Origin of the sequence: Variovorax robiniae (assembly GCF_037889955.1) — a bacterium.
Taxonomy (GTDB): Bacteria; Pseudomonadota; Gammaproteobacteria; order Burkholderiales; family Burkholderiaceae_C; genus Variovorax; species Variovorax robiniae.
This window is the reverse complement of sequence record NZ_JBBKZS010000011.1, coordinates 1-220,622: the sequence shown is the minus strand read 5'-3', so window position 1 is coordinate 220,622 and position 220,622 is coordinate 1. Positions and strand designations below refer to the sequence as shown.

General features: G+C 66.1%; 200 protein-coding genes and 3 pseudogenes. 75 read left to right on the top strand and 128 right to left on the bottom strand.

Features of this window, described 5'->3' with window-relative positions; genetic code table 11:
• The 4 genes from WKW79_RS23890 to WKW79_RS23875 form a co-directional block, all read left to right on the top strand.
• Nucleotides 1-943: ATP-binding cassette domain-containing protein (locus WKW79_RS23890; protein WP_340337700.1), on the top strand; the 943-nt coding region annotated here is incomplete at its 5' end.
• A gap of 10 nt (nt 944-953) precedes the next feature.
• Nucleotides 954-1,583 carry a flavin reductase family protein gene (locus tag WKW79_RS23885; protein WP_340337699.1) on the top strand — a complete coding sequence of 210 codons (630 nt, stop codon included), beginning with the start codon at nt 954-956 and terminating at the stop codon, nt 1,581-1,583.
• A gap of 84 nt (nt 1,584-1,667) precedes the next feature.
• Nucleotides 1,668-3,371 (top strand): SpoIIE family protein phosphatase, encoded by a 1,704-nt coding sequence (locus WKW79_RS23880; protein WP_340337698.1) that lies wholly within the window; start codon nt 1,668-1,670, stop codon nt 3,369-3,371.
• A gap of 82 nt (nt 3,372-3,453) precedes the next feature.
• On the top strand, nt 3,454-5,928 hold the full coding sequence (locus tag WKW79_RS23875; protein WP_340337697.1) for a response regulator: 2,475 nt from the start codon (nt 3,454-3,456) through the stop codon (nt 5,926-5,928).
• 6 nt (nt 5,929-5,934) lie between these two features.
• On the opposite strand, the gene WKW79_RS23870 is transcribed toward WKW79_RS23875, so the two are convergent.
• From WKW79_RS23870 to WKW79_RS23855, 4 genes are read right to left on the bottom strand one after another with little or no spacing between them, the layout of a single operon-like run.
• Nucleotides 5,935-6,930: a quinone oxidoreductase family protein gene (locus WKW79_RS23870; protein WP_340337696.1), complete on the bottom strand. Its 996-nt coding sequence runs from the start codon at nt 6,928-6,930 to the stop codon at nt 5,935-5,937.
• A gap of 12 nt (nt 6,931-6,942) precedes the next feature.
• The gene (locus WKW79_RS23865; protein ID WP_340337695.1) at nt 6,943-8,169 is read right to left on the bottom strand and encodes a CaiB/BaiF CoA transferase family protein; all 1,227 of its coding nucleotides are present in this window, start codon (nt 8,167-8,169) and stop codon (nt 6,943-6,945) included.
• A 13-nt stretch (nt 8,170-8,182) separates the two neighbouring features.
• Nucleotides 8,183-8,983: an enoyl-CoA hydratase/isomerase family protein gene (locus WKW79_RS23860; RefSeq protein ID WP_340337694.1), complete on the bottom strand. Its 801-nt coding sequence runs from the start codon at nt 8,981-8,983 to the stop codon at nt 8,183-8,185.
• Nucleotides 8,984-8,985: 2 nt separating this feature from the next.
• Nucleotides 8,986-9,981: a Bug family tripartite tricarboxylate transporter substrate binding protein gene (locus WKW79_RS23855; protein WP_340337693.1), complete on the bottom strand. Its 996-nt coding sequence runs from the start codon at nt 9,979-9,981 to the stop codon at nt 8,986-8,988.
• A gap of 129 nt (nt 9,982-10,110) precedes the next feature.
• On the opposite strand from WKW79_RS23855, the gene WKW79_RS23850 reads away from it, so the two are divergent.
• The gene (locus tag WKW79_RS23850) at nt 10,111-10,836 is read left to right on the top strand and encodes an IclR family transcriptional regulator (protein ID WP_340337692.1); all 726 of its coding nucleotides are present in this window, start codon (nt 10,111-10,113) and stop codon (nt 10,834-10,836) included.
• Between the two features lie 88 nt (nt 10,837-10,924).
• On the opposite strand, the gene WKW79_RS23845 is transcribed toward WKW79_RS23850, so the two are convergent.
• The 3 genes from WKW79_RS23845 to WKW79_RS23835 are packed head-to-tail and all read right to left on the bottom strand — an operon-like array spanning nt 10,925 to nt 14,172.
• On the bottom strand, nt 10,925-11,347 hold the full coding sequence (locus tag WKW79_RS23845; RefSeq protein WP_340337691.1) for a secondary thiamine-phosphate synthase enzyme YjbQ: 423 nt from the start codon (nt 11,345-11,347) through the stop codon (nt 10,925-10,927).
• A 6-nt stretch (nt 11,348-11,353) separates the two neighbouring features.
• Nucleotides 11,354-13,711, bottom strand: a complete 2,358-nt coding sequence (locus WKW79_RS23840) for a xanthine dehydrogenase family protein molybdopterin-binding subunit (protein WP_340337690.1) — start codon at nt 13,709-13,711, stop codon at nt 11,354-11,356.
• Nucleotides 13,708-14,172, bottom strand: coding sequence for a (2Fe-2S)-binding protein (locus WKW79_RS23835; RefSeq protein ID WP_340337689.1), 465 nt, complete (start codon nt 14,170-14,172; stop codon nt 13,708-13,710). The genes WKW79_RS23840 and WKW79_RS23835 overlap by 4 nt, the downstream gene beginning before the upstream one ends.
• Nucleotides 14,173-14,517: 345 nt before the next feature.
• Here WKW79_RS23835 and WKW79_RS23830 point away from each other — a divergent pair, with 345 nt between their 5' ends.
• The 10 genes from WKW79_RS23830 (at nt 14,518) to WKW79_RS23785 (ending at nt 25,735) form a co-directional block, all read left to right on the top strand.
• A complete protein-coding gene (locus tag WKW79_RS23830) occupies nt 14,518-17,379 on the top strand; it encodes a PAS domain-containing protein (RefSeq protein ID WP_340337688.1) in 2,862 nt (953 codons plus the stop codon).
• Nucleotides 17,380-17,477: 98 nt separating this feature from the next.
• The gene (locus tag WKW79_RS23825) at nt 17,478-17,996 is read left to right on the top strand and encodes a GNAT family N-acetyltransferase (RefSeq protein ID WP_340337687.1); all 519 of its coding nucleotides are present in this window, start codon (nt 17,478-17,480) and stop codon (nt 17,994-17,996) included.
• A gap of 137 nt (nt 17,997-18,133) precedes the next feature.
• Nucleotides 18,134-19,090, top strand: coding sequence for a Bug family tripartite tricarboxylate transporter substrate binding protein (locus WKW79_RS23820; RefSeq protein ID WP_340337686.1), 957 nt, complete (start codon nt 18,134-18,136; stop codon nt 19,088-19,090).
• A gap of 15 nt (nt 19,091-19,105) precedes the next feature.
• On the top strand, nt 19,106-20,974 hold the full coding sequence (locus WKW79_RS23815) for a GAF domain-containing protein (protein ID WP_340337685.1): 1,869 nt from the start codon (nt 19,106-19,108) through the stop codon (nt 20,972-20,974).
• The gene (locus tag WKW79_RS23810) at nt 20,971-21,579 is read left to right on the top strand and encodes a response regulator transcription factor (RefSeq protein ID WP_340337684.1); all 609 of its coding nucleotides are present in this window, start codon (nt 20,971-20,973) and stop codon (nt 21,577-21,579) included. Before WKW79_RS23815 ends, WKW79_RS23810 begins: the two co-directional genes overlap by 4 nt.
• 65 nt (nt 21,580-21,644) lie before the next feature.
• Nucleotides 21,645-22,022, top strand: a complete 378-nt coding sequence (locus WKW79_RS23805) for a response regulator transcription factor (protein ID WP_340337683.1) — start codon at nt 21,645-21,647, stop codon at nt 22,020-22,022.
• A 126-nt stretch (nt 22,023-22,148) separates the two neighbouring features.
• Nucleotides 22,149-23,636: a DUF1254 domain-containing protein gene (locus WKW79_RS23800; RefSeq protein WP_340337682.1), complete on the top strand. Its 1,488-nt coding sequence runs from the start codon at nt 22,149-22,151 to the stop codon at nt 23,634-23,636.
• Between the two features lie 4 nt (nt 23,637-23,640).
• Nucleotides 23,641-24,417: a DUF2092 domain-containing protein gene (locus WKW79_RS23795; RefSeq protein WP_340337681.1), complete on the top strand. Its 777-nt coding sequence runs from the start codon at nt 23,641-23,643 to the stop codon at nt 24,415-24,417.
• 11 nt (nt 24,418-24,428) lie between these two features.
• A complete protein-coding gene (locus WKW79_RS23790; protein ID WP_340337680.1) occupies nt 24,429-24,908 on the top strand; it encodes a hypothetical protein in 480 nt (159 codons plus the stop codon).
• A complete protein-coding gene (locus tag WKW79_RS23785) occupies nt 24,905-25,735 on the top strand; it encodes a hypothetical protein (RefSeq protein ID WP_340337679.1) in 831 nt (276 codons plus the stop codon). The genes WKW79_RS23790 and WKW79_RS23785 overlap by 4 nt, the downstream gene beginning before the upstream one ends.
• 25 nt (nt 25,736-25,760) lie before the next feature.
• Here the strand turns inward: WKW79_RS23785 and WKW79_RS23780 are convergent, their stop codons facing one another.
• The 16 genes from WKW79_RS23780 to WKW79_RS23705 all read right to left on the bottom strand — a co-directional run bounded on the left by WKW79_RS23780 (nt 25,761) and on the right by WKW79_RS23705 (nt 40,864).
• The gene (locus tag WKW79_RS23780) at nt 25,761-26,651 is read right to left on the bottom strand and encodes an intradiol ring-cleavage dioxygenase (RefSeq protein WP_340337678.1); all 891 of its coding nucleotides are present in this window, start codon (nt 26,649-26,651) and stop codon (nt 25,761-25,763) included.
• A gap of 23 nt (nt 26,652-26,674) precedes the next feature.
• A complete protein-coding gene (locus WKW79_RS23775; RefSeq protein ID WP_340337677.1) occupies nt 26,675-27,694 on the bottom strand; it encodes a branched-chain amino acid ABC transporter permease in 1,020 nt (339 codons plus the stop codon).
• A 3-nt stretch (nt 27,695-27,697) separates the two neighbouring features.
• Nucleotides 27,698-28,558 (bottom strand): branched-chain amino acid ABC transporter permease, encoded by an 861-nt coding sequence (locus WKW79_RS23770; protein ID WP_340337676.1) that lies wholly within the window; start codon nt 28,556-28,558, stop codon nt 27,698-27,700.
• A gap of 6 nt (nt 28,559-28,564) precedes the next feature.
• Nucleotides 28,565-29,266, bottom strand: a complete 702-nt coding sequence (locus tag WKW79_RS23765; RefSeq protein ID WP_340337675.1) for an ABC transporter ATP-binding protein — start codon at nt 29,264-29,266, stop codon at nt 28,565-28,567.
• A complete protein-coding gene (locus WKW79_RS23760; protein ID WP_340337674.1) occupies nt 29,263-29,982 on the bottom strand; it encodes an ABC transporter ATP-binding protein in 720 nt (239 codons plus the stop codon). Before WKW79_RS23760 ends, WKW79_RS23765 begins: the two co-directional genes overlap by 4 nt.
• A 2-nt stretch (nt 29,983-29,984) precedes the next feature.
• On the bottom strand, nt 29,985-31,238 hold the full coding sequence (locus WKW79_RS23755; protein WP_340337673.1) for an ABC transporter substrate-binding protein: 1,254 nt from the start codon (nt 31,236-31,238) through the stop codon (nt 29,985-29,987).
• Nucleotides 31,239-31,282: 44 nt separating this feature from the next.
• Nucleotides 31,283-32,356 carry a maleylacetate reductase gene (locus tag WKW79_RS23750; RefSeq protein ID WP_340337672.1) on the bottom strand — a complete coding sequence of 358 codons (1,074 nt, stop codon included), beginning with the start codon at nt 32,354-32,356 and terminating at the stop codon, nt 31,283-31,285.
• A gap of 53 nt (nt 32,357-32,409) precedes the next feature.
• Complete coding sequence (locus tag WKW79_RS23745; protein WP_340337707.1) at nt 32,410-33,873, bottom strand: aldehyde dehydrogenase family protein; 1,464 nt, start codon at nt 33,871-33,873, stop codon at nt 32,410-32,412.
• 88 nt (nt 33,874-33,961) lie between these two features.
• Complete coding sequence (locus tag WKW79_RS23740) at nt 33,962-34,423, bottom strand: nuclear transport factor 2 family protein (RefSeq protein ID WP_340337671.1); 462 nt, start codon at nt 34,421-34,423, stop codon at nt 33,962-33,964.
• A gap of 16 nt (nt 34,424-34,439) precedes the next feature.
• On the bottom strand, nt 34,440-34,586 hold the full coding sequence (locus WKW79_RS23735) for a c-type cytochrome (RefSeq protein WP_340337670.1): 147 nt from the start codon (nt 34,584-34,586) through the stop codon (nt 34,440-34,442).
• 216 nt (nt 34,587-34,802) lie between these two features.
• Nucleotides 34,803-36,548: an FAD-dependent oxidoreductase gene (locus WKW79_RS23730; RefSeq protein WP_340337669.1), complete on the bottom strand. Its 1,746-nt coding sequence runs from the start codon at nt 36,546-36,548 to the stop codon at nt 34,803-34,805.
• Between the two features lie 63 nt (nt 36,549-36,611).
• Nucleotides 36,612-37,619 carry a hydroxyquinol 1,2-dioxygenase gene (locus WKW79_RS23725; protein ID WP_340337668.1) on the bottom strand — a complete coding sequence of 336 codons (1,008 nt, stop codon included), beginning with the start codon at nt 37,617-37,619 and terminating at the stop codon, nt 36,612-36,614.
• 25 nt (nt 37,620-37,644) lie between these two features.
• Complete coding sequence (locus tag WKW79_RS23720; protein WP_340337667.1) at nt 37,645-38,157, bottom strand: cupin domain-containing protein; 513 nt, start codon at nt 38,155-38,157, stop codon at nt 37,645-37,647.
• 146 nt (nt 38,158-38,303) lie between these two features.
• Nucleotides 38,304-39,251, bottom strand: coding sequence for a LysR family transcriptional regulator (locus WKW79_RS23715; RefSeq protein ID WP_340337666.1), 948 nt, complete (start codon nt 39,249-39,251; stop codon nt 38,304-38,306).
• A gap of 69 nt (nt 39,252-39,320) precedes the next feature.
• Entirely contained in the window at nt 39,321-39,848 is a 528-nt protein-coding gene (locus tag WKW79_RS23710; RefSeq protein ID WP_340337665.1) for a cytochrome b, read from the bottom strand.
• Nucleotides 39,845-40,864, bottom strand: a complete 1,020-nt coding sequence (locus WKW79_RS23705; protein ID WP_340337664.1) for a catalase family peroxidase — start codon at nt 40,862-40,864, stop codon at nt 39,845-39,847. The genes WKW79_RS23710 and WKW79_RS23705 overlap by 4 nt, the downstream gene beginning before the upstream one ends.
• A gap of 238 nt (nt 40,865-41,102) precedes the next feature.
• On the opposite strand from WKW79_RS23705, the gene WKW79_RS23700 reads away from it, so the two are divergent.
• On the top strand, nt 41,103-41,345 hold the full coding sequence (locus WKW79_RS23700) for a hypothetical protein (protein ID WP_340337663.1): 243 nt from the start codon (nt 41,103-41,105) through the stop codon (nt 41,343-41,345).
• A 28-nt stretch (nt 41,346-41,373) separates the two neighbouring features.
• Here WKW79_RS23700 and WKW79_RS23695 read toward each other — a convergent pair whose 3' ends face one another.
• Nucleotides 41,374-43,758: a DNA polymerase II gene (locus tag WKW79_RS23695; protein WP_340337662.1), complete on the bottom strand. Its 2,385-nt coding sequence runs from the start codon at nt 43,756-43,758 to the stop codon at nt 41,374-41,376.
• Nucleotides 43,759-43,929: 171 nt separating this feature from the next.
• Between WKW79_RS23695 and WKW79_RS23690 the strand changes: the two genes are divergently transcribed.
• On the top strand, nt 43,930-44,220 hold the full coding sequence (locus WKW79_RS23690; protein WP_340337661.1) for a DUF1330 domain-containing protein: 291 nt from the start codon (nt 43,930-43,932) through the stop codon (nt 44,218-44,220).
• Between the two features lie 20 nt (nt 44,221-44,240).
• Here the strand turns inward: WKW79_RS23690 and WKW79_RS23685 are convergent, their stop codons facing one another.
• Nucleotides 44,241-45,116: a YihY/virulence factor BrkB family protein gene (locus tag WKW79_RS23685; RefSeq protein WP_340337660.1), complete on the bottom strand. Its 876-nt coding sequence runs from the start codon at nt 45,114-45,116 to the stop codon at nt 44,241-44,243.
• A 225-nt stretch (nt 45,117-45,341) separates the two neighbouring features.
• Between WKW79_RS23685 and WKW79_RS23680 the strand changes: the two genes are divergently transcribed.
• From WKW79_RS23680 to WKW79_RS23670, 3 genes are all read left to right on the top strand, one after another.
• Nucleotides 45,342-45,968 (top strand): hypothetical protein, encoded by a 627-nt coding sequence (locus WKW79_RS23680; RefSeq protein ID WP_340337659.1) that lies wholly within the window; start codon nt 45,342-45,344, stop codon nt 45,966-45,968.
• A gap of 119 nt (nt 45,969-46,087) precedes the next feature.
• Nucleotides 46,088-46,282 carry a hypothetical protein gene (locus WKW79_RS23675; protein WP_340337658.1) on the top strand — a complete coding sequence of 65 codons (195 nt, stop codon included), beginning with the start codon at nt 46,088-46,090 and terminating at the stop codon, nt 46,280-46,282.
• Nucleotides 46,283-46,380: 98 nt separating this feature from the next.
• Nucleotides 46,381-46,509: a hypothetical protein gene (locus WKW79_RS23670; protein ID WP_340337657.1), complete on the top strand. Its 129-nt coding sequence runs from the start codon at nt 46,381-46,383 to the stop codon at nt 46,507-46,509.
• Nucleotides 46,510-46,528: 19 nt separating this feature from the next.
• On the opposite strand, the gene WKW79_RS23665 is transcribed toward WKW79_RS23670, so the two are convergent.
• The 6 genes from WKW79_RS23665 to WKW79_RS23640 all read right to left on the bottom strand — a co-directional run bounded on the left by WKW79_RS23665 (nt 46,529) and on the right by WKW79_RS23640 (nt 53,027).
• Nucleotides 46,529-46,903 carry a hypothetical protein gene (locus WKW79_RS23665; protein ID WP_340337656.1) on the bottom strand — a complete coding sequence of 125 codons (375 nt, stop codon included), beginning with the start codon at nt 46,901-46,903 and terminating at the stop codon, nt 46,529-46,531.
• Between the two features lie 112 nt (nt 46,904-47,015).
• On the bottom strand, nt 47,016-48,761 hold the full coding sequence (locus WKW79_RS23660) for a RecQ family ATP-dependent DNA helicase (RefSeq protein ID WP_340337655.1): 1,746 nt from the start codon (nt 48,759-48,761) through the stop codon (nt 47,016-47,018).
• On the bottom strand, nt 48,733-49,119 hold the full coding sequence (locus WKW79_RS23655; protein ID WP_340337654.1) for a hypothetical protein: 387 nt from the start codon (nt 49,117-49,119) through the stop codon (nt 48,733-48,735). Before WKW79_RS23655 ends, WKW79_RS23660 begins: the two co-directional genes overlap by 29 nt.
• A 106-nt stretch (nt 49,120-49,225) precedes the next feature.
• Nucleotides 49,226-51,541 carry a xanthine dehydrogenase family protein molybdopterin-binding subunit gene (locus WKW79_RS23650; RefSeq protein WP_340337653.1) on the bottom strand — a complete coding sequence of 772 codons (2,316 nt, stop codon included), beginning with the start codon at nt 51,539-51,541 and terminating at the stop codon, nt 49,226-49,228.
• Nucleotides 51,538-52,524, bottom strand: a complete 987-nt coding sequence (locus WKW79_RS23645; protein WP_340337652.1) for an FAD binding domain-containing protein — start codon at nt 52,522-52,524, stop codon at nt 51,538-51,540. Before WKW79_RS23645 ends, WKW79_RS23650 begins: the two co-directional genes overlap by 4 nt.
• Nucleotides 52,521-53,027: a 2Fe-2S iron-sulfur cluster-binding protein gene (locus tag WKW79_RS23640; protein WP_340337651.1), complete on the bottom strand. Its 507-nt coding sequence runs from the start codon at nt 53,025-53,027 to the stop codon at nt 52,521-52,523. The genes WKW79_RS23645 and WKW79_RS23640 overlap by 4 nt, the downstream gene beginning before the upstream one ends.
• 330 nt (nt 53,028-53,357) lie before the next feature.
• Between WKW79_RS23640 and WKW79_RS23635 the strand changes: the two genes are divergently transcribed.
• Nucleotides 53,358-54,068: a glycosyltransferase family 2 protein gene (locus WKW79_RS23635; RefSeq protein WP_340337650.1), complete on the top strand. Its 711-nt coding sequence runs from the start codon at nt 53,358-53,360 to the stop codon at nt 54,066-54,068.
• Between the two features lie 15 nt (nt 54,069-54,083).
• Here WKW79_RS23635 and WKW79_RS23630 read toward each other — a convergent pair whose 3' ends face one another.
• From WKW79_RS23630 to WKW79_RS23600, 7 genes are all read right to left on the bottom strand, one after another.
• Nucleotides 54,084-54,689 (bottom strand): class I SAM-dependent DNA methyltransferase, encoded by a 606-nt coding sequence (locus WKW79_RS23630; protein ID WP_340337649.1) that lies wholly within the window; start codon nt 54,687-54,689, stop codon nt 54,084-54,086.
• Complete coding sequence (locus WKW79_RS23625; RefSeq protein ID WP_340337648.1) at nt 54,686-55,441, bottom strand: PIG-L deacetylase family protein; 756 nt, start codon at nt 55,439-55,441, stop codon at nt 54,686-54,688. The genes WKW79_RS23630 and WKW79_RS23625 overlap by 4 nt, the downstream gene beginning before the upstream one ends.
• Nucleotides 55,441-56,481 carry an acyl-CoA dehydrogenase gene (locus WKW79_RS23620; protein WP_340337647.1) on the bottom strand — a complete coding sequence of 347 codons (1,041 nt, stop codon included), beginning with the start codon at nt 56,479-56,481 and terminating at the stop codon, nt 55,441-55,443. The genes WKW79_RS23625 and WKW79_RS23620 overlap by 1 nt, the downstream gene beginning before the upstream one ends.
• A 215-nt stretch (nt 56,482-56,696) precedes the next feature.
• On the bottom strand, nt 56,697-58,751 hold the full coding sequence (locus WKW79_RS23615; RefSeq protein WP_340337646.1) for a PAS domain-containing protein: 2,055 nt from the start codon (nt 58,749-58,751) through the stop codon (nt 56,697-56,699).
• A gap of 201 nt (nt 58,752-58,952) precedes the next feature.
• Nucleotides 58,953-59,594: a glutathione S-transferase family protein gene (locus tag WKW79_RS23610; RefSeq protein WP_340337645.1), complete on the bottom strand. Its 642-nt coding sequence runs from the start codon at nt 59,592-59,594 to the stop codon at nt 58,953-58,955.
• A 44-nt stretch (nt 59,595-59,638) separates the two neighbouring features.
• Nucleotides 59,639-60,376: a TetR/AcrR family transcriptional regulator gene (locus WKW79_RS23605; protein ID WP_340337644.1), complete on the bottom strand. Its 738-nt coding sequence runs from the start codon at nt 60,374-60,376 to the stop codon at nt 59,639-59,641.
• 127 nt (nt 60,377-60,503) lie between these two features.
• On the bottom strand, nt 60,504-61,130 hold the full coding sequence (locus WKW79_RS23600; protein WP_340337643.1) for a helix-turn-helix transcriptional regulator: 627 nt from the start codon (nt 61,128-61,130) through the stop codon (nt 60,504-60,506).
• Between the two features lie 4 nt (nt 61,131-61,134).
• On the opposite strand from WKW79_RS23600, the gene WKW79_RS23595 reads away from it, so the two are divergent.
• Entirely contained in the window at nt 61,135-61,530 is a 396-nt protein-coding gene (locus tag WKW79_RS23595) for a DUF1214 domain-containing protein (protein ID WP_340337642.1), read from the top strand.
• 197 nt (nt 61,531-61,727) lie between these two features.
• Nucleotides 61,728-62,987 (top strand): alpha/beta hydrolase family protein, encoded by a 1,260-nt coding sequence (locus WKW79_RS23590; RefSeq protein ID WP_340337641.1) that lies wholly within the window; start codon nt 61,728-61,730, stop codon nt 62,985-62,987.
• An 88-nt stretch (nt 62,988-63,075) separates the two neighbouring features.
• Here the strand turns inward: WKW79_RS23590 and WKW79_RS23585 are convergent, their stop codons facing one another.
• Nucleotides 63,076-63,918: a dienelactone hydrolase family protein gene (locus WKW79_RS23585; RefSeq protein WP_340337640.1), complete on the bottom strand. Its 843-nt coding sequence runs from the start codon at nt 63,916-63,918 to the stop codon at nt 63,076-63,078.
• A gap of 218 nt (nt 63,919-64,136) precedes the next feature.
• On the opposite strand from WKW79_RS23585, the gene WKW79_RS23580 reads away from it, so the two are divergent.
• From WKW79_RS23580 to WKW79_RS23570, 3 genes are all read left to right on the top strand, one after another.
• A complete protein-coding gene (locus WKW79_RS23580) occupies nt 64,137-64,604 on the top strand; it encodes an acyl-CoA thioesterase (protein WP_340337639.1) in 468 nt (155 codons plus the stop codon).
• Between the two features lie 479 nt (nt 64,605-65,083).
• Complete coding sequence (locus WKW79_RS23575) at nt 65,084-71,308, top strand: hypothetical protein (RefSeq protein ID WP_340337638.1); 6,225 nt, start codon at nt 65,084-65,086, stop codon at nt 71,306-71,308.
• A gap of 170 nt (nt 71,309-71,478) precedes the next feature.
• Nucleotides 71,479-71,805 (top strand): hypothetical protein, encoded by a 327-nt coding sequence (locus tag WKW79_RS23570; RefSeq protein ID WP_340337637.1) that lies wholly within the window; start codon nt 71,479-71,481, stop codon nt 71,803-71,805.
• 10 nt (nt 71,806-71,815) lie between these two features.
• Here WKW79_RS23570 and WKW79_RS23565 read toward each other — a convergent pair whose 3' ends face one another.
• Entirely contained in the window at nt 71,816-72,217 is a 402-nt protein-coding gene (locus WKW79_RS23565; protein WP_340337636.1) for a cupin domain-containing protein, read from the bottom strand.
• 361 nt (nt 72,218-72,578) lie between these two features.
• Here WKW79_RS23565 and WKW79_RS23560 point away from each other — a divergent pair, with 361 nt between their 5' ends.
• On the top strand, nt 72,579-73,469 hold the full coding sequence (locus WKW79_RS23560; protein ID WP_340337635.1) for a LysR family transcriptional regulator: 891 nt from the start codon (nt 72,579-72,581) through the stop codon (nt 73,467-73,469).
• Here WKW79_RS23560 and WKW79_RS23555 read toward each other — a convergent pair.
• Nucleotides 73,448-74,182 carry an aldolase gene (locus WKW79_RS23555; protein ID WP_340337634.1) on the bottom strand — a complete coding sequence of 245 codons (735 nt, stop codon included), beginning with the start codon at nt 74,180-74,182 and terminating at the stop codon, nt 73,448-73,450. The genes WKW79_RS23560 and WKW79_RS23555 overlap by 22 nt on opposite strands.
• A 170-nt stretch (nt 74,183-74,352) precedes the next feature.
• Between WKW79_RS23555 and iaaH the strand changes: the two genes are divergently transcribed.
• Complete coding sequence (gene iaaH / locus WKW79_RS23550) at nt 74,353-75,831, top strand: indoleacetamide hydrolase (protein WP_340337633.1); 1,479 nt, start codon at nt 74,353-74,355, stop codon at nt 75,829-75,831.
• A 32-nt stretch (nt 75,832-75,863) separates the two neighbouring features.
• On the opposite strand, the gene WKW79_RS23545 is transcribed toward iaaH, so the two are convergent.
• On the bottom strand, nt 75,864-76,880 hold the full coding sequence (locus WKW79_RS23545; RefSeq protein WP_340337632.1) for a hypothetical protein: 1,017 nt from the start codon (nt 76,878-76,880) through the stop codon (nt 75,864-75,866).
• 217 nt (nt 76,881-77,097) lie between these two features.
• A complete protein-coding gene (locus WKW79_RS23540) occupies nt 77,098-78,690 on the bottom strand; it encodes an IclR family transcriptional regulator domain-containing protein (RefSeq protein ID WP_340337631.1) in 1,593 nt (530 codons plus the stop codon).
• Between the two features lie 159 nt (nt 78,691-78,849).
• Here WKW79_RS23540 and WKW79_RS23535 point away from each other — a divergent pair, with 159 nt between their 5' ends.
• Genes WKW79_RS23535 through WKW79_RS23515 form a run of 5 tightly spaced genes read left to right on the top strand, consistent with a single transcriptional unit; the run spans nt 78,850 to nt 82,961 of the window.
• Nucleotides 78,850-79,656: an RraA family protein gene (locus WKW79_RS23535; RefSeq protein ID WP_340337630.1), complete on the top strand. Its 807-nt coding sequence runs from the start codon at nt 78,850-78,852 to the stop codon at nt 79,654-79,656.
• Nucleotides 79,657-79,674: 18 nt separating this feature from the next.
• Complete coding sequence (locus WKW79_RS23530) at nt 79,675-80,124, top strand: nuclear transport factor 2 family protein (RefSeq protein WP_340337629.1); 450 nt, start codon at nt 79,675-79,677, stop codon at nt 80,122-80,124.
• A gap of 8 nt (nt 80,125-80,132) precedes the next feature.
• On the top strand, nt 80,133-81,608 hold the full coding sequence (locus WKW79_RS23525) for an aldehyde dehydrogenase (NADP(+)) (protein ID WP_340337628.1): 1,476 nt from the start codon (nt 80,133-80,135) through the stop codon (nt 81,606-81,608).
• On the top strand, nt 81,602-81,898 hold the full coding sequence (locus WKW79_RS23520; protein WP_340337627.1) for a Dabb family protein: 297 nt from the start codon (nt 81,602-81,604) through the stop codon (nt 81,896-81,898). The genes WKW79_RS23525 and WKW79_RS23520 overlap by 7 nt, the downstream gene beginning before the upstream one ends.
• Nucleotides 81,899-81,905: 7 nt before the next feature.
• Nucleotides 81,906-82,961 (top strand): Ldh family oxidoreductase, encoded by a 1,056-nt coding sequence (locus WKW79_RS23515; protein ID WP_340337626.1) that lies wholly within the window; start codon nt 81,906-81,908, stop codon nt 82,959-82,961.
• A gap of 37 nt (nt 82,962-82,998) precedes the next feature.
• On the opposite strand, the gene WKW79_RS23510 is transcribed toward WKW79_RS23515, so the two are convergent.
• Nucleotides 82,999-83,904 (bottom strand): LysR family transcriptional regulator, encoded by a 906-nt coding sequence (locus WKW79_RS23510; RefSeq protein WP_340337625.1) that lies wholly within the window; start codon nt 83,902-83,904, stop codon nt 82,999-83,001.
• Between the two features lie 97 nt (nt 83,905-84,001).
• Here WKW79_RS23510 and WKW79_RS23505 point away from each other — a divergent pair, with 97 nt between their 5' ends.
• From WKW79_RS23505 to WKW79_RS23475, 7 genes are all read left to right on the top strand, one after another.
• Entirely contained in the window at nt 84,002-86,095 is a 2,094-nt protein-coding gene (locus WKW79_RS23505) for a hydantoinase/oxoprolinase family protein (protein WP_340337624.1), read from the top strand.
• Nucleotides 86,096-86,102: 7 nt separating this feature from the next.
• Nucleotides 86,103-87,863, top strand: a complete 1,761-nt coding sequence (locus WKW79_RS23500) for a hydantoinase B/oxoprolinase family protein (protein ID WP_340337623.1) — start codon at nt 86,103-86,105, stop codon at nt 87,861-87,863.
• Nucleotides 87,864-87,870: 7 nt separating this feature from the next.
• Nucleotides 87,871-88,935: an alanine racemase gene (locus WKW79_RS23495; protein WP_340337622.1), complete on the top strand. Its 1,065-nt coding sequence runs from the start codon at nt 87,871-87,873 to the stop codon at nt 88,933-88,935.
• Nucleotides 88,936-88,979: 44 nt separating this feature from the next.
• Entirely contained in the window at nt 88,980-89,840 is an 861-nt protein-coding gene (locus WKW79_RS23490; RefSeq protein ID WP_340337621.1) for a transporter substrate-binding domain-containing protein, read from the top strand.
• Nucleotides 89,841-89,902: 62 nt separating this feature from the next.
• Nucleotides 89,903-90,685, top strand: a complete 783-nt coding sequence (locus WKW79_RS23485) for an amino acid ABC transporter ATP-binding protein (RefSeq protein WP_340337706.1) — start codon at nt 89,903-89,905, stop codon at nt 90,683-90,685.
• Nucleotides 90,682-91,383: an amino acid ABC transporter permease gene (locus WKW79_RS23480; RefSeq protein ID WP_340337620.1), complete on the top strand. Its 702-nt coding sequence runs from the start codon at nt 90,682-90,684 to the stop codon at nt 91,381-91,383. The genes WKW79_RS23485 and WKW79_RS23480 overlap by 4 nt, the downstream gene beginning before the upstream one ends.
• A complete protein-coding gene (locus WKW79_RS23475; RefSeq protein ID WP_340337619.1) occupies nt 91,380-92,054 on the top strand; it encodes an amino acid ABC transporter permease in 675 nt (224 codons plus the stop codon). The genes WKW79_RS23480 and WKW79_RS23475 overlap by 4 nt, the downstream gene beginning before the upstream one ends.
• Nucleotides 92,055-92,070: 16 nt before the next feature.
• On the opposite strand, the gene WKW79_RS23470 is transcribed toward WKW79_RS23475, so the two are convergent.
• From WKW79_RS23470 to WKW79_RS23410, 13 genes are all read right to left on the bottom strand, one after another.
• Complete coding sequence (locus WKW79_RS23470; protein WP_340337618.1) at nt 92,071-92,883, bottom strand: HpcH/HpaI aldolase family protein; 813 nt, start codon at nt 92,881-92,883, stop codon at nt 92,071-92,073.
• A 59-nt stretch (nt 92,884-92,942) separates the two neighbouring features.
• Nucleotides 92,943-93,977, bottom strand: a complete 1,035-nt coding sequence (locus tag WKW79_RS23465) for a Bug family tripartite tricarboxylate transporter substrate binding protein (RefSeq protein WP_340337617.1) — start codon at nt 93,975-93,977, stop codon at nt 92,943-92,945.
• A 101-nt stretch (nt 93,978-94,078) separates the two neighbouring features.
• Nucleotides 94,079-95,107 carry an Ldh family oxidoreductase gene (locus tag WKW79_RS23460; RefSeq protein WP_340337616.1) on the bottom strand — a complete coding sequence of 343 codons (1,029 nt, stop codon included), beginning with the start codon at nt 95,105-95,107 and terminating at the stop codon, nt 94,079-94,081.
• Between the two features lie 35 nt (nt 95,108-95,142).
• On the bottom strand, nt 95,143-96,120 hold the full coding sequence (locus WKW79_RS23455) for a Bug family tripartite tricarboxylate transporter substrate binding protein (protein WP_340337615.1): 978 nt from the start codon (nt 96,118-96,120) through the stop codon (nt 95,143-95,145).
• Nucleotides 96,121-96,178: 58 nt separating this feature from the next.
• A complete protein-coding gene (locus WKW79_RS23450) occupies nt 96,179-97,615 on the bottom strand; it encodes an aldehyde dehydrogenase family protein (RefSeq protein WP_340337614.1) in 1,437 nt (478 codons plus the stop codon).
• Nucleotides 97,616-97,632: 17 nt separating this feature from the next.
• Nucleotides 97,633-98,583: a 2-hydroxyacid dehydrogenase gene (locus WKW79_RS23445; RefSeq protein WP_422823951.1), complete on the bottom strand. Its 951-nt coding sequence runs from the start codon at nt 98,581-98,583 to the stop codon at nt 97,633-97,635.
• Between the two features lie 37 nt (nt 98,584-98,620).
• On the bottom strand, nt 98,621-99,610 hold the full coding sequence (locus WKW79_RS23440) for a Bug family tripartite tricarboxylate transporter substrate binding protein (protein WP_340337612.1): 990 nt from the start codon (nt 99,608-99,610) through the stop codon (nt 98,621-98,623).
• 105 nt (nt 99,611-99,715) lie between these two features.
• On the bottom strand, nt 99,716-100,696 hold the full coding sequence (locus tag WKW79_RS23435) for a tripartite tricarboxylate transporter substrate binding protein (RefSeq protein ID WP_340337611.1): 981 nt from the start codon (nt 100,694-100,696) through the stop codon (nt 99,716-99,718).
• 33 nt (nt 100,697-100,729) lie between these two features.
• A complete protein-coding gene (locus WKW79_RS23430; RefSeq protein WP_340337610.1) occupies nt 100,730-101,911 on the bottom strand; it encodes an enolase C-terminal domain-like protein in 1,182 nt (393 codons plus the stop codon).
• Nucleotides 101,912-101,966: 55 nt separating this feature from the next.
• Complete coding sequence (locus tag WKW79_RS23425; protein ID WP_340337609.1) at nt 101,967-102,950, bottom strand: Bug family tripartite tricarboxylate transporter substrate binding protein; 984 nt, start codon at nt 102,948-102,950, stop codon at nt 101,967-101,969.
• Nucleotides 102,951-102,971: 21 nt separating this feature from the next.
• Nucleotides 102,972-103,877 (bottom strand): dihydrodipicolinate synthase family protein, encoded by a 906-nt coding sequence (locus WKW79_RS23420; protein ID WP_340337608.1) that lies wholly within the window; start codon nt 103,875-103,877, stop codon nt 102,972-102,974.
• Between the two features lie 96 nt (nt 103,878-103,973).
• Complete coding sequence (locus tag WKW79_RS23415) at nt 103,974-104,945, bottom strand: LacI family DNA-binding transcriptional regulator (RefSeq protein ID WP_340337607.1); 972 nt, start codon at nt 104,943-104,945, stop codon at nt 103,974-103,976.
• Between the two features lie 254 nt (nt 104,946-105,199).
• Nucleotides 105,200-106,054: a shikimate dehydrogenase family protein gene (locus tag WKW79_RS23410; RefSeq protein ID WP_340337606.1), complete on the bottom strand. Its 855-nt coding sequence runs from the start codon at nt 106,052-106,054 to the stop codon at nt 105,200-105,202.
• Nucleotides 106,055-106,264: 210 nt separating this feature from the next.
• Between WKW79_RS23410 and WKW79_RS23405 the strand changes: the two genes are divergently transcribed.
• Nucleotides 106,265-106,840, top strand: a complete 576-nt coding sequence (locus WKW79_RS23405; RefSeq protein WP_340337605.1) for a hypothetical protein — start codon at nt 106,265-106,267, stop codon at nt 106,838-106,840.
• Nucleotides 106,841-106,976: 136 nt separating this feature from the next.
• Entirely contained in the window at nt 106,977-108,035 is a 1,059-nt protein-coding gene (locus tag WKW79_RS23400) for a LirA/MavJ family T4SS effector (protein WP_340337604.1), read from the top strand.
• Nucleotides 108,036-108,128: 93 nt separating this feature from the next.
• Here WKW79_RS23400 and WKW79_RS23395 read toward each other — a convergent pair whose 3' ends face one another.
• The 4 genes from WKW79_RS23395 to WKW79_RS23380 all read right to left on the bottom strand — a co-directional run bounded on the left by WKW79_RS23395 (nt 108,129) and on the right by WKW79_RS23380 (nt 113,236).
• Complete coding sequence (locus tag WKW79_RS23395; protein ID WP_340337603.1) at nt 108,129-109,325, bottom strand: L-talarate/galactarate dehydratase; 1,197 nt, start codon at nt 109,323-109,325, stop codon at nt 108,129-108,131.
• Nucleotides 109,326-109,361: 36 nt separating this feature from the next.
• Entirely contained in the window at nt 109,362-110,333 is a 972-nt protein-coding gene (locus WKW79_RS23390; RefSeq protein ID WP_340337602.1) for a Bug family tripartite tricarboxylate transporter substrate binding protein, read from the bottom strand.
• A 120-nt stretch (nt 110,334-110,453) separates the two neighbouring features.
• A complete protein-coding gene (locus tag WKW79_RS23385) occupies nt 110,454-112,043 on the bottom strand; it encodes a UxaA family hydrolase (protein ID WP_340337601.1) in 1,590 nt (529 codons plus the stop codon).
• A gap of 20 nt (nt 112,044-112,063) precedes the next feature.
• On the bottom strand, nt 112,064-113,236 hold the full coding sequence (locus WKW79_RS23380) for a UxaA family hydrolase (RefSeq protein WP_340337600.1): 1,173 nt from the start codon (nt 113,234-113,236) through the stop codon (nt 112,064-112,066).
• A 211-nt stretch (nt 113,237-113,447) separates the two neighbouring features.
• Here WKW79_RS23380 and WKW79_RS23375 point away from each other — a divergent pair, with 211 nt between their 5' ends.
• Together WKW79_RS23375 and WKW79_RS23370 are read left to right on the top strand one after the other, a co-directional pair.
• On the top strand, nt 113,448-114,431 hold the full coding sequence (locus WKW79_RS23375; RefSeq protein WP_340337599.1) for a LacI family DNA-binding transcriptional regulator: 984 nt from the start codon (nt 113,448-113,450) through the stop codon (nt 114,429-114,431).
• On the top strand, nt 114,428-115,426 hold the full coding sequence (locus WKW79_RS23370) for a LacI family DNA-binding transcriptional regulator (RefSeq protein WP_340337598.1): 999 nt from the start codon (nt 114,428-114,430) through the stop codon (nt 115,424-115,426). The genes WKW79_RS23375 and WKW79_RS23370 overlap by 4 nt, the downstream gene beginning before the upstream one ends.
• Nucleotides 115,427-115,649: 223 nt before the next feature.
• On the opposite strand, the gene araD is transcribed toward WKW79_RS23370, so the two are convergent.
• From araD to WKW79_RS23355, 3 genes are all read right to left on the bottom strand, one after another.
• Nucleotides 115,650-117,380, bottom strand: a complete 1,731-nt coding sequence (gene araD, locus WKW79_RS23365; RefSeq protein ID WP_340337597.1) for an L-arabinonate dehydratase — start codon at nt 117,378-117,380, stop codon at nt 115,650-115,652.
• Between the two features lie 14 nt (nt 117,381-117,394).
• Nucleotides 117,395-118,483, bottom strand: coding sequence for a mannonate dehydratase (locus WKW79_RS23360; RefSeq protein ID WP_340337596.1), 1,089 nt, complete (start codon nt 118,481-118,483; stop codon nt 117,395-117,397).
• Nucleotides 118,484-118,579: 96 nt separating this feature from the next.
• Entirely contained in the window at nt 118,580-119,503 is a 924-nt protein-coding gene (locus tag WKW79_RS23355; RefSeq protein ID WP_340337595.1) for a LysR substrate-binding domain-containing protein, read from the bottom strand.
• A gap of 132 nt (nt 119,504-119,635) precedes the next feature.
• Between WKW79_RS23355 and WKW79_RS23350 the strand changes: the two genes are divergently transcribed.
• From WKW79_RS23350 to WKW79_RS23320, 7 genes are read left to right on the top strand one after another with little or no spacing between them, the layout of a single operon-like run.
• On the top strand, nt 119,636-120,841 hold the full coding sequence (locus WKW79_RS23350; RefSeq protein WP_340337594.1) for an ABC transporter substrate-binding protein: 1,206 nt from the start codon (nt 119,636-119,638) through the stop codon (nt 120,839-120,841).
• Complete coding sequence (locus tag WKW79_RS23345) at nt 120,841-121,899, top strand: ABC transporter ATP-binding protein (protein WP_340337593.1); 1,059 nt, start codon at nt 120,841-120,843, stop codon at nt 121,897-121,899. The genes WKW79_RS23350 and WKW79_RS23345 overlap by 1 nt, the downstream gene beginning before the upstream one ends.
• Nucleotides 121,896-122,756, top strand: a complete 861-nt coding sequence (locus tag WKW79_RS23340) for an ABC transporter permease (RefSeq protein WP_340337592.1) — start codon at nt 121,896-121,898, stop codon at nt 122,754-122,756. Before WKW79_RS23345 ends, WKW79_RS23340 begins: the two co-directional genes overlap by 4 nt.
• The gene (locus WKW79_RS23335; protein ID WP_422823950.1) at nt 122,681-123,598 is read left to right on the top strand and encodes an ABC transporter permease; all 918 of its coding nucleotides are present in this window, start codon (nt 122,681-122,683) and stop codon (nt 123,596-123,598) included. Before WKW79_RS23340 ends, WKW79_RS23335 begins: the two co-directional genes overlap by 76 nt.
• Before the next feature lie 8 nt (nt 123,599-123,606).
• Nucleotides 123,607-124,422 (top strand): NAD-dependent epimerase/dehydratase family protein, encoded by an 816-nt coding sequence (locus WKW79_RS23330; protein WP_340337590.1) that lies wholly within the window; start codon nt 123,607-123,609, stop codon nt 124,420-124,422.
• Nucleotides 124,419-125,324: an aldose 1-epimerase gene (locus WKW79_RS23325; RefSeq protein ID WP_340337589.1), complete on the top strand. Its 906-nt coding sequence runs from the start codon at nt 124,419-124,421 to the stop codon at nt 125,322-125,324. Before WKW79_RS23330 ends, WKW79_RS23325 begins: the two co-directional genes overlap by 4 nt.
• Nucleotides 125,321-126,328 carry an SMP-30/gluconolactonase/LRE family protein gene (locus WKW79_RS23320; RefSeq protein ID WP_422823948.1) on the top strand — a complete coding sequence of 336 codons (1,008 nt, stop codon included), beginning with the start codon at nt 125,321-125,323 and terminating at the stop codon, nt 126,326-126,328. Before WKW79_RS23325 ends, WKW79_RS23320 begins: the two co-directional genes overlap by 4 nt.
• A gap of 40 nt (nt 126,329-126,368) precedes the next feature.
• Here WKW79_RS23320 and WKW79_RS23315 read toward each other — a convergent pair whose 3' ends face one another.
• Nucleotides 126,369-127,562: an FAD-dependent monooxygenase gene (locus tag WKW79_RS23315; protein WP_340337588.1), complete on the bottom strand. Its 1,194-nt coding sequence runs from the start codon at nt 127,560-127,562 to the stop codon at nt 126,369-126,371.
• Between the two features lie 117 nt (nt 127,563-127,679).
• Here WKW79_RS23315 and WKW79_RS23310 point away from each other — a divergent pair, with 117 nt between their 5' ends.
• The gene (locus tag WKW79_RS23310; RefSeq protein WP_340337587.1) at nt 127,680-128,498 is read left to right on the top strand and encodes a hypothetical protein; all 819 of its coding nucleotides are present in this window, start codon (nt 127,680-127,682) and stop codon (nt 128,496-128,498) included.
• 36 nt (nt 128,499-128,534) lie between these two features.
• Here WKW79_RS23310 and WKW79_RS23305 read toward each other — a convergent pair whose 3' ends face one another.
• From WKW79_RS23305 to WKW79_RS23225, 17 genes are all read right to left on the bottom strand, one after another.
• Nucleotides 128,535-128,726, bottom strand: coding sequence for a 2-hydroxymuconate tautomerase (locus WKW79_RS23305; protein WP_340337586.1), 192 nt, complete (start codon nt 128,724-128,726; stop codon nt 128,535-128,537).
• 18 nt (nt 128,727-128,744) lie between these two features.
• A complete protein-coding gene (gene dmpH, locus WKW79_RS23300) occupies nt 128,745-129,533 on the bottom strand; it encodes a 2-oxo-3-hexenedioate decarboxylase (protein ID WP_340337585.1) in 789 nt (262 codons plus the stop codon).
• On the bottom strand, nt 129,530-130,591 hold the full coding sequence (gene dmpG, locus WKW79_RS23295; RefSeq protein WP_340337584.1) for a 4-hydroxy-2-oxovalerate aldolase: 1,062 nt from the start codon (nt 130,589-130,591) through the stop codon (nt 129,530-129,532). Before dmpG ends, dmpH begins: the two co-directional genes overlap by 4 nt.
• Nucleotides 130,592-130,601: 10 nt before the next feature.
• Nucleotides 130,602-131,525, bottom strand: coding sequence for an acetaldehyde dehydrogenase (acetylating) (locus WKW79_RS23290; protein ID WP_340337583.1), 924 nt, complete (start codon nt 131,523-131,525; stop codon nt 130,602-130,604).
• Between the two features lie 16 nt (nt 131,526-131,541).
• Nucleotides 131,542-132,324, bottom strand: a complete 783-nt coding sequence (gene dmpE / locus WKW79_RS23285) for a 2-oxopent-4-enoate hydratase (protein WP_340337582.1) — start codon at nt 132,322-132,324, stop codon at nt 131,542-131,544.
• Between the two features lie 58 nt (nt 132,325-132,382).
• Nucleotides 132,383-134,134: an arylsulfatase gene (locus WKW79_RS23280; RefSeq protein ID WP_340337581.1), complete on the bottom strand. Its 1,752-nt coding sequence runs from the start codon at nt 134,132-134,134 to the stop codon at nt 132,383-132,385.
• A 19-nt stretch (nt 134,135-134,153) separates the two neighbouring features.
• A complete protein-coding gene (locus WKW79_RS23275; RefSeq protein WP_340337580.1) occupies nt 134,154-135,608 on the bottom strand; it encodes a 2-hydroxymuconic semialdehyde dehydrogenase in 1,455 nt (484 codons plus the stop codon).
• Nucleotides 135,609-135,619: 11 nt separating this feature from the next.
• Nucleotides 135,620-136,552: a catechol 2,3-dioxygenase gene (locus tag WKW79_RS23270; protein ID WP_340337579.1), complete on the bottom strand. Its 933-nt coding sequence runs from the start codon at nt 136,550-136,552 to the stop codon at nt 135,620-135,622.
• Nucleotides 136,553-136,574: 22 nt separating this feature from the next.
• Nucleotides 136,575-136,922: a 2Fe-2S iron-sulfur cluster binding domain-containing protein gene (locus WKW79_RS23265; protein WP_340337578.1), complete on the bottom strand. Its 348-nt coding sequence runs from the start codon at nt 136,920-136,922 to the stop codon at nt 136,575-136,577.
• A 1-nt stretch (nt 136,923) separates the two neighbouring features.
• Nucleotides 136,924-137,982, bottom strand: a complete 1,059-nt coding sequence (locus tag WKW79_RS23260; RefSeq protein ID WP_340337577.1) for an NADH:ubiquinone reductase (Na(+)-transporting) subunit F — start codon at nt 137,980-137,982, stop codon at nt 136,924-136,926.
• An 18-nt stretch (nt 137,983-138,000) separates the two neighbouring features.
• Complete coding sequence (locus tag WKW79_RS23255; RefSeq protein WP_340337576.1) at nt 138,001-138,363, bottom strand: phenol hydroxylase subunit P4; 363 nt, start codon at nt 138,361-138,363, stop codon at nt 138,001-138,003.
• A gap of 73 nt (nt 138,364-138,436) precedes the next feature.
• Complete coding sequence (locus tag WKW79_RS23250) at nt 138,437-140,014, bottom strand: aromatic/alkene/methane monooxygenase hydroxylase/oxygenase subunit alpha (RefSeq protein ID WP_340337575.1); 1,578 nt, start codon at nt 140,012-140,014, stop codon at nt 138,437-138,439.
• A gap of 24 nt (nt 140,015-140,038) precedes the next feature.
• A complete protein-coding gene (locus WKW79_RS23245; protein WP_340337574.1) occupies nt 140,039-140,335 on the bottom strand; it encodes an MmoB/DmpM family protein in 297 nt (98 codons plus the stop codon).
• 43 nt (nt 140,336-140,378) lie between these two features.
• Nucleotides 140,379-141,374 (bottom strand): aromatic/alkene monooxygenase hydroxylase subunit beta, encoded by a 996-nt coding sequence (locus tag WKW79_RS23240; protein ID WP_340337573.1) that lies wholly within the window; start codon nt 141,372-141,374, stop codon nt 140,379-140,381.
• A gap of 41 nt (nt 141,375-141,415) precedes the next feature.
• Nucleotides 141,416-141,703: a phenol hydroxylase subunit gene (locus WKW79_RS23235; protein WP_340337572.1), complete on the bottom strand. Its 288-nt coding sequence runs from the start codon at nt 141,701-141,703 to the stop codon at nt 141,416-141,418.
• A 199-nt stretch (nt 141,704-141,902) separates the two neighbouring features.
• Nucleotides 141,903-143,555 (bottom strand): sigma 54-interacting transcriptional regulator, encoded by a 1,653-nt coding sequence (locus tag WKW79_RS23230; RefSeq protein ID WP_340337571.1) that lies wholly within the window; start codon nt 143,553-143,555, stop codon nt 141,903-141,905.
• 106 nt (nt 143,556-143,661) lie between these two features.
• A complete protein-coding gene (locus tag WKW79_RS23225) occupies nt 143,662-144,873 on the bottom strand; it encodes an NAD(P)/FAD-dependent oxidoreductase (RefSeq protein ID WP_340337570.1) in 1,212 nt (403 codons plus the stop codon).
• Between the two features lie 303 nt (nt 144,874-145,176).
• Between WKW79_RS23225 and WKW79_RS23220 the strand changes: the two genes are divergently transcribed.
• A complete protein-coding gene (locus WKW79_RS23220) occupies nt 145,177-145,557 on the top strand; it encodes a cupin domain-containing protein (protein ID WP_340337704.1) in 381 nt (126 codons plus the stop codon).
• Between the two features lie 49 nt (nt 145,558-145,606).
• A complete protein-coding gene (locus tag WKW79_RS23215) occupies nt 145,607-146,116 on the top strand; it encodes an RrF2 family transcriptional regulator (RefSeq protein WP_340337569.1) in 510 nt (169 codons plus the stop codon).
• Nucleotides 146,117-146,153: 37 nt separating this feature from the next.
• Here WKW79_RS23215 and WKW79_RS23210 read toward each other — a convergent pair whose 3' ends face one another.
• The 13 genes from WKW79_RS23210 to WKW79_RS23150 all read right to left on the bottom strand — a co-directional run bounded on the left by WKW79_RS23210 (nt 146,154) and on the right by WKW79_RS23150 (nt 159,272).
• On the bottom strand, nt 146,154-146,957 hold the full coding sequence (locus WKW79_RS23210) for a transporter substrate-binding domain-containing protein (protein ID WP_340337568.1): 804 nt from the start codon (nt 146,955-146,957) through the stop codon (nt 146,154-146,156).
• 32 nt (nt 146,958-146,989) lie between these two features.
• On the bottom strand, nt 146,990-147,715 hold the full coding sequence (locus WKW79_RS23205; protein ID WP_340337567.1) for an amino acid ABC transporter ATP-binding protein: 726 nt from the start codon (nt 147,713-147,715) through the stop codon (nt 146,990-146,992).
• A complete protein-coding gene (locus tag WKW79_RS23200) occupies nt 147,712-148,383 on the bottom strand; it encodes an amino acid ABC transporter permease (protein WP_340337566.1) in 672 nt (223 codons plus the stop codon). The genes WKW79_RS23205 and WKW79_RS23200 overlap by 4 nt, the downstream gene beginning before the upstream one ends.
• Entirely contained in the window at nt 148,380-149,063 is a 684-nt protein-coding gene (locus WKW79_RS23195) for an amino acid ABC transporter permease (RefSeq protein WP_340337565.1), read from the bottom strand. Before WKW79_RS23195 ends, WKW79_RS23200 begins: the two co-directional genes overlap by 4 nt.
• Complete coding sequence (gene rbsK, locus WKW79_RS23190) at nt 149,060-150,001, bottom strand: ribokinase (RefSeq protein WP_340337564.1); 942 nt, start codon at nt 149,999-150,001, stop codon at nt 149,060-149,062. Before rbsK ends, WKW79_RS23195 begins: the two co-directional genes overlap by 4 nt.
• Nucleotides 150,002-150,013: 12 nt before the next feature.
• Entirely contained in the window at nt 150,014-150,808 is a 795-nt protein-coding gene (locus WKW79_RS23185) for a FadR/GntR family transcriptional regulator (RefSeq protein WP_340337563.1), read from the bottom strand.
• A gap of 5 nt (nt 150,809-150,813) precedes the next feature.
• Complete coding sequence (locus WKW79_RS23180; RefSeq protein WP_340337562.1) at nt 150,814-151,338, bottom strand: RpiB/LacA/LacB family sugar-phosphate isomerase; 525 nt, start codon at nt 151,336-151,338, stop codon at nt 150,814-150,816.
• Nucleotides 151,339-151,503: 165 nt separating this feature from the next.
• Nucleotides 151,504-152,715: a CaiB/BaiF CoA transferase family protein gene (locus WKW79_RS23175; protein WP_340337561.1), complete on the bottom strand. Its 1,212-nt coding sequence runs from the start codon at nt 152,713-152,715 to the stop codon at nt 151,504-151,506.
• On the bottom strand, nt 152,712-153,524 hold the full coding sequence (locus WKW79_RS23170) for an oxepin-CoA hydrolase, alternative type (protein WP_340337560.1): 813 nt from the start codon (nt 153,522-153,524) through the stop codon (nt 152,712-152,714). The genes WKW79_RS23175 and WKW79_RS23170 overlap by 4 nt, the downstream gene beginning before the upstream one ends.
• Complete coding sequence (locus WKW79_RS23165; protein WP_340337559.1) at nt 153,521-154,663, bottom strand: acyl-CoA dehydrogenase family protein; 1,143 nt, start codon at nt 154,661-154,663, stop codon at nt 153,521-153,523. Before WKW79_RS23165 ends, WKW79_RS23170 begins: the two co-directional genes overlap by 4 nt.
• Nucleotides 154,664-154,676: 13 nt before the next feature.
• Complete coding sequence (locus WKW79_RS23160) at nt 154,677-155,873, bottom strand: acyl-CoA dehydrogenase family protein (RefSeq protein ID WP_340337558.1); 1,197 nt, start codon at nt 155,871-155,873, stop codon at nt 154,677-154,679.
• Between the two features lie 15 nt (nt 155,874-155,888).
• Nucleotides 155,889-157,070, bottom strand: coding sequence for an acetyl-CoA C-acyltransferase (locus WKW79_RS23155; protein ID WP_340337557.1), 1,182 nt, complete (start codon nt 157,068-157,070; stop codon nt 155,889-155,891).
• Nucleotides 157,071-157,145: 75 nt separating this feature from the next.
• A complete protein-coding gene (locus WKW79_RS23150; protein WP_340337556.1) occupies nt 157,146-159,272 on the bottom strand; it encodes a 3-hydroxyacyl-CoA dehydrogenase NAD-binding domain-containing protein in 2,127 nt (708 codons plus the stop codon).
• A gap of 123 nt (nt 159,273-159,395) precedes the next feature.
• Between WKW79_RS23150 and WKW79_RS23145 the strand changes: the two genes are divergently transcribed.
• Nucleotides 159,396-160,310, top strand: a complete 915-nt coding sequence (locus WKW79_RS23145) for a LysR family transcriptional regulator (RefSeq protein WP_340337555.1) — start codon at nt 159,396-159,398, stop codon at nt 160,308-160,310.
• A gap of 24 nt (nt 160,311-160,334) precedes the next feature.
• Here WKW79_RS23145 and WKW79_RS23140 read toward each other — a convergent pair whose 3' ends face one another.
• Together WKW79_RS23140 and WKW79_RS23135 are read right to left on the bottom strand one after the other, a co-directional pair.
• Entirely contained in the window at nt 160,335-160,637 is a 303-nt protein-coding gene (locus WKW79_RS23140) for a hypothetical protein (RefSeq protein WP_340337554.1), read from the bottom strand.
• A 221-nt stretch (nt 160,638-160,858) separates the two neighbouring features.
• Entirely contained in the window at nt 160,859-162,043 is a 1,185-nt protein-coding gene (locus WKW79_RS23135; protein ID WP_340337553.1) for an Acg family FMN-binding oxidoreductase, read from the bottom strand.
• A gap of 93 nt (nt 162,044-162,136) precedes the next feature.
• Between WKW79_RS23135 and WKW79_RS23130 the strand changes: the two genes are divergently transcribed.
• The gene (locus tag WKW79_RS23130; RefSeq protein WP_340337552.1) at nt 162,137-163,027 is read left to right on the top strand and encodes a LysR family transcriptional regulator; all 891 of its coding nucleotides are present in this window, start codon (nt 162,137-162,139) and stop codon (nt 163,025-163,027) included.
• Between the two features lie 44 nt (nt 163,028-163,071).
• On the opposite strand, the gene WKW79_RS23125 is transcribed toward WKW79_RS23130, so the two are convergent.
• The 4 genes from WKW79_RS23125 to WKW79_RS23110 all read right to left on the bottom strand — a co-directional run bounded on the left by WKW79_RS23125 (nt 163,072) and on the right by WKW79_RS23110 (nt 167,118).
• Nucleotides 163,072-163,965 (bottom strand): DMT family transporter, encoded by an 894-nt coding sequence (locus WKW79_RS23125; protein ID WP_340337551.1) that lies wholly within the window; start codon nt 163,963-163,965, stop codon nt 163,072-163,074.
• Between the two features lie 73 nt (nt 163,966-164,038).
• The gene (locus WKW79_RS23120; protein ID WP_340337550.1) at nt 164,039-164,989 is read right to left on the bottom strand and encodes a hypothetical protein; all 951 of its coding nucleotides are present in this window, start codon (nt 164,987-164,989) and stop codon (nt 164,039-164,041) included.
• Between the two features lie 21 nt (nt 164,990-165,010).
• A complete protein-coding gene (locus WKW79_RS23115) occupies nt 165,011-165,760 on the bottom strand; it encodes a hypothetical protein (RefSeq protein ID WP_340337549.1) in 750 nt (249 codons plus the stop codon).
• The gene (locus WKW79_RS23110) at nt 165,757-167,118 is read right to left on the bottom strand and encodes a hypothetical protein (protein ID WP_340337548.1); all 1,362 of its coding nucleotides are present in this window, start codon (nt 167,116-167,118) and stop codon (nt 165,757-165,759) included. The genes WKW79_RS23115 and WKW79_RS23110 overlap by 4 nt, the downstream gene beginning before the upstream one ends.
• 216 nt (nt 167,119-167,334) lie before the next feature.
• Here WKW79_RS23110 and sorT point away from each other — a divergent pair, with 216 nt between their 5' ends.
• The 3 genes from sorT (at nt 167,335) to adhP (ending at nt 170,162) form a co-directional block, all read left to right on the top strand.
• Nucleotides 167,335-168,537, top strand: coding sequence for a SorT family sulfite dehydrogenase catalytic subunit (sorT, locus tag WKW79_RS23105; RefSeq protein WP_340337547.1), 1,203 nt, complete (start codon nt 167,335-167,337; stop codon nt 168,535-168,537).
• Between the two features lie 17 nt (nt 168,538-168,554).
• Complete coding sequence (gene sorU / locus WKW79_RS23100) at nt 168,555-168,884, top strand: SorU family sulfite dehydrogenase c-type cytochrome subunit (RefSeq protein ID WP_422823947.1); 330 nt, start codon at nt 168,555-168,557, stop codon at nt 168,882-168,884.
• 246 nt (nt 168,885-169,130) lie between these two features.
• Complete coding sequence (gene adhP, locus WKW79_RS23095; protein WP_422823946.1) at nt 169,131-170,162, top strand: alcohol dehydrogenase AdhP; 1,032 nt, start codon at nt 169,131-169,133, stop codon at nt 170,160-170,162.
• Nucleotides 170,163-170,231: 69 nt separating this feature from the next.
• On the opposite strand, the gene WKW79_RS23090 is transcribed toward adhP, so the two are convergent.
• Nucleotides 170,232-170,504, bottom strand: coding sequence for a hypothetical protein (locus WKW79_RS23090; protein ID WP_422823945.1), 273 nt, complete (start codon nt 170,502-170,504; stop codon nt 170,232-170,234).
• A gap of 110 nt (nt 170,505-170,614) precedes the next feature.
• Entirely contained in the window at nt 170,615-172,279 is a 1,665-nt protein-coding gene (locus WKW79_RS23085) for an FHA domain-containing protein (protein ID WP_340337701.1), read from the bottom strand.
• A gap of 191 nt (nt 172,280-172,470) precedes the next feature.
• Here WKW79_RS23085 and WKW79_RS23080 point away from each other — a divergent pair, with 191 nt between their 5' ends.
• Nucleotides 172,471-176,262 carry a serine/threonine-protein kinase gene (locus WKW79_RS23080; protein WP_340337545.1) on the top strand — a complete coding sequence of 1,264 codons (3,792 nt, stop codon included), beginning with the start codon at nt 172,471-172,473 and terminating at the stop codon, nt 176,260-176,262.
• Between the two features lie 34 nt (nt 176,263-176,296).
• Here WKW79_RS23080 and WKW79_RS23075 read toward each other — a convergent pair whose 3' ends face one another.
• A complete protein-coding gene (locus WKW79_RS23075) occupies nt 176,297-178,303 on the bottom strand; it encodes a lipoxygenase family protein (protein WP_340337544.1) in 2,007 nt (668 codons plus the stop codon).
• Between the two features lie 70 nt (nt 178,304-178,373).
• Here WKW79_RS23075 and WKW79_RS23070 point away from each other — a divergent pair, with 70 nt between their 5' ends.
• From WKW79_RS23070 to WKW79_RS23055, 4 genes are all read left to right on the top strand, one after another.
• Nucleotides 178,374-179,009, top strand: a complete 636-nt coding sequence (locus WKW79_RS23070; protein ID WP_340337543.1) for a Crp/Fnr family transcriptional regulator — start codon at nt 178,374-178,376, stop codon at nt 179,007-179,009.
• 110 nt (nt 179,010-179,119) lie between these two features.
• On the top strand, nt 179,120-179,785 hold the full coding sequence (locus WKW79_RS23065; protein WP_340337542.1) for a GNAT family N-acetyltransferase: 666 nt from the start codon (nt 179,120-179,122) through the stop codon (nt 179,783-179,785).
• 19 nt (nt 179,786-179,804) lie between these two features.
• Nucleotides 179,805-180,707 carry a patatin-like phospholipase family protein gene (locus WKW79_RS23060; protein WP_340337541.1) on the top strand — a complete coding sequence of 301 codons (903 nt, stop codon included), beginning with the start codon at nt 179,805-179,807 and terminating at the stop codon, nt 180,705-180,707.
• 218 nt (nt 180,708-180,925) lie between these two features.
• Nucleotides 180,926-181,432 carry a GNAT family N-acetyltransferase gene (locus tag WKW79_RS23055; protein WP_340337540.1) on the top strand — a complete coding sequence of 169 codons (507 nt, stop codon included), beginning with the start codon at nt 180,926-180,928 and terminating at the stop codon, nt 181,430-181,432.
• A 159-nt stretch (nt 181,433-181,591) separates the two neighbouring features.
• On the opposite strand, the gene WKW79_RS23050 is transcribed toward WKW79_RS23055, so the two are convergent.
• Nucleotides 181,592-181,996: a group III truncated hemoglobin gene (locus WKW79_RS23050; protein ID WP_340337539.1), complete on the bottom strand. Its 405-nt coding sequence runs from the start codon at nt 181,994-181,996 to the stop codon at nt 181,592-181,594.
• 96 nt (nt 181,997-182,092) lie between these two features.
• On the opposite strand from WKW79_RS23050, the gene WKW79_RS23045 reads away from it, so the two are divergent.
• Nucleotides 182,093-182,509 (top strand): PAS domain-containing protein, encoded by a 417-nt coding sequence (locus WKW79_RS23045; protein ID WP_340337538.1) that lies wholly within the window; start codon nt 182,093-182,095, stop codon nt 182,507-182,509.
• 102 nt (nt 182,510-182,611) lie between these two features.
• Here the strand turns inward: WKW79_RS23045 and WKW79_RS23040 are convergent, their stop codons facing one another.
• Nucleotides 182,612-183,253: a hemerythrin domain-containing protein gene (locus WKW79_RS23040; RefSeq protein WP_340337537.1), complete on the bottom strand. Its 642-nt coding sequence runs from the start codon at nt 183,251-183,253 to the stop codon at nt 182,612-182,614.
• A 247-nt stretch (nt 183,254-183,500) separates the two neighbouring features.
• Nucleotides 183,501-184,535 (bottom strand): LysR substrate-binding domain-containing protein, encoded by a 1,035-nt coding sequence (locus WKW79_RS23035; RefSeq protein ID WP_340337536.1) that lies wholly within the window; start codon nt 184,533-184,535, stop codon nt 183,501-183,503.
• Between WKW79_RS23035 and WKW79_RS23030 the strand changes: the two genes are divergently transcribed.
• Nucleotides 184,515-184,754, top strand: coding sequence for a hypothetical protein (locus WKW79_RS23030; RefSeq protein WP_340337535.1), 240 nt, complete (start codon nt 184,515-184,517; stop codon nt 184,752-184,754). The two genes, WKW79_RS23035 and WKW79_RS23030, sit on opposite strands and share 21 nt — an antisense overlap.
• 447 nt (nt 184,755-185,201) lie before the next feature.
• Here WKW79_RS23030 and WKW79_RS23025 read toward each other — a convergent pair whose 3' ends face one another.
• The 4 genes from WKW79_RS23025 to WKW79_RS23010 form a co-directional block, all read right to left on the bottom strand.
• Nucleotides 185,202-185,717, bottom strand: a complete 516-nt coding sequence (locus WKW79_RS23025; protein WP_340337534.1) for a hypothetical protein — start codon at nt 185,715-185,717, stop codon at nt 185,202-185,204.
• 174 nt (nt 185,718-185,891) lie between these two features.
• Complete coding sequence (locus WKW79_RS23020; protein ID WP_340337533.1) at nt 185,892-190,631, bottom strand: autotransporter outer membrane beta-barrel domain-containing protein; 4,740 nt, start codon at nt 190,629-190,631, stop codon at nt 185,892-185,894.
• A 620-nt stretch (nt 190,632-191,251) separates the two neighbouring features.
• Nucleotides 191,252-191,794 (bottom strand): hypothetical protein, encoded by a 543-nt coding sequence (locus WKW79_RS23015; protein WP_340337532.1) that lies wholly within the window; start codon nt 191,792-191,794, stop codon nt 191,252-191,254.
• 7 nt (nt 191,795-191,801) lie between these two features.
• On the bottom strand, nt 191,802-192,158 hold the full coding sequence (locus tag WKW79_RS23010; RefSeq protein ID WP_340337531.1) for a winged helix-turn-helix domain-containing protein: 357 nt from the start codon (nt 192,156-192,158) through the stop codon (nt 191,802-191,804).
• Between the two features lie 281 nt (nt 192,159-192,439).
• Between WKW79_RS23010 and WKW79_RS23005 the strand changes: the two genes are divergently transcribed.
• Nucleotides 192,440-193,264: a TetR/AcrR family transcriptional regulator gene (locus WKW79_RS23005; RefSeq protein WP_340337530.1), complete on the top strand. Its 825-nt coding sequence runs from the start codon at nt 192,440-192,442 to the stop codon at nt 193,262-193,264.
• A gap of 120 nt (nt 193,265-193,384) precedes the next feature.
• On the opposite strand, the pseudogene WKW79_RS23000 reads toward WKW79_RS23005, so the two are convergent.
• The 10 genes and pseudogenes from WKW79_RS23000 to WKW79_RS22955 form a co-directional block, all read right to left on the bottom strand.
• Nucleotides 193,385-193,837: pseudogene (locus tag WKW79_RS23000) on the bottom strand (acetate--CoA ligase family protein); the annotation flags it as partial.
• Between the two features lie 320 nt (nt 193,838-194,157).
• Complete coding sequence (locus WKW79_RS22995) at nt 194,158-194,718, bottom strand: nuclear transport factor 2 family protein (RefSeq protein ID WP_340337529.1); 561 nt, start codon at nt 194,716-194,718, stop codon at nt 194,158-194,160.
• Nucleotides 194,715-195,083: a VOC family protein gene (locus tag WKW79_RS22990; protein WP_340337528.1), complete on the bottom strand. Its 369-nt coding sequence runs from the start codon at nt 195,081-195,083 to the stop codon at nt 194,715-194,717. The genes WKW79_RS22995 and WKW79_RS22990 overlap by 4 nt, the downstream gene beginning before the upstream one ends.
• Nucleotides 195,080-195,838, bottom strand: a complete 759-nt coding sequence (locus WKW79_RS22985; RefSeq protein ID WP_340337527.1) for an SDR family NAD(P)-dependent oxidoreductase — start codon at nt 195,836-195,838, stop codon at nt 195,080-195,082. The genes WKW79_RS22990 and WKW79_RS22985 overlap by 4 nt, the downstream gene beginning before the upstream one ends.
• On the bottom strand, nt 195,835-198,003 hold the full coding sequence (locus WKW79_RS22980; protein WP_340337526.1) for an acetate--CoA ligase family protein: 2,169 nt from the start codon (nt 198,001-198,003) through the stop codon (nt 195,835-195,837). Before WKW79_RS22980 ends, WKW79_RS22985 begins: the two co-directional genes overlap by 4 nt.
• Nucleotides 198,004-198,005: 2 nt before the next feature.
• A complete protein-coding gene (locus WKW79_RS22975) occupies nt 198,006-198,767 on the bottom strand; it encodes an enoyl-CoA hydratase/isomerase family protein (RefSeq protein WP_340337525.1) in 762 nt (253 codons plus the stop codon).
• Complete coding sequence (locus WKW79_RS22970) at nt 198,764-199,876, bottom strand: acyl-CoA dehydrogenase family protein (protein ID WP_340337524.1); 1,113 nt, start codon at nt 199,874-199,876, stop codon at nt 198,764-198,766. Before WKW79_RS22970 ends, WKW79_RS22975 begins: the two co-directional genes overlap by 4 nt.
• Before the next feature lie 2 nt (nt 199,877-199,878).
• Entirely contained in the window at nt 199,879-201,048 is a 1,170-nt protein-coding gene (locus tag WKW79_RS22965; RefSeq protein WP_340337523.1) for an acyl-CoA dehydrogenase family protein, read from the bottom strand.
• Nucleotides 201,049-201,072: 24 nt separating this feature from the next.
• Nucleotides 201,073-202,002, bottom strand: coding sequence for a flavin reductase (locus WKW79_RS22960; protein WP_340337522.1), 930 nt, complete (start codon nt 202,000-202,002; stop codon nt 201,073-201,075).
• 25 nt (nt 202,003-202,027) lie between these two features.
• A complete protein-coding gene (locus WKW79_RS22955; protein WP_340337521.1) occupies nt 202,028-203,119 on the bottom strand; it encodes an LLM class flavin-dependent oxidoreductase in 1,092 nt (363 codons plus the stop codon).
• Nucleotides 203,120-203,220: 101 nt separating this feature from the next.
• On the opposite strand from WKW79_RS22955, the gene WKW79_RS22950 reads away from it, so the two are divergent.
• Entirely contained in the window at nt 203,221-204,129 is a 909-nt protein-coding gene (locus WKW79_RS22950) for a LysR family transcriptional regulator (RefSeq protein ID WP_340337520.1), read from the top strand.
• Here WKW79_RS22950 and WKW79_RS22945 read toward each other — a convergent pair.
• Nucleotides 204,126-205,007, bottom strand: coding sequence for an SMP-30/gluconolactonase/LRE family protein (locus WKW79_RS22945; RefSeq protein ID WP_340337519.1), 882 nt, complete (start codon nt 205,005-205,007; stop codon nt 204,126-204,128). The genes WKW79_RS22950 and WKW79_RS22945 overlap by 4 nt on opposite strands.
• Nucleotides 205,008-205,146: 139 nt before the next feature.
• Between WKW79_RS22945 and WKW79_RS22940 the strand changes: the two genes are divergently transcribed.
• The 5 genes and pseudogenes from WKW79_RS22940 to WKW79_RS22920 all read left to right on the top strand — a co-directional run.
• Nucleotides 205,147-206,106: a Bug family tripartite tricarboxylate transporter substrate binding protein gene (locus tag WKW79_RS22940; protein WP_340337518.1), complete on the top strand. Its 960-nt coding sequence runs from the start codon at nt 205,147-205,149 to the stop codon at nt 206,104-206,106.
• Nucleotides 206,107-206,865, top strand: a complete 759-nt coding sequence (locus WKW79_RS22935; RefSeq protein WP_340337517.1) for an SDR family NAD(P)-dependent oxidoreductase — start codon at nt 206,107-206,109, stop codon at nt 206,863-206,865. It begins immediately after the preceding gene.
• Nucleotides 206,866-206,879: 14 nt separating this feature from the next.
• Complete coding sequence (locus WKW79_RS22930; RefSeq protein ID WP_340337516.1) at nt 206,880-208,082, top strand: CaiB/BaiF CoA transferase family protein; 1,203 nt, start codon at nt 206,880-206,882, stop codon at nt 208,080-208,082.
• 38 nt (nt 208,083-208,120) lie between these two features.
• On the top strand, nt 208,121-209,158 hold the full coding sequence (locus tag WKW79_RS22925; RefSeq protein ID WP_340337515.1) for a Bug family tripartite tricarboxylate transporter substrate binding protein: 1,038 nt from the start codon (nt 208,121-208,123) through the stop codon (nt 209,156-209,158).
• A gap of 236 nt (nt 209,159-209,394) precedes the next feature.
• Nucleotides 209,395-209,526: pseudogene (locus tag WKW79_RS22920) on the top strand (transposase); the annotation flags it as partial.
• A 207-nt stretch (nt 209,527-209,733) separates the two neighbouring features.
• Here WKW79_RS22920 and WKW79_RS22915 read toward each other — a convergent pair.
• From WKW79_RS22915 to WKW79_RS22895, 5 genes are all read right to left on the bottom strand, one after another.
• A complete protein-coding gene (locus WKW79_RS22915) occupies nt 209,734-211,128 on the bottom strand; it encodes a hypothetical protein (protein ID WP_340337514.1) in 1,395 nt (464 codons plus the stop codon).
• Entirely contained in the window at nt 211,100-212,320 is a 1,221-nt protein-coding gene (locus WKW79_RS22910) for an ATP-binding protein (protein WP_340337513.1), read from the bottom strand. Before WKW79_RS22910 ends, WKW79_RS22915 begins: the two co-directional genes overlap by 29 nt.
• Nucleotides 212,259-215,171: a hypothetical protein gene (locus WKW79_RS22905; RefSeq protein WP_340337512.1), complete on the bottom strand. Its 2,913-nt coding sequence runs from the start codon at nt 215,169-215,171 to the stop codon at nt 212,259-212,261. The genes WKW79_RS22910 and WKW79_RS22905 overlap by 62 nt, the downstream gene beginning before the upstream one ends.
• Before the next feature lie 89 nt (nt 215,172-215,260).
• A complete protein-coding gene (locus WKW79_RS22900) occupies nt 215,261-215,812 on the bottom strand; it encodes a hypothetical protein (RefSeq protein WP_340337511.1) in 552 nt (183 codons plus the stop codon).
• A 1,155-nt stretch (nt 215,813-216,967) separates the two neighbouring features.
• Entirely contained in the window at nt 216,968-217,405 is a 438-nt protein-coding gene (locus WKW79_RS22895) for a helix-turn-helix domain-containing protein (RefSeq protein WP_340337510.1), read from the bottom strand.
• A 288-nt stretch (nt 217,406-217,693) separates the two neighbouring features.
• On the opposite strand from WKW79_RS22895, the gene WKW79_RS22890 reads away from it, so the two are divergent.
• On the top strand, nt 217,694-218,974 hold the full coding sequence (locus tag WKW79_RS22890) for a site-specific integrase (RefSeq protein ID WP_340337509.1): 1,281 nt from the start codon (nt 217,694-217,696) through the stop codon (nt 218,972-218,974).
• A gap of 581 nt (nt 218,975-219,555) precedes the next feature.
• On the opposite strand, the gene WKW79_RS22885 is transcribed toward WKW79_RS22890, so the two are convergent.
• Nucleotides 219,556-220,512: an SNIPE associated domain-containing protein gene (locus WKW79_RS22885; protein WP_479694196.1), complete on the bottom strand. Its 957-nt coding sequence runs from the start codon at nt 220,510-220,512 to the stop codon at nt 219,556-219,558.
• On the opposite strand from WKW79_RS22885, the pseudogene WKW79_RS22880 reads away from it, so the two are divergent.
• A pseudogene (locus WKW79_RS22880) lies at nt 220,500-220,622 on the top strand (IS3 family transposase); the annotation flags it as partial. The gene WKW79_RS22885 and the pseudogene WKW79_RS22880 overlap by 13 nt on opposite strands.

Here is a 220,622-nt window from a genome sequence, read left to right as displayed (position 1 = left end):
CGTGACCGTGTTGCGGCGCGGCAGGATGGCGGGCACAGGGTCGATCCGCGAGGTGACGACGCAGACGATGGCGCGCTGGATGGTGGGGGATGCAGCGGCGCCCGCGGTCACCGGCAAGGTGGATTCGTCCGCATCGACGGGCACAGGCAAGCCGCCTGCAACGGCCGTGTCGGAACCCGCGCTGGAGTTGATCTATCTGCGCGCTGACGACGAGCTGGGCATGCCTGCTCTCGACGGGCTGAGCCTGCGGGTCCATCCGGGCGAGCTGGTCGGTCTGGCGGGCGTGTCGGGCAACGGCCAGACCTTCCTGCTCGACGCGATCAGCGGACAACGGAAACTGCGCGCCGGACGCATCCAGGTCCATGGCAAGCCGTACCAACCCACGCGCCGGCAATCCGAGGCGCTGGGGGTGCGCACGCTGCCCGAAGAACCGCTGAAGAACGGCGGCGTGGCCCGCATGAGCGTGGTCGAGAACCTGGCGCTGCGCACCTTCGACCGGGCGCCCCTGTCCAGTCGCTGGGGTTGGCTGAAACCCGCGGCGCTGCGCGACCAGGGGCTCGCGTTGATCGACGAATACCGTGTGCGCGCTCCTTCGCCGGAGGCGCCGCTGGAGGCGCTTTCGGGCGGCAACGTGCAGCGCGTCGTGCTGGCACGCGAGTTGTCGGGGCCGGTCCGCGTGCTGGTCGTGGCCAATCCCTGCTTCGGCCTCGACTTCCTGACAGCGGCGCAGATCCGCGCGGAACTGCGGGCGCAGCGCGACCGTGGCGTGGCGGTGCTGCTGATCTCGGAAGACCTCGACGAGATCCTGATGCTGGCCGATCGCATCGCGGTGATATCGGGCGGCCGCATCGTGATGGAAGCCGAGACCGCCAAGACCGACCGCATGACCGTCGGCGCCGCCATGGCTGCCCACGCGCAGCACGCGCCCACCGAAACCACCTGAGGCGCAAGCCATGAACATCGACTTTTCCGCCATCACCGAACACCAGCGCTACAAGCTCATGGCCAGCCTCATCGTGCCCAGGCCGATCGCGCTGGTCACGACGCTGGGTCCGGACGGCGTCGTCAACGCCGCGCCCTTCAGCATGTTCAACATGCTGGGCGAGGAGCCGCCCATCGTGATGATCAGCATCAACCGCCTGCAGGACGGCGCGCTCAAGGACACCGCGGTCAACATCGCCCGCACTGGGGAATTCGTCGTCCACCTGGCCGACGAGGACATCGCCGAGCAGATGCACCGCTGCGGCGAGCGCCATCCGCCGGACGTGAGCGAACTCGACGTCGTGGGCTTCACCGTGCTGCCGAGCCTCGCAGTCAAGCCGCCGCGCATCGCCGAAGCGCCGGTCGCCTTCGAATGCACGTTGTGGGAAACGCTGGAAACCGACAGCCGGCAGATCTTCATCGGCCAGGTGCGCTGGCTGCACGCGCGCGACGAACTCATCGACACCGACGCTTGGCGGGTGCGCCTGCAGCACTACTTTCCGGTGGCCCGCTTCGGCGCGAGCTTCTATGTGAAGACGCGCGAACGCTATTCGCTGGCCGCGCAGGGCGAGGTCCGCAGCACGGCGATCGACGAGATGTAGTCCGCACCTGGCGAGCGCCGGTGGCTTGCCATCCGCCCCGCCGACTCCGAGAATCTTCCTCCCTCACCACTGCCGGTGGAGTTGATGAACCTCGATCCTGCTTCGCCCCTCGCGCTGGTGGTGGACGACGAGCCTGTGACGCGCCTGATGGTGAAGCGGGCACTGGAGAAATTCGGCTGCGCCCCGGTGCTGGAGGCGGCCGACGGCATCGCTGCGCAAGCGGTGCTGCGCGAGCATCCGGACGTCGCGCTGGTGCTGACCGACATCATGATGCCGCGCATGGACGGCCTGGAGTTGCTGCGCTGGGGCCGGCAGGCGGTGCCGGACGCCATGTGGATCGTGCTGTCCGGGCTGGAGACCTTCGACTCGGCGCTGGCCGCGATCCGTCTTGGCGCCTTCGATTTCCTGCCGAAGTCCCCGCACACCGAAGAGATGGGCGTGGCCGTGCGCAACGCGCTCGAAAAGCGGCAACTGTTGGCAGAGCGCGAGCGGCTGCACAGGCAGTTGCAGCACAAGGTCCGCGAGCTCGAGGAAACCTCCGCCCTTCTGCGCCGCGACCTGGAGCGGGCCGAGGTGATCCAACGCGCCCTGCTGCCGCGCAGTCCGCCGCCGATGGAGGGCTACTGCATCCACGCGGTCTACCGTCCGGGGCAGCATGTGGGCGGCGACCTCTACGACGTGGTGCGGCTGGGCGAGCAGCATCTGGCCTTCTACCTGGCCGATGCCACGGGGCACGGCGTGACCTCTGCCATGCTCTCGGTGCTGTTCAAGCAGCGGCTGGTGCTGGTGGACCCGGCCACCGGCCTGGCGCTGCCGCCGGCGCAGGTGCTGGACGCGGTAAACCGCTCCATCTGCGAGGCGCATGCCGCACCGGGACTGTTCCTGACGGCTGTCTTCGGCCTGCTGGATACGTCGGACTCCAGCCTGACTCTTGCGTCGGCCGGCCATCCGCCCGTATTGCATGCGCGCGAGGGCCGGGAGACGAGCCTCATCCGCCGCACCGGGCCCGCGCTCGGGCTGGCGCCGGACGCTCACTTCCGCCAGGAGCGCATCCAGCTCCTGGCGGGCGACCGCATCCTGCTGTACACCGACGGGCTGCTGCCCACTGGATCGGAGCATGACTTGCAACTATTGCAAGAGGTGCTCGCCAGTCCGCTGTCGAGTGCACAGGAAATGCTGACGCAGCTTCACGCCGGTGCGCCGGCCAACGCCGACCGGGATGACGTGACCATCCTGCTCATCGACGCGCATGCCGGCGCATCGTGGTTCGACAACGGCGCGGAGCTTCCCACGGGCGCGCAGGACAGCGCACCACGGCCCGAAGGCGATGTCGTGTTCTATGGCGAAACGGAGAACGCCGCCCACCTGGCGCTGCGTGGCCGCGCCACCTGGATGCATTGCGATGCCTTCCATGAAACGGCCCTGGCCGTGCTCGACGGCGGGCGCCGCGTGGTGCTGGACCTCTCCCGCTGCGAATACATGGACAGCACCTGGCTGGGCACGGTGCATGAACTGGTCGCCCGCGGCGGCGTGGTGCTTTCCGGCGTGACGCCGGCCGTGCGCGCCATGTTCGAGGAACTGAGCATGGAGCAGGTGCAGGCCGCGATCCGCGACGACATTGCCGCTGCGCCGGAGTTCTATGCGCTGGGCACGGGTGGCGACGACCTCGCGGCCGTGCAGAAGCGCATCCTGCATGCGCATGAGGCCCTGTCCGCGCTGAGCGATCGCAATCGCGAGGAGTTCAAGGATGTGGTCCAGTCGCTTCGCACTGAACAGGATGGATCATGAGCGCCGCGCCGGGCCGCCCCAAGCAAGCTCGCGCCCCCTCGGGGGGCAGCGAGGACACGAAGTGCCGAGCGTGGGGGCACCTATGACCACTGCGATCCGCGTCCTGCTCCTGGAGGACAACCCCACCGATGCGCAACGTGTCCAGGGCATGCTGATGGACGAGGGCCTGGACTGCGACATCGAGTGGGTGCAAAGCGACGAGGACTTCCTCTCGGCCCTGCAAGGACAGGCCTTCGACCTCTTGCTGTGTGCCTACGAAGTCGGCGGCCTGGAGATGGTGCAGCAGGTGCGCCAACTGCAGCCTCGGCAGATCCTGATCGTGATCTCCACCGGGCTGACCGAAGAGGAGGCCGTGGATTGCATGAAGGCCGGCGCCACGGACTACGTGCTCAAGTACCGGCTGCGGCGGCTGGGCTTCTCGGTGCGGCGTGCGCTGGCCGAGCGGCAGCAGCGCGCAGCCCTGCGCGAGGCCGAGGAAAGCCTGCGCGCCCTGAACGCCGAACTGGAGGCGCGCGTTCGCGTGCGCACCGCCGAACTGGAAACGGCCAACGCCTTCCTGGGTTCGGTGATCCAACATATCCCCTACCAGTTCATGGTGAAGAACGCCAGCGACCTGAAGCTCGTGCGCGTCAACCGTGCCCTGGAAGAACTGACGGGTCGCAGCGAGGCGGAATTGCTGGGCAAGACGGTGCACGACTACGTCAGTTCCAAGGAAGAGGCCGACTTCTTCACCGCCAAGGACAGGGAAGCGCTCGCCCTGCGCCAGCCCATCGACATCCCCGAGGAGACGCTGCACGCCCGTGACGGCAGCGTGCGCGTGCTGCATGCCAAGAAGATCCCGATCCTCGACGAGAACGGCAAGCCGCGCTACCTGCTGACCATGTCGGAAGACGTGACCGAACGAAGGAAGAAGGAGCGCGAGATCGAGCAGCTCAACGCCGCCCTGGCGCAGCGCAGCTCCGAGGTGGAAGCCGCCAATCGCGCCAAGAGCACCTTCCTGGCCACCATGAGCCACGAGATCCGCACGCCCATGAACGGCATCCAGGGCATGCTGGAACTGCTCAGCCTGACCGAACTCGACGCCGAGCAGCGCGAGACACTGGGCCTGGTGCGCGAGTCGAGCCGATCGCTGCTGCGCATCATCGGCGACATCCTCGACTTCTCGAAGATCGAGGCCGGCAAGCTGGAAGTGCACCCCGAAGTCGTCTCGATCAAGCGCCTGGTCGAGGAGGTGCAGAGCATCTACCTGGGCAATGCCAGCAGCAAGGGCCTGATCGTGCGGCGCATGGTCGACCCGCGTGTCAGTCCGGCGCTGAAGGTCGACCCGGTGCGCCTGCGCCAGATCCTCAACAACTTCGTCAGCAACGCGATCAAGTTCACCTCCGAAGGCTGGATCGACATCAACGTGCAATGGCTGGGCCGCAAAGACGGACAGGAGAGCCTGCGCTTCGAGGTGAAGGACACCGGCATCGGCATCTCGCTGGAGAACCAGAAGCGCCTGTTCCAGCCTTTCACCCAGGCCGACAGCGACGACGTGCGACGCCGGCCTGCCGGCACCGGACTGGGCCTCGTGATCTCGCGGCAACTGGCGCACATCATGGGCGGCACGATCAAGCTGGACAGCGAGCCGGGCAAGGGCTCGACGATCACGCTGGAACTGACGCTGCCGATCGCCGAGTCGTTGCCGGACGGCAGTGTCGACAGCGCCCTCCCCGCGACGCCAGCCACCCGCCGCGTGGCGCCTGGCACCGCGCAGGCCGAGTCGGAAGGCACGCTGGTGCTGCTGGTGGATGACCACCCTGTCAACCGCCTGCTGATCGCGCGCCAGGTACGCACGCAAGGCTACGCAGCCAAGACGGCCGACGACGGATCGCAGGCGCTTGCGCTGTGGAAGACAGGTCGCTTCGGGCTGGTCATCACCGACTGCCACATGCCGCACATGGACGGCTATGAACTGGCACGCGAGATCCGCAAGGTGGAAGCCGAGTCGGGACGCGAGCGCGTGCCGATCATTGCCTGCACCGCCAACGCAATGCAGGGCGAGGCCGAGGCCTGCTTCGCTGCGGGCATGGACGACTTCCTGGTCAAGCCGGTGGAACTGGCACAGCTCACCGAGAAGCTCGATCGGTGGCTGCCGCTGCCGCAGGCGGCCTCCTCGAACGCTGCCAGCAACGGCTCCGGTTCCAGCGCGCAGTCTTCGAGCGCCGGAGGCCCCATCGACCAGGCGCTGCTCACGGCCACATGCGGCGGCGACGCGTCGATGGTGGGCGAGGTGCTTGCGGCCTTTCGGCAGACCTGCGAGAACGATTCGGCAGGTCTGCGGCAAGCCATCGCGGGTGACGACGTTGCGCTGGTCACGCAGTTCTCGCATCGCATGGCGGGCGCCAGCAAGATGGTCGGTGCGTTGGCGTTCGCGGCCGCATGCGAAGGCATCGACCGCGCGAGCCGACGTGGGGACTGGGACGCGGTGCGCGCGGGCATGCCGACCTTCGAACAGGAGCGCTTGCGGCTGGCGGACTATTTCGAGATCGCGGGGACGGACATGCGCAGCGGCTGAGGCCGTTCAAGGCCGCATCACGATGGCGCCGGTGATCGAACGCCCTTCGGCGGCGCGATGTGCGTCTGCCGCCTGCGCGAGGCTGAACCTCGCGCCGATGGTGGCACGCACCGCACCGCTTGCCATGGCCTCGAACACGTCCGCTGCATTGGCGCGAAAGGTCGCGGTGTCGGCATTGTGCGGAAACACGGAGGGACGCGTGAGGAACAGGCATCCCTTCTTGTTGAGCAGTTCGGGCTCGATGGCCGGCGCCGGTCCGGAGGCCGCGCCGAAGAGCACGACCATGCCGAAGGGCGCGGCGCAATCGAGCGAGCCCATGAACGTGTGCCTGGCCACCGAGTCGTACACCACGCGCGCCTTGCGCCCATCCATGGCGGCAATGACTTGGGCCACCCAGTCGGGTTGCGAGTAGTCGATCGCGGCGTCGCAGCCCGCGGCAAGCGCCACCTCGCATTTCGCAGCGGAGCCCGCGGTCCCGATCACGGTCGCACCGAGTGCCTTCGCCCAGCCGCTGAGAATCTGACCGACGCCACCCGCCGCGGCATGGACCAGCACCACGTCGCCCGCCTGTACCGGATGCGTCTTCTTGACGAGGTACTGTGCGGTCATGGCCTTGAAGAACACGGCAGCGGCGTTCTCGTCGCTGATGCCCGCGGGGATCTTGACCAGCTTGCTGGCCGCGACGTTGCGCCGGTCGGCATAGGCGCCGACCCCGGCGTTCATGTAGACCACACGGTCGCCAACCTGGAGATCCTCGACGCCGGCCCCGACGGCCTCGACAACGCCGGCAGCTTCATGGCCGAGCCCCGTTGGCGCCGGCAACGGGTATTTGCCGGAACGCTGGTAGACATCGATGTAGTTGAAACCGATCGCGGTCTGGCGCAGCTGGACTTCGCCCGAGGCTGGCAACGGAAGTTCGATGGCATCGAGGCGCATGACCTCGGGCCCACCGAACTCGTGGAGACGGATGGCATGTGCAATGTTCGAGGCGGTCTGGGTCATCGGGGAATTCTCTCAGCCTTGCGCGATCACGCCCTGCGCTTTCAGCGCTTCGATCTCGGCGGCGTCGAAGCCGAACTCCTGGAGCACCTCGCTGGTGTGCTCGCCCACGCGAGGCGCCGGCGTCGTCACCGGTTCGGACCGTCCGTTGAAACTGACCGGCGATCCGACGGCGCGCGTGATGCCATCCCCCATGTCCGGCACATCGATCACCATGCCGACGGCACGCGTCTGCGGATGCTCCAGCGCCTGCCCGGTGGTCTGCACGGGGCCGGCAGGAACGCCGATGCTGTCGAAGCGCTCGCACCATTCGGCCACCGTGGCCGTGGCCAACGCGCCATCGATGAGGGCCGAGAGTTCGTCGCGGTACTGCACGCGTCGTTGCGGGTGGTCGAAGCGCGCGTCGGCTTCCCACTCGGGGTGCCCCAGCACCTGGCAGATGCCACGCCACGACTTCGGGTTGCCGCCGCCGATCACGATGCCACCATCCGATGCCTGGAACACCTGGTACGGCGCAATCAGCGAATGGGCGGTGCCCAGGGGCTCGGTATCCCGGCCGGTCGACAGGTAGTTGGCCGACAGCCAATACGTCTGCTGCATCGCGGCCTGCAGCAGCGAGGTGTCGACGCGCGAGCCCTCGCCCGTCCTGAGCCGGTGCACATAGGCCGAGACGATGCCGAAGGCGGCCAGGATGCCGGCGTTGGTATCGGCCACGGAGAAGCCGGGCTTGACCGGTGCGCGGCCCGGCTCCCCGGTTGCGGCGATCAGACCACTGAAGGCTTGCAGGATCAGGTCGAATCCGCCCTTCGATGCCATCGGCCCCTCGCGCCCGTAGCCACTGATCGAGCAGTAGATCAGCGCCGGATTGAATGCCTTCAGGTCGTCGTAGCCGAGGCCGAGCCGCTCCATCACACCCCGCCGGAAGTTCTCGGTCAGCACGTCGGCCTTGGCGACCATGCGTTGCAGCACGGCCTTGCCTTCGGGCGTGCGCGTGTCGAGGGCGACCGAGCGCTTGCCCCGGTTGATCATCCGGAAGGAAGGCGGCAGCGCCGTGTCGCCCGGCTTCTGGTACTGGCGCGCGTCGTCACCGGCGGGATGCTTTTCGATCTTGATCACTTCAGCGCCGAGGTCCGACAGCATCAGGCCGCAGGTCGGGCCTGCCATGATCTGTGCCACCTCCAGTACGCGCAGGCCGGCCAGCGGCTTGTGGGCTGCCGCGACGCCATTCGGAGAAGTCAACATGTGTGGTTCCTGTTCAGTGTCCTGTGAATTGGGGCTTTCGGCGTGCGGCAAACGCTGCGCGGCCTTCGGCGAAATCTGCGCTTTCAGTGCTTCGTTGCTCGCGAGCGCGCAGCGTCTGAGCATTGAACTCGCCAGCCGCAATCTCGTTGAGCGATTGCTTGGTCAACTGCGCCGCAAGGGGCGCGAGCCCGGCCAGGTGCCCTGACCATTCGGCCACGGCAGGATCAAACCCGTCGGGCGCCAGGAGCTGTTCGAACAGGCCGGCCGCAGCCAGTTCTTCGCATGGCAGTGCTCGTGCCGTCAGGAACGCGCGCTTCGCCAGGTTCAGGCCCAGGCGCGAGACGTAGCGCCGCAATCCGCTCGGGTAGTAGTGCAAGCCAAGCGCCGCTGCGGGCATGCGGAACTCGGTCCCCGTCAACCCGAGCCGGAGGTCGCAGGCCAGCACGATGTCCGTTGCGCCGCCGTAGACGCTCCCGTTGAGCGCGCAGAGCGTGATGGGCCGCATCGATTCCAGCGCGTCGGGCACCTGTTCGAAGAGCAATGGATCGTGCCGGCCGCTGTCGAATCCACCGACGTCGTAACCAGCGCAGAACACCGACTTCGGCTGTCCGGCGGTGCTGGCCGTCAAGACCATCACGCGCACCGACGCGTCGGCGTTGATTCGAGCGAAGTGCGCGAGAAGCGTACGAAGGTCATCGTCGCGCAGGCTGTTGCGCTGCTGCGGTCGCATCAAAGTGACGGTGGCAACGCCGTCGGCGATGGTGAGCGTTGGCAGGTCCACGACGGGTGCGTGGGAATTTGATGGGTCGCTCATGCCTACTCCGGTTCGATGCCGGCCGCCTTGACCAGCTTCTCCCGAGTGGCCAGCTCGCTCTTGAGCATCGCTTCAAGCTCTTGCGGCGACCCTCCCGTGGCCGTCATGCCGAACTTTTCCAGTGACTCGCGCAAGTCCGGGCTGGTCAGCGCCTGGTTGATCGCCGTATTGAGTTGCGACACGATCGGCTTCTGCATGCCGGCCGGTCCGAACACCGCAAACCACGAACTGATCGCGTAGCCAGGCACGGTCTCCCCTACCGTCGGAAGATCGGGCAGGCCGTGAAATCGCTTTTGCTCCACCACGGCCAGCGCACGCACCCTGCCGCTGTCGATGTAGGGCTTGGCGGTCGCCATGCTTGCGAACAGCACCTTGAGCGTGCCGCCCAGCAGGTCGGTCATCGCCGGGGCGCCGCCCTTGTAGGGGATGTGCACCATCTCGATGCCGGCCTTCTCGTTGAGCAACTCACCGGCGAGGTGATGGGCTGATCCGGCGCCCGAACTGCCGAAGCTGAGTTCCTTCGGATGTGCCTTGGCGTACTTGATCAACTCGGCCACCGACTTGACCGGAAGCTCGGGATTGACGATCAGAACGATATGGTTGATGGCGGCGGGGGCGACGGGCGTGAAGCTCTTGGCGGGTTCGTAGGGGAACTTCTTGCTGAGATAGACGTTGGTGGCTTGCGAGGCGTCGGTGCCCAGCACCAGCGTGTAGCCGTCAGGCGGCGCCTTGGCGACGATGTCGGCACCGAGCGTGCCACCGGCGCCCGCGCGGTTGTCCACGATCACCGGCTTGCCGAGGCTGCGGTTCAGCCGCTCTCCCAGCAAGCGCGCCAGTTGATCGGCGGCAGCGCCGGCCGCGTAGGGGACGACCATCTTGATGGGTCGATCGGGGTAGCTCTCCGCCTGCGCCGGGAATGCGCAAGCAGCCAGGAGTGCCAGTGCTGAAATCCAGAGGCGGCCGCGGGAGCGGCTTGTGCTTGTGGTTGCGGGGGCCATTCAGGTCTCCATTGAAATTCTGTGGAGGACAGCTTATGGCCGGTAGCCCGGAATGATCCGCATAATCACATACATGATGAACAATCCTCCATGTGAACAATGGCAGAGCCGGTGAAGTCTGCCCAGCGGGTGCTGGAGTTGATCGAGTTCTTTGCCGAATGGCGCCGCCCCGCCAGCGTGAACGAAATCTGTCAATCGCTCGGCTACCCGCAGTCCAGCACGTCGGTGCTCATGAAGAGCCTGAAGGAATCGGGCTACTTCGATCACGACTCGCGCACCGGGATGTACGTGCCCAACGTCCGGCTCGCCGTGGCCACCGGATGGATCCAGGCGCAGTTGTTCAGCGAGCAAAGCCTTCTTCGATTGATGGAATCGGTGCTCGCCCGATGCGGGCACACGGTGATGATTGGCGAACAGCAGGGCGTCCATGTGCGCTACCTGCACGTTCTGCAGGCGACGCGCGAGGGTCGTTTCCTGGCGCGCAGCGGCGCCCTGCGTTCGCTGTTCCGCAGCGCCGCGGGCAAGATGATCCTCACGACACGAACAGACCGGGAAGTGGCGCAACTGCTCCGCCGTGCGAACGGCATGGAAACCGACGCGGCCCTGCGCAGCGAGTTCGAGCCTGTGCGTCTCGAGCTCGAAAGGATCCGGCGTGAGGGCTACGCGATGTCCACGGGGACATCCATGCCCGGTGCTGCGGCGCTGGCAATTCTCTTGCCGGTTCCTCAAGGTCATTCAGCCATGACGCTCAGTCTCGGTGGTCCCATCAAGGAGGTGCGGCGAGAGCGTCGTGAGCTGGTCGACTTGCTGAACGAAGCAGTGGATGGCTTCAAGAAGGCGGTCGCTGCCCGCTAGGGAACTGGTGAACCTCGCGAACAACGGCGCAGCGCCCGTGACGACATTTCGGCGAAATTTGCAGGCCGTCGCAGCACGAATCAGGCGCCTACGCCCCCAGCAGATGCAATACCAGCTCCCGCCGGTGCGGCCGCGTCCGGTGCTCCCAGAGATAGATGCCTTGCCAGGTCCCAAGCGCCAGCCGGCTACCGGACAGCGGGATCGACAGTTGCACAGCCGTCAGCGCCGCACGCACATGCGCCGGCATGTCGTCCGGGCCTTCGTCACGGTGACGGAACAACGGATCGCCGTCCGGCACCAGGCGCGCAAAGAAGCGGTCGAGGTCGCCGCGCACATCCGGGTCCGCGTTCTCCTGGATCAGCAGGCTCGCCGAGGTATGCCTGACGAAGACCGTCAGCAGACCTTCGGCGACGCCGGTCCCGGCCGCCCAGCCGGCAATCCCTGAAGTGACTTCCAGCAGCCCACGACCCCGCGTCTGGAACATCAGCGAAGTGGTGAATTGCCGGAGCATCCCGCTTCAGGTCACGTTGGCCAGCTGTGCCCGCAGCGGCAGCTGCCGGATGCGCTTGCCGGTCGCCGCAGCGATCGCATTCATCAGCGCCGGCGCGATCACTGGCACCCCCGGCTCGCCCACGCCGCCCAGGGGCACGTCATAGCCCGACGAGGGGATGATGTGCACGACGATCTTCTTCGGCGCGAGGTTCATGCGCATGACCTCGTACTGGTGGAAGTTGTCCTGCTCGGCGCGGCCGTTCTTGAAGGTGATCTCGCTGACCACCGCCTGGCTCAGGCCCATCACGCAGGCGCCCTCGATCTGCGAGCGCACGCGGTCGGGGTTGACCGTCGGGCCGCAGTCCACCGCCACGTCGATGCGCGGAATCATGATGTCGCCCGAAGGATCGACGCTCACTTCCACGACAGCGGCCACGTAGGTGACGAAGCTGTAGTGCGCCGCCAGGCCCAGCCCCTTGCCGTTGCCCATCTTGCGGCCCCATTGCGCTTCCTTCGTCGCGCGTTCGATCACCCCGCGCAAGCGTCCGACATTGATCGGATAGCGCTCGGGCGACTCGCCGTGGTTCCAGCCGTCGCCGATCTTGCTCGGATCGATCAGTCGGTCCGGGCCCAGCAATTCGATCAGCATGTCCCGATGGTCCTTCCCCTGTGCCTGCGCGATCTCGGCGATGAAGGACTGCGACGCGAACGCATGCTGGATGTTGTTGACCGAACGCAGCCAGCCGATGCGCGCATGCGCCGTCGCTTCCGGGTTCTCGATGCGGATGTTCGGAATCGCATAGGGCAGGCCGACCAGGCCCAGCCCTGCTTCGAATGTCGCCAGCGTCTTCGGGTCCGGTGCAAAGATCGAGGCAATCGTCGGTTCCGCCGTGCGGTGCAGCCAGGCCGTGACCTTGCCGTTCGCATCCAGGCCCGCTTCCAGATGCTGCGCGCAGACGGTGTGGAAGTAGTCGTGGTGCAGGTCGTCCTCGCGCGTCCAGGTGAGCTTGACCGGCTGGCCGCCCATTTCCTTGGACGTGAGCGCGGCCTCGACCACGAAGTCCTGCTTCGACTTGCGCCCGAAGCCACCGCCCAGCAGCGTCACGTTGACCTTGACCTTGTCCTTCGGCAGCTTCAACCTGTCCGCGACACGGTCATGCGCGGCCTGCGGCGACTGGGTGCAGGCCCAGACCTCGCAGGCGCCGTTGACGATGCGCGCCGTCGCGGCGGGGCACTCCATCGATGCGTGCGCGTAGTGCGGCACGTAGTAGTTGGCCTCGAGCTTCTTCGCCGCCTTGGACAGCGCGGCATAGGTGTCGCCTTCGTTGCGCACCTCCTTGCCGCCCGTCTTGAGCACGGCCTGCTCGAGTTCGGCCCTGAAGGCCGGCGAGTTGTAGCTCGCGTGCGGGCCGTCGTCCCACTCGATCTTCAGCATGCGACGGCCCTTGATCGCGGCCCAGGTGTCCTTGCCGACCACGACGATGCCGCCGATGGGCTGGAACTCCGAGGGCGGCGGCGTGCCTTCCATCTGGAACACCTTGACCACGCCCGGCACCTTCAACGCCTCGGTGGCATCGAAGCTCTTGACCTTGCCGCCGAGCACCGGTGGCCGCGCGATCACCGCGTACAGCATGCCCGGCAGCCGGGTGTCGATGCCGAACCAGGTCTTGCCGGTCGCAATGGCCTGCCCGTCGGTCAGGAAGGTGTCTTCCTTGCCGATGTAGCGGTACTGGCTCGGCTCCTTCAGCTTGACCGAGGCCGGCGCCGGCACCTCGAGCTTGGCCGCAGCGAGCGCCAGCGCGCCGTAGCCGAGCTTGCGTCCGCTGGGCTTGTGCACGACCTCGTGGTTCTTCGCTTGCACCGCGTCGAGCGGCACCTTCCAACGCGCCGCCGCGGCCTGTTCGAGCATCACGCGGGCGCTGGCGCCGCAGCGACGCATCGGATCGAACCAGTGGCGCGTGCTGCGCGAGCCGTCGGTGTCCTGGTTGCCGTACGTCGCTTCATCGCCCGGCGCCTGCACCACGCGCACGCGCTTCCAGTCCGCCTCCAGTTCATCGGCCACGATCTTGGGGATGCTGGTGCGCACGCCCTGCCCCATCTCGGAGCGGTTGACGACGATGCTGACGGTGCCATCCGGGGCGATCGAAACGAAGATCTTAGGGCTGTCGCGCAGGCCTTCCGGCATGCCGTCGCCGCCGTACTTCGCGGGCGCATCGGCCGCGACGCCAATGGCGGGCAGGCCGACATAGAGCACCAGGCCGGTCAGCGGTGCGGCCTGGAGGAAGCGGCGGCGGCTGGTGCCCGGCGAGCGCTCGGGTGTGGTCAACGAAGTGCCGGTCGCCACGTAGTCGGCCAGCGAATGAGGTCGGCGACGCGCGTTCATGCTGCATCTCCCATGCCGGCAGCGGACTTGATGGCCGCGCGAATCCGGGTGTAGGTGCCACAGCGGCAGATGTTGCCGCTCATCGCGCCGTCGATGTCGGCATCGCTGGGCTTGGGGTTGGTCTGCAGCAGCGCGGTGGCGCTCATGATCTGGCCCGACTGGCAGTAGCCGCATTGCGGCACGCCGATCTTCATCCACGCGGCCTGGACCGCCTTGCCGGCCGGGCTCGCGCCGACGCCTTCGATCGTCGTGATCTTCTTGCCCACCGCCGCGGACAGCGGCGTCTGGCATGAACGCACGGGCGCGCCATTGAGGTGGACGGTGCAGGCGCCGCACAGCGCCATGCCGCAGCCGAACTTGGTGCCGGTCAGCCCGACATGGTCGCGCAGGACCCACAGCAGCGGTGTGTCATCCGGCGCCGCGACGTTGGTCGCCTTGCCATTGATAGTCAACGTGGTCATCGTGAGGTACTTCCAAGGTGGGTGGAAATCACAAGCCTTTGATCGACTGCTCGCCCAACTCAACCTCGACCACGCCGTCCCGTCTTGAGGCTCGGACCGAGGCAGGCACGCACTGTCGACGGCCCTGGCATCGAGCGCTCTCGGCGCCTCGCGCGATTGTGCTGCCGGGGGCTGGGGAGCACAACTGCCTGCAAGGACGGGATGTCTCTCCCTCGTATCAGCGACGAGAATCCTGGCGAGATGGCCGATCGGCTGACATCCAGACTGCCTGCGCGCTGCGAAAGTGCGGGGGCGCCACCATGTGACCGTTCGACCTGGAGTGGCGTGTCAACACATTGAATCTGCATGAGCAAGGCCAGTGAGACTTCATTCGTCGCAGGCGGCGGCGAGATGGGCGCAAAGGTTCGCGCATTCGACTGGGCGGGCACGCCGCTGGGCGCGATCTCGCGCTGGTCCGGCGCGCTGCGCATCGCGGTCGACCTGGTGCTGGCGAGCAAGATCCCGTCGTGCCTGTTCTGGGGCCGGGAATTCATCGCCATCTACAACGATGCGTACCGTCCCTTGCTCGGCGCCAAGCCCGAGGCCCTGGGCCAGCCACTGCGCGTGACCTGGAGCGAGGCCTGGGAGCAATTGCAGCCAATTGCGGAACAGGCGATGGCGGGCGAATCGACCTTCATCGAGGACTACCTGGTACGGGTGAATCGCAATGGCCATCTCGAGGATGCCTGGTTCACCTTCAACTACGGCCCCGTCTTCGACGAGACCGGGACGGTGGTCGGCATGCTGGACACTGTCATCGAGACCACCTCCAAGGTGCTGGCCGAAGCGCGGTCGCGCGCGGCGCTCGAGCGACAGCAGCGCCTGATGCAGCAGATGCCTGGATTCGTCTGCGTGCTGGCGGGGCCGCGGCATGTCTTCGAGTACGTCAACGACGCCTACATCGAGATCGCCGGTCCGCGCCAGTTCATCGGGCGCACGGTGCGCGAGGTCTTCCCGGAGCTGAAGGACCAGGGCTTCTACGAGTTGCTTGACGGGGTCTATGCCACCGGGCAGCCCTTCAAGGCCAATGCCGTCCCCATCGAGCTGGACCGCGAAGGCGGCAGCCGCTTCATCGACTTCCTCTATGAGGCGATCCGTGACGACGCGGGCGATGTGCAGGGCGTCTTCGTCGGCGGCTATGACGTGACCGACCGGGTTCGCGCGGAGACGGAGTTGCGCCAGAGCGAGGCGCGCCTGCGCGAATCGAACGTCGACCTGGAGCGGCGCGTGATCGAGCGCACGCTGGCCCACGGCCGGACCTGGCAGGTCACGCCCGAGATGCTGTGCGTGGTCAATGCCGAGGGCTACTTCGACACGGTCAATCCCGCCTGGGAGAAAACGATGGGCTGGAGCGAAGCCGAAATGACCCGTGCAGTGTTCCAGGACTTCCTGCATCCCGATGATCTCGCCCGCACGATGGCCGCCTGGGTCGATGCCACCCTGCATCAGAAGCCGGTGCTGCGCTTCGAGAACCGTCACCGCGACAAGTCCGGCAACTGGCATTGGCTGTCATGGGTTGCGGTGCCGGAGGACAACAAGTTCTATTGCATCGCCCGCGACATCACCGCGGAGAAGCAGCATGAAGCCGCATTGGCGCGCCGCACGGCCGAGCGCGACGTGCTGGCGACCATCTTCCAGACCACCGATTCCTTCATCCAGGTGCTGGACCTGGACTATCGGCTGCTGGCCATCAACCGGGCCAACGTCGACGAGTACGAACGCATCTATGGCTTCCGCCCCTCGGTCGGCGACAGCCTGCTCGAACTGATGCGCGAGCTGCCCGAGCATCGAGACGCCGCCCTCGCCGTCTGGCGCCGGGCCATGGCGGGCGAGTCCTTCACGATGCAGGGCGAGTTCGGCGACCCGAGGCGCGCGCGGCGCACCTACGAGATCAAGTTCGAGGTGCTGCGCGATGCGAACGGCGAACAGATCGGCGCCTTCCAGACCAGCACCGACATCACCGACCGGCTGCGCGAACAGCAGGCCCACATCGAGACGCAGGAGGCCCTGCGCCAGTCCCAGAAGATGGAAGCCGTCGGCCAGCTCACCGGCGGCATTGCGCACGACTTCAACAACCTGCTCGCGGCCATCAGCGGCAGCCTCCAGGTGATGCAGGTACGGATGAGGCGCGGCCATCTCGATGGCATCGATCGCTACCTCGAGATGAGCGAAAGCTCGGTGCGTCGCGCTGCCGCCCTCACCCAGCGCCTGCTGGCCTTTTCTCGCCGGCAGACGCTGGACCCGAAGCCGGTGGACGTCAACCGACTGGTGCAGGGCATGAGCGAACTGATCGAGCGGACCGCCGGGCCCGGCGTCCAGGTGGTGGTGGAGCGTGCGCCGGACCTGTGGCCGACCCGCATCGACGCCTCGCAACTGGAAAACGCGCTGCTGAACCTGTGCATCAACGCCCGCGACGCGATGCCATCGGGCGGGCGGCTGCTGATCGCGACCTGGAACGAATCGCTGGACGCTCATGGCGCGCTCCAGCGCGAATTGCTGCCCGGCGACTATGTCTGTCTGGGCGTCACCGACACTGGCACCGGCATGACGCCGCAAGTGGTGGCGCGCGTTTTCGACCCGTTCTTCACAACCAAGCCCCTCGGGCAAGGCACTGGACTCGGCCTGTCGATGGTGTACGGATTCGTCAGGCAGTCCGGCGGGCAGATCCGCGTTGATTCGCGGGTGGGCCATGGCACGACGATGCGCCTCTGCTTTCCGCGCCACATGGGGGACGCGCTGGTCGACGAGCCCGCGGCCCGTGCGGATGCAGCCAGCCAGGGTGGCGGCGGGGAGACCGTGCTGCTCATCGAGGACGAAGGCACGGTCCGCCAGGTCATCCGCGAGGTGCTGAACGAGGCAGGCTACACCGTGCTCGCGGCGGAGGACGGCCCCACCGGCTTGCGCATGTTGCAGGCGTCCGGACGCATCGACCTGCTGGTCACGGACGTGGGTCTGCCGGGTGGCATGAATGGCCGGCAAGTCGCCGACGCGGGGCGCGCGTTGCGGCCGGCGCTCAAGGTGCTGTTCGTCACCGGCTACGCAGAAACCGCTGCGGTGCGCAACGGCCTGGTGGATGACGGCATGGAGGTGATCACCAAGCCCTTCGAGATCGCCGCGCTGGCGGCCAAGGTGCGGGAGATGCTGGACAGCGGTCCGGGTGGCTGCTAGTCGAAGCCGCTGGGCTCCAGGGAAAGCTTGCCCTGTATCCGCGGCTGACCAGCCCGCGCCAGAATCGATGCCTCGCGTGACGCTTCGCATCTTCCACCATGTCTCCCGCTCAACCTCAGCCCATCTTCCGCCACGCACTCGCCCCGGACGCACAGCGCTGTTTCCAGATCGAGTCCACGGCCTACGAGGGAGACGAGGCCGCGACGCTGGAGAAGATCGCAACGCGCATCGCGCTGTACCCCGAGGGCTTCCAGGTGATGGAACTCGACGGGGTCGTGGTCGGCTTCATCAACAGCGGCTGCGCGCACGAAGTCGTCATGTCCGATGAAGAATTCAAGAAGCTCGTGGGCCATGACCCTGTCGCTCCGAATGTGGTCATCATGTCCGTCGTGCTGGACCCTGCATACCAGGGCAAGGGCTACTCGCACTTGATGATGGAGCGGTTCGTGCGCGAGATGACGGTCCGCAACAAGGCAAGCATCCACCTGATGTGCAAGGAGCGCCACGTGGGTCTCTATGAGCGCATGGGGTATCGGTACGTCAAGCCCTCACCGTCGGATCACGGCGGCATGTCGTGGCATGAAATGGTCATGGTGCTGCCGCGAGCCAGGTCATAGCTCGACCGCGGGATGGCAACTTTTCATCCGAGTCTGTAGGATTCCGCCGACAACGCTGGATTTGTACCAGCGCAACCCAAGTCGCTCGCAAGGCGACGCATTCGTTCATTGGAGGGTGAAGTGTGTTGAGGCGGGATGTGGCATGGGGATTCCTTGGCACCCTGGCGTGCTGGCCCTTCGAATACGGGCAGGCGCAGGAGCGCGCGACGCTGACGAAGCTGCTGCTCGGGTTTCCTCCAGGGGGGCCGATCGACGGCATCGCCCGTGTGCTCCAGGCGCCCCTGGAAGAGGCGATGGGTACGCGAGTCATCGTCGACTATCGCAGTGGGGCGAGCGGCCGTATCGCCGTTTCAATGGCAACCCGCGCGCCTGCCACGGGCCAGACGCTCCTGATCACGCCCAGCGCGCAAGTGACCATCCAGCCTCATCTGTTGCTCGAACCGCCGATCGACCCGATCCACCAGCTCGCGCCCATCGCATTGATCGCGACGACCCCGCTGTGCGTGGTCGTCGCCAATGACCATCCCGCCCGGAACGTTGGCGAGCTCAAGGATTGGTTTGCCCGCAATCCCGCGCGCGCGTATTGCGGCACGCCGGGATCGGGAAGCGTGGCGCACCTCGTCGCGCTTGCGCTTTCCAGGCAAATGGACGTCGCGGTCACGCCTGTGCACTATCGCGGCGCGGCGGAAATGCTGGCGGCGTTGCTGGAGGGCAGCCTGCAATCGGCAGTCGCTGTGCCGTTTGCGGCCCTGCCGCTCGCACAGGCAGGCAGGGTCCGGATTCTTGGCACCACCAGCGAGACGCGAGCCGATTCGCTTCCGACCGTGCCAACGATGCGTGAGTCGAATCTGGACGTCGTGGCGAGCGAATGGGCGGGCGCATTTGCACCCCGGGGAATGGGCGCGGAGCAGCTTGACTCGTTGAACCGGGCGTTCTGCACGGCGATCGCGCAGCCCAGCGTTCAATCGACCTTTGCGCGATTGGGTCTGAGTGCCGGGGCTGCGGATCGCGAGCAGTTCACCGCACTGGTCAACGACGACCATGCGCGCTGGGGACGGATCCTGAGGGATTCAGGCCTGAGCGTCGCGACCTGAAGCGAAGGCCGAACGGTGCACGACCTTTCCGGAACGATCAGCTTGCAGAGCGATGCCGCACCGATGGCGCCTGCGCCTTTCGACGATCTGCCGGGCTTCGACTCGATGCTGGCCCGCCTTTCCGCCCGCCTGATCACGCTGCGGCCGGCCGAGGTCGATGCCGCCATCGCGGCCGGCCTGGGCTCGATCGTGGAGGCGCTGGACATCGACCGTTGCGCGCTGCTGCGCCTCGATCCGGATGGCCGTTCCTTCACCCGGGTCGGCATCTTCACGCGGGCTGGTCTGAGGACATCCGCCTTGCACGAACGGGTCTTCGGCTACCCGTGGTGCATCGAGCGCATCAATCGCGGCCAGGCGGTGATCTTCAGCACCGCCGACGAGCTGCCGCCCGAGGCGCACGTCGACAAGGCTTCGTTCAACAAAGCGGGTTCGCAATCGATGGCGTCCATTCCGCTCGTGGTGGCGGGCGAGATCTATGGAACGCTCAATTTCCTGAGCCTGGATCGACGCCGCGAGTGGAGCGAAGACTTGCTCAGCCGCGTGCGCCTGGTGGCCGAGATCCTGGGCAACACCATCGCGAGAAAGCATGTGCAGGAAGAAAACCAGCGCCTGCTGGCCTTCGAGCAGATGCTCGCCGAGGTCGCCGCCTCGTTGATCTCCCTGGCCGCTGGCGATGTGGATTCAGCCGTGTCCAGCGGCCTTCACCGGATGGCCGAGTTTCTCCACGCCGAGCGCGCGACCCTGTGGGCCTTCGAGCGCGGCAGTGACGACCTGCTTCCCAGCCACTGCTGGAGGACCGTCAATGCACCGGAACCCGCGCGGGTGCGGGGCCGGCACTTGCCTTCCTTCATTGCTCGCCTGAAGTCCGGTTGGGTGGTGCGCATCGACGGCCCGGAAGAACCCTCGGCGACGGTCGCTTCGCATGAGCGAGACACGCTTCGCGCGCTGGGCAGCGTGTCGCTCCTCGCCTTGCCCTTGAAGGTCAGCGGCGTGGTGGTGGGGGCGATCTCGCTGGACACCGTGCAGACCCGGCGCGCCTGGCCCGAGGCGCTGGAGCCGCGCGTCCGCCTGCTCGGCGAAGTGTTTGCCACCGCCCTGGCGCGCCAGCAGGCAGAGCGGAGCATGCGCGAAGCACAGGCGGAAGCGGCGCAGCATCGCGAGCGGCTGGCGCATATTGCACGCCTCCATACCGTGGGCGAGATGTCCGCGGGCATCACCCACGAAGTCAGCCAACCGCTGGTGGCGATCGAGAACTATGCACTCGCAGCGCGCCGACATGCCGCGGCCGGGCCGGCCGCCAACCATGCCAAGGTCTGCGAACTGCTGGACAAGATCGCGGCCCAATCGAGCCGGGCCGGGGCGGTGATGCGCAAGCTGCGCACCATGGTCAAGCGCCACGAACTCGAGATGAAGAGAGTCCGGATCGACCACATCCTGGAGGAGTCGCTGCGCTTCGCACGGATGGAAGGACACCTCCACGATGTCGTCATCACGCTGCGGGTGGCCCCCGGTTTGCCGGAGGTGATCGCCGATGACATCCAGATCCAGCAGGTCATCGTCAACCTGGTACGCAACGCCAGCGATGCGATGGGTGCCGCGGCCGGCCCCGCCGCGAGCAAGGACCTGGTCATCGAGGCGGGCACCCTCGACGATGCCCGGGTCTTCGTGCGCGTCGAAGATACCGGGGCCGGCTTTGGCGAAGGGGCGCTGGAGCGCATCTTCGAGGCCTTCTTCACGACCAAGATGGCCGGCCTGGGCATTGGCCTGTCGCTGTGCCGCGCGATCGTGGAGGCCCACGGCGGTCGGATCGACGGCCGGGCCAGGCCGGGCGGCGGCGCCATCTTCGAGTTCACGCTGCCCATTGCAGAGGAGATCGACCAGTGACCCAGGGTGTGACGGTATTCGTGGTCGACGACGATGAGGCGGTCCGGGACTCGGTGAAGGAACTTGTCGGCTCGGTGGGTCTGCACGCGGAGACCTTTGCGTCGGCCGAGGAGTTCCTGGCCGCCCACGATCCCGCGCGGGCCGGCTGCCTCGTGCTGGACGTGCGGATGGCAAGGATCAGCGGCCTCGGATTGCAGGCCCGGCTCAGCGAGATGAAGGCACGCATTCCGATCGTCTTCGTGACCGCGCATGCGGACGTGCCCATGGTGGTCGAGGCGATGCGCGGCGGCGCGGTCGGATTCGTCACCAAGCCGTACCGGGAACAGGAACTGCTGGACAACATCAACGAGGCCATTGCGCGGGACGCGGCGGCCCGGAGCGACTCCAGCCGGCACGGCCAGTTTGCGAAGGCGCTGGAACTGCTCACCGGGCGCGAGAACGAGGTCATGCAACTGGCCATGCAGGGCCTGCCGAGCAAGGTCATCGCGCAACGCCTGGACATCAGCCACCGGACCGTTGAACTGCACCGCAGCCGGGTGCTCGAGAAGTTCGGCCTGGCCAGCACCGCCGAGTTGATCCGCATCGCCACGGAGCATCACCGGTAGTTCGCTACCTACGTGGGCACAGTGATTTCACGACTGGCGTGTTCATCGCCAGTGCCGCAGGCTGCATGGCAGTGCCCATCATGCACGTCACTGTCTATGTTCTCGAGCCCGACGCCATCCGGCGGGCCGGGATTGCGCGCGCCCTGAGCGGCTATGTGAAGTCCGTGGTGCTGCTCGACAGCTTCAACGAATGGCTGGAATTGCAGGAGGTCGTGCCCTCCGCCTGCCTGCTGCTGGCGCTGGAGTCTCCCGGGCTGCCGATCCATGAACGGATCGCATGCGCCGCGCCTGCCTGTCCTGTCATCGTGATCGGCGAAACGGACGAACTGGACACGGTGATCCAGGCCATGCGCGCAGGTGCGACGAACTTTCTCGATCGTCCCTGCAATGACCTCCGCCTGCGCACCGCCATTCGCGATGCGCTCCAGGCCTCGCGTTCCTGAACCGCGCGATACGTGGCATCACGTACCGGACCGCGTGGCATCACGTGCTCCGGCACGCGTTCGCCTTGATTGTCTTGCGAGTGAGCGGACCCTACGATTTCCTCACAACCTAACGAGGAGTTCGCCATGGATGGAGATGCAACGCGGCGTGGCCTGTGCCTGGCCATGACGCTGGGGGCGCTGGGGACATCGGGCTTCGCCCGGGCGGCCGACAGCCTGCTGCTCGACCTCAAGAACGAGGTCGAGGACAGCGTGGATTCCCTCAAGGACGACGTGAAGGCCCGACAGGCGCGCGACTTGGGCGTCGAGGCCTACATCTACGCCTACCCGCTGGTCACCATGGAGATGACCCGCCGCAGCCTGACCAACGTCGCGGCGCCGGAAGCCGCCAAGGCGCCCATGGGCCAGTTCCTCAAGCTGAGCGGCTATCCTGCGGTCGACAACCATGCGGTGACGGCCCCGAACGCAGACACGCTCTACACGATCATCTGGCTGGACGTGGCCAAGGAGCCCTGGGTCGTTTCCACGCCCGACATGAAAGGCCGCTTCTTCCTGCTGCCGATGCTCGATGGCTGGACCAACGTCTTCGAGGTGCCGGCCAAGCGCACCACGGGCACCGGCGCGCAGAAGTTCGCCATCACCGGCCCGGGCTGGAAGGGCACCTTGCCGGCGGGCGTGAAGCAATACAAGTCGCCCACGGGCATGGTGTGGATGCTGGGTCGCATCTATTGCACCGGGACGCCAGAGGACTATGCCGAAGTCCACGCGCTGCAAGACCAGATGTCGGCCGTGCCGCTCTCGTCCTACGGAAAGTCGTACACGCCGCCGCCCGCAACGGTCGACCCGAGCATCGACGGCAAGACGGCGGTTCGCGACCTGGTCGACAAGATGGATGCCGCCAGTTACTTCACTCTCTTTGCGCAGTTGCTCAAGACCAATCCTCCAGCGGCAGCCGATGGGCCGATGGTGGCCAAGCTGGCGAAGATCGGCATCGTGCCGGGCCAGGACTTCGATACCTCCAAGCTCGACGCTTCGACCAGCAAGGGACTGGCCGAAGCGCCGAAGCCGGCGCAAGCCAAGATCATGGGCTGGATGAAGAAGGGCATCCTGTCTGGCGACCTGAAGCTCAAGAACGGCTGGACCTACACGACCAAGACCGGCCTGTACGGCACCAACTACATCCAGCGCGCCCTGATCACGGCCATCGGCCTCGGCGCCAACCGGCCGCAGGATGCGGTCTACCCGACGTCGACCGGGCCCGACATCCTGAAGAAGTACGACGGCTCCAAGAAGTACGTGATGCACTTCCCGAAGGGCCAACTGCCGCCTGTCAACGGCTTCTGGTCGCTGACGATGTACGACACGGGCTACTTCTTCGTGCCGAACTCGCTCAACCGCTATACGGTCAGCCAGCGCAACAAGCTCAAGGCCAACGCCGATGGCTCGGTCGACCTCTATATCCAGAACGAGTCGCCGGGGGCCGACAAGGAGGAGAACTGGCTGCCCGCGCCCAAGGACGGCTTCATTCTCATGATGCGGCTGTACTGGCCCAAGGACAAATCGCCATCTCTTCTCGACGGCTCCTGGATTCCGCCGCGGGCCAAGGAAGTCTGAAGCCATGTTGCGCGATCTCGCACGCGGTGCCGCCGCGGTCATGGCATTCGTCTCGATGGCCGTCGGCAGCCCGTCGGTCCAGGCGCAAGTGGCGGGGATCGATCCGCAAGCGACCCAACTGCTGCGACGCATGACGGACTACCTGGCCGGGCTCAAGCGGTTCAGCGTGGACAGTGACAGCACGCTGGAAGTCGTTCTCAAGACCGGCGAGAAGCTGCAGTTCGACACCGCGGCCAAGGCCACCGTGCGGCGTCCCGATCGGCTGCGGGCGGAGCGCGGGGGCGAGATCGTCGACCAGGTCTTCCTCTACGACGGGGCTTCGCTGACGCTCTACAGCCTGGATGCCAAGCGCTTTGCCGTGGCACCCGCGCCCGCCACGCTGGATGCGGCGCTGGACTATGCGCGGGATCGCCTCGACATCGTCGCACCGGCATCGGACCTGCTGGCCACGAATGCCTTTGATCGGCTCACGCAGGGCCTGCTCGGGGCGATAGTCGTCGGGCCGAGCGTGGTCGGCGGTGTGAAGACGACGCACCTGGCGTTCCGCGGCCCGGAGGTCGACTTCCAGGTCTGGGTCCAGGACGGTGACAAGCCGCTGCCGCGCAAGTACGTCATCACCACGCGCCAGGTGCAGGGCATGCCCGAATTCGCTTCGTCTTTCAGCAACTGGAAGCTCGACCCGGAGGTGCCGGACTCGCTGTTCGTCTTCGCTCCGCCCAAGGAGGCGCGGCGTATCGAGTTTCTCGGCACTGGCAGTGGCATCGCGTCGACGACGAAGTAAGGGGACCACAGATGAAGCCAGTTCTTCGGTCAGGCGTGCTCTGCGCCGCAGCCCTCATCGCATGGATGGTGGACATGCCGGGTCAAGGCCAGTGGATGCCGGGGCTTGTGCCGAGCGCGCATGCCATCATCGGAAGGCCCATGACACCGGTCAGCTACGCGGGTGTCGCGCGGCGCAGCGCCTATCGGGAAACGGAGGTGGTGAGGACCGCCGAAGTGGCTCGCACAGCCGAAGTGGCACGTGCGGCCGAGGTGGCCACGGTCGCCACGACGGCTGCGGTGGCGGGTACCGTCGTGGTCGCCAGGGAGGCCAACGCGTCAGCGGCTGAGGTTGCGAGGGCAGCACCAGCCGTCGGCACCATCGTCTCTTCGCTGCCACCCGGGTGCACGCCGACGGCCCTCAACGGCGTCGAATACCAGCGCTGCGGCGGCACCTACTACCGCTCGGCGTTCAACGGACCGAATCTGGTGTTCGTGGTCCAGCAACCATGAATGGGCGCTTTGCTCCAGTGCGACTTCAGGCCGTCGCGACGCTTGCGCTGCTTGCACCGTGGGCGGCGGCGCACGCCGAGGTTGCCGGGGCACCCGCGGAAGGCCCATGGCGCTTCGGCCTTTCCATCTACGGCTACCTCCCCAGCCTGAGCAGCGGGGCGAGCGTGCCGACCTCCCCGGGCGGCGCCACCATCGACGTGAACGCGTCGAAGATCGTCGACTCGCTCAAGTTCACCTTCATGGGCAGCCTCGACGCGACCAACGGGCGCTACGGTTTCTTCACCGACTTCATCTACCTCGACCTCGGCGGCGACAAGCAATTCAGCCGCGATTTCACCATCAACCACAGGCCGATACCGATCGGCACCTCCGCCGATCTCGACTGGGGGCTCAAGGGCGTGATCTGGACACTCGGCGGCCAGTACCGGATACCGACCGACCCGCGGTGGCGGCTGGACGCGGTGGCCGGGGCGCGCCTGTTCTCGCTCGAGCCCTCGTTGTCCTGGAGCATCCATGGCGATCTCGGCGGCATTGCTCCGTACGCGCGCAACGGCCAGGCGGGCAGCACCCAGCATGTGTGGGATGGCATCGTCGGCGCCAAGGGCCGGTATGCCATCAACGATCGGTGGAGCGTGCCCTTCTATGCCGACGTGGGCGCGGGCGAGTCGCGCCTCACCTGGCAGGCGGCGGCGGGCGTGAGCTACGCCTTCGACTGGGGCGAGCTCACCGGCATGTGGCGCTACATCTCCTACGAGTTCAAGTCGGGTTCGCCGGTGCATGACATCAAGCTCAATGGGCCGATGATTGGTGCGACGTTCAGGTGGTAGGGCGAGGCTTCGTCCGCGGCAGGAGTCACCGGACGCCGTTGCCTGCGCCGACCGTGCCTGCGCGCTCCAGCACGAAGTCGAAATCCAGCACGTGGAAGTCCGAGGCCTGCTCGCTGCCGTCAGGCGCCAGCCCGGGCGGATGACGCACGAAGTCCCCGATCAGCGAACTGCGCACACCGAAGACCGCATCGCTGTCCAGGTAGCGATCACCATCGCTGAACACATGCGTGATCAGCGTCTCGTAGCCGGGCGCCACGATCATGAAATGCACGTGCGCAGGTCGCCAAGGGTGTCGACGGGTCACATCCAGCATGCGCCCGACCGGCCCGTCCGTGGGGATCGGATAGGCCACCGGCATCACGCCGCGGAAATGCAGGCGCCCCTCCGCGTCGGTTCGCAGCACGCCCCTGCCCTGCGCGGAGGCAAGGTCCGCGCGTTGCACGTCGTACAGACCTTCGGTGTCGGCCTGCCACACGTCAACCACGGCATCGGCGACCGGTTCACCGCCCGGACCTCGCACGGTCGCCCGCACGAACAGTGGCTCGCCCGCAGCGCCGCCGGAGATGTCGTCACCCAGCTCGAACTGAGGCGCATCGGCCACGTGAAAGGGACCGAACACCGTCGCCTCGGTCGCCTGCGAGCTCTTCGCATGGTTGAGCGCCACGTTCAGCGTCGACAGGCCGAGCGTGTCCGACAGCAGGATGAACTCCTGCCGCTTGTCATCGCACTTCTGCCCTGTCGCCGTGAGGAACTGGATGCCGGCCATCCATTCGGCCTCGGTCAGCTTCACCTCACGCGCGAAGTCGTGCAGGTGGCGCACCAGCGCAGAGAGGACTTCCTTCAAGCGCGGGTCGGGGCAATCGGCGAGGCTCTCGAGGACTGCGGGCGTGATGGTGTTTTCGTTGATGTTGCGCATGGCTTGTTGTTGGATGAACGGGATCAATGGATGCGCTGCACCAGGTGCCGCCGCGTCGGGAACAGCGACCAGCCCCAGCGCTGCTGCGCATAGCCCCACAGCCCCTGCTTGAAGAACAGCGTGATGACGATCGCCAGCAGCCCCAGGCCGAGCAGGTACCAGGTGCCGAAGTCGCTCAGGAACTTGTTGAGCGCCCAGAAGATGAGCGCGCCGACCAGCGGCCCTTCGATGCGGCCGATGCCGCCGATCACCACCATGAAGATGGCAAACGCCGACCAGTTGACGCTGAAGGCCGCATCGGGGCTGATGCGCAAGTTGCCGACGAAGTACAGCGCCCCCGCGAGCCCGGCGCCGAAGGCCGCCACCACATACACCGCGAGCTTCATGCGGGCCACGGGCACGCCCTGCGATTCGGCAGCCACCTCGTTGTCGCGGATCGCAAGCAAGGCCAAGCCGCGCTTGCTGCGCAGGAACAGGTAGACCAGCGAGATGGCCGCGACCACGCAGGCCAGCGCCATCCAGTAGGTCACGCTCTCGCGCGTGGCCTTCTCGATGCCGCGCAGCGCGATCAGCGTGGTGCCGGAGCCGCCGCCCACCGCCGAGATGTTGGCGAAGGACAGCCGGAACACCTCCGCGATCACCCAGGTGCCGATCGCGAAATAGCCTCCGGACAGCCGGAAGGCCACGAAGGCCACCGGCACCGCCACCAGCGCAGCCGCCAGCGCACCGAGCGGAATCGCGACGAAGGGATTGATCCCCGCGAAGTTGCCGAGCACCAGCATCACGTAGCCGCCGAAGCCGAAGAAGGCCTGCTGCCCGATGCTCACCATGCCGCCGTAACCGGCCAGCAGGTTCCACATCATCGCGAAGATGAAGTAGCAGGCAATCTCGACGAACTCGCGCATCCAGCTCGACTCGCCCCACCACGGGAGGCTGGCTGCGATCAACAACAGCGCGATGCCGATCGCGAGCGCGGCGCGACTGGCGCGATTGCTTCGCACCACGTCGATGACGGGAACCACGGAGGGAGGTGCAGTGGTCACGGTTCAACCCCTTGTCTTTGGAAACAGGCCCTGCGGCCGCAATACCAGCACGCCGAGGAACACGATGTGCCCGAACCAGATGCCCCAGCCCGGATCGAGCCGGAAGCCGATCTGCTGCGTGAGGCCGAGGATCATGGCCCCGGCCAGCGTGCCCCAGAAGGAGCCCATGCCGCCGATGATCACGGCCTCGAAGGCGAACAGCAGCAGCAGCGGACCGTCCGATGGCGACACCGTGGTGCGCATGCCTTGCAGGATGCCAGCGATCGCGATCAGCACGAAGGCGATGGCGGTGGCCAGCGCATAGACCTTGCGCGCATCCAGGCCCATGAGTTCGGCAATTTCGCGATCGTCCGAGACGGCGCGGAAGGCACGGCCCATCGCCGTGCGCGCGAAGAGCCATTGCAGCGCCGCCGTCGCGGCCACCGCCACCGCCAGCACGACCAGCGGCAGCACGCCAAGCGAAAGCGAGTCGCCCACCCGCAGGCCCTGCGTGGCAACGGCGCCGATCTCGATCGCACGCGGGTCGGCCGAGAACACTTCGAGCAGCAGGTTCTGGATCACGATCGACAGGCCGAAGGTGACCACCAGCGAAGGCAGCGGGTCCTTGCCCAGCGTGCCGTTGAGCACATAGCGTTGCAGCGCATAGCCGAAGCCGAAGGCCAGCGGCAGCAGGGCCAGCGCCGCCAGCGTGGGCGCGGCGCCCGTCACCGCGATGCCGCCGATGACCGCGAACGCGGCCAGGATGATGAAGTCGCCCTGCGCCGTGTTGGTGAGCCGCATGACGCCGAACATCAGCGACTGGCCCAGTGCGAAGAGGGTGTAGAGGCCGCCCAACAGCAGGCCCTGGATGAGGGTTTCGATCATGGTGGGTCAGACGCCGAAATAGGCCTGCGAGATCTGCGAGTGCGTCAGCTGGTCCGATCGCCCTTGCAAGGACACGCGCCCCTCCTGCAGGCAATAGATGCGCTGCGACACGCGCTGCGCCATGGTCACGTCCTGCTCCACGATGACCACCGTCATGCCTTCGCCGGTGATGGCCGGCATGGCCGCATAGATCTCGCGGATGACGATCGGCGCGAGGCCCAGCGACAGCTCGTCGCACAGCAGCACTTCCGGATTGCTCATGAGCGCCCGCCCCAGCGCCACCATCTGCTGTTGCCCGCCGGACAGCGAGGTGCCGGGCACGTGGCGCTTCTCCTGGAGGATCGGGAAGAGCGCATACAGCCGCTCCAGATTCCACGGGCCAGCGCGCCGCGTGAGGCCGCCCATCAGCAGGTTTTCCTCCACGCTCAGGCTAGGAAAGAGCCGCCGCCCCTCCGGCACCAGCGCCAGACCGCGCCGCACGATCTCACCCGCGGGCAGTCCGCCGATCGCTTCGCCCTTGAACTCGATCGCCTCGCGCTTTGCACGCACCAGCCCGGCCAGGCATTTCAGGAAGGTCGATTTGCCGGCGCCATTGGCACCGATGACGGCGACGAGTTCGCCCTTCGCCAGTTCGAAGTCGATGCCGAACAGCGCCTGCGCATCGCCATACCAGGCTTGCAGCCCATGGGTTGCCAACAGTTGCGTCATGCCTCGATCCCCATGTAGACGCGGCGCACTTCCGCATCGGCCATCACGGCTTGCGGCGCGCCCTCGGCGAGCTTCTGGCCGAAGTTGATGACGAAGAGCCGATCGGCCAGCGACAGCAGCGCATGCACCACGTGCTCGATCCAGATCATCGTGACGCCACGCGCCTTGATCCGCTTCAGCTCGTCGACCAGCACCTTCGCTTCATGCTCGGTGAGGCCACCGGCAATCTCGTCGAGCAGCAGCAGGCGGGGCTTCGTGGCCAGCGCACGGGCCAGTTCCAGCCGCTTGCGGTTGAGCAGTGTGAGTCCACCGGCCGGCTTGTTGGCATGCGCCATGAGGCCGGTCTGGTCCAGCACCTCGTAGGCCGTCTGCCAGGCCTCGCGCTCGCCCTGCTGCGCACCGAAGCAGGCGGCCGTCACGAGGTTCTCGAACACGGTCATGTTGCCGAAGGGCTGCGGCACCTGGTAGCTGCGGCCGATGCCGGCATGGCAGCGCTGGTTGGGCTTGAGCGCGGTCACGTCGCGGCCTTCGTATTCCACGCGGCCGGTGTCCACGCGCACGTCGCCGGAGATCAGGTTGAACAGCGTGGTCTTGCCTGCGCCGTTCGGGCCGAGGATGCCGAGCGTCTCGCCCTCCTCGACCGACAGCGAGATGTCGTCGGTGACCTTGAGCGCGCCGTAGGATTTTCCGACGGCATGAAGGGCGAGCAGGGCCATGGTCAGAGCAGCTTCAAGGTGCCGCCGGTCGGGATGTTCTTCGCCATCTCGTCGTTGACGATGGTGAGTTCGACCTTGTACTTGCTGCCCTTGTTCCACTGGCCCAGCACCAGCGGCGTCTTGCTGACGTTCTTCATCGGCCCCTGGCCGCCCCACTTCACCGGGCCGACCACGGTCGCGACCGAGGTGGCCGCCACCGCATCGCGCACGTCGGCCGCCTTGGTCGACTTGGCCCGCGACAGTGCGTTGGACGCGACCTCGAACAGCGCATGCGCAAAGCCGATCGGCTGCGTCCACTGCTTCTTGGTATCCGCCTCGTAGGCCGCGGCCAGCGCGCTGGCGCTCTGCTTCGTCAGGCTGGAGGTGAAGGGGTGCGAAGGACTCCACCACACCTCGGTGGACAGGCCCTCGCCCAGATCGCCGAGCGCCTCGATCGCGCCGGGGAACAGCAGCGCCTTGCCCAGCGTGATGACCTTGGGCTTGAAACCCTGCTGCTTTGCCTGCGTGAGGAAGGTCTTGGCATCGGGCGGGATGACCACGCCGGTGACGATCTCGACGCCCGCCGACTTGAAGGCCGCGATCTGCGCCGAGAAGTCCTGCGTGCCGTTCTGGAAACGGCCCGGGTCGGTCAGCGTGAAGCCCATCTGCGCCAGCGGCTTCGGGAAGCCCAGTTCCTTGTCGCCCCAGGCATTGCCGTCGCCGTCGTTCGGGAACAGGCCGCCGACCTTCTTGTTGGTCGTCACGGTCTTCCAGCCGCTGGTGTAGGCACCGATCACGTCCTCCAGGCCCCAGAAGACGTGATAGGTCCAGTTGAAGCCCTTGGCCGGGTCGCCCTTGCGCCCGAAGAACCACGGCTGCCACGGGACCACGCTCGACACGCAAGGCACCTCGTTGAGTTCGCAGGCATCGCTGACCGGGTTGGCAGTCTCGGGCGTGCCGGCCGTCAGCATGAGGGCGACCTTGTCCTTGAGGATCAAGTCGTTGGCCACCTCGCCGGCGCGGTTGGGGTTGGACTGGCTGTCCTTGAGCACGATCTGCACGGCGTACTTCGTGCCGCCGACCGTGATGCCGTCCTTGAAGGCCGTCTTCATCTGCTCGATGACCCACTTGTCGGCCTCGCCGAAAGGCGCGAGCGGGCCGGTCTGGGGCGACACGTAGCCGATCTTGAGCGTATCGGCCGCGAACGCGAGCGGCGTGGCGCTGGCCGCAATCCATGCGGCGGTGGCTTGCGTGAACTGTCTGCGATTCAGCGTCATGAATGTCTCCTTCTTGGTGGGGATCTGCGGTGGGTGAACAAGGGTCAGCCGGGTGGCTCGCCGGCCCAGGCGCGTTGCAGCAGGGCGCGGATGTCGTTGCGCTCTGCGGGGCCGAAGGGCTTGGGGTTCCAGTAGGGATTGCGCACGGCGATATCGGCGGCGAGGTCCAGGTCGGACTCCTTCATGCCGATGTCGCGCAGTGCGATGGGGGCGCCGCTGTGGCGGGCCAGGTCCTGGATGCCCTGCGGCGCCGACGCAGTGCCGAGCGCGCAGGCGATACGTGTCATGGCCTGCGGCGCGGCCTGCGCGTTGAAGGCCAGCGCGTGCGGCAGGACCACGGTGTGCACCTCGGCATGCGGCAGGTTGAAGCTGCCGCCCAGCGTGTGGCACAGCTTGTGATGCAGCGCCATGCCGACGTTGCCGAGCACGGTGCCGCTGAGCCAGGCGCCATAGAGCGCATCGCTGCGCGCGTCGATGTCGTCGGGCTTGGTTCGGATCGCCGGCAACGCACGTGCCAGGGCGGCGATGCCCTCCTCGGCCATCAAGTCCATGACCGGGTTGCTGTCCTGTGCGTAGAGCCCTTCGGCGGCGTGCGCGATGGCATTGATGCCGCTGGTCACGCTCAGGCCCACCGGCAGCGTGCGCGACAACTCGGGGTCGTAGATGACCGTGCGCGGCAGCACGCGGAAGTCCTTGCCAGTCTTCTTCACGCCGGCTTCGGTCAGGCCGTAGATAGGCGTCATCTCGCTGCCGGCATAGGTGGTGGGAATGGCGAGGATCGGCAGCCCTGAATCGAGCGCGATCGCCTTGCCGAGGCCGGTGGTCGAGCCACCACCGATGGCCACGGCGCAGTCCGCATCCAGTTGCCGCGCCACTTCGCGCGCCTCGCGGGCAGTCTCGATCGGCACGTGCATCACGGCACGGTCGAACACGCCAGCTGCGTGTGCGCCCAGCATGTCCGCCACGCGTTCGGCCTGCACGCGTTGCTCCGGCGTGCTGAGCACCAGTGCCCGGCGCGCGCCGAGCGCATCGATCTCACGTGCCAGGTGCGCCAGCGCGCCGGCGCCGAAGACGACGCGCTGCGGCTGGCTGGTGTAGACGAAGTCGCGCGTGCTCATGGCGCGCTCCGCCTCGCAAGACATCGGAAGTTGCTCATCGTCATGTCGTGCATTCAGCGCTGGAAGTGCGGCGGAATCTGCGCATCGACATTGACCCACACGCTCTTGACCTGTGTGTACTCGCGCATCGCGTCGAAGCCCATCTCGCGCCCGTAGCCGCTCTGGCCGACACCCCCGAAAGGCGAACCCGGATTCACGCGCTTGTACGAGTTGATCCAGACCATGCCCGCATGCAGTTCGCGGGCGAACTTGTGGGCACGCTGCAGGTTCGATGTCCACAGCCCGCTGCCCAGGCCGTAGTCGGTGCCGTTGGCGATCTGCAATGCCTCCTCGTCCGTCTTGAAGGTGAGCACGGTCACGAAGGGCCCGAACACCTCTTCCTGCGCCACGCGATCGAGGTACGACTTCGCACGCACGATGGTCGGCTCGACATAGCAGCCGCTGGCCAGCTCACCGCCCGGCGACTTGCCGCCGGCCAGCACTTCCCCGCCCTGCCCGCGCGCCACGTCGACATAGCTCAGCACGCGTTCGCGGTGCAGCGCGCTGGTGAGCGGCCCCATTTCGGTGGTTGCGTCGAGCGGATTGCCGAGCCGCACCGATTGCGCCAGCGGAATGAACTTCTCGAGGAAGGCGTCCGCAATGTTCTCGTGCAGGATCAGCCGCGAGCCGGCGATGCAGGCCTGCCCCTGGTTGTGGAAGATGGCCCATGCACTGCCGTTGACGGCGGCCAGGAGGTTTGCATCCTCGAACACGATATTGGCGCCCTTGCCGCCGAGTTCCAACTGCACCTTCTTGAGGTTGCTGGCGCTGGCCTGGATCACGCGCCGCCCGGTCGCGGTGCTGCCGGTGAAGGCCACCTTGGCAATGTCCATGTGCTCCGCAATGTGCTGGCCGGCCACGCTGCCGAGCCCCGGGACCATGTTGACCACGCCTTCCGGCAGGCCGGCCTCGGCCATCAGTTCGGCGATGCGCAGCGAGCTCAGCGGCGTGATCTCCGCAGGCTTCATCACGATGGTGTTGCCGGCCGCAAGCGCGGGCGCCATCTTCCAGCTCGTGAACATCAGCGGGAAGTTCCACGGCACCACCTGCCCCACCACGCCGACAGGCTCGCGCAGCGTGTAGTTGAGGAAGCCGGCTTCCACGGGAATCGTCTCGCCCTGGAACTTGTCGGCCATGCCGCCGAAGTAGCGGAAGCAGGCCGCCGTGCGCGGCACGTCGAGGTTGCGCGAGTCGCGGATCGGATGGCCGGTGTCGAGCGATTCGAGGCGCGCCAGTTCTTCGCTGTTGGCCTCGATCAGGTCGGCCAGGCGCAGCAGGATGCGCCCGCGGTCGGCCGCTGCGAGGCGGCTCCATTTCGGGAAGGCCCGCTGTGCCGCGACAACGGCCTTGTCGACGTCAGCCTTGCCGGCCAGCGCGACCTCGGCGATCGTCGAGTTGTCGTGCGGGTTGAGCGTGGCCAGCGTCTCGCCCGACTCCGCATCAACGAACTGGCCGTCGATGAAGAGCTGGTGCCGGATCGGCTTGCTGAGGCCTGCGGCCTGCTGGATGTCTGTGAGGTTCATGAGCGCAACTCCCTGCGATGTGATGGTGCTTGTTCGCGGGACGTCATGGCTTCAGCCACGGATAACGCGCCGTGTCCTTGCCCGCGTAGTCCGGGTCGAGGTAGATGAAGCAACGCTGGATCAGCCAGTCGCGCACTTCGAATACATCGCACCAGCGCCCGGCAGCCCACTCGGGCACGCCGGCGCGCCAGGGGCCGTCGACGTGCTCGCCGTGGCTGGTGCCTTCGCAAGCGAACATGTCGCTACCGGTCATGATCCAGTTGAAGCCCGCGTAGTCGTGCGTGATGGCCTTGCCCCGGCCGCCGAGGTCGCCGAACATGCGGCCGATCTCTTCCTTGCCGTTGGCCAGTCCCCATTTCGGGAAGTAGACCTGCGCGTCATCGGCGAACAGGTCGAGGATCGAACCGCCGGTGGAAGTCACGCCGCCGTGGTCGTAGGCCTTCAGGTATTCGAGTGCGACGGACTTGCGTTGCTCGTCGGTCATGGTTTGTCGGGTCAGGGCCATGGTGATGTCTCCTTCTTCACTTGAGGGATTGGAGGTAGTCGATGAGGGCTGCGCGCTTCTTGGGGTCGTCCTGGAAATAGACCATCGTGCTGCCGGGTGCCACCTTCTGGCTGTCGGTGAGCCAGCGTTCGAGCAGGGCCTTGTCCCAGGTCTTTCCCTTCATGGCGTCGACGTATTGCTTCGAATAGGTGAAGCCGGGGCTGTTGGCGCTGCTTGCCGAGCAGGCCGTAGAGGTTGGGGCCGACGCCGTTGGGCTCGCCCTTGCCGAAGGAATGGCATTGGGTGCAGCTGTTCTGGGCGATGCGCTCGCCGGGCGACTGGGCTTGGGCACCGAGCGCCGCACCGAGCAGCACCAGGCCCGCGAGCCATTTCAGCGTGTTCATGCCGCGCTCCCGGAGTCCGTGCTGGCCGCGTTGGCCGTGCGGTACGAGAAGGCAATGATCGGCCCCAGCGTCGCACCGCCCGCCCAGTACGCCCGACCGGATGCCGAGGCCACGCAGTTGCCGACGCCATAGAGGCCCGCGATCGGCTTGTCGTTGCCATCGAGCACGCGACCGTTGGTATCGGTCTTGGGCCCGCCCTTGGTGTCCAGCGTGCCCGACACCACCAGCGCCGCGTAGTACGGCCCCGTGTCCGAGAGCGGCCACATCGTGGGGTTGGCGCGGCCCGGTTCCTCTTTCACATCACCGTTGAAGAGCTGTTCCACCACGCGTTCGCCGCGCTTGAAATCGAGATCCTTGCCGGTCTTCGCGAAGCCGTTGAAGCGCGTGATCGAGGCTTGCAGGTTCTGCAGGAAGTCCGCTGATGGCCGCGCACCACCGATCACGCTGGCGTACTTGGCAAAGCGCTCGTCGATGGCCTTCGCCAGCTCGGCCAGCGTGTTGCCCTTGATCACATGCCGGTCGTCGGTCCCCGGCGGCACGATCAGCCGGCCGTATTCCGCACTGGCCGAGTTCTGCTGCGAGCGCTGGTCCCACACCGCGATGCGGACCAGGTTGGGGTACTCGGCCTTCGCGCCGTCCCATTCGTGGAAGCTCTGCGCCAGCTCGTTGTATTGCAGCTTCTCGTTGACCGTGCGCTTGCCGTACTTGTTGACGAAGAGCATCGAGTCGCCGGCGACCGAGAACATGCCCGACATCGAGCCGTCGCGCGCCACCGCCTTCTCCAGCGGGATCGGGCAGCACCAGGCGTAGTTCATGTTGCGCAGTTGCGCACCGAGCGGGCCGGCCATCTTCACGAAGTCGCCTTCGTTGCTGGGCGCGGCGCAGCCGCCGAAGATCGGGCCGTTGAGGAAGTTCTTGCGCAGCTCCACGTTGTGGGTGAAGCCACCCGTCGCAAAGATCACCGCCTTGCGGGCACGCAGCCGCTTCGTCTCGCCCATCTCGTCCTTCGCCTCGACGCCGATCACGCGGCCGGCCGGGTTCTGGATGATCTTGGTGACGCGCACGCCGGTGCGGATCGGGATGCCTTCCTGCCGGGCCTTGGTCGACATGGTGCGCACGGCGACCAGGCCGCCGTCGGACATGCTGGGGATCGCGCCGGCGGGCACCAGCACGCGGCCCTTGGGCGCCTTGTCTTCGGTCAGCTCGGCGAAGTAGTCCGGCACGTCGGGGCAATGCCGGTACGGCAGCGCGCCCTTGGTGGCCAGCAGTTCCGCGGCCGGCGAGGCGCTGTCGTAGATGGCCTCGCACATGTCGTATTCCCATTGCGAGAGGCCCAGGCGCGGTTGCGCGGGATCGTAGTTCTGCGGATTCGACAGCCGCGCCACGTACTTGAGGAAGTCGGGCTTCGGGTCGGCGATGCCGGCCTTCTTCATGGCCTCGTTGTTCGGCACCCAGTACCAGAAGGCCGCCTTGGCCGTGGTGCCGCCGATGCTGCCGGCCTTCTCGAGGATGACCGCGCTGTTGCCCTGCCACTTCGAGAACAGCGCGGAGGCCAGGCCGCCGCAGCCGCTGCCGCAGACGACCATGTCGAAGGTCTCGTCGAACTTCTGATTGCTCGACTCCGCGGCTTCCACGGAGAGCCCGAAGGTGGCCGCCGCCGCGACCGCGGAGGTCGCACCTGCCTGCTGGATGAAACGTCGGCGCGAGGCTGCGCCGGCACCGGACCGGAAGAGGTCTGCCATGTCTGTCTCCTGGGGTGGAGCGAGGGGCGCTGCCGCCTCGCTCCTGATGCTTGAAAAGAGGACTTAGAACTGAACCGGGATTTCAGGGCTCTCGCCCTTTTGAATCTCGTAGACCAGCGTGGGCGAGCCGTTCTCCCACACCAGCAGCATCGAGCGCTTCGGGCTGAAGCCCTGGTGGCGGCAGTAGGCGGGCATGGCGGCCATGTCGCCGGCCTTCATGATCACGCGGGCCATCGGCTTGCCCGTGTTCTTGTCGCCGCAGTCCCAATGGATCTCGTCGGTCATCTGGAAGAACCACTCGACGCGGTCGTTGCCATGGATGATCGGCAGGATGTGTTCTTCCGTCGTCGGGCACATGTAGCTGTGCTTGACGACCGAGGTGAAGCTCGGGTTCCAGGTCACCTGCGAGCGGCTCAGGAAGCCGAAGAGGTTGAAGGCATGCACCTCGTTCTCGAAGCCGGGCTCGGGGTGCAGTTCGGGCTGCGCCTGCGGCACGTCGGCAAAGGCGCGGTTGACCTTGGCGCCGGTGGCATCGCTGCGCAGGTTGAGGTCGCCCTTCAGCCCGACGCAGCGCGTGGCCAGTTCACGGGCCCGGGTGATCTTCGCGGTGTTGTTGCCGTTCTTGCGGCCATAGGGCGTGCCGGTTTCCTGCGGCGCCGAGAACGGGTCGAAGGTCTCGTTGGTCCAGTCGTCCAGCATCGCCTCGAAGGTGGCGCGGATCTGCGCGGTCGGGAAGTTTTCCAGCAGGTCAATGCCGGCTTCCTTCATGGTGCCGTTGTAGCTGCCGGCGTACATGTCGACCGACTGGTAGTGGTTGACCGTGCCGACCACGTCGTCGAAGTTGACCCAGCCGTAGAAGAAGCCCCAGGCGACGTCGCGCATCAGGGCGCGCAGGTAGTTGCCGACGTCGAGCGTGTGGCTCATCGGCCGGCCGTCGCGTGTCTTCCAGGTGATGTGGGCGAAATACTCGTCTCGGCGGAAGCCGAAGCTGCCGAGCGAGAAGTCCTTGTAGCCGAGCGAGACGTCGGGTTGCGAGGCGATGACCTTGGCGAGTTCTGCGGGTGCGTTCATGGTGTGTGCTCCTGGAGGTTGAAGTTCATTGCACCTGGCAGATCTCGGCCCACTTCTCGATGGACAGATCGCCCTTGCAGCTTTGCAGCACGATCACGCCGGGGTCGCCCTGCGTGCGGAACTGGTAGGCGGTGTTCTTCGGCAGCAGGCCCTGGTGGCCGCGCGACAGCTTCATCCAGCCCATCTTCTTGCCCTTGGGCTCGCCCTGGACGAGCACGGCGCCGTTCTTCTCCGTGTCGGCGACGGTCTGCGAGGCGTCGAGCTGCACCAGGTGCACTTCGACGTCGCCGTCCATCACGAGTGCGAACTCGTCGTGGGCGCAGGTGTACCAGGGCGAGTTGCCTTCGGCGCGCAGCGTCTCCAGCACGTAGATCTGGTTCTGACCGAAGACGACCTTCTCGTAGGGCTTGCTGTTGTTCGCGATTTCAAAGCAATTCGAGAACGCGTAGTGGCGCACGTCGTCAGCGATCGGCTCGACGCGGCCCTTCTCGTAATTCTTCAGCGATCCGAAGCGGGTCTGGTAGGCGGTAGCGGTCATGCGGGGTCTCCTGGGTGGTTCGACATGCAGTCCTGGCTGCGTGAAGCGAACTGTAGGCACCCAGGCGGACGACCGGTAGGCTCAAAATTCCCACCGCATTGTTCGCGAATTCCGGTCAATGGTCGGGGAAAACCCTCAACAGACTGTCAACCCTCGATGATTTTCTCGGGAAGCATTCCGCGTTCGATCATCTGTGCGTCCCAGGGCGGCACGCGCGAAAAAGCCGCCGCGATGTGCTCGATGAAGAGCTTGAGCTTGAACGCGTTGCGCGAGGTGCCCGCATAGACCGCGCTCAGCGAGAAGGACGACAGTTGGTGCTCGGGCAGCACCACCTCCAGGTCGCCCTTGAGGATGGAATCGCCCGCCACCAGCGTCGGCAGGCAGACGATGCCGGCATGCTCCAGCGCATATTCCCGCAGCAGGTGGACGCTGTTGGTGAGCAGCGCGGCGTTCATGTAGAGCGTGATCTCGTCATCGCCATGCCGGAAGGTCCAGCGGTCCCGCGTCGGGTAGCCGGAGTAGAGGCCAAGCGCATGCTTGTGCAGGTCGCGCGGCGACTGCGGTGCACCCTTGGAGCGCAGGTATTCGGGCGTGGCGCAGAACACGCGGCGCACGGGGAAAAGTGGCCGCGAGATCAGCTCCGTCGAGGCCGCCGGGAAGATCTGCAAGGCGCAGTCCACGCCCGCCTTCACCGGATCGACCACCGCATCGCTCACGATCAGCTCCAGGCGAATGTCGGGATAGCTGACCTGGAAGGCATGCAGCAACGCCGCGAAGTGGCCGAGCACGAAGCCGGTCAGCGCATGCACCCGAAGCACGCCCGTCGGCCCTGCCCTGGCGCCGCGCATCTGGTCCATCACGTCGTTGGCGCGCGCCACCAGCGAGGTGCAGTCGCGCAGGAAGGCCTGGCCGACATCGCTGAGCCGCACCACCCGCGTGCTGCGATGAAAGAGCGGCGCGCCGACATGGTCCTCCAGCTGCTTGACGCGGCTGGTCACGACCGACTTGGCGATGCGCATCTGCCGGGCGGCTTCCGCAAAGCTCTGCGTCTCGGCCACGCGGACAAAGGTTTCGATGCTTTCAAGACGGTCCATGGTGGCGATTCTGCAAGGACCAACGTCACACCGCAGCCGCCACGCGCAGATCCCGCCGGCGACTGTCCGTCACGGCTTCATGCTTTCAAAGACGCCATCGCGCCGGACCCAGGCATGGAACAACCCGGCAGCGAGATGCAGCAGGATCAGCGCGAAGAAGCACAACGCCAGGAACTGGTGCGCGTTCCACAACATGCTGTGCAGCACGGCACTGGGCGGCACGATGGCCGGCAGGTGCAGGCCCGCGACCACCACCGGATAGTCGGCCGCCGACAGCATGCCCCAGCCGATCAGCGGCATCACGATCATGAGCAGGTAGAGCATGACGTGCGACAGCTTCGCGGCGAGCTTCATCGGCGCAGGCATGTCGGACGGCAGCGGCGGCGCACCAACGCGCCAGCGCACGATGAGCCGCAGCACGGCAAGCACCAGGATGGCGATCCCCAACGGCTTGTGAAAGGCCACCAGCGTCAGGTACACGGGCTGGATCGTCGAGACCATGCCGACGCCGACGAACAGCATCACCCAGATGCAGATGGCCATGATCCAGTGCAGCGCGCGTTGCAGGGGCGTGAAGCGCAGCGGATCGCGGCTCATGGCTTGGCTCCCGACGCGTTGCGCGGATAGCTCTTCTCTTCGGCGGTACGGCGGTTGTACGACACCGAGTACGCCGCCGAACGCGCGGCCGGGAACGGATCATCGGAGGTGCGCATGCCCGCGGGCAGCACGGTCGGGTCGAAGTTGATGTCGCGGCAAGGCCCGTCGGGCTCAGGCGCGATCTTCTGCACCAGGAGCGTGCCGACCTCGACCTTGCGCCGATCCTCCGGCCATGCCTTGCTCGGGTCGGCAGTCACATCTCCTGGGTTGGCCACCATGACAACAAGCGTCCAGCGTTGCGGGGAACCGGCAACCTTGTCCGTAATGTCCTTGTCCAGGAAACCCGGTCCGCGCTTCTTGAGCTCATCCGGCGGCACGGGCACCGGCGCCGCGGCCGGCACGAAGGACCAGCGCACCACCTGGTCCTGGCCGTGCGCGTTGGTGAAGACGAAGCTGTTGAGGCTGTTGTACCGGCTCTCCGTGTACGACCCGGTCCAGGGCGCGCTGCCGGCCCACGCGCCGAACGCACCGAGTTCCGGATGCGCCCCCGCGAAGGTCTTCATGGCATTCGGGTCCGATGAATGCGATGCCACCTGCAGGTCGTAGAAGGCCTGTGGCGTAGCGATCGGGAAGAACGGCGCATCGATCATGGCCGAGCGCCATTCCTGCCCGTCCGGCGACTGGATGCGCAGCCCCAGCCCTCGCACACGCGCGGTCGCGTCCTCGGTCTTCGGGTCCGCCACCGCCAGGTTGAAGCGGCCTGTCACCGGATACGCGCCCTTCGACAGGATTTGCGCCTTCGACAAGTCGGCGCCCGCCCCATTGGATTCGAAAGTCCCGGTGAAGCAGATGCCCTTCGCATGGTTGCGGCGGAAACCGAGCGCCGCGCCGCCCTTGGGTGCCAGCGTGTCCACGATCTTGCCGGGCGTGATGCGGCTGGGCGTGAGCCACCCGGCGGTCCATGCAAAGGCGAGCACGATCACGGCGACGATGGCCGCGATCAGCACAAGCCGCATGGCAGTTGATCCGGAAGATTGTGGCTGAGGATTGCGCATGGAATACCCCGTGCAACGCCGAACGCGTGGGCGGAATCTATCCGCAAACCTCAATTTCTGCTGTCGGACATCACGCGCTCGATTCAAGAAGCGTTCGGCAGACAGACGTACGGCCGGCATCAACTGTCGGAAAGCGCGGACACCGGTCCATCAGGCGCGCGCAATAGTTGCGAGCCGATCGACACCCGAAGGAAACGCCATGACTACTACACCCATGCACGATGCTCAGACGGAGACACTGCTCTCGGAAACCTACAAGGGAAGGCTGATCGAAGTCCTGGTCACGCCGGTCGGCGAAGACCTCTTCGAATCGAGTGTCGTGGTGGACGGCGTCGAGCACACCACCGGCGTGAAATCGCCCGTCAAGCCTCCGGCACACTCGTTTGATGCCGCCCTTCGGGCAGCCCGCCACGAAATCGACAAGATGCCGCCCAAAGCCTAGCGCGAGCGGCTCGCCTCGCGCCCGCAAGCTAGAAGAGGCCTTGCTGCGCCGTCGTCAGCGCCATGAAGCTTTCGCCCATCGGCTGCAGGATGGCGTCGGCAATCGGCTGCAACTGCCGGCTCAGGTAGTGCTCGTAGTCGATGCGGGAATGGCGCGCCTCCAGCGGCTCCGGACCGCTCCGGGTCATGACGTACTGGATCCAGCCACCGTTCTGATACTGCCTGGGCCGATGGACCCGGCCGTTGTACTCGTCGGCGATGCGCGCGGCGCGGACCTGCGGCGGCACGTTGACCTGATAGGCATCGAGACGATGGCGCAGGCGCTTGCGGTAGACGAGCAGGTCATCCTTGCGGCCTGCCAGCGTGGCCTGCGCATAGTCGGTCACGAATTCCTTGTAGGGCTCGCCACGGAAGATGCGCGAGAGCAAGCCCTCCTGGAACTGGCGCGCCAACGGCGTCCAGTCGCTGCGGGCCATCTCCAGGCCGCGGTAGACCATTTCTTCCTTGCCGGCGGCATCCGTGCTCAGGCCGGCGTAGCGCTTCTTGCTGCCCACGTCCGAGCCGCGAATCGTGGGCATGAAGAACTTGCTGTAGTGGGTGTCGAACTCGATCTCCAGGAAGTTCTCCAGCCCCTGCTCCTCGCGAAGGGTGCGCGTCCACCAGTCGTTGATGTCTCTCACCAGGCTGGCCGCGACGGCATGGGCTTCCTCGTTGGTGTGGGTGCGTCCGAGCCAGATGAATGTGGAGTCGGTATCGCCATAGATCGCCTGGTAGCCCCGGCGCTCCACGAACTCGCGCGTGAGCTTCATCATCTCGTGCCCGCGAAGGGTCACGGCGGACACCAGCTTGGGATTGAAGAAGCGGCATTCGGACGCGCCCAGCACACCCGCGAACGAGTTCATGAGCAGCTTCAGCGCCTGCGACAGCGGCTCGTTGCGCACGCGCTTGGCCTCGTCCCGGGCCAGCGAGAGCGTGGTCACGATCTCCGGCAGGCAATGCCTCGTGCGCGAGAACGTCGTCCCTTGCGGACCCTTGACGAGCATCGCGGGATCGTCGGTGTTCGCCGCCTCTGCGAAGCCCACCGGATCGACAAGAAAGGTCCGGATGATCGACGGATAAAGGCTCTTGTAGTCCAGCACCACGACCGAGTCGTAGAACCCCGGTTTCGAGTCCATGACATAGCCACCCGGAAAGGCCTTGCTCGCAATCTCGCCGACGTTCGGCGCCACGTAACCCATGCGATGCATCCGTGGCAGGTAGTGGTGGCTGAACGCCGCAATGGAGCCGCCGAAGTGGTCGGCTTGCAGGCCAGTGGCCTGCGCCCGCTCCATCACGAACTGCAGCAGCTTCGTCTTGTCGAAGATGCGCAGGACGAGCTCGCAGTCGCGGATGTTGTAGAGCGCGAGCGCTGGCTTGTCTTCCTGATAGCGCCGCTCGATCTCCGCCATCTTGTCGTACTCGTCGCCGATCGCCTTGCCCTCGCCGAGCAAGGCCTGCGAAACGCTCTCCAGGCTGAAGGAAGGAAAACTCCAGACAGCCGCCTTGAGTGCGTCGATGCCGTCGATGATGAGCCGGCCGGGCGTGGGCGCGAAGAGATAGCCCTGCTTGCCGGGGTGGGTCCGCCAATGAATCGGCCGACGCTCTCGCCCAAGCTGGAATTGCACCCCGCAGTCGTCCGCTGTCTTCTGCAGCACGCGCAGGTCGAACTGGATGACGTTCCAGCCGATGATGACATCGGGGTCGTTCCTTTCGAACCAGTCGTTGAGCTGCTCGATCATCGCCCTGCGGGTCGGGCAATAGATGAGCGAGAAATCCGTGGGCTCTTCGGGCTCCGATGACGGATGGAGTGGTGACTCGCCCAGCATGAAGACAACACGTTCCGCCATGCCATCCAGCGCAATCGAATAGAGCGCTTCATCCTGGCTCGTCTCGATGTCCAGCGACACCACCTTCAGTGCCGGCCTGTATTCGGGCGCGGGCTTGAGCTTGCAGTCGACGATCGTGCTGCCATCTGCCCTGTTCCCTTCCACCCGCACGCCGGCGAAGATGAACCGCTCCATCAGGTAGCGGTCGTGGGGCCGCACGTCGGCTTCGAGAAGGGGGATGCCTAGCGGCTGGAGGATGCGTGCCATTCGACCGAGTTGCCGGAACTGCTTCGCATAGACACCGATGACTGGGCTCTGGTGGAACGTCTTCAATTCCAGCTCACGCAACTCGGGACCGGGCGCGGCTGCGAGTTGCGCTTCCACCTCGGCCCGGTGCCTGGCCTCGACGAATGCGACGCAGACCTGGGCTGTCAGGACCACCTTCACAGGCCCTGCATCGGTCGCCAACCAGTATTCGAGCTCGGTGCCAGCCGGGGTGTCGCGCCAATGGCGCGTGAGGATGAAGCCCTGGAGTTCGGTGGATGACACGAGAGCTGGAAGATGAAGCAGGAGGACGGGCTTGGACAAGTCCGGCATTCACCCGGACGGCATTGCATTCTGCCCGGTGGCCGGAAGCGATGAAGCGGACGAGAGGGCTTGCCGCAACGCCGCACACGCGGCACAGTCACGCCCTTCATCTCCCACTGAAACAAATTCACCATGCCAAAAGCCTATTGGGTCAGCGCGTACCGCGCGGTCAACGATCCCGACAAACTCGCCGCCTATGCCAAGCTGGCCGGCCCCGCCCTCACAGCCAACGGCGCGCGTTTCCTGGCGCGCGGCGAACCCGCCAAGGTCTATGAGCAGGGGCTGATGCAACGGACCGTGCTGATCGAATTCGACAGCGTCGAACAGGCCATGGCCGCGCACGACAGCCCGGAGTACAAGGCAGCACTGGACGCCCTGGGCGACGGCGCCGATCGCGAGATTCGCATCATCGAAGGCATCTGAGCGCCCGACGCGCGGGCGGCTCAATGCGGCGCCGATTTCTCGCGCAGCACCGCATTGATCTCGGCGCCGAAGATCAATGTGGTCGCGCTGATGTACAGGAACACCAGCGTCGCGACCACGCCCGCAAAGCTTCCGTACAGCAGCGCCAGCTTGCCGACACTGCGCAAGGTATACGACAGCGTGGCCGCAGCCACCACCCACAACGCAGCGCCCACCACCGCGCCGGGCAGCACCGTGTACAGGCGTTGCCGGATGTCGGGCAGCCAGCCGTACAGCAGCGCGTACAACACGGCCAGCGCGACGAAGGCGGACCCGTAGCGCACGCCGTTGCCCAGCCATAGCGCGTGTTGTCCCGCGCCGACGTTGGCCTCGAGCAGTCGCTGCACGTAAGGCACGATGATCACCGAGCTGAAGGCCACCAGGATCCCGATGCCCATGACGAACGTGAGCAGCGTGACCTTGAGGCGCGCCTTCCAGAACGGCAGGCCGCGTTCGATGCCATACGCCCTGTTCAGCGCCGAGCGCACCGCCTGCATGCCTGAAGACGCCGTCCAGAGCGTCGCCAGCAGCCCGATGGTCAGCAGCGCCTGATTGCGTTGCGCCAGCACCTGGTGGATGACCGGTTGCACCGCGTCGCGCACCGCCTGGGGCGCATAGCCCACCACGCGATCCGCCAGCGCTGCCGCATCGCCGGGTTGCCCCACGAAGCCGGCGGCCGCGGACACCAGGATCAACAACGGGAACATCGCCAGCACCGAGGAAAACGCAAGGCTGCCCGCCTGGTTAGCGCTCTGGTGCTGGATGTAGTTGCGGATCGCCAGCAGGACCACGCGCAAGCCAGGCGTGGCCAACGCGGCGTGCGAAAGGGATCGACAGGCATCTCCGAAGCGGATCATGGGTGGCGGAGCGATGGCGGCCACACGGGCTCGCTCAGGACGGGTCACAGGCCTCGACCATGGAGTACCTTGACGCCGAAAGCTGTGATCCGGACGGCCTTCATCGCGTGCGCGTTCGCCCCGCGCGCCGTTGCGATGCAAGCGCTCGAAGCAGGGATTCCTTCCTACGATGAATCCATGGGGTCTCCTGCGGACGGCCTGGTGGCTCCGCTCGAACATTCCGCCATGAAAACCTTGCTGGTGCGCCGCTCACTCATCCCACTTGCGCTCGCGCTGGCCGCACTGGCCGGGTGTTCCTCCGCGCCACAACGCCAGGCGCAATGGATCGACCCGTCCATCGGCACGCAATCCCGCCTCCTTCAGGGCGAAAAGATCCTCATTGCCTGCGATGCCTTCGATGCCGCCGTGCTGCGAATCTGCCAGGACCAGTTGTATCGCGAGGTGCTCGCCAAGGGCGCGACGCCTGTGACGGTGCCGCCTGGCACCGTGCTGCTCAATGACCGTGAACTGGATGGCCAGTTGGTGGCCAGCGCGCAAGCCCTGGGCGCCAGGGCCGTCCTCACCATGACCTTGACGCCTGCCACCTCCAGCGGAGGCTCCGGTGTTTCGCTCGGGATCGGCGGATTCAGTTTCGGGGGCAGCGGCGGTGGGGGTGTGGGGCTCAGCGTTCCGGTCGGTGGCGGTGGCTGGTCGACAGGCTTTGCGGCCAGCGGTCGCGTGACGGACGTGCGCAGCAACAGGCTGGTGTGGACAGCGACCCTGGTGGCCGCGCCCTCTTCAGACCTCAATGCGCAATTCGGGGCCTTGTCGCGATCGATGCTGGAAACGGCGCAGAGTGCGGGCCTGTTCTAGGACAGAAGCGCTCGTCCGGACCACGCCCCTGCGACCTGTGCGCGGAACAATTTCACAGTTTCAGGATTCCGGCGACAAGGGGTAGCACAAAGGTATTCACAGTAGTCAAAATTGATTACATGAAGAAACAACCCCAAGGCTCCGAGGATTGGTGGCACGAGAGGCCCACCAAGACTGCGGAGTTGTCGACGAACTATCAATCTCTCGGTGATGCCAGTCCGAAACAAGGTCATGTCTGGAAGAAGGCGGCGCTTGTCGTCGGCCTCATGTTTGCATTGGTGTTGTCGCTGATCTCGATGATGACGCGGGGCTGAGCCGCCATGCTGGCCGATGAATACTCCGGCTGCGATGTTCATTGCAGATGAGGCGCCCCGAGGAAGAGGACGATTCGGAGTTCCCGGGTCGACTCAGCGTGAAGCAATCGATCGAACTCGAGCGACGCATGGAAAAGGAACGATCCTTCAGCGTCCGGGGGCTCAACCTGGCGGGTTTTGTCTTCGTGATCGCGGTCGTCGTCGGGGTGATCGTCCTCCGCAGTTGAAGCGTCGCGTCAGCCCGGATCAGAGATCCTCGATGACCAGTGCGCGGTAACGCTGTGCCATCGAATACGGAACTTGTCGGACGATCTCCATCATGCGTTCCGCCGACTCTGCATCCGGCGTCTCGACGAGCAGCCCATGGTGCCCGTCCAGCGCCAGTTTCGTGTAGGCCCGCACTGTGGCGCCTTCCGTGCCGGCGGATGGGAGCGGGTTGTCGGCGTCCGCCACCGTCGGCGTGATCTGATGCAGGATCGTGGCCGGTTCGAGCAGAAATACATTGCTATCAGGCATCTCGCTGGAAAGGCGGTCCCCGGTCGCGTTGGCATCGGCTCCGTCAGGAAACATCACCAGCGAATAGCCGGTCGGATAGAAGGTATGGCCGATCGTGGAAATCATGCTCGGGTCCAGACTGAATGGTTGCACCATGGCGCGCCCCCTAAAAAGAAAGAGAAGTCCGAGGATGCGCGACCGGCCAGCGTCAAGGGTAGGAAAAGGAAGAGTTCGCGCGTCAGGCGGCAAGCGCCAGGCTGCGGCCCGCACCGCGACCTCGCACCGGCCGCACGAAGTCCGGATGAAAGGAGCGCTTGCTGCCATCGGCGAACTGGATGTCCACGGCGAGTGCATCCGCGGTCACCACCTGCCCGATGCCATAGCGCTTGACGCGCACCGAGGCCTGCGGGACGAAGATGGGCGCAGTGGCCTTCGAGGGCTCCGCGGCCGCGCGCTCGCCGACCGGCTCGCTCGATTGCGCCTCGTGCAGGGCAATGCGCCGGCAGTTGTCGCAGGTGGTGCAGCGCTCGGCCGGCGCCTTGCCTTCGAGGTGGGCGAGCAACAGTTGCCAGCGGCACACGCCGGCCTGCGCGTAGAAGACCATGCCCTCCAGCGCGGCCTGGTCCTGCTCCCGTTTCGTACGGTAACTCTCCAGCATGGCGTGCATCGCCTCGGCGCCTACCGCGGGCCGCAGCAGCCTGAGGCTTCCATCGACGCCCTGCCCCACGATGCGGCGCTGCTTCAGCAAGGCCAGCGCCACCTGTACCTTGCCGCGCGGCGCTTCCACCGCCGCTTGCAGGGTGGGCAAGGTCCAGGCGGATGCATCCGGCGGTCCGGCGCGCAAGGCGGCGTAGACGCTGTCGAGTTCCTTCGCATCCGGGTACCGGCCGGCCATGAAGAACTGCTGCACCGCCTTGTCGCGCCGCAGGTAGAGCAGGATGCAGTCGGCCGGTTCGCCGTCGCGGCCGGCGCGGCCCGATTCCTGGTAGTAGCTGTCGAGCCCGCCCGGCATCTGGTAGTGCACGACGAAGCGAATGTCCTGCTTGTCGATGCCCATGCCGAAGGCGTTGGTGGCCACCATCACGCGCACGGTGCCGGCCATGAAGGCGTCTTGCGCCGCATGTCGCTCCATGGCGTTGCGACCGCCGTGGTAGATCGCGACCGACTCGCCGGCCGCGTGGAGCGCGTCATGCACTTCCTCGGCCGCCTTGATGGTGGCCGCATAGACGATACCGCTGCCTTCGAACTGCTTCATCAGTGCCCGCAGGCGCTCGCGCTTGTGCGCTTCGCTCGTCAATTGCTCGACGGCATAACGCAGGTTGGGCCGGAAGGTGCCGGTGTCCAGCAGGCCGGCGCGCGGAATGCCCAGGCGGGCCATCACGTCGCGGGCCACTGCATCGCCGGCCGTGGCCGTGAGCGCGAGCACCGTCGGCTTCCCGAGGGCCTGCCACGCGGTCTCGATCTCGAGGAACGCGGGGCGGAAATCATGTCCCCATTGGGAGATGCAATGCGCCTCGTCGACCACCAGCAAGGCGTTGGGGCCGGTCTGCAGCAGCGCGATGAAGTCCTTGTCCGCAAGGCGCTCGGGCGTGGTCAGCACGATCCTGGCGGTCCCGTCGGCAATGGCGCGCTCTGCCGCCTCGATCTCCGCCGCGGTGCACTGGCTGTTGAGCTGCACGGCCGCAACGCCGCAGGCCTGGAGCTTTTCGCACTGGTCCTTCATCAAGGCGATGAGGGGAGAGACGACAACCGTTCGGCCATCGAGCAGCATGGCCGGCAACTGGTAGCACAGCGACTTGCCCGCGCCCGTGGGCATCACGGCCAGCGTGGAGCGGCCATCGAGGATTCGCGCGATCACTTCCTGCTGGCCAGGACGCAGCCGTCGCAGGCCGAAGACCTTGCGCAGCACGCGCTGGACGGCCTTGGGGTCATCCGATGCCCGCGCGGGCCGCGGCTCAGGCTTCGCCATCGTCTTCTTCGTCATCGTCTTCGGAGGCAGCGAGTTCTTCCACCGACACTGCAGCCGGGTCATCGATGGACACGGCCACCTCCATCGCGTCCTGCGGCACGGTGCCGATCCGGTCGGGCAGGATGTCCGCATCGGTGTCCGGTGGGAGGGCTTCGGCCGAAGCACGCTCCCCGGTGCCGCCTGCGTCGCTGCTGCTGTCGTGAGAAATCGGGAAGGCGCCCTCCGAGCCCTCATCGGGCAAGGCCGAATGATTGCGCTCGGTCTGGATGTCGCTGCCGCTGTCGCTGGTGTCACTGGGGCCGAGTGCATCGACGTCGGTGCCGGCCGGATGCGTGGCGGCGTGCTCGCCGCCGAGGATGCTGCTGTTGCCCATGAGGTCTCCTGGTTGGGGACCATCTTGGTTCGGCACCCGCCAGGCAGCGTGGGAGGCGCGGGGGCTCTCGCGTCGGACACCACCGCATCGGCTCAGATGGCAAGCTTCAATCCATCAACTTGTCCAGCGTGATCGGCAACGCACGCACGCGCTTCCCGCAGGCATTGAAGACCGCATTGGCCACCGCGGCGCCCACGCCCGTGATGCCGATCTCGCCAACGCCACGAGCGCCCATCGGCGAATGCGGATCGGGGATGTCGGTCCAGATCACATCGATCTCCGGCACGTCCATGTGCACCGGCACGTGGTACTCGGCCAGGCTGGGATTCATGATGCGGCCGTTGCGCTCGTCGAATTGCGTCTCTTCCATCAGCGCCAAGCCCAGTCCCATCACGATGCCCCCGCGGAACTGGCTTGCCGCCGTCTTGGCATTGAGGATGCGGCCGCAGTCGAAGGAGCCGAGGAAGCGGCTCACACGCGTCTCGCCGGTCACCTCGTTCACCCGCACTTCGCAGAACATGGCGCCGTGCGAGTGCATGGACCAACGCTGCGTTTCGAGCGGCGCAGGCGCGCTGGCTTCCACGGCCAGCTCATCCTGCCCAGCTCGCGCGAGGATGGCCGTGTAGCTTTCGAAGCGCGCCGCGTCGTCCAGCTTCCCGAGTCCGCCATCGCGCCCGACCACATCGTCTGCCTTCAGCCCATGCAGCGGCGACTCCTTGCCGACCAGCTTCAGCAACGCAGCGAAAAGCGCCTGTTGCGCCGCCATCACGGCAGCGCCGATCGCGGCCGTCTGCTGCGAACCACCGGCCAGCACGACCCCCGGGAATCGCGAATCCCCGTGGCAGAAGCGGACCTTCTCCATCGGCAGGCCGAGCCGCTCGGCTGCCACTTGCGTCTGCGCCGTCGCGGTGCCCATGCCCATCTCATGTGCCGCGACCTCGACCTTCGCATGGCCGTCCCGGGTGAGCGTGATGCGGGCCGCGCCGCCCGGCATGCGGTAGTACGGATAGGTGGCCGTCGCGCAGCCCATGCCGACCAGCCACTCGCCCTCGCGGCGCGCGCCGGGCTCGGCGTTGCGCAGGTTCCAACCGAAGCGCTCGGCACCGGCGCGGTATGCCTCCACGATGTGTCGTGACGAGAATGGTGCTCCCGTGGTCGGATCCTTCCCGGGCTCGTTGCGGATGCGAAGCTCGATCGGGTCCATCTTCATGAGGTGGGCCAGTTCGTCAATGGCGCTTTCCAGCGCGAAGGTGCCCACCGACTCTCCCGGCGCGCGCATGAAGGTGTTGGCCAGCATGTCGAGGGTGGCCACCTCCACGTCGAGCTTGAATGTGCCCGCCGCATAGGCCGAGCGGGCCGGAAGGATGAAGGGCTCAGGCAGGTTGTTGTGCGCGGTCATCGCGACCACGCCGGTGTGGATGAGTGCGTCGAAGCGGCCATCGGCCTGCGCGCCGAGCGCCACGCGCTGCTCGGTGAGGGTGCGGCCACCGACGACGCGGTAGACGCCCTCGCGGCTCAGCATGATCCGCACAGGCCGGCCGGCCAGCTTCGACGCCGCCGCCGCGAGGACATGGTGCCCCCACAGCGTCTTGCTGCCGAAGCCGCCGCCGACGAAGGGCGAGGTCACATGGACCTGCTTCTCGTCCAGCCCGAAGACTTGCGCCATCGACCAGGCCATGTGCGAGACGGCCTGCGAGGCATCGTGGATGGTGAGCTCATCGCCTTTCCAGGCCAGCGTGGCCGCATGCAACTCGATCGCGTTGTGGCTGTGGCGCGGGGTGTGATAGACGGCGTCCACCCGATGCGGTGCCGCCGCAAGCGCCGCTTCCGCATTGCCGATCTCCAGCTTCAGCGGCTCGCCCATGAATACGCCGGGCTTCGTCCCCTTCGCCCTCGCCGCGGCGAACGAGGTCGTCGACTCCTCGGCTTCATACGTGACACGGACCAGCGCCGCCGCCTGATCCGCCGCCTCCTGCGTCTCGCCGAGCACGACGGCGATCGGTTGCCCATTCCAGTGAACGCGGTCGTCCTGCATGATCGGCAGATCGTCACCGCCGGCCGCCTTGCTCGAGGACATGAAGAGCGGCATGGGCTTCATGCGCGGCGCGTTCTGGTAGGTCATGACGAGCACCACGCCGGGCACGGCCTCTGCCGCGCCGGTGTCGAGCATGGCGATGCGACCCTTGGGCACCGTGCTGAACACCAGGGCGGCATAGACCATGCCTTCCATCGGGAACTCGGCCGCAAAGCGCGCCTCGCCCCGCACCTTGAGCGGGCCGTCGACACGCGAGACCGGCGCACCGATCAGGCCCTGCTGGCGCGCAATCAGCGGGTCGGGCTTGCCACCGGGCATCCATGCATCCGGTGCAATGGCAATGGCCTTCTTCATGACCGCCTGGACGGCCTCCTTGATGATGCTCATGACTTCCCCCCCGCCAGTTCGGCAAGCACGGCGGCAATCGTGCGCTTCGCCAGTTCGACCTTGAATCCGTTGTCGCGCAGAGGCTTGGCGTCGGCCAGTTCCGCCTCCGCCGCGGCCCTGAAACTTTCTGCGGTGGCCGCCTGCCCTCGAAGCGCCGCTTCCGCCTTCCATGCGCGCCAGGGCTTGTGCGCGACGCCGCCAAGGGCGATACGCACATCCTTGACCGTGTGGCCATCGAGTTCCATCGCAGCGGCGACGGACACCAACGCGAAGGCATAGCTCGACCGGTCCCGCACCTTGCGGTAGGTCGAGCGCGCACTGAACGCCAGCGCCGGCAATTCGACTGCCGTGATGAGTTCCCCGGGTTCGAGCCACGTCTCGATTTCAGGACGGTCTTCCGGCAGGCGATGCAGTTCCACCAGCGGCAACGCGCGCTTCCCGCGCGAGCCCTGCAGATGCACCACCGCGTCGAGCGCAACGAGCGCCACGCACATGTCGGAAGGATGCGTCGCGACGCAACTCGGCGAGGCGCCCAGGATGGCATGCATCCGGTTGAAGCCTTCCACCGCATCGCAGCCCTGGCCGGGGCTGCGCTTGTTGCATCGCGAGCCCTCGTCGTCGTAGAAGTAGGCGCAACGGGTGCGCTGGAGGATGTTGCCACCGACCGTCGCCATGTTCCTGATCTGGGCCGACGCCCCCGCCGTGATCGCCCGGGCCAGCACCGGATAACGCGTGCGTACCGCACGATGCGAGGCGAGCGCCGTGTTGCGCGTGGCGCCGCCGATCAGCAGGCTGCCGTCAGGGCGTTGCTCTATCTCCGCCGACAAGCCCGTGACATCGATCAGCGCGCCCGGGCACTCGATCGACTCGCGCATCAGGTCCACGAGGTTGGTTCCGCCGCCCAGGTATCGGGCGCCTGGCTCGCTCCCGAGGCGCAGCGCATCGCCCGCGTCCTGCGCACGCGTGTAGGTGAACGGCATCATGGCCGGGTCTCCGCGCAAGTCTCGGCGATGGCCCAGACGATGCCGTTGTAGGCGCCGCAACGGCACAGGTTGCCGCTCATGCGTTCTCGCAATTCATCGTGACTCAGCGCGATCGATTCCGCCGAGAGGTCCACGGTCACGTGGCTGGGAACGCCTCGCCTCCATTCGTCGGCCATTCCGACGGCCGAGCAGATCTGGCCCGGCGTGCAGTAGCCGCACTGGAATCCATCGTGCGCGACAAACGCCTCCTGCAGGGGGTGCAGTCCGCCTTGGGGCGCGAGCCCTTCGATGGTGGTCACGGCCCGCCCTTCGCACTGCACGGCCAGCGTCAGGCACGAGAGCACGCGCTCGCCGTCCACCAGCACGGTGCATGCGCCGCATGCCCCCTGGTTGCAGCCCTTCTTGGCGCCGTAGAGATGGAGGTGCTCGCGCAGGAAATCGAGCAGCGAAACCCGCGGATCACCGGGCGACTCTGCCGGTGACCCATTGATGGCGATGGTCATGGAACTGCCTCGTGGGGTGTGAGGTGGAGCAAACAGCTGCCGCAACGTTGCGTGACGCTGCGATCAGCTTCCGAGTTCACTTCTTAGCACGACGGCAGGCGGTGCGCCGTCATCCTTTTTCCCCAACTGCATGGGAGGGCGGCCATCGTCGTTCGACGCCTGCCCCCGAGCACGGGACGCGCCTCACGCGCAACGTCAAAAGACATTCCTGCACTCAAACAGGGTGCTGCCTACATCGCAGTGCTGCGAGTGCCGACGGGTTGCGCGCCAAGCATGGGCCAGCCTTCGGGACCCCACCACAGGCACGTCCCGACCCAAGGCACTTCCAACATGATCGGCATCGTCATCCCCGCCCACAACGAGCAGGACACCATCGTCGCCTGCCTGGCAGCCGCGAAGGTGGCGGCCTCCGATCCCAACCTGCGGGGCGAAGCGGTGGAACTGATCGTCGTGCTGGACAGTTGTACCGACACCACCGGCTTGCTGGCCGCGCGCCAGGGTGCAGCCACGGTGTCGGTGCGGGCGCGCAACGTGGGCGTCGCGCGCGCCGTGGGGGCCGAAGCCTTGCTTGCGCTGGGCGCCCGCTGGCTGGCCTTCACCGATGCGGACTCCTGTGTCTCGCCGCAGTGGCTGGCCGAGCAGCTCGCGCTGGATGCCGACGCGGTCTGCGGAACCGTCGCGGTCGACGACTGGTCGCCGCACGGCGCGGATGCCGAACGAGCGCGCTGGCATTTTGCGCAGACCTACGCCGACCAGGACGACCACCGCCATGTGCACGGTGCCAACCTCGGTGTGTCTGCCTGGGCCTACCGCCGGGCGGGAGGCTTCAGGCACCTGGATTGCAGCGAGGACGTGGCCTTCGTGAATGCGCTCGAAGCGTGTGGTGCGCGCATTGCCTGGAGCGCCAGGCCTCGCGTGACCACCAGTGCCCGGCGTTCAGGTCGCGTGATTGGCGGATTCGCCGATGCGCTGGTCAATGCCATGGCACAGGGCCTTGCGGCAGCGGCTGGCGTGGCGTCCACAGGCCAAGCGCTGGCCTGACGATCGCTCATCCGTTCAGCGGATGCCTTCGCGCTCGGCCACCGAGCGCCGGTCGCGCGACCACACCTGCAAGAGGAAGTCGCGCTCGGCATGTGCGACGAGGCGCGGCAGCCCGATCTCGGCCAGCGTCGCATGGACGCGCAACGTGGACTGCGCACGTTCGCTGAAGTCCGGCCGCCAGTCGCAAGCGACCAGCGTGCCGTCCGGTGCGAGTGTTGCAGCGCAGAGGGCCGCCACCTGTTGCAGCGCACCCGGGTCCAGGAAGTAGCCGATCTCGCTGAGTACGATCAGGTCGAAGGGCGCCTCCGCAGCCGGCCAGTCGACCGGCAAGTTCTGCACCTCGACACGCACGTTCGCGAGCCCTTCCGTGCGGCGTCGCGCGGCCGCCACCGCCTTTGGAGAGAAGTCGCTCGCCAGCACGGCATCGCAGCGCCGCGCCAGTTCCACCGTGAGTTCGGCGGCGCCGCAACCCGGCTCGTACGCGTTCCTGAACCGCTCACGTGGCAAGCTCGCAAGCAGGATGGCGCGCTTGCGCTGCTCGTACCAGCGATCGCGCAGTCCGTAGGGGTCTTCCGTGGCGTCGTAGAGGCCCTCGAAGTAGTCCTTGCGCTCCTCACTCATGTGAAGAAGACCTCGAAGGGGCGACGCGCACGCGCCACCGTGCTGGCACGCAGGATCGGCTCCGCGCCGGTGCTGTCGTCCGGCTGAAGCTGGCTCTGGAAGGCCAGGGTGGCGCGAATCTTTCGCGGCAATGCGTTCGCGCACAGTTGCAGGCGACATGCTCCCGCCCACGGCATTCGTGGATCGCCGGGTACGGCCCAGTGCCACGCCCACACCGGCACCTCGACCAATGTAGCCCCCGCCTGCCGGGTCGCGTGGGCGCAGGCATGGCCGGCCGCTTCGTGGTCCGGATGGCCATCGAGGCGCCACGTCGTGAACACGACATCGCCCGGCCGCAACAGGCTCAGAAGCTTGTCTTCGAGCACGGGCCGCATCTCCGACAGACGCCCGTCCGGCAGGGCCAGGCGCAAGGGAGGTTGCAGCAAACCGAGCAGCGCCAACGCGCGCTGGCTTTCGAGCGCACGCACGCGCCCCAGGTCCGCGGGCGTCCATGCGCTCGATCCGGGATGGCTTGCCGTGCCATCGGTCACTGCGATGACGCAGACTTCCCGGTCGCTTTCGGCGAGTTGGGCCAGCAGCCCGCCCACCGAAAGCACTTCGTCATCAGGGTGCGGTGCCACGACCACGGCACGTGCGCCATCGGGAACGAGCACTTCGGCCGTGACAGACGGCAGACGCGCTGCATGGAGCCACGGCAACCAGTCGCGCTCCGGCGTGCCGTCGCCCTCGACGATCAGGCGATCCCTGTCCATCACAACTCCCATGGACACGGGCCGGGCTGGACCACGCGCTGGCCCAGCGCCGCAAGGTCGCGTTCTGCATGACTCTGGCGCATGAAGACCGGCAGGTCGGCCATGGCCCTTGCAAACCTGGCGTTGCGGCACAGCGGACCGGCGCCAAGCGCACGGCCCGCATGGCGCATCACCTTCTCGGCGGCGGCCTCGACGGAGAGCCGGGTACGCAATGCCAAGGACTCGGCATTGGCGCGAGGATCCGCATCGATGGCTGCGGCCGCCTCGCGCAGCAGCGCGGCCGCGCCGGCCATGGCCACATCGATGGCGCCCAGGTGCGCGAGCCGGTGCGGATCGCGGCTCGTCGCCGTCAGTTCTCGAGCCATCTCCGAAATGCCCAGCGCGCCGCCGAACCAGCACGCTGCGATTCCCGCGCCGCCATGCCAGAAGCCGGGCCGCCGCGTGTAGTCGCCGGGCGATCCGACGAGCACGCCATGCGCATCGTCGAACTGGACGTCCACGCTGTGCGAAGCCGCCATGCCCACGGCCTGCCAGCCGGCCTGCGTGACATGCACGCCCGGCCGCCGGATCGCGACCGCGGCGAGGCAGGGCTCGCCGGCTTCGTTCCAGCCGCTGACCACGGCATGGGTCACGCTCGCCGCGCCCGAGCACCAGGCCTTGGTTCCACGGATCCGGATCCCGTTCCCCTTGCCCTGCGGAACGAACGCCAGGCGTGCGCCCGGCGGCTCGGCGCACCAGGTGCCCCAGAGCGAATGGTCCGGCGGCGCGGGCCCGTCGAGTTCATGCAGGATGGCCAGCGCGTCGGTGTGCCCTTCGAACAGCTTCACGAGGGAGAGATCGTGCGCGGCCACCGCGGCAAGCCGGCGCCATCGCTGCAGTGTCTGGCCGCTGCCGGGCATCGGCAATCTGTCGAGGCCCATGGCAACCAGCGGCGCCAGCGTCAGTCCTTCGCCATGCTCGCGCTGAAGCCGGACCAGGTCGTCGCCGGTGCCGGCCACATCGGGGGCCTTGTCTCGAAACCGGGGCGGAATTGATTGCATCCATGGACCTTAGGCGGCGGGTCCTGTGCGTCTTGTCGGTTCACGGGGGGTGTGAGTTGTAGGAACGGCCGCCGCGATCGCCTGGTCCCCAACCCGAACCAGTTCTTCGTCTTCGCCTTTGACGACCGCGACCTGCCGCGCTACCAGGCCGCAGCGCATGAACGACGACCGCGAGCGCGACAAGGATCGCGACCGCGACGACGAGGACTGACAGCCTATCGGACCTTGACGCTCAAGGCATCGGCCAGGGCTTCGAGGCTGTATGGCTTCAGCAGCAGCCGGAACTCCGCATTGCCCATCCCGGCGGCCGCTCCGGCATATCCGGTCGTCAGCACGACGGGCAAGCCCGGGCGCCGCCGCCTGATCTCCCGGGCGAGCTCGAGTCCGCTGACGCTGCCCGCCATCATCACGTCCGAGAACACGATGTCGATGCTTCGCGCATTGGCCAGCGCGCCCAGCGCAGCGTCCGAGCTTGCCGCGTGGATGACGTTGAACCCGAGGTGAATCAGCATTTCGCGCGTGAGTGCCGCGACTTCCGCGTCATCCTCGACGAGAAGCAACTGACGACCAAGCCCCCCATCGCCGTGAAGCGGGGGCGCGAAGCTGGTGCCGACCGGCGCGACCGGTGTCCGCAGCGAGCGGGGCAACAGCAGGGTCACGGTGGTGCCCGCCTCCATCCGGCTGTCGATCCTGATCTGACCGCCGGATTGCTGCGCGAAGCCGTAGACCTGCGGCAGCCCCAATCCTGATCCCTTGCCGACCTCCTTGGTCGTGAAGAAGGGCTCGAACACGCGCTCCAGGACTTCGGTCGGCATGCCGCTCCCCGTGTCGGCAACGGATAGCTCGACATATTCGGCCTGTGTACCGTCACCGGCCGCCTTCATCACGTTCCTTGCCTGGAGGGTGATGACGCCGCCCTGGGGCATCGCGTCCCGGGCGTTGGCGAAGAGGTTCAACATCGACAGTTCGAACTCCCCCGCATCGATCTCGACCGGCCACAGTTCGCTCGTGAAGACCAACTCGACGCGGATGCCGCCTCGCAGCGAATGCTCCAGCATTTCACGCATGCCTTGCAGATGGAGTGCCAGGTCGATCGGCTCCGGATTGATGGCCTGCCGGCGCGTGAACGCCAGCAACTGATGCGTCAGTCCGGTGCCCCGTGTCAGGGCGCGGCGCATGGTGGCATGGACGCGCTCGCGCTGCTGCGCCGTCATGTCGCGCTCCAGGATCTGCAAGCCGTTCGCGAACACGGCCAGCAGGTTGTTGAAGTCGTGTGCCACGCCGCCGGTCAGCCGCCCGAGCGACTCCAGCTTCTGCGATTGGCGAAGCGCCTCCTCGGTCTTCCTCAGGCGCTCCTGATCGAGGATGCGCGCGGTCACGTCGTAGACGAACTGGTACGCACCGATGCGCACGCCGGTGCTTTCGCGCAAGGTGTTGTAGCGCATCTCGTAGAAGCGGCGCTCCCGCCGCGGATCGCCGAATTCGCCGATCTCCACGAACTCCTCGCCGCCCAGCGCACGGCTCCACACGGCCTTGACGGCGGCCTGCTGCTCGGGCTGCGAAGCCAGCAGTTCCAGCATGCTGTCGCCGACCTTGGGCCGAACGCCGAAGATGTGCTCGAACTCGTCCGCCGCAGCCTTGTTGATGGCCAGCCATCGGTAGTCGAGATCGGCCACCTGCACGAAGGCCTCGGTGCCTTCGACGATATCGGCCAGCAGCTTGCGCTGTGCCAGGGCTTCGCTGACCCGACGCTCCAGCGTCTCGTTGAGGTCTCGCAGCGCGCGCTCGGCCAGCACCCTGCGCGTCGTTTCCGAGACCGCGCAGAACATCCCGGCGACCTTGCCGCTCTCGTCGCGAACCGGCGAATAGGAGAAGGTGAACCACGTCTGCTCGTCATAGCCCTTGCGATTCATCACGAGCGGCAGGTCCTCGCGATAGATCGACTCGCCGCTCATCGCGGCATCGATCAGCGGACTGATGTCCGCCCAGATCTCCGACCAGATGTCTTGGAAGCGATTGCCCAGTGCGCCCGGGTGCTTGGCACCGAGGATTTCGGCATACGAGTCGTTGTAGAGGAAGCCGAGTTCCTCGCCCCACGCGACGAACATGGGGAAGCGCGATTGCAGCAGGAGCCCGACGACCGTGCGCAAGGGATGCGGCCAGGTCTCCGGCGGACCGAGCGGCGACTTCGACCAGTCCTGCGAACGCATCAATGCACCGACGCCACCGCCTCCGTCCAGGAACTCGGCGGCAGGGCTTCTCGCTGGCAAACCTGAATCTGACATCATGGTTCTTCATCGCCGTCGCACGAAAGTACGCAACGATCAGGTCAACACTCCCGGTTCGAAGCGAGACCTTTTTCCATCGTCTCCGCGACAGCTTGGTCACCCTCCAGCCGGGGGCTACCCGGCATCAGGCACAAATGTATACGACTGTGTTGACACACCCGACGGATGCCTCCCACCGAGCCGTCAGGCAAGCAGGAGCGGCATGCCGGGATCGCCCTTCTGCATGGCACGCTGGTAGGCCTCGCGCGCTGCGATGCGTTGCAGGTACGCCAGGATGTTCGGATACGGCGTGAGGTCACAGGGCATGAAGTAGCGCATCGTCGTCAGGGAGAAGACGGTCATGATGTCCGCGGCCGTGAACTCCTTGCCAGCCAGGAACGGTACCTCGCCGAGCCGTTTGTCGATCAGCGCGAAGGCGCTTGCAAGGCGTCCACTCAGCCGAACGGCCATCGGGTTGTCTTTCGGCACATCCAGCCGCCTCAGGACCATGTTGCGGCCCATGTTCGGCTGGAAGTTTCCATTGGCGTAGTGCCACCAGAAGATGAAGTCGGCGTAGTCCGGATGGTCCGGGCCGAGCATCAGTCGGCCGTTGCCATGCTTCGCGATGATGTACTCGATGATCGCACCGGACTCCGCAAGAAGAAGCTCGCCATCGCTGATCACGGGCGCGGTGCCGAGCGGGTGCAGGCCGACGAGTTCAGGCGGTGCCAGCGAGGTGACCGGGTCCCGCACGTAGTGCTTGATTTCGTAGCTCAGGCCGAGCTCCTCGCAAAGCCAGACGATGCGTTCCGATTGCGACTTGCCGAGATGGTGGACGGTCAGCACTTTGATTCCTTGAAGGTAGGGGCCCGATCATCATCGCAGGCTGGTCAACGCTGAGCCTTGCCGGCACCCGCGGCGGAACCTGCGGCAGACTTCTTCTGGCGAACCGGCGGGGCCGGCACGTCAGCGGACCGCGCTGCGCCGCCCTCCTCCTCGATACCGACGAAACGCAGTGCGAGGCGCACGAGCGCGTCCTCCACGTCCTTCCGGCCGGCCGGCTCCTCTTCCCTGGCCACGTACGCGCGCAACACGCCCGAGATGGCATAGGTCAGCACGAAGGCATCCGCAGGCCCCATCGGGCGCAGCTTGCCGCCGGGGCCCTGCACGCCTCCCGCGGCCAGCAGCGACGAGATGCTCTCGTAGAGGGGGTTGAGGCGCGAAGTCCTGCCACGGCCCAGGCCGTACTCCAGCAGCAGACGGTGGACGCGGGGTCTTCCCCCATAGGCGCCGAGTACCGCGCGCATCACCCGGCGAATGCGTTCGCCGGGTCCTCCCGCCGGCTCCAGTCCGGTCAGCGATGCCAGGGCCTTCGCGGCCAGTTCATCGACCTCTTTCTGGGCCAGGGCGTCCAGGATGGCAGCCTTGTCGTCGAAGTACTGGTAGAGGGTGCCGATGCTCACGCCGGCCTTCTCGGCCACGGCGTTGGTCGTCAGTGCCTGGAGGTCGCCCTTGTCCAGGAGACGCATGGCCGCCTCCAGGATGAGTTCGACCTTGAGCTGCGCGCGGGCCTGCTGCGGGTTGCGCCGTGCGATCGGCGCGGGTTCCGGGATTGCTTTCCTGGTCACGTTTTTCGAGATGGCTGGAGGTTCGGACAACTCATCTGAGTGTTGCTCATGTTGCTTGATGCCGAGGGTGTTGGCAAGCGCGTTGCGGCCGCGAGTACGCACGTCACGTTCTCGGCCAGCCCTGGCATCAGCCGCGAAGCGCTTGCAGCCAACTGGCGAAGGGGTTGCCGCTTCCGACCGGCGCGCGCCCTGCCCCTTCGGCGTCTATCGCCACTCCCTCCGAGACCGGCGCGTGCGCCAGCGCTTCCCGCGGGCTGTAGCCGTACTGGGACCGGAAGGCGCGGCTGAAGTTGGACGCGTCCTTGAAGCCGCATTCGATGGCGGCGCGCTTGAGGTGAACGCGCCGCCTCGCCCCCGTCAGGAGCGCATGTGCGCGCGCCAGCCTGCGTTCCCGGATGAAGGTGGCCGGGCCGCCCACGGCCTCCAGCGTTCGAAACAGCGTCGATCGCGACATGCAAAACGCCTCGCCCAGTTGCGCGGGCGACAGGTCCGGATCGGACAGGTGCTCGTCGATGAAGTGCCCGATGCGCCGCACCAGCAACTGACGGGAATGCGGCGCCAACGGCAGCGAGGCACTGATCGGCAGCAGCGCCACGGCCATCATGTGCAAGGCGGCGATGCTCAATACGCGCGCTTCGCAGGCGCACAAATCGTCGATGCGCGCAGCCAGTGCGCGCACGAACTTGGCCAGCAGCGTGCCAGACGGTCCGCGTGGCGCCGCGCCATGCCGCGCCGCCGCGGCACGCGCCAACATCTTCGTGAACCCACGCCGCGAGTCCGCGTACTTCGCGCAGGAACACGACGCGTCGAAGCAGCGCCTCGATGGCGCGCACGCCTATCAACTGACCTTCAAGGCTGGCGCGCTGGCGCCGGTGAAAGGCTTCTGGTCCGTGACGCTCCATGACGCGGAGCACTTCTTCGCTCCGAATTCCATGAACCGCTATTCGCTGGGCACGAAGAACAAGGGCCTGGTCTACAACGCGGATGGCTCGCTGACCCTCTACGTCCAGAACACCCCGCCTTCCATCGACAAGCTCGCCAACTGGCTGCCGGCGCCCTCGGGCGAATTCGAGCTGTTCTTGCGCGCGTACTGGCCGCAAGCCGAGATCATGAATCGCACCTGGTCACCGCCGCCGGTGGAGCGCATCAATTGAGCGCATCGCCTCGCGCATGCGAGCAAACCTGAGCGTCGCCGCATTCGCAAGGCACATGGCGACCGCCGCCACACACGCAAGTCCTTGATCCACCCCATCTTTTCGATGGGCACGGTCCACCGGGGAATGCGAGTCGTCAAACCTGAGCATCCTTCATATTATTCCTTCACCCTATCAAACCCTTGGAAACCCCTCAAATGCAACGGAGAACTTTCATGAAGGCCGGCACCAGCATTGCCTCAGCCACCGCCCTGGCCGCAGCCACGACCGCTGGCGCTCAGACCACGAACTCGACACCGCGACCGGACCAGCGCATGGCGCAGAAGTACCGCTTCGACGATCCCAACATGGACCTGTTCTTCATGGCCGCCATGAGCTGGGGCCCGACCGGCGGACTCGACATCGGCCAGGCCTGGTACGTCGCCTCGACCATCACCGATGGTGACGCCGACAGCTGGGTGCAGGCCTTCTCCAGATACGGCGACCTGCAGAACGCGCAAGCCGACACCTGGAAGGCCAAGGGCTGGAAACAGGCCGCGGGCGAAGCGCGTCTCAAGGCCTTTGCGAGCTATCGCTCTGCATGGCAGTTCGCCGCACCAGGCGGCGTCTTCGCAGGCATCTATGCCAAGCACAAGACGGCCTTTGCAACCGCCATGGCGGAGCTTGAAATGCCGGCCTGCTTCTTCGGCGCGCCGTACAAGGGCAAGCAACTGCCGGGCGTGTACCTGCAGAACCCGAAGAAGGACGCATCGGTCGTCGTGGTGATCGGTGGCGCCGACACCTGCTTCGAGGACCTGTTCCTCACCTGCGGTCGCAACCTGCTGAACCGCGGCTATTCGGTGGCGATGGTGGACCTGCCCGGCCAGGGCATCAACCAGGCCAACGGCCTGTACTGGGAAGCGGAGGCGGAGAAGTCGATCGCCTCGGTGATCGACGTCCTGGTCGAGCGATTCAACGCCAAGCCGGGCCGCATCGCGCTGCTCGGCCTCAGCCTGGGCGGCTACTTCGTCGCACGGGCCGCAGGCTACGAGAAGCGCGTTGCGACGGTGATGGCCAGCACGCCCTTCCCCGACCCGGCGGACCTGTTCGCGCTGTCCGTCAAGCATGCGGTGGATTCCGGCAACACCACGCCGCCCACCGAGGCCACGCTGCGCAGCTACCAGTCATCGTTCTGGAAGGCCGGCGCCAAGACGCCGGAGGAATTCGTGTCCCGCACGGCGAACATGAAGGCCGACGCCTCGCTCGTCACCCTGCCCTTCCTGTCGATCCTCGGCGCCGGCGACTCGCCCGTGTTCGCGCGGCAGGCCAAGGCTTGGCACAACGATATCCGTTCGACGCGCAAGTCCTTCGTGCTGCTAGATGCATCCACCGGCGCGGATGGGCATGTGCAGGTCAACAACCGGCTTCGCCTGACGCAGGAATGTGTCGGCTGGCTGGGCGAGATCTTCCAGGGCTGACGCCGGCAGCACAACGTCGGGCGCCGTGGCGCAGTCACCCCGGAGCGTTGCACCGCTCCGGGGTGAACTCGTCAGCCGCTTGCTGCGATCAGGCCAGCGCCTTGCCGAATGTCTCCAGCAGCCGCGCCCAGGCGCGTTCGGCCTGGGCGGCGTCGTAGACCTGCGTATCTGGCGGGCACCAGCCGTGGGCCGCCGGATACACCTCTACCTCGGCTGACAGCTTGGCGGCGTCGAACGCGGTGCGCAGGGCGGTCTTGGCCTCCGGATCCTTGGCGTCGTCGTTCTCGGCCACGGCCACCAGGTAGCGCGCCTGCGTCTGGGCGACCAGGCGATGCGGGCTGTCGGGCGCCGGGGTCACCATCGCGGCGCCATGGAAGCTTCCGACGGCGCCCACGCGGCCGGGCGCCACGGTGGCCGTGCGAACCGCCATCGGCCCGCCCATGCAATAGCCGGTGGTTCCGATCTTGCGCGCCTTGTCCACCTGCGGTTGGGCATCGAGCCAGGCCACGAAGGCTTTCCCATCGCTCAGGTGCATGGCCGGCGTCAGGGCCTGCATCAGCGGCAGCACTTCGGGGATGGGCGTCTTGCCGCCCTGCGCCGCGGTAGGCGCCTTCTTCTGCCGGTAGAAGGGGTTCACCACCAGCACGCTGTAGCCGGACTCGGCCAGGCGCCGCCCCATCTGCCTGAAGGCGGGGCGAAGCCCAAAGATGTCGGGCCACACCAGCACGCCAGGTGCGGCGCCCGCGGAAGGGGCGACAAAGTACGCGTCGCAGGTGCCATCGGGCGTGGTGATGGTCACCTCGCGCTCGGTCACGGCCACTGCATTGGCCACGCTGGGCAATGCCGTCAGCACACCAGCGGATGCGGCCCACGCAGCGAAGTCGCGGCGCGTGTACTTCCCGAGTTCTTCACGGTCATTCAGTTCACACATGGTTGGATCACCTCGTGAGGCTTCAAAGCGGAAGTCAGCTTGTGCCACGAGTCGGCGCGGGGAGCAAGCAGGTTTACCTGCGACGGACCATCCATCCCCGTCCATGTGAAGGCGCCATCATCAAGCAGTCCGCCGCGGACCCGAAGCTCGTGGAGCCCCGGAGTGAAATGTTCCTGCCGGTGTGATGATCGGGACATCACGGCAAAGGAGCGCACCTCATGGACATGCCAGCACATCAACTCTCGATGAGCGTCTTGATGACGCCCGACACCGCCAACTTCTCGGGCAATGTCCACGGCGGCACCATTCTCAAGTTGCTCGACCAGGTCGCCTATGCATGCGCCGCACGTTACGCCGCTTGCTATGTGGTCACGATGTCGGTCGACCAGGTCGTGTTTCGCCAGCCCATCTATGTGGGCGAGCTCGTCACGTTCCTGGCTTCCATCAACCACACGGGGACTTCATCGATGGAGGTGGGCATCAAGGTGGTCGCCGAGAACATCCGGACCCAGGAGGCCCGACATGTCAACTCATGCTTCTTCACGATGGTGGCGGTCGATGAGAACCGAAAGCCCGTCGCCGTGACCCCGCTTCGCCCATTCACGCCGGATGAGAAGCGGCGGCACGCCGAGGCGCTGGACAGGAAGGAATTGCGTCGCGAGATGGACAAGCGCGCCCGCAAGTAGAGACGGTGTCACTCCCGGCTGAAGCCGGGCAAGACAGCCTGGACGATCGCCGCGCGCTGATCAGCCGACGTGCCGTCCTGAGAAGAGCGTTTCTGTCGACGCGCACGTCGCCGTGCGTTGGCGGCCTTTTGCCGGCAACACGACGCAGGCGCATTCTCTATCCCCTTCCCCCCATGCCCCTCCAGGGCCCGGATCGCATTGCCGAGGCTTGCGCTCCATCAAACCTGAGCGACGCGCCTGAAGCAGGCCGTGCAGCGCGCGCCCATCGCCGCGCAAGTCCTTGATCCATCACGCTTTTCCGCCCTGGCGCAGGCCTGCGGCAACGCGAGTCGTCAAACCTGAGCATGACTCATATTATTCCCGCACCGCAGCCCAGGAGCGCTGCGGCGGGCGGGGCGAGATCCACGCCGTCGGGTCCCAGGAAGCGTCGTTCGCTTCTCCGCTGCTCCTTCTCGTCCAACCCAACACCGAATCAACCCATGCTTTCCACCCCCATCCGCGCGAACCGCCCCCGTCTCGCTCGCACCCGCATCTCGCAACTCGTGCAACTGTCCCTCGGCCTGACGGCCGGCAGCCTTCTCATGGCCGTTGCCGCCCCGGTCCGTGCACAAAGCACCTGCAACGACGGCGGCGAGAACTACTGCTATGTCGGTTCGGTGGGGACTCCCGGCCAGCCTCCATCCAAGCCAGGCCGCACCCAGAACGGCAACCCGGGCAATCCAGGCAACCCGTCCACGACGGTCACGACCACCCTGGGCGCGATTTCCGCCACCTATGCATCCGATGGCCTGATGGCCGGCATCCAGATCGAATCGATCGGCGGCAACGGCAGCGCCGGCAGCAACGCGAGCGACAACGACAAGGATCCCCCGCTGTGGCTGGTCGGCGGCGCTGGCGGCACCGCCGGCGCGACCGGCGACGCGAACCTGACCCTCACCCAAGGCGCCAACGTGCAGGCCCTCGGCGGTTCGATCGGCAACAACCCGGGCTTTCAGCCGCCCGCCATCTGGGTCTACTCCGGCGGCGGCTCCGGCGGTGGCGGCGGCATCGGTACGCCCCAAGGCGGGAACGGCATGTCGCAGGTCGGCGCGATAGCCGGCAACGTGACGATCACCAACCTGGCCAACCCGAATCAGGTCGACACCTTCTTCACGCAGGGCGCCGCGAAGTCTGCGGTCGCCAGTGTGGCCACGGGCATGTTCGGCGAGTCGGTCGGCGGCAACGGCGGCAGTGGCAACGACCACATCCCCGGCTACGCTGACCAGGGCGTGGACGCAGCGCCCGGCGGCAACGGTGGCAATGTCACCATCACCAGCAACACGTCCGTGGTCGGCTTTTCCGATCTCGGCCAGGGCGGCGCAGCCAGCAGCGTCCAGGGCGCAGGCATCTGGGCCATGAGCGCAGGCGGCAACGGCGGCACGGGCGGCAGCGGCACCGGCAAAGGCCCCAGCAACAGTCGCACTGGCCCCACCGACGGCGTTGGCGCGCAGGGCGGCAACGGCGCCAATGGCGGCCTCGGCGGCAACGTCCTGGTGACCGTGCAAGGCGGTAGCGTGGCGACGTTGTCCGGCGTGTCGAACACCCCGGCCATCTGGGCGCAGTCGCTTGGCGGCATCGGGGGCGCGGGTGGCGACCCGTCGGGCAACTCGGGCAGCGGCGCAGATGCCGGCACCGTGGGCGTGACGAACGCAGGTGCGCTCTCGACGGCCACGGCGCCGCATTCGCCGGGCATCCTGGCCCAGTCCTTCGGTGGCGCGGGCGCGTTCGGCGGCCGCGGCGATGGCTGGATCGGCTCGGTCGGTGGCGAAGGCGGCACGGGTGGTTCCGGCATGCAGGTCATCGTCACCAACCAGGCAGCGGGCCAGATCACCACGGCAACCAAGGACTCGGCCGGCGTGCTGGCACAGAGCATCGGCGGTGGCGGCGGCAACGGCGGCGACTCCAACGGCTGGCTGTCCATTGGCGGCAACGGCGCGGTCGGCGGCAACGGCGGGTCGGTGATCCTGAACAACATGGGGAGCATCACCACCTCGGGCAACGCCTCGGCGGGCATGACGGGCCAGAGCATCGGCGGCGGCGGCGGCAACGGCGGCAATGTGACCAAAAGCAGCGGGCTGGGCATCAACCTGGTGGTCGGCGGCAGCGGCGCGGGCGGCGGGGACGGCAACTACGTGACGGCCTTCAACAGCGGCAACATCACGACCACCGGCCAGCATTCCTCGGGCATCGAGATGCAGTCCATCGGCGGCGGCGGCGGCAAGGGCGGCGCGGCCTTCGGCGACGACACCAGCAGCGTGTTCGGCGCGCAGGAGTCCGTCGGCGGCAGCGGCGGCGCGGGCGGCGCCGCGCAATGGCTGGGCTACAACGACGGCCAGCGCAGCACCAACACCGGCACGATCCAGACCAGCGGCTCCGACAGCTTCGGCATCATTGCGCAGAGCATCGGCGGGGGCGGTGGCATCGGCGCGGCTTCGGTGGGCGAGGCCAAGGTCTACGCACCGGACAACCTGCCCGGGCTGTCGCTGACGGCCTCCATCGGCGGACAGGGTGGCGCTGGTGGCGACGGCAACACGGTGGCCATCAACAACGGCGGGCTCATCACCACCACCGGCGCGGGCTCCATCGGCATGGTGGCGCAGAGCATCGGCGGCGGCGGCGGCGCGGGCGGCGATGCCAAGGCGAGCTCCACCGCGAACGGCGGCGACGTCAACATCGCGGTCAGCGTGGCGCTCGGCGGCAAGGGTGGCGGCGCGGGCAACGGCAGCACGGTCAGCGCCGACAACGCCGGGATGATCGTCACTACCGGCGAATCGGCCGACGCCATCCTGGCGCAGAGCATCGGTGGCGGAGGCGGCAATGGCGGTGGCGGCGATGCCAAGGCCAACGCCACGGGCGCCGGCACAGGCTTCAGCGCCACCCTCGCGATTGGCGGCACTGCGGGCGGCGGCGGCAACGCGCAGCAGGGCGTGGAGTCGACCAACGCGGGCGCGATCCTCACGCTGGGTGACGGCGCCTCCGGCATCGTCGCGCAGGCCATCGGCGGCGGTGGCGGACGTGGCGGCGGTGGCGCGGGCACGGCCCAGGGGGACAGCGACGACAAGGCATTCGCGGCCAAGGTCACCATCGGCGGCGCCGGTGGCAACGGCGGCTCCACCATCAGCCTGCCGCCGCCACCGGCACCCGCGCCGGCCCCGCCGTCCACGATGGTCAGCGTCACGAATTCGGCCAACGCATCCATCGTGACCTTCGGCGCGGACGCACCGGGCATCGTCGCGCAAAGCATCGGCGGCGGCGGCGGCATGGGCGGCAAGAGCGCGACCACGATCGGCGGCAAGAAGTCGACCAACGACGGCGGCAACGGGAGCAGCAACACCGATACAGCGCTGAACAACATCAAGCAGGCCTTCCAGGGCGGCGGCGTGGGCCAGTTCATGTCCACGCAGGCCCTGGTGAACCAGGCCAATGCGTTGCTCACCCCGCCCCCTCCTCCTGGTTCATCCAGCACCGGCCTGCGCGCCATGGCGAGCACGAGCGACGACCCCGAGCAGGATGCCGACTCGCTCAACGACCTCGGCGAAAGCGAAGGCGACGCGGGCGACGGCAGCAGTTCGACCAGCATCAAGGTGAACGTGGGCGTCGGCGGCAAGGGCGGCACCGGTGGCACGGGCGGCATCGTGACCGTGAAGAACAACGGCAGCATCGGCACCGTGGGCGCCATGTCCGATGGCGTGCTGGCGCAGAGCATTGGCGGTGGCGGCGGCAAGGGCGGCGCCGCGACGCCGTCGACCTCCAAGGGCGATGCCAATGCGAACGTCAATGTCGGCGGCAGCGATGGTGTGGCCGGGGCGGCGGGTGATGTCACGGTGACCAATGGCGGCGGCGCCAGCATCATCACCACGGGCGCGCTGGCCAACGGCATCGTGGCGCAGAGCATCAGCGGCGGCGGTGGCGTGGGGGGCGTCGGCGGCGCGCGCAACGGCCCGCTCAAGGACGTCAGCATCAACATCGGCGCCGACGGTGCCAGCAGCGGCCTGAATGACAAAACGGTGTCCTCGGGCCTGGTGACAGTGAACAACGATGCGGGTGCGACCATCATCACGCAGAGCCACAACGCCAGCGCGATCATTGCGCAGAGCATCGGCGGCGGCGGCGGCATCGTGAAGAGCTTCTCCACCGACGCGCAGGACAACAACGGCGGCGGCGCCAACGCGGACCCGGTGGGCATCAAGGACACCAACCCGGCGCACAACATCACGCTGACCTTCGGCGGCTCCAAAAACAGCACGGCGAGCGATGGCTGGGCGGGCAACGTCATGGTCAACCAGAACGGCAGCGTGACCACCTCGGGGCGCAACGGCTATGGCGTGCTGGCGCAGAGCATCGGCGGTGGCGGTGGCGCGACCTTGGGCGGCAACATCGCGGCGGGCAGCAACTTCTTCGGCACCGGCAAGATGATCGGCGACGGCGGCACGACCACGGTCAACGTGGGCGGCAGCATCACCACCAGCGGACAAGGCGCGATGGCGGTGCTGGCGCAAAGCATCGGCGGTGGCGGTGGACTGGCGGGCGACACCGGTTGGACGGCGTCACAGCAGGCCTTCGACCCGTCTTGGAACCATCCGGGCGACGGCAATGGCGGCGCGGTGAACGTGAACGTCGGCACCGGTGCGAGCCTGGTGACGAATGCCGCCAGCAACACGCCCGTGATCTGGGCGCAGAGCATCGGCGGTGGCGGCGGCCGCATCACGACGCAGCAAGGCGCGTACGTGGGCTCGGCCGGCGGCACGGGCAATGGCGGCGTGGTGAGCGTCAACGTGTCCGGTTCGGTCAGCGCGAAGGGCGTGGCATCGCCGGGGATCTATGCGGAAAGCTCCGGCCATGGCGGGGCGGGCACGAGCGGCTCGCAGGTCAATGTGACGGTGAATGCCGGCGGCTCGGTCTCCGGCGGTACCGACTTCTCGCAGGGCGACGGAAGCGGCGCCGGTGTGCAGGTGGTCGATGGATCGAGTTCCACGACGACAACGGCCATGAACCAGGTCACCAACAGCGGGACCATCACGTCGGTCAACGGTGTCGGCGGCACCGCCCTCACCGGCAGCGGTGGCCAGACCTATGTGCACAACCTGGTGGGCGGTGTGATGAACGGCTCCGTCGACGTGACCCTGAACGGTGGCAACGGCAGCACGCTGAACGACGGCATCTGGAACACCGGCAGCAAAGTGGGCGCGGCGTTCACGCAGAACAACGGGGTGCTGGACATCGGCGGCAAGGGCGCGGCGGGCGCGGGCACCGAGGTGAGCGGCAATCTCGCGCAGGGCGCGTCCGGCCGCATCGTGATCGACAGCGATCATGTGGCAGGTACGTCCGATCGCTTGACCGTGGATGGCAATGCCACGTTGGCCGGCGCCATCCAGATGCGGCCTTCGCGCCTGTCGTCCAGCACCGCGCAGGTGGTGGACGTGAAGGGTCAGCTCGACGCATCGCAACTGAAGTCGGCCGACCCGATGCTGGTGCACTACCAGCTCTCAACCGCCGGCACGACGGCATCCGATGGCAGCGCGCAGCAATCCGTCTTCGTCACACCGCAGGCCCGCTTCGATGCAGCCGCAACGGGTCTGGGCAAGAACGCCGAGTCGGTCGCTGCGCACCTGCAAGCCAACTTCAATGCCGGTGCCGACAGCCTCGGCACGCCCTTGGCGCAACTGGCCAACGGCGTGCAGGATCCGACGACCTACAAGGCCGCCCTCACCAGCCTCGGCAACGAAGCCCAGCAGGCCGTGGGCACATCGCGCCTGGCCGCCAGCCACGCCTTCGTCGAGCGCATGAACTCCTGCCCGACCTTCGACCAGCCGCAAGGCACGGACATGAAGGAACGCGAATGCGCCTGGGGCCGCGTGATCGACAACCGCACCACCGACAGCGGCGCGGACCGGACCAACTACAGCGCCAGCACGCATTCGGTGCAGGTGGGCGGCCAGAAGCAGATTGCCGATGGCTGGTTCCTCGGTGGCAGCGCCGCCTTCGACAGCGAGAACCTCAGCAGTTCCACCGGCGCAGGAAGCGTGAGCGGGAACGGCGGTTCCATCGGTGCCGTCATCAAGCACGAAGTCGGCAACTGGACCTTCTCGGGCGCGGCCGATGCAGGCTACGGCCGCTACGACACGCTGCGCAACATCGCCTTCCCCGGCTATGCGGCGCAAGCCAAAGGCAGCTTCAATCTGACGGAGTTCGGCCTGCACTCGCGCATCGCCTACCTGATCCCGCAGGACAACTGGTACCTGAAGCCCTACCTGGACCTGCATGCGGTGCACATGCACACCGGCAGCTACAGCGAAACGGGCGCCGGGCCGCTGGGCCTGAACGTGAACGGCAACAGCGACACCATGCTGTCCGCCTCGCCCATGCTCGAAGTCGGGGGACGGGTCGACATGGACAACGGCATGACCTTGCGGCCCTATGTCGCAGTGGGCGCGACGGTGCAGAACAAGAACGAATGGGGTGCGACCTCGCAGTTCCAGGGTGCGGCACCGGGCGTGGCGCCTTTCGAGACGGCGGCGAGCGTGCCGTCCACGCTCGGCAACGTGCGGCTGGGCGTGAACCTGCTGGTGAAGAAAAACCTGGAGGTGAAGGTCGAGTACTCGGGCCAGTTCGGCTCGGGCTATCGGTCCAACGAGGGGATCATCCGGGTGAACTACCTGTTCTGACGGAAGGCGGCGGTCTTGCGAAGCACGCGAGGCCGCCGCGTCAACCTCACTTCAGGCGTATCGTCGAAGCCATGAAAGCACACCCTCTTCTTGCAGCGGCGCTTACCCTCTGCGCGACCCTGCCGGTATCCGCCCAGGAAGCCAGGTTCGACGGCGCTTGGAACGTCACGATGCGATGCCCCGCCCACAATGCGGACGATGACGATGCCAAGGGCTACACGCATCGCTTTCCTGCAGAGATCCGCAAGAGCCGTCTCGATGGAACCCATGGCGCGGAAGGCGAACCCGGCTGGCACCATCTTCACGGCAAGATCAATGAGGACGGCAGCGCGACCTTGCGACTGGACGGCATCGTCAACAACCCGAAATACGCGATCAACGACGCCCAGCGCGGCAAGGAATATTCCTACCGCGTCAAGGCGAGCTTCGAGCCGACGAGCGGCGTGGGGCAGCGCCTGACCGGCCGGGTTTGCGAGTTCCAGTTCGCACGGCAGTAGACCGTGACGATCACTCGTCGTTGACCGTCTCGGGCTCCGCCGGCATCAGGATCTCGAGCAGCTCGCAGTCGTCCGACCAGCCCACCACGGTGTGCCGTATGCCGGGCGGCTGCACCCAGCTGGAGCCCGCGACGAGGCGGTGGCGCCCGGCGCCGTCGAACTCCGTCTCGAACCAGCCCTTCAGGCAATAGACCATCTGGAACTGCACGTTGTGGTGGTGTCGCACGCTGAGTTCCGGACGGAAGGGCGCGATCATGCGGATCACATGGACCTGCGCCAGTCCATTCGTCGCCGCGGCCACGGCGAGATCCCGATAGGACGAATAGTCGCGCAGGCCATCGGTCTTGAAGTCTTCCTCCTTCAGATGGCTGACGACGAACTGCTGCGGAGACGCTTGCAGCCTGGCTTCCATGCGGGCCTCGCGAAGGAGTGAATGACGAACGCATCAGACACGCAAAGCGCACCGAGAGCAAGACTCGACCTGCTCGCAATGCGCGACCAGCAAGCACTTCCGTGATCGTGCCTGCCACCAGGAATTGGCCGTGAGCCGTTCCCGCAGCGCCTCGTGCACGCGCCTCGCCTCTTCGCTGGCGCAAACCAGGCGAAGCACCTCATTGACCTCATGGCCGGGCAGCAGGAAAAGAATGCGCACGGCCTGTGTCCCGCTTCTTGACGCGCCGTGTCATGTTGAACGCCCAGTGCGCGCAACAGGCAGCGCAGGCAAACTTGCGCCCTCGTGGCGGCCTCGAATCGCCCCTCACTCCACATCCGACATGCAAGACAAAGATCGCCTCCTGCGCACTTTCCTGGTCGTGGCCCAGAGCGGGTCGCTGCGCAAGGCGGCCGACATGCTCGACCTGACGCCGCCCGCCGTGAGCAAGCAGATCAGTGCGCTGGAAGCCTGGCTGGGCAGCGCGCTGTTCACGCGCGATGGCCGCGGGATGATGGTCACCCCGCTCGGCCATCGGCTCGCCGAGCGTGCGGGAAGCGGCTTCGGCCAACTCGACGCGGCGCTCGACGATGCACGCGCCTCCGCCCATGCGCCGCGCAGCGTGTCGATCGCCACCGTCAACACCTTGGCCGCCTATCTCGTACCGAAGGTGTTGGCGTCTCTGCGTGAGTCCAACCCGCTGCTGACTGCCCGCGTCGACAACGCCAGCGCACCGGACGTCGTGGAGCATGTGACGCGCGGCCAATCCGACCTGGGGCTGGTGTACGACATGGCCGTGGACACCGATGCCGTGCGGATGCGCCGCCTCTACGTCGAGGAGCTCAGCGCCTACTGTGCCGCTTCCGCCCTGCCGGCGTCGGTGCATTCACTGAGCGCGGCCGAGCTGGCAACCCACCCGTTTGTGGCGCCGCCGCGCCCCTATGCGATGCGCCGCGTCCTGGAGCGCGAACTGCCTGGTCCCTTGAACGTGGCCGCCGAAGCCAACTCGGTCAGCGTGCTGCTGGACCTGGCCGCCATCGGCATCGGCATGGCCTTGCTGCCCAGCGCCCTGCCCGACTTCATGATCGCGCCGCGCGGCCTGCGCCGACTGTCCATCAGCGGCGCGAAGCTGGGACGGCAGGTGGCCCTGATCCATCGGCCGGACGCCCGCCCCGGCAAGGCGATCGAAGCCGCGTTGCAGGCCATCGAGGCCTATGCGGCGCGGCTCGCCTGACGCACCCAGTAGGCAAAGGTGGCGTTGACGATGGCGGGTTGCAGCAGGAAGTCATGCGCCTCGCGCGCGGCATGCGGATCGACCGGCTGGATGCCGCCGGCCGCCATCGCATCGAGCACCATGCGCGCATTGCGCTCCGCGAACACGTTGAGATAGACGGCCTCCTGCAAGGTGGCGCCGGTGCACACGATGCCGTGATTCACCAGCATCGCCGAGCGCCTGTCTCCCAGCGCCTGGGAAATCAAGCGCCCCTCGTCGTCGCCGGTGGGCACGCCGGGCCAGTGCGCGAGGAAGCCGCAGTCTTCATGGAACATGGCGGCATCCATGTGCGCCACGGGCATCTCGATGCCGAGCATCGACAGTGCCGACATCGCAGGCGGATGGGTGTGGACGATGGCGCGCACCTCGGGATGGTTCCGGTAGATCCATCCATGAAAGCGGATGCCGGGATTGGGCTTGTCGTGCCCTTCGATGACCTTCCAGGACTCGTCGACCAGCAGGATGTCATCCGTCGTCATCTCCTCGAAACCCCGGCCCAGTGCAAAGGTGCGCAGGCGGCAGGAGTCGCCGTCCCGCACCGTGACCTGGCCGGCCAGACTGGCCGCGTGGCCCTGGTGCGCCAGCACATGCGCCGCCTCGACCAGCGTGCGGACGGACGTGTGATCAAGGCCATCGTTGCCACTGATCGAATCAAGAGTGAGCGTCTTTTCCATGCGCAACCGGGAGTGTTTGGAGAACTGAAATCATCCCTGATGTTGACGGCAAGCTGGCGCCGAACCCATGAAATCGTGTCAACTCTGTCTTGCCGCAGGCTCGCACCCTCGCGCTGCGGAGAACCCGATCATCCACGGGCATACAGCTCCTTCAACGAAAGCGATCCACCATGACCCGCACCGCACTCGCCGCCGCCCCCCTGCCCGTCCACGAGATGCTGGCGCTCAGCGCCTGCGAGGTGCTCGATGCCTTCGCGCGCGGCACATTGAAGTCGGAGGACTATGTGCGAGCCCTGCTGGCACGCGCCAACGAACTGCGGCATCTCAACAGCTGGATCACGCTCAACACGGACGGGGCGCTGGAGGCCGCCCGTGCGGTCGACCAGGCCCGCGCGCGCGGCGACAAGCTCGGCCCGCTCGCCGGACTGCCGATCCTCATCAAGGACAACATCGACACGCAGGGCATCGAAACGACCGGGGCCACGCCGGCCCTGCGCGGTGTCGTGCCCAAGCGCAACGCACCGGCGCTCGATCCGCTGCTGCAAGCCGGCGCCATCGTCCTGGCCAAGGCCAGCCTGCATGAACTCGCCTTCGGCAGCACCAGCAGCAACGCGGCCTTCGGCTTCATCCGGAACCCCTACGACACCACACGCATCCCCGGCGGCTCCTCGGGCGGCACGGCCGCCGGGATCGCCGCGCGCATCGCGCCGGCCGGCCTTGGCACGGACACCGGCGCGTCGGTGCGCAACCCGGCCTCCTTCTGCGGCATCGTGGGACTGCGTCCTTCGGTGGGCAATGGCGGCCAGGAGCGACGCTATCCCGGCGCAGGGGTCGTGCCCATCTCGCGCACGCGCGACACCGTCGGCCCGATGGCGCGCACGGTGGCCGACGTGGCGCTGCTCGATGCCGTCGCCACCGGCACCGAGGTGGCCGAGCCTGTGCCGCTGCAGGGCCTTCGCCTCGGCCTGCCGCGCGGCGGCTTCTGGGAGAACCTCGACGCCGAGGTGGAGGCCGTGATGAACGCGGCTGTGCAGAAGTTGCGCGATGCGGGCGTGATCTTCATCGAGGCCGACCTGGAAGGCTGGGCCGCGCTCAACGAACGGGTCTCGATGCCGGTGGCCCTCTACGAGTTCTATCACCGCGACCTGACGGCCTACCTGGACGAAGGCGGCATCCCGCTGGGCATCGAGGATGTGATCGCGCAGGTGAAGAGCCCCGATGTCCAGGGCGTCTTCGGCCTCGCACGCGACATGCCCGCTGCCGCGTACGAGGACGCCATGAAGGTCTGGAGGCCGCAGCTGATCGAGCTCTATGCACGCTACTTCGAGCAGCACGCCGTCGAAGGCATGCTGTTCCCGACCGTACCGATCCTGCCGCCTCCGATCGATCCCGAGTTCACCGGAGCGGTGTCGATCAACGGCGTTGAACAGCCGGGCGGGCCCGCGGCCCAGTTCATGGTGCTCATCCGCAATGTCGATCCGGGCAGCAACGCGGGCCTGCCGGGCCTTGCGCAACCGGCGGGCATGTCGGCCAGCGGACTGCCGGTCGGGCTCGAGATCGACGGGCCACTGGGCAGCGACCGGCGCCTGCTCGGCATCGGGCTGTCGATCGAGAAAGTGCTGGGGCTGCCGCCGGCGCCGGCCACCTGAGCGCGCAGCGGCAAGCTCGTCGCAGCGACGCCTCAAAGCTCGACCGTGCTCGCCCAGTTGTTGGGGATGAAATTGCCCTGGATGCCGGTCGGCCCGCCTTCCAGATCGACGCCGTTGCCATTCCACAATCCGATCATCGGGAAGCGCGGGCTGTCGTGCTGCCGGAAGGCGACGACGATCTCGTTCGAGGAGCTCGTCTGCGTGGCCAGGATCGACTGGTACTCCAGCGCCTTGGCTTGCCGAACGAGCGAGATCCCCTTGATGTAGACGGTCAGGGTGGTTCCCTCCTTGCCCTGCACATCGGCCATGCCGTAGCGAAACTTGGCGAGGTTGGGATCGCCGCTGCCCGCGGGATTCGCATTGATGAGTCCCGCGCCCATGTCCGAATCCTGTGCGAACTTCACCCGTGTCATGCGACGGCGGATCCGGGCCACGGTTTCGGCGAGATCGAGGTGGCCCGCGGTTCGCCATTCCTTGTGCAGCAGGTTGAGCAGGTTGAACACGACCAGGTCCTTCTGCTTCGGAAGCGGCATGAAGACCAGGGGCCACTTGGACTTGCTCCCGATCGGGTCCAGCTCCCAGCGTGCCTGCTCCTTGATGGTCGGCTTGTCCGGGTTCATCAACGACGCACTCAGGTCATGCAGCCCCAGCTTGTACTTCAGGCGCGTGATCTCCTCGCCCTGCGGGCTGGAGCCGAAGTTGGCAGGGTCCAGGCGCTCCTTCAGGCTGTCCACGCCGGTTCGATAGCTCAGCGTCTTGTAGAGGATCTTCTGCGTGGTGCCGCCCTGCTTGTCCTGGTCCTTGACCCCAAGGTGCGCCGGATTGCTTCGATTGCCGGCACCGATGACGGTATCGGTGCCGCGCTGGGAGATGCACATACGCTTGTCGCGAACCGCGGCAAGGAAGCGGTCGGCCTTCTCCCATTCCTTGTATTCGATGAACCAGTCCGACGCCAATTGCGCGATCTGCTTCGCGCGCGGCGCGCTGAAGGGTTCATTCACCACGATGTGCTGCCTGAGCAGTGCTCTGACCTGCGAGAGTCTTGACATGGGCTTGTGCCTCCGGGTGAGGGCGCAGTGCGCCGGACAATCACACCGGACACCGCATTTGGCAACGGGCGTGTGATGGCGAAGCGAGCGCTCTCAGTATTGCATCGGTGCAGCGTGTTGCGAAGGGCCTTGCACCTTGGGGCAGCGCGGGCTCACGACACCTTTCCGAGGGCTGGACAAGGTGCCGGAGCCGTCGCGCTTGGAGGTGGTACTGGCCTCAAAGACCCACGCTCAGCAAGCGCCCCGACAGCGGCGCACTCGCCAGCGAATCGATCGGCACGCTGTGCCGCGACGTGGTGATCGCCATGCGCTCGCCGCCCGCCTCGCCCCCGGGCGTGATCGCCAGGTCGGTGGCGCAGGGCACCGGCAGGCCGACGACGCGATCGAGCTGCCCGTCCTGGGTGAAGCGCACCACGGACCATCCATCGCACAGCGCCGTCCAGATGCCGCCCTGCGCATCGAAGGCGAGGCCGCTGAGCCGGCCCGATCCCTTGGGCACCGTGGCCAGGCGCCGCACCGATGCCTGCCCGGGTTGCAGCAACAGGATGGCGCCGGAGCCGGGTGCGGTCGCATAGAGCTGCCGCTCGGCCGCGTGCCAGCCCAGGCATTGCACGGGCTCGCCCATGCGCCATCGAACATCGAGCGTGCCGTCGCCGCGCACGAGGCCGATCGCGGCGCCCGACTCCGGCAGCGTGATCGCGGCCCACACCTCGTCGTCCGCGCCGCTGCAGACTGCGAGCGCCTGGGCGGAAAGCCACTTCTCGACGGGCGTGGCCGTACCTTCGGCATTGATGCGCACCGCCGCGCGCTCGTGCACAGCAATGACGTCGTCGCCATCGCGCAGCAGTCCCACCAGCGGCGACTCCAGCGTGGCGACCTCGCGGTCCTGGCCGTTCTCGTACAGGCGCACCGAGGGCGCGAGCGCGTCGGCCCACCAGAGTCGCGCGCCGTCCGCCGACCAGAGCGGATACGCCCCATGGAAGGCCCATTGCCCCGGAAGGGCCGTGACGGCCGCTTCGGTACTCACGGCCACATCACTGCCCACGGGAGACAACTGGGCGCCGACGCGGCGTGCGGCCTCGGCCACTTCAGGGCCCAGCAGTTCCAGCCGCGCGCGGGTCAGCCGATACGCCGGGCCCGCCACGCTGATCGCCCCCCTCACCTGCCCCGCCGCGTCGATCACCGGCGCGCCGACGCAGCGCACACCCAGCACGATCTCCTCGTCGTCGATGGCATAGCCGCGCGAGCGCGTGATGCGCAGTTCGGCCTGAAGCCTGCGGCGGTCCGTGATCGTCAGCGGCGTCAGCGGCTTGAGCACGGCATCGCGCACGATCGCATCGCGGGCCTCGTCGGACATGGCCGATAGGATCGCCTTGCCCTGACTGGTGCAGTGCACGGGCTTGCGCTCGCCGAGCGCAGCAGCCGAGCGCTGGCTGTGCGCACCGTCGCAGCGTTCGAGCGAGATCACCTCGCGGCCATCCAGCGTGGCGAGGTAGCAGGTCTCGCCGGTCAGGTCGCGCAGGGCCCGCAGTTCGAAGGCGGCGGCCGCGACCAGGTCGGGCATCGCATAGGCCTGCCGCGCCATCTCGAAGCAACGGAAGCCCAGGCAGTAGACCTTGCGCAGCGGATCGCGCCGCACCAGGCCGCGTGCCGTCAAGGTCGCGAGCAGGCGATAGACCGTGGTGCGCGGCAAGGACAACTGCTCCGCCAACTCGGTCTGTCCGAGTCCCTGCGGCGCGGCGCCGATGGCGTCCAGCACGTCGAGCGCTTTTTCAAGGGCACCCGTGCCCTCACCGGAAGAAGTGGCCATGTCGTTCGGTTTGTCTCAAATGGTGGTACGCGGGGGCAGGTTGCATGTCGCCGCCCGATGGCAATCGATTTTCTTTGCGCGCCAGTCTCCCTACGATCGGATCACTCGCTGCAATCTGTCTTCCGACCCATTGTGTTCCCACCATTTGAGACAAACACCATGACCACCACGCCGCCTCCCCTCTCCGCGATCCCCCAGCGCGCGCCAGCGCCCTACGTGTCCGATGCCGTGCTCGACCGCCTGGCCAAGGCCACCAGCGGATCGCTGACCACCCAGCTCTACATCAAGGGCTTCCGCCAGCCCGTGCTGCATGGCCTCACGCCGCTCAACAAGAAGATCAAGCCCTTCGCCGGCCGCGCCTATACCATGCGCTTCATCCCGGCGCGCGAGGATGTCGATGTCTACGGCAACCTCACCACTTCGCCCAGCGCCGACAACCTCCAGTGGGTCGGCGTCGAGCAGATCGAGCCCGGCCACGTGCTGGTGATCGACAGCAACAAGGACGGCCGCGCCGCCTCGATGGGCAACATGCTCATCACTCGCATGATGATGCGCGGCGCCCGCGGCGTGATCACCGACGGCACTTTCCGCGACGGCACGGAGCTGAGCCAGATGGACTTCCCGATCTGGTGCACCGGCGTGACCGCCACCACGCGATTGAGCTACCACCACGTCGCCGACCTGCAAGTGCCGATCGGCTGCGCCGGTGTGGCGGTGTATCCGGGCGACGTGATCCATGGTGACGGCGACAACATCACCGTGATCCCTGCCCACCTGGCCGAGGAGATGGCCGACCTCTGCGAGAAGCGCGACGACATCGAGGCCTACCTGGCCCTGCGCGTGCAGGCCGGCGAGGCGCTGTGGGGCTTGTACCCGCCGAGCGATGCCACGCGTGCACAGCACAAGCAATGGGTGGCCGACGGCCGCCCGCCGATCGCCCCGGCCAAGCCCGCTGGCAGCCGCTGAACGACGGAGACAAACGACATGGCCAAGTTCACCCCCGAAGACCACGCCGCGCTCATCCGCCGCTACTTCGACGCCTGCAACGCCGCCGACTACGACGCGCTGGTCGACTGCTTCACCCCGGATGCCGTGCACTACTTCCCCGCCGGCCTGCCCGAGATCCCCTGGCGCACGGCCGACACCATCGCGAAGAAGTGGCAATGGTGCGTCGAGACGCTGGGCTCGCAATGGACCATCGACAAGCTCATCGTGAGCCACAACACGCCCGAGGCGATGATCGAGTGGACCCACTGGAAGAACAAGAGCGGCACGGCCCTGCGCGGCGCCGAGTGGTACGACTTCGACACCGAGACCGGCAAGATCAAGGAGATCCGCGCCTACTACGCCGCACCGGCGGACAAGGAAGTGAAGATCAACGAGTTGGTGGCCTTCGACTACGTCGGTCGGGGCTATCCGCTCAAGAGCAAGTAGGGCGATCGATGCTGCAATCTGTTGAAGCGCGCACCGGCGTCGCTGTGGGCGGGCGCTGGGCCGAGTCCACTGCTTTCGAGATCGATGCGGCCGTCCAGGCTGCCGCTGATGCGAGCGATGTCTTCGCGGCCAGTACTGCAAGTGCGCGCGCTGCGCTGTTGCGTGCGCTGGCCGATGCACTGGAGGCGGATCGCGAAGCGCTTGTCGCTATCGCCGACCGAGAAAGCGCCCTTGGGCTTCCACGCCTGAACGGCGAACTCGATCGCACGAGTTTTCAGTTGCGTGGCTTTGCCGAAGTGCTGGAGCGCGGCACGGCGCATGCGGTGATCGACGATCCCGCCGTCGATGGCGCGCCGCCCATGGGCCGCCCTCGCCTCACACGTGTTCGCGTGCCCGTGGGACCGGTCGCCATGTTCTCGGCCAGCAACTTCCCGTTCGCCTTCTCTGTGCTTGGCGGCGATACCGCGTCGGCGCTTGCGGCTGGCTGTCCTGTGGTGGTCAAGGGCCATCCCGCGCATCCAGAACTGTCACGCCGCACGGCGTCGATTGCGCAAGAGGTGGTCCGCGCGCAGGACCTGCCGGCGGGTGTGTTCCAGTTCGTTCAAGGCGGCTCGATCGAGGTCGGCGTGACGCTCGTACAGTCGCCGGCCATCGCGGCTGTGGCGTTCACAGGTTCGTTCAAGGGTGGCACCGCGCTTGCGAAAGTGGCCGCTGAACGCCCTCGCCCGATTCCGTTCTACGGAGAACTCGGGTCGGTCAATCCGCTCGTCGTGCTGCCCGCCGCCCTTGAAGGCAATGGCGCAGAACTAGCCGTTGCTCTGGCCGGTTCCATCTGCCTCGGCGCAGGCCAGTTCTGCACGAGTCCCGGCGTGATCTTGGTGCCCAACGATGCCGCTGGCGACAGCTTCGTCAAGGCGCTGGCGGACGCACTGCGACCGATGCAACCGCACGCCATGCTGTCGGCCGCCATCCGCGCGACCTTCGAACGAGGCGTTGCGCAATGGCGCAGTGCGCCACAGCTCAAGCCATTGGTTGGCGACACAGCCGATGCAACGTCGCCCGCGCCGCAACCTTTCCTGGCCGAGGTGTCGGCGGCCGACTTCATCGCCAGCCATGCCTTGCACGAGGAAGCCTTCGGGTGTGCAGCACTGGTCGTGCGCGTGGCGTCGACCAAAGAAATCATCGAGGTGCTGAAAGCCATCGGCGGCTCGTTGACTGTGACGCTGTGGGGCGCAGAAGCAGAGACCGACGAGACACGCCGATTGGTACGCGCTGCAACGCAGGTCGCCGGGCGCGTGCTGTTCAAAGGCGTGCCCACCGGCGTGGCCGTGACCGCCGCACAGCACCACGGCGGCCCCTTCCCCGCGTCGACGCAGCCCTTCACGACCTCGGTCGGCTATGCCGCACTCGATCGCTTCCTGCGACCCGTGGCCTTGCAGGATGCGCCCTCATGGCTCATCGAACGAAAGGGCGTGCCATGCTGATGCGCCACATCGTCCTGTTCCGCCGCAAAGGCGAAGTCGCCAAGGATGCGGCCCTGGAGAAGGCGCTGACGCAGCGCATGGCATTGCTGGGCGCGCAAATCCCGGCGATCCAGGGCTGGAAGTTCGCCGCCAACGAACTCAGCCGCCCGATCTGCTGGGACTACGTGCTCGAAGCCGAAGTTGCCGATGCCAAGGCGCTGGACGCGTACCTGTTCCATCCCTTGCACCAGGCGCTGGTGGCGGACCTCAAGCCGTATTTCGAGTGGGCGGCGGTGGACTACACCACCTGACGCACGCATGTCCTCAAGCAACGTCGCCACCCGATTCCCGCGCGCCGAACTGGAGCGCAAGGTCACCCTGCTCTTCCAGGCCTGCGGGCTGTCCGAGGACAAGGCCGGCAGCGTCGCCCATGCGCTGGTACTCGCCGACATGATGGGTCACGTGACACATGGACTGGCCCTGGCACCAGGCTATGCCGCCGCGCTCGATTCGGGCGACATGGCCCGGGAAGGCGAGCCGGAAGTCGTCTCGGACCGCGGTGCGTGTGTCGCCTGGAAAGGCCATCGCCTGCCGGGCGCCTGGTTGGTGGGACGTGCCATCGACCTCGCGCTCGAACGCATCGCGCAGCATGGCGTCGTCACCGTCACCATCGCGGGAAGCCACCACACAGGCGCACTGTCCACCTACCTCCCACGCCTGACGCAGCGCGGCCTGATGCCGATCCTGAGTTGCTCCGGACCCGCCGCAACGGGCGTTGCGCCCTTCGGCGGCACGCGCGCCCTGTTCACGCCCAATCCGATCGCCGCTGGCATACCCACGTCCGGCGACCCGGTGCTGCTGGACATCAGCGCCTCCATCACCACCAACAACCGGGCCAAGCAGCTCGCTGCCGCGGGCGAGCGCTTTCCCGCGCCCTGGGTCATGGACGCACAGGGCTACGCGACCGACGATCCGCGTGTCGCAGTCTCGGGCGGTGGCAGCCTGCTGCCCATCGGCGGCCTGGACCACGGCCACAAAGGCTACGGCCTCGCACTGCTGGTCGAGGCGTTGACGCAGGGGCTGTCGGGACTGGGGCGCCACACACGTCCGAGCGGCACGCTGATGAACGTGTTCCTCCAGGTGATCGATCCGGATGCCTTTGGCGGTCGTGCGTCTTTCGAAGCGGAGAGCACTTGGCTGACCGTGGCCTGCCGCTCCAATCCGCCGCGACCGGGGGTGAGCCAGGTCCGCGTACCAGGAGAACATGCGATGGCACAGCAGCGCGCCGCGGAAGAACTGGGCGTCCCGCTCTCACCGGCCATCGTCGATGCGCTCGCTGCGTGTATGGTGGGACGCGGCCTCCAGCTTGCTTGAATGCGGGGTCTTCCCGAAGGCCGGCGATCGATACGGCCTATGCCGGAAGCGGCGCCACCAACTCGCTGTCACGCAGCGCACCCGCAATCGTCTTGACCAGGGGCCGATAGCGGTGCGCCGGGCCGGTATGCGCGATCACCAACATGCCCGGCGGAATCTCGCTCGACGTATCGAGCGGCACCAACTGCCCGGCCGCCACCTCCTGCCGCACCATCGCCGTCGGCAGCACGGCCACGCCCTGCCCCGCGGTGATAAGCCGCACCATCAGCGCCAGCGAATTGCATGAGCTCAGGTGCTCCGGCTCGACATTGCCGCTGGAGAACCAGCCGGCGACGGCGCGGTAGATGGTCGAGGGGTTGGGCATCGTCAGCACCGGCACGCGCCGCAGGTCGGCCGGCTTCAGGCGCTTGCGCGGCAGCCGCAACTGCGGCGAGCCGAACCATGCCAGCTCGATGCCGCCCACCGGCGCGACGGTCACCGCATCGTTCACGCGCGGGTCGGTCAGCACCGCCAGGTCCAGCTCGTTGGCATTGAGCTTGCGGTTGAGCGCAGAGCCCACGTCCAGCGTCAGCTCCACCTTCAGCTCCGGGTAGCGCGCCACCAGTTGCGGCAGCAGGCGCGGCAGCGTCATCAGCGCCACCGATTCGACCGCCCCCAGGCGCAGCAGGCCCCGCAGGTTGCGGCCGCCCGTGCTGTAGGTCGCGATGTCGTCGCTGAGCTTGAGCATGCGGTCCACCGTGTCGACCATACCGCTGCCGCGCGCGGTGAGTTCGGCGCGCTGCTTGACGCGGTTGAACAACGGCGCACCCAGGTTGGCCTCCAGCTCGGCGATGCGTGCCGACACGGTCGGCTGCGTCAGGTGCAACTGGCGTGCCGCTGCATGAAAGCTGCCGAGGCGTGCAATCCAGTAGAAGGCTTCGAGCTGGGCAAGGGTGGCGCGCATGATCGAGAAACTCTATCACCGGCGACGGGATTTCCGATTACCGCCGCGACGCCTGCCGACCCTAAAGTCGGCCGCATCGATGGCAAGCAAGGCAGGCATGCAACAAATCGGATTCGACGTTGGCGGCACCTTCACGGACCTGGTGGTCTGCGATGCGGACGACAACATTCGCACGCTCAAGGTGCTGTCCACGCCGGAAGACTACAGCCGCGGCATCCTCGAAGGCATCGACCGGCTGGTGGCGCATTCGGTGCTCGAACCGGCGAGCGTGGACCGCATGGTGCATGCCTTCACCGTGGCCACCAACGCCCTGCTCACCCGCACCGGCGCGCGCGTCGGGCTGATCACCACGCGGGGCTTTCGGGACGTGCTGGAGATCGGGCGCCTGCGCATGCCGCAGCTCTACAACATGGACTGGGACAAGCCGCCGCCGCTGGTGCGCCGTGCGCTGCGCCTGGAGGTCAGCGAGCGCCTCTCGGCCACCGGCGAGGTGGTGACGCCGCTGGACGAGGACGACGTGCGCCGTGCCGTCGACACGCTGGTCGAGGCCGGCGCGGACTCCATCGCCGTGTGCCTGCTGCATGCCTATGTCGATCCGCGCCACGAGCGCCGCGTGGTCGAGATCGCCCGGGCCCGCGCGCCTGGCGTGGCCATCTCGGCCTCGCACCAGGTGCTGCCCGAGATCCGCGAGTTCGAGCGCACCAGCACCACCGTGGTCAACGCCTTCGTCAAGCCCGTAGTCGACGCCTACCTGGCGCGCCTGGAACAAGGCCTGCGCGAAGCGCGGGTGGACGCGCCGCTGATGATCATGCAGTCGGCCGGCGGCGTGATGAAGTCGCAGACCGCGCGCCAGTTGCCGTCCTACTGCATCGAGTCCGGTCCTGCCGCAGGTGCCGTGGGCGCGGCCGCACTGGGGCGCCTGCTGGGCATCGCCAACATCATCGCCTTCGACATGGGCGGCACCACGGCCAAGGCCTGCCTGATCGAGAACGGCGAGCCGCGGCTGACGGCCGAGCTGGAAGTCGGCGCCGCGCTCAATGCGGGGCAGCGGCTGCTCAGCGGCGGCGGCTATGTGGTGCGCGCACCGGCCATCGACCTGGCGGAGATCGGCGCGGGCGGCGGGAGCCTTGCCTGGATCGACGCGGGCGGTGCGCTGCGCGTGGGGCCGCGCAGCGCGGGCTCGGTGCCCGGCCCCGTTTGCTATGGCCTCGGTGGCGAAACGCCGACGGTGACCGATTCCAACGTGGTGATCGGATTTCTTCATCGCTCGCACCTGCTTGACGGTGCCATGCCCATCGACTGCGCCGCGGCCGAGGCGGCCGTCGCGCGCAAGCTCGGAGAACCATTGGGCCTGCCCGCGCACGAGGCCGCCTGGGGCGTGCACAGCGTGGCCGATGCCACCATGGTCCGCGCGGTGCAGGCCGTGACCAGCGAGATCGGCCGCTCGCCGCGCGACTTCACCATGATCGCCTTCGGTGGCAGCGGACCGGTGCATGCCGCCACGCTGGCCCTGGCGGCGGGCATTGCCCACATCGTGGTGCCGCCGGCCTCGGGCGTGTTCAGCGCCTTCGGGCTGCTGTTCACGCGCATCGAGCATCGCCTGGTGCGCACCTGCGGCATGGACGCGGCGCTGCCCGACCTGCCGCGCCTGCAAGCCCTCATGGGCGAGCTGCGCGACGAGGCCAACGAACTGATGCGCGCCGAAGGCGTGCAGCTCGACGCCAGCGAAATGACGCTCCAGCTGGAACTGCGCTATCGCGGGCAGAGCTCCGAGATCGCGGTGGACCTCGCGCCGCCCCTGTCGCGCGCCGCCATCGACGCCGCGGTCGAAGCCTTCCATCGCGAGCACGAGCGCACTTACGGCTACTTCAGCCCGGAAGAACCGGTGCAGCTTGTCAACCTGCGCCTGCGCGTACGTGCGCGTGCCGGCCGCACGGCACAGGTGCGCGCCTCCAGCGTGCGGTCGGCAATCGATGCCACGCACACCTCGCATGCCGAAACACGCCGCGTCTACTTCGGTAAGCGCTGGGGATGGCAGGAAACCCCCGTGGTGCGACGCGAGCAACTGTTGCCAGGTGCCGGCCCGCTGGTCATCGAGGAATATGACACGACCACCGTGGTGCCACCCGGCGCCGCAGTCCACCTGGATGACACCGGCTGCATCCGCATCGACCTGAGCGCCATCGTCTGAGCACCGCATGACCACCCCCATTCAACGCGACCCGATCCGGCTGGAACTGCTGAAGAACGCCTTCGCCGCCATCGCCGACGAAATGGCGGCCACCGTGGTGCGCACCGCCCGCTCCTATGTCATCAAGGAGGCGATGGACTTCTCCACCGGCCTGATCGACGCCCAAGGCAACCTGATCGCGCAGGGCCTGTGCCTGCCGATGCACATGGGCTCCTTCCCACCCACCATCGAGACGGTGCTGTCGCGCTTTGCAGGTGACATGCACGAGGGTGACGTCTACATCACCAACGACCCCTACACCGGGGGCGGCACGCACCTGCCCGACATCTACGTCTTCAAGCCCATCCACTTCGATGGAGAGCTGCTGGGCTTCGCGGCGGCCATCGGCCACCAGACCGATATCGGCGGGCGCGTGGCCGGCGGCAATGCCTGCGACAACACCGAGATCTTCCAGGAGGGCCTGCGCATTCCGCCGGTGCGGCTGTTCAGCCGCGGCGAAGTGAGCGAGGACATGATGGCCGTCTTGCGCCTGAACGTGCGCCTGCCCGAGAAGGTGCATGGCGACGTGATGGCCACCGTGTCGGCCTGCACCCGTGGCGAGCGGGCCATGCAGCAACTGGCGCAGCGCTACGGCCTTGCCGTACTGCGCGAGGAGATGGCCCACCTGCTCGACTACACCGAGCGCATGACGCGCTCCGAACTGCGCGCCCTCGCCGACGGCGAATGGACTTTCGACGATTACCTGGACGACGACGGCTTCAGCGAAGACCCCATCCGCATCCGCTGCCGCATCGTCAAGCGCGGCGATGGGCTGACGGCCGACTTCAGCGGCAGCTCGCCACAGGTCAAAGGCTCGATCAACCTGCCCTTCTCGATGACGCAGTCCTGCACCTGGGCCTGCGTGCGCTGCATCATGGACCCCAGCCTGCCGACCAATAGCGGCTTCATGCGCGCGATCCGCGTGCTGGCCGAGCCCGGCTCGGTCGTGTACCCGGTGACGCCAGCGCCGGTGGCGGCGCGCGGGCTCACTGCCATGCGGGCCACCGAGGCGATCTGGGGCGCGCTCGCCCTCATGCTGCCCAGCAAGGTCTTTGCCTGCGGCGCGCAGGGCGACTTCGGCGTGACCATCGCCGGCTATGACGCGCGCAGCGAACCCTTCGTGCTGCTCGAATTCCTCTTCGGCACCTGGGGCGGCCGGCCGAACAAGGACACCAACGACGGCCTGTCCTCCCTGGCAGTGAACTACTCGAACTCGCCGGTGGAAGTGCTGGAAGGCGAACAACCCTTGCGCATCGAGTCCTATGGCTTTCGTGCCGATTCGGGTGGGCCGGGCAAGCATCGCGGCGGTGTCGGCATGGTGCGCAGCTACCGGCTCACCGGCGTGCCCGAGGCGGTGCTGCAAGTGCGCAGCGACCGGCAGAAGTTCCAGCCCTATGGCCTGCAAGGCGGGCACGATGGCGCGCTGGCCGCGAACTACCTCAACGATGGCACAGGCCCGCGCCGGCAACTGCCCGGCAAGTTCATGCGCACCTTCCTGCGCGGGGAACTCTACGAGGCCGTGCTGGCCGGCGGCGGCGGCTGGGGCGATCCGCTGGAGCGCGAGCCTGCCGCGGTGCTGGAAGACGTGATCGACGGCAAGGTCACGTTGGAGGCCGCCCAGCGCGACTACGGCGTGTGCCTCGATGCCGGCGGCAAGCACGTCGACGACGACGCCACCGAAACCCGCCGTGCCGAAATGCGCGAGGCGCGCAGCGCCATCGTCGGATGATGTGGCGATGACACTTCCCTCTTCCCCCTCGCTGGTGCTCGACCTCGACGCCTTCGACCGCAACGTGACCAGCATGGCGCGCACCATCGTTCACGAGGGCGGCAAGCGCTGGCGTCCGCATGTGAAGGCGATCCGCGCACCTGATCTGGTGCATCAATTGATCGCCGCTGGCGCGAACGGCGTCACCTGTTCCACCGTGGGTGAAGCGCAGGTCATGGTGGACGCTGGCATCCGCGATGTACTGGTGGCCTCGCAGGTGGTGCACTCCAGCGACCTGGACCGGCTTGCGCAACTCAATCGCGACGCCAGCGTGATGTGCGCAGTCGACGCACCGGCCCACGTGCTGATGCTGGCGGCAGCAGCCAAGCGCCACGGCGTGCGCCTGCCGGTGCTGGTGGAAGTCGAAGTGGGCCTGGAGCGCGCCGGCACAGAGCCGGGCCAGGAGGCAGTGGCACTCGCACGCGGCGTGCATGCGCAACCCTCGCTCAAGTTCATGGGCTTCGTCGCATGGGAAGGCCATGTCACGCGGCTGCCGGACCCGGCCGCACGCCCCGAGGCCATCCGCAGCGCGGTGCGCCTGCTCACGTGCAGCGCGGACCTCGCGCGCGAGCAGGGCTTGCCGGTGCAGATCGTGAGTTGTGGCGGCACCGCCACGTTCCTCACCACGAGCTTTCTTTCCGGCGTGACCGAGATCCAGGCCGGTGGCGGCGTGTTCGGCGACCTGCGCACGCGCGAGACTTTGGGCGTTCCGATGGCATGCGCGCTCTGGCTGCACGCCACCGTGCTCGCACGTCCGACGCCGCAGCGCATCGTCTGCGACGCAGGCTGGAAGACCCTGCCCCACTACCCCGTCGCGCCGCGCGCCTCGGGTTTGTCCGAAGTGCTTCACATGGCGCCCGCCGCCGAGCATCTGACCTTGACGCTGGCCGACGGCGCCAGCCAGCCCGCCATCGGCGAACGCATCGTGTTCGAGCCCGGCTATGCCGATGCGATCACCTTCCTTCACCGGACGATGCACGCCACCCGCGAAGGCGGCGCGCCGTCGACCGTGCAGATCCCGGCGGCACGTTGATTGCAGCAACTATTTCTTCATCGACCCACCACAGGAGAAGCGACATGAGCTCTGACTTCGGCAGCAACAAGCGGGACTTCCTCAAGGGCACCGCCTTGCTCGGCGCGGCGGCCACGGGGCTGACGGCCGCGCTGGCGCCGCAGCAGGCGCTCGCGCAGACGCTGGACAGCGGCATCCGGCCCGAGTCCACACTGGCCAAGGTGCTCAAGAGCGGCGTGATGCGGGTGGGCTATGCGCAGACCGGCCCCTTCTTCTACAAGGTGGCCAAGACCGGCGAACTCGGCGGCATCTACTTCGACGCCGCCACCGAGCTGGCCAAGCAGATGAACGTGAAGGTGGAGTTCAAGGAAGTGACCTTCCAGAATGCCACCGTGGGCCTGCGCCGAGACGACTACGACGTGTTCGGCTCCGCCCTCACCTACACCATGGCGCGCGCCATGGCGGTGGACTACATCGGTCCGCTCTACGAGGTCGGCAGCCTGCTGATGGTGCACAAGGACAACGCCGGCCGCTTCAAGACGCTGGCCGATTTCAACGATCCGTCCGTCACCTTCTCGGTGGTCTCGGGCGGCAGCGAGGAGCCGCGCATCCCGATCCTCTTTCCGAAGGCCAAGCTCATCACCACCACCGGCCAGGCCGAGCTGGGCGCGGAGCCGGTGCGCGCCAAGAAGTCCGACGTGTGGATGAGCAGCCAGGTCGCGGTGCTGCTCATGGCCAAGCGCACCAACTGGGCCGTCGCCTTCGATCCCGAGCATCCCATCGACCGCCGCCCCAGCAGTTGGGCGGTGCGCTACGGCGACTACGAATGGAAGAACTTCCTCGACTTCTGGGCCGGCTTCATGCGCACCAATGGCGAGACGGACCGGCTCATGAAGCTGCACATGGACAGGATCGGCAACGCTTGAAGCCCGAGTTTTCCGGCACCGTGTCCGCCCTGCCCGCTGCGCAGCGCATCGAGAGCGACGCCATCGCGGCGGCGGCGACGCCATGCATCCGCGTGGTCGACCTGCACAAGCGCTTCGACGAGCTGGAGGTGCTCAAGGGCGTCTCCTTCGAGGTGCACCGCGGCACCGTGCTCAGCATGATCGGTGCCAGCGGCTCGGGCAAGAGCACGCTGCTTCGCTGCATCAACCGGCTGGAAGCGCCGACTGCGGGCGATGTGCTCTTCGAGGGGCAATCGCTGGTCCAGGCCAATGGCCGTGCCCTCGGCTACAACGAGATCAATCGCCTCCGCCGCGACCTGGGCATGGTGTTCCAGCAGTTCAACCTGTGGCCGCACATGACGGTGCTGCAGAACGTGATGGAGGCGCCGCGCCACGTGCGCAACATGGACAAGGCCAAGGCGCGCGAGGTGGCCGAGGCCTGCCTGCGACGCGTGCACCTGTGGGACAAGGCTGGCGCCTATCCGGCGCGCCTGTCGGGCGGGCAGCAGCAGCGCGTGGCGATCGCCCGCGCGCTGGCCATGCAGCCCAAGGTCATGCTGTTCGACGAGCCGACCTCCTCGCTCGACCCCGAGTTGACCGAGGAAGTGCTGGCCGTGATGCGCGAGCTGGCGCGGGACGGCACCACCATGATCGTGGTCACGCACGAGATGGGCTTCGCGCGCGAGGTGTCGGACCACGTCATGTTCCTGCACAACGGACTGGTCGAGGAACAGGGGCCGCCCGAGCGTGTGTTCGGTGCGCCGCAGTCCGAGCGGCTGCGGCAGTTCCTCAGCCGGACCAACGTGCAGCAAGGGAGCCGCGCTTGAGCGACAACCTGCGCGAGGTGTTCGACCTGACGTTGTTCGGGGAATACCGGGCGGTGCTGCTCAAGGGTTTGTGGATGAGCCTGGGCGTGTTCACGTCCTCGGCGGTGCTGGCCCTGGCGCTGGGCCTGGGCATCGCGCTGCTGCGTGTAGGCCGGCGTCCCTGGCTGCGCCGCTATGCGATCTTCCACACCGAAGTGGCACGCAATGCACCCGACTACATCATGATCGTCTGGGTCCACTTCGTGCTGCCGCTGCTCGTCGGCAAGGTGATCGGCCAGCGGCTGGAGTTCAACCCTTTCTACTCGGCGGTGATCGCGCTGGCCTTCGTCTACAGCGGCTACTTCGCCGAGACATTCCGGGCCGGCATCGAGGCCGTTCCGCGCGGCCACATCGAGGCCGGGCAGGCCTTGGGGATGAGCGCAAGGCGCATCACCTGGCGACTGGTGCTGCCGCAGGTGGTGCGGCGTATGTTGCCCGAATCGACCAACCAGTTCATCTCGATGTTCAAGGCCACCAGCATCGTGTCGCTGATCGCGGTGCCCGACCTCATGTACCAGGTGCAGATGGTGAGCGCGCAGGAGATGAAGCCGATGCCGCTCTACACCGGCGCCGCGCTGGTGTACTTCGTGATCGTGTTCTGCGCGGCGACGGCCCTGCAGTCCTTCTCCAGCCGCTGGCGCGCGAAGGTCTACGCATGAACAACTGGCAACGCATGGTCTGGGACCAGCGCGAGCTGTTCCTGCAAGGCTTCTCGGTCACGCTGCAGGTGTGCGGGGTGGCTTTCGTCTGCGCACTGGCGGGTGGGCTGCTGCTGGCCTTGCTGCGCGTGCGGGTCGCGCTGCTGCGGCCGCTGGTGATCTTCCTCATCGAGTTCTTCCGCGCGACGCCCGTACTGGTGCAACTGCTGTGGGTGAACTACGTGTGGCCCGAACTCTTCGGCTGGCCCAACACCTTCTTCACCGCGGCCTGCGTGGCACTGGCATTGCAATCCAGCGGCTACCTGGCCGAGACCTTCCGCGGCGCGCTGGAGGCCATCCCGCGCGGGCAATTCGAGGCGGCGGGGTCGCTCGGACTGTCACGCACGCGCACCTTCCTTCGCATCGTGCTGCCGCAGATGCTGCTGGATGCCGCGCCGTCCATCGGCAACCAGTTCACGGTGATCGTGAAGTCCTCGGCGCTGGTGTCTGTGATCGCGGTGCCGGACCTGATGTTCGAATCGCAGAAGCTGGTGAACCGCTGGTACGAGCCGATCGAGATTCTCACGGCCACCGCGGCGATCTACATCGGGTTCATCTTCCTGATGTCGTGGGGGCTTGCGCGGGTGGCGGGGGCGTTGCGGCGGCGGTTTGGGTTGGCCATGAACAACTGAAGGCAGGCGCCCGCAATCAATAGTTCGGGTCGGCATTCCTTGCTGTCGATCCCTTGAACCGAATCGCCGATGAGTCCACGGCATCGCGCAGCAAGAGCAGATCCATCGCAACGGCGACAAACTGCGCGCCGAGCGCAAGGCACCGTTCGGCGTACTCGGGATCGACCATCAGGATCCCTGCCGCGCGCTTGCAGGCCCGAATTCGCGCAATGGCGTCTTCAATTGCACTTCTCACCGCAGGATGCCCTGGTTCGCCGGGATACCCCATGCTCGCGGCGAGATCGGCGGGACCGATGAAGATGCCATCGATGCCGTCAACCGACGCAATGGCTTCGATCTGCTCCAGCGCATGGGGTGTCTCGACCTGAACCATCACGCACAACTCGTCGGCCGCTTCGCGCGCATAGCGCCTGTCTCGCCCGAAGTTCGATGCACGCGTCGAGCCACCCATGCCGCGGACGCCAAGGGGCGCATAGCGTGTCGCAGCCACGGCCGCTGCCGCCTCTTGTGCGTCCTGTACGAATGGCAGCAGCAAGCTTTGCGCCCCGATGTCCAGGTAGCGCTTGATCAAGACCGCATCGTTCCAGGCCGGCCTGACCACCGCCGAGGTACTTGGCACTCCAGCTGGCGGCGTTGCCGCAGCCAAAGCCTGGAGCTGATGAAACATCGTTGGCACGTCCGTGGGCGTGTGTTCGGTATCGAGCAGCACCCAGTCGAATCCCGCTCCGCCCACGAGTTCCGAAACCAGCGGCGAAGGCAAAGTCGACCAGAGACCGATTTGCACGCGGCCTTGTTGCAGCGCACGCTTGAAGTGATTGATCTGAGGCATTTGTTGGTGCAATTCGATGGTGTCGAGAGGTTGTGGGGCGGCGCTACGGCTTCGAGAACTTACTCGGGCTTGATACCTGCGTCCTTGACCACCTTGGTCCATTTCACCGTCTCTCCCCGGAGAAACCGACCGAACTCCTCCGGCGAATCGGCAACGACTTCCGCGCCCATCGCCACAAGTTTCTGATGAGTGTCGGGCGCCTTGAGGATCTCAACGAGCGTGCTGTTGAGCTTGCGCACGATCTCGGACGGCGTGCCTGCGGGTGCGAGCAAGCCCTGCCAACTGCCGGTGATGAAGCCGGGAACGCCGCTCTCGATGACCGTCGGCACATCCGGCGTCGCTTCCATGCGGCGGGCGCTTGCTGTTGCAAGCCCCTTGATCCTGCCGCTCTTGACCTGCGGCAGCGTGGCCAGCAAGCCATTGAGGATGACGTTCGCCTCGCCACCCGCGACAGCATTGATGCTGGCCGCGCCACCCTTGTACGGCACGATCAACATGTCCGTTCCCGTCTGCAGATTGAATTGGGCTGCGCCCAGGCGACTTGCGTTGCTTGCGGATGCGAAGTTGAGCTTGCCGGGGTTGGCCTTCGAGTAAGCGATCAACTCCTTGACGTTGTTGACTGGAAGGGACGGGTGGATGCCCAGCACGTGAGGAGAGAACACGATCATCGTGATCGGTGCGAAATCCTTGCGGGGGTCGTAGTTCAGCTTTGGATAGAGACTCGGGCCCATTGTCAACGTGCTCGTGTCGAGCAACAGCAGGGTGTAGCCGTCGGACGGCGACTTCGCGACGAGCTCGGCGCCGACGTTGCTGTCGGCACCGGGCTTGTTGTCCACGATCACCGGCTGGTTCCATCGCTTGGTCAGTTCCAGTCCGATGGTTCGCGCGAGGATGTCCGAGGTGCCGCCGGGCGCCGCCGGGACCACGAGGCGAATGGGTTTGGCCGGGTAACCGTCAGGTCCTTGCGCATTGGCTTGCAGACTGATTCCGGTCAGGGCGACGAGAAGCGTGGCAGCAGCCCCGCATCGGGTCTTCTTGCTTGCAAGGGAAAAGGAAGTGGCTTTCATGTGTCTCCTAACGCCGTCTCGGGGCAATTATGGTATCGGTGTCATTCATTGAAATGATATCGGTGTCATGACCATTGTCAAGTAGCACCTCGTGAAGTCTGCTGCGACTGTTTAGCTTCCTTGCGTCATCACGAAACAAAGCGCAGGTCCGTGCCGAGTCGAACTGCCCACGCATCCAGCACGGTGAGTACGTCTTGCGAAAAGACGATTCCATTGGCCAATTGCGCCTTCTTGTCCTTGAGGGCGCGCTCCCCCGGCAATCGGACGCCGTTGCCTCCAGTGGCTGGACGAGCGGTCCTGCATTGCTCGACCAGGGCGGTCGTGGCATCCAGGAATCCAGCCTTGCCAAGGCCGAAGTGAGCCGGATCCATGAGTTGCAGGAACACGCCCTGGGCGCCACGAACACGCGGCTGGTCACGCCCGAAGCCAGACAGCGCGAGCGCAAACGCATCCACGAGCAAGCCGAACGCAAACCCCTTGTAGCCAAAGTCCTCTCCTCCCAGTGGCATCAACGTGCCGGGAGGAGTCGCGCTGAGGACGTGCGGGTCATTGGAGGGACGTCCCTGGTTGTCGCGCACCCAGTTCCCGGGCAGCAGCATGCCCTGCGCTGCGTGCTGCGCCACCGCGCCATTGCTGACCAGGGTGGTGGTCTGGTCGATCAGGATGGGATCGCCGTGCGTGGGTATGCAAGCGGCAATCGGATTGGAGGTGATGACGGGATCGATGCCCCCTGGCGGCGCCATGGACGCCACGCCGGGATCGGTCACCATGAGCAACGCAAGCAGCTTTTGATCAGCGATGTCCTCGAGATAGGCCTGGAGCGCACCAATGTGCGAGCAGTTGGACAGCGTGACCGTCACGACCGGGTGCTGCGTCGATCGCTCCAGGGCCTGTGAAACCAGGCGCTCCATCGCCCATGCGCCCGGCAAGCGAGCACAGGTCCAACTGAAGTTTGCGCCGGAGTCGGACAGGACTTCGATCTCACCGGAGGTCGCGATGCGGCCATCACCCAGGCGTTCGAGGTAGATGGCAAGCTGTTGCAGGCCGTGCGTGCGATGCCCGAGCAGATCCGCCTCGATCATGCGCCGAGCGACTGCCATCGCCCTCTCCTTGTCCAGTCCCGCAGCGCAGAGCAACGCCTCTGCCTTGGCGCGCACTTCACCCGCTTCGAGTCGGACTTCGGGGAGATTGTTCATTGCGCCTTGATCCCTGCTTCGCGGATAAGCTTGCCCCATTTCTCCGACTCGGACGCGATCAGCTTGCGCATGCCCCCGGCATCGCGCGTGTCAGGTTCCCCGCCCAGGTCGACGATGCGAGCCTGGACGTCCTTCTGGCTCAGGATCTCGGACATGGCCGCGCTCACCCGCTGCATGACAGCCGCAGGCGTCTTCGCCGGCGCCATCAGGCCGAACCAGCCGATGACCTTGAAGTCGGGCTGTCCGGATTCGATGGCCGTAGGCACTTCCGGCAGCAACGGTGTGCGCGTTGCGCCGGTCACCACGATGGGCCGCAACGCCCCGCTCTTGATATGCGGGACGAGCACGGCAACGTTGTCGATGCCCGCCTGGAGCGTGCCACCCAGCAGATCCGGCATGAGTGCGCCCGTGCCCTTGTAGGGAACGTAGAGCATGTTGGTCTGGGTGTTCCGCTTGAGCATCTCCCAGGCCAGTTGCTGCCCCCCGCCCGGTGCAGAGGCCGCGTAGTTGATCTCTCCCGGATGGGCCTTCGCGTACGAGACCAGTTCAGGAAGGGTCTTCACGGGAAGCTTTGGATGGACGACCAGCACATAGGGTGTGGTGGCGACCATGCCGATGGGCACAAGGTCTCGCGCGGGATCAAAGGGCACCTTGGCGTAGAGCGACTGATAGGTTGCCAAGGTGCTGCTGGTGAACAGCAGGGTGTAGCCGTCGGGCAATGCCTTTGCGACGACGTCCGTGCCTATCATTCCACCGGCACCTGCCCGGTTGTCGACGATGAACGGCTGCCCAAGCTTCTCAGCGAGCTTGACCGCCATCACGCGTGCCAGCACGTCGGTCGTGCCGCCAGGTGGGAAGCCCACGACCAGCTTGACGGGCTTGTCGGGGTATCCCTGGGCCCACGCTGTTGCGAGCCCCATGGGTGCGATGAACAGCGTTGCTTTCGCAAGCTTCAGGAGATTCGTTCTCTGCATATCGTCCTCACTTCACAACGCGGATGGGTGTCTCTGTCGCTGACTTTGCGCTCGCTGGTCAAGCCAGCGTGTAGGCCGTCTTCACCGTGGTGAAGAATTCCTGCGCGTACTTGCCCTGCTCGCGCGGGCCGTAGCTCGAACCCTTGCGCCCGCCAAAGGGCACGTGATAGTCCACACCCGCCGTCGGCAGGTTGACCATCACCATGCCGGCCTGGCTGTGGCGCTTGAAGTGCGTCGCGTACTTGAGGCTCGTGGTCGCGATGCCGGCCGACAGGCCGAACTCGGTGTCGTTGGCCGTGGCCAAGGCCTCCTCGTAGTTCTTCACGCGGATCACGCTGGCGACCGGGCCGAAGATCTCTTCCTTGTTGATGCGCATCGACGCCACCGATTCGCTGAACAGCGCGGGCGACATGTAGTAGCCCTCGGTGCCCAGCTTCAGGCGCTCACCGCCCGCGGCCAGCGTCGCGCCTTCGCCCTTGCCGATGGCGATGTATTCCAGGTCCTGGTCCAGTTGCGACTGGCTCGACACCGGGCCGATGTCGGTGCCCGCGGCCAGTGCATCGCCCACCTTGATCTTCGCCATGCGCTCCTGCATCGCGGCGATGAACTTGGGGTAGATGCCTTCGGTCACGATCAGGCGGCTCGACGCGGTGCAGCGCTGGCCGGTCGAATAGAAGGCGCTCTGCACGCTGAGCTCGACGGCTTGCGCCAGGTCGGCGTCATCGAGGACGATCTGCGGGTTCTTGCCGCCCATCTCCAGTTGAACCTTCTTGTGGTTGGTCACGCACTGGATCGCGATGTTGCGGCCCACGCCCACCGAACCGGTGAAGCTGATCGCATGGATGCCGGGATGGTTCACCAGCGCGTTGCCGATGACGCTGCCACGGCCCATCACGAGGTTGAACACGCCGGCCGGGATGCCCGAGCGGCTGATGATCTCGGCCAGCGCCCACGAAGAGCCCGGCACCAGGTCGGCGGGCTTCAACACCACGCAGTTGCCGAAAGCCAGCGCGGGCGCGATCTTCCAGGCGGGAATCGCGATCGGGAAGTTCCATGGCGTGATCAGGCCGACGACACCGACTGGCTCGCGCGTGATCTCGACGCCGATGTTCGGGCGTACCGAGGGCAGCGTCTCGCCCGAGAGGCGCAGGCATTCACCGGCGAAGAACTTGAAGATCTGGCCGGCGCGCGTGGCTTCGCCGATGCCTTCGGCCTTGGTCTTGCCTTCTTCGCGCGAGAGCAGCGTGCCCAACTCTTCGCGCCGCGCGAGGATCTCGGTGCCGATCTTGTCGAGCGCGTCGCTGCGCGCCTGGATGCTGCCCGTGGCCCAGGCCGGGAAGGCGGCGGTGGCGGCGGCCACGGCGGCTTCGACGTGGGTGGCATCGCCCTGCGTGTACTCCCCGATGACGTCGGCGAGGTTGCCCGGATTGAGATTCGGCGAGGCGGTGAGCCCGGAGATCCATTCTCCGTTGACGAGGTTCTTGAATGCTTGCATCTGACGAATGAAGTTGATCAACAAACGGTTTCGGAAATGGGCGTCGCGAGCCTGCCGGTTCGGAAGAACTCATGCAGGTTCTCGATCATCAAATCGCCCATTGCATTGCGTGTCTCGTGCGTCGCTGTTCCGATGTGGGGCAACAAGACGACGTTGTCGAGACCTGTCAGTTGTTCGGGATGACAGGGTTCCTTCTCGAACACATCGAGGGCGGCGCCCGCGATGGTGCGAGCTTGCAGGGCTGTGATCAATGCCGCCTCGTCCACTGCTGAACCCCGCGACACATTGACCAGGTAGCCGCTCGACCCCAGCGCTTGCAAGACATCAGCCGAGACAAGATGTCGTGTGGCGCTTCCACCTGCCACTGCGACGACCAGGAAGTCCGCCCATTGCGCCAACTGCGCAAGGTCACTCATGTACTTGTACTTCACACCCTCGACCGGCCTGCGGTTGTGATAGCGGATGTCCATCGCGAAGCCGGCACCACGCGCAGCAATTGCGGCGCCGATGCGCCCCAGTCCGACGACACCGAGCCGCTTTCCGGATACGCGGGTGGCCAGGCGAAAAGACCCATGCATCCAATCGCCGCGGCGCATGAATCGGTCCGATTCGGTGATGCCACGTGCGATGTCGAGCAGCGCTCCCCAAGCCAGGTCGGCGACGCAGTCGTTGAGCACATCCGGTGTGTTGCTGACCTGGATGCCGAGTCGCCTGGCGGTGTGGAGGTCCAGCGAGTCATAGCCGACGCCAACGCTTGCAATCGCCTTCAATCCCGGAGCGGCGCACATCAGATCGCCGTGGACGCCTTTGCCGGCAGAAGTCGCCATCGCGGTGAATGTGCTGGCCTGCGACCTCAGGAAGGCCAACGGATCGTCCTGCTGCCACAGCGGAACCACCTCGAACTGTTGCGCCAGGCGCTGCTCGACCGAAGGAATCAATCGGCCATGCTGCAGGACACGGTGCTTCATCTGTGCATCGCCTTGGGTCATGCGTCTTCTCCGATCGTCAAGTCTTGGGCGCGAGCATGACTGCGCGCCATCGCGACACCTCCGACCTGACGAAACTGTCGAACTCCGCCGGCGTGCTGGTCTTGGCAACGAGGCCCCAGTCGCTGAATTTCGTTTTCGTTTCAGGCGTCTCCAGCGTCTTGCGCAAGGCCTGGTAGACACGGTTGACCACATCCTTGGGCGTGCCCGCCGGTGCGAACACGCCACCCCAACTGGATACTTCGTAGCCGGGAACGCCGCTTTCGGCCACGGTGGGCAAATCGGGGAACGCTTCAACGCGTGCGGAAGTCGTGACGGCCAAGGCGCGCAATGCGCCCGACTTGATGTGTGGCGCCACCGCCGAGACCGGATCGATCATCACGGACAGGCGGCCTCCGATGAGATCCGGATGTGCCTGGCTGCTGCCTTTGTAGGGCACCTCCAGCAGGTTCGGAAGCCCCGCCTTCTGCGCCAGCAGTCGCGTGGCGAGTTGCTGCGAACTGCCTTCGCCCGTGTGCCCGAACGACAACGCACCCGGATGTTCCTTTGCATAGCGAATCAGGTCCGCCATGCTCTTGATCGGCAGCTTCGGATCGACCACGACAACGAGTGGCGTGAGGTGCGTCTGGGATATCGCGACGAAGTCCTTGTTGACGTCGAAGGGCAGATGGTCCACCACCAAGGGCATCGTCGCCATGCTGGAGGCCGCCTGCAGCAAGGTGTAGCCGTCGGGGGCTGCGGACGCTACGGCTTGCGTGCCGATGATTTGCGATGCGCCAGGCTTGTTGTCCACGACAAAGATGGCATTCCATTCGGCGCCGACGGCCCTTGTCCAGGTGCGTGCGACAAGGTCGCTGGGGCCACCTGGCGCCGTTGGAACGATCAGCCGGATCGGCTGCGATGGCCACGCGGGAGCCGCGGCGCGCACGAGCGCGGGCAGCGCACCCAGGCCACTCAGGCAGGCACTTGCAAGGATGCCGCGCCGCAAATGAAAGTCGGATCTCTTCATGGGTGTCTCCAGTTGGATACGTTCAGTTCGACAAGAAGCGCCTGGTGGGCTCCGGGAGTCGCATACCGTGGCCCGAACGAGTGGGCATTCAACGTTTGCGCTTGATCAGTCCGCAGTCGCGCCGGACTTCTTGACGACGACCGCCCACTTGTCGATTTCCTGATCGATGAAGGCGGTGAATTCGCGTGGCCCCTTGGTCGCCGGTTGAAAGCCGCGGTCGATGAGGGCCTTGCGTGTCTCGGGGCGAGCAAGGGACGCCTGGATGTCTCGATCCAAGGCATTCACCACGTCCTGCGGCGTTTTCGCTGGCGCAAGGATGCCGAACCAGGAACCTGCCTCGAAGCCCTTCACACCCGCTTGCTCCATCGTCGGCACATCCGGCAGCGCAGGCGAGCGCACCGTGCTGGTGACGGCCAATGCACGCAACTTCCCGGACTGGATGTGCGGCAGCGCCGTGGGCAGGTTGTCGAACACGAGGTCCACCTGGCCTGCCAGCAAATCCGTCATGGCCGGCGCACTCCCCTTGTACGCGACGTGAGTCATCTGCAAGCCCGTCATGGACTTGAACATCTCGCCGGACAGGTGGATCGAGCTGCCCGCGCCGGAAGAGCCGAAGTTCAGGCCGTTGGGATGCTTCTTCCCATAGGCGATCAACTCCTGGACGTTCTTGACCGGCAAGGCGGCTGGCACCACCAACACGTTGGGCACCGTCGCCATCATGGTGATCGGCGTGAAGTCCCGCCGGATGTCATAGGGCATGCGCTTGTAGAGGCTGGCGTTGATCGCGTGCGTCCCGACCGCACCCAGCACGAGCGTGTACCCGTCCGCAGGTGATTTCGCCACGGCGTCCGCGCCGATGTTGCCGCCCGCACCCGGACGGTTGTCTACGAGCACAGGCTGGCCGAGAAGCTGGGCCAGGTCCTTGCCAATCAAGCGGGCAATGATGTCGCCGTTGCCTCCGGCCGCCATGGGCACCACGAGCTTCACGGGCTTCTGCGGATAGGTGTCGGCTGCGAGCGCCGCCAGGCTCGGCAAGGCTGCGGCGAAGGCCACCAACACAACGCGGCGGCTGTAGTTCATCCACATGCTTGTCTCCAGTATTGAGCGTCAACAGGCGGTTCAGCGCTTCAGGTCATAGACATGACGCTGCACCGCATGCTTGTTGATCCAGTCCCAGTCGTAGGTCACGCCCAATCCAGGACCCTCGGGCACCGGCACGGTCCCGGCTGCATCGATGCAGTCGATCTGGTCCGAATAGCCACAGGTGTAGACCGGAGGGATCACGTTCGGGCAGTCGGGGCCGACCAGCGCCACCTCGTAGTAGTTGGAGTTGCGGATGGCGCCCATCACATGCCGGTGGGCGGGCCCCACAGCATGGATCTCCACGTCCAGGCCGAAGGCCTCGGCCATGCGCGCGGTCTTGATGGCGCCGGTGATGCCCATGTCGTACTCCGGATCGACGCGCACGAAGTCGGTGCCGCCGGCCATGATGAAGTCGGCCTTGGGTTCCAGGCTGCGGACGTGCTCCCCGATCAGCAGCGGCGTCTTCAGCATCTCGCGCAGCTTCTTGTGCGAGAAGGCCGAGATGCCGGTGTCGCGATAGGGGTCCTCGTACCAGAAGTAGTTGGCTTCGTCGCAGGCCTTGCCGACGTACAGCGCGTCCGCGAAGGTCTTCAGGTCGCAGGCACCGTCGTACATCAGATCCATGTCATCACCGACGGCCTTGCGGGTCGCCAGGATGATCGAGGACTCGGCCTTCTTGTCGCCGTCGAACCAGCCGTGGATCTTGTAGCCCTTGTAACCCATCTCCCTGCACTGCACGGCAAACTGGCCGAAAGCCTCCGGGCTGTCGAGGCCGCCGGCATGGTCACCGTGGAAGGTGCTGGCATAGGCAGGCAGGCGCTTGCGGTAGCCGCCGAGCAGGCGCTGGATGGAGGCGTTCAGCCGCTTGCCTTCCAGGTCCCACAGCGCGATGTCGATGGGCGCATAGCCCATGTGGTCGAAGTGGTGCAGCAGGCGCTTGCAGTCGTCGTAGATGTCCTCGCGCATGGCCGGATCACGGCCCAGGACGTTGGGGGCCAGCATCATGCCCTGGGCCAGCGAAGGACGCTGCCCGCCCCACATGGTCACGTATTCGCCACGCGAGCCGTCGTCGGCTTCGATCACCACGGCGAACTTGCGCATCTTCATCTTGGCGCCCTTGCGGTAGGCGACGTGGTTGTGGGTGTGTTCCGTGTGGGCGGCGAGGTTCGTCACTTCGTACTCGAAGTCGATGAACTCGATGCGATTGATGGCGGTCATGGAGTCTCCAGAGGGGATGTGGGTTGAGAGATGAGTGAGAAGGTCGACGGTCGGCTCATTCCGCCTTGATGCCGGCGCTGTCGATGACTGCCTTCCAGCGCTTGGTTTCGCTTTCGAGCAGGGAGGCGAACTCCGCCGCCGAACTGGCCACGACTTCGAATCCGCTGGTGGCCAGCGTCTTCGCGACCGCCGGGTCCTTGAGTGCAGCGACCAGGGCGGGCTGCAGCTTTGCAAGGATCGCCGGCGGCAGGTTCTTGGGCGCGCCGATGCCTTGCCACGAATACACCTCCAGTCCCTGGACACCGGCTTCCTTCATGGTGGGGACGTCCTGGAGTTCCGGGATACGCTCGGTTGACGTGACGGCCAGCGCCTTGAGCTTGCCGGCCTTGATGTGCCCGGCCAACACGCCCACGTTGGAGATCAATACCTGGGAGTGCCCTGCCATGACGTCCGTGATCGCCGCTCCGCCCCCGCGATAGGCCACGTGGACACCGTCGGTACCGGTGCGCTGCCAGAACAGCACCGAGGTCAGGTGATCGGTGGAGCCGATGCCCGCGGATGCGAATGCCACCTTGCCGGGGTTCTTCTTCATGTAGGCCACGAGTTCGGCCACGGTGCTTACAGGAAGCGATGGCGACACGACCATGACGTTGGGCGTGCGCACCGCAAGGGTCAGCGGCGTCAGGTCCTTGCGCGGATCGAAGTTCATGCCCTTGAGCAAGGTGGGCGTGATGGCCCATGTGCCGACTGAACCAATGACGATGGCATAGCCGTCTGCCGGCGCTCGCGCCACCGCCTGCGCCCCCAGAGTGCCATTGGCGCCGGGCTTGTTGTCGAGCACGACCGGTTGCCCGAGCAGCTTCGACATGGGTGCCGATACCGCTCGCATCACCGCATCCGAGGATCCACCGGGTGGGAATGGCACAGTGGCAGTGATCGCCCGGTTGGGATACGGCTCGGCCGCGTTGGCTGTCCCGAGGCCGAATGAAGTTGCCAAGGCCAGCAATCCAACAGCCCAGACTTGATTCTTGATTTGCACGTGTGTCTCCTTCAATGGGGGTCAGCGAAGCTCGGAAAGCGACCGACGCAAGCGATTCAAGAGGAACTCGATCTCCGCGTGGTCGGTGGGTGTGAGCCGCGGGCCGGGGCTGCGCATGGCCGCGCACGAGATCGCGCCGCGCTGCCGCAGGATCTCCTTGCGTACGGCAACGCCCCACTGGGACTGGTTTTCGTAGCTCAGGAGCGGCAAGTAGCGGTCGAACAAGTCATTGGCCTGTTCGACCTTGCCCTGGACGTAAAGCTCGTAGACACCCGACAGCATCTCCGGATGCGAGAAGCCGGACATCGGGCCATCGACGCCGCGCCCCATTTCCAGCGGGAGGAACATGCCGTTGTTGCCGGTGAGGATGGCGATGCGCCGGCCCTGCCCTTCACGCAAGCGCGTGATCTTGGTGATGCTGGGCAGGTCCTCTTCCTTCAGCAGCCGGATCTGCGGATGCCTCTCCACCAAGGCGAGGATGGAGGACACCGACATCCATGTACCGCTGGAAAATGGGAAATCCTGCAACACGGTCGGCACATCGCCGATCTGCTGGAACACGGCGGCGAAGTAGCCGAACAGTTCCTCCTCCGTGCGCAGGCCGTTCGGCGGCGTGATCATGACGCCGGCGGCGCCGAGGTCCATCACTCGCGCCGTGAGATCGCGCAACTGGGCGATGCCCGGATTGCTGACGCCGACGATGACCGGCTTGCCCTGCGCGCGCTGGATGTATCGCCCCGCGACGGCAACGGACTCGTCCTGCGAGAGCTTGCCGGCCTCGCCGGCGACGCCGAGAACCGTCAGCCCGCTCGCGCCGTGCTGAAGGTAGAAATCGCACAGCGTGTCGACGCTGGCCAAGTCGATGGCGCCGTCCGCCGCGAACGGGGTCTGGGCCACCACGTAGAGCCCTTTTGCATGTTCAAGCATTGTCTTGTCGTTTCGGATGATATCGGTGTCATGAATTCTGACACCGATATCATTTCGAGTCAACAAGTTGGATGACCGGACTGCCTTGTCGGGGTTTCAGGCGCTGGCGCGCTCGACGATTTCGAAGCCCATGTCCGACACGCGCTTCGAGCGGCGACCGTCCAGTGCCTCGACCACCAGGGTTGCAGCACGTTCGCCGAGTTGCTCGTTGTCCACGTGAATCGTGGTCAACGCAGGGCTTGCGTCGGCAGCGAAATCCATGTCACCGAAGCCCATGACTGCCAACTGCTCCGGCACGCGCAGGCCGCGTGATTGCGCCTCCAGGATCACGCCCAGCGCCACCATGTCGGTGGTGCAAAAGACCGCATCGATTTTCGGATCCGCCAGCAGCAACTCGCCCAGGCCCGCGCGCCCATGGCCCATGCGCGTGGGTGGCGCAACCGCGTGAATCCGCGGCGCCGGCAGGCCCAGGCGCAGCAGTTCCGCAACGAAGCCCGCTTCGCGCGCCGCACTGCGCGGCTCCGTCGCGCTGATCATGGCAATGCGGCGATGCCCCTTCCCGTGCAGATAGGCCGCCGCTGCGCCACCGGCCGCCTCGTGCGAGAAGCCAACCAGCATGTCGATCGGAGAACGCGCCATGTCCCACATCTCCATGACAGGCAGGCCCGACGCCTTGAGCTTGCGCCGCGCTGCCGCAGACACAAAGGTGCCGGTCAGCACGATGCCATCAGGTCGGCGTGCCAGGACAGTGTCGATCTGCTCCTGCTCCTGCGCGACGCCATAGCCACGCTGGGAGAGCATCACGTGATAGCCCAATCGCTCGAAGGCCTGAGTCATCGCGCGCACAGCCGGAAGAAAGACCGAGCCCGCCCCGATGGTCGGGACGACGCAGGCGATCAACCGGCTACGTCGCGACTTCAGGCTGCCCGCGATGAAGTTCTGCACGTAGCCAAGCTTGGACGCCGCTTCCTGAACCTTGCGCCGCGTCGCCTCGGTCACCACGCTCGGGTTGCTGATGGCACGCGATGCCGTGATCTTGGATACACCAGCGGCCGTCGCGACATCCATCAGCGTCACACCTCGGGGGGAAGCGGATGGCGAACGGGCAACGCTTGAAGTGGAAGGCGGCATGGGAGGGCTTTTCTTTGGAGTCAGGGCCACAATATTAGCGCCTGGGCACCGTCAAAAGATACCGGTGTCATCGACGTAAGCACCAAGCGCCGCAACGCGCACGATTGCGGCCTTCGCGACTCGGGCAAGGCACCGCCCTCCCCCATGACTTGTTGCGTTTGTTCGCTGAATCTCGCGAGCAATCGAAAGGGTCAGTCGCCCGCTTCGAACAGCGCCCGCACGCCAGAGAGGTCATCCTGCACCGCAGCCGCGACATCGCCGAGCCCGAAGAAAGTCAGGTATTCCGGCACCTGCTGGATCAGCATCTCGAACCCCGGATAAGCCGCGACGCCGCGTGCATGACAGGCCCGCAGCAGCGGCGTCGGCTGGTTCTTCATGAGTATGTCAACCACGCAGGCATCGCTGTCGAGGCGTGCGACATCGAAGGCCGGCGGATCGCTCGCATTCAGGCCGAGCGGCGTGGCGTTGATGACCAGGTCGTAGCCCGCGGGGTCGGGCGTGGGAACGGCGACCACCTCGCAATCGAAGGCTGCGCGAAGTCCGTCCGCGATGCCGGTGGCGCGCTTCACGTCGCGTGCCGCCAGGGCGATGCGCCCGGCGCCCCGCGCCGCCAGCGTCGCGGCAATAGCGACACCCGCGCCACCCACGCCCACGATCAGCACGTTGCGCCCGGCCACCGGAACGCCCCAGAGGTCCAGCCCCTTGGCGAAGCCGATGCCATCGAACAGCGCGCCCTCGATCGACCCGTCGGCATTGCGGCGCACCGCATTCACGGCATTGGCCGCGCGCCCCATTGCATCGCAATGGTCGAGCATCTGCACCATCGCCGTCTTGTGCGGAATCGTCAGCCAGAGGCCGTCGATGTTGCCGGCCTTGAGCACCGAGCGCGCGAAGGAATCGAAGTCGGCCGGCGCCACGCGGGCCGGGACCAGCACCGCGTCGACGCCGTGTTGCTTGAAGAGGTGATTGAAGACCTGCGGCGCCCGAACCTGGGCCACCGGGTCGCCGAGGATCAGGAAGACGCGTGTGCTGCCACCGATTTTCATGAAAGCAAGGACCTGTAGAAGAAGGAGCTTGCAGTCTCGTGGGTGCGTTGGCACCGTACAAGACGTGCTGATCGATCAGCGCACGGGTTGCAACGATAGCTGCGTGTTTCGAGGGTTTCCCGGGCTCGTGTCGACCTCGCTACCTGCGGTGCACCCCTGGTCACCCCACCTGAATGGGCCTAGGATGACCGTCCTCCTGAAAGGCAAACCATGCTCGAAAGACGGACTGGCCTGGATGCTCCCTATGTCGAAGGCACCTGCACCTGGGTCATGGCCGATGGCGTTGGCGTGCTGACTTCGAGCAGCTTCGGAAGTTGCGTCGGACTGGCGCTGTATGGGCCGCGGCACCACCGAGGGGTGGTTGCACATTTCGCTGGAGAGTTGGGCCGCGACACTGAGAAGTCAGGTCGCTATGCCATGGAGATCCTGCGCGAGGCCTGTCCTGTACTCCGAGGCCCGTGGACCGGTTGGGTGTTCGGGGGCTCCAGCCTCAATCGAGGCTCCGACATCATCACGACGACCGGCGACAAGTTGACCAAACCGTTGATCGACGCCGTACGCAAGGCGCTGCACGGCAATCGCTACATCCCCATCAACGTGCTGCGCAACGCAGCGGAACAGCGTGCCCCGGAAACCCAGGCGGGGAAGTATCCGTATCACTCGGCGGTCGCATTGGACGTGGCGACCGGCAAGATCACTTACCCCAGAGTCGCAAACCTGGCCACCGAGGGAGGGTCCGAGAAGGTCGTCGTCACGAAGCAGCGAAGGAAGAGCGGTAACTTTTAGCCCGACACCACGCCGGATACCGATGTGCCACATCACTTTGCCAGTTTCGCGTCGAGATCCGGGCGCCTAGAATTCCTGTGCGCGCCCATGCCTCTTTGACAGTCATCTCTCCGTCACCTTGAACAAGGAGCATTCCATGCCCTTCCCCGTGACCCCTAACATGACCGCGAAGCAGTTCCACGAGGCCATCATCGAGCCGTATTTCCCGCAACTGATCAGCGGCACGATCAAGTACCAGCTCAAAGGGATGGACAAGACCGAGACCAAGCCCGAGTGGGTGCGCCTGGGCGAGGTCTACGCTTCCATCGGTGCATTCCTGACCCGGCGTGCAGCGGTCCGCAAGGCCTGGGAGTCCCTCGAGGCATCGATCCGGGAAAACCTCGGCGTGCTCCCCGACGGCAGCGACGTGGTGCAGAAGTTGACGGGTAGCCAGAAGGCTCTCACCACCGCCTTGCAGGCCTTCGAAACCCGCTCCTCATTCAACAATCCGGGCGTGTTCAACTTCGACATCCGGGAGCAGGTGCAGGAGGACGAGTCGAACAAGCCCGCCACCGTGCTGAAAACTGTAAAAGGTCCGACCGCGGTCGCTTTGCCCAAGAAGGCGCCGATCGTGACCGGTCAGAACCTGGATGGACAGGACTTCAACAAGATCCTGCTGGCGCACGGCTACCAGTTCAAGGACGTCGGCGCGGGCGCTGCGCATGGCGAGTTCTCCCACCGCCTGCAGTGGTACGCGATCGGCAATGCCGCCAAGGATGAGGTGGACCTGAAGGGATTGAGCCTGCTCGAGGTGTTCAGGAGCATGGGCGATTGGAAGTGGCCCAAGAGCTGGGTGATGACGGGCAACTTCCACCTCTACATCTGGGAATCCCTGTTCGACAACTTCAAGTCCGAAAGGCAGGCCAACAGCCAGACTTATCCTACGATCGCGTGGACCAGCAACACCTTCTGCTGCCCTGAGATCGTCAACGATGCGTTGATCTCCACGATCGGGCTGGGCGGCCAGGAGGCGAACATTCAATCGCTGTATTGCCTGCGCACCCTCGTTGGCGCCCGGTTCGCCAAGCGCAACGCCAGCACCTTCGACTTGATTCAGTACCAGAATAAAAAGGTCGGCCAGTTGGCAAATGCTTCTCTGGGCTCGGCCACAGCAGGCAAGAACGACGCCGCCCTGCTGCTCTGGAAGGGCGTCTGAACGCCGGGCTGCGCACGGCCTGTCGCGCCAGCGGGCTTGTCACGGCGGCGAGCTTGCCAAGTCGTGAAGATTTGAAGCCGGATCGACGCTCGCTCAAGGCTTCTTGCCGAACTCCTCCGTCTCCGCCGTCCACGACAGCGCCTGCTCGCTGAGGCTGAAACCCAGCCCCGGCCGGTCCGACACATGCATGCGCCCATCCTTCAAGTGCATCTGCTCGTTGAACATCGGGCCCAGCCATTCGAAGTGTTCGAGCCATGGTTCGATCGGATACGCCGCTGCCAGGTGCAGATGGATCTCCATCGCAAAGTGCGGCGCGAGCTTGCGGCCCTTGAAGGCGCCGAGCGACATGATCTGCAGGAAGGGCGTGATGCCACCGACGCGCGGTGCATCGGGCTGGATGAAGTCGCTGCCCTCCCCCATGATGAGTTGCGCATGCTCGCCAAAGCTGGTGAGCATTTCGCCGGTGGCGATCGCCGTGTCGAAGCGCTCCGCGAGTTGGGCGTGGCCTTCGAAGTCATAGGCGTCCAGCGGCTCCTCGATCCAGGTCAGGTCGAACTCCTCGAAGGCGCGGCAGGCGCGCGTGGCCTTCTGGCGATCCCATTGCTGGTTGGCGTCGACCATCAACGGGAACGAATTGCCCAGTTGCTTGCGCACGGCTGCGACGCGCTCGATGTCGATGGCCAGGTCGGGCTGGCCGACCTTGAGCTTGATGCCACCGATGCCGCTCTGCCTCGAAATCTCGACGTTCTTCAGCACCTGGTCCAGGGGCGTGTGCAGGTAGCCGCCCGAGGTGTTGTAGCACTGCACCGAGTCGCGCTCGGCGCCCAGCAGCTTGGCCAGCGGCAGGTTCGCGCGCCGGGCCTTCAGGTCCCACAACGCGATGTCGAAAGGGGCGATCGCCTGCGTCGTGAGGCCGCTGCGGCCCATGCTTGCGCCGGCCCACAAAAGCTTGGTGAACAGGCGCGAGATGTCGTTGGGGTCTTCGCCGATCAGGTGGGGCGCAAGCTCCTTGGCATGCGCGTACATGCCCGGGCCACCCGCGCGCTTCGAGTAGCCGAAGCCGATGCCGCTGTGGCCATCGCGCGTCGAGATCTCCGCGAAGATGAAGGCGATCTCGGTCAGCGGTTTCTGGCGCCCGGTCAGAACCTTGGCATCGCTGACCGGCGTGGCCAGCGGCAGGAACACCAGCGACAGCTTGATGTGCGCGATGCGGTCTCCGGTCTCGGCGGCGGTGCGCGCGTCGGCGCCGATCTTGGCGTAGGAAACGATATTGGATTCAACGGCACCCATGGTGATGGACTTTCTGTCTTGAAGAGTGGAAAACGATCAGTCGAGCTTGATGCCGGCGGTCTGCACGACCTTGGACCAGCGGGCGATTTCATCCGCGACGAACTTGGTGAAGTCCGGCGACTTCGATGCGAGCACGACGAAGCCGTTGGCTTCCATCTTGGCGCGCACTGCCGGGTCGCTAAAGGCCGCGACCATGGCCGCCTCGAGCTTGTCGACGATGGGCTTCGGCGTGCCCTTGGGTGCGGACAGGCCGGTCCATGACACGGCGCTGAAGCCCGGGTAGCCGGACTCGGCCACTGTCGGCACGTCGGGGTACAGCGGGTTGCGCTTCTCGCTCGTCACGACCAGCGCACGCAGCTTGCCGGCCTTGATGAAGGGTTGCACCACGTCCTGGTTGGTGAACATGCCGGGGATCTGGTTGGCGACCACATCGTTGAGCGCGGGCGCGCCGCCCTTGTACGGGATGCCCACCATGTCGAGGCCGGCCACCTGCTTCAGGTATTCGGTGGTGACGTGGCCCGACGAGGCGTTGACCTGGCCGTAGCTGAACTTGCCGGGGTTCGCCTTGACCCACGCGATGAACTCCTTGAAGGTCTTCGCCGGGAACTCGGGGTTCACCACCAGCACGTTGGGGCCGGCGGCCAGTTCGGAGATGTGGACGAAGTCCTTGTTCGAGTCGTAGGGCGGCTTGGGCGTGAAGCCGTGGATGATGGCGTTGCTGCCGATGCCCGTCAGCAGCAGCGTGTAGCCGTCCGGCGGCGCCTTGGCCACCTGGTCGGTGCCGATCGCACCGCCCGCCCCGCCCTTGTTGTCGACCACGAAGGGCTGCTTGAGTTGCTTGCTCAGGCCTTCGGCGATGAGCCGGCCCATGATGTCGCTCGTCCCGCCGGCCGGGAACGGCACGATGATCTTCACGGGCTTGTTGGGGTAGTCGGCCTGGGCAAACGCTGCCATCGGCAATGCGGTCGCGAAGGCCAGTGCGACGGCGAGGAAGTTGCGCTTTTTCATGACGGGGTGTCTCCTTGGATGCGAATGGATGGGTGTGCGGTCATTGAATCGGGATCGTCCTGCGCGAGCCATGCAGGGTGTCCCCTAGGGCGGCTGCGGTGTCCCGCCCCGTGGGACAAATCAATCCGATATTCCTAAAGGCCACGGCACGAACTCATTGAGCCCCACGCCCAGCGCCTCGCTCTTCGTCGGCTCGCCGGACGCATGGCGCAGGATCTGTTCGAAGATGGCGCGGCCCATCTGGTCGATGGTGGCCTCGCCGTCGATCACGACGCCGCAGTTGATGTCCATGTCGTTGGACATGCGTGCATACATCGGCGTGTTGCTCGCAAGCTTGATCGTGGGCGCCGGCACCGAGCCGAAGCAGGAGCCGCGGCCGGTGGTGAAGCAGATCAGGTTGGCGCCGCCTGCGATCTGGCCGGTGGCGGACACCGGGTCGTAGCCGGGCGTGTCCATGAAGACGAGGCCGTGTTGCGTCACGGGCTCAGCGTATTCGTAGACCTCCATCAGCGGCGCATTGCCGCCCTTCTTCGCACCGCCCAGCGATTTCTCCAGCACGTTGGCGAGTCCACCCGCGTTGTTGCCGGGGCTCACGCGGCCGTTGATCTGCGTGTCGCGGCCTTCGTTGTAGCGCAGCCACCAGTCGATGCGAGCGACCAGCTTCCTGCCGACCTCGGGCGTCACGGCGCGTGCGGTCAGCGTGTGCTCCACACCGAAGATCTCCGACGTCTCCGACAGCATCGCCGTGCCGCCATGCTCGATGAGGATTTCCATCGCGCGCCCCAACGCAGGATTCGCCGACAGGCCGGAGAAGCCATCGGAACCGCCGCACTGCAACCCGATGCTGATGTGCTCGGCCGACACCGGCTCGCGCCGCACATCGTTGGCGGCGGCGAGCATGCTGCGCACCTGCTCGATGCCCGCGGCGATGGCCTTCTTCGTGCCGCCCGCCTGCTGGATGACGAGGGTCTGCAACATCGGGCCCCGCACCAGCTTCTGGTGTGCGAGGAATTCGTCGAGGCCGTTGTGCTCCTCGCCCAACGCGATGACCAGTGCGGCCGCGGTGTTGGGGTGCCGGATGTAGCCGCCGATGGTCCGGCGCAGCAGTTCCATCGGCTCGCCGCTGCGCTCCATGCCGGCGCCCTGCTCGTGCACATACGGCACCACGCCATCGATGTTCGGAAAGGCAGCGAGTTCGTCCTCGTCGAAGAAGCTGGCGATCTTGCGCGCCACGGTTGCCGCGCCGTGGCTCACGATGAACACGCCGATGTAGTTGCGTGTCGCGACCCGCCCATCGGCGCGAACGATGCCCTGGAAGCGCGCCCGCTCGTCCGAGGGCAACAGCTTCGTCGGCACATAGTCGAGGCCGTGGCGGTAGTCCTTCACCAGGTCTCCGAACGCGATGTTGTGGCTGTGCATCCAGGTGCCCGGCGGCAGGTCTTCGGAGGCGAAGCCGATCACGGTGTTGTACTTGAGCACCGGTTCGCCCTTGGCGATGAAGCGGGCCGCTAGCTTGTGGCCCGCCGGCACGGGTTGCAGCGTGGTCACGCCTTCGCTCGGCACCGCGACGCCGGCGGGCACCTCGATGCGGGCGACGACGACGTTGTCCTTGGCATCGAGGCGGATGAAGGGGTTGCGCTGGACGGCCTCCGAAGGCTTCACGGTCGAAGCGATGGTCGGGACGATGGCGGCGGTGGTCGATGTGCTCATGTGTCTTGTCTCCTCGTTCTTCAAGCCAGCACGCCAATGGGCCACGGCACGAATTCATCCCGGCCAACGCCCAGTTCTTCACTCTTCGTGGCCTCGCCCGAGGCATGCGCCAACATCCGCTCAAACACCAGCTGCCCCATCTGCTCCACGCCGATCTCGCCGGCCAGCACGCCACCGCAATCGATGTCCAGGTCGTCTTCCATGCGCGCGAAGACAGAGGAGTTGCTGGCCAGCTTGACGGTCGGCACCGGTGCCGACCCGAAGCCCGATCCGCCACCGGTCGTGAGACAGACCATCGTGGCGCCGCTGGCGACCTGGCCGGTGGCGGATACCGCCGCATAGGCCGGCGCGTCCATGAACACCAGGCCACGTTGCGTGACCGGGTGGGCGTATTCGTAGACGGCCTTCAGCGGCGAGGTTCCGGCGCGGCGCAGGCCTTCGGTCTCGGCGGGGGCCGCACGCGTCATGCCGGTGTCGCGCCCGGCCGTGTAGCCCTTCCACCACTGGATGCGCTGTTCCAGTTGCGCGCCGACGGCCGGGCTCGCAGCGCGCGCTGTGGCGCGATGTGCGACCGGCGCAAGTTCGCTCGTCCCGGAAAGGATGGCCGTGCCGCCATGGCGTACCAGCAGGTCGATCGCCGCGCCCAGCGCCGGATTCGCAGAGATGGCCGTGTCGCTGTCGGCCGCGGCGGATTGCAGGCCGACCACCAGATGCTCGACAGAAACGGCCTCGCGCTGGAAGCGGTTCGCCTCCGGCAGCATCGCCTCGACGGCGGCAATGCCCGCCCCGATCGTGTTGGCGGTGCCGCCGATCTCCTGCATCACCAGCATGTGCAGCATGGGCCCGGGAACCAGTTGCTCCTGCTCGAAGAACGCCCGGATGTTGTTGCGCTCGCAGCCCAGCGCGATCACCACGGCACCCGCGATGTTGGGATTGCGGATGGTGCCCGCGATGGTCCGGCGCAGCAGGTTCATCGGTTCGCCGGTGGCCTCCATGCCGCAGCCGATCTCGTGCACGAAGGGCAGGACTTCGTCGACGTTGGGATAGGCGGCCAGGCGCTTCGCACTGAAGTGGTCGGCCACGCGCCGCGCCGCCGTGGCGCCGCAGTTGCCGACGACGAACACGCCGATATGGTTGCGGGTGCCGACCCGGCCGTCCGCGCGGACAAAGCCTTCGAAAGTGATCTCGTGCATCGTGACTCCGAATGTTATGGAAGCGCTTCCATCTCAAGGCAAAGAAAAAGGGCGGTCGTTGCCCTTTCCGATACCTCAATTCAGGTTTGCATTTCGCGCTGTTGAGGCAATTGTATGGAAGCGCTTCCATCATTGCAAGCGTCGCGGTATAACCCTGCCCTTGACCCGCCCACAGACTCCCCCTCCCTCCCCCGCCCCGGAACGCGCGCGCATGAGCGACGTTGCCCGTGTGGCGGGCGTTTCGCTCGTCACCGTCTCGCGCGCCATCAACGAGCCCGACAAGGTCGCGCCCGACACGCTGGCCGCCGTGCGCGCCGCCGTCGAGCAGTTGGGCTACGTCCCCAACCTCACGGCCGGCAGCCTCGCATCGAACCGCTCGCGCATCGTCGCGGCGATCGTGCCCACCATCTCCAACCTCGTGTTCTCCGAAACCATCGAGGCGCTGGCACAGACCCTGGCCGATGGCGGCTACCAATTGCTGCTCGGCCAGAGCGGGTACCGCGCCGGTGACGAGGCGACGCTGGTCGACACCTTCCTTGGCCGACGTGTCGACGGCCTCGTGCTGACGGGCAATGCCCAATCACCCGCCCTGCGCGCCAAGCTCAAGCGCGCAGGCGTGCCGGTCGTGCAGACCTGGGACCTGCCGACGCCGCCCAACGCCCCGATCGACATGCTGGTGGGCTTCTCCAACCTGGAAGCCGGCAAGGCGGCGGCGCAGCACCTGATCGACCGCGGGCACCGTGCGCTGGCCTTCATCGGCGCCGAGGAAGACCGCTCACGGCTGCGGCTCGAAGGCTTCCGCGCGGTGGCGGCGGCACACGGCATCGGCGATGTGCAGTCCGAACTGATCCGCCCGCCTGCCCTCATCGACGATGCCGGCCCTCGCCTCGCGCAGATCCTCGCGCGCCGGCCCGATGTCACGGCCGTGTTCTGCAACAACGACCTGCTCGCGGCGGGCGTGTTGTTCGAGTGCGTGCAGCGCGGCTGGCAGGTGCCGGGGCGCATCGCGGTGCTGGGTTTCGGCGACTTGGCGGTGGCGCGTGCGGCATCGCCACGGCTCTCCACCGTGCTCATCCGCCGCGCCGAGATGGGGGAGCACGCGGGGCAGATGCTGCTCGCGCGGCTGTCGGGCCAATCGACCGGCGCCGACCTGATCGACATCGGCTTCGAGGTCGTGACGCGGGCCAGCACGTGAAGCCGGCCAAGGTGCTGATGTCGGATGTGGCCAAGGCGGCCGGCGTGGCACGCGTGACCGTGTCGCGCGTGCTGAGCGACCCGGACAGCGTGGCACCGGCCACCCGCGCCGCCGTCCAGGAAGCGGTCGCGCGCCTCGGCTACGTCCCCAACCTCAACGCCGGCACGCTCGCGTCGAGCCGCTCGCGCATCGTCGGCGCGATCGTGCCGACGCTGTCCAACGCCTGGTTCGCCGACACGATGGACGGGCTGTCCAAGGTGCTGGGCGCCGCCGGCTACCAACTGTTGCTGGGCCAGACCGGCTACGACGCCGATGCCGAGGAAAAGCTGGTCGATGCCTTCCTCGGCCGCCGTGTCGACGCCATGGTGCTGACGGGCACGGCGCACACCGCGGGCGTGCGCCTCAAGCTGCAGAACGCCGGCATCCCGGCAGTGGAATGCTGGGACCTCTGCGACGACCCGATCGACATGGTGGTGGGCTTCTCCAACGAGGCGGCCGGCGAGGCCGTGGCCGCGCACCTGCTGGCACGGGGTCGCCGTCGTTTCGGCTTCCTCGGCGCCGACGAAGACCGTGCGCGCAAGCGACTGCAAGGCTACCGCGCGGCCATCGCGCGGGCTGGTGGCGGCGAAGTCGTGACGCACTCTGCCGCGCCGCCCACTTCCATCGATGACGGCGCTGCCGGCCTCGCGAAACTATTGGCTGTCGAGCCCCGACTGCAAGCCGTCTTTTGCAGCAATGACACCCTGGCACTCGGTGCATTGCTCGAATGCAGGCGGCGCGGACTCGCAGTGCCGGAACACCTGTCGCTGGTCGGCTTCTCGGACCTGCCGGTGGCGGCGGCCTGCGTTCCGCCGCTCACCACCGTGCGCATCGCCTCACGCGAGCTGGGCGAACGCGCAGGCCTGTTGCTGGCGCGGCGCCTGTCGCGCGAGCCTGGCGAGGTGCCGCGCATCCATGACATCGGCTTCTCGCTGGCTCTTCGCGAAAGCGCCTGAAGCGAACTGGGCGACGCTTCCGCCGCGGTCCACGCGCGGCGGGCTCATGTGCCTGTTCGTGGGCACCCGCGGAACCGGCTTTGCCGGGCCGCTGGGTGCGCCCCCTTGAGGGGCTGAGGGCCGCGGCTCCAAGCCTGCCCGCGCAGGCTTGGACGGTCCGCAAGAGCAGCCACCTCTGGTGGCCGCGCAGGGCGCCGCAGCGCTTCGGGGGTGGGCTTTCACTTCAAAAGATGTCGGGCTCCCCGGCCGACTCACCAAACTGCGTCTGCAGGAAGTCCATGTCGCAGCCCTGGTCGGCCTGCAGGATGTGCTCGGTGAACATCCATCCGTAGCCACGCCCGAAGCGCGGCGGCGGCGGTGTCCATTCGGCACGGCGGCGCGCCAGTTCCTCTTCGCTGACCAGCATGTCGAGCCGGCGCTTCGGAACGTCGATGGAGATGATGTCGCCCGTCCGCACCAGCGCCAGGTTGCCGCCGATGTACGCCTCCGGCGCGACGTGCAGCGCACACGCGCCGTAGCTGGTCCCGCTCATGCGCGCATCGCTCACGCGCAGCATGTCGCGCACGCCCATCTTCAGCAGCTTCACCGGGATCGGCACCATGCCCCATTCCGGCATGCCAGGGCCGCCCTTGGGGCCGGCGTTGCGCAGCACGATGACATGGTCCTCGGTGATGTCGGCGTCTTCGTCGTCGAGCATCTTCTTGAGCGTCGGGTAGTCGTCGAACACCACGGCCGGGCCGCTGTGCCTGAGGAACTTCTCGCTCATCGCGCTCGGCTTGATGACGCAGCCGTCCGGCGCCAGATTGCCCTTGAGATGCGCCAATGCGCCTTCGGTGTAGACGGGGTTGTCGAGCGTGCGGATCACGTCGTCGTTGTAGACCTGCGCGCCCTCGATGTTCTGGCCTACGGTCTTGCCGGTGACGGTGGGTTCATCCAGATGCAGGTGCACGTCGATGCGCTTCATCAGCGCGGGCAGGCCGCCGGCATAGTAGAAATCCTCCATCAGGTACTGGCTGGTGCCGCTGGGCCGCACGTTGGCGATCACCGGCACCTTGCGGCTGATGGCGTCGAAGTCGTCCAGGCTGATGTCGGCCTTGGCACGACGCGCCATCGCGATGACATGGATGATCGCGTTGGTCGAGCAGCCCATCGCCATCGCCACCGTGATCGCATTGAGGAAGGCCTTGCGGCTCTGGATGCGCGAGGGCCGCAGGTCCTCATGCACCATCTCGACGATGCGCCGGCCTGCCTGCGCCGACATGCGCTGGTGCCCCGCCTCGACCGCCGGCACGCTCGATGATCCGGGCAAGGCCATGCCCAGCGCCTCGGCAATCGCGGTCATGGTGCTGGCCGTGCCCATGGTCATGCAAGTGCCGGGACTGCGCGCGATGCCGCTGATGATGCTGTCCCATTCAGGCTCGGTGATGAGGCCGGCGCGCCGGTCGTCCCAGAACTTGAAGGCGTCGGAGCCGGAGCCCAGCGTCTTGCCGCGCGAGTTGCCGCGCAGCATCGGGCCGGCGGGCAGGAAGATCGCGGGCACGTCGGCGCTGGTGGCACCGAGCAGCATGGCCGGCCCGGTCTTGTCGCAGCCGCCCATCAGCACCACGGCATCGACCGGATAGCAGCGGATCATCTCCTCCACTTCCATCGCCATCAGGTTGCGATAGAGCAGCGCGGAAGGCTTCACGATCGAGTCGTTCAGCGAGATCGTCGGCATCTCCAGCGGGAAGCCGCCCGCTTGCAGCACGCCGCGCTTGACGTCGTCCACGCGCTGGCGGAAGTGCATGTGGCAGGGGTTGTAGTCCGACCAGCTGTTCATGATCGCGACCAGCGGCTTGCCCTCCCACTCCTTGCGGTCGTAGCCCATCTGCATGATGCGACTGCGATGGTTGAAGGTGCGGAAGTCGTTGTTGGCGAGCCAGCGTTGGCTGCGCAGTTTTTGGAGTTCGGCCATGTGCGGGGTGTACGTCAGTTCTTTCGTGCTGTCGACCACACGCCCGCCGCCTGAAGCAAGCCACGCGTGTAGCCCAAGGCAAAGGACATGAAGCGCTCGCGCCCCTCGTCGATCTCCGAGACCGGCACGTGGTCCGGGCAGAGCGGGCCTGTGTATCCGCCGCGTTGATAAGCCTTGATGGCCTCGAACATGTCGACGTCGCCCTCGTCCGGGAACACCTCCTGGAAGTCCAGGTAGCCGCCGCGGATGTTGCGGAAGTGGACCATGAAGATGCGGCCGGTAGCAGCGAACTCCTCGATCACCGGGATCATCGCCTTGCCGGGCTCCTTGAACATCTCGGCCACCGTGCCCTGGCAGAAGTTCAGGCCGTGGTTCTTGCTGGGCGACAACGCGAGGAACTTGCGGATGCCATCGGCCGAGCCGACCACATGCTCGATGCCGTTGAGGCCGCCGACCGGATAGGCCGGGTCGTGCGGATGGCAGGCCAGCCGAACGCCGGCCTTGTCGGCGGCGGGCACCAGGCCTTCGACGAGGAACTCGATCGCGTCCCAGCCGGCCTTCTCCGTGACGGGCGGGACCTCGCGCGCCATCTTCTGGCCGCAGAGCATCGCGGAGGTGGAGCCGCCCTCTTCCTGGTTGCTCGGATAGCCCACGCCCCAGTACGAATGCTTCTGGTCGTCCGCAGCCGAATACTCGGCGTAGACGAAGCCCGAGTTCTGCGCGCCGCCCCGGCCCGGCTTGAGGCCGGTGCGCGTGATGCCGACCATCTGCACGTTGTACTTGAGGCAGGTGATGCCGGCGTCGGCGGCCTTCTGGATGTTTTGCGCCAGCATCGCGCGCTGCTTCTTCGCGCCCTCGATGTCGGTCAGCGAATCGAGCAGGATCGAGCCGACGTCGAGTGCGAACACGTCGAGCTTGAGGCCGAAGCCTTCGACCCATTGGCGGTAGTCACGCAGCTTGGCGGCGTCCCATTCGCTGACGCCACCGGTGGCCGAGACCAGTTCGGTGCCGCGGTTGTCGAGCACCACGTTCTGCACGCCGAGCTGGGTGGACAGGCGCAGCCGGTGCTCGTCGGGGTTGAGGAGTTGTTCGCTGATGTACATGGGGTTCTTGCCTCGTTGGATGGATGCGCCAATTCTGAATGGACACGTGTCCATCTGTAGCCATCGAAAGACCGCGGGCGCGCCCGAGCTCCCTGCTCAGTCCCAATCGGCGGGACGAAGTGGCGGGATCGACGCGGCATCCCGCGCCTGGATGAACTCCTCGATCGTGCCGAGCAGCGCATCCAGCAACGGGGACGACTCGCCCTTCATCCGGTAGTGCCGCACCTCCATCGATGACTCGACGCGACAGCGCAGCGGGCGATAGGTGATGCCCGGAAAGCGCACGTTCAGCATCGACTCCGGCACCAACGAAAGCACGCGCCCCGTGATCACCGACAGCGTGGCGGTCACCACGTCGTGGACCGGAGGCGCGAAACGAGGCTCGAAGCCATGCGCCCGGCAGATCGCGAGCGCGCCGGCAATGAGATTGGGCGCCGCGCCGGTGATCAGCGTCTCGCCCTGCAGCGCTTCCAGGTCGACGGTTTCCTGTTGCGCCAGCGGATGACGCTCGCTGAGCGCGAGGAACAGGCGCTCGCGCGTGAGGGGCGCGCTCACGATGTCCGGCTCATCGGGCAACCAGCGCTCGAACACGATCTGCACACGCCCTTGGCGGAGCGCGGCGACCTGGTCCGCCGTCTGCGCATGGTTCAGCACGACGACCACGTCCGGGTGCGTGGAGGTGAATTGCGCCAACAGTTCCGCGATCACGCCGAACACCGAAGAGCCGTAGATGCCCACCCCGATCTGTCCGGCCTGGCCATGCGCTGCCTGCTTGACGCGCTGTGCCGCCTGCGCGAGCGAGGCGCGAACGCCAAGCGCTTCCTTCAGCAGGATCTGCCCCGCCTGCGTCGGCAGCATCCCCATCGGCGTCCGACGGAACAGCTTGGCGCCCAGTTCGGCCTCGAGGGCCTGGATGTGGCGGGTCAGCGGCGGCTGCGACACGTGCAGGCGCTCGGCGGCCCGGCCGATGTGCTTCTCCTCGGCCACCGCGATGAAGTAGTTCAACTGGCGCAGGTCCATGGCGCTACATCTTAACTTTTAGGTATTACATGCTGCGTATTCAGAAATGGACAGTCAGAAGTAGCCGCTTGAAACTCCGCCCCGTGTCGACGCTTCCCGCATCCGACGAACGCCTACGAACAGGAGACAAGCATGAACATCCCGGGCCATCCGGCTTTCTCGCGACGTGCGCTGCTGCGCACGACACTCGGTGCCGCCGCCACCGCCGTCCTGCCCGCCACCTGGGCACAGGGTTTGCCGAAGTTCGGATCGTCGCCGGTGCCGCTCGGCGTCATCGACGTGGCTGGCAACCTGGCGCTGACGCAGAAGGTCTTCGATGCCTACGGCGCCACGAACAAGGAGCGCGTCTCGCGCTTCACCTTCACCCGCTCCCCCGCGCCGGAACTGGCGGGGAAGATCCGCGCCATGCAGGCGGCCAACCGAGTCGAGTTGCACATGGTGCTGACCGGCCTGGACGGCATCGCCGCAGGCATCGAGCAAGGCGTGTGGCAGGACCTGTCGCCCTACTACGCGCAGATCGGCAACCCGGCCGAGCTCTACGACGGCGGCGCGGCAGCGATCCAGAAGCAGGCGGGTGGCAACGGCATGCTGATTGCCTATTCGCAGCAGGGCCCGGTGCTCGAATACGCGCCGGCACGCGTGGCCAAGCCGCCCAAGACCCTCGACGACCTGCTGGCCTGGACCAAGGCCAACCCGAACAAGTTCTTCTACGCGCGGCCGGCGAACTCCGGCCCGGGCCGCACCTTCGTGATGTCGCTGCCGTACATGCTGGGCGACAAGGACCCGCTCGATCCGGTCAAGGGCTGGGACAAGACCTGGGCCTACTTGAAGGAGCTGAACAGGAACGTCGAGTACTACCCCTCGGGCACCACGCCGACCATGCGCGAACTGGCGCAGGGCTCGCGCGACCTGATCATCTCGACCATGGGCTGGGACATCTACCCGCGCGTGCAGGGCATCGTGCCGAAGGACACGGCGGTGACCGCCTTCGACAAGCCGACCTTCGTCGCCGACGGCCAGTTCGTCGCCATTCCCAAGGGCCTGCCGGAAGACCGCCTGGCCGCCGCGCTCGACGTGCTCAAGTTCATGCTGCAACCCACGCAGCAGGCCATGGTCTACGCCGACGGCTACCTGTACCCCGGCCCGGCGCGCAAGGGCATCACCTTGTCGCAGGCGCCGGCGGAAAGCCAGAAGGTGCTCAACGAATTCGGCCGGCTGTCGTACTACGAGCCGCTGCTGGCCTCGACCCCGGTCAAGGCGCCGCTGGAACCCAAGCCCCTGATCGCGATGTTTCGCGCCTGGGACGAGCAGATCGGCGGCCAGAAGGTGAAGACCTGATGGCCACCTTCCAGTCCCTGCAACTCGACCGCGTGGCGCTGCGCTTCGGCGGCTTCAAGGCGCTCGATGATTTCTCGCTGACGATCAAGGCGGGCGAATTCGTTTCTCTGCTCGGTCCCTCAGGCTGCGGCAAGTCGACGGCGCTCAACTGCCTGTCGGGGCTGCTGCAGATCTCGTCGGGCACCATCACGCTGGACGACAGGCGCATCGACGTGCTGCCGCCGGAGCGGCGCGGCTTCGGCATGGTGTTCCAGAACTACGCGCTCTTTCCGCACCTGAGCGTGCGGCGCAACGTGGCCTTCGGCCTGGAGATGCGCAAGGTGCCCAAGGCCGAGGTGGACCAGCGCGTGGAGCGCGCGCTGGCCACGGTGCGCCTGTCCAACCAGATCGACAAGCTGCCGGGCCAGCTCTCCGGCGGCCAGCAGCAGCGCGTGGCCATCGCCCGCGCCGTCGCGATCGAACCGCCGCTGGTCCTGATGGACGAGCCGCTGTCCAACCTCGATGCCAAGCTTCGACTGGAATTGCGCCACGAGATCAAGCGCCTGCATCACGCACTGGGCCTGACCACCATCTACGTCACGCACGACCAGGACGAGGCGCTTTCGCTGTCGGACCGCATCGTGGTGATGCGCGACGGCCGCATCCAGCAGCAGGGCGCGCCCGAGACGCTCTACAACGCGCCCGGCAACCTCTATGTGGCGCGTTTCATGGGCTATCGCAATGCGTCCCCCGTGCGCATGGAAGGCGGCAGTGCGCTGGTCGGGGAAGGCATTGGCGCAATGCGATTCGATGGATTGACACTGCCCGCCGGCGGCACGGCCGCGTCGCTCGCCTTCCGCCCGGACGATGTGAAGCTCGCGAACGAAGGCATCCCCGCCGAGGTCGCGCAAGTCGAATACTGCGGCCAGCTCTGGCTGGTCGACCTGCGCACGGCCGATGGCACCCACGTCACGATGGAAACGCATGAGCGCGTGACGATGGGCGAACGCGTGCAGTTCCGCGTGGCGCCCGAGCGCATCCGCCTGTTCACCGACGCCTTCGTGCCGGAGGCAGGATGAACGGCGCCGTCGCGGGGCGCGACCTGCGCGTGCTGCTGCTGATTCCCGCAGTGCTCGCGGTGCTGCTGCTGTTCATCTATCCCTTTGGCTACGGCGTGATCCTCTCGCTCAAGCCGGCCGAAGGCGGATGGGCGGCGAACTATGCGCGCTTCTTCTCGGAGCCGCGGCTGTACCAGACCATCGGCACCACGCTGCTGATCTCGCTGCCGGTCACGATCTTCAACCTGCTGATCGCGCTGCCGATGGCCTACCTGCTGCGCGTGCCGAGCACGAAGCAGCGCCTGATCGCGGCGGCCTTGGTGATCCCGATGACGCTGGGCACGGTGCTGGTCGCGCAGGGCATGCTGACCTACCTGTCGCCCAACGGTTGGTTCAACCGCACGCTGCTGGGCTTCGGGTTGATTTCGCAACCCTTGCAACTGTTGCATGGCCCGCTGGCGGTGATCCTGTCGCTGGTGATCACGGGCTTCCCGTTCGCGTTCCTGATGCTGCTGTCGTATGTGACGGGCATCGATCCCTCGCTCGGTCGGGCCGCGGCCACGCTGGGCGCATCGCCTTCGGCACAGTTCAAGCGGGTCTACCTGCCGTTGCTGGTGCCAGGGCTGGTCACGACCTTCTGCCTGGTCTTCGTGCAGGCCTTCGCGGTGTTTCCTTCGGCAGTGCTGCTGGGGTCTCCGGCGGGTTCGACGCGAGTGATTTCGCTGGCCGCGTATGAGGCCGCCTATGAAGACTTCAACTACTCGATGGCCTCGTCCATCGCTCTCATCATGGGCGCCGTTCAATTGGTCGTCGTGTTGCTCGCGTTGGCGATCCGCCGCGCAGCCTATCGCGGGCCGGCCAGCGGCGGAAAGGGTTGACCATGCAAAAGAGTGATCTCGGCCAAAGCGCCTTCCGCATCGCCTTCGGCGTACTGATGGCATTCATCATCCTCAACGTCGCGGCCATCGTCGCGGTGGTGGCGGTCAACTCCTTCGGCACGCAGTGGTTCACCGGCTGGCTGCCGGAAGCCTTCACCACCAGTTGGTACAGCCGCGCCTGGAAGGAGTTCCAACTCGGCGACGTGTTGTGGACCACCGCGCTGGCGGTCGGCGCCGTGGTGCTGCTGTCGGTGCTGATCGGCGTGCCCGCGGCGTACGTGCTCGCACGCGTCGAATTCCGCGGCAAGCGGCTCGTCACGCTGCTGTTCCTGCTGCCCCTGCTGGTGCCGCCGATGACCTACGGCATCCCGCTGGCCACGGTGCTCTACCAGGTCAACCTGGGCGGCTCGCTGTGGGGCGTGATCCTCGCGAACCTCGTGCCCTGCGCGCCCTTCGTGGTGATGGTGATGACGCCCTTCATCGAGCAGATCGACACGCGGGTGGAAGTGGCCGCGCGGGTCTTTGGTGCCGGCACGCTGACTATCTTCCGCCGCATCCTGATGCCGCTGCTGCTGCCCGGGATCATGGCCGCCTCGCTGCTGGTGCTGGTGCGCACGATCTCGATGTTCGAGCTCACCTTCCTGACGGCAGGCGCGGACAGCCAGACGCTGGTGGTGGCGCTCTACTACGCCGTGTTCGCCGCGGGCATCCGCTCGGCGCAGTCCATCGATGCGATGGCCGTGATCTACATGCTGACCACGCTGGTGTGGGTGCTGATCGCCTTCCGCTTCATCGATCCGACGCAGATGGTGGGCAAGGTCCGGGTTCAGAAATCATCGTGAGCGACCACATGAAACTACTTCTCGTCACCGGCGCGGCCGGACTGGTCGGCACCGCGTTGCGACCCTTGCTCCGCGAGCACTACCGGCTGCGCCTCGTCGACTTGCAGGCCATCACGCCGACGGAAGGCGAAGAGACGATGAACGGCGACCTGTGCGACCCGGCCTTCGTGCAAAGGGCCGTCGCGGGCGTCGATGCGGTGCTGCACCTGGCCTGCGTCCACGGGCCTGCGGCACGCTTCGAATCGACGTTCGGTCCCAACTACCAGGCCACGCTCCAGTTGCTGGAAGCATCGCATCGCCACGGCGTGCAGCGCTTCGTCTTTGCCAGCAGCCACCACGTGCTCGGGCAATACCGCGCCGACGCCGCCGAGTTCTTCGACACCTTGCCGCCGGCGCCCGACAGCTACTACGGCATGAGCAAGGTGTTCGGCGAGGCGGCCTGCGCAAGCCATGCGTTGCGCGGCGGGCCGGCGGCTTTCGTCATCCGCATCGGCAATGCGGATGCGCAGGTCGGCGATGCAAGGCGTCTGCGGATCTGGGTCAGCATCCGCGACCTCGCGCAACTGATCCGCATCGGGCTGGAGCATCCTGGCGTGGTCAACGAGATCGTCTACGGTGTCTCCGACAGCCCGCGGCCCTTCTTCGCCAACCACCGTGCGCGGGAACTCGGCTACCGGCCGCAGGACAACGCCTCGGACTTCCTGGCGCCAGGCTATCTGGATCACGATGCGATGGACCCCGAGACCTCGGGGCGAGACCATGTCGGCGGCGCCTACGCGGCTGCGTCGCTGGCATCGGTGTTGCAGGCGTCGGGGACGACATGAGCGAGATCATCGAACTGCGTCAGGGAGCAGCGTTCGTGCGCGTCGCGCCTGCGCTCGGCGGTCGCATCACGCAGTGCCGACTGTCGGATGGAGATGGCCAGGCGTTCGATGTCTTCCATCCCTACCCGGAGGAGCGCAGCGAACTCCTGCATTGGGCCAAGGGCGGCATGTACCCGCTGGTTCCCTACTGGGGTCGGATTGCGAATGCACAATTGCGGCATGCCGGCGAGCGCATCGCGCTGTGTCCGCATCCGGATGCCTTGCCGCACACGCTGCACGGCACGGCGCACCAGAGCCCATGGCAAGTCGTCCGCTCAGAGGAAGCGCAAGTTTCCCTTCGCTTGGACAAGGAACCGGACGCGCATTGGCCGTGGCGCTACAGGGCCGAGTTGACGGTGGCCCTCAGCCCCGCTTCGCTGCGCGTTGAAATCTCCGTCGGCAACGCAGATATGAAGCCCATGCCGGCTGGCATCGGCCTGCACCCCTACGTCCACTGCCACACGTCTTCAAGCCTGCGTTTCACTGCGCACAAATGCTGGGTGATGACACCGGACTTCCTGAGCCTGCGCGCCGATGCCGTCGACCCAGTGGACGACTTCAGCGCCACGCGCCCCATCGGCCTCGAAGGATTCACGCGCTGCTACAGCGCGTGGGACGGTGACTTGCGCCTTGGCAGCGGAGACGAATCCACCCCTTCCCTGCGCATCCTTGCCTCACGCGAACTGGACCACCTGGTCCTGCACCGACCGGCCGACGCGCCCTACATCTGCATCGAACCTGTCAGCCACACCGCCGACGCCTTCAACCTCGCAGCCGACGGTGTCGCCGGTACCGGCACGCAGGTGCTGGCGCCCGGTCAGACATTGAGTGGCGCGGTCGAGTTCAGGCTTGAATCACCATGACAACGCACACGATGAACGATCTCCCGATGGGAGCGCGCACGGGCTGGGCCCCTTCGCTGCGCTATCCGGACCCGGCGGTGGTGATCCTCGATCCCTCCTTCGCCAGGTACCGGCTGTTCGCAGCCAGCGTCGAGCGCCTGGCCACCGGCTTCCGCTGGATGGAAGGCCCCGTCTGGTTCGGCGACGGTCGCTATCTGCTCGCAAGCGACGTGGCCAGCAACCGCATCATCCGGTGGGACGAGGTCACCGGCGTGGCCTCCGTCTACCGCGAGTCGTCGAACCATGCGAACGGCCATACGCGCGACTTGCAGGGTCGCCTGATCACCTGCGAAGCAGCCGTCACGCGACGCATCAGCCGGACCGAGCACGATGGTCGCATCACCACCCTCGCAGATCGCTTCGTAGGCAAGCGCCTGAACTCGCCCAACGACATCGTGTGCCAGTCGAACGGCGCGATCTGGTTCACCGATCCGCCCTTCCAGTTGGCCAACAACTACGAGGGCCGCATCGCCACGCAGGAACTGCCGCACGCGGTTTATCGGATCGACCCGGAGAGCGGGCAACTGAGCCAGGTCATCGACGACCTCGCCGGCCCCAACGGGCTGTGCTTCTCGCCCGACGAACGAACGCTCTACGTGGTCGAGAGCCGTGCCGAGCCGAGCCGGCGCGTCTGGGCCTATTCGGTCGGCAGCGACGGAACTCTCTCGAACAAGACACTGCACATCGACGCGCAGGGGCCTGGCGCGTTCGACGGCATCAAGTGCGACGCGGACGGGAACATCTGGGCCGGCTGGGGCAGCGATGGCTCGGCCGGCGCGGATGCCAGCGCGCTCGACGGCGTCATGGTCTTCAATCCCGAAGGCCGCCCCATTGGCCACATCCGCTTGCCGGAGCGCTGCGCGAACCTTTGCTTCGGCGGTGCGGACAACAACCGGCTCTTCATGGCGAGCAGCCATTCGATCTACGCGCTCTACGTCAATACGCGAGGTGCGGAACGTCGATGAGCAACGCTTGAGTCCATGACGGTGAACAGGCTGGAAAAAGCTAGACCTCGACCACGCCCGCGTCATGACCGTAAAGCCACTCGACGGCCTTGAAGGACCAGTCGGTCGCACCACGCGCCATCTGCGCATCGCGTGCCTCTTGCAAGGGACCGTCCGGCAGATGGAAGCGGGTCTTGTTCTCCCTCGACGCATCCTGCACGTGCGTGGCCCGCGGCAATCGCAAGGATTCATAGAGCCGCAGCGCCCCCTGGACGTCCTGCGGGCCGAGCTTTGCAAGACACGCCGCCAGGGTCGCGCCGTCCTCGATCGCCTGTGCCGCGCCCTGCGCCATGAAGGGCAGCATGGCATGGCAGGCATCGCCCAGCAAGGTGCATCGTCCGACCGACCACTGCGCCATGGGCGAGCGATCGAAGAGACCCCAGACAAAGATCTCGTCGACGGCCGAGAGGATCGTGCGGACCTGTGGATGCCAGCCCTCGAACGCGGCCAGCGCCTGGGCCATGGCGGCCGGCTCGATCCATGATTCGCGCGCCCATTCGTCCTGGTCGACGACGGCGACGAAATTGACGAGGGCTTGCTTCTGCACGAAGTAGTGCACGAAGTGCTTGCCCGGTCCCATCCAGACCTGGGATTCCAGCGGAAGGCCCAGGTGCGCCAGCCGACTGGCAGGCACCAGGCCCCGGTAGGCGACGCATCCGGTGAATCGAGGGGTTGCATCGCCAAAGAGAACGCGGCGCGCGGCGGAGTGAATGCCATCGGCACCGACGAACACATCGCATTGGGTGCGCGACCCGCTTTCGAAGCGCAGCTCGACGTGGTCCCCATGGTCCGTGCAACTTTCGAAGCGATGGCCGGTGTGCACGCGTTCGGAGGGAAGGGCATGCCGGAGCACATCCAGCAGATCGGCCCGATGAACCTGGACGTGAGGAAATCCGAAGGCCGCCTCGACGGTGTCGCCAAGCGGCGTGTGAAGCAGCGTGCGACCGTCGTCCCAACGTCGCTGATGCCAGGCAAGCGGGCGAACGGCCGTCGCCGCCAATGCGTCCGCGAGGCCGAGGCGATGCAGGACGCGGGACGCATTGGGACTGACCTGTATGCCCGCGCCGGCCTCGTGCAGATCCCGCTTCTGCTCGTACACCTGCACATCGAAGCCCGCTTGCGACAGCCCGATGCCTGCTGCAAGGCCGCCGATGCCGCCGCCGACGATTGCTATCGAAGTGGGGTGATGTGCCATCGGAGATGCATTCTCCGCTTCCCTGATGCTGTCGATCCATCCCGGCTGACATCAGGCAGCGCGATGTCGAGAAGGGGCTTGCCTGCGCGATCGACTCCCGGTTACGCTCGCCGCCCCATGTCATCACTCCGTCACGAAATGTCGATAGGCGTTGTCCAGCCGGACGCGAAGGTGCTGTCGTGGTGGCGGACGCTGCGTGCGCTCGCCGTGCTCAATGTCTGCCTCTGGTTGGCCGTGCTGCACTTCGGGCCCATCAACGGTGTCCACGGCGGGCTGCAACTGGCGCTGTCCGGCGTCTACGTGCTGGTCTGCGCCTACCGTTCGATGTTTCCACGGGTGGACCTCGAACGCCTGGTGGTCGTGGACACGCGCCTCTCCAGCATCTTCCTGGGCCGCGCCGCAGCCACGGTCGCCGAGATCTGCTTCGCAATGCAACTGGGGCTGCTGGTCCATCAACTGGGCGCGCATGCCGGCATGCCGTGGGTGCAAACGGCCGCGTGGGTGGTCCCGGTGTTCATGGTGGTGGCCCAGTGCTTCTGTTGGCACAGCGTGCTGACGCTGAACCACATCACGCAAGCCGTCGAGTCCTTGCTCTGGGCGGCAGGATTTTCATGGATGGCGGCGCTGCTGGCGGTCATCGCGCTGGACAGCAGTGGCTGGGTCAACACGCTGGCCATCTTCGGCATCCTGGGCTCCGTGTCCTTCGTCGCCTATGTCCTGGGCGTGGACGTGCCGATGTACTGGCGCCGCTACCAGCATGGCCGCGCGCGCGGGCAGACCTACATGCGGCTGGACCAGGGCGCGCGCGACGCCTGGCACCGGCGCGTGCAAAGCGGCAGTTGGTCGGCATGGAAGGCCGATGCGCTCTGGCTGACGCCCTACTTCAGTCTGGGCGTCTGGATCAGCATCGCGATGGTGTGCGTTCCTGGCGGTTGACAAGCGGATTGCGCCAGGAGCGCAGCCCCTTTCATCTCAACGCCCGAGCGCCTTTGCCGATACGCCGGCGATGCCCCAGTTCTCCTTGGGAATGTCGTGCAGCCATACGCGCACGTTCTCCCTGGGCGCGCCAACGGCTTCGACGATGGCAACCGTGACCTTCTCGATCAGGGCGCGCTTCTGCTCTTCAGTTCGCCCCTCGATGAGGTAGATCTGCGCAAATGGCATGTTCCTTCCGCCCTTGATTCACACGAATCGCAGTCCGACACTGCCCATGCCCTGCACCTTGAGCGTGACCGCATCGCCCGCCTTCACGGCCACCGCCTCGGTGATGCCGCCCGACAGGATCAACGTGCCCGCCGGGATCTCCTCGCCCCGCGCGCCAAGGTGATTGGCCAGCATGGCAATGGCCGCCGCCGGATGGCCCAGCACCGCGGCGCCGGCGCCGAAGGCCACCGGCTCGCCGTTCTTCTCCAGCACGATGCCCGTGGTGCGCAGGTCGACCTCGTCCACCGGCACAGCCCGCCCGCCAACGACGAAGCGCGAAGCCGAGGTGTTGTCCGCCACCACGCTCTTCAGGTCGAACTTGAAATCACGATACCGACTGTCGATCACCTCGATGCCCGGCAGCACGAAGTCCGTGGCCGCGAGCACGGCCGCTATGTGGCAGCCCGGCCCCTTCAACGCGCGCCGCGTGACGAAGGCGATCTCGGGCTCGACCTTGGGATGGATCAACTCGCTCACCTTGCACTCCCCACCTTCCGGCACGGCATAGTTGTCGGCCATGAAGCCGAAAACGGGAGTGGTCACGCCCATCTGCTTCATCTTGGCGTGCGAGGTCAGGCCGGCTTTCAGGCCGATGACGCGGTGACCGCGTGCGAGCTTCCTGCGGCGCAGTTCGTTCTGGATGGCGTAGGCGTCGTCCCAGTCCATCTGCGGATAGTCGTCGGTGATCTTGGGTGTATCGCGCGCCTCGAGTTCGCTGGTCTCAAGATGTTCGGCCAGCGCGGCGATGGTCTTGTCGTCGAGCTTCATGTCGCCACCTCTTGCGCTTGCACGGCAGACTTGCGGCTGCGCGCAAGGGTGATCGCCGTGTCCTCGATCATGTCCTCCTGCCCGCCGACCATGCCGCGCCGACCCAGTTCGACCAGGATCTCGCGCGCCGGCACGCCGTACTTCTTCTCGGCCCGCTTGGCGAAGAGCAGGAAGCTGGAGTACACGCCGGCATAGCCAAGCGTCAGTGAGTCCCGGTCGACGCGGATCATGTGGTCCATGATCGGCACCACGCGGTCTTCAGCCACGTCCTGGATGCGGAACACGTCCACGCCGGTCTCGATGCCCATGCGGTCGCACACCGCGACGAACACCTCCATCGGCGTGTTGCCCGCGCCGGCGCCGAGGCCGGCCGCTGCGGCGTCGATGCGGTTCGCGCCCGCCCCCACCGCCGCGATCGAGTTCGCGACGCCCATCGCGAGGTTGTGATGGCCATGAAAGCCGAGCTCGGTGTCCGGCTTGAGCGCGGCGCGCACGGCGCCGACGCGGGCCGTCACATCGTCGGGCAGCATGTAGCCTGCCGAGTCGGTCACGTAGATGCAGTTGGCCCCATAGCCTTCCATCAGCAGTGCCTGCTTCACCAGCACCTCGGGTGGCGCCATGTGCGCCATCATGAGGAAGCCGACGGTGTCCATGTCCAGCTTGCGCGCCATCGTGATGTGCTGCTCCGATACATCGGCCTCGGTGCAGTGCGTGGCCACGCGCACCGTGTGCACGCCCAGGCCGTGCGCCATGCGCAGGTGGTCGACGGTGCCGATGCCGGGGATCAGCAGCGCCGAGACCTTGGCCTGCTTCATCAACGGGATCACGGCGCCCAGGTATTGCTCGTCGGTGTGCGCGGGGAATCCGTAGTTGACCGAGCTGCCGCCCAGTCCGTCGCCATGCGTGACCTCGATCAGCGGCACGCCGGCTTCGTCGAGCCCGGTGGCGATGTCCTTCATCTGCTCAAGCGTCATCAGATGGCGCTTGGGATGCATGCCGTCGCGCAGCGTCATGTCGTGCACGGTGACGCGGCGGCCTTTCATGTTCGTGGTGGTCATGGTGGTGCTCTCAGGCAGTGGCGTCTTCGGGTTGGCGGGCGCCGGCGAGCATCGCTTCGGCGAACATCTCCGCCGTGCGCGCCGCGGCGGCGGTCATGATGTCGAGGTTGCCGGCGTACTTGGGCAGGTAGTCGCCGAGGCCTTCGACCTCGAGGTAGATCGACACGCGCTTGCCATCAAAGACCGGGCCGTTCACCAGCTTGTAGCCCGGCACGTACTTCTGCACCTCGGCCAGCATCTGGTGCACGGAGGCGGTGATGCGCGCCTGGTCCGGCTCCTCTTCCGTCAGGCAATGCACGGTGTCGCGCATGATCAGCGGTGGCTCCGCGGGGTTGACGATGATGATCGCCTTGCCTTTCGCTGCGCCACCCACGCGCTCGACTGCACCCGCGGTTGTTCGGGTGAACTCATCGATGTTCTTGCGCGTGCCGGGGCCGACCGAGCGGCTCGACACGGTGGCGACGATCTCCCCATAAGCCACAGGCTGCACGCGCGACACGGCCGCCACCATCGGGATCGTGGCCTGCCCACCGCAGGTGACCATGTTGACGTTCGCGGGAAGCTCACCCTCCCCGGCCATCAATGATGGGAGGTTGACCGGTGGCACGCAGAACGGGCCGATGGCCGCGGGCGTCAGGTCGATCATCAGCACGCCCAGCGCATTGAGCTTCGGGCTGTTCTCCTCATGCACATAGGCGCTGGTCGCATCGAAGGCGATCTGCACGCCGTCGGCCTTCACATGCGGCAGCAGCCCGTCCACGCCTTCGGCGGTGGTCTTCAGGCCCATTTCGCTCGCGCGCTTGAGGCCGTCGGACGCGGGGTCAATGCCCACCATCCACACGGGTTCGAGCACCGGGCTGCGCTGCAACTTGGCGAGCAGGTCGGTGCCGATGTTGCCCGGACCGATCAGCGCGCACTTGATCTTCTTCGTCATGAAAGTGCTCCTCTCTTCAATGAAAGCGGACCGAGCAGCCACCGAGGCCGCCGATGGACACGCGGAAGTTGTCGCCGGCCTTGGCCGGAAACATCGCCGCCAGCGCGCCGGACAAGATGACCTCGCCCGCCTTGAGCCCGATGCCGAGCGTCCCCAGCGTGTTGGCAAGCCAGGCCACGGCATTGACGGGTGAACCGAGTGCAGCAGCACCCGCGCCAGTGGCGATGATTTCGCCGTTCTTCTCCAGAACCATGCCGCAGGTGGCCAGGTCGATGCGGCGCGGGTCGACTGCGCTGTCGCCCAGCACGAACACCCCGCATGACGCGTTGTCGGCCACCGTGTCCGCGATCTTGATCTTCCAGTCGCGGATACGGGAGTCGACGATCTCGAAGCACGGCATCACGCATTCGGTGGCGCCTAGCACGTCGGCATTGCCGATGCCGGGGCCCATGAGGTCGCGCTTGAGCAGGAACGCAATCTCACCCTCGGCCTTGGGCTGGATCAGCGTGCTGCTGTCGATCGACTCGCCTTCGCCGACGATCATGCCGTCGAGCAGGTAGCCGAAGTCGGGCTGGAACACGCCCAGCATGTTCATCACGGCGCGCGAGGTCACGCCGATCTTCTTGCCGACGATCCGTTCGCCCGCATCGGTGCGGCGCGCGATCATGCGCTGCTGCACGCCGTAGGCATCGGCGATGGTGATGCCTTCGTGGCGGTTGGTCAGCGGCTCGACGACGGTGCGGTCGCGCAAGGCGCCGTACAGCTCGTCGCCGAGTTGCCGGATGAGTGTGGGGTCCATGGGTGTTCCCTTGGGGAGGGTTGGTCGGTCGGGCTGCCGGACGGCATCGGCCAATGCTTCACTGGATGTCATCGATGTCCTTGTAGTAGTTGAGGCTGTTGCTGTAGCCCGCCCGGGTGGACAGGCCCTCGAACTCGACCACGCCGTTGTCCCTGGCATAGCGTTCGTACTGCGTCAGCAGTTCCTTCAGCTTTGCGGGATGGCTCGCGGCCAGGTTGTGGAGTTCCGGGCGGTCGCGGGCCAGGTCATACAGCTCCCACTCGCCCGAGCCCCATGGCTTGTTCGCCTGCACGATCTTCCAGTCGCCCACACGCATGGCGCGGCGCCCGTTGAGCTCCCAGCCCTGCCTGAACTCGTCGTGAACCTTGTTTCGCTGGCCCGACAACAGCCCGAGCATCGAGCGCCCTTGCATCGCCAGCACTTCGCGGCCCTGGTAGTGCGTGCCCGGTGGTTTCACGCCGGCCACTTCCAGCAGCGTGGGGGCGATGTCTGTCACGTGCGCGGGTGCACGCGAGATCGTGTCGTGGCGCAGTCCATGCGGCACGCGTGCAATGGCCGGTACCGAGATGCCGCCCTCGTACATGAAGGCCTTGTACATGTTGAAGGGCGTGGAGCCGACCTGCGCCCAACCCGGCCCGTACTCGGCGAAGGAACCGACCCGACCCGTGTTGGCAAGGCTGTTGTCGCGATGCGCCCGGGCCCACGCGCGCGTCTCGCCTTCATCGAGCACCGTGTTCCCGTCGGCCCCGTTGTCCGACATGAAGAAGATCACGGTGTTGTCGTATTCGCCGATGCGTTTGAGGTGGGCCACGAGGTGGCCGACTTCGGCGTCCAGCGACTCGACCATCGCGGCGTAGACCGCCATGCGCTTCGACTCGACCTGCTTCTCCTGCGCACTCAGCTGGGTCCAGCGTGGCCACGCCGGGTTTCCGACATAGGCCTGCGTGTCTTTGGGCAGGATGCCGAGGGCTTTCATGCGTTCGAGACGGCGCTCGCGGATCACGTCATAGCCCACGTCGTACTTGCCTTCGTACTTGTGGATGTATGCGTCCCGCGCCTGCAACGGCCAATGCGGCGCCGTGAACGCCAGATACCCGAAGAAGGGCCGGCCATCACCCTTGTTCGCGTCGATGTACGAAGTGAGCTTCGATGCGAAATACTCGCTGGAATAGAAGTCCTTCGGGATCTGCACCTCCTTGCCGTTCTCGCGGTAGAGCGCCATCGGCGTCTTGTTGACATCGAAGGTGATGATGCCAGTCTGGTCGAAATGGCTGGCACCGCCGTTCATCATGGCAAAGGACTGCTCGAAGCCGCGGTTCGGCGGGGCGTGCTCCTCCTTCACGCCCAGATGCCACTTGCCGGCCATGTAGGTGTGGTAGCCCGCATCCTTCAACAACGCCGGGAAGGGCACGGCGCGGTCCGTGAGGAAGCCTTCGTAGCCGGGCCGGCTGCGCTGCTGCGGTGTCAGCAATTCGGCCATGCTGCCGAAGCCCACCTGGTGGTTGTCCGCGCCCGTCATCAGCATGGCGCGCGTCGGCGAGCAGAACGGCGAGGCATAGAAGCTCGTCATCCGCATCCCGTCCTTCGCGAGCGCATCCAGGTTCGGTGTCGCGATCTCGCTGCCGAAGGAGCCCAGGTCCGAATAGCCCAGGTCGTCGGCCACGATCAGGAGGATGTTCGGCCGGCGCGCAGTGGAGCCGGTCGATGCATCCGGGCCGGCCGCCATTGCCGCGCACTGGGCCGCCGTAAAGACCGCTGCGAGCATGAACTTCAGCGCCCCGACTGCGGCGGTTCTTTCTCTGTTCCTCATGGGTGTTGTCCTGGTGCGGTCAGAGCTTGATGCAGACATTGCGCAGCTCCGTGTAGAACTCGAGCGAATGCACGCCGCCCTCACGGCCGATGCCCGACGCCTTGGCGCCACCGAAGGCGGTGCGCAGGTCGCGCAGGAACCAGCTGTTGACCCAGCAGATGCCCACTTGCACCAGCTTCGCGACGCGATGGGCGCGGCCCAGGCTCTCGGTCCAGACGGTGGTGGCCAGCCCGTAGTCGGTGGCATTGGCCAGTGCGATCGCCTCGTCTTCCGTGTCGAAGGGTGCGATGTGGCAGCAGGGGCCGAAGATCTCTTCGCGGATCACGGCGGCCGTCTCCGGCAGGCCGGTCCAGATGGTCGGTTGCACCCAGTGGCCGTCCGCGAGCGCGTCCGGCATCTCCGGCACGCCGCCGCCAGTGACCACCGTGGCGCCGGCCTCTGCCGCCTTGCTGTAGTACGACAGCACCTTCTGCTGATGCTCGCGCGAGATCAACGGGCCAAAGTTGACGCCGGCCTCCATCGACGGCCCGGGCTTGAGCGCCTCGGCCTTCGCCTTCAGGGCCGCGACGAACTTCTCGAAGATCGGCCGCTGTACGTAAACGCGCTCGGTTCCGAGGCACACCTGCCCGCAGTTCTCGAAGGCCGAGCGCGTGATGCCTGCCACGGCCTTGTCGAAATCGGCGTCGGCGAACACGATCCCCGCGTTCTTGCCGCCCAGCTCGAAGGAGACCGGACGCACGCCCTTGGAGGCCGCCCCCATGATGGCCTCGCCGGTGCGCGTCTCGCCGGTGAAGGTGATGCCGTCGACTCCGGGGTGGCGCGTGAGGAACTCGCCGGCCGACCCCGGCCCGAAGCCGTGCACCACGTTGTAGACCCCCGGCGGAATGCCGACCGCGTTCATCACCTCGCCAAGCAGCGTCGCGGTGGCGGGCGTCTCTTCCGATGGCTTGACGACCACCGTGTTGCCGCAGGCCAGTGCCGGGCCGACCTTCCATGTCATGAGCAGCAGCGGCAGGTTCCACGGGCAGACCACGCCGATCACGCCCAGCGGCGAACGAACGGCATAGTTGACCGCCTGGCCGCCATCGGGCGTGGCCATCTCGAAGCTTTCGGTCGGCACGTTCTTCACGATGTCGGCGAACACCTTGAAGTTGGCCGCGCCGCGCGGGATGTCGACGTGCGAGGCCAGCGCATGCGGCTTGCCGGTGTCTGCCATCTCGGCCTGCAGGAAGTCATCGAAGCGGCGGTTGATCTCGTCGGCGACTGCGTGCAGCAGCTCGACGCGCCGCACGACGCTCATGCGGCCCCACTCGCCCGTGAGGGCCTTGCGCGCCGCTTGCACGGCGGCATCGACCTCAGCAGCGCCGGCCTCGTGCACCAGGCCGATCAGGCCGTTGTCCACTGGCGCACGGTTCTCGAAGGTCTTCGAGGTGGCGACGAATTCGCCACCGATGAAGTTCATGAACTGCTTCATCGCTCGAGTCCTCAGGTCAGCACGCTCAGGAAGGCGTCGTTGAGCTTGCGGTCGTGATAGAAGATCGCGCGCCCCAGTTCGTCGTCGGTCCACACCAGCGGCGGCTTGTCCGGGTAGTAGATGTAGCCGCCCGAGAACACCTCGTTGCGGTTGCCACTCGGGTCGAAGAAGTAGATGGTCTCGCCACGCGTGATGCCATGCCGCGTCGGGCCGATGTCCAGCGATACGCGCTTCTTTGAGATGATGTCGGCCGCCTTCAACACCTCGCCCCAGTTGTCGAGCAGGAAGGAGGCATGGTGGAACTTGTTCTTCTCCGCATGGCGGATGAAGGCGATGTCGTGCGGCTTGGTCGAGCAGGTCAGGAAGGCCGCGATGTGCATGCGATCCGGGCCGGCCACGACGCTCTCGGAGAGCTGGAAGCCGAGCACTTCGGTGAACAGCTTCATGGTGCCGTCGAGGTCGTCGCCGTAGAGCAGGCAATGGTCGAAGCGCGAAGGGGCCATGCCCTTGAGATCGTCCGGGTACACCTCGGGGTTCTCGTAGGACATGCCGTTGCCGACCTTCTCCTTCTCGGCGAAGAGTTCGATCGAATGGCCGGTCGGCACGGTGAAGCGGAAGCGCTTGCCGGTACGCAGGTGCTCGCCGGCCTCGATCCATTGCATGTCGGTGGCCAGGCCGCTCGCCTTCACGTCGGCGGCCAGCTTGTCGAGCGTGGCCGGCGAATCGACGCGGAAGCCCATGAAGTCCATGCCCGCTTCCTCGGCCTCGCGCAGCACGACGCTGTGATGGTCATGCTCGTCCCAGGCCTTGAGGTAGACACGGCCCTGCGCATCGCGCGCGGTTTCGATCAGGCCGATGACCTGGGTGTAGTGCTTGACTGCGGCAGGCAGGTCGAGCACGCGGATCTGTACATGTCCGGGACGCAGAACGCCAGTGATTGCCATGATGGTCTCCTTTGGGGTGGGGTCAGTGGGGGGTGATCGGATGTGGTTTCTGGCGCCGCTCGAGGCAGCGCGCGAGGGTGGCGACGGCCTGCACTTGCAGGTCGCTTTGGGGATAGGCGCGGCAGGCCAGCACGTAGCCCTCCGCCTCTTCCTTCGCGCTGACATGGCGGCGGCTCATGCGGTCGCGCCGCACGGCGCCCGACTCGATGCGGACCTTGCAGACGCCGCAGCCACCGCCGCGGCAGCCGACAGGGATGCCCCGGCGGCCGAGTTGCTCCATGCCGCCGAGCAGCGTCTGGTCGGCACGGCACGCATAGCGTTCCTGCGTGTTGCCGATGGCGACGACGAACTTCGTGATGGCGAGCGGCATGTCACAGCGCCTTGAAGAGCGGGCTGCGCGGTGCAGCGGACGCGGCATCGGCGGCGGTGAAGAACTTCTCGGTGTAGATGTCGCGTTCGAAGAGCCGGCCCTGCATCAGCGTGGCGATGCAGGCCTCGGTCATCGGCGGCGGGCCGCACAGATAAGCCTTGTGGCCGCGGAAGTCATTCGCGAAGTGGGCCTTGAGCGCCTCGTGGGCATAGCCGCGTGCGCCGGTCCATTCGGCGCCCTCGGGCAGGTCCGACAGCACCGGGACGTACGTGAAGTTCGGGTGCTGGTCGGCCAGTTGCTCGAACAGGTCGCGGAAGTACAGCTCTTCTGTGTTGCGTGCACCCTGAATGAGTGTGATCGGCAGCGTGCAGCCTTCGGCCAGCAAATCCAGCACCATCGACTTCGGGCTCGACAGTCCGGAGCCGCCCGCCACGAAGATCATCGGCAACCGGGCCGACTTGCGCACGAAGAAGCGGCCGTTGGGCGCGGTGAAGCGCAGGCGCTGGCCGACCTGCAACTCGTCATGCAGCCATCCCGTCGCGCGGCCCTGCGGCACGCGGCGGATGTGCAGTTCGATGAGGTCCTCGCTCGGCGCGTTGGCAATCGAGAAGGCGCGCTCGCCTTCGACGCCGGGCACATGCAGCATCACGTACTGGCCGGCCTGGAATTCCGCGCGCCGGTCGGTGCGAAGCCACAGGCCGCGGATGGTTGGCGTGAGCATGCGGGCCTCGACCAGCTCGGCCTCGTAGTCGCCGAGCTGGAGGAACTGCGCGTCCGGGTCTTCGTCGATCTCGGCCTCGATCACCAGGTCGGCTTGCGCCATCGCGCAGCAGGCGAGGATCTTTCCTTCGTCGCGCTCGAAGTCCATCAGCGCGAAATTCGAAGCCTCGCCGTGGTCGTATTCGCCTTCGAGGACCTGCACCTTGCAGGTGCCGCAGACGCCGTGGCCGCACGCATGCGGAAGCCACACACCCGCGCGCAGGCAGGCGTCAAGCACGGTCTGGCCGTCACGCGCCGGGACGCCCTGCCCCAGCGGCTCGATCATGATCTGGAAGCTCATGGCATCGCTCCTTGCACTTCAGCTCGACGAGCCCTTGATGCCCTTCAGGCCGGGCGTGCGGAAGCGAATCGCCGACTTGTGCACGAGGCCGTTGTCCGCCAGCGACTTCGCGGGGTCGGGCGTGAAGGGCTTGCCGGAGTCGAACCACTGGGTGCGGCTCCAGTCGATCTTTTCGAAGTCGGGATGGCTGCCATAGACGCCGGGCAGCACATCGCTCTGCAACGCGCCGAAGGGCATGGCGGCAGGAAGCGGCAGGCAGACGGGCGAGCAGAACAGCAGGTGGTCGTCCCAGCCGATGTAGAGCAGGCGGTTGCCGTGAAAGCGGTCTTCGCTGTCGGCCACGGTGCCGGTGTAGTCGGGGGCGAGTGCAACGACAGACATGTAGTTCTCCTTTTTGGGGTGAGCTCCGCCCACGCCGTGCGCGAGGCACGGCGGGAGCAAGGAGCGATGAGTTTCAGGCCGCCTTGGCCTGCGCGGAGAGGTCCTGGCCGGTCCAGCGCTCCCAGTTCGCCTTGTCGGGCGAGCTGTTGAATTCGCCGTTGTCCGCGCCGTCGTTGATGTGGTAGTACTGCAGGACCGCCGCCAGCGGGTTGAAGCCCGGCGCCGTCGGGTCGGTGCCCTCGGGGAAGCAGTTGCCCTGGTAGATCTGGTGCACCGGCAGCCAGGCCTGCACGTACTTCTCCGGCTCGCCGTCGAAGACGTCCTTGCAGCCGTCTGAGCAGAAGTGATGCTTCATGCCGTGATACGTGCTCTCGCGGTAGCAGATCCGAGTCGGGTCGTCCGGCTCGGTGAAGGCCATCGGGATCTGGCAGACCTGGCACAGCATCGGCAGCGTGTTGTTGAACCAGCGCTTGCCCTGCTGTTCCTGCTCGGACAGCCATTCGAAGCGCGGGCGGTACAGGGTGTCGAAGGTGTCGGGATACTTCTCGGCCAGCCACGCCATTTCGTCGGGCTTCGGCACCCAGACGTTGAAGTCGGCGGCATGGCCGTAGTTGTTGAAGATGGCCCAGGCCTCGTGCGAGATGCGGCTCTTTTCCTTCGCGGCCACGTCGTGGTACTTGGGCATGCGGATGCCGTAGCGCGCCAGGTCCTGGAACAGCGCGCCGCCGTTCTTCTCGAAGTACATCTCCCACGCCTCCGACCAACTCATCACGCGCTTGGGCAACATGTAGTCCATCATCATGGCCACCAGCGTGAGCAGGCGGTAGCCGCGCCAGAACCACTTGTCGACCCACTTCTGCACGATCGGCACGTTGTCGGGGTCCTGCTCGAGGATGAACTTCACCACTTCCAGCCCCAGCGTCATGTGGCGCGATTCGTCGCTCTGCGCGGAGAAGCCGAAGGTGACGGTCGCCATGTCGCCGTTGTAGGCGGCGCCGCTCATGAAGGGCATGAACAGCAGGTTGGTCAGCACGTATTCGAAGGAGAACGAGATCGCCGTGACGAACTCGAAGGGCCCCGCCGACATCGCATCCTCGAAGTAGCTCTTGGGCACCGACAGGTACCACACGCGGTCGTGCATGTGCTGCGGGTCATGCAAGCCATGGAAGTACTTGTTGAAGTGGCTGATGGTGTGGAACTGCGTCTGTGCATGGCGCAACTCGTCGATCGACTGCATCTGGCAAGCCACGCGCGCCCCCACGCCGCGGAAGGAACGCCCGGCCATCGCGTAGCCACGGTGCGCTGCGTACTCCAGCGGAGAGACGCCGGTGAGAAAGAGCTTGAGCGTGTTCAGGTAGCGCGGGTCGCTGATGTTGAACTGCCCGTTGTTCTGCTGGAACGCGTCGATGATGGCGTAGAGCTTCTTCTCCTTCTCGCCCTGGAACTTCCAGTAGGCGTCCATCGTCAGGCGGAAGGGGTCTTCCCACTGGTCCCAGTCGTGGATCTTGATGCCTTCGAACTTGTCGAAGGGGAAGACGTCGTCCATCGACTGGTAGGTGGTGTCCCATCCGAGGCCGCGGGTCATCATCGCGTAGCGCTCCTTGAGGCCGAGGCGCGCTGCGGGCCGCTTGGTTGTGTCTGCTTGGGTCATCGTGAAGTCCTTGGATGCGAGGGCTCAGGCGCCCCAGTGGAGGATGAATTCGTCGTCGCTCTCCTCGATGCTTCCGGAGAGCGAGATGAGGCTCAGGTGGATCTCCTGCAGGTCCCAGCGGCGGCCGACCAGCGCCTCGACCGATTCGCGCCGGATCACCAGCCGGCCGGGCGCATCGATCTTCACCATCGCGGGGTATTCGTTGACTTGCGCGTCGGGGTTGTCGGCCACGATGGCATCGACGATGGCGCGGGCGGCCTCGCCGGCTTGCAGCGCGATGAAGACGGGCGGTCGGGACAGTTCGGCAGTGGCTGTGGTCATGGGGTCTCCTTGATGGCGGGATGCATGGGGTGTTGGGTGGGGTTCAAGTCGCGATGCCGAGTCGTGCGACGCGCGCATCGAGCGCGCTGCGCAGCTCCTGCAAGGTGGCATCGCTCTCGCCTCCGATGGCCAGCGCGGCCAAGGGCGCGAGCGCCTCGACGATCTGGTCGCGCCAGCCGGCGTACCACTTGGCGAGCAGCGCGGCATTGGCAGGCGACTCCGTGGCGGCGGTCTTGAGCGTGGCATCGACCCAGCGCACGTTCTCGTCGAACCATTCGTTCATGAACTCGGTCAGCATGGCCAGCGCATTGCCGGTCGCGCCGCTCTTCGCGTTGACGTAGTGGCGGTACACCAGCGGGTACATGAAGCCGTCGAACACGAGGTTCTGCGCGACGAAGACTTCGAACCAGTCACGGGTCACGAACAAGTTCTCCATCAGCCGGCGCACGCCCTGCCAGGCGGGGTGCGACAGCCACGCCTCCTTGCCTGCGTCCAGCGCATGGCCCGAGTTGCCGTCCAGTTGCAGGCCGATGCGCGAGAGGTACTGCGCGATGCCAAGGCGGTCCATGGCCGCGAAGACGAAGGGCTGTGTGATGGCCGTGCCGTAGCCGTAGCCGCAGCAGAAGCTGTGGTTCATGTTGGCGCCCCATTCGTAGTGGCGCAGCGGCACGAGCAACTGTTGCAAGGATGCCCGGGTGCTGGCGTCGGCCTGCGCCAGCAACTGGCGCTTCTCGGCGAATTCGAATTGGCGGTCGGCGCCCTCCTGCTGGCGAGCGCGCGTCATCGTGTACACGCCGTAGTAGAAGTGGCGCGGGTCCTTGAAGCTGTACCAGTCGGCCATCACGATCGCCGTGCGGCGCTTGTCGTACAGCTCGTGCTGCGGGTCCCACAGCGGGCGGTAGTGGAAGTTGGCGGTGGGCTGCATGTCCAGCGTGGCTTCCTGATAGCGCGAGGCGGGCTTGTCGCCGAGCCGTCGCGCCACATGCGAGAAGGTCTGCCGGATGGGGCGGATGTCGGAGGTCTTGATGTCGACTTGCACGGGGTTCTCCTGCGGGTTTCGGGTTGGTGCGAGGGGTGGGTTCAGTGATCGATGCCGGGTGCGCCGTAGCGCCACTTCATCCGTTCGTAATCGAGGCGCGCACCCTCCTCGGTCGTCAGGTGCCGCACCTCGTGGCGTGCGCAGAATTCGCGGAACTGGTGGAACTGCATGACGAGTTCGACGGCAAGGTCCGGATCGCCGATGGCGAATTCGAATTCGATGAAGCGCGTGTCGCGCGTGCCGGTCACGCGGACGAAGCACGGTTGGCCGGTGACTTGCGCGGCGCTGGCGCCGGCGTTGGCATTGCGGTGGTCGGGCAGCGAAGTCATCACTTGTTCAATCCATCACTTGGCGGGCAGCAAGAGCGCCACCCGTGACAAGAAGGGCAACGGCCGTGCCAGCGCGCCTAAGTGATTGATTTGTATGACCCCCTTCGCGCCGGGGGTGCGGATCACCGGGTAGTCCCGGATCTTCGATTGATCAATTGCTGCGGTGCAGCTTGATCAAATGATGAAATGCCGTCCGCCGCTACGAAGCGGGCAGGCCTTCCTTCTTGAGTCGGTAGGCCAGCTGCGGGCGCGTGATGCCCAGCAGTCGCGCCGCCTGCGACAGGTTGCCGTTGGCACGCTGCATCGCCGTCTGCATGAGGCGCTGCTCCAGAGAGGCGATGTCGATGTTCTGCTCGAGCACCTGCGCGCACAGGGCATCCAGTGCGTCGGTCCCGCCCTGCGTGATCTGGCCGGCCGCGTCGAGCCGCCCGTCGTCGCGTGCCTGCGCGGCCGTGCCCCACAGGTGGGACGCTTCGATCTCGCCGTGTTCCGGCGCCAGCAGCACCGCGCGTTCCACGGCGTTTTCCAACTCCCGGATGTTCCCCGGCCACGGGTGGCGGAGCACCTCGCGCATCGCGCGGTCGGTCAAGCCGCGCAGCTTCTTCTCATAGAGCGCGCCGAACTTCTCGATGAAGCGGGTCACCAGCGCGGGAATGTCGGCCGTGCGCTCGCGCAGCGGCGGGATCGTGATCGGGAAGGTGTTGAGCCGGTAGAAGAGATCGCTGCGGAACTTGCCGGTGCGCATCGCCGCTTGCAGGTCGACATTGGTCGCCGCGACGATGCGCACATCCACCCGCATCGGCTGCTCCGCGCCGAGCCGCTCCACCTCGCCGGTCTGCAAGACGCGCAACAGCTTCACCTGCGTGGCCGCCGGCAGGTCACCGGCCTCGTCCAGGAACAGCGTGCCGCCGTTCGCACGCTCGAAGCGGCCGGCGCGCGCATGGTGGGCGCCGGTGTAGGCGCCCTTCTCCACGCCGAACAATTCGGCTTCGATCAGGTCGGCCGGAATGGCCGCGCAGTTCACGGCGATGAAGGGCTGGTTCGCGCGCCGGCCGTTGTCGTGCAGCCAGCGGGCGAACAGTTCCTTGCCGACGCCGGTTTCCCCGAGCAGCAGCACCGTGATCGCACTGTTGGCAGCCGTGCGCAGCAGATCGAACGCCGCGCGAAAGGCCGGCGACACGCCCACCAGCTTCTGGTCGTATTCGCGGCGCGGCTGCAAGCTGCGCACATGCTCCATGCCGAGGTTGAACTCGATCAGGCGCTCGGCAATCCGGTGCTGTCGGAAGTAGCTCAGGTAGCGCTCATCGGCCCACTCCTCGGCCGGATGGCCGACGATGCGGCATCGGCTGTCGCCCATGCTCTTGCACTCGGTTTCCTTGTAGACGATGAGCCGTCCCATGAAGGCGCTGGTGTAGCCGGACGCATAGCCGATCTGCGACCAGCACTGCGGGTCTTCCCCACAGCCGAAGTCGGCCACGTGCGCCTCGCACTCCCAGGAGTTCTCCCAGAGGAACTCGCCGTAGAAATGCTGCGTGGCCAGGTCCATCTCGAGATGGACCTTCTCGACATGTACGATGCCTTCGATGGAATGCAGGCGCGGCCCCAGCATGAAGGCGTCCTCGGTGCGCATGCCGGCGCGGCGCTCCCTCACGGCGAGTTCGCCATCGCGCTGACCGGAGGCGAATCCCATGTGCACGAGCAAGGCCCGCGCGCGCTCTACCCCAAGCGTGTCGAGCAGCGCACGCCGCAGTTCCCGGAATGCCTGCGCGTGCAACAGCAGCATGCGCTGCTCGTCCAGCCAGATGTGGCCTGAACCGGCGTTGAAGCGCAGGAGAGAAAGCAGTTCTCCCACGTTGTCTCCTGAGTCGTTCTGAATGCTGCACGCATGCTAAGGCGTTCTCCGGCAAATCACCGATCGCTTACCCCAGTGCGTCGCGTGGCAGCTTTCGCCGACGCCTTCAGGCCACGACCACCCGGCGAGGATCGGCCGCTACGAGGATCTCCGCGCGCTCGGCCGATGGCGGGTAGATCCACTCCGTGTTGATCTGGTGCTTCAGGGCCTTCGCCTTCGCCCCCTCCATCTTGACCTCCCGCGTCCAGCCCTCGGTGTAGACGGCGCCCCAGGGACCGAGGTCCAGGCAGGTCACGTACTTCGGCTGGCTGTACGGGATCTTCTCCAGGCCAAGCAGGTCGGCCGCGACGTTGTGGCCCGCCGAACGACCCAGCGCCATCGCGTGCTGGCATGACATCAGGGCGAAATTGCCCTCGTCATCCGTCGCCGCCAACGCCGCGTCCCCCGTGGCAAAGACCTTCGGCACGCCGGTCACCGCCAGGTTCCGGTCCACATGGAGGCGGCCGATCGCATCCCGTCGACCCGGAATCTGCTCGGTCAAGTCGGTCGCTCGCATCCCGCCGGTCCAGATCACGGTCATGGCCTCGATGCGTTCACCGGTGGACGTGAGCAGTCCGTCGGCATCCATCTTCTCCACGGAAGTCCCGAGCTTCCAGGTCACGCCCTGGTCCCTCAACGCCTTCTCGATCACCGGCCGAGGACCCGCGCCAAGCTCCGGCCCGATGGCGCTTTCCCGCTCGATGATCACGACCCGCGCTTCCGTCTGCCCGCCCATGATCTTCCGGATGCGCGCGGGCATCTCGGCCGCGGTCTCGATCCCGGTGAATCCCCCGCCCACCACCACCACGGTATTGCGGGCGCGCGTCGAAGGCAGGTTCGCCAGCTTCCTCAGGTGCTGGTCGAGTTGCACCGCTTCCTCGAACTGGTCGACACTCAGGCCATGCTCGCGCAGGCCCGGCACCGACGGCCGGAACAGGCGGCTTCCCGCGGCCAGCACGAGCCGGTCATACGCAAGGCTTGTGCTGGCGCCGTGGGAATCCACGACATCGACCTCCTGGCTGCCCGTGCGGATCGCCCCCACCCTGCCCTGCTGGTAGCGCACGCCAGCGGCGGCGAATACAGCGCTCAGCGGCGCCTTCATCGCTTCCACCGGCGGTTCGTAGAAGCGCGGGCGCACATGCAGCGCCGGTTCCGGCGCCACCAGCAGGATTTCGACGGACCCGTCAGCCTTGCCCGCCAGGTCGAGCGCACGCGCGGCACTCAAGGCGCTCCACATGCCGGCAAACCCGGCGCCTACAACCAGGATTCGTTGTGTCATTTCGATGCTCCAGTGTTGGGTGATTCGGTGGTTTCCGTCGGCGGATCGTGATGGACGCGCGCCGCCCGGTCTTCATGACGGGGCATGTCGCCCAGCGTCATACGGCGACTCTACGAGTCGTAGTTAAATAAGGCAAGAACCAACTACGACAAACTTTGTCCTTGTTTGATACCATGCGCAACATGGCAGTTGCCGCAGGTCCGGAGAGGACCGGTCGATTCATCCTTTTTGTTGTGCAAGGAGACTGAAATGAATGTCCGTTCAAGAGCGCTGACGCAATGGATTGCGGCCAGCGCCGTCATCATGGCTACGACCTCCGTGATGGCCGCAGGCCCCGAAGCACCTCGCGAAGCGATCGCACCGGCTTTCTCCCACGCCATTGCCAACGTCCCCGGCAAGACGATGACGGCGCTGGTGGTGAGCTATCCGCCGGGTGGCAAGACGCCCGCGCATCGCCACGGGAAGGCCTTTGTCGTGGGCTACGTGCTGGAGGGCGCCATCCGCAGCCGCCTCAACGACGGCAAGGAGCAGGTGTTTCGCGCTGGCGAAAGCTGGACCGAAGTGCCCGGCACGCACCACAGCCTGAGCGAGAACGCGAGCGCCACCGAGCCCGCAAAGCTGCTCGCGATCTTCGTCGCGGACAGCAAGGACAAGGACCTGGTCGAGTTCGACAAGAAGAAGTAGCTGTCGGCTACCATGCCCGGCTTGCGTTTCCTACATCTCCGGAGAGCCATTGAGTCACATCAGCGTTGGGGTCGAGTACGGATTGCATTGCCTGCTGCACCTGTCAGGCCCGCCCACCGGCGTCGAGGTCGCGAGCGTGCGCAACCTGGCGGAACTGCAAGGCGTGTCCGTCGACTATGTGGCCAAGCTCTTCACCAAACTGGGGAAGGCCGGACTGACGGTTTCCACCGAAGGCAAGAACGGCGGCTTCCGGCTGGCCAAGCCCGCGAACGAGATCACCGTGCTTGACGTGGTGAATGCCATCGATGGCGTCAAGCCACTGTTCGAATGCCGCGAGATCCGCACGCGCTGCGCGGTCTTCGATGGCCAGGCGCCGCGCTGGGCCACGGCTGGCGTCTGTTCGATTCATGCGGTGATGCTCGATGCCGAAAAGCGCATGCGCGAGGCACTCGCATCGCAGACGCTGGCCGACATCGCAGCCCGCACGGGCGCCAAGGCCCCGCGCAGCTATGGCAATCACGTCGTTCGCTGGATGCAGAGCCGGACAACCCCGTCTTGAGTCCAGGGGGCCGCTGCGCCCCCGACGTCGTGGGCCGTTACTTCACCCACTTCTCCACCACGTCCCTGGGTATCTCGGTGCCGTGGTACTTCTTGAAGATCTCGTTCAACCTGCCATTGGCATGGTTCGCCTTCACCCAGTCGTTCACCCAGGCCAGCAGGGCGGGATCCTCCTTGCGCACCCCGATACCAAGGTCGTTGACCCGCAGGACGAACTTCTGCTCGAGCTGCCGGTTCGGCGCCTTCTGCACCATGGTCTGGAACAGGGCATTCGACGTGCCTACCAGGTCGGCCTGGCCGGTCACCACGGCCGTGATCACGCCGGCGTCGTCGTCGTAGCGCACCACGGTGGCGCCCTTGGCGTTCTGCGTGAGGTCGGTGTCCTGCGTGGTGCTGCGATTGACCGCCACACTCTTGCCGGCCAGGTCGGCCATGCTCTTCACGTTGAGGCTCTTCACGCCGCCCACCAGCGAGATCTGTGGGGCGTACGGTACCGAGTAGTCGATGACCTTGGCCCGCTCGGCGGTCCAGGCCAGGGTGGAAATGATGATGTCCGCCTTGCCGGTCTGCAGGTTCGGAATGCGGGTGGCGCCGACCGTGGGCACCACTTCCAGCGCCACGCCGAGGTCCTTGGCGAGCAGCACGGCCACGTCGTAGTCCGATCCGGTCGGCTTCATGCTCGCATCCGTCATCCCCGAGGGCGGCACGGCGAGGTCGATCGACACGCGGATCTTCTTGGCCGCGCGGATGTTGTCCAGCGTGTCGGCCTGTGCGCCGGACAGGGTCGTCGACAGGGCGGCCAGAAGCAATGCGCGGCGGAACAGGCTCTTGGGGCTCATCATGTTGTCTCCAGTGGTTGCGGGCAAAAAAACCTTCAAAGACCAGCGGCGAGGAACTGCCGGAGTTCCGCCGTCTGCGGCCGCTCGAACATGCCGGGGCCACCTTGCTCCCAGACGCGGCCCTTGTGCATGAACAGCGTGGTGTCCGCCACATTGCGCGCGAAGGCCATTTCGTGGGTGACGAGCACCATGGTCATCCCGCCGGCAGCCAGGTCGGCCATGACCTTGAGCACCTCGCCGGTGAGCTGCGGGTCGAGGGCCGACGTCACCTCGTCGAACAGCATCACCTGCGGCTCCATGGCGAGCGAGCGCGCGATGGCCACGCGCTGCTGCTGGCCGCCTGAAAGTTGCTCGGGATAGCTCTGGGCCTTGTCGGACAGCCCCACCTGCGCGAGCACGCGCGCGGTCAACTCCTTCGCCTCGGCGCGCGTCTTGCCCTTGCTGTGCCGCGGCGCCAGCGCGATGTTCTCGGCGGCCGTGAGGTGCGGGAACAGGTTGTAGCTCTGGAAGACGATGCCCACGTCCCGGCGCAATTGGCGCAGGTCGAGCCGGGGGTCGCTCACCTCGTGGCCGCACACCTGGATGCGGCCCTGGTCGATGTGCTCCAGGCGATCGATGCAGCGCAGCGCGGTGCTCTTGCCGGAACCGCTTCGGCCGATGATGGCAAACACTTCGCCCTTGTTCACGCTGAAGCTGACGCCGTCGAGCACCTTCAGCGCACCGAAGCTCTTGTGCACGTTGTCGAGCAGGATGATGCTCATGCCGCGGCAACCTCCACGCGATGGGCCACCAGCAGGCGGCGCTCCAGTTGCCGACTCCACCACGACAGCGGGAAGCACAGCAGGAAGTACAGGCCCGCGACCAGCATGTAGACGAGGAAGGGCTCGAACAGCGAGTTGTTCACCACCTGGCCGGCGCGCGCCAACTCGACGAAGCCGACCACCGAGGCCAGCGACGTGTTCTTGACGATCTGCACCATGAAGCCCACCGTGGGTGGAGTCGCAATGCGCAAGGCCTGTGGCAGCACCACCAGGCCCATCCGCTGCACCCTGGACAGCGCAAGGCACTCGGCGGCTTCCCACTGCGTGCGCGGCACAGCCTGGATGCAACCACGCCAGATCTCCCCGATATAGGCGCTGACGTAGATCGTCATCGAGATGCCGGCGGCCACCAGGGCCGGCAGGCTCAGGCCGACGATGCTGAGGCCGAAGTAAGCCAGGAACATGAGGATCAGCAACGGCGTGCCTTGCACCAGTTGCACGTAGGCTGTCGCCAGCCAGCGCAGCGGCCCGATGGGCGAGATGCGGCACAGGGCCACGATGAACCCGACCAGCCCGCCACCGACGAATGCGATGAGCGACAGCACCAGGGTCCAACCTGCTCCTTGCAGCAGGAACACGAGGTGATTCGAGTTGAAGGCGATGTTCACAGCGGCGTGCCCAGCTTGCGACGACGGGTGAACAGGGCCTGTCCCGCCGCCCAGAAGGCACCCCGCATCAGGAGGGACAGCAGGAGGTAGAACACCGCCACCACGGCATAGGTCTCGAAAGAGCGGAAGGTGTCCGACTGCACCCTGTTCGCGATGGCCGTGAGTTCTTCGGTCGAGATCTGCGATGTGATGGACGTGGCGAGCATCAGCAGCACGAACTGACTGGTGAGCGCGGGATAGACCCGCTCCATCGCCGGGCGCAGGATCACGTGCCAGTAGACCTGCGCGCGCGAGAGCGCAAGGCACTCCGCGGCCTCGATCTGGCTCCTGTGGATCGACTCGATGCCGGCGCGCATGATCTCGGTGGTGTAGGCGCCCACGTTGATGACCATGGCCAGCACCGCGGCGATGAACGCTGGCACCTTCAGCCCGATGCTGGCGAGCCCGAAGTACACCAGGAAGATCTGCACGAGCAAGGGGGTGTTGCGGATCGCTTCGACGTAGATCGCGCAAGCGCGCGCCACCACCGGGTTGCGGCTGCCACGGCCGATCGCGCAGAGCGTGCCGATGAGCAGGCCGAGCAGCGTCGCGGCAAGCGACAACTTGAGTGTGAGCCAGGCGCCGTGCAGGAACAGCGGCCATTGCGCCAGCACGCTGGTGAAGTCGAACTTGTAGGTCATGCAAGCGCTGAGGGCGGTCCCACCTGCTGCACATGGTCCAGCTCGTGGTCGCGCGGTATCGATGCCTGTGCGCCCGCCCGGGTGACACACAGCGTGGCGGCCTGGATCCCGCGCATCACGGCGGAGTCCGTGGACTGTCCGGCCGCACGTGCGGCGCACATGGCGCCAATGAAGGTGTCGCCCGCGGCCGTCGTGTCCACCGTTCGTACGGCCAGCGCGGCAAAGTGACGGCAGCCGCGGTCGTCCGCGACAACCACCCCTTGACTTCCCATCGTCACCACCGCCGTCGACGGGCCTCGACGGCGGATCGACGTCGCCGCCGCGCCCGCGCTGGTGGCATCCACGACGGAAATCCGGGCCAGTTCCGAGGCCTCGATCTCGTTCATGACGATGACGTCGACCAGGGACCAGAGCTTGTCGGGCAGCTTGCAAACGGGCGCGGGGTTCAGCACCACGATCGCGCCCTTCGCATGCATGATCTCCGCCGCAAGGACAACCTCGTCCATCGGCACTTCGCACTGCAACAGCAGGAACTGTCCAGCGACTGCCCGTCCAAGGACCTCGGGATCCGCCTTCAGCAAATCATTGGCGCCAGGAACCAGGGTGATGCGGTTCTCTCCCTCGCCGTCGACCATCACGATAGCGACGCCGGTGGTTTCCCCGGCGCTGCGGACGTTGGTGACGTCGATCCCATCCGAAGCGAGGGCATTGCGCAAGGCCTCGCCGAAGTCATCGTGCCCCACACATCCCACCATGGCAACGCGTGCGCCTTGTCGAGCACAGGCTACAGCCTGGTTGGCACCCTTCCCGCCGGGGTTCGCCAGGAACCCAAGTCCTCGCAGCGTCTCTCCACCACGCGGGGCTCTCTCCACGCGGACCATCAGGTCCATGTTGAGGCTGCCGAACACGATGATCCCGGGACCGTCTGGCTGTGTCATGCGAACGCCCTCTCAGGAGACCCGCCGCGCGATGCGCTTCCGGCCGAGTCGTTGCGCCTTTGCGACCGCGGCGTCCTCGCGCAGGTTCGCACCGATCTCGAAGTGCTCGGCGAGCAGCGCATCCGCTTCGGATGCGTTCTTGCGCCTGATCGCCAACATGATCGCCTCGTGATGGTCGATGAGATAGGAGTCGACCTGGGGGACGTTCGCAATCAACTGCCTGCGCTCCATGTGCGACTGCTGGAGCAACTTGGCGACGGCTGCGTAGACGCTGGACAGCGCCGGGGAGTGGGCCGCCTCCACGATCATCGTGTGGAAGTGAAAGTCCGCTGCGCCGCCCTGCACCGGATCGTCGATGGTTTCCTTGATGGCCTGCAAGGCCTGCGAGATCTTCTCCAGGTCCGGTGCAAGCGCACGAGCGCACGCCAGGCGGATCGCCTGTCGCTCGATCGCGATGCGCGCCTGCATCACATCGTCGACGGCGCCCGCTTGCTGCGCGAGGACCAGGCTGAAGTAGTCGGCAAGTGCAGTGAAGTCCGGCTCCCGGACCACCGTCCCATAGCCGCGCCGGATCTCGACCGCACCCAAGGTTGCCAGCGCCCTCAGCGCCTCCCGGATGACCGGCCGACTGACGCCGAGCGCGCTGGCGAGGTCACGTTCCGGCAGGAGTCGATCGCCCGTCTTCAAGCGGCCTGTCAGCAGCTGGTCCCGAAGAAAGGACAGCACGCGGTCGTATCCATCCTCGTTCGCGTCGTCCTGCTGGACGATCTTGATCGACTTGCTCATCGCGCGGACTGACTCGACCATGGAACCTATCTGCTTCCCTGGTTCAGGAACTGCGCCGCTTCCCGCTCCAGGTCCGCAAGCTTCTCCACGCGGCGGCGGAAATGCGCTTCCGTCCTGAACTCCGATGCAAGGAACGTGTCGATGACGTCGCGGGCCACCTGGGGCCCCACGATCCAGGCGCCGATGCATAGAACATTGACGTCGTCATGTTCGACGGCTTGCCGAGCCACGAAGGTGTCGTGGCAGACCGCCGCACGAATGCCTGGAAACTTGTTTGCCGCGATGCAGGCGCCCGCGCCTGTGCCGCAGACGAGGATGACCCGCTTGACCTTTCCCTCGCGAATGAGAGAGATCGCATTGCGCGTGACGTCCGGAAAGTCGACCGGCGAATCGGAGGCCGCTCCGACATCGAAGACTTCATCGCAGTGTTGGGCGAGAACGCCAGCGACGAACCCTTTCAGGAGGAATCCGGCGTGATCGTTCGCGAGGCCAATCGCCGGCCAACGGGGTACCGCGATCGCGTGCGGTGAACGTGCTTCGTCTTCAGCCATCGGATTGACCCTTTCACTTCAGTCGCTGTCTCGACGTGCGCCATATCGGCGTTCGCCCAGTTGCCTTACCGTGGTATTACCAAGGCTAGACCAGCGCCTTGCAGGCTGTCAACAGCACTTGCCCGATCGGGCGAAGTCGCCCGAGGGTCTTCTGGTTGGACGAAGCTACAGGACCCCGCCTTGCCGGAGCGCGGCAATGGCCGCCGCATCCATGCCCAGCAGGTCGCCCAACACGCGCTCGGTGTCCTGCGCGAGCAGCGGCGGCGCGGCGCGCACGGGCATGCGCTGGCCATCGATGCGGTACGGTGGCGCCAGGACCTGCACGCTGCCCGTTTCGGGGTTGGGCAGTTCGGCCAGCAGACCGGCCTCCGCACTGCGCTGCGATTGCAAGGCCTCCAGCAGGCCCAGGACTTCGCCACAGGGGATGCCGGCGGCTGTCATGCGTGCCAGCAATAGTTCGCGTGGACGACGGGCCAGTTCGGCGCGCAGTTCTGGCAATAGCACATGGCGGTTCTGCGAGCGGGCTAAATTGGTGGTGAATCGCTCGTCGGCCGCCAGGTCCGGACGCTCCAGCACGTCGGTGCAGAAGCGCTGGAACTGCGCGTTGTTGCCCACCGTGATGACCACCGGGCCGTCGGCCGCATCGAACACGCCATAGGGCACGATGGACGGGTGCGCGTTGCCGTACTTGGGCGGGTCGTTGCCCATGAGCAGCGCCTCCATCCCGTAGTAGGCCGTGATCATCAGGCCGCAGTCGTACAGGGCCATCTCGACATGCCGGCCCTCGCCGGTGCGCTGCCGGTCGAACAGGGCTGCGAGGATCGCCTGCGCGGCGTACATGCCGGTGAACATGTCCACCGCCGCCACGCCGAACTTCAGCGGCCCCTGCCCCTCCTCGCCGTTGAGCGCCATCAGGCCGGCCTCGCCCTGCACCACCAGGTCGTAGCCCGGGCGCGCGGCCTCCGGACCATCGGTGCGGTAGCCGGTGATGGAGCAGTAGACCAGGCCAGGGTTGATCGCCTTCAGGGACTCATAGTCCAGCCCCATCTTCGCGATGCCGCCGAACTTGAAGTTCTGGATCACCACGTCGCTCTTCGCAGCCAACTCGCGGACCAGCTTTTGGCCCTCAGGCTTCTGCAGGTCCACGCCCACAGACTGCTTGTTGCGGTTGGCGCTGTTGAAGTAAGCCGTGTTGCGCGAGCCCACGCGAATGCCCCAGTCGCGCGTGTCGTCGCCGCGGCCGGGGTGCTCGATCTTGATGACTTCCGCGCCGAGGTCGCCCAGCGCCTGCGCGCACATGGGGCCGGCCAGCACGCGCGACAGGTCCAGCACGCGCACGCCGGTGAGTGGCAGGCGCGATGCGCCGGCCGCGCTCAACGCGGGCCTCGCAAGCGCGTGAAATCGGGTGTCTGCTTGGCCAGGAAGGCGTCGATGCCCGCTGCGGATTCGGCGCTGCCCTGCGCCTCGACCATGAATTCGGCTTCGCGGTCGAGCTGCGCATCCAGCGTGCTCGACACCGCCTCGCGGCACAGCGTCTTGATGCGCGCCATCGCCTGCTCGGGTCCGCCCGCCAGCCGCGTGGCCAGCGCGATGGCCTCGGAATCCGCACCGCCTGCTTCGGTGAGCCGATTGACCACGCCCAAGGCATGCAGGCGCTCGGCGCCGATGCGGTCGCCGGTCAGGCACATCTCTGTCAAGAACTGGCGCGGCAGCACCTGCGCCAGGAAGGCCGTCGCACCGCCATCGGGCGTCAGGCCCACCTTCACATAAGCGACGGAGAAGGTCGCGTCACGCGCGGCAACCAGCAGGTCGCAGCCCAGCGCCATCGACAGGCCAGCACCGGCCGCGCCGCCTTCCACCGCCGCGACGATGGGCTTGGGAAAGTCGCGCAGCAGGCGCACCAGGCCATGCAGGCCTTCGAGCTTCTCGCGCCGCTGCTCGGGCGTGAGCAGACGGCGCGTGGCGAGCGTGTTCAGGTCGCCGCCCGAACAGAAGTAGCCATCGGCGCCGGTCAGCACCACCGAGCCGATGGTGGCATCGTCCGCGGCCGATGCCAGTGCGTCGGCCAGCGCGCCGTACAGCCCCGGGCTGATGGCATTGCGCTTGCCGGGCGTGTGGATGGCCAGCACCAACACCGGGCCTTCGCGGCGCACGAGGATGGGAGGGATGGTTGCGGTGTCATTCATTGCACAGTCTCCTGGCCCAGCGCGATGTAGCGCGCCAGGTGATGGTCTTCGTCGCCGAGCTGATGGTCGATCATCACCAGCCGCTTGGCATAGTGCGACAGCGGCAGTTCCCAGGTCATGCCGATGCCGCCGTGCAGCTGGATGCATTCTTCCGCAACGCGGGTGCCGATGCGACCGATGCTGTACTTGGCCGCGGACAGCGCCTTCTCGCGATCGATGCGCTCACTGCCGTCGATCGCGGCAGCCGCATTGATGACGGCCGAGCGCGCCTGCTCGATCTCCAGCAGCAGGTCGGCCATGCGGTGTTGCAGCGCCTGGAAGCTGCCAAGCGGCACGCCGAACTGCTTGCGGATCCGGAGGTACTCGAGTGTGTCGCGCTTGGCGACTTCCATCGCGCCCAGCGATTCGGCGGCGAGCGCCAGCAGGCCCCAGCCGACGGCATGCTCCAGCACCGGGGCGCCCTCCCCCTCTGCACCGAGCAATGCATCGGCACGTACGCGCACGCTGTCGAGGAGCAGTTCCGCGGCACGCCCGCCGTCGATCCGGGGATAGCCGCGCCAACTCAAGCCCGGCGCGTCGCTCGGGACGAGGAACAGCGACAGGCCTTTCGCATCGCCATCGGCGCCACCGGTGCGCGCCGACACCAGCAGCAAGCCCGCTTGCTCGCCCTGCACCACGACCGCCTTGGCACCGCTCAGCGACCAGCCGTCATCGGATCGCTCAGCGCGCGTGGCAACGCGTGTCGACTCGTAGTGCGAACCCGGCTCCTCGTGCGCCAGCGCGGCGATGGTGCTGCCGTCGATCAGCGAGGCGATGCCTTCCTTCTGCGCATCGCTGCCGGCCTTCGCGATGGCGCGGCCTACGACCAGCGCGCCGAGGAAGGGCTCGACCACCAGGCCCTTGCCCAGGCTCTCGAAGACGACGGCCACGTCGAAACCGGCGCCGCCAAAGCCGCCCACCTCTTCGGGAAACAACGCGCCCAGTGCGCCGATCTCGGCCAGTTGCGACCAATGCGCACGGCTCAAGCCTTCGTCGCTGCCGGCGATGTGGTCACGCGAAGTGAAGCCGTACTGTTCCGCGATGAAGCGGTCCAGCGAGTCCGCCAGCATGCGGCGGTCTTCCGTGTGTTCGAAATTCATGGTGTGGTGCGCCTCACAGGCCGAGGATCATCTTGGAGATGATGTTCTTCTGGATCTCATTGGAGCCGCCGAAGATCGACAGCTTGCGGTTGTTGAAGTACTGCGCAGCCAGCGGTGCGGCCTCGGCCGGTCCGACCGGTGCCTCGTCCCAGCCCTCGTGCAACGCGGCTTCGATGAAAGGCTGCGCATACGGTCCCATGGCACGTCGCGCCAGCGAGGAAATCTCCTGCCGGATCTCGGTGCCGCGGATCTTGAGCATGGAGCTTTCCGCGCCCGGCACGCCGCCACCGGCGACGGCGGCGATCACGCGCAGGTTGGTGGTCTTCATGTTCTCCAGGTCGATCTCGACCCGGGCCAGCCGCGTGGCGAACAGCGGGTCCTGCGCCAGCGGTCGCCCGTTGCGCTGCACCTTCGATGCGATGCGCTTGAGCTTTTCCAGCGCCGCGACGGAGAAGCCCACGCCCGCAATGTTGGTGCGCTCATAGGTCAGCAGGTACTTGGCGCAGGTCCAGCCCTTGTCCTGCTCGCCCACCAGGTTCTCGACCGGCACCCGCACGTCGTTGAAGAACACCTCGTTGACCTCATGCTCGCCGTCGAGCGTGATGATCGGCCGCACTTCCACGCCGGGCGATTTCATGTCGACGAGCAGGAAGCTGATGCCCGACTGGGCCTTCGCTTCCTTGTTGGTGCGCACCAGGCAGAAGATCATGTTGGCATGCTGGCCCAGCGTGGTCCATGTCTTCTGTCCGTTGACGACATAGTGGTCGCCGTCGCGCACCGCTGTCGTCTTGACGGACGCCAGGTCCGAGCCGGAGCCGGGCTCCGAGTAGCCCTGGCACCACCAGTCGTCGCCGTTCAGGATGCGCGGCAGCCAATGCTGCTTCTGTGCCTCGTTACCGAACTTGATGAGCACCGGCCCCAGCATGCTGACGCCGAAGGGCACGATGCGCGGCGCAGCGGCCAGCGCGCACTCGTGCTCGAAGATGAATTTCTGCACCGCGCTCCATCCCGGGCCACCGTACTGACGCGGCCAGTGGTTGGCCAGCCAGCCGCGCTCGTGCAGGATGGCATGCCACTGCACCGAATCCTCGCGCGTCAGGCGCAGGCCGTTCCGGACCTTGTGCGAGAGCCGCTCGGGCAACTTCTCGCGCAGGAACTGCTGCACCTCGCTGCGGAAGGCCTCTTCTTCGGGGGTGAACTTCAGATCCATGTGAAGGCCTCTTCTTCAGAAAATCTCGAACAGGCCTGCCGCGCCCATGCCACCGGCGATGCACATCGTCACCACGCCCCACTTGGCCTTGCGGCGGCGGCCTTCGAACAGGATGTGGCCCGCCAGCCGTGCGCCCGTCATGCCGAAGGGATGGCCGATGGAAATGGCGCCGCCGTCCACGTTGAGCCGCTCGGCCGGGATGCCCAGCGTCTGCTGGCAATAGATGGATTGCGAAGCGAAGGCTTCATTGAGTTCCCACAGGTCGATGTCCTCGACCTTGAGATCGAAGCGCTTCAGCAACTTGGGCACCGCGAACACCGGGCCGATGCCCATCTCGTCAGGCTCGCAGCCGGCCACCGCCAGGCCGCGGAAGGCGCCCAGCGCTTGCAGGCCCAGGCGCTCGGCCTCCTTTGCTTCCATCATCACGCAGGCGCTGGCGCCATCGGACAGTTGCGAGGAGTTGCCCGCGGTGACGAACCTGTCGGCGCCCTTCACCGGCGCCAGCTTGGCCAGCGACTCGTAGGTGGTGCCGGCGCGATTGCAGGTGTCGTGGTCCACCGTCACCTGCTTCTTGCTGACCTCGCCGGTCTCCTTGTTCGTCATCGCCATGGTGGTGGTCACCGGCACGATCTCCTCGCGATAGCGGCCGGCCTCCTGCGCTTCTGCGGTCTTGCGCTGGCTGTCCACCGAGAAGCGGTCTTGCGCCTCGCGGCTGATGCCGTAGCGCTGCGCCACGATGTCGGCGGTGTCGATCATCTCCATGTACAGCGCCGGCTTGTGCTCGACGATCCACGGGTCCATGCCCGAGTTGCCGTCTTCGCGGGTGCGGATGCCGGAGATGCTTTCCACCCCGCCCGCGATCATGGCGGGCGCACCGTCCACCACGATGCGCCCCGCAGCCATGGCGATGGTCTGCAAGCCCGAAGCACAGAAGCGGTTGACCGTGGTGCCGGCGATGCTGAGCGGCAACTCGGAGCGGATGATGGCCTGCCGCGCGATGTTGCGGCCGGTGATGCCCTCTGGATACCCGCAGCCAAGGATTGCGTCCTCGATCAAGGCCGGGTCGATGCCCGAGCGCTCGACCGCGGCGCGCACGGCGAAGCTGGCCAGCGTCGGGCCGGGGGTGATGTTGAATTCGCCGCGGTGCGACTTGGTGAGCGGCGTGCGGGCGGTGGAGACGATGACGGCCTGGCGCATGGACTTGTCCTTGAAGTTTCTGGGTGAGCGCCGCCCTCCCCCGACCTTGGGGGATGCGGCATGGACGGATGTGATTCAGCCCTGCGGCTGGTTGAGGCTGGCGAAGTCCTTGCCCTCGGCCACGAGCTTTTCGAGCAGCGGCGCGGGCTTCCAGAACAGCGGATCGTCCTTGGCGAAGGTGCGGATGTCTTCCAGGATCTTCGGCAGGCCCACGGTGTCGGCGTACTTCATCGGGCCGCCGCGATGGCGCGGAAAGCCGTAGCCATAGAGGAAGGTCGCGTCCACATCCAGCGGCCGCAGCGCGATGCCTTCGGCCACCACCTTGGCGCCCTCGTTGACCATCGCGGCCATGTAGCGGCGCATGATTTCGTCCACCGTGAACTTGCGTGGCGTGATGCCCTTCTTCTGCCGTTCAGCATCGACGATCGCCAGGACTTCAGGATCTTCCTGGCCCGCGCGCGCGCCCTGGGGATAAAGGTAATAGCCGCGGGCGGTCTTCTGCCCGAACCAGCCGCGCTCGCAGATGCGGTCGGCCACCTCGACGTAGCGCGCCTTCGGGTCACGCGTGCCCGCCCTGCGCTTGCGAGTGGCCCAGCCGATGTCCCCGCCCGCCAGGTCCGAGACCTGGAAGGGTCCCATCGGGTAGCCGAAAGCACGCACTGCGGCATCGATCTCGTAGGGACTGGCACCGTCTTCAAGGATGTGGTCCGCGGCCTGCCGGTACACAGCCAGGATGCGGTTGCCGATGAAGCCATCGCACACGCCGGCGCGCACAGCCACCTTCTTCATGCGCTTGGCCAGCACGAAGGCGGTGGCCACCACGTCGGCGCTGACCTTGCCCGGCACCACGATCTCCAGCAGCTTCATGATGTTGGCCGGGCTGAAAAAGTGCAGGCCGACCACGTCCTGTGGGCGCGAGGTGCTGGCCGCGATGGCATCGATGTCCAGGTAGGAGGTGTTGGTCGCCAGCACGGCGCCGGGCTTGCACACACGGTCCAGCTCCTTGAACACGGCCTTCTTGACCTCGAGGTCCTCGAACACCGCTTCGATCACCAGGTCCACGCCGGCGAAGGAAGCGTAGTCGGTGCTGCCGGTGTAGCGGGCCATCACCGTGGCCTTGGCCTCGGCCGTCATGCGACCCTTGGCGACCAGGCCGTCATAGACCTTCTCGACGTTGGCGCGGCCACGATCGATGGAGACCTGGTCCCGCTCGACCATCACCACCGGGAAGCCCGCATCGAGCGCAGCTACGGCAATGCCCGCACCCATGGTGCCACCGCCGACGATGCCCACGCTTTCCAGCTTGCGCGGCTGCGCGGCCTTGGCCTCGGGCACCTTGGCCACTTCGCGCTCGGCGAAGAAGGCATGGATGAGGCCGGCGCGTTGCGGGCTGTCGATGCAGGCGAGGAAAGCCTCTCGCTCCAGCTTCACGGCTTCGTAGAAGGACTTGTCGAGCGCGGCCTGCACGGCCTCGACGATCTTCATGGGCGAGAACAGGCCGCGCGACTTCTTCGCCGTGTCGGCCCTGGCGGCATCGATGGCGGCCTGCGCGGCGGCGCGGTCGGCCAGGCCCTGTGCGTCAGCGGTCCGGCGCACGCCGGCACCCTGCGCGAGCAACTTGCTGGCAAGCGCCAGGCCTGCGGCCTGTGCATCCTCGCCCGTAGCCAATTCGTCCACCAGGCCCAGCGACAGCGCTTCCCCGGCCTTGACGTGGCGGCCGCTGAGCATCAAGTCCAGCGCAGCCTGCGCGCCAACCAGGCGCGGTGAGCGCACGGTGCCACCGGCACCGGGCATCAGGCCCAGTTGCACTTCGGGCAGGCCCAGCTTGGCGTCCTGCAAAGCCACGCGGTAGTGCGCGGCCAGCGCAATCTCCAGCCCGCCGCCCAGCGCGGCACCGCGGATGGCGGCGACTACCGGCTTGCCACAGGCTTCGATGCGGTTGCAGACCTCGGGCAGCGAAGGCGGTTGCGGGGCCTGGCCGAATTCGCGGATGTCAGCGCCAGCCACGAAGTTGCCGCCCTCGCCCACGATGACGATCCCCTTCACGCCGGCATCGGCATCGGCGGCCTCGACGGCCGCCTTCAGGCCACGGCGCACGGCCGAGGAGATGGCATTGACGGGTGGGTTGGCGATGGTGATGCACAGCACGTCGCCGTGGCGGGCGCTGCGTACGACATCGGCGGGGGCGGGAACGGTGGTCATGGGTGTCTCCAGGGGCGTGTTGGCCGCGAGCGGGCCTTTGCGCAAATTCTGATCTGACAATCCCATATCGACAATTCCCCTGGGCATTGACACACTGTCAACTCCTGCTTGACAGTGAACGCCATGGACCAGAACGCCCTCTCCCTGTTCGTCGAGATCGTCGAGGCCGGCAACCTCAGCGAGGCCGCGCGCCGCCTGCGCATGAGCCGCGCCAACGTGAGCCACCGCCTCGGCCAGTTCGAGCGCGAGCTGGGCCAGCAACTGTTGCGCCGCACCACCCGCCGCATCGAGCCCACCGAGATCGGCCTGCGCCTGTATGCGCACGGCTGCGCGATCCGCAACGAGTTGCAAGCCGCCAGCGAATCGGTGGCCCTCGGCCAGAGCCTGCAGGGGCGCGTGCGGCTGTCGGTGCCCAGCGGCTACGGGCAACTCGTCATGTCCGATTGGCTGGTCGACTTCAAGCGCAGCTACCCCGGCATCGTGCTGGACGTGATGTTCGAAAACCGGGTGGAAGACCTCATGCGCGAGGAGGTGGACATCGCGGTCCGCGTGATGTCCGAGCCGCCGCAGAACCTGGTGGCGCGCGACATGGGGCCGGTGTACTACGTGGCATGCGCCAGCAGCGCCTGGGCCCGCGAACACGGCATGCCCTCGGAACTCGATGACCTGCGGCATGTGCCGTTGATCACCTCGGCCGTGCATGGGCGGCAACTGCGCGTCTCGGCCTACCTTGGCGAGGAGCGGCACGAGGTGCTGCTGGAGCCGACCCTCATCTCGGAGAACTTCCTGTTCCTGCGCAAGGCGATCCAGGCGAGCCTGGGCGTGGGCATCGTGCCGGACTATGTGTTCACCGAGGAACTGCGAAACGGCGAAGTGGTGGCCGCGCTGCGAGAGTGGCGCCTGTCGATCTTCGGCACACACATGTACATGCTCTACATGCCCGGCCGCCATCGCACGCGTGCCGCCACGACCTTCATTGACTACATGCTGGCGCAGGCCAGGGCGGCGCGGGATGGCGCGGCGGACGCCGGTCAGTGAGCCCCGTCGCTGCGTTTCCGACGCTCAGTTGCTGCCCAGGCGAAGCCAGGTTGGAAACTGCCGATCAAAGTCCTGCGGACCGACTTCTTCAAGATGCCCGCAAGCCGAGTTGGGCAGCGCCACGCTGACTTCGCGGTGCCAGAGGACAAGGCCCAGCAGGCGGCTGACGAGGATGCGCTCCTCGCGCGGGAGCGGGTACTCCGAGACATGACTCGGCACGCTTTCCATGCTGACGCGGCGCCGGATCTCCAGGGTGACCCAATGATTCCGCTTGCGTCGGATGCACGCCGACCTTCCCAGCCATCGCGCCAGGTAGATCTCGCGCATCGCGAGAGCAATCAGGAAAGTCGTTGCGAGCCACATGAGAAATCCGACGCAAGTCGTGGGTGCCAAAGAAGCTGTGAAGTCCAGACCAGATTAGGTCGCGCTGCGCTGAAGCGCAATATCGCCAAGGCGCTACACAGGCCAACTTGTGCACAAAAACGCCGCCTTGTCGTAGCCGGGCAACTTTGCGAGCGGCGTGATTGCCTCTATCTCTCGACCGCGCGTCAAGCCCTGAAGAACTGCGAGAGCGTCCGACGCGGTGTCGCCTGCGCTGCCGCCGAGGCATACCCAATGCGGCACAACATCTGAACGGTGGCGTCTCGTGCCGAAGCGGGGGCGGCCGCGTCAAGCAGCAACCGGTGCGCACGTTCGTAGTGCGGCGCCATTTCAGGGAACTCCTGTAGCGCCTGGCTCATCGGGTGCATGCCGATGCCGAGTTGGGTCGCGCGCAATTGCTGGCGAACATAGGCGCGACCCGCGGCTATTTGGTCGCTGCGACTGTTCCCTCCCGTGCTCAGCCACGTAAACCCCATGGCCGTGCTGCAGTAGCCGTCGAAGGTCTGCATCGCCTGCTTGTGCGCGGGGCTGTCCGGCGAGGGTGGCGCACTGCGATCGAACTGGCCCAGGCCCGATGCGATGCGCGCCATGCGCGTGTTGATCGTGAGTCCATCGCGGTGCGCCAGGATTTCATCCGGTCCGATGCGCATCAGGCGAATGCTTTCCATCACGGTGCGCGGCGTCGTGAGTTCGACCTTTGCCGCTTCCCAGCACAGTGCCCGCAGTTGGGCCACGCGCGCGGCGTCGATCGTTCCACCCGCGCGCACCACGTCGCTGCCGTGTGGTTGCGACAGCAGCGCCGTCAGCGTGGCTGCCGCCATTGGGCGCGTGGTGTCGAATGGCAGTTTCGGCGTATGCCGCTGCAGCACCGATGCGAACAAGGGGTCCGCCTGCGCGCCCGGAAGCAGGCGCAGACGCGCCACCGGCCGGGTATCCCAATCCCTGAGCTGTGGCGCCATCTCTCCCTCGGGCCAGAGCGTCACTTCACTGCGCATGCCCTGTTGTGCGAGTGCCATCACCATCAACTCCAGGAACGCGCCATGGCCGATCAGGATCTGGCGACCGAAGGGATCCGTCTCGGGCAACAGGCGATCGTTATCGCAATAGAGCGTGATGGCGTCGGGCTCGCGCAGGTCCACCAGCCAGGGTTGGCGGTTGTGCGGATTGGGGGCCGTCACGGCGTAGGCGACCGCGCGCTTCCGAACATCGGTCTCTTCGCCGGGTCCGTTCCAGATCTCGATGGCAGCCGCTGGAATGTCGTTGGTCAAGGAATGGACACCCACCGCCGCAGCCCCGGCAGTCAACACCACGCCGCCACCGACAAGACGCACGAAATTCCGACGGTTCACCATGACGAGCCTCACGCAGTTTGCCCTGATGCGTGCATTGTGAGAACGTGCGCGGCCATTCACAATTGGTCGATTACTCACACCAGCTATGCGGGAATGAATAGCTCCACCGATTTCGACTGGCGACTGATCCCCTCCTTCCTCGCGGCCCTCGATCGCGGCAGCCTGCTGGGCGCGGCGCGAATGCTGGGCTCCAGCCAGCCCACGGTCGGACGCCACATCATGGAACTGGAAACGCAACTCGGCACAGTGCTGTTCGAACGCACGGGTCGCGGGATGCAGCCGACGGCCATGGCGCTGCGACTGGCCGATGCGGCACGCGCCATGGAAGCTGGCGCGAATGCCTTGGCCCGCAGTCTCTCGGGTGCGCTGTCCGTTGCATCAGGCACCGTGCGCGTGAGCGCCAGCCAGCCTGTGTCGGTGCATCTGCTGCCGCCGCTGCTGGCCCAGATGCGCCAGGCGCTGCCCGACGTGCAGATCGAACTGGTGTCGAGCAACGAGGTCAGCAACCTGCTCCGGCGCGAGGCGGACATCGCCGTGCGCATGGTTCCGCCGCAGCAAGCCTCGCTGGTCATCAAGCGCATCGGCAAAGTCACGCTGGGCGCATATGCGCACCGCGACTACCTGCGCCGACGCGGCGTGCCGCGGGAAGCTTCCGACTTGCTTTCGCACGACCTGATCGGGTTCGATCGCGACGACAGCATCGTGCGCGGCTCTGCCGCCTTTGGAACGCCGTTGACGCGCGACGCCTTCTGCCTGCGCAGCGACGACTTGAACGTCCACTGGCAGGCGCTGCGTGCGGGGATGGGCATCGGCTTCGTGGCCGACTACATTGCGCGAACAGACACAGACGTCGTGCGCGTCCTGCCTGCGCTCAAGATACCGCCACTGCCCGTGTGGCTGGCGGTGCATCGCGAGATTCGCAGCAGCCATTGGATCCGGCAGGTCTACGACTTTCTGGCCCGCAGCATTGCCGCTGCGTTGTAGCAAGACTGGTCATCACGGCGGCTCCGCGCACGATCCGCCGCGAATCAATCGGCCTTTCGCCGTTGACGTGCGGACCTCGGCGCCTCGCTTCGCGCCAGCCACAGCCCGCTCAGAATGATCAGCGCCCCTCCGCCCAGCGTCCATGCATCGGGCGCCGCCTGCCAGAAGAGCCAATCCAGCACCAACGCCCAGGCCAGGGCGCTGTATTCGAAAGGGGCGATCGAGGCGGCCTGGCCATGGCGGAAGGCCTCGGCGATGGACATCTGGCCCAGGAAGCCACTGACCGCCAGTCCCACCAGCACCCACGCGTGCCCGGACTGGATCGGAACCCACTGCGGCGCCGCCAGCAGGCTCCCGCCAACGGCCATGCCGGCCGTCGTCCAGAAGACCAGCGCGCCGCTGGATTCGGTGCGGCTGATGAGCCGGCCCAGCATGTTCGACAGCGCATAGCAAGCCGCGGCCACCAGCACTGCCAATGCCCCCATCGACAGGAAAGCCCCCTGTTCGGGCCGCAATGCAATCACCACACCGACGAAGCCCAGCCCGATGGCGAGCCAGTGCCGGGGCTGGACCGACTCGCCGAGCATCGGCACGGCGATCAGCACCATCAGCAGCGGCGCGATGAAGCTGAGCGTGTAGGCCTCCGCCAGTCCCAGGGTCTTCAGGCCGTGGACGAAGAGCACGAGCATGGTCATGTTCAGCACGGCGCGCAGCAGATGCAGCCGCCAACGCAAACGTCGGTTGAACACGCCAGCGGCATCGCGCCGCCAGGCGATGTACAGGCACACCAATGGCAGGGCCGTGAGACCGCGCAGTGCCATCACCTGCACTGCCGGGTAGTGGCCGGCCAGGTGCTTCAGCAGCGCGTCCATGCACGCAAAGAACGCGCAGGCGAGCAGCATCGCGGCGATGCCGCGCAGGGATCCGGTGGGGTGCATGGGTGAGAGGTCTGTGGCGCTGGCCGCGGGAGCGACCCTCATTCTGTTCGATGCGCCAATGCGACCACCAACCTCAATACAGGATCACCACCACCGTCTCCCCGCCCATCGACTCTTCGCGCGAGGCGGCGGCGGTCACGGGCGTGTGCGTCTTGTCGATGGTCGGCACCTGCACGTAGCGCACGTTGGCGGGCGGCGCGGTGAACTCGGCGACGGGCCGCAGCATCATCGTTTCCTGCGTCGGCATGACGGCCGTCATCTGCTTGCTCATGCGCTGCGAGATTTCGGCCACGGCCTTCATGTCGCCGCGCGCCATCGCCTCCTGGATCTCCTTCTGCACGCCGGCCATCGACTTGCCCAAGGCCTCCTGCTCCTTCGGGCCGGGCGGCAGTTTGCTGCCATCGACCACCTTGCCGCCCCTGGCGATGAGCGCCAGCGCCTGGTCGGGCGTGAGCTTCGTGGTGAAGACCAGGCGCCGCTCGCGCTCGGTGCTGCTCGCGAAGTACCGGAAGCGAAGCGCCTCGTTGTCGTTCACCGGCGCGATGCCGAGTTGCGCCGCCGTTGGCACCACGTCGGGCACCATGCCCGCGAAGCCGTTGCGCGCGCCACCGCGCCACCACACGCCCATGCCCTTGCGCCAGCGGTCGTCCTGCACCTCGAGCATCTGCCTGGCCAGTGCACGCACCGTGGGCGCCGGGTGCTCGACCGCCGCCAGCGCGGCGTCGCGGTCGTCCTGGCTGGTGATCTTGCCGAGCTTGCGCAGGCCGAACTCGGCCAGCATCGGAAAGCGGGCGCGCGCGGCGGTCTGCAGCGACGCCCGGTCGACCTCGCCCTGCAGCGCGAGCCGCTGCAACTCGTCGTAGAGCTGCAGCTCGAGCTCGACGCGCAGCGCGGGGCAGCTGTCGTTGTTCCAGCGGCCATCCACGCATTGCTTCTCGAACTGGGCCTGCACCTGGTCGGGCGGAATGTCGATGCGCGCACCGCCGATCAGCAGCGCGGCGCCAAGGATGAGGGTCGGGGTCATGGCGTCTCCTGCGGGGGCGGTCTATTTCTTCGTCGCGCGGTTGAGCGCCGAGACCTTCTGCTTCGTGTTCTGCGCCAGCGACTTGATCTCCTCCGGCGTGGGCACTGTCTTGGTCTTGTCCTTGCGGTACTCGTTGGCCGAACCGGACCATTTGCATTTGGTGGCCAGCGAGGCAATGGCTTCCCGCAGCACCTTGATGCCGGCTTGGTAGGCCTGGGCGTCGTTGTCGATGTACCACTTCACGGTCTTCAGCGACTTGTCGTCCTTCGCCTTCCAGGCGGCCTCGCACGAGGCCTTGTGCGTACCTTCATGGGCCAGCGTGAAGTCCGCCTTGGGCTTGCACAGCTTCTTGCGGACCTCGGCCGGCGTGACCGGATGTGCGGTGAGCTCCTTGTCGGCGGGCTTGTCACGTCGGTATTCGACCAGTGCGCAGTCCGGGGTGTCGGTGACGGTGCCGAAAGAAGGCGCGGCGCTGCCCGGCGCCGTGCCGCCAATGGGGGACGGCGGCGCCAGCACGCCATAGAGATTGCCGGCCATGGCCGCGTCGAGGCGCGCAACCGCGGCGTCCTGCGCCGACTTGGGCGTCGCGAGCGGGTAGCCCTGGGCGGCCCAGCTCTGGAACAGGGCCAACAGGAACTCCTGCTCGAGCAGTTCGCGGTACAGGTTCGGCAGGTCGCTGCAATCGTCGCAGTTGGCAGGGGTGGCATGCGCCGCGAACGGCACCCACAAGGCCATCGACAGGGACAGGCACAGGGACGGCAGGCATTTCACGAGGCGTGCTCCTTCGGTGGGGGAGTTGGCAGCAGCAGGGAAATCGCAAGCGCCAGGTCGTGGCTGCGCTGCGAGTCCGGGTCCAGCGTCAGCGCGCGGGCAATGCATGCAGCGGCTTGCGCGACATGCCGCGCATCGAGTTCGGCCAAGGCACGGTTGTGCCACGCGCGCGCCGACAGCGGCGCGTGCTCCGTGGCCTCGCGCCAAAGCCGAAGCGGGTCGGCCCACACGGCGGCACGCCATTCGCAGCACAGCACGAGCGAGGCCAGCGCGAGGCTCGCGCACACGGTGGCCGTTCGCCTGGCCTGCAGGCGGTTCCAGGCCGCGGCGGCAAGCGCTCCGATGGCGATGCTCGGTCCGATCCAGGCCGGATACAGCGCCTTCTCGACCACCGGATCGAGCCGCGCCAGCACCGAGTGTGTCGGCAACAGCATCGCCAGCGGCCACAACAGCGCCAGCGTGAGAAGCGGCACGCGCGGCCGCGCTGCGATCGCGGCCAGCACCACCGCTGCCAGGGCCAGCATGCCCGGCAGCGCGGCCAGCGCAGGAAGGGGCGCATGTTCGATCGTCAGCGCGCCCGGACGGAACCACAGGGCCAGGGAGAAAGGCAGGGCAGCGGCATGCGTCGCCAGGGCTTCCATCGGCGTGCCCAGCGCGATCGAGAACGCAGTGATATCGCGCAATCGACTGCTGCAGGCGAAGGCGATCGCCGCCATCAGCAGCGCCGCCAACGCAGCCGGCGCGAGTCGACGAACAAGTGCCCCGCCCCGCGCCGCATCGGGCCGCGTCCACTCCCACAGCAGCACGACCGCCGGAAAGACGAGCGCTACTTCCTTCGCGGCCACGGCGAGCGCGAACATCAGCAGCGCCAGTGCAGACCAGCGCGTTGCCGTCGTGACCCGCTGGCGGATCGATTGCTCGTGGGCCAGCAGCGCCAACAGCAGCAGCAGGGTCGACAGCCCGGTCGATCGCCCGCTGGCCGATGCCACCACCGCGGCATGCGCCGGCTGCACCGCAAACACGGCGGCGGCACACCATGCCGCCAGCGCGTCGACCCGGTGCCGGGCCAGCGCCCGGACCGCGACCACTGAGGCCGCGTGCAACAGCAGGTTGGTGAGCAGGAAGCCCGCCGGCCAGAACCCCCAGAGCCAATGGTCGGCCGCATAGCTCAGCCGCAGCAGCGGGCGAAATCCGTTGCCGAGCCGCTCGCGCAAGGCGACCGGATCGGCGGTGGCCGGGTCCAGCACGATGTTGCGCAGGTCGTCGTACTGGAAAACGCCGGCCAGCGAGCCGGCCCAGGCCCCCAGTGTGAGCGCCAGCAACATGACGACCGGGATCGGGATGGACCGCGCGCGCATCCGCGGATTGTGCTGAGGCGCCACGCCCCGGCCGATCCGTCTTTTGGCCTATGTCCCGCCCTTCCCCCTCCTTCGAGGAGGGGGTGGCGCGGCTCGCCCCGGTGCAGCATTGGCGTCTTCGCAAGAGATGCCAATATTGCGCGGATACCCTGAGGTGGCCGCGACAACGGCGCGTTGATCATCTCGAAGCATCCTCATCAACCCTCGGTAATTCGAATGCCTCTTCATTTCGCAGTCAATCCCGTGCGCCGCGCCTTGTTGGGCGTGTCGGCATCCGCCGCAGCGATGGCAAGCCTCGGTCCCTGGAGATCGGCGTTCGCACAGCAGGCTCGACCGTTGCCCCCCTTCGCGACGTGGAAGGACGCGGGCGCCATGATCGTGCACAGCCCGAACACCATCGAACTGCGTCGCAGCGCCATGGGCGACGGCGTGATCACCCCGGCCAGGCACCTCTACGTGCGCAACAACATTGCGCCGCCAAGCGCCGACATCCTGAACGACAGGGACGCCTGGGAAGTGCGGATCGAGGGCGTGCGCCGCCCGCGCGCCTTCAGGCTGGCCGAACTGAAGAAGATGCCGACCGAGACGGTGACGATGGTCCTGCAGTGCAGCGGCAACGGTCGCGGGATGTTCCCGTCCAAGCCTTCCGGTACGCCCTGGCAGGTCGGCGCCGCAGGCTGCGTCATGTGGACTGGCGTGCCGCTACGTCACTTGGTGCGTGAGCTCGGCGGCATGGATGCCGGCGCCAAGTTCCTCACCGGCACTGGCGGCGAAGTCATCCCCGCAGGTCTCGATCCCAAGACCCGCATCGAGCGCAGCGTGCCCGTCGCCGCGATGGATGACGCGCTGCTGGCGTGGGAGCTCAATGGACAGCCGATCCCCCTGGCGCACGGCGGTCCCCTGCGCCTGATCGTGCCCGGCTTCACTGGCGTCAACAGCATCAAGTACGTGAAGCGCGTCGCGTTCACGCCGGATGAGTCCGACGCGTCGATCCAACAGACCGACTACCGGATGAGCGCCCCGGATGCCAAGGCCGTGAATCCCGCGGATCCTTCGGTCTGGCAAATGCCGCCCAAGTCGTGGATCAATTCGCCACTACCCGAAAGCGGAACGCTGCGTCCGGGTGCAGCGGTCATCAAGGGCGTCGCGTTTGGCGGAACGAACGCGGTCAAGCAGGTCGAGGTCTCGACCGATGGCGGCGCGACGTGGAAGGTTGCGTCGCTTGTCGGCCCCGATCTGGGTCGGTTTGCGTGGCGCGAATTCGCGGCCACTGTCGACCTCGGTGCTGGCAGCCACCAACTGGCCAGTCGCGTGACCGACGCCAAGGGACGCACGCAGCCGGAGATGCGCGTCGAGAACAAGGCGGGCTATCTCAACACCAGCTGGCGTGACCACGCCGTCACGGTGACCGTCGCATGAGCCGGGTGACTGTTCGCTTGAAGAAGTCAGTCGTGCCTGTGGCTTTGGCGGGGATCGCGTTTGCTGCCCCGTGCCTTGCGGCCGATCCCGCCCTCGCCGAAGGGCGCCAGATCTTCAACAGCGGCGCAGCATCCGCCCCCGCCTGCGCGCTTTGCCACACACTGAAGGACGCCGGGTCGACCGGACAGATCGGGCCGGACCTGGACGATCTGAAGCCTGATGCGGCCCGTATCGCCCGGGTCATTCGAAGCGGAATGGGTGCCATGCCCGCGTTCACCGCGCTCACGGACGACCAGGTCGCCGCGCTGGCACGCTACGTCTCGACGGTCACGCAAGCGAAACCTTGACTGCTTCAGAGTTGGTTTGAACGGTTGGTTCCACACGGAACCGCGGCCGCTTCGCGGCAAATCCATTTGTCGATGGGGTTCAACCTCGAATCGCTGGCCAGGCGCTGGCAGTTCACGTCTTGGTGGGCGATCGAGGATCGCCACGGCGTGACGATGAAGCCGCTGCTGTATCAGCCTGCAACCGCACTTGGGTCGGTTGACGCGCGTGCTCACAATGGTCTGCCCCGAACGACTGAGGAGGCCGTGATGAAGACGATGAAAGCTGCCGTGGTTCATGAGTTTGGCAAGCCACTCCGGATCGAGGAAGTCCCCGTGCCGGAGGTCACACCGGGTCAGGTGCTCGTCAAGGTGGCGGCCTCCGGCGTATGCCACACCGACCTGCACGCGGCGGAGGGCGACTGGCCGGTCAAGCCGAGCCCGCCCTTCATTCCCGGTCACGAAGGCGTAGGGCACGTGGCCGCGGTGGGCGCCGGCGTGAAGCACGTGAAGGAAGGCGATCGGGTCGGTGTGCCCTGGCTGCACACCTCGTGCGGTCATTGCGAGCACTGCATCACCGGTTGGGAAACCCTGTGCGATTCGCAACAGATGACTGGCTACACCGTCAACGGTGGCTATGCCGAATACGTGCTCGCTGATCCGGGATATGTGGGACACCTGCCTGCCAATATCGGATTTTCGGCCATAGCGCCGGTGCTGTGCGCCGGCGTCACGGTCTACAAGGGGTTGAAGGTGCTCGATTGCCGGCCGGGCGACTGGGTGGCGATTTCCGGCGTGGGCGGCCTGGGCCACCTGGCGGTGCAGTACGCCAAGGCCATGGGCTTCCACGTGGCGGCAGTGGATGTGGACGACGCGAAGCTCAAGCTCGCGCAGGAGGTGGGAGCGGACATGGTCGTGAACGCGGCCACCGGCGATCCGGTGGCGACGTTGCAGCGCGAGCTCAAGGGCGCGCATGGCGTGCTCGTGACCGCGGCCGCGCGCAGCGCATTCGCCCAGGGCCTGGGCATGCTGCACAAGCGCGGCACCATGTCGATGGTGGGGCTGCCACCGGGCGAATTCGGACTGCCGATCTTTGACGTGGTGCTCAACGCCAAGACCGTGCGCGGTTCCATCGTCGGCACGCGCAAGGACCTGCAGGAGGCCCTTGCCTTCGCCGGCGAGGGCAAGGTTCACACCGTGTTCAGCGAAGACCGCATCGAGAACATCAACCCGATCTTCGATCGCATGCGCAAGGGCGACATCGAAGGCCGGGTGGTCTTGCGGCTGACGGACGAGCCTTAGGGAGGCTCTGATCAAGTGCGGCGCCGCCCGCGCCGTTCCATCATCAAGGCACCGCGGGCCTCGGCTGCATCAGTACTTGATGTCGCGCTTTTCCTGTCGGCCTTCTTGCTTGGTGTCCCGCTTGTCCTGGCGACATTGGGCATTGCTGCTCTGGTTCGCCGCCCTGCACTCTTGCTTGCCCGTGCGAGCGTCGTGCTTGGCCCCCTGATTGACAGCCCGACCCACTTGACGCTGTTGCGATTGCTGGGTTGCGAACGCAGTGTCTGCGGCGAGGAGAAAACCGGCTGAAGCGGCGACCGAGGTAGCCGCTTGCATCCAGTGCCGGAATTGCAGGGTATTCATTGCGCGCTCCTCGTGTGGGTGAACAGTCGATTCTGACGACGAATACAGAGCGGCACAACCCGCCAACGTTCTGAAGCATCGCTCCAACGTGCGCGGAGACTCGCAACGGGCTACTTTTCGTAGCGCACGACGCCGTCCCATCGGGAGAGCTGTTCCGGATCTTCCAGGTGCCTGCACTGCGCTTGCAACCAGCGCACGCGGGGGTCGTCTGCCCACGCGGTCGCGTTGATCGCCACCTCGAGCGCTTGCAGATCGGCCAACCGGCGCGACCCTTCAAATTTGCTCAAGAAATCCTCCCAGCGCCTTGCATGGTCCGCCGACGACAGGGCCCGTGCGGAATCGAGCACCTCGTAGACATTGACCAGGGTTTCCATGCCTGCCAGGGCCACGCGGGCCGCCCGGACAAATGGCGTGCGTGTCACGTCCAGAAGCCTGGCCACCTCTTCGGTGACGAGCAGCGGCGCGTCGAGTCGGCCGGGCTTGGTGAGCGCCTCCACACGGGCCGCGCAGTTCACCGAAGTGCCCAGCAACCCGTACTTGAAATGCCGGCTCGATGTCATCGAACCGGCCAACACCTGCCCCTTGGCAATGGCGATGCCACAAACCGGCCCCGATGGCGCCGACAAGGACTGCAACGGGGTTGACTTCAACTGCTCGAGGATCCGCAGCGCACAGTCGACGGCCAATCGGGCCTGGCCGGGTTGCTCGAACGGGACTCCCCAGGCGGCGAAACACCCGTCGCCCTGGTAGTCGATCACCGTTCCCTCGTGCGCAAAGACTTCGCGCGAGACGATGTCCATGATGCTTCGCAGTTCCTTCTGCCATCGAAGCAAGTCCGTTGCCGCCGCCTCGGTGGAAAGGCAGAACCCTCGAAGATCGAAGATCAGGCTGGTGGCCTCCATGATGCGAGGGTCGCCCTCGGCACTGGAGCGTCCGCCGGGGCGCATCAGCAGATCAACGACCTTGGGCGAAAAATACTGCCTCAAATGGGCCTGCCTCTGGGTCACCAGGTGCTGGCGCGTGAGTGTGCTCACCAGGCTGAGGTAGCCGGCAGCGATGTCGGTGCTGCTGTTCGGCAAGGTTCGCTCGCCGACGACATAGATCACGATGGGCTCGCCGTCGGCGCTGCGCTCGATCAGGCAGGCCCCGACGGTGCGCGTCGTGTCGCTCACGGTGGCATCGATGCCGGTCGAGGTGGCATGGTTGAAAAAAGCAACCGAACCGTCGAGGTGGAGCGCGCCGCTGATGACCCTGCGGCTGAGCACCGGGGCGCGTTCTCCGTTCAACGAGCAGGTTGCGAGCATGCGCGACGACTCGATGTTGTCCGGATGCGCTTGCACGACATAGGCTGAGCTGACGACGGGCGAGAGCACCTGCACCAGAAAAGCGCAAGCCTTCTGCAACACCTCGCCTTCGGCATGCGCCTCGCCGAACAGACGAGGCAATTCCAGCGCCGACTTCAGGATCAATTGCGGGTCCAGCGTCGCAAGATTGACGGCCGTCAACCTGAGTTCCGTGGCCATCGTCTGCTCGATCTGCCCCCCCAACTCGAGCACCCGAAGACGCAGCGGTCCGATCCGCAACTCGTCATCCAGGCGCAGCACACAACGCAGTCCATGCCCCAGCTTCATGCCGTTCACCAGGGTTCCGAACTTGCTGAGATCTTCCAGCACCCAGCCTTGGCCGGTCGGTACGAGTTGGGCATGCAGCCGCGACACGCTGCCCTGGTCGGCGTCGATCTGGATCTGGCAATCGGGCGAGCGCCCGATCGTCACAGGTTCAGCGGTGCTGAAGTCCAGGCGCTTGACGGCACCTGCGGTCGTGGCTGCCAGGGTCAGGCGCACGGCACACCCTGAAGGGATGCTGACGAAGATGCCTCCGTAACAACGCCACCACAATGGTCACAGATTGCCTTGATGTTCATTCATAATCATTTAAGCACTTCCACGGTGGTTGCGAGGGCGTCATGCCACAAAAAGAAAACGAAGCGACCCGACTCGACCTCACCGCCGAGGGCAGCGGCGGATCGTTTCTCGACCTGCTTCAGCGCGCCTCACCGGTTCCCGAAGCGCAATCCCCGGATTCGAGCTTTCGACTGGTCCCAGGCACCAGCGTGGTGGACGGGAGATTCAGCATCACGCGCCAGATTGGCGAGGGTGGCATGGGGGTGGTGTTCGAAGCCTGGGACGACCTCAGGCGCAGCGCCGTCGCGATCAAGACCCTGAGTGGGCTCGACCCTGGCAGCGTCTACAGGCTGAAGAGCGAGTTCCGCTCGCTGGCCGACATGCACCACCCGAACCTGTGCCGGCTGCACGAGATGTTCAGCGACGAGGGCTGGTTCTTCAGCATGGAGCTTGTCGAAGGCGAGCACTTCAACGCGTGGGTGCGTCCCGACGGGCGGCTCGATGAGCAGCGGCTGCGCGCCGCCCTGAAGCAGTTGCTCAAGGGCGTGGTGGCGATCCATGGCGCGGGCATGCTGCACCGGGACCTGAAATCGTCCAACGTCATCGTCGAGAAGGGCGGGCGCGTCGTGATCCTGGATTTCGGGTTGGCGGTGGTCGGGCGTGCGTGCGCAGCCGCGCGTCCGGCCGAATCCGGGTTCAGCGGCACACCCGGCTACCTGGCGCCCGAGCAAACGCTGAGCGCGGCGAATCTGGCGCCGACGACCGCCAGCGACCTGTACGCGATCGGGGCGATGCTGTTCGTTGCCCTGACCGGCAAGCTGCCGTTCGAAGGGCCCGTCAGCGACGTACTCGAACTCAAGCGAAGCCAGGCCGCGCCCAGCGTGCACAGCCTGTGCGCGGACGCGCCGGACGACCTTGCCCGGCTGTGCGATGCACTGCTGCAGCGCGACCCCGCAGCGCGGCCCGACGCGGCCCAGGTGCAGGCAGCGCTGGACCGTGCGGACGCGGCAGATGCGCGGGGCCAGGTGGCCGCGGCGCCGATGGGCATGGCGCTCCAGCCCGATATCCTGCTCGGACGCGAGAGCGAAATGGCCGCACTGCACGCCGCCCATGCATCGATGCTGGCCGGCCGGCCGGTGGTCATGTTTGTCAGCGGCGATTCAGGCATGGGCAAGAGTGCGCTGTTGCATGCATTCCTCGACCAGGTGAAGGCCAGTGGACGCTCGGTCACGCTGGAGGGACGCTGCTACGACCGTGAGAGCGTGCCTTTCAAGGCCTTCGACTCGGTGATGGACGAACTCAGCAGCCACCTGCACGGGCTGACGCGCGAGGAAGCCGGCGACCTGATGCCGCGCGAGATGTACGCCCTGGCCCGTCTCTTCCCCGTGCTCGAGCGTGTCGAGGCGGTGGCCCGGGGGCCGAAGAAGGTCATCCCCGATCTGCAGGAACTGCGGCTGCGCGCGTTCGCCGCGCTGAGTGAACTGCTCGGACGCATGCGCGACCGGCGGCCGCTGGTCATCTTCGTGGACGACCTGCAATGGACCGACAGCGATTCGATCGTCGTCTTCGATTACCTGCTGAGCCAGCCCGAACCGACGCCGTTCCTGTGGGTGGCGACGCATCGCAGCGAAGGCGCCGGGGACAACGCGCTCTTGCAGCAGACCCTGGATATTGCGGCCAGCAGGCCGGGGGTGGAGTGTCGGTCCCTGCACGTGGGCCCGCTGCCGCCGGCAGTTTCGGTGCAGTTGGCGCAGCAGCTGCTCGGTTCGGCCAGCACCGTGGACTCCGCCTTGATCGCGGCCGAGGGTCGAGGCAGCCCCTTCTTCGTCGGTGAACTGGTTCGCCAGGCCCGCTCCTCCCGGCTGACGGCGGGGGCCGGCCCGAACGCGCTCACGCTGGGCCAGACAGTGGACAGGCACGTCAGCCTGCTGCCTGCGAAAGCGCGCGATGTGCTGAACGTGCTGGCCGTGGCGGGGCGCCCGATGGCAGCGCAGTTGGCCGTGGATGCCGCCGGAGCGACGCATGAAGCCCTCGACGCCTTGTTGTTCGAGCGGCTCGCGCGCACCACAAGGGCCAGTGCGCACAGTCGCGTGCTGGAGTGCTATCACGACAAGATTCGCGAGTCCGTGGCCGACGCCTTGACGCCTGACGCCTTGCGCGGCGTACACGCCCGCCTGGCGGAAGCACTGTCCGTGCGGGAGGGCTCGGAACCGGAGCACCTGGCGGTGCACTTTCATGGCGCCGGGGACAGCCAGCGTGCCAGCGTCTACTACGAGAAGGCGGGCGATGTCTTCGCAGCCAAGCTGGCGTTCGAATTCGCTTCCCGCCAGTATCGACAGTGCCTGGACCTCATGGATGCCGACCCTTCGCGGTTCCGGCAGGTGCAGGTCAAGCTCGCGGCGATGCTGGCGTCGATGGGCAACAGCCGCGAGGCCGCAGAGGTCTACCGCGCTGCGAGCATCGATGCTTCTCCGCAGGAAGCGCTCGAATACAAGCGTGCAGCGGCGCATTTGCTCAGCACCAGTGGCTTTACCGACGAGGCGCGCGTCCTGCTGGGCGAAGTGCTCGCCGCCATCGGCCTGTCCATGCCGAAGTCGCCGCGCGCGGCGATCGCGGCGGCACTGGCTTCGCGCTTTCTGCTGAAATGCAGAGGCCTCGAGATCGACCTGTCCGCCGCACCCCGTCCAGGCGATCAGGCCCGCCTGGGTGCGATGTGGTCCGTGGTCCAGGGCTCGGTCGGCAACGATCCATTCGTGATGGTCGACATGGCGGCCCGCTACGCTCGACTGGCCCTGAACACGGGCTCGCGGGCGCATGCCGCGAGGGCCCTGTCCATGGAGGCCTACATGGCCAGCTTCGATGGCCCGGGCACGCGCGCAAGGACGGAACCGATCATGCTGCGTGCAGAACGCCTGGCCAGCGAGGTGTCGCAGCACGAACTGACGGGTTGGGTGCGCCAGATTCGCGGCTGCGTGCTGGCGCACGAAGGTCGCTATGCCGAAGCCCGGCCGGTGCTGCAAGACGCCCTGGAGTGGTATGGCTCCCATTGCGCGGAGGTGCCGTTCGAGTTGGCCGGCACCCTGCTCTACTGCGCGAATGCCGAGAATCATCTGGGTGAATATGCCCGGACCTCGACCACGGCGCCCGGCATTGTCGAGAACGCCTTGCGACGGGGCGACCAGTACCTGGCGTGCGGCGTGATCGGCTTTGCGGCGCCTGCCCTGCTGGCGCACCGCGGTCTTGCCGACGCGGGCCGGCGGATCGGCCAGGCCAAGGCCAGCTATCAGGTTCAAAGCATCTATCAATGGGCGGACTACCTGATGCTCATGGCCGATCTGAACCTGGCGCTTTACGAAGGCCAGCCGGCGCGCGGCGCCGCGCTGGCTGCGCAACAGTGGTCGGCGCTCGAGAAATCGCAGCTCTTGCGCATGAAGATCGCGCTCGGCTTGATGGGTTACTACCGCGCCGGATGCGCGCTGACTGCCGCGCGGCAACGCACGATGGACCGCGCCGAGGGCGTGGAGATTGCCAGGGCAACGGTCAGGCGCCTGAACAAGACCCGCCTGCCCCACGTGCCCGGTTGGGTCGCGGTGCTGGAGGCGGGCCTGGCGTGCGAAAAGCAGCAACCCGAGCGGGCGGCCGGGTTGCTGCAGGCAGCGACGCTTGTCTTTGACGCCACGGGCTTGAAGCTGTACGGCGCCGCCGCGCGGCGCCGGCAGGGGCAGTTGACGGGCGGCGAGGCCGGGCGCGCGCTGGCGTTCGCCGCAGAGGCCGTCATGCGCAGCGAGGGCGTGATCGACCTTGAAGCAACAACCGGGATGCTGGCACCGGGATGCCATCCCGAGGCGCACTGACAGCCCATCGCCAGGCTGCTTGCGCGCAGCCTCACTAGATGCTGACGCTGTTGGGCACCCTTGAGGGCAACTGGAAAAGATAAGGAACCGGCCGTTCGAGGTTGCGCTGGTGGATCGTGATCTCGGCCTGCGCCAACGCGGCCTGAAAAGCCTCGAGCGCCTTCTGGGCGGGGCGATGCGCAAAGTAAGGGTATTGCGGGTTGCTGGCGTAGTGCCCCAACTTGTCGAACTGGATGCTGCTGAGCAGGTACACGAATGACACGGTGTACAGCGCGACGTCCAGCGGCGGGAACCACGCCAGGCACTCCGCCTTGTCATTGATCTGGTCCTCGCGCGTCGGCGCGGCCTTGTAGATTGCCGCGGCCACGCTGGGCGCGAAGCCCGCAAAGGGATACTGACCGTAGTTGACCGACGCGTGCAGAGGGCCCGCGGTGTAGATCATCTGCGCGACGATTTCAATGAGTTGCTCCAGGGTGTCCAGCGTCTCGGGAAACCCTGGCAGATTGCCATGCTGGGGCGAGCCCAGTTCGCGCACCCAGGCCTTGAGTTCTGGATCGGAGGCGACGGCGGCGTCGTCGCCGTAGTAGATCGCCACGTAGCCGGTGACGAAATCCTTGATGGCCTTCCACAACAGCAGCGTGTCGTCGCGGAACGGGTAGTCCGCGAGCTTGTCCGTGCCGCGCAGGCCAAAGATGTGGTCCGGGCTGTTCTCGGGCCAGCGCCAGGCCTCGCGCGCGTCGTTGACCATCTGCAGCGTCCAGTCGATGTTGGCGCCGACGTTGGCGGCCACGACGCCTCCCGGGACGATGAGGTTGTGCGAGGCGCCATCGTTGATGCTGATGGTGAAGCGCAGATGCGGCTCGAGCAGCTGGAACAGCGGATGGACCTTCGCCAACTGGCGGTGCGTGGCCACCGCGACGGCCTCCATGATCAGGTGGCAATCCCCGAGATGAGCGACCGATTCGTGCTGGATCGCGCAGGCCACGTTGACGAAGTACTTGGCGATCTTCCACTTCAGGTGGTTGGCATCGTTCGCATGGAAGGCATCGTCGGGGCTGAAGATGGCGGAGCCCGGCGCCTGGTCCAGCTGGATCGCGATGGGCTGCAACGCGCCGCCCGACGGATAGCCCTCGGGGGGTGACCCGTTCCAGTAGAACAAGGCGATGGGCGATGGCAGGTAGCGGTGCTTGCCGTGCAGGCAGCTCTCCTTGGGTTGCACATTCCCGTCGCCGATCAGCGCGGCGTAGTCGCAGGCGTAGAGCGTTCCGGCGGTGATCGCGTCAACCAGCGTGAGGCTGGCAGGGCCACCCCGGCTCGGGACAGTCACAGTATCGGGGATCTTCATCTTTGCCTGCAACTCGCGCCAGACCAGGGCCTTGCTGCCTGTCGCCCTGTCCAGCACCACGCGGCGCAGGTTGGTGGTGTTGAAGCCGGCCAACTGGAGATAACCGAAGAACCAGTCCTGCTCGCATGGCTCGCCTTCCTTCGGCATCCAGTCCTTGGCCTCGATCGCCATCATCTGCGGCACGGGCAGCGTGACGACCAGGTCCTTGTAGTCCGACTCCTGCGTGGCCTGAAGGCGCTCAGGCCGTACCAGGTCATACAAGGTCGATTTCAGGATCGCGGTCGGCCCTTCCTGAACCGCCTCGGCAGCGGCTGCATACATGCCGTCGATCAGCGCTTGAACGTCCTGCTCGAGTCTGAGCAAATCCGCACCGAGCTTGTGGAACCCGAGGAGGCCCATGTCGCCCTCGAGAGTTTCCAGGTCCTGCTTGAATTGCTGCTCCAGTAGCCGGCGCACATTGCAGGAGAAGTTCTCGGCGATCTCCGCGCTGGTCTGCGCGACCAGCGCGTTGTAGGCGATGCTGAACTCCTCGCCGGGCGGCACGCCCGCGCACAGCGGGACCGCTTCGAGATGGGGGTAGCTTCGAACGTAGTTGTAGGCCGTGCGGGACAGTTGCAGTTGCAACGCGCGAGCGTCCGGTTGCGCCGCGGTGGCTTCACCTGGCAAGGTGGGAATGGGTACGTTCATGGCTTGCATGATAGGTTTTCCAGGCGTTTTTGTGTCCTGAACGTTACAGTCTTTGCTACAAGTGAACCCAGGAGCAGGCATGTATGAAGGGTCAAGGGCAGAAGAATCCGGAGACTTCCTCGATGAGTTGGCCCGGTTCGGCGAGACGCGTACCTGGGAGCCTGGCGCCTCGGTGGTGACCCAGGGCGACGTTGCCGACTGCATGTATCTCATCCACGAAGGCGAGTTGCGCGCGTTCGTGGTCGGGGACGGCGGTCGCGTGGTGGAGCTCAATACGCTGCACCCGGGCGAGCTCTTCGGCGAGCTGATGCTCAGTGGCGAAGTGCGCTCCGCCACGGTGCAAGTCACCACGCGAGCACGGCTGACGCGCGTGACACTGGCCCAGGCCGAGCGCGTACTGGCGCAGCGTCCCGAGCTTGCGTTTCAGATGATCCAGCGGCTGGTGCAGCGTGTGCGGACCCTGACGCGCACGGTCGGTCGCCTCGCTTCGGTGGACGTCTACGGCCGGCTCGTGGGGCTCTTCGACGCCTTGGCGGTCGACGACAAAGGCCTGCGCGTGGTGCCCGGGCCGCTGAGCCAGCAGCGGATCGCCGAGCGCGTGGGCGCTTCGAAGGCGATGGTCAACCGGCTGCTGACCGATCTGGCCAAGGGTGGCTATATCGAAGTCTCGCGCGATCGCATCGTGCTGCTCGCAAAGCTGCCTTCGAAGTGGTGAGCCGATCGGAGGGCGGCCACGCTGTTCACTATTGAACAGCGGTGCGTCAGGCGACGCCTGCGCGGCGAGGATGGCTGCACCGGCCACCCCTCGCCGGCATCGAGGCACTGATGCTTGAACATACCCGCTATCCGACCGCATTCATCGACGTCTGGCGCCTGCGCGATGGCACGCGGCTCACCTTGCGCCCCGTCTTGCCGCAAGACGCCGCCTTGCTTGGCAACATGGTGACCCGGCTGTCGCCGACAAGCCGCAGCAACCGATTCCACGGATCCATACAGGGCCTGCCAGAGGTCGCGCTCAATTCGATGAGCTGCATCGACTATGCCCGCACCATGGCGTTCGTCATCACCTGCGAGGATGAAGATCGCGGTGAACAGGTGATCGCCGATGCGCGCTACATCGTTGATGCGCGCGCTGCCGACAGTGCGGAATTCGCAGTGATGGTCGCCGATCGCTGGCAACGCCGCGGCCTCGGCCGGCGCGCCATGCAGGCGTTGACGATCGCGGCGCAACAAGCCGGCTTGCGCTGGCTCCATGGCGATGTGCGGGCGCGCAATGTACCGATGCTTTCGCTGATGCGTCGATGCAGCTTCTCGTGCACGCCAGATCAAGAGGATGAAGACCTCGTTCACGCCGAGACCTCCCTTGGTGGATTGCCTTGGGCCGGCCCCGTCGCATCCCGCCGCCAGGGACTTTGGCGTTGGCTGCCCTGGCGTTCGATGGTGCCCAGCGATGTGCAGGCCGCCAGCGGGAGTTTCCATGTCGAGCGGTAGCACCACTCCGCGCCTCGCGTTGGTCCTGGGCAGCGGCGGTGTGCGCAGCCTGGCGGCGCTCGGCCTGATCGAGGTGCTGTGGCGGGAGGGCATCGCGCCCGACCTCGTCGTGGGGTGCAGCGCGGGCGCCATGTGCGGCGCCTTGATCGCACAGGGGCATCCCGCAGAAGAATCCATCGAGATCGCCACGACGCTCTGGACCGCCGAAATCACCCGCCGCCATCGGTGGCGCGCCATTCCGCAGATGCTGTGGCCGCGACTTGCAGGCTTTGATGCCGACTTCGCATTGCGCGACGATCGATTGATCCTTGCACGGTTGTCGCAGGCGTTCGGCGAACTGCGACTCGAGGACCTGCGCCAGAAGTTGCGCGTCACCGCAACGGACGCAGCCACGGGTGCGACCGTCGTCATCGATCGCGGCCGGATCGTCGACGCATTGCGGGCGAGTATTGCGATGCCCTTCATGTTCGCGCCGCACCATATCGGAGGGCAGCGCCTGGTCGACGGCTTCGTGTCCGACCCACTTCCGGTGAGCGCAGCACAGGACGCAAGCGCCGTCATCGCCTTCGGTTTCGATGCACCGTTGCCCACGCGTGTCGACGGTCCGTCGCGGATGCTGGCTCAGGTGACTTCGGCGATGACCAACAACCTCATGCATGCGCGGCTCGCGGCAGCGGAATCGAGCGGCATGGAGTTGCTGCGCGTCTTTCCGGCACTCAAGCGCCGCGTCGGCCTTTTCGACACCGACGCCCTGCCCTATCTCGTGGAGGAAGGACGGCGCGCCGCCGAGGCCGCGCTGCCCGCCCTGGCCGCGCTGTTGGAGCGCACAAGTGGACGCCTTGCGCCGAGTTCCAGGAACGAAGCAAGGGGACCCACCGCCGGTCGCGCATTCAATGATCAGCAGGAGTACATTGGTTCGTGATGGGCGCAAGGCTGGATGCCGCTTTGCGCGACCGCGATCCCACGCGCACCTGAAATTGATTGCGTGAATACCCGATGTACGAGGAATCAAGTGGACTTGATGACTCCAGGATCAGAAACTACCCGCCTGTGGTTCTACCCTTGGAGTTGACATGAGGAAGATGATCGGCGCTCGGCGCCAGGAGCCAGCAGAAGGCCCGCAGATGCCGAACCCACGTCATGACTGACGCCGATCTTTCAATGCAAGACCTGGGCGACTATCGAATGCTGTCGACCCGCCAGCAGGCTGCGCTGCTCGGGCGCCACCGCGAGGAGTTGGCCTGCCTGATTGCGCCTTGCGTCATCGAGGAGCAGGTGCGCGATGGCACTGGCGTGATGATCGCCGAGCGCGATGCCGTGGTGTTCGTCAATCCTGATACCGACGACAGCGCAGGCGTCAGGGACGTCTACATCGCCTGTGTGCTCGTGCGGCCCGGCATGCGCGGCAAGGGGCTCGGCGGGCAGGTACTCGACGCCGTCCGTGCGCGCTTCCCGGACGCGACACTGAACCTGGAGTGCTACGGCCCATGGCGCGTTGAATTCTTCGAGCGCCACGGCTTCATCCAGACGTCCACCACGCGGGGCGGCTACTTCTGGATGCGCAGCGACCCAAGGCAGGCCCAGGCGCTCTTCGACACGGTGACACGAGCAACGCGACGCGCGCAGGGGCTGGTGGCCGCGGCTTGATGCGTCCGACTCATGTCGGTCCGGGCGTTGCGCCACATACATCAGCAGGCGCAACGCATAGTCGGCCATTGCGGTCAGCCGCATCGATCATCTCCGAAATGCCAAAGCTCAGGCGCTTCCATGTCGGCAGCATGCCCTGCAGGAACCACGAGAGGCAACTCAGCCATGCCGCAGTCCCGTGGGCACGGTCTCAGGACGGCGGCTCATCTGGTAGCCATACCAGAGGCTTTCCGCGATCCGCTGTGCCGTGTCATAGGCCTGTTCGCCCATGGCTCGGTTGGGTTGCACCGCCGTCGTCTCGCGAAACAGGGCCAACCAGCGTTCGAACAAATGCGCATTCAGATCCGGCAAGGCCACATGCTTGGGCATGGGCGTGCCGCGAAACCTGCCACTGCCCCGCAGGATCGACGACCAGAAGTCCGTCAGCTTCGAGAGGTGGCCGTCCCAGTCGCGAATGTGCGTGTTGAAGATCGGGCCGAGCGTCTCGTCCTTGCGCACCGCCTCGTAGAAGCTGCGCACCATGGCAGAGATTTCCCGGTCGGTGCAGAGTTCAGGCGAGAGCACGGTACTTCTCCGTTTGAAGATTTATATGTAATATATCTTATGCCCCGGAACAGTGCAATTCCGGGCATGCACGCATTCGCCCGCGAGGAAGAAGAAATGGCCCATGATCCACTCGACGCCCTGATCCTGGAACAGGCAGCAGAAGCCGTCATCTATGCGAACAGCGCCGGCGTGATCGAGCGATGGAACGCCGCTGCAGTTGCGATGTTCGGCTTCACCGCATCCGACGCGCTGGGGCAGCACCTGGACCTCGTGATCCCGGAGCATCTGCGCAAGGCGCACTGGCAAGCGTTCGATGCCGCCATGGCGCGTGGCAAGACGCGCCTGGGTGGACGCGCGACGATGACGCGGGGACTGCACAAGACCGGCCAGAAACTCTACCTGGACATGAGCTTTGCGCTGATCACGGACGCCAACGGCTCCCCGTTGGGATCCGTGGCGGTGGCACGCGATGCCACCGAGCGGGTCGAGCGAGAAAAGGCGGCCGTGGCAGCAACGGCACATCCGCGCTGACTGGTGCTCCAGGCGCCTGCCGGTGGTCGCCGGCGGTCAATCGGTCCAGTTCGTATCCGGTCGCGCACGTGCCGGGCATCTTGCCGCGGCGCACGCCGCGCTTCACGGGTTCGTGAACCTCGGCAAGGCCGCGCCTGCCAATGCCTCTAGAACAGAGCCAACATTGCCCGAATGCTCCAGCGTGCCGAGAATCTTCTTGAAAAGCGGCCTATAGGCCTCATCGGCCGCAGCACCCGCAAGCGGATCGCGATTGGCCAGGAAGGCCGCATCGAGTTCGGCCCAATCGTCGGCGCTGAGCACGGATTCGGCGACCGGCAGGATCTCGACTTCCTCGACGTGCATGTGATGAAGGTAGAAATCGACGTACTGCTTCATCAATGACTCGAACTTCTCCCGGCGGGCGTCGCACTGATCCGTCTCGCTCATCATCCGCCACCCGAGCAGCGCATGTTCGAGCTCGCGGATGGCCTGTTCCCCGCGAGCGTGGTCATCGTCCAGCCGGTCGAGCACGGCGTCGATCCGCTGGTTCCGCCCGCGAATCCTTGGAAAGAGCAGGCGACTTTCCTTGGGGTGGTGCAGCTTCTCCGGGAACTCGTCGACGTAGAACAACATGGCCTGCAGAGCCTCGAGATCGGGCAAGGTACCCTTGCGGCGGTGCTCGGACAGCATCAGGATGATGGAGCGCAACATCGCGGACAGCGCCCGGTGTTCTCCGCAGATGATGATCAGGCTCGGATGGGTCATGGCGCCTTCTCCCGCAACAATATCGAAGCGTTCGTGAGCTGAAAGATGCTCAGCGAAGCGATGTGGTCCTCCAGATGCCGCGAGCTTAGAAGCCAGGCCGTGTTTCGACCTTGACGCAGGACAACCCGCCATGCGAGCGACGTTCACTTGATGAACCGTACGGGTCCGCCCAGCAGGTCGTCGAGCTCCCAGCCGAGGTGCGTCCGTCACCAGCCAGATCGGCGACCCAGGCTGCCTCGCGCACAGGTCAACGGCCCGTGAGCGCGCGAGATACGATCTCGATCTGCTTGCGAACGAACACCTGTCCCGGATCGGAACCCTTGCTCGCTGGCCATACCAGCTTGATGGGAAACGTTCTTGTGGCGACCACTTCAGGCAGTACCCGAAGCTGGAATGCGCCGCGTGCCAGTTTCAGCATGCTCCTGGGCACCAGCCCCACCAGGCCCGATTGGCTGGCGAGCAGCAAGACTTCCATGATCTCCGACACCTCGATCGCGAAGTTCAGCTTCAGGCGCAGCCATTCCTGAAGGCCGGGCACTGGACTATCGCCATCGATGCGAGGACGCAATCCCACGAACTCCAGCGATTGCAGATCCTTTTCGTGACGGACCTTGAGCGCCGCAGGATGGTCCCGCCGGGCAACGGCCACCAGGGCATCCTCGAAGAGCGCGAGTTCATGGAAGTGGCTGCTTGCCGGCACCAGCCAGTCGACGGCCGCATCGAAGCCGCCGCTTCTCAGTGAATGCTCGAGGTCCACCGGCCTGGAGCGGGTGCTGAAAGAGACATGGATTCCCGGCGCAGCGGTCGCGAGACGCTCGCGCAGGCGCACCGCCAGCAAGGGTCCCAGCGGATGCGACACGCTGATGTGGAATGACCGCGTCGAGGACTTCGCGTCAAAGCCGCGGGCGTCCGAGACCGACTCGCGAAGCGTGCCCAGCGCACCATGCAACTTCGCATAGACAGCGTCCGCGGCAGCGGTCCGATGGACGCCCCTGCCGTGACGAATGAACAGTTCGTCGTTCAGGAGGACTCGCAGGCGCGCCACGGCGTTGCTGACGGCCGGCTGGCTCATGGCAAGACGCTGCGCGGCGCTCGTCAAGCTGCACTCCTCATAGACCACCTCGAAGACCGGCAAGAGGTTCAGATCGACACTTCTGAGATTGAGCATGTGAATACCTGAGGTAGGAACTATCAAGTGGACGTTATCTGTCGCAGAGCCGAGACTACTCCCTGCAGCTCTTCTTTGGCGATGGACAGCACCATGAACTTCGGCGACCTTCAACCTGGCGATCTTTTCACCTTCAGGCCCCTCATCGGCATGCCGTGGTCGGACCGCAAGGTCTATCGCAAGGCAACCGACAGGACATTCCACCGCGCGGACAAGGTGCTCAGCATCCGCATCATCGGCTCGACCATGACGCCGGTGACCCCGGAATCGTCCGACACCATGGCCAGTTCGCAATCGCGGCGAGGGCAAGTTGCAACTTTCGCCATCGCCTGAGGCGTTTGGCATCGACAAGAAACTTCATGAAAACACGGCCGCTGCGCAGGCGGATCTGTGGACGAGACCTGGACACTGCGATGGAAAATTCTCTGGCAACCCACAACGCGGCAGCGCCGCCATGCACATCGACCGACACGCTAAGAACTGACTGCAGGCTGGCTGCGTTGCGTACTCATGAGGACGCGAACTACGACGCCCTTGCCAACGTGGACGAAGTCGAAGCCCTCAATCGCCGGAGTGCCGATCGGCATGGCGCCTCCCGATTCCGCCGCGTTGGAATCCCCGGGGTGATCGGTCGAGTCAGGTACACCCTGTTCGGCACCCCGACAGCCAGGGAACCTCACCGATGAAAGCGTCTATCCTGGTCGTCGCATGCCTCTTCGCGCTCTGGCTGCGAGCCGCAGCCCCAGATGACCGGACTCAATCTGGCTCCCGCAGCCGATCTCAGATGCTGCGCGCGCCGACCAACCGGCCAGCGCCAAGCAGGCATGCCCCGTTCACCATCGTCCCTGCGAGTTCCGGCGTGGGCCGCGCGGGCCCGAAGGCGAAGTCGACGATCGCAGAGTAGGCGAGCACCAGCGCCGCGTCCACGCGCAGGTCATCCGCATCGGCCCCGGGGTGCTGCGATGGTCGCAGCAGCGCCAGCGCTGACGCTTTCCCGAGACCGCTGTCGCGCGCCCTTGCCACCTCGGCGGCCTGCAAGCCATGCTTTCTGCATGCGGTGGGTGCGTAGAGCCTGGCGACCTCCGGCACGAGCGAGAACGCGCTCGCGAAAGCGGCCTCCAGTCCGGCGGCGTCTTGCCCGCCTTGGGCCGCGGCCACCTGGACGAGCATGGAACCCAGCAGGAGGGCAATACCGCCACATCGGAACATGCCGGGCGTGAACTCGCCGTGCATCATGCGCACTTCTCGCGGGAGCATGGCCATCGGCGATCGATCGCCCAAGGTGCGGCTCGTCAAGGAAAGCCTCCTGCAGCCGTAGAAGGGCCGGTGGCCGAGCATGCCTGCACCACGTGCGCCCTGGACTGACCGGGATCAAGGTTCGCGCCTCAATGTGCTGTTGCGCCAGCATTGCTCGGCCACTTGCGAGCGACGCTTGTGGTGGCAGTCATGTCAACGGATCAGCACAGCCAACTACCAGCGCACCTTGATGCCAAGCGCACCCTGCACCGAGGATTTCACGCTGGCATCGCCGCCGATGTTCCACAGGGTGCCGATTTCGCCGTAGACGCTGGTGGTGGCCGTCAGCGCGAGGGTCGCGCCCGCAGCGACTTCACCGGCGCTGTAACTGCCCTTGCTGTCGATCGCGGTGGCCGCGGCGGGGCCGATGAACACCGCCGTGTCGCCGCTGAAATTGCCGTGGTAGAAGTTCACGCGCCCGTAGGGCTGCAGCCGCCCGGCGCCCGTGGCCAGATCGCCCTTGACGCGCAGGCCCAGCCGGCCGATCCAGCCGCTGCTGGAGTCCTGTCGCACGCGCGCGCCGCTCAGGACCACATCGTCGAAATCGTTGTGCTGCCAGGCCAGTTGCGCCTGCGGCTCGAGGCTCCAGGTCTCCGTGAGGGCAAATGCCTTGCCGGTTTCCACAGAGGCCATGAAGCCGCTGGCCTTTGCCGAGACGGTGGCGTTGCCGGTGGGACGGATGTCGAGGCGATGGCTGGCCCCTTGCAGCACGGTGTCGACGTACCAGCCGCTGGTGTCCATCCAGGTGCCGTAAGCGCCCAGGAAGCGCGAGCGCAGGTCGTTGCTGCCCACCTTCGCGTTGACGCCCCGTGCATTGCCGCTGACGTCCGCCTTGCCGTCCAGGAAGCCGACATAGATGCCCGCGCGCCATCCGTTCGCCACGAAGAGATCGGTGCCGGCCTGCAGGCCCGACACCCGCGTATCGGCCCGGGCTTGGGCGGCGCCCGGCGCCTGGATGTCCAGGTCCGCGTACACGAGGCGTCCCCACGCCGGACGCGAGCCTGGCGCGGCAAATGCCGAGCCGTCCTGGGGCGCCGCGCCGGCGCCCCAGGTGCCCGGCGCCTCATCCCCCATGCGTCGGTGAAGATTTCCCATCATGGCCAGGTCGGCCTGGCGGACCTGGCCCGGCAAGGCGGCCAGCATTGGCACCTCGGCCCGGTAGGTCGGCACTTCGACCGTTGGCGGCGAGGGGTTCGTGGGGTCGATCGGTGGCAGCGGCGTGATGATGGGGTCGATCGGTGGAACGACGGTGGTCGTCGAGCGCAGGTACCAGCTCTCGCCGGCGCCTCGGGCGTCGGCCGCGTGCAGCCGGTATTCGAAAGCCCCCGCGTCCACATGGCCGCCTGCCAGGGCGAAAGCGCTGCGGGTGGTTTGCGCGGTGGTGGTGGCACCGTTGCGCGCGCCGATGACCTCGATGCCGTTGCCCGAAGTCAGCGCGCCCAGACCGTCGAGGTTGGCGATTTGCACCGTGGTCGTGCCGCTCGCCGAGGCGGCAGGGCCGTCGACCACGAGGCGGTTGCCCACGCCGGCGCCGCCGGTGCCCAGCCGAAGAGTGGCGCCGTTGCCGACATAGGCGCCAGTGACGGTCAGGGCGCTGGCTGCGCTGGCACCGGCCAGGCTGACCGTGCCGTTGTTGGTCAACGTCGCCAGGCGCTGGTCGAAGCCTCCGGTGTCGAGCGTTGCGCCCGGGGCCACCGTGTGGGCGGAGGCCGCGCTCAGCGCATTGGCTGCGCCTGCGCGCAAGGTGCCCGCGTTGACGGCGGTGGCACCTGTGTAGGTGTTGGCGCCCGCAAGCACGAGGGTGCCACTGCCGTCCTTGGTGAGTGCGCCGCCGCCGGAGATGACGCCGGACAGTGTTCCGGTGAAGGCGCCGGTGTCGATGACGGGGTCGCTGGTGCCGGTGAGCACCACCGCGTTGGCGAGGTTCAGGCCGTCGCTGGCAAAGCCGAGCGTGGTGCCCTCGTCCATGGCCAACGTGCCCGTGCCCAGGGCGGTGCTGTGGCCGACGTTGATGCGGCCGAACTTGAGGATCGTGCCGCCGCTGTAGGAGCTGGCCCCGGTCAGCGTCAACGCGTCGGCGCCCAGCTTGGTCACCGTGCCGCTGCCGCTGATGGCACCGGCAAAAGTCATCGCATTGCTGCGGTTGAAGATCAGCGCTGTGTTGTTGGTCACGTCGCCGACGATGCTGCCCGTGGTCCCGCCGTCGCCCAATTGCAGCGTGCCGCCGCTGATGGTCGTGCCGCCGGTGTAGGTGCTGTCGCCGGTCAGCACCAGGTTGCCCGCGCCAAGCTTGGCGAAGGAGCCGCCTCCGCTGATGGACTGCGATAGCGTGAGCGCGTGGCCGTTCGTATCGATGCCACTCCCGGTACCCTCGGTCGTGATGGCGCGCGCAGTCGTGAAATCAGCATCGAGGCGCAGCGTGCCGCCGCCAAATCGCAGCGCACCTGACGGGGCGCCAAGGTTGGCATCGCTGGTGACGGCGAGCACGCCGCCGTCGATGGCGGTGCCTCCGGTGTAGTCGTTGCTCGCCGTCAGGAACAAGGTGCCGGCGCCGGCCTTGCGCAGGCTGCCCGCGCCGGACAGCACACCGGACCAGTTTGCTTCCAGGCCATTGGTGTCGATCGTCGAGGTCCCAGTCACCAACTCGGCAACGATGTCCGTGGTCAGCGCGCTGCCCAGCACCTGGATCGTGCCGCCACCGAGGTTGAACTTGTAGCCGCCGGCGGTCTGGCCTTCGAAGTCGTGCCGCAGGGAGCTGCCACCGATCTGCAGCGTGCCCCCGGACAGGTTGTAGATCCCGTGGCCGCTGCCGCCGAGGTTCAGGTTCGCATTGTTGTTGATCGTGAGCGTGCCGCCCGTCTGGCTGATCGTGCCGGTGCCTTGCGCGGCCGCGGTGCTGAGGTGGTTGCCCACGATGAGGTCTGCGTTCGAGACGATGACCTGGCCCGTTCCGCTGATGAGCAGCTCGCCGGTGCTCGCGGTGGTGGTCGCGCCCTCGTTGCGGCCGAGCACCATCTGCCCCGGCCCATTGAAGGCCAGCGTGCCGCCGGAGATGTTGTAGGCGCCCTTGCCGCCCTGGTTGCCGATGCTGAGCGCCGCGCAGTGCGTGATGTCGCCGCAATAGTTGACTGCGACGTTGCCCGCGCTTTGCGTGACGGTACCCGTGCCACCGAACGACCCCACGGTCAGGCTGGTGTCCAGCGTGAGATTGCCTCCTGTGACATTCAGCGCTCCGACATTCGCCGACCCTGCGGCCACATCGCCGAGTCCCAGCACCAGGGCGCTGATCTTCGTGTCTCCGCTGGTCTGTGCGAGTGCGCCTCCCCCGCCCACGATCATTTCGCCGCTTCCTCCCGAGCCCGAGGCGCGCCCGATCCTGGCGTTGTCGATCGTCAGCGTGCTCGGTCCCGCCATGACGAAGGTCCCGTGGCTGGCATCCCAGCCATTGCCCTCCAGGCTCATCCTCCCGGAGAACTGCTGGGGGCTGCCGTCGACGACGACGAGCGCATTGGTGCCGACGTTCACCAGGCCAGCGCCCGAGAGACCGTTCAGGACGACGGCGGGAGCGGGCGACGTCACGGCGGACATGTCGAAGGTGCCGGCAGCGCCGACGACCAGGGAGGAGCTCAAGCCCAGCCGCGCGGAGGAGCCCAGCGCCAGTGTGCCTTCCGAGACGGTCGTGGTTCCGCTGTAGGTGTTGGCGGCGCCCAGGGTCAGGGTGCCGGCGCCCGTCTTCGTCAGCGATCCTGTGCCGGACAAGATGCCGGACCACTGCGCGCCGAGCCCGTTGGTGTCGATGGTCGACGTCGTCGTACCGACCAGCGTGGCGTTCACATCAGTGGTCAGCGCGGTGCCAAGCACCTGGATCGTGCCGCCGCCGAGGTTGAACTGGTATGCACCGCCCAGGCCTGCGTAGTCGCGCTTGAGCGAGGTTCCGCCGATCTGGAGCGTTCCGCCATTCAGGTTGTAGGTGCCGGTTCCGCTGCCTGCCAGATAGAGTTCCGCCGCATTCGCAATGGTCAGCGTTCCGCCGGTCTGCGTGATGGTGCCGGTGCCACCCTGGCCCGTCGGGGCCGCATTGTTGCCAAGGATGGCCGTGCCTTGGTTCACGGACACCTGCCCACCGTCGATCTGCAGAAGGCCCGCGGCAGGGGCCGTCGCGGTCGGATTGCGGCCGAGCACGACGAAGCCCGGGCCGTTGAAGGTCAGCGAGCCATTGGAAATGGTGTACGTGCCATTGCCGCCCTGGTTGCCGATGTTGAGACTGGCGCAGCGTGCGGGAGCGCCGCAACCCTGGTTGATCGTGACCGCACCGCCCGTCTGCGTGACCGTGCCAGTGCCGCCGAAGGAGCCCACCGTCAGGCCGGTGTCGATGGCGAGCGTGCCGCCACTGACATTCATGGCACCGCTCGTTTGCAACCCAATGACCACGGAGGAAAGCTTCGTGTCGCCGCTGGTCTGCGCAATGGCGCCGCGGAGCACGACGAACTCCCCCTCCTGGGTGCTGCCCGCATCCACCTTGCCGATCGTGGCCCCATCGATGGTCAGGGTCCCTTCGCCGGCCTTGGCGAAGATGCCATGCGGGTTGGTGTTCGATGCGCCCTCCAGCCTGATGCGGCCCCCGAAGCTCGTGGCTTCGGCGTTGCTGACGGCCAGGACGCTGGTGCCGACGTTGATCGTGCCTGTTCCAGTGAGGCTGTTCAGCACGATGCCGGCCGGATCTGTGCCACCCGAGAGGTCGAGCGTGCCGCCGGCACCGATGTTCAGTCCGAAGCCCGTGATTCGGCCTGTGCCGAACACCGCCAGCACGCCAGTGCCGCCGGTGCCCAACTGCATGACAGGCGCCGGGGCGGTGGAAACTGCATTGATGCTGCCGCCGGCAAGAACATTCACCGTGGCAGTGTTCCCGGCCACTGTGCCAATCCTGACCACATCTGTGTTCCTCGCCGCACTGATGTCCAAGGTGCCGCTGTCGACGACGACGTCTTGCGCTGCAGCAGGGGAGAGAGCCAGCAACTCGCTGCAGAGCACCGCAACCGCGACACAGATGCTGTGCGGCGCGAACCGCGAGCCCGCAAGTGCCTTCGGAGCCACGCCCCCGCGCGCTCGCACAGCAACGCAAGATGAATGCGCGGCCATTCCGATGCCCGCTTTTACAAGAATGACCATGCCCACCTCCAAGTTGTTGGCGGTGACCGTAACAACCTTCAAGGACGGATGCAGTGGAGCTGGTAACTTTTGAAACCGTCCACTTGTGCTCCTGGCGCACCGTTTGCTGCGTTGTTCACACCCTCGCTCTGAGGGACGGGATGCAAGATCGTTGGCTATTTCACGATGATTATCATTTTGATAACAATTTCCATTTGGATAATGATTATCAAAGTGAGAATCACACCTGCGGATCGCATCCTTGCGCTATCGCATCGCACGGTCGGTCCTGACCGCGCGGCGTGAGCCGCGCCCGCGCGCACGGGCAAGCGCGCAACGGTGCAGGACGTCGTTCGTCGACGGGCGCCAGCGCGCCTGAATGTCCGTCAGGGCGTCCGAACCCGCATGCGGCGCTCGATCAGCAGCAAGACGCCCCGCAGGCCATACAGAACGATCACGATCCCGGCGAGGTCGCCAATGAACATGGGGACCAGACCCACGAACGGGTTGGGCTGGAGGCCGACGGCCCAGAAGAACAGGTTGTGCGGGATCACGTTGCAAAGCGCCCCGACCACGGCGAACACGGCCAGCCGCCCCGCAGTGAGGCCGCGCAGGGTCGGCGGGACCTGCAGGATGCGCGTCGTCAGATGAAGGGCCCCCAGGGCTCCCAGTCCGGAAAGCGCGGCAACGCTCACCGATTGCGCCATCGAGTGCCCGAATGCAGTGCCATTGGTCGCCAGCGCGCCTAGAAAGAGGCCCAGCGCCGCCCACCGGCCAAACAACAGGACGCCGAGCAGGCGAAGCGCGGCGGGCAGGAACACCCAACTGATGACGTGGGCCTGGTCAAGGTATCCGAACGCCCAGTCGTTGAGGCTGAACAGCACAAACCACAGGGCAGCCACCCCTGCGACCTGGAGCACGGAGGCCACGGTTGGCCTAGTCGGTGGTCTTGCGGGCCGCCTTGTTGAGCGCCTGGCCCAACTTGGCGAAATAGGTGCGGGTAGCGTTCGTTGGAACGACGTATTTGACGCGGTTGTCCGACTCGTCTTCCTTCAGGTCGATCAGGCCGCGCTCGCGCAAGGACTTGAGGCGCCGGTGCACGGTAGCGGGCGAGGCGTCGTGCGCCAGGCCCATCGCCTCGAGCACGGTGACCTTCGCCCCTGTCGCCCAGATCCCGCCCAGGACGTCGAGCACGCGGCGCTCGACCGCGTCCAGGTCTGGAAGGCCCTTGATGGCGCTGACCAGATTCAGGAAGCGGACGTAGGTCTGGGACGGGTCGTCGGACTTGGCCATGGCCGGAGGGCCGGTTGAGATGATTTTGATCTTACGGGGAAGTGAACTCGCGTCGCAATGTCGGGGCCATGTCCTACGCGCGCTGCACCCACATGCGCTGACGCCGGGTCGGCGATCCGCCCCTGCCCGTCGACCTGGCGCTTGCCGTTTCGGCAGCGGGCATGGGGCCGCCTCGCGCGCGCGCTCCGAGGTCTGATGGCGGGACGTTTCGTGATCGCCAGAAGTGTGAGTCATACAAATTCTCCGTTCGGGGAGCGCATGGCAATGTGGAGCGGCTTGCCGTGCGTTGTTTATACGACATTAATAGACGAAACGTCTCGTCTAACCGTAATCGTTTCCATGGAGACAGCGATCCACTTGAGCTCGCGCCGGTACGAAGGCTTGCGTCTGCGCGCCCTATACTGGGTTCGGTCATGAACTCGAAATATCTCGCCCGGGGACCGCTCCTGATCCCGCGCATTTCGGAACCGCGCTCGTCCCGTGCTACCGAAGAAGCAGTTGCCGCAAAAGGCTCCAATGGCAAGGCGCCGGCAACCAACCGGCGCAACCCGAAGACGCACCAGGCGGTGTTGGCTGCAGCCGAGGAACTGCTCAAGGAAATCGGCTACTCGAGCATCACCATCGACCGCATTGCGGAGCGCTCCGGCGTGGCAAAGGCCAGCATCTATCGATGGTGGCCGAACAAGGCCGCCGTGTTCATGGAGGTATACATCACGATCGTTCGCCAGGAACGCAAGCCGGTGGATACAGGCACGCTCGAGGGTGACTTGCGCGAGCACGCCCGCGCCGCCTTCCGGATCTTCCGCACCACCGCTGCGGGACTGGCGCTGGCGGGCTTCGTGGCCGATGCGCAATCCAATCCGATGACCCACAAGATGCTGCAGGATGGCGTTGCCACGGACATCCGCAAGATGAACATCGCATTGCTGGAGCGAGCACGCGAGCGCGGCGAACTGGGGCCATGGGTGTCGGCTGAGGCGGCGGCCGATGTGATGTCGGGCGCGCTCTACTATCAACTGCTGATCCGGCGCGGCAAGTTCACGAGCGCCGAAGCCGATCAGATCACCGACATGATCTTGCGGGGCATTCGCGCCGGTTCGGGGTAAAGCCAGGGCGCAACTCCGCCTTCACGCGGAGACGACTGCAATCCGGCTCACAGCGCGAGTTCGCCTCGCGCCCGGGAACATCCGCAACCGCGGCATTCGGACCGCCGAATGCCCTCCGATTCAACGAAGCACGACGACGCCATCGGCGGCACGCACGCCCGCGCCTTGAGGCAGCACAAAGACCGGATTGATCTCGGCCTCTGCAAGGCGATCACCCAGCTGAACGGCCATGTGCGAGAAGGCAACGATGGCATCGACCAGGGCCGCGACGTCGGCCTTCGGCCTTCCTCGAAAGCCATCGAGCATCGGCCAGGTCATGAGTTCGCGGGCCATGTCCAGGGCGTCCTGTCTGCCGAGACCGCCTTCAGTGGGCAACAGCCGCATCGTCGTGTCCTTGAACAGTTCAGCGGTCACGCCCCCCATGCCAAGCAGGATGGCCGTGCCCAGCGGATCGCGGTGCATGCCAAGGATCAGTTCGGTTCCCCCGCTCACCATCTCCTGCACCAGGAAGCGCTCGGGAAGTACACCCGTCTTGCGCTTCACCTCGGCCGCCATGGCTTCAAGCCGGGGTCCGGAAAAGGGATTCTGTGCGGCGACATGGCAGCCTGAAGTTGTCGCGGTAGCGAGTCCCCTGTTGTTCAACGGATCGAGGTACGCCCTCAACGTGAGCCTGTCGACTGCGGATCCGCTGATGACAGCAGTGGGCGAACTTGCACCAACGCTGCTCGCGCTGCGAGCGAAGATCCAGCAAGAGTTCGACGCCGCGGCGCAACCCTGGTGATGACGTGGCAAGCGACCAGTTCCAAGGCACCCGGTCATGCGCTGGCAAGCGCGCCAAAGTCAGCATTCAGGAGGCAACGTCACTTGATCCGGGCGTTGACGATCCGATGGTGTCAGCGCGTCGAACCGTGCGCGCCCAGACTGCGCGGCTGCGTGCGCATTTCATCCAGCAGCCTGTAGACGGGATCGGAAGGCGCTGCACTGCCATTCGGTTGACGGCGACCAAACAGCCTGACGTCTTCATGGGCCAGCTCCGGGCGGTCGCGTTCCTCGATCCAGTCGTAAACCACTGTCCGCGTGGCAATGCGCCACTCGCCATGTCGTCGTTCAAAACGATCCACATAGCGGCCGCATAGAAACGTCTCATGATGGGGAGCAGATGCCGGTGCCTGCAGCGCCAGGAAGGCACTCTCCACCGCAGCACAGTCGCCGTGGATCTCGATGGCGATGTTGCTCACCTGATGCACACGACGGCCTCCTTTGCGCAGCTTGAGCAGCGCCTGGTCGATGAACCCCGTCGCGCTCCCGTTCCACGCCCCATGGCAGTCCGTTGCGTCCTCCCAGTAGGCGCTGCGCAGCGCGGCTTCGTCCGCGCGATCGATGCCGCGGCAGTAACGGAAGAGGCACTCCCTGATCGCCTCCCGATCCAGCAAGCCCTGAAGATCCGCGTTCATCCTGCACGCTTGAAGAGTTGGACCATGTTGCCCTCCGGGTCGCGCAGCGACAGGACGGCGCCGTGCGAGCCCATGTCGCGCATGCCGATGACCTGGCCGCCAGCGGCGGTGATTCGTTCCTCGGCGCCGGAAAAATCCTCGACCTCCAGCACCATCACGAGGCCGGCGGTCGCGGGTGCCGCTTCCTGTGGCGACGCAAGCGCAATATTGGTGTTGCCGACGCCGTATTGGATCCAGCGGTCTTCATCGCGGAACTTCAGCGGCAGGCCCAAGCCGTTCGCGTAGAACGCGTGCAGTTCGCCTGGCCTCTGCGCGACGACGAAGACGCTCTGCAACCGCTTCGGCGGGGCAGCCACCGTACTCACAGCGAAGTCTCCGACGCGCCGCCATCGAGGCGAAGGACGTCCGCGCTCAGGAAGCGTGAATCATCGCCCGCAAGGAAGCAGATCGCATCCGCGATGTCCTCCACTGTTCCCAGGCGACCCAGCGGCGTGCGTCCGATCCGCCTGGCATCGAGGTCCGCATTCCTGTGCTTGGCCGTGCCCTCCGTCGGAACGGCGCCCGGGGCGACCGCGTTGACGCGGATGTTGCGCGAGCCCAGCTCCGCAGCCGCGGCACGGGTGATGCCGAGCACACCCGCCTTGATGCCGCTGTAGACCATCGAGCGCATCGGCGCCTTGAAGGCGGCAATGGATGCCACGTTGATGATCGATCCGCCACGCTGCGCGTCCATGACTTCAGCTGCGGCCTGGATACCCCAGATCACCGACTTGAAGCCGATCTCGACCATGCGGTCCAGGACCTCCGGCGTGATCTCGGCCAGGGGCTGGTAGCGTACCCACGCGGCGTTGTTGACCATGATGTCGAGCCGCCCCGCCTCGCGTGCCAAGCGCAGCACGGCTTCGCGGACGCCTTCCCGGGTGCTCACGTCGCGCGGCAGCGGGATCGCCTTGCCACCCAAGGCCCGAATCTCCGCGACGGCCTCATCGACAAACTCCTGCTTCAGGTCATTGATGCCGATGGTGGCGCCCCGCGCGGCCATGGCGCGCGCGGTCGCCCGCCCGATGCCGTGGCCCGCGCCGCTGATGAAGGCAACGCGGCCTTCGAGTGACGAATTCATGACTTGGCTTTCTCTGGAAGTTCCGGAACCAGCAGCGCGTCGAGTGCAAAGGCGCCCTCGCCTTCGTCGAGCACCACCAGGGGGTTGATGTCGATTTCGACCACGTCGTCGGCGTGACGGGCGGCGAAGCGCGACAACGCGGCAATGGCGCGAGCGGCAGCCTGGACATCGGCCTTCGGGCGGCCGCGCGCGCCATCGAGCAGTGCAAACGCCTTCAGGGAACGCAGCATCGCGGTGGCCTGCGCTTCATCCACGGGCGCGGGGCTCAGCGCCACATCCTTCAGGATCTCCGCAAAGATGCCACCCAGGCCCACCATCACCATCGGCCCGAAAATCGGATCCTTCTTGGTGCCGAGGATCAGTTCCGCCCCGCTATTCGCCATCCGGGCCACCAGCACGCCGGTGATGCGGGCCTGCGGTGCCTTTTGCGCGACCCGCGCGAGCAGGCCTTCATAGTCGTCGACCAACTGGCCTTCCGAGCGCACGCCGACCACCACGCCGCCGACTTCCGTCTTGTGTGCGATGTCGGGCGAGACGATCTTCAACACCAGCGGAAAGCCGATGTCGCGCGCCGCCGCCAAGGCTTCCTCGCGGCTTTGAACGACGCACTCCTTGAGCACCGGCAAACCCGCCTCCGCAAGCGCCGACTTGGCACTGGCCTCGGTGGCGAAGGCCTGCGCATGCAGGGGCGCGCGCACGATGGCGGGCGCCGGCTGCCGGGCTTGCTGGCGCGCGCCGAAGCGTACAAGCGCCGCCAGCGTCGCGCAGGCCGCATCGATGCCCTCCACCGTCGGAAAGCCCATCGCATTCAAGCGCGCACGCACGTCCTGGGGCGCGCGGGCGCACAGGATGATGAGACGCGACGTATGGTCCTTGCGGACCTGCTCCAGCGCCGACAGGAAGACCTCCCGCAGTCGTGGCACATGGAATGCATTCGCCGATTGCAGGATCAGGGCGTCGCAGGAGGGGTCGTCCGCCACGGCAGCCAGGATCCTGGCCAGCACCTCGGGGCGGCTCGAAACCTGCGCGGTCATGTCGACCGGATTGGACGGCGCCGCGAATGGCACGACCGACAGGATGCGTTCCTGCGTCGCTTTGGCCAGCTTGGGCAGGACGAGGCCCTGCGCACTGGCGGCATCGGCCAGCAACACGCCAAATCCGCCCGACGCGGTCAGGACCGCAACCTTGTTGCCACGGGGCGCCTGATCCGGTCCGATCACCGAGAGCGCATGGCCCACTTCCAGCAGTTGCTCGATGCTGGGCACCCGAATCGCACCGCCGTTGCGCAGCACGGCGTCGAACACCGCATCGGAGCAAGCAAGGGCGCCGGTGTGCGACGCTGCGGCCTCGCTTCCCGCTTCCGACACGCCGACCTTCAGCACCACCAGCGGCTTGCCGGCATCGCGCGCCATCGCCATGGCCTGCTGCAATTTGGCGCCATTTCGGCAGGTCTCCATGCAGCAGAGGATCACGGTGGTGCCCGGGTCGGAAGCCAGCGAGGCGATCGCATCGGCAATGTCGACGTCGCACTCGTTGCCAGTGGTGAGCATCCGGCTGATGCCGACGCCACGCTCGGCCGCGAGGCGCAGCGTGTAGCTGCCCAGGTTGCCGCTCTGAGAGACGATGCCCACCGGACCAGGCTCCGGAAAGGAGGACTCCAGCGCCACTGAAAAGGTCGCGATGCTCTTGTCCGGCACGCCGATCGCACCGAGGCAGTTGGGGCCGACGACACGCATGCCCGTGGACCTGGCGACCTGGCCGATCTCGTCCTGCAGCCTGCTGCCCTCCTCCCCCATTTCGGAGAAGCCGGCGGAGAGCACCACCGCCGCACGGACGCCGCGTGCGGCGCATTCCCTGACAGCCTGCGGCACGCTCGCGGGCGGCACGGCCACCACCGCAAGTTCGGGTGCCTCCGGCAGGTCCGCGACGCTTGCATAGGCCTTGAGCGACTGCACCTGCTCAGCCTTGCGGTTGATCGGGTAGATGCTGCCCGCGTAACCGTACTTCAGCAGGAATTGCAGCGGTCGCCCGCCGATCTTGGTGACATCTTCCGATGCGCCGACGATGGCGATCGATCGCGGCTTGAACAGCGCCTCGAGTCCGCGCCCTGCTTCGACCGGCTTCACGGCGGTCACGAATTGAGGAACATTGGGTGTGTGCTTCATTCTCAGCGCCCCTTGTAGACAGGCTGGCGCTTCTCCAGGAAAGCCTTGCGCGCTTCCTGGGCGTCCTCGGTCTTCGACAGTGCCATCGTGATGTTCTGTTCGACGCGATAGCCATCGCGCTGCGGCATCAGGTCCATCATGTTGGCCGCCTGCTTGGCGTAGGCGACGGCAAGCGGCGCCTTGCTGGCAATCTCCTTCGCAATCTCCATCGCCAGCGGCAGCAGTTGTTCAGCCGGCACGACTTCATCGAGCACGCCGCGCCGATACAGCTCGGCGGCCTTGACGCGCATGCCCGTGTAGAACATGCGGCGTGTGAAGGAGCGCCCGACCATCGTGCGCAGCATCGAGACGCCGCCCGCCAGGCCCACGTTGATCTCCGGCATGGCAAAGCTCGCGTCCTCGCTCGCCAGGAAGATGTCGCACGCAGCCATGAGGCCGAAGCCCGCGCCCAGCGCCGGACCGTTGACGGCAGCGATGACGGGCTTGGCGCATTCGCGGATCGCGTTGCCGGTCTCCCGCGTGAGGCGGTTATGGCCGAGAAAATCACCGGCCTTGTCGGGGTCCGGGCGATCCTTGAGATCCGCGCCTGAGCAAAAGTACTTGCCGGTACCCGTGAGGATCGCCACGCGAATGTCGGTGCGTTCCGAGATCTCGTCGAAGACCTCGATCAGACGACGCCGCGTCTCGCGGTCCACGGCGTTGACGGGCGGCTTGTCGAGTCGCACGACGGCGACGTATTCGGAAACTTCGAGGCTGACGCTCATCGCGCACTCCCTGTGAGATTGGAAAAAGAACCGTGGTCGGCGGCTGGCTGCGGCGCCAGCAGATATGCGGCATGCGTGAGGCGGTCGCCGTAGCGGAACTCCGATGCGAGCAGGCGTTGCGCAAGGCGGGTGGCCAGCACTTCCTCGCTCATGCCCATGCCGCCGTGCATCTGGATTGCGGCTTCTGCGCAGGCACGGGCGGACTCGGCCAGCGACACCTTGACGAGGCGCAGCGTGCGGCGCAGGTCGGCCGCGTTCTGCTCGTGCTGCTGGAAGGCGTGGATCACGAGGCCCTTGGCGCCGAGGTACTTCACGTACATGTCGGCCGTGCGATGACGCAGCACCTGGAAGGTGGACAGTGCAACGCCGAACTGGCGCCGCTCCTTCAGGTGGGTGACCGTCTGCTGGATCAGCGCGGCCAGCGCGGCCACGGTGTCGGCGGCGGTGAGCAGCAGCGCGGCATCGCTCGCCGCTGCCAGTGCATCGCTCGCCGCAGCGCCACGTGCGATGCAGGCACCTTCCGGCACGGCCAGCCGGGCCAGCGTGAAGTCGGCGCAGCGTCGACCCTCCATGGAGCGATAGATCGCCGAGGGCGCGCCGATGCGTTCTGCATCGACCAGGAAGATCGCGCATTCGCCATCCGACACGGCCGGCACGAGGAAGTGCGTGGCCGGCAGCGAGACGTCGACACCCTGCACGCTGCCATCGAGTTCGAAGCCGATGTCGAGGTGGCGTGCCTGCACGACGATCTCGTCTGGCGTAGACGACAGCGCACTCAGCGGAGCGATCTTCGCGCTACCTTCTGCGACGGCCTCCAGCCAGCGCCGCGCGGTCTCGAGCGGCGCTGCCTGCAACAGCAGCGGCGCCACGGCGCAGGTCTCCACCACGGGTAGATCGAGGCCATGCGTTGCGAGGCCTTCGACGATCGAGGCCAGGTCGGCCAAGGTACCGCCGACGCCTTCGCAGTCCTCAGGCACGAGCGTGGCGGTCCAGCCGAGTTCGCGGACAGGATCACCTTGCAGGCCCTGTGCCGCGGCATGGTCCTGGGCGTAGCGGCTGGCTGAATCGAGCAGCATGCCGGGGAAGAGCGAGGGAAAAGAGGGGGACATCGTCAGGCTCCCAGGAGTTCGTTGGCGACCACGTTGCGCTGCACTTCGGAGGTGCCGCCGGCGATCGTGCGGGAGCGCGTGAACATGTAGTTCTGGATCCAGGTGGCGGCAGGCACATCCGCGCTCCCGTCATCCGTCTCGGCCAGGAAGCGGTTCGCAGCCTCGGGGCCGACAGCATCCAGCGCGATGGACGTCAGGCGCTGGGCCACGTCCGCACAGGTCATCTTGATCGCGGAGGGCTGCACGCCCAGCGGGCGCTGGTGGATCAGGTCGTCGGTGGCCTGCGCCATCATCACGCGCGCACCCTTCACGTCCGCCTCGCACATGAGCAGCTTGTGATGCAGGCCGCTGAAATCGCGCCGGCCGGCCGCGGCCTTCCCGGCATCCTCCACCAGGCGGGCGACTTGGCGGCGCACCAGCTCCAGTCGGGCCACATTGGCCGGCGGCAGGCGCTCGCGCTCCAGCAGGAACTTGGCGCAGGTCCAACCCTTGCCCACCTCGCCGATGAGGTTGTCGGCGCGCACGCGTACCTCGTCGAAGAACACCTCGTTCAGGTGATGCCAGCCATCGATCGTGCGGATGGGCCGCACGGTGATGCCGGGGCTGTCCATCGGCACGAGGATCAGCGAGATGCCGTCCTGCTTCTTGGCCTCCTTGGATGTGCGCACCAGCATGTAGATCATGCTGGCTTCATGCGCATGCGAGGTCCAGGTCTTCTGGCCGTTGATGACCCACTCGTCGCCGTCGAGACGGGCACTCGTGGACAACGACGCCAGGTCCGACCCCGAGCCCGGCTCCGAGTAGCCCTGGCACCACCAGTCCGACCCATCGAGGATGCGCGGCAGGAAGCGCGCCTTCTGCTCCGGCGTGCCGAAGCGGATGATCACCGGGCCGATGTGGCCGAGGCCGTGGTGATAGAGCGGCGGGCAATCGTTCTCCGCCATCACTTCCTCGAAGATCAGGCGTTGCTTGATGTCCCATCCGGTGCCGCCCGCTTCCCTGGGCCAGCTGGGCGCACCCCAGCCCTTGGCGGCCAGGATCATCTGCCATGCCTTGTACTCGCGCTTGGTGATCTTCTGGCCCGCGGCCACGACGGCGCGGATCTCGGCAGGGCAGGACTTCCGCGCGAACGCTTCCAGTTCGCGCCGGAAGGCGACGTAATCGATGGACATCTTGTCTCCTCGGGTTATTGAACTTCAGCCCTTGCGCAGCTGCGTGATCAGCTCGTCAAGGGCGGCCGCGGCGCCGTCCGCATCGCGCCGGCGCAGGGAATGGGCGATGTTGCGGCGCAGGGGGAACAGGTCGGGACGGGGACGCACCGGCAGCACGTGCGTCATGCGTTCACGCAGCACCGAGGTCATCGTCTGTGCCATCAGCGTGAGGGCCTCGTTGTGGCCTGCGGTCGCCACCGCGGAAAAGAAGCGGCTGGCCGAATCGATGCGGTCTTTGAGCGGCGCGTCGTCGGCATGGCCCTCGATCGTGTCCACTGCTTCTTCCACGGCATCCAGCTCGGCGTCTGTCGCGCGATCGCATGCCAGACGAAGCAGCGTGCCATAGAGCGCGCGGTAGGCCTCGTCGATGTGCGCGTCGCCGAGCTTGCCCTGCAGCACCATGTTGCGCAGCGACTCGGCCAGCATCATGTAGGCGCCCTTGTAGAACACCAGCGCCTGGTCGCCGGCGCCCGCATCCATGTGCTTCACTTCGCCGATGAGGACGACATGGTCACCGGCCTCGTGGCACGCGAACACGCTGCACTCGAAGCTGGCCAGGCACTCGTTGATCAGCGGCATGCCGTTCGGGCCCGACCGCCAACCCACGCCTTCGAACTTGTTCTCGATCTTGCTGGAAGCGAACCTTCCCGACAGCGCATCCTGCCGCTCCGACAGGATGTTGATGGCAAAGCCATCGGCACCCTTGAAGGTGTCGAGCAGCTTGCTCGCGTTGCGCAGGCTGAACAGCACGAGCGGCGGATCCAGCGACACGGAGCTGAACGAGTTGCAGGTCAGTCCGGCGGGCTTCCCGTCGGCCGTGCGCGTCGTGATGACGGCCACGCCCGTCGGAAAGCAGCCGAGCAGCTGCCGGAATTGCGTCGGTTCGATGGCGGTTCGTTCGGCGACTTCTGACATGGCGACTCCTTGCGCTGAGCTCAGGTCAGGCCGCGACGAGCTCGCGCTCGGGCTGGCTGCGGTGCGGCGGGTCGTTGGCGATTTCTTGCTGGACCGCGGGGATGATGACCTCGGCCCAGGTCTTGAGCTGGCGCAGCATGGTCGGGTGATCGAAATCGCCCATCTGGGTCTGGAAGCAATAGTGGACCGGCTTCAGCACGCGGATCTCGTTGACGACCCGCTCGATCACGGTGTCGATGCTGCCCACGGGCAACAGGGCGCGCATCTCGTCGAGCGTCGGCTCCCCTTCGACGATGCCTTCCTCCACCTGGTAGTCATCGGCGATCTGCGCAGTGCGGCGCTTGAGGCTGACGGCGATGCGGCGCTGGTAACGGGCGCAGTCCAGGTAGCGCTCCACCTCGTCCTTGTTGTCGCTCGCGTAGGCGGCGCGCAGCAGGCCCACGTTGATGCCGGCCGGATCCTTGCCCTCAGCCTTGGCGATCTTGTCGATCAGCGCTCGGGTGCCGTGCAGCTTTTCGAGGCCGCCGTCGCCGCCGGAGACGAACACATGATGGCCGGAGCGCACGGCGCGCGTCACGAAGGCCGGGTCGACGCTGGTGATCCACATCGGAGGCCCGGGCTGCTGCACAGCGCGCTGGCTGATCGCGCTCATCGGTTGCTGGTAGAACTCGCCGTCGTAGCTGAACTTGGGCTGCTGCAGGCCCATCTCCAGCATGTCCAGGATCTCGAAGGTGCGGCCCTTGGCGGTTTCCAGCGAAACCCCGAAACGCTCGAACTCGAAGTGCTGGTAGCCCGAGCCGATGCCCAGGTTCAGGCGGCCGTTGGACAGCTGGTCCACCATCGCCACGTCCGCGATCAAGCGCGCCGGGGTGTACAGGGGCGCGACCACGATGCCCGTGCCCAGCCGGATGTTGCGCGTGACGGCGGCGCAATGCGCGATCATCGTCAGCGGCGAGGAGCACATGCCGTAGTTGCTGAAGTGATGTTCCGCGTACCAGGCGGCGCCGAAGCCCAGTTCGTCCGCCAGGCGTGTCTGCTCGACGGCATCGCGCAGGATCTGGTGCGAGGTCTTATGCTTGTTCCGTTGCTGCATCAAAATGAAGATTCCGAAGTCCATTGCCTGTGCTCCTGTGGGATGGGTGTTGAATGGGTCGATCGTAGGAATCCAGGCGCCTTGCGGATCACCAACCTGCGTACAGCTTCTTTGCGTGTTTTGAAATGAAAGCCCTCGATTCGCTGCGCATCTTCGTGACCACACAGCGCAAGGGCAGCCTCTCGGCGGCGGCCCGCAGCCTCAGCCTCTCGCCCGCCACCATCTCGCGGCGCATCAGCGCGCTCGAGGAGGAACTGGGTGTGCAACTGGTGGATCGCACCAGCCGCAACCTCAAGATGACCGAAGCCGGGCAGGCCTTCATCGAGCGGGCCGAGGTGGTGCTGGAGGCCATGGCCGAAGCGGAGCAGGCCGCGCGGAACTCCCGCCAGCGACCGGAGGGCCGACTGCGGGTGCATTCGCGCACGCACCTCGGCCTGCGGGTCGTGGCGCCGCTGCTGCCGCGCTTTGCCCAGCGCTATCCCGACATCCGTGTCGAGATCGAACTCTCGGAACATCCGGTCAACCTCGTGGAGCAGGACTTCGACGTCGACATCCGCACCGGCGAATCGAACGACTCGGGCTTCGTCATCAAGCGGCTGCTGTCCAGCGACGAGGTCCTGGTGGCGAGCCCTGCGTTCTTGAAAATCTATTCGCGCATCAAGCATCCCACCGACCTGCCGGATGTGCGCTGCCTCACCTACCGGCGTGAGCACGAGGCCACGAGCTGGAAGTACGTCGACGAGCAAGGCGAGCAACAGGAGCTGCCGATCCAGGGTGTGCTGAGCGCCAACAACGGCGAACTCCTGCGGCTGGCCGCCCTCGGCGGCATGGGCATCGCGCTGCTGTCGGAGCCCACGGTGCGAAGCAACCTGCAGGACGGCACGCTGGTCAGGCTGTTGCCCGACTACCGCTTCGCCGTGCGGGGCTTTTCCAACGGCATCTTCGCGGTGTTCCGCCAGAGCCGCGCACTCCCGCTCAAGGTTCGCGCGTTCGTCGACTTCGTGGCTGACGCGCTGCGGGAGGACGGCGTCTAACTGTCCGCGAAGCGATGCGGCGCCCTGCCCGCCGCCGGAAGCCCCTCGACCAGGAAGAGACCGCCATCGCCCGGAAGCGATCCTTCGAGTCGCGTGCTCCGCGAGATCGTCGTCAGGTAGAGCTGCTCGAAGCGCGGGCCGCCGAAGCAGAGGCTGGTCGGATAGGTCGCGGGGACGTCCACCAGGCGCTCCAGCGAACCGTCGGGTGCGAAGCGGGCGAGCTTGGCGGCGCGCGTCAGCACGGTCCACAAGAAGCCCTTTTCATCGACCGTGGCACCGTCGGGCCCGGAGTCGAAGCGGTCCGTCCTGGTGAATACACGCTTGTTGCGCAACGGGCCGCGTGGATCGTAGTCGTAGGCCCAGATCGTTCTCTCGAGGCTGTCGGCCAGGTAGAGCGTGCGTGCGTCGGGACTGAAGCATGGACCGTTGGCAAATCCGATGTCGTCGGCCAGCTGTTCCACGCTGCGATCGGGCCTCAGTCGATAGAGGCCACCCAACACGCGCGCTCCTGGCGCGCGGTTCATGTGCATCGTGCCTGCGACAAAGTTGCCCGCCGCATCGCACTTGCCGTCGTTGAGCCTGACATCCGGATGATCGATGGGGACGACGGCCAGCACCTCGAGCGAGCGCGACCCAAAGTCATAGCGCGCGAAGCTGTCGCGCAACGCCACCACGACCGCATCACTGCGGCACGGCGCGATGGATCCGACCGGTCCCGGGATGGCATGCCGCTCCGGTGCCCCTGAATCAGGGGCCAGTCGCCAAAGCGTGCCCGCTAGGGCATCGATCCAGCAGACCGCCTGCGCGTCCGCATCCCAGCAGGGGCTCTCGCCCAGCTGGTCCTTCGTTTCCCCGATTCTGGTGATCGCAACGGTCATGGACGCAGTGTGCCGACCGATCGCCCATGGCCAGCATCGCGACCTGCAAAGCACCTTTTCATGCTGTGCAGCATCGGCGGACCCAGCGCCACCTAGACTGAATCGACAGGGCGGAAGCCCCCAATCAGGAGACTTTGACATGCCATTTCGCAAACACCTCGGCGCCTTGCTTCTTGGCCTGGCGGCCGCATTCGGCGCGGCCCAGGCCCAGCAACCCACCCGGATCGTCGTCCCGTTTGCCGCCGGCGGCGGCACCGACCAGTACGCGCGTTTGCTCGCGAGCGAACTGACCCAGCACGGCCTCCAGGTGATCGTGGAGAACAAGCCCGGGGCCAGCGGCATCGTCGCCGCCGACTATGTCGCGCGCTCGCGGCCGGACGGCCAGACGCTGCTGATGTCGTCGCTGAGCACGCTGGCCACGAATTCGGTCATGTACGACAAGCTGCCCTACGACCCGGTGAAGAGCTTTGCGCCCGTGACGCAGATCGCGTACCAGCCCACGATCGTGGTCGCCCGCATGGACCTGCCCTACAAGAACATCAAGGAGATGGTGGCCTACGCCAAGGCCAACCCCGGCAAGATCAACCGGGGTTCGCCAGGCGCCTCCATCCTGACCAACCTGGCGCCGATGGCCTTCGAGAACATGGCCGGCATCAGCACCACCCATATCCCCTTCAACGGCGACTCGCCGGGCCTGCAGGCACTGCTGGGCGGCCAGATCGACATCCAGGGCACTTCCATCACCGGTCCACAACAGCACATTCGCGCCGGCAAGATGCGCGTGCTCGGTGTGATGGGCGACAAGCGCCTGCCCCAGGTGCCCGAGGCGCCCACCTTCAAGGAACAGGGCTACGACATCGAGGCGTTGCTCTGGTATGGCCTCTCCGCGCCCGCGGCCACCCCCAAGGACGTGGTCGAGCGCCTGAACCGCACCGTCAACCAGGTGCTTGCCGATCCCGCATTCATCAACCGCGCCCGCGCCAGCGGGATGGAGCCGCGGGGCGGCACGCCTGACGAGTTCGCGAAGTACGTGCAGGCCGAGAGCGCGCGGTGGATCCCGCTGTTGCAGCGCCTCGAACTGCCCAAGCAGGCCCAGTGAATGAACGCCATGTTTCCGAACACCGTGGCCCTGGTCAGCGGCGCCAGCCAGGGCATCGGCCAAGCCATTGCCACCCGCCTGCTGCAGGCCGGCTGTCGCGTGGCATTGACGGACCTTGAGCTTGGCAAGGCGCAACAGGCCGCGGCAGAGAGCGGCGGCCCGCCAGATCGCGTGCGACCCTACGCGCTGGATGTGCGCGACGCGACCCAATGCGCGGCGATCGTTGCCGATCTCGATCAAGCGTGGGGGCCGGTCGGCGTCCTCGTCAACAATGCCGGCGTCAGCGGCCAACGCACCCAGCAGGACGCGCAAGCCCTCGGCGAGGACATCGACCGCGTCATGGCGGTCAACGTCAAGGGCGTGCTGAACCTGACCATGGCTTGCGCGGAGAGCCTCAGGCGCACCAGGGGTGCGGTTGTCAACGTGGCGTCGATCACCACGCTCGTGGCGACGGGAGCGCATCTTGCCTACGGCGCGTCCAAGGGCGCGGTCGGCCAACTCACGAAGTTCCTTGCGCGCGACTTCGGCGCACATGGTGTGCGCGTCAACGCCGTGGCACCGGGTCTCGTCATGACCCCGATGACCCGCCACATCGCGCAGGACGCCAAGCGCCATGGCCGGATGGTCGATCGCACCTTGCTGGGACGTCCGGCCGAGCCCGACGACATCGCCGGGCCGGTCGTGTTCCTGGCCTCCGAACAGGCCCGCTATGTGACCGGCACCATCCTGCCGGTGGACGGCGGGTACGTCGCAAACTGAAGCAGGAAAACTCGATGACCCCCATGCAACCGCTTTCCGGCCTCCGTGTGCTCGACTTGTCCCGGGTCATGGCCGGCCCCCTGTGCGCCATGGCCCTTGCCGATCTCGGAGCCGACGTCATCAAGGTCGAGCATCCTGAGCGTGGCGACGACACCCGCGACTGGGGCTTGCGCATCGGACGCCACAACACGTCCTACTTCAACAGTTGCAACCGCAACAAGCGGTCGGTCTGCATCGACCTGCAGACGCCGGAAGGTGTCGAACTCGCGCGCGACCTCGCGGCACGCTCGGACATCGTCATCCAGAACTTCAAGTACGGTGGCGCGCAGAAGATGGGGCTCGGATACGAGGCCCTGAGCGAACGCAACCCCGGCCTGATCTACTGCTCCATTTCCGGCTACTCGGTGCTCGGCGACGAACGCAGCCGACCGGGCTACGACCTGGTGGTCCAGGGCGAGAGCGGCCTCATGGCGACCAACGGCGAAGAAGGCCAGGGACCACTGAAATTCGGCGTCGCGGCGGTCGACATGTTCACCGGCATGTACGCGGCCCAGGCCATCCTCGCGGTGCTGCACGAGCGCAACCGCACCGGGCGGGGCCGGCACATCCAGATGTCGCTCTACGACAGCGGCATGATGATCGGGTCCTACTACGGGCTGACCGCATGGGCGAACAAATGCGACCCCGCCAAGTTCGGCAATTCACATCCGTCCATCGTCCCCTATGGCGTGTTCGAAGCCGCGGATGGGCCGCTCGTGATTGCCGTCGGAAACAACGGCCAGTTCAGGAAGTTCTGCATCGACGTCATCCAGCGACCGGAGCTCGCCAGCGATCCCCGCTTCGAGAAGAACACCGAACGCGCAAAGCACCGCCAGGCGCTGATTCCCATTCTGGAAACGTGCATCCGCGCGCACACGCGCGCGGAACTCCTGGCCCGCTTGCGCATGGCGGGTATTCCTTGCGGCGAGGTGCTGGGGCTCTACGAAGCCATGCAGACCGAGCGGACGACGCAGACGCAGGTTTTGCATCACTTCGACGATCCCGAAGCCGGGGCGCAGGCGATCCATGCACCGCCCTACGTCATCGATGGTGCTCGTTGCGGCGTGCGCCACACGCCGCCGGACCTCGGGCAGCACACGGGCGAGGTCCTGCACGAATTGCTGGGCATCGACGAGGGCCGGCTGGGCTCGCTTCAGGCGCAGAAAGTCATCCGCTGACATTCGCTCGCTTGCAATAGACGGAAAGCAGCTTTTCATTGAATGCAGATGCGGCGCCGGAGCCGCGAACTAGACTGATTTCAGCCAGTCCACATGGAGCAGAACAAGGAGACAAGCAATTGAACTACCGGAAATTCCTCTTCGGCTGCGTGATCGCAGGCGTCACCATCGGCTCGGCAATCGCACAGCAGGTCACCCGCATCGTCGTGCCCTTTGCAGCGGGCGGCGGCACCGACCAGTACTGCCGCATCCTCGCGCAGGAACTCGGCAAGCACGGCATGAATGTCATCATCGAGAACAAGCCCGGCGCGAGTGGAATCCTCGCCGCAGACTATGTTGCCCGCGCCAAGCCCGATGGACAGACAGTGCTGGTGTCGTCGCTCGGCACGTTGGCCAACAACAGCGTGCTGTACGAAAAGCTGCCCTACGATCCAGCCAAGGACTTCGCGCCAGTCACGCAGATCGCCTATCAGCCGGCCATCCTGGTGGGCCGTGCCGACCTGCCCTACAAGAACATCAAGGAAATGGTCGAGTATGCAAAGAAGAATCCGGGCAAGATCAATCGCGGCTCACCTGGCGCCGCGATCCTGACGAATCTCGCGCCCGTCGTGTTCGAGAAGAACCTGGGGATCAGCACCACGCACATTCCGTTCAACGGCGACAGCCCGGCCGTGCAGGCGCTGCTCGGCGGCCAGATCGACATCCACGGCACTTCGATCACCGGCTCGCTGCCCTACATTCAAGCAGGCAAGTTGCGCGTCCTGGGCGTGATGGATACCCACCGCCTGCCCCAACTGCCTGACGCACCGACCTTCCAGGAACAAGGCTTCGACATGGTGGCCACCCTGTGGTACTCGCTCTCCGTTCCAGCCGGTACGCCAAAGGATTCGATCGATCGGCTGAACAAGGCGGTGAACCAGGTGATTGCAGACCCGGGCTTTGTCGCCCGCGCGCGCGCCATTGGCATGGAGCCGCGCGGCGGCACGCCGCAAGAGTTGTCGAAATTCGTCAAGCTGGAATCCGATCGGTGGCTGCCGGTGCTGCAAAGCCTGAACCTGCCGAAGCAGGCGCACTGAACCGGATTCGCATTCATCATCCCAAGAAAACAAAAAGCCTGCTATCAATTCGATAGCTGGGGAACAAAGTAATTGTTGGCCGTGAAATAAGCAAATCTGTGCGCATCTGACCCGGCATCTGGCATGGAAACTCCGCTGAGAAAAACCATAACTTGACATTGTTTGCAAGCGGAGCACTTTGAGGGCGTTGTTTGCGGTCCGAGACTGACGATGGGCGGCTCCCGACGGGCAGTCGCGCTGACTTGTCTCATGGTGCGGGTGCGAGCGTCGAGCCAACCCAGCGCAACGGCAGGAGCGCCAAGACCGTGCTGGCCCGTGACGGGCCGCTGCGCATCGAGGTGCCGCGCGACCGCGCAGGCAACTTCGAGGCTTCGAGCCGGTGCTTATCCCAATCAAGCCGATTTACACGGCCGCCAGCGCCGAGGCCGCTGAGGCCGAACTGGACGCCTTCGCGCAGGGTCCGTGGGGCATCAGCCTTGACGGAAACCATACCTAGCCGCGTTCTACGGTCATAACCAGACGTAGTACTTCCGTCCGGCCGCGGGCTGCCCTAGTAATTTCGCGAAGGGGCAGGTTCAGGGCACTTTCCCTCGGGCTGCAGTCTCCGCGTTGTAGGTAGCCACCGCTTCATTGACTGCCCGCTCCATTTCAGGGTCAATGGGCATATTCGGGACCGAAGGAATGCACTCGTCTCCAAGGGCTCGGCGGAACAGCGACAGGAATCTTGACCTAGTCTGAACTGGCCCCCACCTCCCACCGGGAAGCAACTCGGTGTTTCGATTTGTCAACGTGACACCTCTCGCGTGCAATGTCCTCGCGGCCGAAAGTACCTCCTTCGCGATCGAGGAATATCGCTGCTGCTTCAATGTCAGTCTCCGATGCCTCTCGCGATCGATTAATTGCTCGCAAATGTCAGGATCAACTCTTCGCAGAGCTCGATAATCGAATCCGGTCACTTGACGAACTACATGCATGCTTTGCTCGCACCGAAGTGCGTCTGCCAAGGCTTTGCGAGCGACCTCCGGGTCTACGAAGTTGTAGCTGGCACGTTTGATACGAAGTGCCCTTAGCGAAACGTGAGTCACCCGGCCTTGTAGGAGCTCGCTCAGATCCACCTTCAGTGCATGGGCAAGAGCAACGAAGTTTTTGAGGCGCATCCTTGCTGAGGACTGTGAAAGCCACCGGCTCAGTGTTGATTTGTTCATGTTCGCTTGCTGCGCAACGGCTACCAAACCTCCGTTCTGCGCAAGCAATCGACGCACCGCCCTCTTGACGCTCTCGGGCGCGGTGAGACTGATCTCCGTCAAATCGGCCACTAAGCCAGTGAGCATCTGGGCGATCTGCACCTCCTCAATCGAGGCTCGCTCCTGCTTCTGCTGACTGCAACGGTATCCCAGGGCGCCACACTCCGCGCAGACTCCAAACATGGTAATCCTACGAAGAAAGCCGAAGGCGTGCTTGCGATTCCCGGTGCTCCTTCCACACTGCGGCTTGAGCAATTGCTTCTTGTGAATTGGACAGCAGGTCACCTCCGGAATCTCCCACAGCAACCGACCGTAGGACTTCGCCCCCGGTTGCCGCAGATCCGCCCTGCAACAATCAAAACATACTCGCTTGGTGGGATCCCCCAGCACGTTACCGACTACCGATTCAAGACACCTCAGAGAGCACGCATTCAGTTCGGTGCGACCAGTCGCAACAATCAAATTTTTCAGTTCTGCTTCGCAAACGAACCTTTCGTCGAATCGTGCGCGGCCCGCGACAAATCGGCGAAGCTTCGTGACTGCGAGGCGATGCTCAAAGGCGAGAGACATTTCATAGCTCTTGACCGACTCGACATCCCCAGTGCCCCATCCCCGTGGCATCAGGCCGTACAGCAACGTGGTCGTCGGCCGCCAGCCAGGTACCTCGAACCGGAAATCATCACGCATATGTGCACCTTTAGGCTGCGACCAAGTCTTCCAGTTCATCCGGGTCGAATGCGCCCGACCCGTATTCCCAGCCCTCAATGGCCTTCTCGCCGTTGACCACCCAAGCCTCGATCGTCTTCACAGCCTCCTTGGGCATGCTGGCCTTCATCCACATCTCCTTTGTAAGCACGCCATCCTTCGAACGTGACTGCAGGATCAACAGGCGCATTGCAAGCGTCTTCAACGCGCCGATCGACCCCCAGCACGCCAGACCAATCTTGCGCCAGTTCTTCGTCAATTGCGGTTTACTTTCCCAAGGCCAGAGGTTCTCCAGCTTCACCACGCAACGGTAGAACGCCCTCTCGTCCTTCGTCATCGTCGCTTCCTTGCGTCCAATGGCGTAACGCCTGAAGTGAACGATCGAGCCGCGACTGACCACCTGGTCGAGCCCAGTCACCATGCCAAGGAGGTCGAAGCTTCCGAGCAATAGGAGTTTGGTCGTGCTGTTCACGCTCGCCATTGACTTGAGGGCGTTCATGGTGCTCTCGGAATCGCCGTACTTCTTGAGGTGAACCGCCTCATCAATGACGATGACGCGAATGTTCCGATTGACGAGCATTTGCTTGATGAATTGCCGCAAGCCATCGACACCCTTGGCCTTCTGTGTGGCAAGGACGGAGAGGCCACCCACTTTAGATGTCTGAACCGTCTTCTTCACTTCAATGAGTGGCTCCTTTCCTGCCTGAAGAATTTCATGAAACAAGGCCGCCCACGAGCGCCTGTGGTCCCCGGTAGAAGGCACCTCGACTACCAAGAATGGCAACTCGTGAATGGCGACAGGTCCAACATATGCATGTATCAACTCGAGAAGCGCTTTGCCCATGAGCGTGGATTTACCGATACGCGTCATCCCGATGATTGGAATGATCTGACACCCGTTGCCCGAAGAAAGAAGCTCGCCTACATCCTTGAGAACCCGTTCCAGCTCTGCGTGCTTGATCGTCAGGTTGGCAAACCATCCCAGCCGAAGTCGGGTTGGAAGTTTCAGTGCCTCTTCGCGCGTCCTGATGCTGCGCAATCTTTCGGCGATACCGGGTTTCGAAGCGCTGTCGGACAGCTTGTCGATCTCCTCCTGGAGTTCGTCCTTAGGGAACGGATCGCCGTTCTCCTTCAACGAGTCGACCGGCCCATCAGAAAAAGTCGCGCAGTTCGAGGGAGTCGTCGCCGTCATTTTCATCATCGTCGTCGTCATCGTCGTTCTCCAGGTTGGGTTCCTCGATTTCGCCGGCGGCGAGCGGAAGGTCATCCGTTTGTGCGCTTGGAGCGATGCTCACGTCCGCCGCCTGATCATTGGCGGCCTCTTCCCTGGTCAGGCCACTGGCTTCCGTGCCGGCGGCCGTGATCTCGACACAGGGCAGCACAATCCCCTCGTGCGTGTCGCTCGGCCACACTGGCAGCGTGGTCAGGCCAAGCTGGCGGTACAGATAGATGGATTCGTTCGCCTGCATCGTCAGACGCGCGTCGAACTTCTTTGGGTCGTAGGTGGCAGCGAGCCGGCAGAGCACCTCCGGCGCCATCCGGCTTTGTCTCGCCCCAAGCTTGTTCACGGCTCGCTGATAGCGCGCTTGAACGTTTGCCTCATGAGCGGTTTCGAATGGCTGGCGTAGATAGGAGTCCGAAAGTGCCGCCACCCACGGATTGCCTTCGATACGGCAATAGATCAGTCGATCCATCCAGATCTCAAGTCTCACCTCGGCAAGCTTTCCGCCCGATGTGGCGAAGCTGGGATGCCAGTGGTACTTCCCGTTCTCATTGACGCCTCGCTGCGCGTCGATGACCCTGTACCACTTCTTCTTTGGGTGCGGAGAAGTCGCAAGCAACATGTTCTGATCGAGTTCGAATGGCTCGAGCATCTCCTTGCCGCCGGTCTCCCTATAGCGCTTGGCTTCAAACTCTTCGGGCGTCATGCCCAAATCGCCGTCCTTGACCATCTTCGGGTGGTATTCGAAGAAGTACCACTCGAGCGCCCAGTAGCATCCGGGCAATGTCCATTCGGCGGAATCGTTTTGAAAGGGGTCCCTTTTTTTGTCCACCATCCGAACGTCGCGTCGAAAGGCAAGCGTATTGCCCTTCATGTTGGCGATGTACGTCATGGCTGCGGCGAATCGTGACTCGACGGGCGCTCCGTTGCGCGGCTCTTTCGGCTTTCTGTAGACGGCCTCGATCCGATAGATCTTGCAGAACGCCCTGACGTCCGGCGTGAGGAGTTCAGACCCGTGGTCGAAGGACAGAACCCGCGGCAAGCACCCGTTGCGACGCACGTAGTCCCGAAGCAACATGAAGACGATGAGAAGACTCGGCGCCTGAGGGAGCAGAATCATTGCCCGTTCGCGCTTGACCGCGGCATCGTAGGCTAGCGTCAGCGTTGGCTTGTTGAGCTTCGTGCCGTCCGGTGCGATGAGGACAATGGGCACAGTAGTGTGGTCTACGTAGCACACCCCATGCGGAATGACCCCGTGGTAGGTCAGCGTGAGATCCGTGGAGGGGATGACGGCCCTGAGCTGATACTTCTCGCTGTCGGTCAACCTCCGGCTGTGATTCTCAGGTGGTTGGCAGCGCTTGCCGAACGAAACCTCAGAAATGCGGCGCACAGGCATGTCGGGCTTCTTGGCCTGGCTTCTCTGATGCAGTTGGACGTACATCGCATAGGCGCCCTTGGCTGTGGGCTTGTGAGGCTGGTTGTAGAACGCCCCGATGGCCCGCTTGATCAGTCTCTCCTCAAAGGGTGTGAATCGATCCGTTCGGTTGCCGCGCTTGCGCATGTGGTCCAAGAGCAGGAAGAGCTCTTCGGCCGAATTGCGGGCGGACTGCACGGCGCTTGCTCTGCGCCGCATCGTGCGCTCGGAGTGCTGTGCCCCTCGCCCGGCCTTCCATTCATACAGTTCCTGACGACTCGCAAGCGCCCGCTCGATCTCTGCCGGGGTGCACCGGGTGAGCGCCGTCGCGAGCTGCGAGTTGGCCGATTCGATGACCGTCAGCAGTCCCTCCCTCTTGAGAAGCTGCAGATCGGACTGCGGCATCACCAAAAGATCCCCAGCGGCATCTCTCAGGGTGACGTCGCGCTCACCCTGGAGCAGGACGAAATGGCGCTGGCCGTCGTACTCGATTTCGGTTCCGGGTTGAATCCGAAATCCTGGGTACGGAGGCGGGGGCTGAAGCAGTTCGGCCGCCACCGCATGCAGCGTCTGATATGCGGATTCGTTGCTGTAGATGACGAGACTGTCGCTGAGGTCCAGCAGGTCCTTGGAAAGGTCGACGTATACCACGCCGTCGGCCACCGCCTTGAAGATCTCGTTGGCACTGAACCCGTCCTTGAGCAAGTGATGAAATGCCATCAGGCCCTGCGGCTGCACGGCGCCCAGCAGACGCTGAACGACCTTCGGCTCCAACTCGAAAGCGCCCGGGCGGCGGAAGCGCTCGAGGAAGCGGGTGTTCTCCGCCAGTTGCCGGCTGACGCAGGTTTCATCGATCAGCTCGTGACCGAAGCCATAGTCGGCGTAGAACTGTTCCGCCGGAGCGAATCGCATCCTGCCCTCCTTGTCTCGGAAGTAGTGCGACGGGCTGCGCTTCATGGCGACAAGAAATTTGGCGCGCCGGGTGACGCGGAACACCACGATTTCCGTCTTCCGCACGACGAGGAAATGGGGTTGATACAGATTGCCCGTCGTCGCGATTCCAGCTGCGTTGTGAAAGGTCAGCGGCACCGGCCCGGGAAAGGCGAAGATGAAGACCGTGCGCGGATCGGACGCAAGGATCGTCGCAAAGGTGCCCATCCACTTAGGTATCACCAACTGGACACCCGATCGCGGATCCAGGAACACAGTGCTTCTGTCATCGAGGACGCCCTCGGGCGTGTGGGGGGCGGCGATACATTTACGCAGATAGTCGCGTGCTGGCGCCTTCAACCGGAGATTGAACGCCAGGTTTTCGATTTGACGCCGTTGCTCGGCCGAAGGCACGTGCCCTTGGTCGATGTGCGCGGCTTGAAGTGTTGGCGCCGGCGCCGGCTGCATCTGCGTGGTGAACTTGCGCAGTGCTGACATTTTTTGCCTCGTGATGGCCAAGGGGCTGAGCGGCCCTTCATGCTGCGCTGCAGCAAGAGAAGGCCGCGTTCAGCCGGGTTATCGAGCGCTCAGACGCGCACCCACACGAAGGGCACACGGTGTGCCGTCGCCTTGAGCTCCAGACCCAGACTGCGGCAATGCGCGGTGAGGACTTCACTGCACAGGCGTTGATCCGCCTCCACCGTCTCGATCTTGTGCTGTGCACCACGGAACGCGGCCGCCGCCTGCTGCACAGCGGAAATCGCAGAACGAGTGCGCGCCGTATGGAATGGGATCTCCAGGGTCAACTTCAAGGACCGCGCGATGAAGATGACCTTGTGGTCCCGGGAACAACCCTCTGTGCAGACATCGAGGGTCATGGTGCCAGCGCGCGTCAGTGCGAAATCCTGACGCGGCGTGCGCAACTCCTGGAATAACCGCGCCCAACTCCGCTGCCGCAGGAACTGCATCTCGTCTGCAAGCCATTGCGACTTACCGAGGCCACTCGGTCCTTCTAGCCTCATACTCATCGGCTTGCTGCCAAGCGTGTAAACATCGGCGTTGGCCGCCCCCACAGGCGGTGGCGTGTCTGCCGAGCTTTCGCCCGCGCGCTTGGACTCCTGGTTGTGATTCAAGGTCATGAAAAGCTCCTTCTCTTGACACGTCCCGAAGATGCCTCGACTCAGACGCAAGCAGTCCCAGACCTTCCCCTTGACGGCACCCCACCTAACGGGTAACCTTGGAAAAGTCTTCTCCGACTGCGTTGCCTACAGGACCGGATCGCGCTCGAACGCTTCCGCTCCCCGACCCACCCTTCGGGTCGGGGCCCGTAAGGCTTCGAAAGTTTCAGTCCATCTTCCGCTGTCCTGGTGAACGTCAGACACGATTGTCTTGACGCTTCCAATCATTCCAGTTTTCGCATCGGCACGCAAAACGGTCCGCTCCAGCGAGCTTTCAAGCTGCGATGAGACCTGCCTCGAGCTGACGTCCTGGCCATCAGAGTCCAGCCATTTCGCGCCTTCGTTTCGCAGCTTGCCGCGGCCGTTTTTCGCGCGCTGAAAGGCTGCTCGAGCAAGACGTCTTGCCGCCGCGCTCGTCCCTGCAAGCTCAACAAATTCAAGGTTCTGTCCAGACGATTGACCGGATTGCGAAACGCGTTCGAATCAGTTTCACGATGGGCCGAAGGTCATCGAGAACATGAACTCATCGGCTTCACCTTCTTCGCTTAGTTGTGTGGCCACGCTTTTCATGCTCATTCAACAATATTGGACTTTATTGTCCAATGGCCAAATAAGGTCAGAGCAGCATGTTCCCAGCGTGGAAGCAGCATCCCTCAGCTTCGCCACACATCTGCCAAAGTGTCGTCATGCTCCGCATCCCGAACTTCGAACCATTCTTGTTTGACTTCCTGTCGAATGAAGCGGAATGTCGAGACCCCTCTCTCGGGGTGACGATTGGATGCTGGTCAGAAGCGCCTCCCTGCGCATTGTTGATCGACTTTCTCTCAGAAAATCCAGATGGCCAGAATGACATCTACAAGGGCTTGCGCTTGGCCAGAATCGCAGCTTAAACGCGAGCCCATCGCGTCGATTCGAGACCCGCTCAATGCGCCTCTCACCCGGGGTTTGCCGCACGTCCCACGCGACGCCTGAGATCGCCTCGGAACGCACGTCGCTGCGCGCTGCATAAGACCATAGACTTGCCATGGTTATAAGGCGGGAAGGGGGGCGCATGGCCCCGACAGCCCGCCAATTCCGCGAAGCAAGACCGATTCAGGGGAGGCGTTTCCCGCGCCACTAGGGGTTTGCAAGCGCCACGAGGCTGCTGCGCGGCATCGCCCGCAGCGCGGCGAGGCGGCTCAACTGCTGCCCATCGGGGCGCGACTTGCCCTGCTCCCAGTTGTAGATCGTGGCGCCGCTCATGCCCACGAGTTGCCCGTAGGCCGCCGCAGAAAGCCCCAGCTTTGCGCGGTGGGCGGCCAGCCGCGCGGCGCTGAAGCGCCGCTTGCTGGGCTGGTGGGCAGCTGGCGCGGCGGGAGAAAGCGCCACCGCCGCGCCTGCGCGCGTGCGCGTGAGTCGAAGGTCTTTTTGCAGGTGCGCCACCTCGCGCTTGAGTTGCGCGATGGCGCCGCGCTGCTGGGCGCTCGCCTTCTTCAGGCTCTCGATCTCGGCGCGCACTTCCTTGCGCGCCACACGGGCAATTTCGGACTTCAGCAGGGCTGCGATGTTGGCCATGGTGCATTGTGCCCAACCAAACTCCGCCTCCGGGCGCGTGCATGGGATTTCCACGCGCGCCGCGTGCGCTCCGCAGGTGCGCATCACGCAGGGCAGCGCAAGCAGGGGCACTTCCACGGTATCGACGGCGCCTTTCGCCGCCGCCCTCGCCCCACGGCGCGGTCGTAGGAGCCGATAATCGTGCTGAATGGCGTCCTGTCCAACCGGTCCGCCAGGCAGCCCGCGGCGCGGCCAGGACCCGGCCCGCCCCGGACGTCCATCCGGGTCACCGTTCCAAGGAGCGCTCGCATGGCAATAAGTGAGGGGCCTTGTGATTCGAAGCCGACGGTCGAAGGGGCTTTGCCGGCGGGCTCACCACAGCCGGAGTCATTGGCCCCGGCGGGCTCGGCACCATCGGCGCTGGACCGCCCTCCTCCGACCGATCTCGCCATCGCAGCACAAGGCGTGGACGCTCATTCACTCGCGGTGTTGCGGCCGCTCGAGGTTCCCCTGCTCGACCCCCAGGCCGTCTCCGGCCTGACGGAAGCCTCCGTGGGCCAGTTCCTGGTGCAAGGCCAGTCGCCCAACACGCTCGCCTCCTACGCCACGGCCACGCGCTACTGGTCGGCATGGTTTGCTGCCCGCTACGGCCAGCCCCTCACGCTCCCGGTGAGCGTCCCGGTGGTCTTGCAATTCATCGTGGACCACGCCGAGCGCCTGGCGGACTGCGACGACGGCCAGGTCACCACAGGCCGCCCGGTTCGGCTCGTACACGACCTGCCCGAGGAGATTGATCGGCTGCTCGTGGCAACGCATTTCAAGGGAAAGCCCGGGCCGCTTGCGCTCAGCACCCTTCTTCATCGCGTATCCGTACTCTCTACTGCACATCAACTACGCGAACTGGACAACCCCTGCTCCTACCCTGCTGTGCGGCAACTCATCCGCATGGTGCGTACGGGCTACGCGAGACGCCAAGTCCGTCCTCGCCAGCAAATGGCTCTGACCCGAGATCACCTGGAAGCCATCCTCCAAACGTGCGACGCGTCGCCGCGTGGCGTACGAGATCGCGCGCTCCTTTGCTTTGCATGGTCGAGCGGCGGTCGGCGCCGATCCGAAGTTGCCGCAGCTACCGTTGAGAACCTTCAAGATCATGGTGCTCGTGGCTACATCTATCTGCTCGGACACTCGAAAAACAACCAAGAGGGAACCTTCGATGACTCCACGCAGAAGCCACTGGCGGGCCAGGCTGCCAAAGCCCTTTCGGCTTGGCTGAAGCTGGCCGACGTACGAGAGGGGCCAATTTTTCGACGTGTGTTGAAAAGCGGGCGGATTCTTGCAGAGCCATTGACGCCTCGTGCTGTGCGCACAATCGTCATGAACCGATCACAACTTGCCGGACTTGCCGGGCACTACTCGGCGCATTCCCTGCGCTCGGGCTTTGTCACGGAAGCGGGACGGCAACAAGTCCCTGCGGGCGAGGCAATGAAGATGACTGGGCACCGGAACTGGGAGGTTTTCATGGGGTACTACCGAGCCGGCGATCTGCTCGGCAGCTCTACTGCCAACATGCTGGATGGTCCGCCGCGATAAGTCGCGTTGGGTGTCCTTCCTGGCAGACAACGCCTCAGCTGTGAAACTACCTTGGTGAAACGCGCCCGTCGGCACGGAATCGTCGGAGCATTGCTGATGACGATTTCGCCCCGCCAAAATTGTCACCCTCCTTTCGGCCCTGAGTCAGGCCGATCCACGCACAAGCCAAAATCGCTCTTAATCCTGGGCGAGGCCGAACTGCTGGCCAGGTCGAGCTGGCATGGGACTGCTACGCCGTGGCTTGGAAGAACTCGGCGCGTTGCCAAAGCAACTGAGAGCCGCCCTGCGCGAGCAGATGCGAAGATGCTGCTCTTGCTGCCCGTACATGACGACATGACCGGCGGCCGTAGCGAGCCGGAACGCACGACGCGCCAGCCCTACTGCGGCCAGCCAGCCCGGATGGCCCATCTCCGAACCGGGCCGGCGGCCACCCCAGTCCCACGACCGCCTCCATGGCGCTCGAACCAGCCGACCTGGGTGAAGCAGAGCCAGAAGTCGGTCCCAGCCACTGGTGGCACCGTCTCTGACAGCCGAGCCGAGCCAACGCCTGCATTGAAGCGACATGCCTCATCCCTGCGAGATCACTGCGTCGCAAGGCTGGCGGATTGCGAAGTAGCAAGAACGATCGGTGCAGGCACTTGGGACAGGCTTTGGCGAAATTCCAAGGCTTCAGGAATGTCCTCGAATTCCAGCAGTTCGCCAGCGAGCTCGCTCAGATGCATCTTGGCCTCCAGCGGCGTTACGCGGAAGAACTCGCGTCGGCGGTTGACAGCGTTGACGCGCCGCTCGCTCAGACGCGCATGCATCTGGCCCTCGATGCCCACGGCATCCTTAGAGAAGAAGAGCGCGTGCACGTCGAAATTGAACGGCACCGACGCGTCGCTCAGCTCCCGGATGCGATCCCTTGGATCGAGTCGACGAGTCATACCGACCTTGACCATCGCCTCGCCAAATGAGCCGATGTTGGAGATCACGTAGACATAGCCGGCACGGATATTGGCTGCTCGATAGTCGACATCCGACAGTGCCCGATCCACGTCGGCAAGTTGATCGCGTATGCGTGCGACCGCCTCCAGATCTCCCTTTGCTTCAAGCGCCGCAAGCGCGTTGGCGTAGTGTGCGCGCTCCTTTTCAAGGCGTTCACGCTCGCGCTCCAACTCCTGCTGAGCCTTTCGCTCCTCCTTGAGGCGCTCGCGCTCGGCGCGATCGGCCTCCTTCTCTTCGGCCTGCTTATGCAAAAAATCGGCGGTCAAGGTCAACTCGTCGATGCGAATGCGCAGGTATTGCGTTGAAACCCGGATGTCCATGCTGCGACCGAGGCGCTCTATGGTCGAGGCCACCTTGCGCAGGCGTTCCACGGCGGCATCTAGCTTGTACGGCTTGAGCGAACGGACGAGGTTGTCCGCTTCGGCATTGAAGGCGCGCAACATGAGCTTGGAAAAATCGCGCACCATCGCCTTGCCCTCAGCGGTAGTGAACCGCCCCGGCTTTTGAGGAGGCTCCTTCGATTGAGAATGGAGCCAAGATGAGAAAGTCACCGAAGTTTTCCCCCGAGGTCATGGAGCGCGCGGTGCGCATGGTGTTTGATGCCAAGGACCAGTACCCGTCGCAGTGGGCTGCGATCGAATCGATCGCCGGCAAGATCGGC

Bases quoted from the DNA above. Each gene is read 5' to 3' on its own strand.
- WKW79_RS23090 (WP_422823945.1), bottom strand. From the start codon at position 170,504: ATGAATACCCTGCAATTCCGGCACTGGATGCAAGCGGCTACCTCGGTC.
- WKW79_RS23310 (WP_340337587.1), top strand. From the start codon at position 127,680: ATGTCATCACTCCGTCACGAAATGTCGATAGGCGTTGTCCAGCCGGAC.
- WKW79_RS22915 (WP_340337514.1), bottom strand. From the start codon at position 211,128: ATGAACTGGAAGACTTGGTCGCAGCCTAAAGGTGCACATATGCGTGAT.
- WKW79_RS23325 (WP_340337589.1), top strand. From the start codon at position 124,419: ATGAGCGAGATCATCGAACTGCGTCAGGGAGCAGCGTTCGTGCGCGTC.
- WKW79_RS23690 (WP_340337661.1), top strand. From the start codon at position 43,930: ATGCCAAAAGCCTATTGGGTCAGCGCGTACCGCGCGGTCAACGATCCC.
- WKW79_RS23585 (WP_340337640.1), bottom strand. From the start codon at position 63,918: ATGTGTGAACTGAATGACCGTGAAGAACTCGGGAAGTACACGCGCCGC.
- WKW79_RS23510 (WP_340337625.1), bottom strand. From the start codon at position 83,904: ATGCGCGCCACCCTTGCCCAGCTCGAAGCCTTCTACTGGATTGCACGC.
- WKW79_RS23055 (WP_340337540.1), top strand. From the start codon at position 180,926: ATGACTGACGCCGATCTTTCAATGCAAGACCTGGGCGACTATCGAATG.
- WKW79_RS23525 (WP_340337628.1), top strand. From the start codon at position 80,133: ATGCTGCAATCTGTTGAAGCGCGCACCGGCGTCGCTGTGGGCGGGCGC.
- WKW79_RS22900 (WP_340337511.1), bottom strand. From the start codon at position 215,812: ATGACCTTGAATCACAACCAGGAGTCCAAGCGCGCGGGCGAAAGCTCG.
- WKW79_RS23855 (WP_340337693.1), bottom strand. From the start codon at position 9,981: ATGGCCCCCGCAACCACAAGCACAAGCCGCTCCCGCGGCCGCCTCTGG.
- WKW79_RS23780 (WP_340337678.1), bottom strand. From the start codon at position 26,651: ATGCGCAACATCAACGAAAACACCATCACGCCCGCAGTCCTCGAGAGC.
- WKW79_RS23635 (WP_340337650.1), top strand. From the start codon at position 53,358: ATGATCGGCATCGTCATCCCCGCCCACAACGAGCAGGACACCATCGTC.
- WKW79_RS23360 (WP_340337596.1), bottom strand. From the start codon at position 118,483: ATGTACATCAGCGAACAACTCCTCAACCCCGACGAGCACCGGCTGCGC.
- WKW79_RS23405 (WP_340337605.1), top strand. From the start codon at position 106,265: ATGCTCGAAAGACGGACTGGCCTGGATGCTCCCTATGTCGAAGGCACC.
- WKW79_RS22945 (WP_340337519.1), bottom strand. From the start codon at position 205,007: ATGACCGTTGCGATCACCAGAATCGGGGAAACGAAGGACCAGCTGGGC.
- WKW79_RS23445 (WP_422823951.1), bottom strand. From the start codon at position 98,583: ATGAAGCACCGTGTCCTGCAGCATGGCCGATTGATTCCTTCGGTCGAG.
- WKW79_RS23415 (WP_340337607.1), bottom strand. From the start codon at position 104,945: ATGGATGTCGCGACGGCCGCTGGTGTATCCAAGATCACGGCATCGCGT.
- WKW79_RS23650 (WP_340337653.1), bottom strand. From the start codon at position 51,541: ATGAGCATCATCAAGGAGGCCGTCCAGGCGGTCATGAAGAAGGCCATT.
- WKW79_RS23620 (WP_340337647.1), bottom strand. From the start codon at position 56,481: ATGCAATCAATTCCGCCCCGGTTTCGAGACAAGGCCCCCGATGTGGCC.
- WKW79_RS23840 (WP_340337690.1), bottom strand. From the start codon at position 13,711: ATGAACGCGCGTCGCCGACCTCATTCGCTGGCCGACTACGTGGCGACC.
- WKW79_RS23790 (WP_340337680.1), top strand. From the start codon at position 24,429: ATGAAGCCAGTTCTTCGGTCAGGCGTGCTCTGCGCCGCAGCCCTCATC.
- WKW79_RS23705 (WP_340337664.1), bottom strand. From the start codon at position 40,864: ATGCGGCTTGTGCTGATCGCGGCCATCGTCGCCGTGATCGTGCTCGCC.
- WKW79_RS23625 (WP_340337648.1), bottom strand. From the start codon at position 55,441: ATGGACAGGGATCGCCTGATCGTCGAGGGCGACGGCACGCCGGAGCGC.
- WKW79_RS23680 (WP_340337659.1), top strand. From the start codon at position 45,342: ATGAAAACCTTGCTGGTGCGCCGCTCACTCATCCCACTTGCGCTCGCG.
- WKW79_RS23385 (WP_340337601.1), bottom strand. From the start codon at position 112,043: ATGAGCACATCGACCACCGCCGCCATCGTCCCGACCATCGCTTCGACC.
- WKW79_RS22950 (WP_340337520.1), top strand. From the start codon at position 203,221: ATGAAAGCCCTCGATTCGCTGCGCATCTTCGTGACCACACAGCGCAAG.
- rbsK (WP_340337564.1), bottom strand. From the start codon at position 150,001: ATGACACAGCCAGACGGTCCCGGGATCATCGTGTTCGGCAGCCTCAAC.
- sorT (WP_340337547.1), top strand. From the start codon at position 167,335: ATGCCTCTTCATTTCGCAGTCAATCCCGTGCGCCGCGCCTTGTTGGGC.
- WKW79_RS23455 (WP_340337615.1), bottom strand. From the start codon at position 96,120: ATGCAGAGAACGAATCTCCTGAAGCTTGCGAAAGCAACGCTGTTCATC.
- WKW79_RS23140 (WP_340337554.1), bottom strand. From the start codon at position 160,637: ATGCGCGAGATCTACCTGGCGCGATGGCTGGGAAGGTCGGCGTGCATC.
- WKW79_RS23830 (WP_340337688.1), top strand. From the start codon at position 14,518: ATGAGCAAGGCCAGTGAGACTTCATTCGTCGCAGGCGGCGGCGAGATG.
- WKW79_RS23170 (WP_340337560.1), bottom strand. From the start codon at position 153,524: ATGAATGACACCGCAACCATCCCTCCCATCCTCGTGCGCCGCGAAGGC.
- WKW79_RS23530 (WP_340337629.1), top strand. From the start codon at position 79,675: ATGGCCAAGTTCACCCCCGAAGACCACGCCGCGCTCATCCGCCGCTAC.
- WKW79_RS23645 (WP_340337652.1), bottom strand. From the start codon at position 52,524: ATGATGCCGTTCACCTACACGCGTGCGCAGGACGCGGGCGATGCGCTG.
- WKW79_RS23330 (WP_340337590.1), top strand. From the start codon at position 123,607: ATGAAACTACTTCTCGTCACCGGCGCGGCCGGACTGGTCGGCACCGCG.
- WKW79_RS23030 (WP_340337535.1), top strand. From the start codon at position 184,515: ATGAACTTCGGCGACCTTCAACCTGGCGATCTTTTCACCTTCAGGCCC.
- WKW79_RS23305 (WP_340337586.1), bottom strand. From the start codon at position 128,726: ATGCCATTTGCGCAGATCTACCTCATCGAGGGGCGAACTGAAGAGCAG.
- WKW79_RS23495 (WP_340337622.1), top strand. From the start codon at position 87,871: ATGACACTTCCCTCTTCCCCCTCGCTGGTGCTCGACCTCGACGCCTTC.
- WKW79_RS23845 (WP_340337691.1), bottom strand. From the start codon at position 11,347: ATGCTCCGGCAATTCACCACTTCGCTGATGTTCCAGACGCGGGGTCGT.
- WKW79_RS22995 (WP_340337529.1), bottom strand. From the start codon at position 194,718: ATGAACGCGGATCTTCAGGGCTTGCTGGATCGGGAGGCGATCAGGGAG.
- WKW79_RS23805 (WP_340337683.1), top strand. From the start codon at position 21,645: ATGGCAGTGCCCATCATGCACGTCACTGTCTATGTTCTCGAGCCCGAC.
- WKW79_RS23125 (WP_340337551.1), bottom strand. From the start codon at position 163,965: ATGCACCCCACCGGATCCCTGCGCGGCATCGCCGCGATGCTGCTCGCC.
- WKW79_RS23290 (WP_340337583.1), bottom strand. From the start codon at position 131,525: ATGACGAAGAAGATCAAGTGCGCGCTGATCGGTCCGGGCAACATCGGC.
- WKW79_RS23210 (WP_340337568.1), bottom strand. From the start codon at position 146,957: ATGATGAGCCCCAAGAGCCTGTTCCGCCGCGCATTGCTTCTGGCCGCC.
- WKW79_RS23580 (WP_340337639.1), top strand. From the start codon at position 64,137: ATGGACATGCCAGCACATCAACTCTCGATGAGCGTCTTGATGACGCCC.
- WKW79_RS23320 (WP_422823948.1), top strand. From the start codon at position 125,321: ATGACAACGCACACGATGAACGATCTCCCGATGGGAGCGCGCACGGGC.
- WKW79_RS23880 (WP_340337698.1), top strand. From the start codon at position 1,668: ATGAACCTCGATCCTGCTTCGCCCCTCGCGCTGGTGGTGGACGACGAG.
- WKW79_RS23505 (WP_340337624.1), top strand. From the start codon at position 84,002: ATGCAACAAATCGGATTCGACGTTGGCGGCACCTTCACGGACCTGGTG.
- WKW79_RS23675 (WP_340337658.1), top strand. From the start codon at position 46,088: ATGAAGAAACAACCCCAAGGCTCCGAGGATTGGTGGCACGAGAGGCCC.
- WKW79_RS22895 (WP_340337510.1), bottom strand. From the start codon at position 217,405: ATGGCCAACATCGCAGCCCTGCTGAAGTCCGAAATTGCCCGTGTGGCG.
- WKW79_RS23135 (WP_340337553.1), bottom strand. From the start codon at position 162,043: ATGGTGAACCGTCGGAATTTCGTGCGTCTTGTCGGTGGCGGCGTGGTG.
- WKW79_RS23440 (WP_340337612.1), bottom strand. From the start codon at position 99,610: ATGAAGAGATCCGACTTTCATTTGCGGCGCGGCATCCTTGCAAGTGCC.
- WKW79_RS23225 (WP_340337570.1), bottom strand. From the start codon at position 144,873: ATGACACAACGAATCCTGGTTGTAGGCGCCGGGTTTGCCGGCATGTGG.
- WKW79_RS23660 (WP_340337655.1), bottom strand. From the start codon at position 48,761: ATGACGAAGAAGACGATGGCGAAGCCTGAGCCGCGGCCCGCGCGGGCA.
- WKW79_RS23540 (WP_340337631.1), bottom strand. From the start codon at position 78,690: ATGGCCACTTCTTCCGGTGAGGGCACGGGTGCCCTTGAAAAAGCGCTC.
- WKW79_RS22960 (WP_340337522.1), bottom strand. From the start codon at position 202,002: ATGTCAGAAGTCGCCGAACGAACCGCCATCGAACCGACGCAATTCCGG.
- WKW79_RS22975 (WP_340337525.1), bottom strand. From the start codon at position 198,767: ATGAGCGTCAGCCTCGAAGTTTCCGAATACGTCGCCGTCGTGCGACTC.
- WKW79_RS23380 (WP_340337600.1), bottom strand. From the start codon at position 113,236: ATGCACGAGATCACTTTCGAAGGCTTTGTCCGCGCGGACGGCCGGGTC.
- WKW79_RS23075 (WP_340337544.1), bottom strand. From the start codon at position 178,303: ATGCAAGCCATGAACGTACCCATTCCCACCTTGCCAGGTGAAGCCACC.
- WKW79_RS23760 (WP_340337674.1), bottom strand. From the start codon at position 29,982: ATGGCCCTGCTCGCCCTTCATGCCGTCGGAAAATCCTACGGCGCGCTC.
- WKW79_RS23755 (WP_340337673.1), bottom strand. From the start codon at position 31,238: ATGACGCTGAATCGCAGACAGTTCACGCAAGCCACCGCCGCATGGATT.
- WKW79_RS23450 (WP_340337614.1), bottom strand. From the start codon at position 97,615: ATGCAAGCATTCAAGAACCTCGTCAACGGAGAATGGATCTCCGGGCTC.
- WKW79_RS23865 (WP_340337695.1), bottom strand. From the start codon at position 8,169: ATGTTGACTTCTCCGAATGGCGTCGCGGCAGCCCACAAGCCGCTGGCC.
- WKW79_RS23750 (WP_340337672.1), bottom strand. From the start codon at position 32,356: ATGAGCACGCGCGACTTCGTCTACACCAGCCAGCCGCAGCGCGTCGTC.
- WKW79_RS22955 (WP_340337521.1), bottom strand. From the start codon at position 203,119: ATGGACTTCGGAATCTTCATTTTGATGCAGCAACGGAACAAGCATAAG.
- WKW79_RS23040 (WP_340337537.1), bottom strand. From the start codon at position 183,253: ATGACCCATCCGAGCCTGATCATCATCTGCGGAGAACACCGGGCGCTG.
- WKW79_RS22970 (WP_340337524.1), bottom strand. From the start codon at position 199,876: ATGTCCCCCTCTTTTCCCTCGCTCTTCCCCGGCATGCTGCTCGATTCA.
- WKW79_RS23545 (WP_340337632.1), bottom strand. From the start codon at position 76,880: ATGTCAAGACTCTCGCAGGTCAGAGCACTGCTCAGGCAGCACATCGTG.
- WKW79_RS23130 (WP_340337552.1), top strand. From the start codon at position 162,137: ATGAATAGCTCCACCGATTTCGACTGGCGACTGATCCCCTCCTTCCTC.
- WKW79_RS23155 (WP_340337557.1), bottom strand. From the start codon at position 157,070: ATGCGCCAGGCCGTCATCGTCTCCACCGCCCGCACGCCGCTCACCAAG.
- WKW79_RS23260 (WP_340337577.1), bottom strand. From the start codon at position 137,982: ATGAGCTTCCAGATCATGATCGAGCCGCTGGGGCAGGGCGTCCCGGCG.
- WKW79_RS23570 (WP_340337637.1), top strand. From the start codon at position 71,479: ATGCGATGCCCCGCCCACAATGCGGACGATGACGATGCCAAGGGCTAC.
- WKW79_RS22910 (WP_340337513.1), bottom strand. From the start codon at position 212,320: ATGACGACGACGATGATGAAAATGACGGCGACGACTCCCTCGAACTGC.
- WKW79_RS23045 (WP_340337538.1), top strand. From the start codon at position 182,093: ATGGCCCATGATCCACTCGACGCCCTGATCCTGGAACAGGCAGCAGAA.
- WKW79_RS23255 (WP_340337576.1), bottom strand. From the start codon at position 138,363: ATGTCTGTCGTTGCACTCGCCCCCGACTACACCGGCACCGTGGCCGAC.
- WKW79_RS22905 (WP_340337512.1), bottom strand. From the start codon at position 215,171: ATGTCAGCACTGCGCAAGTTCACCACGCAGATGCAGCCGGCGCCGGCG.
- WKW79_RS23165 (WP_340337559.1), bottom strand. From the start codon at position 154,663: ATGAATTTCGAACACACGGAAGACCGCCGCATGCTGGCGGACTCGCTG.
- WKW79_RS23500 (WP_340337623.1), top strand. From the start codon at position 86,103: ATGACCACCCCCATTCAACGCGACCCGATCCGGCTGGAACTGCTGAAG.
- WKW79_RS23080 (WP_340337545.1), top strand. From the start codon at position 172,471: ATGCCACAAAAAGAAAACGAAGCGACCCGACTCGACCTCACCGCCGAG.
- WKW79_RS23555 (WP_340337634.1), bottom strand. From the start codon at position 74,182: ATGGAAAAGACGCTCACTCTTGATTCGATCAGTGGCAACGATGGCCTT.
- WKW79_RS23435 (WP_340337611.1), bottom strand. From the start codon at position 100,696: ATGTGGATGAACTACAGCCGCCGCGTTGTGTTGGTGGCCTTCGCCGCA.
- WKW79_RS23395 (WP_340337603.1), bottom strand. From the start codon at position 109,325: ATGGGTGCCGTTGAATCCAATATCGTTTCCTACGCCAAGATCGGCGCC.
- WKW79_RS23265 (WP_340337578.1), bottom strand. From the start codon at position 136,922: ATGCCGCTCGCCATCACGAAGTTCGTCGTCGCCATCGGCAACACGCAG.
- WKW79_RS23860 (WP_340337694.1), bottom strand. From the start codon at position 8,983: ATGAGCGACCCATCAAATTCCCACGCACCCGTCGTGGACCTGCCAACG.
- araD (WP_340337597.1), bottom strand. From the start codon at position 117,380: ATGGCCGAACTCCAAAAACTGCGCAGCCAACGCTGGCTCGCCAACAAC.
- WKW79_RS22985 (WP_340337527.1), bottom strand. From the start codon at position 195,838: ATGAATTCGTCACTCGAAGGCCGCGTTGCCTTCATCAGCGGCGCGGGC.
- WKW79_RS23195 (WP_340337565.1), bottom strand. From the start codon at position 149,063: ATGACCTACAAGTTCGACTTCACCAGCGTGCTGGCGCAATGGCCGCTG.
- WKW79_RS23390 (WP_340337602.1), bottom strand. From the start codon at position 110,333: ATGAAAAAGCGCAACTTCCTCGCCGTCGCACTGGCCTTCGCGACCGCA.
- WKW79_RS23110 (WP_340337548.1), bottom strand. From the start codon at position 167,118: ATGCGCGCGCGGTCCATCCCGATCCCGGTCGTCATGTTGCTGGCGCTC.
- adhP (WP_422823946.1), top strand. From the start codon at position 169,131: ATGAAGACGATGAAAGCTGCCGTGGTTCATGAGTTTGGCAAGCCACTC.
- WKW79_RS23740 (WP_340337671.1), bottom strand. From the start codon at position 34,423: ATGGCCCTGACCCGACAAACCATGACCGACGAGCAACGCAAGTCCGTC.
- WKW79_RS22965 (WP_340337523.1), bottom strand. From the start codon at position 201,048: ATGTCCATCGATTACGTCGCCTTCCGGCGCGAACTGGAAGCGTTCGCG.
- WKW79_RS23270 (WP_340337579.1), bottom strand. From the start codon at position 136,552: ATGGCAATCACTGGCGTTCTGCGTCCCGGACATGTACAGATCCGCGTG.
- WKW79_RS23630 (WP_340337649.1), bottom strand. From the start codon at position 54,689: ATGAGTGAGGAGCGCAAGGACTACTTCGAGGGCCTCTACGACGCCACG.
- dmpH (WP_340337585.1), bottom strand. From the start codon at position 129,533: ATGAAGCTCGACGACAAGACCATCGCCGCGCTGGCCGAACATCTTGAG.
- WKW79_RS23785 (WP_340337679.1), top strand. From the start codon at position 24,905: ATGAATGGGCGCTTTGCTCCAGTGCGACTTCAGGCCGTCGCGACGCTT.
- WKW79_RS23065 (WP_340337542.1), top strand. From the start codon at position 179,120: ATGCTTGAACATACCCGCTATCCGACCGCATTCATCGACGTCTGGCGC.
- WKW79_RS23515 (WP_340337626.1), top strand. From the start codon at position 81,906: ATGTCCTCAAGCAACGTCGCCACCCGATTCCCGCGCGCCGAACTGGAG.
- WKW79_RS23835 (WP_340337689.1), bottom strand. From the start codon at position 14,172: ATGACCACGTTGACTATCAATGGCAAGGCGACCAACGTCGCGGCGCCG.
- WKW79_RS23535 (WP_340337630.1), top strand. From the start codon at position 78,850: ATGACCACCACGCCGCCTCCCCTCTCCGCGATCCCCCAGCGCGCGCCA.
- WKW79_RS23205 (WP_340337567.1), bottom strand. From the start codon at position 147,715: ATGAGCATCATCCTGCTCGACAACGTGCACAAGAGCTTCGGTGCGCTG.
- WKW79_RS23350 (WP_340337594.1), top strand. From the start codon at position 119,636: ATGAACATCCCGGGCCATCCGGCTTTCTCGCGACGTGCGCTGCTGCGC.
- WKW79_RS23145 (WP_340337555.1), top strand. From the start codon at position 159,396: ATGGACCAGAACGCCCTCTCCCTGTTCGTCGAGATCGTCGAGGCCGGC.
- WKW79_RS23725 (WP_340337668.1), bottom strand. From the start codon at position 37,619: ATGAACGCACCCGCAGAACTCGCCAAGGTCATCGCCTCGCAACCCGAC.
- WKW79_RS23770 (WP_340337676.1), bottom strand. From the start codon at position 28,558: ATGATCGAAACCCTCATCCAGGGCCTGCTGTTGGGCGGCCTCTACACC.
- WKW79_RS23430 (WP_340337610.1), bottom strand. From the start codon at position 101,911: ATGACCGCCATCAATCGCATCGAGTTCATCGACTTCGAGTACGAAGTG.
- WKW79_RS23870 (WP_340337696.1), bottom strand. From the start codon at position 6,930: ATGACCCAGACCGCCTCGAACATTGCACATGCCATCCGTCTCCACGAG.
- WKW79_RS23160 (WP_340337558.1), bottom strand. From the start codon at position 155,873: ATGGATCTGAAGTTCACCCCCGAAGAAGAGGCCTTCCGCAGCGAGGTG.
- WKW79_RS23800 (WP_340337682.1), top strand. From the start codon at position 22,149: ATGGATGGAGATGCAACGCGGCGTGGCCTGTGCCTGGCCATGACGCTG.
- WKW79_RS22940 (WP_340337518.1), top strand. From the start codon at position 205,147: ATGCCATTTCGCAAACACCTCGGCGCCTTGCTTCTTGGCCTGGCGGCC.
- WKW79_RS23710 (WP_340337665.1), bottom strand. From the start codon at position 39,848: ATGAGCCGCGATCCGCTGCGCTTCACGCCCCTGCAACGCGCGCTGCAC.
- WKW79_RS23765 (WP_340337675.1), bottom strand. From the start codon at position 29,266: ATGACGCAACTGTTGGCAACCCATGGGCTGCAAGCCTGGTATGGCGAT.
- WKW79_RS22935 (WP_340337517.1), top strand. From the start codon at position 206,107: ATGAACGCCATGTTTCCGAACACCGTGGCCCTGGTCAGCGGCGCCAGC.
- WKW79_RS23470 (WP_340337618.1), bottom strand. From the start codon at position 92,883: ATGCCTCAGATCAATCACTTCAAGCGTGCGCTGCAACAAGGCCGCGTG.
- WKW79_RS23245 (WP_340337574.1), bottom strand. From the start codon at position 140,335: ATGACCACAGCCACTGCCGAACTGTCCCGACCGCCCGTCTTCATCGCG.
- WKW79_RS23150 (WP_340337556.1), bottom strand. From the start codon at position 159,272: ATGACCACCGTTCCCGCCCCCGCCGATGTCGTACGCAGCGCCCGCCAC.
- WKW79_RS23885 (WP_340337699.1), top strand. From the start codon at position 954: ATGAACATCGACTTTTCCGCCATCACCGAACACCAGCGCTACAAGCTC.
- WKW79_RS23235 (WP_340337572.1), bottom strand. From the start codon at position 141,703: ATGACTTCGCTGCCCGACCACCGCAATGCCAACGCCGGCGCCAGCGCC.
- WKW79_RS23070 (WP_340337543.1), top strand. From the start codon at position 178,374: ATGTATGAAGGGTCAAGGGCAGAAGAATCCGGAGACTTCCTCGATGAG.
- WKW79_RS23400 (WP_340337604.1), top strand. From the start codon at position 106,977: ATGCCCTTCCCCGTGACCCCTAACATGACCGCGAAGCAGTTCCACGAG.
- WKW79_RS22890 (WP_340337509.1), top strand. From the start codon at position 217,694: ATGGCAATAAGTGAGGGGCCTTGTGATTCGAAGCCGACGGTCGAAGGG.
- WKW79_RS23655 (WP_340337654.1), bottom strand. From the start codon at position 49,119: ATGGGCAACAGCAGCATCCTCGGCGGCGAGCACGCCGCCACGCATCCG.
- WKW79_RS23575 (WP_340337638.1), top strand. From the start codon at position 65,084: ATGCTTTCCACCCCCATCCGCGCGAACCGCCCCCGTCTCGCTCGCACC.
- WKW79_RS23715 (WP_340337666.1), bottom strand. From the start codon at position 39,251: ATGGACCGTCTTGAAAGCATCGAAACCTTTGTCCGCGTGGCCGAGACG.
- WKW79_RS23795 (WP_340337681.1), top strand. From the start codon at position 23,641: ATGTTGCGCGATCTCGCACGCGGTGCCGCCGCGGTCATGGCATTCGTC.
- WKW79_RS23375 (WP_340337599.1), top strand. From the start codon at position 113,448: ATGAGCGACGTTGCCCGTGTGGCGGGCGTTTCGCTCGTCACCGTCTCG.
- WKW79_RS23220 (WP_340337704.1), top strand. From the start codon at position 145,177: ATGGCTACGACCTCCGTGATGGCCGCAGGCCCCGAAGCACCTCGCGAA.
- WKW79_RS23600 (WP_340337643.1), bottom strand. From the start codon at position 61,130: ATGTTGGCGCGTGCCGCGGCGGCGCGGCATGGCGCGGCGCCACGCGGA.
- WKW79_RS23010 (WP_340337531.1), bottom strand. From the start codon at position 192,158: ATGGCCAAGTCCGACGACCCGTCCCAGACCTACGTCCGCTTCCTGAAT.
- WKW79_RS23735 (WP_340337670.1), bottom strand. From the start codon at position 34,586: ATGAAGGGAAAGACCTGGGACAAGGCCCTGCTCGAACGCTGGCTCACC.
- WKW79_RS23345 (WP_340337593.1), top strand. From the start codon at position 120,841: ATGGCCACCTTCCAGTCCCTGCAACTCGACCGCGTGGCGCTGCGCTTC.
- WKW79_RS23355 (WP_340337595.1), bottom strand. From the start codon at position 119,503: ATGGACCTGCGCCAGTTGAACTACTTCATCGCGGTGGCCGAGGAGAAG.
- WKW79_RS23685 (WP_340337660.1), bottom strand. From the start codon at position 45,116: ATGATCCGCTTCGGAGATGCCTGTCGATCCCTTTCGCACGCCGCGTTG.
- WKW79_RS23490 (WP_340337621.1), top strand. From the start codon at position 88,980: ATGAGCTCTGACTTCGGCAGCAACAAGCGGGACTTCCTCAAGGGCACC.
- WKW79_RS23250 (WP_340337575.1), bottom strand. From the start codon at position 140,014: ATGACCCAAGCAGACACAACCAAGCGGCCCGCAGCGCGCCTCGGCCTC.
- WKW79_RS23180 (WP_340337562.1), bottom strand. From the start codon at position 151,338: ATGGCTGAAGACGAAGCACGTTCACCGCACGCGATCGCGGTACCCCGT.
- WKW79_RS23315 (WP_340337588.1), bottom strand. From the start codon at position 127,562: ATGGCACATCACCCCACTTCGATAGCAATCGTCGGCGGCGGCATCGGC.
- WKW79_RS23275 (WP_340337580.1), bottom strand. From the start codon at position 135,608: ATGAAGCAGTTCATGAACTTCATCGGTGGCGAATTCGTCGCCACCTCG.
- WKW79_RS23280 (WP_340337581.1), bottom strand. From the start codon at position 134,134: ATGAGGAACAGAGAAAGAACCGCCGCAGTCGGGGCGCTGAAGTTCATG.
- WKW79_RS23875 (WP_340337697.1), top strand. From the start codon at position 3,454: ATGACCACTGCGATCCGCGTCCTGCTCCTGGAGGACAACCCCACCGAT.
- WKW79_RS23640 (WP_340337651.1), bottom strand. From the start codon at position 53,027: ATGACCATCGCCATCAATGGGTCACCGGCAGAGTCGCCCGGTGATCCG.
- WKW79_RS23720 (WP_340337667.1), bottom strand. From the start codon at position 38,157: ATGACCGCTACCGCCTACCAGACCCGCTTCGGATCGCTGAAGAATTAC.
- dmpE (WP_340337582.1), bottom strand. From the start codon at position 132,324: ATGGACCCCACACTCATCCGGCAACTCGGCGACGAGCTGTACGGCGCC.
- WKW79_RS23700 (WP_340337663.1), top strand. From the start codon at position 41,103: ATGACTACTACACCCATGCACGATGCTCAGACGGAGACACTGCTCTCG.
- WKW79_RS22980 (WP_340337526.1), bottom strand. From the start codon at position 198,003: ATGAAGCACACACCCAATGTTCCTCAATTCGTGACCGCCGTGAAGCCG.
- WKW79_RS23475 (WP_340337619.1), top strand. From the start codon at position 91,380: ATGAACAACTGGCAACGCATGGTCTGGGACCAGCGCGAGCTGTTCCTG.
- WKW79_RS23560 (WP_340337635.1), top strand. From the start codon at position 72,579: ATGCAAGACAAAGATCGCCTCCTGCGCACTTTCCTGGTCGTGGCCCAG.
- WKW79_RS23420 (WP_340337608.1), bottom strand. From the start codon at position 103,877: ATGCTTGAACATGCAAAAGGGCTCTACGTGGTGGCCCAGACCCCGTTC.
- WKW79_RS23665 (WP_340337656.1), bottom strand. From the start codon at position 46,903: ATGATTTCCACGATCGGCCATACCTTCTATCCGACCGGCTATTCGCTG.
- WKW79_RS23185 (WP_340337563.1), bottom strand. From the start codon at position 150,808: ATGGTCGAGTCAGTCCGCGCGATGAGCAAGTCGATCAAGATCGTCCAG.
- dmpG (WP_340337584.1), bottom strand. From the start codon at position 130,591: ATGACCACCACGAACATGAAAGGCCGCCGCGTCACCGTGCACGACATG.
- WKW79_RS23730 (WP_340337669.1), bottom strand. From the start codon at position 36,548: ATGGCAGACCTCTTCCGGTCCGGTGCCGGCGCAGCCTCGCGCCGACGT.
- iaaH (WP_340337633.1), top strand. From the start codon at position 74,353: ATGACCCGCACCGCACTCGCCGCCGCCCCCCTGCCCGTCCACGAGATG.
- WKW79_RS23590 (WP_340337641.1), top strand. From the start codon at position 61,728: ATGCAACGGAGAACTTTCATGAAGGCCGGCACCAGCATTGCCTCAGCC.
- WKW79_RS23340 (WP_340337592.1), top strand. From the start codon at position 121,896: ATGAACGGCGCCGTCGCGGGGCGCGACCTGCGCGTGCTGCTGCTGATT.
- WKW79_RS23565 (WP_340337636.1), bottom strand. From the start codon at position 72,217: ATGGAAGCCAGGCTGCAAGCGTCTCCGCAGCAGTTCGTCGTCAGCCAT.
- WKW79_RS23520 (WP_340337627.1), top strand. From the start codon at position 81,602: ATGCTGATGCGCCACATCGTCCTGTTCCGCCGCAAAGGCGAAGTCGCC.
- WKW79_RS22930 (WP_340337516.1), top strand. From the start codon at position 206,880: ATGACCCCCATGCAACCGCTTTCCGGCCTCCGTGTGCTCGACTTGTCC.
- WKW79_RS23825 (WP_340337687.1), top strand. From the start codon at position 17,478: ATGTCTCCCGCTCAACCTCAGCCCATCTTCCGCCACGCACTCGCCCCG.
- WKW79_RS23120 (WP_340337550.1), bottom strand. From the start codon at position 164,989: ATGACCCCGACCCTCATCCTTGGCGCCGCGCTGCTGATCGGCGGTGCG.
- WKW79_RS23410 (WP_340337606.1), bottom strand. From the start codon at position 106,054: ATGAAAATCGGTGGCAGCACACGCGTCTTCCTGATCCTCGGCGACCCG.